Below are 197,712 nucleotides of genomic sequence, written 5' to 3' on the forward strand. Positions count from 1 at the left end.
GCCGAGAGGATAGGCATGACTACGCAATAGTCATTAGATTGGTTCGAATCCAGTCAGAACCTCAACTCAGTAATAGAACTTGTTTTGTCAATTAGTGAATTAGTTATGTTGTTACTAGTACAATACTAGTTCTCTAATTATTGAATTTTACTTGTGGAATGAAGATGTATTTACTTAAAACAGTTTACTAGCATAATCAAGATGATTTTTTCTTTACAACTTTATTATTACTAATCGCAAGTGAAGTTATGTACTTGACTACACTGTTGGGTAGTCAAGTACTCTTTTTAGATAAATATATATAGTACTTTATCTATTAAAAACAATAATATCAATTTTAAAAATCAATATACTTATGAGAATACACAAAGAAGGAAAAGGATCTATCCTGATAGGAGTATGTACTTTTATCATGGTTAATATATTGTCTTATGAATTGATTAGTCCTCGTTTTTGGTTGTTACAATTAGCTATTTTTATAGTCACATTGATTCTTATAGCATTGGTTATTTCTTTCTTTAGAATCCCGTCAAGAGTGTTGATACAAGACGACAACTTGGTCTTAGCTCCTTGTGATGGAAAAGTGGTTGTAATAGAAGAAGTAGAAGCAGATGAGTATTTTAAAGATAAGCGTATTCAAGTTTCTATTTTTATGAGTGTCTTGAATGTTCATGTCAATAGAAATCCAATAGAAGGGGAGGTGTTATATAGTATGTATCACAAGGGAAAACACCTAGTGGCTTGGCATCCGAAGTCTTCAACAGCTAATGAACGTCATACTGTGGTGTATAAGCATAAAAGTGGAAGAGAGGTCTTGGCTAAACAGATAGCAGGTGCCTTAGCCAATCGTATTGTCAATTATCTTACGATAGGTAAGATTGCTAAACAAAGTGAGGAAATGGGATTTATTAAGTTCGGTTCTAGAGTTGATCTACTATTACCTTTAGATGCTAAGATTAAAGTAAAGTTAGGAGATATCGCTCAGAGTGGTATTACAACTATAGCAGAGTGGGAGTAAACTCAAAATCGCTAATTCAGATTTATTTATACGTCTATCACTCAATCTGGGTTAAAACAAAAATGACTTTCATTAGCAATGAAAGTCATTTTATATCATATTATTTTACAAACTTATAGTAGCGAGCTCCTATTAGATGAGGTATTGACGACTCGATATAGTCTATTACAAATTCATTATTAGCAGGCTGTATTGGTGTTTTTTGCTCTTTCTTATGAAGAGCGATATAAGTATTGAAGTCTATCGCTGTTGACTGTTTTAAAGTTTCGAAGATAGATACTTTAGGCATACCTTCTTGCCATGTACTCTGTACTTCGGCTTCGAATACTTTAGATTTAGATCCTGAACCATAAGCAATAAACCCTAGTGTAGTATCTACTAAACTTTCTTTTGTATCGTTAAAGTGAGATAGAGTAGATAGCAAACCTAAGAATATAGACCCTGTATAGATATTACCTACTTCACCAGAAGCTATCTCTGATGGGGCAATCTTAGTATTAACCAATTTCATATACGCTTCTGACTTAGCAAATGCTTTGATCTGATCTTTTGCATCAGCAGCTGTTCTGTCTACTAGTTCAGGGTTCTCTTGTAATACTATTTCATGGAAAGTTCTACGTCCTTGGAAGCAATAAGGTAAATGCATTAGTACAGCCTTCCAATCTTGGTATACTTTCTGGTCTTTTTTATTGTTTAACTCTTTGAAGTGAGTGTACGCTTCTGTGATTCTATTGATATAGCATTCGTTAGAGTATTGTCCTTCGAATACAGGTTGATCTTTGTGTATAGAGATTTCTGCTTCTTCTATACCATGCCATGCCTCATTAGTAGAGTTTCCTGTAATGCTTTGTTTCTCTATCGAACGATGAGGTTTAAAGAAGTCAAATACACTTTCTGTAGCTACTCCAGTCTGCCCTGTGAAAGCTAACATACGAGGATTAGCACTAATTAATAAAGCAATAGCACCTGCACCTTGAGTGTATTCTCCTGTAGAAGCTAAGTCATACTTAGCGTAGTCTGTTGCGATAACAATAGCCTTCTTTGTCGGATTAGCTTTTATAAAGTCAATAGCATTCTGCATAGCATCTACTGCACCTATACAAGCGAAAGTATGATCTACAGCATCACAATTCCTAAAAGTACCTTGTCCATAGATTTGCTCTAATAATCCTAAGGTATAAGAAGCAATAGGTTTAGAGTTGTCTAATCCGCTCTCTGTACCTACGTATATTTTAGCAATGTCTTGAGGAGCGATAGCAGTATTGTCTTGTAGTAAGCTATACGCAGCATTAGCAGCCATTGTGATTACATCTTGGTAAGTATCTAATAAGGCCATCTTTTGTAAACCAAGCCCCTTAGTTAATTTGAGAGGTTCGATATTTCGCTCGATAGCTAATGTTTCTATAGGTAAGTGAATTTTAGGGATAAAGTATGCAATACTATCTATTCCGACTTTCATAATCTTTACTAATTTAAATGAAGGGTAAAATTAAAGTCATTTGTTAGAAATAACTAACTAAATTGAATAAAATTTATGTAATAATGCTATGTTATTGGTTTAATGTTATTAATACATAGTTTTTCTGTTTATAAAAGATTATAGTATTTTTACGATATAGTTAATTTAGAAGAGATGAACAATTTATTCAATTTTGAAACAAATGTTAGCAATATTATCTTGAAGCGCGGATTTGAGTATTATGAGCGAGGGATGGTGAGGGATATTACTAAACTAGGTGATTATATCTACGAGGGTGAAGTAGAGGGGAATGATGATTATACTGTTGTTATAGAATTAGATAAATCACAGAGTATCAAAGATTATAATTGTGACTGTCCTTATGATGGAGCTGTCTGTAAACATGTTGTTGCTGTATTGTATCAATTAAGAGATGATATGACAATAGAGGTTGTACCAAAGAAAATAAAGAAGGTAAAAAGGATGAGTTTTAAAGACTTAGTCGAACAATTAAGCATAGAAGATTTAAGAGAGTTTATTTTTATAAGTGCAAAAAAAGACGCAAGACTAAAAGTGTCTTTAGAAGCTTATTTTGTAGATAGGTATGATACAGTCGATATAAAAGAGAAGTATAAAGAGGTTTTTAGAAAAATAATTAAACAGCATACTTCACGAGGTTTTGTCAGTTATACAGAAACAAAAAAATTAAGTAAAGAATTAGAAATATACTTAGGTAGAGTAAATGAACTTATAGCTGAAAGAAATTATAGAGATGCGTGTAGTATAATACAAGTATTTATAGAAGAAGCTATTGATGTGATTACCTTTTCTGATGATAGTAATGGATATTTTAGTGATTTAATCTTTAATGCTATTGAAATATTGGATAGTATCATAGAAGCAGATATAACTATTGAGTTTAAAGAGTCTTTAATTTCATTCTTTGAAGAGGAATTAGCAAAAGAGGTTTATTTTGATTACGGAGATTTTGGTTATGAGTTATTAGGTTCTTTCGAATTATTGTGTTTGAAGATATTTAAGGAAGAATTTTACCTCACATTTTTAGATAAAAAGATAAAAGAAAGTAATTCTGAGGAATATAGAATAAGACATTTTACTAACGTTAGATTATCCTTTTTAGGAAAAATAGGAAGAGAAGAACAGTTGAATCAAGAGATGTTGGATAATATATCTATTCCAGAAGTTAGAAGAAACTTAGTTCAACGAGAGATGATGCATGGAGAGTATGAGAAGGCAAAAATATTACTTATTGAAGGAATAAAAATAGCAGAAGAATTAAAACATCCCGGAACTGTTAACCAATGGGAACTTATCTTATTAGAGATTGCAGAATTAGAAAAAGATGTTGAACGTATGCGTTATTTCTACAATAAACAAGTCTTTTTTGGTTGGCAAATCAATAAATCCTATTATAGTAAGTTAAAAGCAACATTTACAAAAGAAGAATGGACAGTAATCATCGAAGAAAAAATAGACAGTTTAATCAGTGAAGCTAAGAGTAAAGTGAAACAACACAGTATGTTTAATAGTAATCCATATGATGGTTTAGTTAATTCAGTAGGTGTTCTATATTCTTTAGAGGGGTATGTAGATAGGTTATTTGACTTGTTAAAAAAAGTAAGTAGATTAGATTTAGTATTACCTTATCTAAAATACATTAAAAAAGAGTATACTGTTGATGTAATATTTGATGTTTTAAGACCTCTCATTGTTTTAGAAGCAGATAGAGCTAATAATCGTTCAGATTATAAGAATATTGGTAATCTATTAATTTCTCTTAAAAAGGAGTTTCCGCAAGCTGTAGGAATTATTGATTCTATCGTAGATGAGATGAAGAAGAAGTATCCTAAGAGACCTGCTATGCTAGATGAGTTTAATAAAGTTTAGAGTATTGAGATTTTATGTAGTAGAACCCACTTAAATACCCTAATTTTGCATGAAATATAAAGATAATGAAAGAAGCAAAGAAAACGCAGAAGAAACTACACCCACGTAATAAACATCAGGATTTATATGACTTTGATAAGTTAAAACAAGTGGTGCCTGAGTTGGCAACTTTTATTATCAAGAACCCGTCAGGGGTAGATACAATTGACTTTGCAAAACCTGAAGCAGTGGTTTTATTGAATAAAGCCATACTGATGAAGGACTATAAGATGACGTATTGGGAAATGCCTAAGACGAATCTATGTCCACCTATCCCTGGGAGAGCCGATTATATCCACTATATAGCAGATCTACTGGCAGAGGGGAACAATGGAAAAGTACCTACAGGAAAGGGAGTAAAGATATTAGATCTTGGAATAGGAGCTAATGTGATATATCCTATTATAGGTGTGGCTGAGTATGGATGGGAATTTGTGGGGTCTGAAGTAGATGTAGTGTCTGTAAAGACAGCTAGTCATATCGTAGAGCACAACCCTCATCTAAAGAGTCATATCAGTATCCGTCAGCAACCTACTAAGCGAAATATATTAAAGAATATAATAGGAGAGAAAGAGTATTTCGATGTGGTGATTTGTAACCCTCCTTTCTTTAAGTCAAGAGCTGAGGTGTTGGCGAAGACAACACAAAAGTTGAGAAACCTAGGTAAAGAAGTGGTGGGTAAACCAGTACAGAACTTCAGTGGGCAGAACAATGAGTTGTGGTGTGATGGTGGAGAACTTGCCTTTATCACTAATTACATTTATGAGAGTAAGCATTTTAAAAGACAGGCAGTATGGTTCACCACTTTAGTGTCTAATAAAGATAACCTTAAACCTCTGCAATCACTATTAAAACGAAGTGAAACTAAAGAGGTTCGTATTATAAATATGGAGCAAGGAAATAAGATAAGCCGCATTTTGGCGTGGAGATATTAATAATAAAGGATGCTTATACAGCATCCTTTGTTATTTTATTTACTCATTATCATTTTTCTTACTTCCATCAAGGCAAAACCGAGTAAGTTCAATCCATTCCATTTGACAGGAATATTTATTTTTTCATTATCTGCTGCTAATCCTACTCCCCATATCGTATCTACTGGACTAGCTTCTACTAGTACTCTTTTTTTAGTATTGATTAGAAAGGTTTGAAGTTCTTTGTTTTGAGTAAATTTATGATAGTTACCTTCTACCACGATACGATAACGATTAGTTACCCAAATATCTTCTCGAAAACCTCGTACTTCTCTTCCTAATGCTTTCATCTCCATAGGGCTTTTGGCATTCATAATGCGCTTATAGATTTCGTGATCATTGAACAATAGTGCTTTTTGTGCCATCATCCAATGCTCTGTAGAAGCATAAGACTGCCCATTGACCTCAAATCGACTAGGCCACCATTGGCTAAAACATGCTGCTGTTATCTCTCTACTTTTGCTTTTTTGATGTCCCCAAAAGAAGATGTACTTTGATTTCTTTCCACTTTGGTACTCTTTTATATGTTTCTCTAGGCTATACTGTTGTTCAAACTCCATTGTTATTCTGAATTATGCTGTGCAAAAATAAAGAATCCTATTCTTTATTAAATTGTTTATTTTAGCCGCAATCCAATCAACTAATTATTAAAAAATGAAATTAAAGAAAGTAGTACAGTATTTTGCGATATGTACTTTATTGATGAGCTTTTTAGTAGCTTGTAGTAGTGATGATAATTCGTCTATCACAAGAGAAAATAAGCGTGTAAAAGTAGAATCTTATACCCTGATGAAACCCATAGAGCCTTTTAAAGGGCAAGATGTGGAGCATTTAATATTATATACCATGTCTGGTGAGATTTTAGATTATACACCGTCTATAGAAGGATTTAACTACGAAGAAGGTTATATGTATGTATTAGATATTACAAGAACTCACAATAAAGAATTGATGGATAGTAATTTTGAATATGTGTTAGTCAAATTAATTTCTAAAGAGAAAAAAGAATAAATAAGTGTATATAGATATACTAGTAAGGATGCCGCAGAGCATCCTTTTTTTGTTCAGTTAACTTTTTTGTTAGGAGTACTCTTTTCGCTATTAAAATAAAGAAAACAATATTTTCGCTACGGTATAGTTTTTGTTATTTTAAAAGTTAAATTTACTTCAACTTTTATAGATTGTTTTTATGCGATTTTATATGATGAACATTCGTTTGTTTATACTATTGACAGCCCTTATTATGGGTGGGTCTACTTGGGCTAAAAATAAGAAGCCCTCTTCTAAAACTCCTGAACCAGTCGAGACTGTTCGTACTGTTGTCGTAGTGATGGAGAAAACACCAGTGATTAACTTTAATGATACTTTATTTAATGTTTATGGTAATATAGGTTCTTTTACTTCTAAGCAACGTGCTAAATCAATAGAAGGAAAGATCGCTATGTTAGCTGAGGATTATTTATTCGAAGGAGATTCTATCAAATTAGCTGATACTGGAAACTATCTTAATCTGATGTATCAAAATGAGATACTGATGAGTGTGGATAGTATACAAGCCGCACAAGAAAGCAAAAGTAAATTAGAAGCTGCACAGTACTATAAAAAGCAGATTATCTCTGCTGTAGAATTACAACAACACAATACGAGTTGGCAACAAATCTTAATACAAGTAGCAGGGACAATAGCTATTATCATCGTAGAATATTTTATTCTTAAAGGGATACGATATATTTATAGACGATGCAAAGTGGCTATCTGGAAGCAGAGAGGGAAGAGAATTAAAGGAATCTTTGGAATCATAGATGATCAAAGAGCTATGCTGACAACTATATCAATAGCGAAAGTTATTAAGCTAATCGTGGTGTTGATATTCTTATATATTGGGTTGTTAGCTATATTTAAATTATTTCCTTATACAAAACATATTTCTGATCAATTGTTAGAATATGTATTGACTCCTTTAAAATCAGTAGGAAAAAGTATTAAGGCTTATATGCCCAAGCTGTTTACTATTATCGTTATTGTTGCAATATTTAAGTATGTGCAGAAGTTCGTTAGATCTTTAGCAGAAAAGATAGCTACTAACAAGATTACGATTAAAGGGTTCTATCCTGATTGGGCTTTTCCTACTTATAATTTGATCAGTGGATTGCTATTTATCTTTATGTTTATTTTGATATTCCCTTATCTGCCTAATTCTGATTCTCAGATATTCCAAGGGGTATCTGTATTTGCAGGTATTATGTTATCTCTAGGGTCTACATCTGTTATAGGAAACTTGGTAGCAGGTTTAGTAATTACTTATATGAGACCTTTTAAATTAGGAGATCGTATTAAGTTAGGTGAGTTCACTGGGGATGTGTTAGAAAAGACAGCGTTAGTGACGAGAATTAAGACACCTAAAAATGAAGTGATCACAATTCCGAACTCTAATATCATGTCCGCTCAAACGGTTAATTATACGCAGTCAGCTAAAGAGCATGGACTGATTCTATATTTGACAATAGGGGCTGGTTATCACGTACCATGGCAAAAAGTTCATGAAATGCTATACGAGGTGGCAAATAGAACAGAACATGTATTAAAACGCCAGAAACCATTTATCTTACAAGATCAGTTTAGGGATTTTTATGTTGACTATCAATTGAATGTATATATCAAAGAGGCGAAGTTATCAGCAAAGGTATATTCTGATTTGCGTCAACATGCACAAGATGTTTTTGCAGAAAATAATATTGAGATGGTCGCTCCACATTATAGTGTAAATAGAGTGGTAGATGGAGAAGACTCTACAGTTCCACCAAAGTATGTGAAGGAACAACCAGAAACAAAGAATTAAAAGTAAATGATAGATAAGAGCACTGAGATAATTATTTCGGTGCTTTTGTTTTTTATAAGTGTGTTTAGAGGGGATTAGGTAGTGTTTTTGTATATTCGTTAGATAAAGTATAAGCAACTATGGAAGATATGAAAGTAGCAATAATAGGAGCAGGTATAGCTGGGCTGACTATGGGAATAGCTTTAAAAAAGGCTAATATTCCTTTTGTTATCTATGAGTCTACAGAGAAAATTAAACCTGTAGGAGCGGGGATTGCTATCGCTAATAATGCCATGCAGGTTTATCGACACTTAGGCGTATCTGATCAATTAACTCAAAGAGGTACACGTATCTCTAAAGTGAGATTAACGGATATGAATTTGAATATACTGACACAATCAGATTTGATTGCTTTTGAACAGAAATATCAGTTGGTTAATATTGCAATACATAGAAGCGATTTGCACCATGTTTTGTTAGAAGAGGTGGGAATGGAGCATGTTGTACTAAATAAGCGTTTAGAAGACATTAGTTTGGATGAAGTAGGACTTTATACACTTCGGTTTACAGATGGAAGTACTGCGACTCATGAATATGTAGTAGGTGCTGATGGTATTCGATCTCAAGTGAGACAAAAGATATTTGGTGATTATCCTTTGAGAGATGCTAAGCAGGTATGTTGGCGTGGTGTATTAGATATAGATTTATCTACGGATTATGACCATATAGCATTAGAAGGATGGGGAAGGGGAGAACGCTTTGGTTTTGTCAAACTTGAAGGAAAGCAGGTGTATTGGTATTTTCTAGTCAACGAGGATAAATATCTTAAAAATCAAGATCTTTCTGTTCTTATTAAAGATTGTAGTCCGTTAGTTAAGGATATGATTATGCAGACTGCTGAGGCTGATATCTTTTTAAATAAGATATATGATTTGCCTCTTATCCAGGAGTGGTCTAAGGATAAAGTGTGTATAATAGGAGATGCTGCTCATGCTACTACACCGAATCTTGGACAAGGTGCTTGTCAAGCAATAGAGGATGTATATATTATCAGCAAACTATTAGAGAAACATTCTTTAGTTGAAGCCTTTCATAAATTTACTTCTATTCGCCGTGAGAAAGTATCTCAGATTGTTCGTGATAGTTGGCGTATGGGACAAGTATCCCAGTTTAGTAATCCATTAATTACTTCTGTTCGAAATATGGCTTTTCGATTTGCTCCTTCATTCTTAAAAGATAAACAGATCAGCATGATGTTTGAATTGCAAGAGGTATAAAAGCGTTATAGGATGTATAACGCTTTTAGTTTTTTTACTTGCCGATACAATTGTAAATAGTCAAAGACAAACTTATTTCGGACGTTTTATTAACGGCTAAATGGGAATCAGCCTTTAAAGACATTGAAGAGAACAAAACTGATATGGAAGATTTTCATAGGCAAATAGAAGATTATACTTCAGAGATAACAAATGAGCTTCTATCGATTAAATCAAGCAATGAAATAGATCATTTATCTTGTCCAAAGTGTAAACAACATACACTTCAACTAAGAGAGAAGGTGGTCAAATGTTTAAATACGGATTGTAATTGGATCTTGTTTAAAGAGGTGTGTGGAGTTAAACTCTTAGTTGAGGATATTGCTGATTTACTTGAACAAGGGGAAACCAAACTGCAAAAAGGACTAATTAGTAAAGCAGATAAGAAGTATGATGCTTACCTTATTTTAAAAGAAGACTATACAACAGGGTTTGAATTTAGTACTAATAAGAATAAATAGGATTAAAATAATAGAAGCTACCTCAACAAATAGGTGGCTTTTATTATTAAATGAGCTTTTGAGAAAGTATAAATGAGCTTTACAACAAAATAGTTCATTGGATGTTGTGTATCTTTATAAATAGTAAAATAAAGAAAAATGAAAGTAAGTAACGCTTTACAAACCATTAGTTATTCAGGTATATTTCTTTCTTGTTATACAGATAACAATGAGAAGTGTATTCATGCCACACCAGAGCATGTACTTGTTTATGTATATTCAGGAGAGCAAATTATAGAAGATAGAAATAAGAAAATAAGAGTTCATGCGGGAGAGTGTGTTTTTATAAGACGCAATCATCAGTTAACGATGTATAAAAATAGTAAAGGAAAAGAGAACTATAAAGGGATTTCGCTAACCTTTAACCGAAATGTACTTAGGGAGTTTTATAGTAAATTAAAAAAGAGTGATCTTCCTAAAGATATTACTATATCAGACAAGAACGTATTTCTTATTGAACAAAAAGTAGATATAACAAGTTTGTTTGAATCACTAACCCCTTATTTCAATGAGAAAGTAAAGCCTTCTGAACATGTGGTGCACTTAAAGCTACTAGAGGGGATTTATGCTTTACTGAATAACTCAGAGCTATTTTATCCTTTGTTATTTGATTTTACTCAGCCTTGGAAAATTGATATTTTAGAGTTTCTAAAAGACCACTATATGGATGAATTAAGTATAGAAGAGATTGCTTCTTATACAGGTCGAAGTTTAGCTACTTTTAAAAGAGACTTTAAAAAGATAAGTAATCTTACACCTCAAAAATGGATTATTCAAAAACGATTAGAAACAGCTTATTTAAAATTAAAAGAAGAAAGAGGTAAAGTTCAGGATATTTATTTAGAAGTAGGTTTTAAAAACTCGTCTCATTTTTCTACAGCTTTTAAAAAGCAATATGGAGTTTCTCCAACTGAAGTATAAATTAAAAAATGAGCTTGACAGTAATGTAAAATGAGCTTTGTAGTAAAACCTTTATTCTTTATCAGCTTTAATTTTACCAAAAATAAATCAAGTATATGTTAGAGAATAATAATGATGTTTTTAAAAGATTACGTAGTGGAGAAACTATCAAGTCAGATGATCTTCAATGGAATAAAATAACAGAGGAATGTTATATCACTAAAGATTTAGTACTCAAGTTGAATAACTGTCTTGATCCCATTGAAAAAAGAAAACTGCTAAGTGAGATTACAAATCTCCCAATAGAAGATACAGTAGAGATATTTACTCCCTTTTATATTAATTATGGAAAGAACACAAAATTAGGAAAGAATGTTTTTATCAACTTTGATTGTGTTTTCCTTGATTTGGGAGGAATAACAATAGAGGATAATGTTCTTATTGCGCCTAAGGTTAGTTTGTTATCTGAGGGGCATCCAGTTAATCCTAAGGATAGAAGTTCACTAGTACCATCGCCAATTCATATTAAAAAAGGAGCATGGATTGGAGCAAATGCAACGATATTACCAGGGGTAACAATTGGCGAGAATGCTATTGTAGCTGCAGGAGCAGTAGTTTCTAAAGATGTTGCAGACAATACTATTGTAGGGGGAATACCTGCAAAAATTATAAAAACCTTTTAAAGCTATATTAATTAAAAAATTTTGAAAAAAATGAATACAAAAAATGTAAAAGCATTTGGTACACAAGCCCCTGAGGCGGATTTAAAACAAATGAATATAAGTCGTAGAGAAGTGACACCAAAAGATGTGGAGATTGATATTTTATATTGTGGTGTATGTCACTCGGATCTTCACACAGCTAGAAATGAGTGGGGAGGTACACAATATCCGAATGTACCTGGGCATGAGATTGTAGGAAAGGTAGTAAAAGTAGGTAGTGAAGTTACTAAATATAAAGTAGGAGATTTAGTTGGAGTGGGATGTATGGTAGATAGTTGTCGCGAGTGTGATAGCTGTAAAGAAGGCCTTGAACAGTACTGTGAACATGATAATATTCAAACCTATAATAGTCATGACAAGCACTTAAATATGCAAACTTTTGGAGGATATTCAGAGAGTGTTGTAGTGGATGAAGACTTTGTATTAAGTGTTCCTAATAATTTAGATTTAGCAGCAACAGCACCATTATTATGTGCAGGTATTACAACTTTTTCACCTTTAAGACACGCCAATGTAGGTCCTGGTAAAAAAGTAGGGATTGTTGGCATCGGAGGATTAGGACATATGGCTGTTAAGATAGCTAAGGCAATGGGAGCTTATGTAGTTGTTATTACAACTTCTCAATCAAAAGTAGAAGATGCAAAGCGCTTAGGTGCTGATGATGTTGTTTTATCTACAGATCAGAATCAAATGAAAAACAATGCTAGAACCTTAGACTTTATTTTAGATTGTGTTTCTGCTCAACATGATATAAATGCATATTTATCACTAATTAAGAGAGATGGTGCTTTAACTCTTGTGGGAGCTCCTGAGCATCCACTTCCTGTATCTGCTTTTAGTTTGATTTTAAATAGAATTAGTTTCTCAGGATCACTAATTGGAGGTATTAAAGAAACACAAGAAATGCTTGATTTCTGTGGTAAGCACAATATTACATCTGATATTGAATTAATTCAAATACAGGATATCAATAAGGCTTATGACCGTTTATTAAAAGGAGACGTAAAGTATCGTTTTGTAATTGATATGGCATCACTTAAAAACAATTAAGATAATGTAAAAAGGGAGACTTATAAAGTTTCCCTTTTTTATATGTGTGCCCAGCATGGGCGATAACTCTAGGGTGTAAGTCCCGAACACGCCATTACAGCAGGAAATGTTAACCGACAGCAAGGGTGTCCATCGTGAGTTGGAATCTGAAGGAAGCTTTAATTTTTGAACCAATTAATTCAAATTGAATCTTGGATTCAAATAAATCACGCTTTTGCGTACCTATAGAGCCTATTTGTTCTTCAATAATTTGATCTAATGAGATATGTTTTCATTTGAATAAGAGATTAGCTTAGATATCAAAAGTACTTAAAATACACTTTTTTTAGCTAAGTAAAACATACGTTACTAGTGAAAAGAAAGACATGATAGTTTATTCCCTATATTTGTGTATGTTATAATGATTATTAGCTTATTACTTTTTAGAAAATTAAGATGAGGATTAATTTTACAGAGCAGAATCACCAAGAAATCGCGAATCTTTTAGATTCTGTAGTGAACGAGAGTGATGCTACTTTAACTTTAGAGAAAAATATATTATATGGTATTGTTCCACGCTTTTTATATTTATTAAAAGCGAAAGATTCTTCATTTTATAAGATTGGTATTACTAACGATTTAGAAAAGCGAAAAAGAGAATTACAGACTGGTTGTCCATTAGAATTACATTATATATTTGCCGTTGAGGCAGATTTAATTGATTATTATGGAAAAGAAATAATTTATCTCGAAAGATTTTTACATCAAAACTATAAAGAGTGTAAGGTTTTAGGTGAATGGTATAAACTCAGTAATATAGATGTGTGTAAAGTTTATTTATTTTTAACGTCTCCTATTTATGCTAGAGATTTATGTCCTGTAGCATACATTAATTATGAATTAGAAGGTGTACTTATTAGTTGTTCTATATAGAAAAAGCGTTGTAGTACTTCACCACAACGCTCTTTAAAAGTCTTTATTTATAAGGGATTATTCTATTTACCGATACAAAAGTTCGCAAAAATATTCCCTAATAATTCATCATTCGTAACTTGTCCAGTTATTTCACCGAAGAAGTATAATGCTTGGCGGATATCTATGGCCATTAAGTCAGCAGATAAGTTAGTCTGAAGTCCCCACTTAACCTTTTCGATTTCTTCTAGAGCTTTTAATAGGGAGTCGTAGTGACGAGTATTCGTTACGATTGTCTCATTATTGCGTAGAGCACCAGTATTAACGAAGCCTAATAGAGCCTCTTTTAGTTCTTCTACGCCCATATTTTCTTTTGCAGACATCAGCATAAGGTTGTCGATATTTGCTTGGTATAAACCAATCTGTTCCTCTGATAACAAATCTCTCTTGTTACATACTACAAGAAGTGGTTTTAGAGGGTATTTGTTTTTTAGTTTCTCTAACTCAACTTTAATCTGATCAAGAGAACTACTATTTAGCTTAGCTCCATCTATTAGGTAGATAACAACTTGAGCCGCTTCGATTTTCTCGAATGTCTTTTGGATACCGATACTTTCTACTACATCTTTTGTTTCGCGGATACCAGCAGTATCTATGAATCTAAATCCAATACCATCTATTACTAATTCATCTTCGATTGTATCACGTGTTGTACCAGCGATGTCTGATACAATAGCACGTTCTTCATTTAATAAAGCATTCAGTAGAGTAGATTTTCCTACGTTTGGCTCTCCAACGATAGCTACAGGAATACCATTCTTAATTACATTACCAACAGCGAAAGAGTCAATAAGACGTTTAAGTACAAACTCTATTCGGTCGATTAGTTCTCTAAACTGTGTACGATCAGCAAACTCAACATCTTCTTCTGAGAAGTCTAACTCTAATTCAATAAGAGAAGCAAAGTTTAATAGTTGCTCACGAAGCTTAGCAATCTCACTTGAGAAACCACCACGCATTTGTTGCATAGCGATTTGATGACTTGCTTCATTGTCAGAGGCAATTAAGTCAGCTACCGCTTCTGCTTGAGATAGGTCTAGCTTTCCATTTAAGAAGGCACGCATAGTGAATTCTCCTGCTTGCGCCATTTTAGCACCTTTACGCAGACATAATTGGATGATCTGTTGTTGAATAAAGGTTGAACCATGACAAGAAATTTCAATTGTATTCTCTCCTGTGTATGAATTAGGTCCTTTAAAAACAGACACTAATACCTGATCCAATACACGCTCTCCATCTACAATATGACCTAAGTGTAAAGTATGTGTTTTTTGTGTCGTTAAATCTTTATTCTTGATCGATTTAAAAATGCCATTGACTAGTGTAATTGCATCTTTACCCGAAACTCTTATTATAGCTACAGCACCTGCTCCTGAAGGAGTAGCTAAAGCGACAATAGTATCTTGTAATATCATATCTTTTCTAAATATGAGGCAAAGATACTATTAATTCATTTAATCTAATGATGTCTATGATGGGGAAGAAAAGTTCTTTGTATTGCTACTACTAGTGTGGTTAGGCACATGGTATTTAAGTAGAAATATTTATTACTATAAGGCTAATTAAAGGTAGAGTAGTGTCCTAATTTGTCTGTTTATACCTAATAGGTATAAAAGTAAGTCTTTACATGCTATTTAAGCTCTCTATCGCATATTTTACAACTTTTAGCCTTTAAAATACTATAAAAACATAAAGATTATTCATATCTTTATACAAATAAAACAATTGGATACCATGAAAAAAATACTATTCCCTACAGATTTTTCAGAAACAGCTAACAATGCTCTAGTATATGCGTTAAGAATGGCAGAAAACCAAAATGCAACTCTTTTTGTACTACATGCTTATGAGATGCCTGTGATTTCTGCAACAGCTAATCCTGTAATGGTACAGGATGTATATAAATCTATTGAGTTGAGCAATTTTGAAAATTTCAAAGATCAAGTACCTCAAATTAGAGATATAGCAAAACAACATAACTTAGACCACGTTCCAATGCACTTCATTTTAGAAGAAGGCTTTTTGAACACTATCTTGAAGAAAAGAGTTAAAGAAGAAGAGATTGATTTAGTAGTAATGGGTACAAATGGTAACTCAGGATTAGATAAGAAAATCTTAGGTTCTAATACTGCTAATGCAATAGGTTCTTTAGGTATTCCAGTATTGAGTATTCCTCATGATGCTATTTTTGATGGAATTAATTCTATTGCATTTACAACGTTGTTCAGTTCACAAGATAAAACTACTTTAGAGACTATTGTTCAAATGGCTAAAGGGTTTAATGCAACTGTAAAATGTATTCACGTTGCAACTGCAAAAGATAAAGCAGATCCTGCTGTAATTAATAGTTGGAAAGAGAACTTTAAGAATGACAATGTGAAATTCTATATTGTAGAAAGCAGTGATGTAGAAAAAGCAGTATTTGATTTCTTAGACGAAGAGAATATTGACCTTTTAGTTTCAGTAAAAAGAAATAGAGGTTTCTTCGAAAAACTATTTACAAGTAGTATGACTAAGAAATTAAGTTACCACAACTATGTTCCTGTGTTAGCTTTCCACGAAGAATAAGAATTTTTCTTTATTAAGTATATAGAGGTGTCCTTTTAGGGCACCTTTTTTTGTTGTAGTTAATCTAGTACTGTATAACGTGTTTTTTGATTTCAAGAGTGATCATCATTTAATAGTTAAATGGCCTCATAAAAGATAGTGAGCTTTTTTTACCCTATAGTAGGTTCGTACGGGATGTTTTAGCCTAAAACATGTATAAGTGTAGTTCTTATTAAAACTAACTCCTAAAAACCAATTAAAATAGTTAAAAACACATAGAGTATGGTTAATGATAGTTTTAACGATTACTAACGGATAAAATAAACATCTCTGTTAGTATTTGTTAGTTAGTAACTTATGCAGAATGTTTAATTATAGAAGACTATTAAAGTCTAGTTTTTGTCTTTTTAAGTCAATCTTAAAGGAAGATTACTACTCACCATAACGGGTAGGAGACATAGATAAAGAAAACATAATAATTATAGTAGAATGAATAATGTTTACAAGAGTATGAGAAAATGAAACATTCTTTTTTATAAAATATGGAGAAGGACTTCTACTGTATTGGAATGCAGTGTATCTATTGTATATAAGTGTCTAAACTATAAAATTAGGACCCGTTTAATTGTAGTTATCATTAAGTATTAGAAAACTGATTTAGCCTTTTGAGTAGGGCGTTTCATTTTTTAAACGTACAGTTTAGATGTTTCATAAAGCAATATACGAAAGACTAGTTATTATTTAAATTGATATTTATCAGTATATAGCTTTATAATTGCTTAACTAGTTTGTTTTTAGGTGTTTATGGTGTTTATGTTTTACGTAAAAGAGTTAGTTTTTGAGTAGTTTATTGCGTCAAACATAAAAGTATTGGGTAGTTGTAATTCAATATAAAGGTAAAACTTTGTAGAAATAAAAATATTATAGCTATGGATACACTCTTGTATTACTTTTACTATTTAAGCTCACATTTTGAGAGCTTTTCCCCAGTAGTAAGGCTAACTGTTTTTTTAACTATGCTACTTGGGGGAGTTTATATTTATTCTTTATTGAGAATTGGCGCTGTTGCTTATAGAAATAAAGTAGAGAAGCAGCGATACTCTAAAGTTAAAGAAAAATATGAAGAACCTCTTTATGCTTTATTACAAACTAAAGAAAACATTTCATCTAATCAAGTACTACAGAGTTTAGGCTTAGAAAATAATGAGCTTAAGAATTGGGAGAAAGCTTGTATAACAGACTTATTAGTGAATCTAATCAAAAAAGGAAATGGAGTACAACACTAATAATTATAACGAGATTCTTAAAGCTCTAGATTTACCTAACTATTGGGAGAACCGTTTAAAGAGTAAGGTAAATAAGAAGAGCGTACATTCTCTTAGAATGCTAGAGCATTTGGGAGACAATGTATCAGGTACTGCTATTGCTCAGAAATTGTACTCAGAGAATACACATATTAGAAAGCATGCTAAGAGCATTTTTATGAAGTTTTCGTCTCATGATTCTTTTAAGTTTTTAGAGAATGACTTTGATCGTGATTTTAATGCTTTTGATGAAGTTCGTATTCATACTTCTTTAGTGAAAAGAGCATCTACTAGACCTTTGCCATTGTTAATGAGATGGGTGAATGTAGCGAAGAATGATAAGTATCAAGCCTTCTTGATCTATGAAATAGCTTTCTTTAAACAAGTAGAGAGTGCAGCTGATTTGTTGAGGTTGTATAAACAGACTAATTCAACAGTGGTAAAGAAAGCAATTGTAGAAGCATTGGGTGACTTTGCTTATCGAGATGCTATATCTGTGTTTATAGAGGAGTTTAGTTATGTAGAACAACTTATTCAAAATGAAATTGTTATTGCCTTTGGTAAAATTGGAGGTATAGACGCTTTGTCATTTTTAGAACAGTTGTATTATGAAACTGAGAATAAAGAGTTGTTAGTAAATATTCTTTCTACAATTTATCTTTTAGATAAGAGTAAAGTGACCTATAATAAAATTAAAGAACAAGCAATTACTGATTTTGAAAGACAGATCATTGGGTATGTTGAGTTGCGCTAGGAAGCAATATACTTGTTAATATACCTCTAACTGGTTAAGTACTTTTTTATTAATCGCCTTTGTGATTTTATTTGTACAATAGACTAGAAGAAGATGATTTGAATGACTGTCTTCTTTTTAGCTTTTAGAGAGTGCAAAATATTGGCTTAATCCCCACAACCTTACTAAAATTAATATGGAAGAATTATTCTATTTTTATCAATACCTCGTTTATTTTTACGCTTGTTTAATTACGTTAATTTACTTCTTTTTAGCAGTATTTGGATACTTTAAGATTATTAAAAATAAAGTAAAATATACGGCTAGAGAAGAACATACTTTAAGAACACATCCAGAGATAGCACCTGCTATTTCAGTAGTAGCACCTGCTTATAATGAAGAGGTAATTATTATTGCTAATGTTCAATCTCTTTTAAATCTAGATTACCCTAATTTTGAGGTAATCATTGTGAATGACGGAAGTAAAGATCAAACTTTAGAATTACTTGTTGACAATTTTGATCTACATGAAGTTCCTTACCCTTATATTCAGAAGGTTAGAAGTAAGCCTGTCAAACGTATTTTTAAATCTACTAACCCAGACTATAAGCGACTAACAGTAGTAGATAAAGAGAATGGAGGTACTAAAGCAGACGCTATGAATGCTGGTATTAATGTTGCTCAATATGATTATTTTATCAATACAGATGTCGATTGTATTTTAAGTAAGGACACCCTAACCAAAATCATATTACCTGTACTAGATTCTAAAGTTCCTGTTATAGCAGTAGGGGCTACCATGAGAATGGCTAATGGGTGTGAGGTAAAAGATGGTCAGATTGTTAAAGTAAAAGCACCTAATCGTTTAATCCCCTTATTTCAGGAGACAGAATATCTTCGTTCGTATTTATTGGCAAAAATGGGATGGTCTAGTTTTAACTTGATTCCTAATGTATCTGGTGGTTTTGGACTTTTTGATAGAAATATTGTAGTAGAAGCAGGGGGGTATGACTCTTCTTCTCATGCAGAAGATATGGATATGACTTTTAGAATGATCGCTTATATGTGTGACCAGAAGAAAGAATACCGTATCGAACAGATTGCTGATACATGCTGTTGGACAGAAGGCCCACCTAATCTTAAAGTACTCGGTAGACAGCGTACTAGATGGGGACGAGGATTGTTGCAGATTTTTATAGTACACAGAAGATTAATGCTTAATCCTAAATATGGAAGACTTGGGTTATTAGTTATGCCGTATGCCTTATTATTTGAATTTATGGCACCTATCGTAGAGCTGATAGGAATAGCGTTTCTAATCTTTCTATTTTTTACAGATCAGGTAAACCTAGAGACTTTCTGGCTAATGTTATTGTTTGTTTACATGGTAGGGGCGACGATGTCTCTAGTATCTATTTCTTTTGATGTTATTGTCAAGAAACAGTACGACTCCTATATAGATTACCTAAAACTTATTTTCTTATCTGCTTTTGAAGCTATTTTTTATCATCCTTTCATTGTGTTTTTTAGCCTTAGAGGATACTGGCAGTTTATGACTAAAAAGAATTTTAAATGGGGAGAAATGACACGTCAAGGCTTTTCTCAAGAAACTAAAGCAGAACCAATAGAGACTACTCTATCTTAATTTGTAAACGAAATGAATAGAATAAAAAGACACCTGATACAGTTAAGCGTATTGTTAGTTTCTACTTATAATTATGCACAAGTACAGACAACTAAAGAAGGGAGTGAAGATTATGTATTACTTGCTAATCGTGAGTTTAACGAGAATAAATGGGAATCAGGTAAGAAGATTGTAGATAAAGGGATGCTAGAAGACCCTAAAGATGCAGATCTGCGCATGTTATTAGGAAAGTATTACCACCATATTAAACAATATGATAAAGCGAGGTATGAGTTAGTTAAGGCTATCGAATTAGATCCAGGACAAATAGACGCTAGACATATTTTAGTCAATGTAGAAACAGAGACGAAGCGCTATTCTAGTGCGATATGTTATGTCAATGAGATATTGGAAGTACAGCCATATTTAAAAAGTCTATGGAAGAGAAAAATACACTTATTTGAACTACAAGGCAATCATGTGGAAGCAGATCGACTGAGAAAGAGATTGTATCAGATATATCCGTCTGATCAAAATCTAAAGAATGAATATGCTTATAGTATAGAACTAGAGTTAGCAAAGAATCAAACATTAGGAGATTTTGATAAAGCGATTTCTTTAAATAAAGAATTGATTAAGAATGACCCAAAAAATGTAGAGTATCATTTAGTACTGATTAATGATTATATCAAAACAGCAGATTGGAATAATGCTCTTATTCAAATAGAGAGAGCACTTACTTTGTTTCCAAATAATACAACCCTACAGAATAAGAAGATAGGTGTATTATCAGATCAGAAGAGATATGACCTATTATTGCCATTTTTACAACAGTCTAAATTGACACAACAATATAATTACTACACCTTAGAGGCAGCTAGACACGCTAAGGTAACAGCTCCTTTTGACTTGTATAGTAATGTATTGAATAGTAACCCTCGTAATGAAGAAGCTTTTAATTATGTATTTAACCAACTTATTGCTCAGCAGCAATATGAGGAGGCATTGTATCAGCTAAATAAGTATAAAAAGGCATCAGGAGCTACTAAAGAGTTAGCACTAAAAGAACTACAAGTCTATACTCGTATGGGGAATACAGCAAAAGCAAAAGCTTTAGTCAAACAACTATATACTAGTTATCCTGGCGATATGGAAGTACAAGATTCTTATTATCAGATTACACTAGAAGAAGCTAAAGGTTTTATGCTAGAAGAGCAGTATGAATATGCTATTGATAGGTGGCATATTCTATTAAGGTCATCAGATAAGGAGATTACCTCATTAGGTTATATGGGACTGTATAGAGCTTATGTAGCGAAGGGAGACTATACTAGTGCACTACATACATTGAATCAATATGAACTAAACGCGAATGAGTCTATTCATCTAGGCTTTAAAAAAGCAGATTTATATTTTAAACTACATAAGTATAACGAAGCTTTAGCAGCCTATGAAGAAGAGCTTGTTGCTTTAGATTTAGATCAACGAAGAACTTATTTGCCAGGTTATCAGGAGTTGTGTACAGCTATTGTCAAAGACCAGAATGAACATTTTTTGTATAGCGAAAGCTTATATTACGTTAAACGTTGGCTAGCTCATGACCCTACTAATAAAACAGCACTTGTGTATGCAGTTAACTTATCTCATCAGTTAAAGAGAGAAGAAGAAATGGAAGCCTATTTACAAAGAGGAGTAGAGGTGTATCCAGAAGAAGTCTTCTTTCAGGTGAAGTTAGCAGAGTATCAAGGAAACGTAGCAACAGACTATGGTCCTATTTACAATGCTATATTATCGCAAGTAATACAACAACCTTATCATGAGCTAGCACTTACCACTTATGAAGAGATCAGTGAAAAGTATGCTTTACAGTTGATCAAAGAGAATCAGACTGATCAGGCTCTAAGCGTATTAGACGAAACCTTAGCATACTTACCTAATAGTAGAGTTATAAAATATACTAAAGGATTAGTATTAGAAAAGCAAAAGAAATATGCAGAGGCTTATGCTTATCAGCTTTTCTATGACCCATCACCTATAGAGTTAGAAGAGTATAAAAAGCACTTACAGTTCTTAGCTTATAAATCATTGAGAAATGAGATAGGTATAGAGTATTTGCGCAGTCACTTTGATGATAAGTCTAGTAAGAAGCACTCTATAGCTTCAGTTCATTACACTTATCATGCGCTAAAGAATAGTTATACTATCGGAACGAATTATACCGCTAGAGAAGCAGGTCGTGGTATTCAAGGTCATTTTGATTGGGCTAGAACCTGGAGTGATAAGTGGAGCAGTAATGCTAATATAGCTTTTGCAGATGCTTACTTCCCTAAGTTCTCTATTAATGGATCTGTGTTCAGAGACTTTAACTTTTTAGGCGGTGTAGAATTAGAACTAGGAGCAGGGTATCGAATATTCCAAAAGGATAAAGAGGTATCGAATACTAGTGATAATATGTTTAATATAGTTCTAGGAGCTACTAAGCAGACAGATCAATACAGTCTAAATGTGAAGCTAAACAATTTTTTTAGTAATCATAAGTGGATGTATAATCTATCTGTAAATGCAAGGTATTTCTTATCGTCTCCTAAGCATTTTATAGCGGCTAATGCAGGCGTGGGATCATCTCCTGATGTTGAGTTAATCGATTATCAGCTGTATGATACATTTGATGTGTTGAATACCAATGTAGGAGCAGGATACGGAACAGTATTGTTCAAGAATGTTACAGGTAGTATTATGGGAAGTTGGTATAACTACAAGGATAATCAGTTGAAGTATAAGAATTTTTACAATCTATATTTTGCAATAAATGTGGTTTTCTAATATAATTAAATACTCGTTGTTATCTGTCTTATGCTGTATCTATGGCTGTAAGGCGAATACTTCAGAAAAATTGAGCAGTGAATATTACGTTATTCATGCAGATGATGTGTTTGAGAGCAAGTTGTGGGCAGATTATTTATACAAGCATCTGATGAGACGTACTTCTACTCATCCCATTGTAGAAATGGCTACAGGGAATGAAGAACAAGATAGTGCCAAACATATTTATATAACAATGGATGAGACTCTAGAGCATGATTATTGCATTCAGCATGATCATCAAGGCTTGCGTATTAAGGCTAGAGATGGACAGACTATAAAATGGGTAATATATCAGCTAATAGAAGCGATATCAGAAGAGGATTCTCGTTTTCTAACAGCAGATTTGCCACCAGCTATATTAGATTTTGTCACAGGGTGTAGTACAAATGACTTTACTTATAGAGAACCTCATTACCTAGAGAATTTGTTATTAGATCAGTCTGGTGTATTGGGAAATAATAATGTGGAAGAAGATTGGGGTATTTGGGGGCATAACATTGCTAAAGCGATTCCTTCTGAGCCTAAATCTATAATCTATGCGAGAGTAAATGAACAAGTAAACAGAGATCAGTTCTGTTTCACTTCAGGGGATTTATATGCTTATCTATCAGAATACATTATTGATAACTATGGTTATGGGGTGGAGGGCTCAGAGGATTATCGTTTTGTGATTGCACCTAATGACAACGCCATTGTGTGTAACTGTGGAGGATGTCTTGATTTGAATAAGTCTACTACTCAGGCTTCAGAGTCTGTCGCTCACCTGATTAATAAATTAGCTAGACGATTTCCGAAGTATGAGTTCTATATGTTAGCTTATTTATCTACTAAGACAGTGCCTAATATGGCTTTAGAGCCTAATGTAGGTGTGATGATAAGTACGATAGATATCCCTAAAGGAGTAGCTCTAAAAGAGAAGTACCTAGCTCAGAAGGATGTACAAGGTTTTATATCTGATATCAAGACATGGCGTACGAAGACCAATAGGGTTCTCTTATGGGATTATAGCTCTAATTTTGACGACTATCTAAGTCCAATACCAGTTCTTTACGGATTACAACACCAATTAAAGTTTTTTAAAAATCTTGGTGTACAAGGGATCTTTTTAAATGCTAGTGGATATGATTATTCCTCTTTTTCGGATGTGCAAACTTATGTAGCTACCACTTTGATGAAGGACATTCATGCAGATGTAGAAGAGTTAATTAGAAGCTACTTTAAGAAGGTATATCCTAAGAGTAGAGATTTGCTCAGCACTTATTATATCCGCCTAGAGAAGCGTTACAATCAAGCCAATAAACCATATAATATGTATGGTTCTCCAGAAGATAACTTTAATAACTACTTAGATCCACAAGAGTTTATTGCTTTCTATCAGTCTTTAGCCAAACAAGTTTTACTTACAAATGGAGAAGAGAGAAAGAAGTTAGATAAACTATATACTGCACTTACTTTTACTCGCTTACAATTAGCTTATTATCGTGCCTCTGATCATCTAGGAGCTATTGATGTAAAAGGAAATTCAATCACCTTTAAACAAGAACTCAAAAATGGCTTAGAGGTATTAAATCTAGCTAAAGAACGAGGAATACTGAAGTATAAAGAAGCAGAAGGTAATGTAGATAATTATCTAACTAGTTGGAGAGAAATCGTAGCTAAAGAAGGACAAGAAAGCTTTCTTCTCCTAAAACCTATAATAGTTAAAAACAGCACAGGCAAAGTGATAACCTCGAGTACGCTATTAAGTAATGGATTGTTAGGCTTTAGAACAGATTATCATTTAGGATGGTATATATCTCCAGAGAATAAGTGGTCTGTAGAGTTTAATACAACTCATATAGAAGGTGTGAAGACACTTGCTTTGCGCTTTTTATTACATAAAAAGCATCAGTTTGAGTCACCTGCTCTCATAGAGTTACGACTAGATGGTAAGTTAGTCAAGACTATTGATTCAGCTTCTTACCACCTGACAGATAGTATAGCAGAGTTCTCGACTTATATTGATTTTAATCAAAGTGAGAAAATGGAGATTGTCTTTACAAAGAAGGAAGGAAGTAGAGTGACTATAGCTCTTGATGAAATACAAATAACTAATTAAAATATAATGAGTAGAATAAAATATACACTCTTCATTCTATTGTTCTTTACACTATTAGTGGGATGTAAAGGAGGAGAAGGAGAGACAACCAGTTTAGAAATTGTTGATAACGATAGACATTATTATCCAGTTATTCAAGGAGAAGAGAAGACAATGGTATTTCCTTTAGTGAATAAAGGAGATAACCCATTTGTTCTAAAAGATATTATAGTGTCTTGTGGTTGCATAGTTGCCCATACAGCTTCGTTAAAACATATTCCAGCAGGAGGAGAAGGAAAACTTGTATTAAAGTTTGATACGACTAAAAACATAGGCTATGTAAAGCATTATGTCACACTATATGGAAACTTTGATACCGTAGAGAATATAGAAGTCACTTTTGACTTAAATGTAGTGCCAGATGCACATTATACTAAAGATTATGAAGAGTTGTATAGCTTACATAAGGGAAGTACAGCAGAAGACCTAGTAGATGGTACTATAGATCGTGATTATTATTTAGATGTAAAACAATAAAATAGAACATGAAAAAGATATTAGTGACTGGAGGACTAGGATATATAGGGTCTCATACGGTAGTGGAGTTATTAGAGAATAATTATGAGGTAGTGATAGTGGATGACTTATCTAATTCTGAAGAAGATGTCTTACAGAATATTAAGAAGCTTACAGGGGTAGAACCTGAGTATTATTGTATAGATTTAAAAGATAGTCATCAAGTAGCTCAGCTATTTGATAAGCACAGATTTGATGGTATTATTCATTTTGCAGCATATAAATCAGTAGGAGAGAGCCAAGTATTTCCTTTAGAGTATTATGGTAATAATATAGGTTCGCTACTGAACATTCTAAAAGAAATGAAGAAGCGTAACCTGACTAATTTTATTTTTAGTTCCTCTTGTACAGTATATGGTCAGGCAGATGTCATGCCTATTAGTGAAAGTACCCCTCTAAAAATGCCAGAATCGTGCTATGGAAAGACTAAGCAGATGGGAGAAGAGATTATACGTGATTATGTTGAGGCAGAACAAAAAAGAGCAACTTTGTTGAGGTATTTTAATCCTATAGGTGCGCATCCATCAGGATTACTTGGAGAAATGCCTAAAGGGATACCTAATAATTTAATCCCTTATGTAGTACAGACAGCAGCGGGTGTCAGAGAATGTTTGAATGTATTCGGAGATGATTACGAGACAGAAGATGGAACCGCTATTCGAGATTATATCTATGTGATAGACTTAGCTAAAGCTCATATGGCAGCACTAAAGAAACTGTTGTCTAGTGAAGAGGATAAAGTACTAGACATATTTAACCTTGGGACAGGAAAGGGAACTTCTGTATTAGAGATAGTCAAGAGCTTTGAAAGAATTAATGATATAAAAGTACCGTTTAAGATCTGTGATAGAAGAGCAGGTGATATCGAAATAGCCTTTGCAGATGCATCTAAAGCAGAGTTAGAATTACAGTGGAAAGCAAATACGACTATTGAAGAATCGTTAAGAACAGCATGGAACTGGCAGCAGAATTTGTAGTGTAATAATTTGGCAGAATATCGGTATTTATACGCAAAACAAATTGAATTTTTTTGGCAATGAATAGGCTTGTTTCACGTATTATAAGGAACTGTGATTTTGTTTTAGAGGTGAAAAAAGTTATTTTTGCAGGATTGTGTAAAAGAGAATAATATAAATATTTAACTGTTTTTAGAAAGAACTTTATGTTTTAGTTTCCATACAACTATAGATAAAAGTTTGAAAAAATATAAGTAAAGTAAATAGTAATTAAGCATAAAGAATACGAAGTGTTTTAATATCAAGTAGATTAAATTCCCCCCATAAGTTTAATCGTATCTGATTTCTCCCCCTTTTAAGAATAGGTGATATGTCACCTATAGCATTTGGTATGCTTATATATGAATACTTCTGTATTTGTTAGAATGTTTTGTTTTAATAAACAGTATTTAAATTAAGAGTAAAAAAATGAATGTCATATTAGCTTTATTTTTAGCTATGTTTTGTGGGGGAAATGTAGCTTTAGCAGTAAATAAAGAACAAGTCGTAAGTGAATTAAATAATAACATTTACAGTGCTAAAGTTAGAGTCTTAGGACAGATAGAGGATTTAGATGTTTTATTAGAAAATAATGATGAGGTATATACTAGATCAGAAGAGAGATCAGAGAACAAACTGTATAATATCTTTTACCTATTTAATGCCATAGCTCTTTTTTTAGTGGCATCTGCAGGTGTTTTTTATTTAAGGTATGTTCGGGGATTAAGAAGAACAGTAAAGCAATTTATGGAGTCTGCTGAGGACCTAGAAGAACAAGGTAATGAAGAAGATAGTACAGAAGAAAAACGGTATATCACAGAAGAGAAAGAACAGGATATCTTACATAAGATAACCCACTTCGAGAAAGAACAGGGATATTTAGATAAAGACATCTCTCTTAATGTACTCGCAGGGAGTATAGGCGTTAATCATCGATATTTATCTTATGTGATTAATAAGAATAAAGAATGTGACTTCGCTACTTATGTCAATGAACTGAGAATAGGATATATCGTCTCTTGCTTAAAACAAGATCCTAAATTTTTAAAGTATAAGATCAGTTATTTAGCAGAACAATGTGGTTTTGCTTCTCACAGTAGATTCACTGTCACTTTCAAAAAAGTGACTGGAGATTCTCCTTCTGTTTTTATTAGTAAACTAAAAACTAAGGATACAGCTTAAGGAAAATAAAAAACTCTCTATAAGGGAGTTATAGAGAGTGAAAAAATTGAACTGTAACTCTTATTTAGATTTGAATGAAAGAGACGTTGTATAATTGTGCGCTATCATACAGTTCTGTCATACTATGATCTGTTGGATTAAGTACAGGTAATTGTTATAAGGTTACCTGTCGGTCTAAATAAACAGTTTTTTTGTGATTATATGGGTGCTTTGCTTCTATCACAAAGGTAATTTTAAAGATAATTTATTGATATACTTTTTTCTCTTAGTGAGAATATTGATTCATATTTTGTCATCAATTATTTATGAGATAGCATAGTCAAACCTATTCTGAATATACCTATATTACTAGTGTAATAATTATTCTATTTGTTTATTGTTTTATTTCTTATAACAAATTTAAGGGGTTTAATAGGTTGAAAACATGATAAATAACATGTTTTTTTAAAAACATTCTCATTATTTACTTATATTCATACTGTGTACTACTATAGCTAATGGAGTAAGAATTGACTATTACGGATAAGATGTAAAAAAGATGAGTAGTACGTATCGTACTACTCATTTTTAAAGTTATATCGTTTTAAGAAGTTTCTCAGCTACTGAATCGTAATCTAGTAATAGGGCATTTTCTGGTTTATAAGCTTGTTGCCACGCAAAGTTTAAGATAGTGATCTTTTGTGTAGCAGTACCATCCCATTCTGTTTTAAACCCATTTTCTTGTAAGGTTTGAACAATTTTTTTACCTACTGAGATAGAGTCTTCCTCTTTTTCAGAGTGCATATCTTGGAAAGCAAGAGTTAAATAAGGATCTTTTTCTCTAAAGGCACGTTGAAGGTCTTGTTCGTTATAAAAACAGATTCCTTTAGACTTCTTTCCTTTTGCCTGTAGTTGTTCTTCTATTTGATCTACTTCATAGTATCCATCATCTATAGTATATCCTGCATAATGAAGTGCGATGATATGTTGATCCACTAGTTGGTCAAAAGCTTTTACTAACTTTTGTGTTGTAGTTGGTACATGCCAATTTTTACTTGCCTTAAGCAGTGCTCTTTCCTCTTTTAGAATAGTTTCTTTTATCCACTTTTCGTTGATTTTACCTTCTAAATCATTCTCATTGATTTCTTCAGTAATAAACTCCTCTACATCTTCACTGTCCCAAAAACCAGATTTAATGAGATAACTAATAGACTCAGCAATGAATTTTTGTTCTTCCGTCATGATTATGCTTGTTTTATATTTTTAAAAGGATGCTCTTCTGTAGACCACAGAGGAGTGAAGTGGCTTTCTATCCATTCGTTACTCACTTGCTCTAATGTACTAGGTGTCCATTTAGGGGATTGGTCTTTATCTATTAATAGGGCTCTTACTCCCTCAGAGAAGTCTGGATGTACTGTAAACTGACACGTTAGATTAAGCTCTGATCTAAAGACTTCTTCTAAGCTGTAGTGTTTACTCTCTGTAAGCTGTCTAAAGATAACGTGGACAGAGGTAGGAGAACCTTTAGTAAAGAATGAGTACCCTGCTGCCACCCATGCATCAGATTTAGCTACTGGCTCTACGATAGCGATAAATTCGGCTACAGAGCGTATCGGTTCTAATGCTGCTATAAGAGACTTGTGTAACATCGCCTGTGATATAGGCAAGTCTGTACTAGGAGTACTGCGCTGTGCTAATAGGGTATTAAGCTTATCTGATAGCTGATCACTACTACTAATCTGTACTAACTCATTCAGAACATTATCTTTCACAGTAGAAGGTATAAAGTAGTCTGCAATACCTAGAAATAAGGCATCGGCTCCATCAAAGCGAGTCCCCGTTAACCCTAAGTATAATCCATAAGCAGAAGGCATCTTATTTAAAAAATAAGAAGCTCCAACATCTGGATATAATCCGATACTAATCTCAGGCATAGCTAGTAGACTGCGCTCTGTGACAATGCGGTGTGAGGCTCCTGCTAATAATCCTAAACCTCCTCCCATCACTATACCATCTCCCCAGACAACTATCGGCTTAGGATACGTATGGATTAAGTAATCTACACTGTACTCTGTAATAAAGTATTCTTCACAGATAGGAGGAACCTGAGTAGGGTCTATAGTTTTATAGTCTTCTATTGCTTTCCTTACCTGGCGGATGTCCCCACCAGCACAGAATGCTTTCTCACCAGCTCCTTGTAGAAAAATACATTTTATATTGCTATCATCTCTCCATTGTTCTAAAATCCTTTTTAATTCGCTCACGATTTCAAGTGATAGCGCATTAAGTGATTTTTCTGAATTAATGGTGATAATTCCTAAGTTCTCTTTTATGTCTGTTAGTACTATACTCATAGTTGACCTGTTTTGATTGTTTAAAGTTATGAATAATAATCAAGCGGTAGGTATATCACAAAGATAGTCATACTACACAGAATAAAATAGAGTCTGTATAGGGTAGGACTGTAAATTATAATAGTATACCAATAGATTATAAACAGGTATAATGTACATAAAATTTAATTATTTATGGAGTTTTATAAAGCAGATTGCTTATTTATTAGTTCATTCTCGTTGTTCGTCATCAGGAAGTAATAGCTTTAGAATAGAGTAAGCTTCATTCATTGTATCTGGAATGAGTAACTTATCGGGATCACTTATTCTTCTGATCAGTTCCTTGCTGACTTTTCTTATATAGCCAGGAGGACAGACTTGGCTATTGTCTAGTTCTACTTGTTTATCGAGAGGATATTCCTCCATAGGAGGTATAACATCGTTTTTAGGATGAATAGGCATAGCTGGTTCTATCTCTTGTTTTGCTTGTGATATAGACTTTTCTTGTACAGTAGAAGATGAGGTGATTGGTTTATCTTCTTTTGTGCTAGGAGTGTCTGTATGAACAGATCTAGGTTGTTGTGCTATAGGTTGGTTATTCTCCACTATTGTATCCTCTTGCTCAGCAAGTTCTAAAACTCCGTGAAAACAACTAGTACTGTTGATACTATTGTCTGCTGATTTCCACATGCTCCATAGGTATATCCTACCTTTATCCCAATAGGCAGGTAGGCAGAAGTGTGCATACCTGTCTGCTCGTGTACCTATATTTGGGATATCGATGAATACATCTAGCTCTTCATTATACGCCATCATCGTAAGGGTATCAGTATGGAGAGTAAGGGCATTGACTAGTGTATTATCCCATTGTACCTTAATCTTCCCAGTTTTGAGGCGATTGATCTTTTTTATTACAGCAGGGGCTAGTGTACCTATAGAGAGTAATACCTGTTCTATATTGATATATTGTACACCATTGTAGAGTTCGATTCCTTGTTTCATTAATCTGGAAATCATCTGTTCTTTACCTGTCATCCATTTGCCTTCTTTAAAAATAGTAGGGCAGTACATATTCACAAAGTCCTTGAATTTAGCAGTAAACGTAGAGACTAAGCTCATCTTATCCCATTGTCTCAACTGTGCTTCTGTTGCTTTTTTACGTGATTTATGAGGCTTAGCACGGATGATATTTCTACCTCTCCATCTAACGCCTACTATGGTCCCTACTTTTCCTATTACTTCACTTAATATTCCTTGTTTAATCTCTGCCATAACAACGCTGTTTTTAGGATGATTTATTTCTTTATACAAGATATAAAATACAGGAATACAAATGTTTAAGTATTGTGCGAAAATAAATAGCTCTTGGAGGTAGTAGCTGTATACGACCATGGCTATATGAGAATATATTTATGTATGTGTAAAGAGTAGAAAACGGCATATTTGGTTAAATAACGCTGTTTAAATAATCATTTTTTACCAACATTATTATGACATCTAAGTATAGTAAAAAGAGAATAGAAGGAGTATTCTTGGGCAAAAGAGGCTTTTAGCCAGTTATAGTCCTAGTATCCTCCTAGAATTGTCCAAGGAATACCGTGTATAGGCTATATATACTGAGGTCGTAAGGTGTTGGTTATGTTACGTTATATTGAGTGGTTTGAATTTAATGTATTGCTTATCAGTGTATTGTAATTTAATGTAACTAAAAAAAATAATAAGATTTTATGGCTTAACTCTTTAGGAGACTCTTTATTAACATGTAAATAGACATAAAAGAGCTCTATAATAGCTTAAAAAGTAATTTATTATTAGTTTTTAGAGGTCTTATCATAAGAAAACACGATTTTTTTGTACTTGATAATGTGTATTTGTCTAAGACAAAGTTCAGAGTGCTTAGATATAAAGAGGGGAAGGTATAGAAATGATATTGGTCTAAAAAGCACTGACATAGGATTACAGAAGTAGTCGCATGCATTATGTATATCACCTGTAACGAGTCAGTCGTCAAATAGTTTTTACCATGTAATAGAGGTATTGTTTTTTTGTGCCAAAATAGAATAGATGAGAATAGTAACACATTTGTTGACTTTAGGTTTGGTATTTATGAGTATTTATACTGTACAAGCTCAAAGTAAGATACAAGGGGAATTTAAGGTAGATTATGTCCCTATGTCTAATTATATTAGGCCGATAGATAGTCTAAAGACGGATTCAAAAAGTGATTTTAAAAAGGTAGAACTTGCTTTAGAAATCCCTCTTTCTATGAAAATGGACCATCGAGATAAGCCAAGGATATGGTCTGTGATGGCTTATGGAGGGTATGCTAGGATGAATCATAAAGATTATGAAGAACAGCTGTTCCCGTCAGAATTATTAAATGCTTCTGTAGGTGTAAAGCACTTTCGATCGATAAGTGATTCGTGGTCATTATTGTTGATGGGGTCTGTGGGGGTGTATACAGATATGGAGAATATAAATAAAGAGGCTATCCTTGGGCAGGGAGCAGTATTTTTTATCAAGCATTTTAGACCTAATTTTTCACTAGGAGGTGGGCCTGTATTGACGAATAGCTTTGGGGTACCTATGGTGTTACCAGGTATTTATCTGAATTGGGAGACGAGTGGTGATTTCTTTGTTAAGGTGACTTTCCCTAAAGGCGCTGAGCTGGGATACAAGTTTACAGATCACTTTTCATTAAGTGCAGCTGTTGACCTTCAAGGAATGACCGCTATCGTCAAACAGGATAATGAAACCAAGATTTTAGGATTTCAGCAGATCGTAGCTGGTCTGCGTCCTGTGATTAAGTTTTCTGATAATATGACTTTATCGTTTACGGCAGGTAGTACTTTAGTAAGGTCATTCTCTTATAATGAGAGAAAAATCAAGAGTATCTTTAAGGAGAAAAAAGTAGCTGATCCTAAATTCTCTACTACATTCTATGGTGGAATGTCTCTGAAGTGGAGCTTATAGATGAGTAACAAAAAACGTTTTAAAAGAAGGGTATCGTTGACCTTCTTTTAAAACGTTTTTTGTTTAAAGGGATATGGAAAGAAAGAGTTTAGTGAAATGTTTTCCAAGTTAATTTCAGTTTGTTTACTGATTTTGTACTTCATTCTTTGGTTGCATATTTTTGATGTAAGTCTTCCTTGAAAGTATCACGGTTAAAATCTGAAGAGAACCCTGATTTCTCTCCTTTTTTGATTTCTTCTATTAATTTAGTTTTTTTTAGCTTCTTCATACTCAAACATTCTTAGAGCGGTTCTTATAACTTCACTTGCAGAAGAATATTTTCCACTTTTAATTTGTAAATTAATAAAATTGTCGAAATAATCGTTCAATAAAATCGAAGTATTTTTTGCTATAACTTATTGATTTAATTATCAGTATAAAAAATACCATAATTTGGTATTTCGCCAAATTTATTTAAGTGATATCTGTCAAATGTGGATTTTTTCTTAGCATAGTGTAGGTTACAGAAGGATGTATGTCAAGGAATATTTGATGTTCTTTTTTGAGTTATTTACTTAGTAGGTTTTTATATACTACTTCATTAAGTAAGGCTTCTTTTCTCATTCTAGAGATAGGTAGTTCTGTTTCTTTAATAAATACTCGACCACCAGATATGGATTCGATATGATTGATATTGATCAAGAAGGATTTGTGAATTCTGTAGAAGTGTTCTTTAGGTAATAATTCTTCTATGGCAATCATGGTCTGATGAATGATTAAACAACGGTGGTTTAGATGAAGTTTTAGGTAGTTCTGCATTGCTTCAATGTACATAATATCTTTCCAATCTATTTTTACGAAACTATCTTCATGCTTGACATATACTGTAGAGTCAATACTATTAGTCATTTCATTCTGATCTGCATTTCTTAAGTCGAATAATTCTTTTGCTTTTAAGGTTGCTTGATAGAATCGTTTAAACGAGATAGGCTTAAGTAGATAATCAACTACTTGTAGTCTAAAACCGTCTAAAGCATGTTCTGAATAAGCCGTTGTAAAAATAACAAGAGGAGGCTGTTTTATAGATTCTAGGAACTCAATACCAGTGAGGTAAGGCATATTAATGTCTAAAAAGAGTAAATCATAAGAGGTATCTTGTATTAGCTCTAGTGCTTCAATAGCAGATGCGCATGAGTCTTCTACTGTTAAGAAATCAATCTTAGCGATATAGTCAATAATTGCTTTTCTAGCTAAGGGTTCGTCATCAACTACTAAGCATTTTAACGGGGAATTCTTTTTATCTATGGACATACTTCTTCTTTTAGTTGAATGGTTAGTTCTACAATATGTTTGTCATCTGTATGCTCTATCTGTAGGGTATGCATATCAGGGTATTGCATAAGTAAGCGTTCTTTTATGTTGTTTTCTCCAATACCTCCTTCTTTTTTAGGCAGTTTATACTTTATACTATTAGAGTTTTCGATATATAAATGTAGTGTATTATTTGATTCAGTACAGTTGATTATTATATATCCTTTTGTGTGAGGTAATCTCGAAACATGTTTAAATGCGTTCTCGATAAGAGGTACTAATAGCAAGGGAGCAATTACTAACTTTTGATTGGTCATATTCCATTTGCAGTTCACATCTAGTTCATCTCCCCATCTAATTTGTTCTATAGCGACTAGATCTTTTAGATATTGAATTTCTCTGTATAATAGAACCATCTTATGATTGCATTCATATAACTGATATCTTAAGATATCTGAGAACTTAAGTAGGACTGTAGAGGCAAGTTCTACATCGTTTTGCATTAAGGTATAGATATGATTCAATACATTGAACATCAAGTGAGGATTGATTTGATCTTGTAACAGTTTGATCTGTGCTTCTAAGTGTTCTTGTTTCAACTTCGTATTTATTTTCTCTATACGATGGTGTTCTTCATAGAAGCGTATTCCGCAGGTAGTTGTAATAATGGCCATAGCGGATGGAATGGTTTTATATAACTGGTTAAAGAATAAATCTCTTGGGTTGAGAAGTGCATCTTGTACAAATAAATTACTACTACTCAAAAAATAAGGAAATAGTGTAAAGCAAGTAGCTAATAATATAGATAACAAAATAATAAAGAATAAAGCGAATAGTAAAAAGCTCTTTATAGAACCTTTTTTGAGGGCTTTAGGTAGTAAAAAATCACTTACAAAATGGGAAATACTTATTGTGAATGTCATAACAATCAAAGTAGGTAGTAACCAAATATTGTGATCGTGTGGCGATAGTATCTGTGGGTAAACTGAGAAAGTAAGGGTAGTCCAAAAAACGACAAAGAATAGTCGTTTCGGCTTAGAAAGAAATTTATTTATCATAGTTAAATTACAATCAATTTTAGAAGGTCTATTATTAATACTATGCGAAATACAGTTTTATTATGTGATTATACTCATTTATTTGACTAAGGGTGGATAAGCTTTGATGAATGAAAAAACTCCCTCGTTTTTTAAACAATTATTATTCCAATTTTTGTAAATAAAAAAATCCGAGTATTAGTGTACTCGGATTAAAAAGCGCTAGTAAGAAAATTAAAATACTCTTTATCGTTATTAAAATTATTTACCGTTAGTTGTTATAAATAACTTATTTGAATTACTGTTTGTATAATGTATGCAACAACAAATAACTATTATAATCAATTCAAATATAAGCTTTTTTATAATAGGGTGATAAAAGAATCTTAAAGTAGTTAGGGCTAATAGCTTGTTTTTGAATAATAAAGTGATTATATAAATGTTAAATAAGTTTTAAAAAGACATTAAAAATAAGAAAAGTGACATCTAATGACATCTCGTTTTGATACAAGAAAATGAAAAATATAATAATATCAGGTATAATGTAGAAGTTCTCTTTTATGGAGGGGGTGGCTGTGATTGTGTAAATAGTGAAAGCTTATTTAGTTACTACTGACTATATAGAAAAGAAGGTAAGGGGAGTTTATAGATTTAGCTTATTGACATTTATAGTCCAAGCTGTTTAGAATGTTAAAAATAATAAGGTTTGAGAGGCAAATATTTGTATTGTATATTAATTACCTATCATATCTTTCTTTTTTATATAAAAAAAGAATTGGTTCTTGTTCGTTCTATTATTTGTTGTAATTTTATTCTCTCAAATAATAAAAACAAAGTTATGAAAGGAAAAAAAATGTTAGCATTAGCTGTATTACTTACAGGTATTGCATTTGTTGGTTGTAAAGATACTAAAGCAACAGAAACAACAGAGACAGAGCAAACAGCTACAACAACTGAAACAGAAACTGCTGTTAAGGATGAGCACACTTCAGAAAACTCATTAGACTGGGCAGGTACTTACGAAGGAACTTTACCAGGTGCTAATAGTGATATTAAAACTACTGTAGTTTTAAATCAAGATAAAACTTACGCTAAGACTACAATCTATGTAGACAAAGCAGAAGAGAAGTTTGAAGAAAAAGGTACTTTTACTTGGAACGCTGAAGGAACAATCGTTACTTTAGTTGCTGAGGGTGAATCTACACAATATAAAGTGCAAGAAGGAAGCCTTTTAATGTTAGACCAAGAAGGTAAAGAAGTTACTGGACCTCTAGCTGATAAATATGTTTTAGCTAAAAAATAGTAACATAAGATAAAAAAGAAAAACCTTTCGTAAGAAAGGTTTTTTTATACCATTATTTTAAATACTTAGTAGATTGCTTAGCAATCTATCTTCTTAATATCTTCTTATTCTTTTATTCTTCTAGACCTGATATACATGGTTATACCAATAAGGAAAGTTAGAACACTAAAGAATATTTCTTTATCGTATTCATGTACTTTAAAAGCTTCTAATTGTTGTAAGGTTTCTATATGTATGTTATACATATAAAGTTGGTGGCCTAAAATGAGTAAGGAAGCAATAATGATAAAGCTACTAGTGATTTTTAGTTTCTGTTTCATAGTACTTTTCTTTTTTTATTACATGATCTAATATATTAAAAATATGTGAGTATTTTAGTTTTGTCATATTAAAAAGACTAAAATAGTTCATATTGTGTATTCTTAGGTAGTTGCTTTTAATAAATACCTCTTCAATACATATATTTAAAAACAAGAATTAGGCCAAAAAAAAGACTCATATTTTGAATACAAGTCTTTTATATAATTATATGTTGTTACTTAATTACAATTAATTCAACTGAAGTTAAGTGTTTATGATTAATTACAGTTAAGTCAATTTCATTTTGAGTTAATTTGTTTATTTTGAAATTGATATTCTCATTTACAACTGATGATTTTAGAGCTAATGAACTGCCATTTAGTGTATAAGTGCCTTTGTCGCTCTTCTCACTATATCTATCAAATAAGGTGTATTCACCATTTTTTAAAGTAATTTCTACAGAGGATACTTGATATGCTGTTTTCACAGCTTTATTAATATCTGCTGTAAAAGTATAGTACGTAGTCAACCACTTTCTCTCTATATTACTATGAGTAGCTGTTAGAGTTTGTGGTTCATTTAGTGTGTTATTATCATCAGAAGATGAACAGCCTTGAAGTATTGTAATCGTCAATATCGATAATAAGGCAACGGAAAAAGCGATAAATTTCTTCATAGTTTGTTAGATTTAGCTGAGTAAAGTGTGGTGGTCTAAACTCGTAATTTTAATTAAAAATATGGTAAAATATTAATAAAAACAAATTATTTTCTGATAAATTTTAGTAAAAATATCACACTAAGGTTAAATGAAGGGATAGTGGATGTATAATCACTTATCGCTTAATATATTATAATGTCAAAAGCTGACGTATAAAGGTATAAAAAAAGGCTTTTAGTTTTACTAAAAACCTTTTAAAATATGATGTTTTGTGTGTTTATTTTGATTTTAAATCGCAAAATACATTTATTCTATGCATGGAATGTTATCAATGAAGAATTGTGTTGGTTTTGTTTGAAGATCTACAATAGTTGATTTTAACTCATTCCTAATAATAAAAAGCTCTGAAGTACCTGGAAAGCGTATTTGAACCATTGATATAGGGGAAGCTTTTAATAGTGCTAAGTGCTCTTTCTTTATATAGAAATCAGCATCTAGTATTCTGATATTATTCTTCTTTTCTTGATCATAGGTATAAGTTCCGCAAACATCATCTCCTAGGTAATGTGCTGTAATGGTTGTTCCATTAACTAACTTTATTGAAACCATACTTTTTTTAGCTACACAAGTGATAGGAATAAAGTCAGGACTTTTTTGTAGATATTGCAAGTTTAGAAAGGGGTGTCCATTGTTATTTACTAAAGAAAAGAACAATGAGCTAGTGGTGGATACTCTGTCAAATTCATAAACAAGTACATTGTTTGTTTTTCTGTAATTAATTGTATCGTTAACTTCTTCATAGTCAATAGAACAATTTCTCTCTTGTGCATGTATCGAAGTGGTGATGCCAAGAGTAAAGATCAGTAAGAGTGCTAGTTTTTTCATTTGTTATTAGTTTGGTGACAAATTATCATTATTTTTTTAATAAGGCAATAGTATTATTGTAAATAGTGTGATAAACGTATGTGTTGTTTAAACCCAAATTACGCATTAGCCAAATACTACAAAGCAATTCTACTTCATAGTTCTTTCATTAGCTCTCAAACCATACTATAGTATGCTTTAATCACTAATTCAGACCTATTTTGTATAATTACTTTTCGTTTATATATCTATTGCATAATTCGGGTTTAAATATCCCTATTGCTTAAATAATTTAAGTGTCCTTATGATATAAAAAAAGGCCATATTAAATACTATATGACCTTTAGAGGAGTTATGTTCGTGAGCAAATAATAAAGATTCGTTCACTTTTGATATTTGTAGTGAAAAAGATGTACGTATCTCCTCCGTCTTTTATTTTCCATTTCTTTCTAATTTCCTCAACTTTTATAGGGAAATTTCTAGTCGTGACATTTGCTTTTGTATTTAGCAAGTGTTTTTTTGCTTCTTGTTTATTATATGGAATGATTTGTTCTATTGTAAATCTTCTTCCAGGAAAATCAATTAATGCATCACTAGTATAGAGATGACTATGTGGGTGTAGTTTGTGTAAATTAAACTGTTTACTTATTGCGTCAAATCTACCTGTCTTTAATATAGCTGCATTGGGCTCATATAGATATTGTTTAGGTTCACTGAATAGTGATGTACTATTATCGTCTAATGAAGAAATAAATAGTTGTGTATCGTCTTTTGTAAGATTAACAGCATTAAGTTCAACAGATCCTGTATAGTCTTTTTCTAATATCCATAATAGTTCTTTAACTTCATTATGAAGAGCTACGATATGAATGCTTTTTACATGTTTTAATTCGTTTAGACCAGCCTGTATGTCTAGTAGAGGAGAAGTCTTAATCAAGATATTAGTACTTCTAGAAAATAATAAATCTAGATGCTCAGGTACATTAGGGGCGCAATCACTTAAGAAAAACACTTTTTCTTTAGAGTCATTTCTTCTATGTGGATCTACATAGATATAATCCCATGGTTGATTATGTTGAGCCAAGTAGTCTAAACTATCACCAGTATGGCACTTAATATTATCAACTCCTAATGCCTGATTATTAAGACGAACTATTTCGCTAAGGTCTTCTTGCATCTCACAATGCAATACTTGCTTTATGTTTTTACTAAAATAATAACAGTCTATACCAAAACCACCTGTTAGATCTATCAAAGTGTCACCAGATATTAGTGAAGCTTTATAAGATGCACAAGGTTCGGATGAGGTTTGTTCTATAGAAAGCTTTTTTGGGAATAGGATATTTTCTGTTTCAAACCAAGTTGGTAGTTTGTCTTTAGTTTTCTTTTTTGATTCTATTTGAGTTAATAAGTCACTCATAGAGATATCTTCAAAAGGGCTCTTTTTAAATGCTATTTTAGTTAGATCACTATTTAAATGATCTTGTATATATTGTTGTACTTCTTGTGATAAGAATAGTTCTGTTTTCAATTATAATTTCTTTGTGAGTAATTGTACAAATTTATTGTTTGGCAAGAATTCTTTAGCAATTACTTTGATACAAGTGTAAATAGGTACTGCTGCTATCATACCAAATATTCCTCCAAACATGCCGCTTGCAAGAATAACAATAAATATTTCTAATGGATGTGATTTAACGCTATTAGAGAAGATTAAAGGTTGGTTAATAATATTATCTATTAGTTGTATAAATAAGAAGCCAAGCATTACGGTAATTGCCTTAGGTAAGGTAACTTCACTAAAGTTATCCCCTATAAAACTCAACATCGTAAACAGGACAGATAATATATTACCAATAAGAGGTCCAATGTATGGAATGATATTCAATATAGCGACTAAGAAGGCGATCATTAGACTTCCTTTTACACCTACTACAGCTAATAGGATAAAAGCGAGTACAAATATTATAGACATCTGTGCAACTAGCCCTAAAAAGTAACGTGATAGAAGGTTGTTTATCTTATCGATTGATTTCAAAACTTTAATCTCGTGCTTGCTAGGGAATAGCTTTTTGAATTGATATTCAAGTAAAACTTGATCTTTTAAAAAGAAGAAGGTGATAAATAGAATAGCAAAAACTCCCATTCCAAATTCACTTAGCAAACCTAGTATGGTATTAAATAGGTTAGGTACAAAGTCTAACTTTAAATGAGATCGGAAATTAGCTCCTTCTATTATTTTATCTAAGCTGAATCCTTTTGTGTCTAAATAGAAGTCTATCTTGCGTATAAGGCCATTGAAATCTTCTTGTAGGTGTGATGTATTCAATACAGACAAGTTTTGAGCTTGTGTAGTGAATAAAGGGATAAACATGAATATGAAGCTTAGGAAGAAGGCTAAGAAAAGGATAACTGTCAAAGTAACAGCAAATACTTTAGATAGACGAAGTTTTCTTCTTAAAAATTCTACAATAGGTTTGCCAATTAAAGCCAATACAAAGGCAAATCCAGTATATATAAATATTGAACTAATTTGCAAAAGCATTTGACCTAATACAGCAAGAGAAAATAGAATTATAACTGCACGTATTATTCCTTTAGAAATCGTCTTAGCATCCACCATAATAATGATTTTTATTCATTTGTAAATACGAAACTATGCACGGCTACTAAAGCGGCTGTTTCTGTTCTTAATCTTGTATGTCCTAGTGATACTGGTCGATATCCTTTTGCTAATGCTAAGTTAATTTCATTGGTAGAGAAGTCTCCCTCTGGACCTACTAAAAGTAAATAATTTTTGTGAATATCTATACTGTCTTTTAGCAAGACTTTTTCGGTTTCTTCACAATGAGCAATATATTTTTCTCCTTGATGGTCTTGATTTAAAAAGTCTTTTAAGCTTATGGGGTCGTTTAGAATAGGTAAATGATATTGTAAAGATTGTTTCATTGCGGATTGAATAATTTTTTCAAATCGCTCTGTCTTTACTATTTTTCTCTCAGAATGGTCGCAAATAATTGGCGTTATCTCGTGTATCCCTATTTCTGTTGCTTTCTCTAAAAACCATTCGTAACGTTCGTTCATTTTCGTTGGTGCAACGGCTAAGTGTAGGCGAAATGGAGTAGGTGCTTGATCTTCAGAATCGATAATCTCAGTAACACATTTTTTGTCCGAGTCTAAAGTAATTTTAGTTGTAAACAATGTGCCTTTACCATTGGTAACATATAGGAGATCTCCCATTTTACGTCTTAGTACTTTGATGATATGTTTACTTTCATCTTTATCAAAAGTGAAAGATGTTTGTCCTTTTTCGATTTCTGGCGAATAAAATAATTGCATACTTAAGTTTTAGAATTCAATACGTGCTTTAGAAACTACTGAAGAATCAGCAAAAATAGATTCTTTGTATTTATAGTACCCTACTATTCCAATCATAGCAGCATTATCTGTTGTATATTCAAATTTAGGGATGAATGCTTTCCACTTATATTTTTTCTCTCCTTCTTTAAGTGCTTGTCTAATACCAGAGTTAGCAGATACACCACCACCAATGACGATTTGCTTAATCCCTGTTTCTTTAACTGCAAGTTTAAGTTTGTCTAGTAAGATTTGGATAATGGTATACTGAATAGAGGCACATATATCAGCTTTGTTTTCTTCAATAAAATTAGGGTTAGTGGCTACATTTTTTTGAATAAAATAAAGAAACTGTGTTTTTAAACCACTGAAACTAAAGTTCAGTCCGTCTACTTTAGGTTTAGTGAAAGCAAATGCTTTGGGATTACCTTCTTTAGCATATTTATCAATTAAAGGACCTCCAGGGTAAGGGAATCCCAAAACTTTAGCAGATTTGTCAAAAGCTTCTCCTACAGCGTCATCTGTGGTTTCTCCTAGTATTTCTAAGTCAAAGAAACTATTTACCTTCACGATTTGCGTATGTCCACCTGAGATGGTCATTGCTAAGAAAGGAAACTCAGGTTTGTCATATCCTTCTTCATCTATAAAATGACATAAGATATGGGCGTGCATATGATTTACAGCCACTAATGGAATATCAAGAGCTAGAGATAAACTCTTGGCAAATGATCCGCCTACTAATAGTGACCCCATTAGTCCAGGGCCTTGTGTAAAGGCAATACCATCTAAGTCATCCTTCGTTATTCCTGCTTTTTTAAGAGCAATGTCAACCACAGGAACGATGTTTTGTTGATGAGCACGAGATGCTAGTTCAGGAACAACACCTCCATACTCTTCGTGTATTTCCTGTCTTGCGACTATGTTTGACAATACTTTGTTGTCAGCCATGATTGCGGCAGAAGTATCATCACATGAGCTCTCTATGGCTAAAATATAGGTAGGTTTTAAAGACATTTTAATATTCTATAATTGTATAATTTATTAAGGTAAAATCTACCCAACCCTATGGAAAATTATATAAATTTGCTTATTGTTTGGTTTTTATAAGAAACCACGAGTAGATTGGGGCAAATTTAAAACATTAATAGTTATCAAAAAATTTAATAAAATACTTTTTCGCCTATTATTGGCTGTCTTTAGCTTGGTTGTGATCATTGCAGGGGCACTGTCTTTGCCTGTGGTTCAAACCTTTCTGGCTCAGCACGCTATGGAGAAGATTAATAGCCAGTTTGGTACTAAGTTAGAGATAGAAAGACTAGCAGTCAGTATATTTGGTCGAGTTACATTGAAAGAGGTTACTGCAAAGGATAATCACGATACTAATTTTATAGAAATAAAAGCCTTTACAACGAGTATTTCAGATTTTAATGAACTTATTCAAGGGAGATTATATTTTGGTAAAACAAAGGTAGATGGGCTGTATTTAAGAATACATAAATACAAAGGAGAAGAGTTTACAACTTTAGATCAGTTGATTAATGCATTTGATGATGGAAAAGAGGGAGAAGGTAAGTTTAGGCTGAAATCTTCTCATCTAACAATTAAAAATACTCATTTGATTATTTCTGACGATGAAGCAGAAACACCAGTAGCAATAGATTTTAAAAATATTAATGGGGAAGTAGAAGACTTCTTTATTAAAGGACCTGATATTTATGCTAATGTTTTGAAATCTAGTTTTGAGGATAATTGGGGTATGGGCGTGACAAATCTATCAGGTAATTTTACTCATACTAAAACTAGTATCTCTATGGAGAAGCTAGATTTACAAACGAAAAAGTCGGCTATAGAAGGAGATCTTAAGTTCACTTATGCTTTAGGAGATATGAAGTACTTCGTAGATAAGGTGAATTGGGATTTTGAGATTAGAAAAGCAGTATTGAATTCCTCAGATTTAAATGCCTTTACAGGTATTTTTGCAGAGAATAAGATGGTGTATGTTACAGGGCATATTAATGGTGTGATGAACGATTTTACAATGAAAAATGTAAATCTAGTAGATGACAATATGTCTAATGTGAGAGGGGTATTTAGTTTTAGAAATGTATTCGATAAAGTAAAGCCGTTCTGGATGAAGGCTAATGTGGATCGACTATTTATTACTCGTGATCACATTGTAGGGTTAATGCCTGAGTTATTGCATGAACTACTACCTACAGAATTAACTAATCTTGGACAAGTAGATATCAAAGGAGATATCGAGATGACGAAGCGCACCCTAAAAACAGATATTGATTTATTGACGTCTATTGGAAAAGGAAAAGCTGTTATAGATATAGAGAACCTTGATAATCCTAATCTAGCTGCTTATAAAGGGGATATTGTTTTAGAGAAGTTTGACTTAGGAGAATTTATAAAGAACCAGAATTTTGGTTTGACTTCTGTAGATTTAGAGGTTGATGGAGTTGGTTTTAATCAAAAATCTTTAAACACAAGTATTAAAGGTGATGTGTTCTCTTTTGACTTTGCTAAGTATAAGTACACGAATATTGCGGTAGATGGATTGTTAAAGATGCCTTATTATCGCGGTCTAGTACACAGCCAAGATCCTAATTTGCAGTTAGACTTTAATGGGATGATAGATTTGAGTTCAGAAGTTAAGAACTATGATTTCATTGCAGATGTTGACTACGCAGATTTATATGCATTACATTTAGTAAATGATACACTTTCTAAATTTAAAGGACAGTTTGAGTTTAAAGCTTCAGGTAATACTCTTGATGATTTAGCAGGTACATTTACAATGCGTAATACTACCTATATCAATAGTAAAGATGAGTATGTATTCGGTCATTTTACATTAAATTCGGAATTTAATACAGAGAATGAACGTCTTATTTCTTTTGTGTCACAGGAGGCAATAGAGGGGTATATTAAAGGAAAGTTCTTGTTTAAGGATTTAAGAGCATTGTTTACTAATGCACTAGGAAGTTTATATACTAACTATTCACCTTATAAGATTAAAGAAGAACAATATCTAGATTTTGACATTACAGTACACAATAGGTTAATAGAGGTGTTTTTGCCACAATTGACTTTAAGTGCATCAACACATGTTGAGGGAAATATAGATAACGATGATAATATTTTTAAACTGAACTTCTCTTCACCAAGTATTGGTATTGAAGATTTCAATTTTTACAATGTATTGTTAGATGTAAATAACTCTAACCCTTTATATAATACTTATGTTTCATTAGATAGTATGAAATCTAAGTTTTATCGTATCACAGATTTTAATTTATTAAACTTGACTCATAATGATACACTATTTGTTCGTTCTGAGTTTAAAGGAGGGACGCATGGTAAGGATAAGTTTAATCTGAACTTATACCACACTATTAATGAGGAAAACCTATCTGTAGTAGGGTTTAAGAAGTCAGATATCTTCCTAAAAGACTTCTTGTGGAGTATTAATGAAAGTGATAATAAGAAGAATAAAGTTATTTTTAATAAGAAGTTAGAGGACTTTACTATTGATGATTTATCATTATCACATAATGGACAAGAGGTCAATCTGACAGGCGCAGTAAGAGATTCAACTTACAAACACTTTGATTTAGAGTTTAAGCAAGTAGACTTAGCTAAGTTTGCCCCTGATATTTCTAATCTAGAGTTCGCTGGTAATATAGATGGTGATTTACATTTCTCTCAGGTTAAAGATGTGTTCCAACCTAAGGTAAATATCAATATAGATGAACTAGCTGTCAATAAGGTTAGGCTAGGAGATTTAGCTTTCCATGTTGACGGAGATGAGCGTTTAAAGAACTTTAAAGTTCAGTCTAGTATTGTGGATAATGAGAAAGAAAAGTTCTATTTAAATGGAGATTTAGCTATTGTCAATAAACAGATGCAATTAAATCTAGAATCAGGATTTAAAGATTTTTCTGTTAAACCGATAGAACCTTTACTGAAAACAATTGTTTCTGATGTAAGAGGAACTACATCAGGAAAAATTAATATTCAGGGTACAGCGAAGAAACCTGAGGTGAACGGACGATTACACCTAAATAAGGCAGGTATGAAGTCTAAGTTCACTGGAGTAGATTATAACTTCGAAGAAGATGCTGCATTAGATCTAACAGAGCGTCAGTTTATATTGCGCAAAGTGCGTATTATAGATAGTAAGTATAAGACTGAAGGAATTATAGACGGAGATATCTCTCATAAAGCATTTAATGATTGGGCATTGAATTTGGTGTTGTCATCTCCTAATTTATTAGCCTTAGATACTAAATTCGAAGAGGGAAGTATCTATTACGGTAAAGCTTTTATTAATGGAATGGCTAAGTTAAGTGGACCTGTAGAGATGTTAGCTATTAATATTAATGCGACATCTAATAAAGGAACCGCTATTAAGATTCCGTTGAAAGAAGCGCAAGGTACTGGTGAGAATAACTTTATACACTTCTTATCACCTCAAGAAAAGGCATTGCGCCTCAAAGGAAAAGAGTACGATATGTATAGATATCGAAACAGTGGTATAGAGCTTGACTTTGAGTTTGTATTAACTCCTGATGCAGAGATTGAAATTATATTAGATCGTGAGTCTGGACATGCTATGCGAGGTAGAGGAGCAGGTTTTATCACTATGGAGATAAATACCTTAGGTAAGTTTAACATGTGGGGGGATTTCCAAGCGTATGAAGGAGAGTATAACTTCCGATATGGTGGGTTGATTGATAAGAAATTTGTTGTGAAGAAATATGGTACGATTCGTTGGGATGGAGACCCTATGAATGCAATGTTAGACTTGCAGGCAATTTATCATACAGATGCAAATCCAAGTGTAATCATAGATAACTCTATTATCAATAGAAAAGTACCTACAGATGTTGCTATTGTCTTAAATGGTAGTTTAAGTAATCCTGAGGTAGACTTTGAAATCAACTTCCCAACAGTGAGTTCTGTAGTGAAGTCAGAATTAGATTATAGGCTGAGTGAACGTGATATGCGTGAGCGTCAAGCGATGGCTCTGTTAGCTACAGGAGCATTCTTCTCTTCTGATAACTCTTCTTCTACATTAGCAGGAAGTTTATTTGAGCGTGCTAGTAGTATTTTTGATGAGATATTTTCGGATGAGGACGATAAGTTTAAAGTAGGGTTAAACTATGCACAAGGAGAGCGAAATCCTTATACACAAACGGAAGGACGTGTAGGGGTAACCTTCTCGACTAAAGTTAACGATCGTATTTCTGTCAATGGTAAACTGGGTGTACCTGTAGGAGGAGTGGAGCAGTCTGTGATCGTAGGGGATGTAGAGGTGATGTTACGCCTTAATGAAGAAGGGTCTTTAAGTGCAAGAGTATTTAATCGCGAAAATGATATTAACTATATCGGTGAAGGGATTGGATATACGCAAGGTGTAGGATTGTCTTATGAAGTAGATTTTGATACTTTTAAAGAATTGATCTCAAAAATCTTAAATAGGGCTAAAACAAGAGAGAAAGACCAAAGTAAGAATAAAAAGCAAGATACTAACCGATCAGAAGAGTTACCAGACTCTGACTTTAATAGGGATTTTATCAAGTTTTATGAGAATAGAAGGAAGTCATCTACAGCTCCGTCAGACACTTATAATTTAACAAAATAGAGGTGGAATAAGGGGCTTCTATTTTTGTTAAAATGGTCTATTATTCGTAAATTTACTCAAAACGATAAAATATGAGTAAGGCGATTAAAAAGATCGGTGTCTTAACTTCTGGAGGAGATGCTCCAGGGATGAACGCAGCAATTAGGGCAATTGTTCGTACTTGTTCTTTTCACGATGTAATGTGTGTAGGAATATTTAGAGGATTTCAAGGATTAGTTGAAGGTGATTTTGAAGTATTGGGACCTCGTGATGTAAATTACATTATTAATAAAGGAGGTACTATCCTTAAAACAGCTCGAAGCGTAGCTTTCCGTTCTGAGGAAGGTCGTAAAACAGCTTATGAGAACTTAAAGAATGCAGGTATTGATGCATTGATTGTTATTGGTGGAGACGGAAGTTTTACAGGAGCTATGATATTGAGCAAGGAGTATGACATTCCAGTAATGGGAATTCCAGGTACTATTGATAATGATATACACGGTACAAGTCATACTATTGGGTTTGACACTGCCTTAAATACAGTAGTAGATGCTGTAGATAAAATTAGAGATACTGCCAGCTCACATAAACGTTTATTCTTTGTAGAAGTTATGGGGAGAGATGCAGGTCATATCGCACTGAATGCAGGTATTGGAGCTGGAGCAGAAGAGATTCTTATTCCAGAAGAGAATATGGGAATGGAGCGTCTACTAGAATCTCTAAAGAAAAGTAAAAAATCAGGAAAATCATCTAGTATAGTTATCGTAGCAGAAGGTGAAAAATTAGGTAAAAATGTATTTGAAATAGGAGAATACGTAGAAACTAATTTGCCAGAATACGAGGTACGTGTGTCTGTATTAGGGCATATGCAAAGAGGAGGAGCACCATCTTGCTTCGACCGTGTATTAGCAAGTAGATTGAGTGTGAAAGCGGTTGAAACGTTATTAGCAGGAGAACGCAACTATATGGTTGGTTTGATCAATGATCAAGTAGCGCTTACACCATTAGAACAAGCAGTAAAAGGTCATTCTCCAATAGATCAGGAACTACTTAGAGTATCTGATATCATCACAATTTAAAAGAAATAATAAAACGAAATAGAATTATGAAAACAAGAATTGGTATTAACGGTTTTGGACGTATTGGACGTTTAATGTTAAGAGAAGCTGTAAAGAATCCTAATGTTGAGATAGTAGCAGTTAATGATTTAATGGCAGTAGAGCACTTAGCTTATTTAATTAAGTTTGACTCTGTTCACGGTCGTTTTGATGGAACTGTAGAAGTAAAAGATGGTCATTTAGTAGTGAATGGACAAACAATCCGTGTAACAGCTGAGAAAGATCCTTCTTTATTAAAATGGGGTGAAGTAAAAGTAGATGTAGTAGCTGACTGTACAGGTATCTTTAAAGAATTAGATAGCGCGCAAAAACATATCGATGCAGGAGCTAAGAAAGTATTAATCTCTGCTCCATCAGGAACTGCTCCAATGTATGTTATGGGAGTGAATGAGAAAGATATGAAAGCTACAGATACAATCGTTTCTAATGCTTCTTGTACTACTAACTGTTTAGCGCCATTAGCTAAAGTTATTAATGATAATTTTGGTATTGTAGAGGCTTTAATGACTACAGTACACGCTGTAACAGCTACACAGTTTACAGTAGATGGTCCTTCTAAGAAAGATTTTAGAGGTGGACGTTCTGCTATGAATAATATTATTCCTGCTTCTACAGGTGCTGCTAAAGCTGTAGGTAAAGTTATTCCAGAATTAAAAGGAAAACTTACAGGGATGTCTATGCGTGTTCCTACTGCTGACGTATCTGCTGTAGATTTAACAGTTAAAGTAGCTAAAGAAACATCTTATGAAGAAGTATTAGCTGTATTGAAGAAAGCAAGTGAGAACGAACTAAAAGGGGTGATGGCTTATACAGAAGAGGATGTTGTGTCTCAAGATTTCGTATCTGATACGCATACTTGTATTGTAGATGCTAAAGCAGGTATCGGATTAAACAGTACTTTCTTTAAGATTGTAGCTTGGTATGATAACGAGTATGGTTATTCTGCTAAGATGGTTGATATGGCTATCTTAATGAATAATTTAAAATAATTAAATAGTTTAAATGAAAATAATCGTCGATAGTGGTTCCACTAAGGCTGATTGGATTTTCTTTGACCAGAATAATAATGTTATAACTTCGGTGACTAGTTTAGGACTAAATCCCGAAGTTATTACTTTAGATGAGTTCTTTACCCGTGTTAATACAGTGCCTGATATCTGTAAGAATAAAGACGAGGTTAAAGAACTTTATTTTTATGGTTCAGGGTGTGGGTCTGATCGTACAAAAAATATCGTTAAAAGATTTGCTGAAGATTACTTTGCGAATTGTAAAAACATTAATGTTCACGAAGATACTTATGCGGCTATTTACGCGACTGTAGGAAAAGGAGAAAAAGGAATAGTCTGTATTAATGGTACAGGATCTAATGTCTCTTATTTTGATGGAGAGAAAGTATATCAAAGAATAGAGTCTTTAGGTTTTATGGCTATGGATGATTGTAGTGGAAGTGCACTCGGTAGATTAATGATCAAGAGTTTCTTTTTAAAAATGATGCCTAAAGAATTAGCAGATTTATTTAAAAGTAAATACGATGTAGATGCTGATGTAGTGAAGTACAATTTTTATAAGAAAGAAAACCCTAATGCTTATATGGCTTCTTTTTTGCCTTTTTTGATTGAGCATAAGGATAAAGCTTTTTTTCAAGAAATGATTAGAGAGCAAATATCTTTTTTTGTAAATCACTATATAAAGAATAACCCAGAGTATACTAGTGTACCTGTACACTTTGTGGGTTCTGTGGCATATTTTTTACAAGATGAGTTTAGAGAAGTGATGGCTGAACATAATATTCAGGTTGGAAAAATAATTCAAAAGCCATTAGACGGATTAATCGAATATCATAAATAATAACAAGTATGGAAATAGCAATTGTAGCACATGATGCTAAGAAGAAAGAAATGTTAGAGTTTATCAAAAAAAACAGAGAAATTCTATCAAGTGAAGGAATATCATTGATTGGTACAGGAACTACAGGAAGTATGGCAGAGGATGCGGGCTTTAAGGTAAAGCGTATGCTTTCTGGACCATTAGGGGGAGATGCTCAGATTGCTGCAAGAGTAGCGGAAGGAAAGACTGCTATGGTGCTATTCTTTAAAGATCCTCTAGGAAAACACCCTCATGAGCCAGACATTAATATGTTATTACGAGTATGTGATGTACACAATGTACCTTTGGCAACAAATGAAGCTTCAGCTCAGTTGTTGTTAAATGCTATCAGTACAATTAAGTAAGGAAATTCTAGAAAAAAACTAGATAAATATAAAGGGAATAGGCGCATAGGTATTATGTGCCTTTTTTTGTAGGTAAAAACTTGCGTACGTGTGACAATTAGTTTTTAGCAATTACAAATGGGAAAAATATTTAAATAGCTCATTTACAGAGTTGTTAGCAATAACTCCATTTCTTCTCAATATTACTTGAGATGCTAAAGATAGTTTTGTATTGACTTGCTAGGGGTTTGCTTGCAGGTTTCTTGCACATTTCTTCGAGAAAGACACCTTCTGGGTAAGGAAAGCCCTAGAAAACCCCTAGTAATCCCCTAGAAAGTGCAAGCTGAACGTTCTGATTATTCATAAATAACGAAGTTGTAATTTATGTTTTAATTTAAAAATATTAATTACTGTTACGTTTGTTGGTTGAATCTAAGATTCGCTAAAGATTGATTTCAATAAGATTAGAATACTCTCGTCTGTATTAGATTAAAAAGAATACCTAAAAATAAATAGGCATGGTGTTTGAGACAACCTAGTATATTTTTAAAGTAAAAATCGTTTATTTTAAAAATAATAATTTCTTTAAGAAGGAAGATAAAAGATGTTATATTTTGTTTAATTGCTTTTGAGTGATTAATTAAATAGCTAATTTAGTAGGAACTTAACTATGTTTATTATGAAAAGAATAAAAAGAGTGTTTACAGGAGCTTTTGTTTTGGGAGCATTTATCTTTGGATTGACTGAAGCTGATGCATGTACAAGAGTTGTTTATAAAGGGCCAAATAATACTGTTATCACAGCGCGTTCGATGGACTGGAAAGAAGAGATTATGCCTAATATATGGGTGTTTCCAAGAGGGATGGAGCGCAATGGAGAAGTAGGGCAGGCTTCAATAAAATGGAAGTCTAAGTACGGAAGTGTTATAACTTCTGCTTTTGATATTGCAACTACTGATGGAATGAATGAAAAAGGGTTGGTGGCTAATATTCTTTGGTTAGTAGAATCTCAATATCCAGAGTACAACCCTGATGGGAAGGACAAAGGAATTAGCTTGGCAGCATGGGCTCAGTATGTGTTAGATAATTATGCAGATGTAAATGAAGCTGTAACTGACTTACAGAAGAACCCTTTGATTGTAGTTACGGCTAATACACCAGGACGTACTTCATTGGCAACTGTACATTTAACAATATCTGATGCAAAAGGAGATAATGCTATTTTTGAGTTTATTGATGGAAAGTTAAAAATTTATCACGATCCTTCTTATACTGTGGTAGCGAATTCACCTACATATGATAAGCAGTTAGCTATTAGAGATTATTGGAACTATTTGCCTGGTAATAAAGTGTTACCTGGTACAGGTAGATCTGAAGATCGTTTTGCACGTGCTTCATATTATGCAAAAGCAGTAGAACAAAGTGATGATGAAAAAGTATCTATAGGAGCAGCTTTTAGTATTATTAGAAATGTTTCTGTTCCATATGGAGTGCATATAGATGGAGAACCAAACTTGTCTTCTACTAAGTGGAGAACAGTGTCTGATCAAAAGAACTTAGTATACTATTATGAGGATCCAATTGCGTTAACTCCAATGTGGCTAGATTTAAAATCAATTGACTTTAGTGATAAGTCAGGCGTTAGAAAGTTAGATGTTTCTAAAAAACAACAATATGCAGGTTTAGTTAATAATAAATTAGAGAAAGCAAAAGCTTTTCAATTTATGGGAATCTAGAAGTAAAAAATAAGAGTATTAAAAAGGGGTGATTATTAATTAATAATCACCCCTTTTTAATACTGTGCTTTCTACTTATTTAGAAGCTATCATAGATATTTCTACATTTACATTTCTAGGTAATTTTACTACCTGCATACATTCTCTGGCAGGCGCTGTAGCAGCTGTAAAGAAGCTTCCGTATATTTCATTTACTTTAGCGAAGTCATTCATGTCTGTTAAGAAAATAGTTGCTTTAACAACGTTTTCGAATGTCATATTTGCTGCTTCTAGTATCGCTTGTAGATTAGCCATTACTTGTTTTGCTTCGTCTTCAATACCTGTTGTTACAAGCGTTTCTGTTGCTTGATTAAAAGGAATTTGACCTGAGATGAATAATAGATCACCAGTCATTACTGAGTGATTGTATGGTCCGATAGGGGCAGGTGCCTTGTCTGAATTGATAATTTTCTTCATAAAGTATAGTTTTAAAAAAAGAGGAGGAGTAAAAATACGCCTCCTCTTTCTGAATTATTTTTATCTGTATATTTTGTCTGGAGCTTTACGTTTTTCCCATTTGATATCGCTTAACATTGATGAGCGTATACCAATAAAGAATCCCCAACTTGTATAGGTTCCGATAGGTACCCAAGAGAAGTCCATTCTCCAACTCTTCAAATCACGTTCAAATCTTAATTGAGTAAAGGTAACTCCTTTCTGAACAAAGTCATAACCTGTAGAGAAACCTACTTTCCAATTAGGTGTGACATCTACATTTCCAGATACCATGACGGAGTTATTGACTATCTCGTTCTGTCTCGATGAGTTGTTATAAGTCATGGAGTAGGCAAAGGTTAAATCCCAAGGTAGTTTAGCATTAAAGAAACCACCAAAAGGTTTGTCTTCATCATCGTCACTCAGTGTACTTCTTTTTTGATTACCTAACTCTACAGCTCTACCAAATAAATCATCAGCACGTCCACCATTGTCTAAAGAGTTTTGATTCTTTTTGTCTTCAGCATTACCGAACATGGCATCTTTACTAGATAGAGACCAGTTTACAGTCATATTAGCACTTGTCAGACGGAATAAACTTCCTCCGTTGTTAATGTTGTAAGTATCTATACGTCTATTGTTATTGTCTAAAGCATAAGGGTCAAGTGTTGCTCCAAAGTTAATTTGCATTTTATCTTTAAATAGAGCTGTACCAGCACTTACACGTACAGGAGACCACTTAAGTGAATCAGCAGACATATTATAACTCGTAGAGAAGTTTAAGCTATTTAGAAGCATTACTTTTCTCGGTTCACCTTTCTCATTATCATCATCTCTAACTTTAGCTTCAAAAGTGTTACTTAAGTTAAAGTTCATCATATTGGAGTTATATCTACCAGGGGCTCCAAAAATACCGTTTTGGAAGCGAGTATAATCTTGGAAGGTCTGTCCTGTAGCATCTATGGCATAAGTGTCATAGTACTGTTCAAAACTTGGTGTGTAAGAATACCCTACGCTTGGACGCATTACGTGACGTATAGCTTGGATTCTTTTGTCTTCTCCAAAGTTAAATGTACCATAAATAGTTGTCCCTATACTAGCATTAGCATTATATGTTCTAAAGCTGTCGAATCCATTTACTCTAATGTCATCAACTTTATTAGTCTGTGCGTTGTATTTTTTCTCTATGGTATTGAAGTACCAAACTTCATTATAAGAAGCACCTGCCGTCACAGAGAAGTGTTTGAATATTTTGAAGTTGGTTGCAATCGGGATACTGTGTTGGAATCCTGTGTTTAAACTGTCGAACATTTCTCTTTTAAAGAAGTAATCTTCGTGTGTTTTTACACGGTTTTCTCCACGTACAGAATACGAGAAGTTTAAGTTCTTAATAATACCTTTTTTAGAACCATATTTTGGAGCAAAAGGGAATACACGATCTACGTTTACTTGTAATGTAGGAAGAGTCATGTTAATCTCCTTCGTATTTGTTGATTGAGAGTGAGTAGCAGTAAGTGACATATTCACTTGTGGTACACTTTCGAAAGTACGTTGGTAACTAACAGATGAGCTCATGGTGTTGTTCATAGAAGCACCTACGTTATAGGTATTGTTTGATTGTCTGAAGTACTGGCTACTACCTAAGTTTACAGACGCAGAGAATCGCGAGTTAGGATTAGCTTTACCATCTTGACTGTGATTCCACTGAATATTGTATAACTTGCTAGATGCGTAATCTGGAAGTCCTTTTTCAGAGAAGATATTGTTTTCATAACGGATTAAAACACGTCCGTTATACTTGTAACGTTGCGCATAAGAACTGTTAAGTCTCAATCCCCAGCTTCCATTGGTATAGTAATCCCCTAATACGTTTAAATCCATTTTATCACTTATCGCAAAGTAATAACCACCATTCTGAATATAGTATCCTTGTTGATTGGTATCACCAAAGCTTGGGATGATAAATCCTGATTCGGCTTTCTCTGACATAGGGAAAAAAGCGAAAGGCAATCCTAGAGGTGTAGGTACATCAGCAATCACCATATTGGTAACTCCTGTAACTACTTTTTTGCCAGGAACTAACTTAACCTTATTGGTACGGAAGTAGTATTCTGGATCATCTAAATCTTTAGCAGTAGTAAAGATTACATCTTTCATGAAGTAAACAGAGTCATTCTCCTTTTTACTCACTTCTGCTTTAATTCTAAATTCACCTTGTGAAGTACGAGATTTAAAGACTAATGCTTTTTTAGTTTTTGTATTGAAGCGGATAGAATCTGGCTCTACGATCTGTGACCCTTGTTTAAAAACAGGATATTGCGACATATTACCAACACTATCTTTAATACCTCCTGCATAGATTTCGTTTTTTTCATAATTGAAAATGATTTTACCTGCAGTTAGTTCATAATCTTGATAGCGTATTTCAGCTTCATTATATAACGTAATTTCTTTTTTTGCTAAGTTTAGAGCTTCGTAGTCTTTTGCTTTTCTATAAACCATCTCTTCGAGAAGAGGTTTGTTAGCAGGAACTATGGTGTCTTTTTGTTTTTTAAGTGTATCCTGGATAGAGGGTACAGCAAGTTTGTCTATAGTGTCAGAGGTGGTAACTATAGAATCTCTTTTTAGTGTAGTATTTACAGCTGTAAATTTCTTATTGTTGTCTTGTGCAATCCCTTTTTGTGTTAAAGTTGCTCCAAAAACCAATAAAATGAAAACGATATTAAAAATATTTGTTCGCAAACCTATATATATGCTATTTTTGTAAAATTAAGCGCGTTGTTTTTAACGTGTCAAACTTACATATATTTTTTTTGAAAATGTATTTTTATTTAAATTATAAAACGTTATAAATATCATTTATATGAATTACAGTCGTTCTAAACTGTTTGCCTTACTAGCTATTCTTTTCCTGAGTTTCTCTATACAAGCACAGAATGGGAAAAAATTTAAAGTTGTATTAGATCCTGGACATGGAGGAAAAGATACTGGTACTAACCATAAGAAGAATGTAGAAAAGGATATTGTATTAGCAGTAGCTTTAGAGGTAGGTAAGATATTAGAAAAACAATCTGATATAGAAGTGTTCTATACTCGTAAGACAGATGTGTTCGTTCCAGTAAAGGAGAGATCTGTATTAGCTAATGATAACAATGGAAACGTATTTGTATCTATTCACTGTAATGGTGTTAATAGTGAATCTGCTTCTGGTACTGAGACTTATGTAATGGGGCTTAGTAAGAATAAATCTAACCTAGATGTAGCTAAGACGGAGAACTCCGTGATTATGATGGAGGACGACTATAAGACTAAGTATGCAGGCTTTGACCCGTCATCACCTGAATCTATTATAGGATTAACGCTATTACAAGAAGATTATATTCATCAGAGTATTGACTTAGCAAGTAGAGTACAGGATGGTTTTACAAATGATCTGAAGAGAAAGAATAGAGGAGTAAAACAAGGTCCGTTCTGGGTATTACACGGGGCTTTTATGCCTAGTATATTGATAGAGTTAGGGTTTGTTTCTAATACAGCAGAAGGGAATTATTTGACTTCAAGTAAAGGACAGAAAGAATTAGCTCGTTCTATAGCACAAGGGATTATTGATTATAAAGCAGCTTATTATGGAGGTAGTAAAACTCTAGTATTAGCAGATTCTAATGATAAAGCAACGGCTAAAGTTGATAATAGTAGAAAGACTACAACTAACGAGACAACTACTAATTCTCGAAAAGAAAGTAGTTCAAACACTAAAAAAGTTGTTTTTAAAGTGCAAATTGCAGCAGGATCAAAAGTGTTAGCTTTAAAACCTGAGAATTTTAAAGGACTAAGAGGAGTGACGACAATGCGCGTAGGAAATCTTAGTAAATATTATTACGGGGAGACAAGTGACTATGAGACAGCGAAACAAAATCAGAAAGTAGCAAAGGATAAAGGACACAGTTCTGCATTTATTGTAGCATTCAAGGATGGTAAAGTGATTACAGTAGAGGAAGCATTAAAATAATATCAAGCGCTTTAGAAATAAAAGTTTATTTTTGCGTGTTATAAAAAATGAAAAGTTTTGAAAATATCAAGAGAAATTAAAACAGCGATTTTAGTATTAGGAGCTATTGCTTTGTTCATTTGGGGTTACTCATTTTTAAAAGGGAGAAACATATTTGATAACAGTACTAGATTTTATGTAGAATACGATAATGTAGAAGGATTGACTACTTCTTCAACGGTTACCATTAATGGTTTAGTCGTAGGGAAAGTATCTAAGATCGATTTAGATAATACTTCAGGAAAATTAAAAGTTGAGTTATTGATGACTCAAAAAATAAATATATCTAAGAATAGTGTAGCTAAGATTTACTCTCCTGGATTATTAGGAGGTAAAGGAATTATGATAGATCCTTTATTTGGAGATACAAATTTCGCTGAGTCTGGACAAACGCTTAAAGGAGAGGTAGTTTTAGATATGACTGAGAAATTGACAAAACAAATTGAACCTTTACAGTTAAAAGTAGAAGAGGCTTTAGCCAATTTAAATACAATGTTAGCTTCTGTTAATAATATAATGGATGAGAATACACAGCAGAGTTTAAAAAGCGCAATGACTCAATTAGATGGTACTTTAGCAGGTGCTAATAAGTTAATGGCAGCTACTAATCAGATGGTTGCAGCGACTCAGCCTAAGTTAGACGGTACGTTGACTAACTTAAACACGATGAGTAGCAACTTTGCTTCTATTTCTACAGATTTAAAGGCTTTGGATATCAAATCTACTTTTACTAACTTAGATAACGCTACTGCAAGTATGGATAAAATCATGGGAGATATCCAAGGCGGTAAGGGATCAGTTGGTAAATTATTGAAAGACGAACAATTATATAGTAACTTAGAAGGAGCAAGTAAAGAATTAGAAGCTTTACTACGCGACTTAAAAGAACATCCAAAACGTTATGTACATTTCTCTTTATTTGGTAAGAAAGCGACACCTTATCAAGCAACAGAAGAAGAGAAAACTGCAGAGGTTAAGGAATAATAAACTAAACAGCTAAACCAACTAACAAGAAAAACTAACAATTACTGAAAACAATTATTACGACTATGGAGTATTTAGGCCAAGTATTATTTTTACTTCTTTTAGTTGTGGGGTTTGGATTCTTTATCAAAAATATAAAGAAGCTAATCCGCAACATCAAAATAGGAAGAGATATCGATCGAACAGATAATCCTTCAGCTCGTTGGAAAAACATGATCCGCGTAGCTTTAGGACAGTCTAAGATGGTGAAAAGACCTATCCCAGCTATCTTACATATTTTTGTATATGTAGGTTTTGTGATTATTAATATTGAGATGTTAGAAATCATCGTTGATGGTTTGTTTGGTACACATCGAGTGTTTAGCTTCTTAGGTGTAGGCTATGATGCATTAATTGGAATTTTTGAAGTACTAGCTTTCTTAGTTATCTTTGGAGTTGTTGTATTCTGGATTCGTAGAAATATAATTAAACTTAGACGTTTTAATCAACCAGAAATGGAAGGTTGGGCTAAGCGCGATGCGAATAATATTATCTACATTGAGACCGTGTTGATGTGTTTCTTTTTAATCATGAATGCTGCAGATTATTATCTTCAGAGTATTGGTTATACACATTATACAGCAGTAGGATCATTTCCTATTTCTAGTTTTATCAGCCCTATATTTGACGGAGTTAATCCTGCAACAGTTGCATTCATTGAGCGTTTTTGTTGGTGGGGACACATAGTAGGGGTGATGTTGTTCATGAATTATTTATATTATTCAAAACACTTACACATCTTCTTAGCATTCCCAAATACATATTATGCTAATTTACAACCTCAAGGAGAGTTTAATAACTTAGAGTCTGTTAAGAAAGAAGTTTCTTTAATGATGGATCCTAATGCAGACCCATACGCTGCACCAGCAGAACCTGTAGGAGAACCAGAGAAATTTGGTGCTCAAGATGTAATGGATTTAAATTGGGTACAGTTATTAAATGCTTATTCTTGTACTGAGTGTGGTCGTTGTACTTCTTCTTGTCCTCAGAATATAACAGGTAAAAAACTATCTCCGCGTAAGATAATGATGTCTACTCGTGATCGTTTAGAGGATGTAAGTAAGATATTAGATGCGAATAATGGTCAGTTTGTTGATGATGGTAAGACATTATTAAATGACTATATTACACCAGAAGAATTGTGGGCTTGTAATACATGTAATGCATGTGTTGAAGAATGTCCTATAGACATTAGTCCACTTTCTATTATTATGGATATGCGTCGTTTCTTAGTGATGGAACAGAGTGCCGCTCCTGTAGAGTTAAACAACATGATGCAAAATGTTGAGAATAATGCTGCTCCATGGCAATATAGCCAAATGGACAGATTAAACTGGAAAGACGAAAACTAAACATTAACTATCATAATCCTTTTTTAGGATTATCTCAATAAACACAAGATTATGTCAGCAAATTTAGTAGTGCCTACCATGGCGGAAATGATGGCAAAAGGAGAACAACCAGAAGTGTTATTCTGGGTAGGTTGTTCAGGAAGTTTTGACGATAGAGCAAAAAAGATTACAAAAGCATTCGTAAAGATATTAAATAAAGCAAACGTATCATTTGCTGTACTTGGTACAGAAGAAGGTTGTACTGGGGATCCAGCAAAGAGAGCGGGGAATGAATTTGCATTCCAAATGCAAGCAATGATGAATATCCAAGTATTAGATGGATATGAAATTAAAAAAATCGTAACTGCTTGTCCTCACTGCTTTAATACACTTAAGAATGAGTACCCTGATTTGGGTGGTAAATATGAAGTTGTACACCATACTCAATTTTTGAAATCACTTTTAGACGATGGAAGATTGACTATAGAAGGTGGGCAATTTAAAGGAAAGAGAATTACTTTCCACGATCCATGTTATTTAGGACGTGCTAATCAAGTTTATGAAGCTCCGCGTCAATTGATTGAAAAATTAGATGCAGAGTTAGTAGAAATGAAGCGTTCTAGACAAAATGGTTTCTGCTGTGGTGCTGGAGGTGCTCAACTTTTTAAAGAACCAGAACACGGTGATAAAGAAGTACACGTAGAGCGTACAGAGGAGGCTATAGGAACTAATGCAGAGATTATCGCTGCTGGATGTCCTTTCTGTAACACAATGCTTACAGATGGGGTTAAGTTTAAAGAAAAAGAAAGCTCAGTAAAAGTGTTAGATGTAGCTGAGTTAATTGCAAACGCAGAAGATTTATAAAATATGTTTAAACCATTTGAAGAAATGCCTGATCATTCGAGAGTTTGGATTTACCAATCTAATCGTAAGTTCTCAGATGAAGAGGTTCAAGATATAGATAAGGAGTTAGCAGCTTTTACAGAAGAATGGGCTGCCCATGCTACACCATTAGCATCTTCTTATAAGATTTTTTACAATAGATTTATAGTGCTAGCAGTGGATCAAGATATACACCCTGCTTCAGGATGTTCAATAGATGCTTCAGTTCGTGTGATTCAAGATATTGAACAAAAGTATAATGTGGACTTACTAGATAAGATGAATGTTACTTATAAAACAGGAGAATTCATTGCTTTTAAAACTTTATTAGAATTTAAAGATTTAGTAAAGTCTAAGTCTGTATCAGCTAATACGATTGTATTCAATAATTTAGTGAATGATTTAGGAGAGTTTAGAGAATTTTGGGAAGTTCCAGCATCTGAAAGTTGGCATTCACGTTTTTTTAAATAGATTCTAATATTTATATTTACGATATCAAAATCACCATCAAATAGACTTTTGATGGTGATTTTTTTTTGACCTAAAATAAAAACTAATGAAAAGATTGACTGTTGTACTACTTCTTGTGGCTTCTAGTGCGTTTGGACAGGTTAAGTTTAATCAAGCTAGACAGAAACAATGGGTAGATAGTGTATATAATACGTTGAATTTAGAGGAGCGAATAGGACAGCTGTTTATGGTTGCAGCTTACTCTAATAAAAATGAGGCTCATGTACAGAGTTTAGAGAAACTTGTGCAAGAACAGCATATTGGAGGATTAATTTTTTTTCAAGGTGGACCTGTTCGTCAAGCAGAAATGACTAATCGTTTACAGACTTTAAGTAGGGTACCTATGTTAGTGGGTATAGATGGAGAGTGGGGACTGAGTATGCGTTTAGAAGATACTTATCGTTTCCCTTATAATATGACATTGGGTGCTGTTCAAGATATGGACTTGATTTATCAAGTGGGAGAAGCGATGGCTAAACAAACCAAACGCTTAGGTATGCAGTTTAACTTTGGGCCTGTATTAGATATTAATATTAATCCAAAGAATCCTATTATCGGAGTGCGTTCTTTTGGGGAGACGAGAGAGATAGTAACAGATCGCGCTAGTGCATTTATGCAAGGATATCAGAGTCAAGATATTTTCGCAACAGGAAAACACTTTCCTGGACACGGTGATACTTCTACAGATTCACATCACAAATTGCCTGTAATAGACTTTGATAAAGGGCGCTTAAATAGAGTTGAATTTTATCCGTATAAAAAGTTATTTGAAGAAGGGCTGTCTAGTGTGATGATAGGTCACTTAAATTTACCCGCTTATGAACCTAATGATATTCCTACTTCGTTATCTCATAATATTGTAACGAAGTTGTTGAAAGAGGAGTTAGGTTTTGAAGGACTGATCTTTACTGATGCTTTAAATATGAAAGCTGCAACAAGTTTTTTAAAACCCGGAGAAGTAGATTTAGCCGCTTTTAAAGCAGGAAATGACTTATTACTTTTCTCTGAAGATGTACCTACTGCGTTAACGAATATATTAGCTGCTTATAATGCAGGAGAAATATCAGAAGAACGCCTTTCTCATTCAGTAAAGAAGGTTTTGGCATATAAGTACAAGTCAGGTATGACGAAGTTCTCTGCTATTGAAACAGGTAGCTTAGTTAAGGATTTGAATGCTCCAGTTTACGATGATTTAAATCAGAAGTTGTACGAAGAAGCAATGACTTTAACGAAGAATGAAGATAGGTTAGTTCCTTTTAAACATTTAGAAAAACAAAAGATAGCTTATGTAAAGTTAGGAGATGATGATGGTAGTCACTTCTTAAGTATGTTACAAAATTATGATGATGTAACAGAAATTACAGGAGATAGCTTAGAAGATCTTTCTGCGTTTACAACTATTATTGTAGGATATCACAAGGTTGATAATCCATGGCGTAAGCACGATATGTCAGACACAGAGAAGGCTACTTTACGTAATTTAGCCGCTAGAAAGAATACTGTGTTAGTATCTTTTGCTAAACCGTATGCGCTTGAGTCAATGCCTTTAGATAAAGTAAATACTGTGTTAGTAGGGTATCAGAATAATAAATTTGCTCAGCAAGCTGCCGCTCAAGTATTATTTGGGGCTATAGGAGCTAAAGGAAAGTTACCAGTTTCTATCAGTGGTTCTTTCACTGTTGGTACAGGACTTAAAACGAAAGCTATTGATCGCTTAGGTTTTTCTACTGCAGCAAATGAAGGGATGGATCCTGATGTGTTAAATGGAATTGATGTCATTGCTCAAGGAGCAATAGATAAACAATATACACCAGGTATTCAGGTAGTAGTGGCTCGTCATGGCAAAGTAGTATACCAAAAAGCTTTCGGACATCATAATTATGATGGTAGTACAAAGGTCTTAAATACAGACTTATATGATTTAGCATCTTTAACCAAGATATTAGGAACCTTACCAGTATTGGTAAAGATGTATGATGATCATAAGGTAAGAATGGAGACTAAACTTGGACAGATGTTGCCGATGTTTAAACATACGGATAAAGAAGATATTACTTTTAAAGAGTTGTTGACACATCAGTCAGGTTTACCAGCTTGGATTCCTTTTTATAAACGTACACTAGCAGAGAATAATAGACCTGATCCGAGTTTATATAATTTCTTTTACACTCCAGAGTATCCTACTCAAGTGTCAGAGAATTTATATATTAAAAAAGGGTATACAAATGAAATCCTACAACAAATAGCAGATTCTAAATTATCTAAAAAGGAGTATAAATATAGTGATTTAGGGTTTATTATGATGAAGGAATTTGTGGAGAGTAAATATCACAAGACACTTGATCAAGTAGTGGAAAGTGAGTATTATAATAAGATGGGAGCTTGGCGTTTAACTTATTTACCATTGCGTAAATTTGACTTGAATGTAATTCCTCCTACTGAAATAGATAATTATTACCGTTACACTACTGTACAAGGATATGTGCATGATATGGGAGCAGCTATGCAAGGTGGAGTTGCTGGACATGCAGGGTTGTTTGGATCAGCGTTAGATGTAGCTAAAATGATGCAGTTATATCTGAATAAAGGGGAATACGGAGGAGATCGTTTCTTCTCGGAAGATACTTTTAATACATTTAATGAGTGTGCTTATTGTAGTAAAGGTAGTAGAAGGGGAATAGGATTCGATAAACCGCAAAAGCCAGGTTCTCCTGGTCCAACATGTGGATGTGCTTCAATGTCTAGTTTTGGACATACAGGGTTTACTGGAACAATGGCTTGGGCTGATCCTGATAAAGATTTAGTATTTGTATTTTTATCAAATAGAACTTATCCTGATAGTAATGTGAATAATCTATCTAAGGCTAATATTAGAGAAGATATTCAGAAGGTAATTTATGAGTCGATAGTAAAATAAACTTAGATATGACGTAAAAGCGTAGCGATGGCTACGCTTTTTTTATGAACTGTATTTAGTGCTTAGTTGTTATCTAGTTTGTTATGAGAAAGTTGAATAATTATGTCATTATGTTCTTAAGATAGAAATGATGGTGTCTTTATTTGGTAATTTGTTGATATTATGATTATTATGATTTAATACAAATAATCTAATTAGACTCGTTAAAAATAAAGTTGTATTTCTTTGGTTTTTATTAACATGACCAATACTTTTGTTATTTAAAATTAATTTAAATAATGAGACCGTTTAAGGAAGTATTTTTTTGTTTTTTACTACTTCTGTTACCTTGTTTAGTAAATGCTCAAGGAACTGTAGGTAAAGTAAAAGGAATCGTTTATGATTCACAGAAAACTCCCATTATAGGAGTATCTGTTTCTATTAAAGGAAGTACAATTGGTGTTCAGACAGATCTAGATGGGAAGTTTGAATTACAGCACACAACAGGACAACATACAATACTGTTTAATTACGTAGGTATGGTTGAAGAGAGCAGAACTGTTCAATTTAATACAAGCCCAAAATCATTGAGTATTACTATGCAAGATGAGCCTTCTGTATTAGATGATGTTGTGGTTAGTGTAAAAGGTAAAGTAGATGCTTTAAAAGAACAAGCTTTTACAGTAAGTGCTGTGGATATGCAAAAGATAGCTAATAGTACTTATGATTTAAATCAAATACTGAATAAAAGTAGCGGTATCAAAGTTAGACAACAAGGTGGTGTAGGGTCTGATTATAATTTTTCTGTAAACGGGATGTCCGGAAAAGCAGTTAAGTTTTTTGTAGATGGAGTTCCGTTAGAGATGTTAGGTAAAGGAGTGGATATGAATACACTTCCTATTAATATGGCTCAACGTGTAGAGATATATAAAGGAGTTGTTCCTGTTCATTTGAGTACTGATGCCATGGGAGGTGCAGTGGATATTATTACGAATGGTAGTTCTAAAGATTATTTAGATGCAAGTTATATGACAGGATCTTTTAATACCCATAAAGTTAATTTAAATGGACAATTAAAAGATAAGGGTACTGGAATTATCATGAGACTGAATAGTGCTTATAATTACTCAGATAATGATTATAAGATGCGTGATATGAAGATCTATAATCCCCAAGCTGAGAAGTATGAGTATAGAGATGTAAAACGTTTCAATGATCGCTACAAATCTTTATTTGTAATGGCAGAGTTGGGAATAGAGGATAAGTCATGGGCAGATATGTTATTCGTAGGAGTGTCACATTCTTTATTTGATAAACAAATTCAGACAGGATCTAATCAAGAGATTGTGTATGGAGGAGTGAAGAGAGAAGGAGATGCGAATAATTACTTTTTAAAATATAAGAAGAAAGATCTATTGAACGATCGCTTTGATATCAATTATTATTTAGGGTATTCTAAGAGTCTAGAAAAAGGAACGGATACTTTAATGAGAAAATACAGTTGGGACGGAAGTTATGTTCCTGCTGCAGGAAGTGAACTTTCTAACCCTTCTTTAAGTAGACAACACAGAGATCGTGTATTCTCTCAATTAACTACAGAGTATAGATTAAGTGATTCTCACAAGTTTAACTTTAATTATATGTTAGATTATGTGAAGAATCAATCTTATAATTTATTATACGATAAGAGAGAAGATGCTTATCCTACGAAAATGACAAAACAGATTTTCTCTATTAACTATCAACAAGATTGGTTTGATAAGAGATGGACTAATGTGTTTTTTGGAAAGTATTACTTAGTTGATTTAGATAAGACTGTCTTTGACTCTTCTACACGTAAGGATGTACCTGTTAAAAATCAATCAGGAGATTGGGGATATGGTGTAGCGAGTACTTTTAAAATTACCAATGAACTAGGTTTAAAAGCTTCTTTTGAAAAGTCATTCCGTTTATTAGAACCAGAAGAAATATTTGGTGATGGTGTGTCTATTACTAGTAACTTAGCTCTACGCCCTGAGAGTAGTAATAACTTTAACTTAGGGGTGTATTATAGCCAACGTTTTGACGATCACTTCGTACGTTTTGATGCAGCTGGCTATATTAGAGATACGAAGGATTATATTTATACAGTTCCTAATTTATTCAATAGTACTTTTAAATACGAGAACTTATCTAATATCTTCACTAGAGGAGTTGAAGGAGAATTTAACTATCAGTATAAGAATATCCTTAATATTATGGCGAATATTACTTATAACTATGCTTATGACAATACGAAATACGCTAATAATAGTGATAATGTAGAGTCTGCTACCTATAAAAAAGAAGTACCAAATCAGCCTTGGTTATATGGTAATATAGATGTGAGTATAGGGCAAGATGATTGGTTCCAAAAAGATTCTCGTATTGAGTTAACTTATGGGGTATCTATGACAGAATGGTTCTATAAAAACTGGCAGTCTTATGGAAATAAAAAGAATATTCCAACGATTCCTCGCCAGACATTACACGATGTAGGAATCAATTATTCGATAGCAAAAGGGAAGTATAACTTTGCTTTGAATTGTACTAATATTGGAAATGCTCTTGCTTATGACAACTTTAAGCTTCAAAAACAAGGTAGAGCATTTTATTTCAAATTCAGATATTCTTTAAAATAGACATTACAGATGAAAAATAAATCATATACAATCTTATCTATGATCTTATTGCTTTTTACAGTGATAGGATGTAGTAAAGAACCATCTCAGAGTGGTGGTTTTGAAGGAGAAAAAGATTATAAGTATTTCTTATTATCAGCATTGGGAAGTTGGCCTAATACGGTTCATTATATTACAGCTACCAATGATGTGACACAAGGAGTTATGGATCTGAATAGAGAAGGTGATGAAATTAACTCTAAAGGAACGTATTCCTATATCGTTAAGAATGGTTATATCTATAACTATAAAACAGATCAAGGAGTATTTAAAAAGTTTAAATATACAAATGATAAGCTAGTTACAGAGATAGAAGTACCTTTCTCTTATATTAATGACGTGAGTGCTTATACATGGGCTGATGATAATACCTTGATTCTTTTTGGAGATACAAGTGATATAGAGCGCATCCGATATACAGTTTTTAATACAACAAATCTTAAAATAGTAAAACAAGGAGAAGTGTCTGGTCTAGAGCCTTTCCCTCAAGGATATGACCATTATTCAATAGGTTCTGCAGCTTATATAGATGGAGTGCTGTATTTACAGTACGGTTTTAGAAATGCAAAATGGTTGACACCTAATTTCTATAATATAGCTTCTATTTCATATCCAGATTTTAAAGTAATCAAATCAGAAGCAGACACTCGTAGTAGTGGAGCTAGTAATGGTTCTCCTTATTTTAAAACTTCTTTTGTAAAGGATAATGACAGCTTCTACTATAGTTGTTTTACACGTACTAATTCAGAGGCTAAAGATATTTATCTATTTAGAATTAAGACAGCAGAGGGAGTATTAGATAGATCTTACGAAATTAATTTGACGCAAGTATTAGGTGGATTAAAGCCTGAAACAGCGATGAATTATATCGGAGACAATAAAATGATTGTTGGGTATAGAGACCCTGCTAAAGGAGGAAGTTATAATGGAAGATACGCTATTATAGATTTGGAGACTAGATCAGTTGTAAGACAGTTGACAGAATTACCTTTAGATGAACCGTATGAACTAGGTTTCTTTGTTCAAGATAAGAAAGTATACTTAGCGATTAATAGTGCAGAAGAAGGAAACTATGTTTGGATTTATGATCTAAAAACAGACAAGGTTACTAAGGGAATGACACTTCCTGATAAGATATCAGGATTTGCACGTTTCGATAAATTCTATGACTAATAAATTAGAATAATAAGTTTGATTTTTTATAGGAAGGATTATCTTTCTATTAGTTTGGTTAGGTTTGAAGCCACTTCCTTGGGAGTGGCTTTTTTATTTAGGATATTCTTCATAAGTTTTGAATAAGTTTCGGAGCATCTTGAACAGAGTCGTACTGTTTTCTTTGGTGCTTTCGAGTTTACTTTTTCGCTTAGCAGTGAAGGTGAATGATTCATTGGGTGTAAGGATAGTTCCTTCTAAGTAATTAGTATCGATTAGGGAAGTTTGAAGAAGAGTAGGTCTATCTTTAGACATAGAAGAACAGATAAAGCCATTTTGAGTCATTACACCTTCAAAACCTTCATTTCTTGTTGTACGTGCGATTATAGTACCACCATTTTGGAATAAATGGAAGTTCTCTATTTTATAGTATTCTGTAAATTTAATTGGAGAATCTTGTTCTGAGAAGGTAAACTCCCACTGACCAGTTACATTAATAGTTGTATATGTTGTTGGAATAGAGAAGCGAGGTTCTTCTGTCTTATAGGCTATAAAAGGGATGGTAACTAAAGTATTTTCACCTTTCTTATCTTCAAATATTCCTTTAATCGTATCGCTTTGTATAATTCCTTTTAGATGGATATGACCGCTGTAATCTAAAGGGTTGATAAAACTATCACGAGCTATTTTGGTATATTCTTTTTGATTTGTAATTGGACCATCTGTAAAGACAGTGCGGTAACCATGAATATTAAGTGGAATGCTATCTAGTGTGAAAATAACAGGAACATTGATTCCTTTTATAGTAAAATAGGCTTTCCATCGGATAGAAGAATCAGTGTAATCTTGATTGCTTAACTTGTCTGTACAGCCATTCAAGAGTAAGATCATTAGAAAAGAGATAAAAAGAGATCGAATAACAAACATGGATAGAAAATGTAGTGAAACAATAGGTTATAAACACTAAAACCTTTGCATAGAATGAACTATTTATCCAAAGGTAAGCTTTTATAGTTAGCTTCTATATCATCTATATATTACTTCTATTATTTTGATATAAATAAGAATTTAAATAGAAGTTTTTTTATCATTTATTCTAGGCCAAAAAAGTATATATTTGATAGGAACAGAGAAGTTGTTTTGTGTTATTCTTATAACTCTTTTTATGGATGAAAATATAGTAAAAACGCTTGTTAATAAATTAATGAAGTCAGCACAGCTTATACTGACTTTTGCTTATTTATTGGCTATAGGGATAGGGATGTTGTTTAATAATCAGAAGTACAATGCTTTTGGTATTAATATTTTTGATTACTCTTCTATTTTTGATTTTTTGATAGCTCCTTTTGCAGACTTTAGAATAGTAGCTTTTGCTATTGTGACAATGATTATTACTTATCTATTGTTTAAAGGTGATGCATATTGGAAAGAGAAATTTCCTGCTAATTATAGTAAATCAATATTTAATCTTGAACAATATTCTTGGTATAGAAAGATAAAAGGAGGTGTGTTTATCTTTATTTTTATCTGGTATCTTATACTGATGGCACAGTATTATGGCAAGCGAACTTATGTTGAAACACTACAACAAGAAACGACTAAAATAGAGTATATAGGAGGAGATGTGATAGAAGGAATCCTTATAGGGAAGACCAGTGATATGTTGTTTTTATATGTAAATCAAGAAGTAAAAGCCATACCTATATCTGCGAATCTAAAGACTATACAGATTAAATGATAAAGGCTGTCCATTGGACAGCCTTTTGCTTTTATTTCTTCGGAGCATTGTCTACGAACATCTGCTTTACTTTAGCTACGTCATAGCTTTTATCTGCTTCTAATTCACCAGAGGAAATTACATTAGTTGTTTTTCCTTCTCCATTGATTACGATGAAGAATGGATAACCTAATTTTTGTCCTTCAGGAGCATATTTTTCAAATGCTTTAGCATTTTTGTGTTTAGCTGTATAATTTAAATGATAATAAACATAGTTCGCATCAACTACAGTTTTTATATCTTGATTTTTTTGTACAAAATCATTAAAACGAAGACACCAGATACACCAGTTACCACCAGCTTGTACAAAAACGTTTTTGCCTTCAGCTTTAGCCTTTGCGATTAGTTCTGTTATTTTAGCATCACCATCTTCTTCCTCATTATATGGTTTTGCTAATGCCTCTTTTTCTTTGGCAATAGCCTGTTTAGCAGCAGCTGTATCTATTACAGTAGTAGGTGTATTATCAGAGGTAGTTGCTTCTATTTCTGTTGCTACTTGTTCTGTTTTAACCTCTTGTTTACAGCTTACTAATGTTAGTACTGTAGCTAGTACTAGAGATGATAAAACTAATTTTTTCATATTTGTTAGGTTTATGTATTGTTGTTTCTAAATGAAATTCTGCGAAATGTAATAAAAATTAATAAGATATTGCATATATAGGATTACATTTACCATGAATATGGTATCTGTTATGCTCAATATATTTTTTCAACGTTTTAATCTATTCTCAGAAGAAGAGATAGGTGATATTGTTGCTTTATTTGTACAACGCAATATCGCTAAGAATGACTATCTCGTAAAGGAAAATGACTATTGTGAAGAAATAGCCTTTATTGAATCAGGCGTATTTCGCTCCTTTTATGCAAACGAAAAAGGAGATGAACTTACTTACTGCTTTCGTTTTCCAGATGATTTAATAGGAGCTTATTCTGCATTTATCACTGGAGGTAAGAGTATAGAGAGTATTCAGGCGATTGTTAATGTGGTAGTTTGGTCTATTCAGAAGAAAGATCTCGATGCCTTAGCAGATAGATTACCTCAGTGGACTACTTTTTTAAAGATCATTGCTGAGCAACAGTATTTAGAATTAGAACGCAGAGTGATACAGTTTCAGCGAGAGACTGCCTCTGAACGCTATAAGAATCTATTGATACATCACCCTAATTTTGTACAGTATATTCCGTTACAGTATTTGGCTTCTTATTTAGGAATTACCCAAAGACATTTGAGTCGTATTAGAAAAGAGATTACTTTTTAGACATTTGTCCAGTATTTAGACCTCTATAGGTTATTAGTTTTGTCTGTAAATCAAATTAATTATGCAGAACAATGTTTTAATCATAGGAGGTAAGGGGTTAGTAGGGGGTACTATAGCTCGTATCTTAAAAGAGCGAAACCCTCAATACAATATAATCTTAGGAACTAGAGCTCCTAAAGATCTACAAAAAGAAGTACAGATAGATGTCAATAGCCCATCTTCATTAGAAGTTATTCTATCTAGAAGTATCAATTTAATTATTTTATCTGTTAATGACCAGAAGGATCATGTACTTCGTTTTGCGATAGAGCATGGAATAGATTATTTGGATATCACTAAACCAACACCAGCTTTACATAAGGCATTACAGATTACTACAGACTATACTAAGTTTAATAGCCGTATTGTATTTGGCTCAGGTTGGATGGGAGGGATTGTTCCTGGATTAGTCAAATCTGCTGTACCTGCTACAGAAAAAATAGAGAGTGTACAGCTGATGGTGTATTACTCTATAAAAGATAAAGCAGGCGAAAGCTCTGCTCATTTTATGGCAGAACATGTAGCAACCCCTTTTGTTCTGTATCAAAAGAATCAACCTAAGGAAGTTTTACACTTCTTAGATAGTGAATCCTATTGTTTCTCTTTTGGGTTGAGAAATAGGCAAGTTTACAACTTTGATACTCCTGATCTGTATATTTTGAATCAAGTAGAGGCTGTACCTACCGTAAGTGTGAAGATGACTTACAACTCTAAGTTTGTAACTCGTGTATTGGGCTGGATGCAACAGTTCGGTGTATTTAAAAGAATGTCTTTAAAGGCAAGGAGAAAGACATTTGGAGGTAGTGGAGCAGGAGATATCTCAGTATTCGAAATCATTATTAAAGGCTCTCAGCAAGTAAGGAGGATTTTATTAAAGAGTGATAGAGGACAGGCAGAATTGACTGCTTTATCAGCCGTATTACATACAGAGGTATTATTTAGTAATGAAGTTCTACCTGGACAGTATTTTGCACATCAACTTCACGAAGAAAAAGCACTTTTCACAGGCCTACAACAATATGACTCTATAACAGTAAAAGAGATATAATGAAGAGAATAATAGTTATAAATGGACATCCTAATAAGGATTCTTTAAATTTTGGGATAGTAGAAGCTTATGTAAAAGGGGCAAAGAACAGTGGAGCAGAAGTGAGAGAAATCACAGTAGCGAAGATAAACTTTAATGCGAACTTACAGTATGGTTATCAGAAACGCATGGAACTAGAACCAGATTTAGTAAAGGCGATAGATGATATTAAATGGGCTGATCATCTTGTGTGGGTACATCCTGTATGGTGGGGTGGACTTCCCGCTTTAGTAAAAGGATTTATCGATAGAATATTTCTACCAGGTATTATGTATCAGTACAGAGAGAATAGTATGTTATGGGACAAATTATTGAAAGGTAAAACAGCTCATATTATCACTACCTTAGATCAGCCAGGATGGTATTATCGCTTGATGTATGGAAGACCTAGTGTTAATCAATTAAAGAAGTCAACACTGCAGTTCTGTGGTGTATCTCCCGTAAAAGTGACTTATATTGGGATTGTTAGAAACTCTAAAGAAGAGCAGAGAGTGAAGTGGATTGCCAAGGCAGAGCAGCTAGGGAAACAATTGAAGTAAGAGTAATTTTGATTTTTGTTTTTATAGATAGTATAAGAACTATAAAGATGAGAAGAGATAAATCTGTACTTTGTCCTATTAAATCTCCTATAAGGGTAAGAATAAAGAATAAGAACGCTATTAGTTTTGTAATGTCAAAATAATAGCGTTTTTTTATTCTATATAAATATCAACGTTATTATTCAATTTTAAAAAAGACAACAAAAATGGAAGAGTTTATAGACTTTGACAATTTAAAACGTCCTGTTTTAGTTCAATTTTATGCTGACTGGTGTACTCCATGTAGAACACTATCAGGTATAATAGATCATATAGAGGAGGATATAGAAGCCAAAGTAGATTTGATAAGAGCAAATATAGATCAGTGTAAGGACTTAAAAGAAGAGTTCTTTGTTCGCTCTGTACCCACGATGATTTTATTAAATAAGCAGGGAGATATCTATTGGCGTCAGACAGGTGTTGTTGCTCCACAAGAGATTATGAAGCACGTGTGGCAAGTGGATAAAGAATAATTTAAAGAATTGAAATAATGAGTAACGTTGTATTATTAATTGAGTATGCTTTATTATTAGGCATAGGAGCTACTATATTTATGGATCTTTATGCGGTAGTTATTAAGAAACTGTTTAATATTCCATCATTGGACTATGCGATGGTGGGTAGATGGATAGGATCTTTTACGAAAGGAGTGTTTAGTCACCCTAATATTATGCAGGCTACGCCAGTGAAGAATGAGAGAGCATTAGGATGGATAGCACATTACCTCATTGGTATAAGTTTTGCTTTTGTACTATTGTTAATTTGTGGTGTAGAGTGGCTTTTAGTACCTACATTTTTACCTGCATTAGTGATAGGAGTGGCTACGACAGTGTTTCCATTCTTTATGATGCAACCAGCCTTTGGGTTTGGAATAGCAGCTTCCAAAACACCTAAACCAAATATAGTAAGGCTACGCAGTCTTCAAGCGCACACTATTTACGGGATAGGGTTATATGTAGCAGGATGGGTATTATCTCTAATTATTAGATAAAAAGTAAGGATATAAATGAGTCAAAGTAATAAAGATATAAAGGAAATAGAATCAATAAAAGATTTTAAGAATCATTTTTTGGTTTCTGAAGGAGGCACTTGTGGTGAGTGCAATAAACTGCGTTATAAAGAAGGGGCAGGTTATATGGAGGTCTTGTCTTTAGCTGATTTGAGGCAGCACAATGATTTGTTTTTAGGCAGTCGTACGCGCAAGCGATTTTATAGTATGGTGTTAGTCACTAAAGGTGCAGTTACCGAAGTCATAGGACATAAAGAATACCGATTAGGTGAGCAGATGATGTACTTTATTTCTGATAACCAATTACACCAAATAAAAGAATGGACGAATGACCTAGAAGGTTTTATGTGTCTATTTGATTCAGATTATTTTTTACTTTGTATCAAGCATCAAATCAAATTGAATAGCTTTCCTTTTTTTCAATTGGACAAAGCTCCTTATGTTGAGCTTACAGAACGTGAGGTAGAGATGATGAGTCATCTGTTTTGGAAGTTAAATCAAGAGCAATGTCAAAAAGAAACTTTTAATGATGATTTATTAGTGCGTATGTTCTTGAATATTATCTTAATAGAGGCAGAGCGAATATACAATCAACAGACTACATCAACTCCTTTTGTATTATCTAGAAAAGAGCAGTTAGTAGCAAAGTACCAACTATTGGTGACCCAAAATGCTATTGAGTTAAAGCAAGTAAATCAGTATGCAGAGTTGTTACATGTACATCCTCATTACCTTAATGATATAGTTAAAGAAATCACCAATCAGCCTGCTAGTTATTTTATTCATAAGTATCTTATAGAAGAAGCTAAATCAAGACTGATACAGACGAATGATACAGTTGCTCAGATAGCTATAGATTTAAATTTTACAGAGGAATCTTATTTTGGTCGTTTCTTTAAAAAGAAAACTGATTTAACTCCTCTTCAATATAGAAAGCAGCACAAACAGCATTAAAAACTTACCTATATAAAACCAAAATAGAGACCCTAAGGTCTCTATTTTTATACATAATTGATTCTTATTAATGTCCAGCACCAGCAATGATCTTACCAGCTCCTTTTTTTATCAATAAGAGTATAAAAGGAATACAAATAAGAAATAGTACCCCTAAGAACATAAATACATCCATATAGGTTAATACTGTTGCTTGTTTAGTCACTCCTAGGTCTAGTAGGGTGTATGCCTTCTGAAGTGCTTCATCTGTAGGGAATCCTTTCGCTATAAAGCTTTGTTGTAAGGCAGTTACACGATTCTGCACTTCTAGAGAAGCAGTATCTAAATGACTTACTAATCCTAGTCTGTGGTTTACAGACCATCTAGAGATAAAGGTTGTGATTAGTGCGATACCAAACGAACCTCCTAATTGACGCATCATCCCAGTAAAGGCTGCTCCTTCACCTATCTCTCTATTTCTTAAGTTAGAGAGTGATAGTGTTGTAATCGGTACGAATAGTAATCCTAACCCCACTCCACGTATAACTAATGGCCAGAAGAAATGTTCACTACCTGTATCTGGAGTAAGTATATTACGAGCCCAGAAACTGTATAAGAAGAATACTAAGAATCCTGCAGATACTAGATACTTAGGAGGAACTCCTCTTTGTAGCATTCTAGCGATAAATGGCATCATTAAAGCAGTCATTAGTGAACTCGGTACTAATAACATCCCTGCATCTGTCGCAGTCCATCCTAAAATCGACTGAGTATAGATGGGAATGATAAAAGTAGACCCGTATAACCCAAACCCTAAGATAAAGGATAGTACAGTACCAATGGCTAAATTAGAATCTTTCAGTACTCTTAAATTAACAATAGGCTTGTCACATGTAAGCTCTCTCCATACGAAGAAGAAGAACCCCAATACAGATGATATAGATAGAGTCAGAATAGTACTGTTCTCAAACCAGTCATCTTGTTGACCGTGTTCTAATACGTACTGTAAGGAACCTACTGCGATAGCAAGTAGTATAATCCCTAAGAAGTCTATCTCATTCAGTTTGCTCTTTTCAGCGTATTTAGGACTTCTAACATATAATATGGCCAATGTGGTGGCTATAATCCCTAAAGGCACATTGATATAAAAGATAAATGGCCAAGAGTAATTGTCTATAATGTACCCTCCTAATGGAGGTCCAAGTGTAGGCCCTACAATAACACCCATACCGTATATTGCTTGTGCAACACCTCTTTTTTCTACGGGATAACTCTCTGTGATAATGGTCTGTGAAGTTACTAATAAAGCACCTCCTCCTAGACCTTGTATAAAACGGAATAGTATAATCTCCCATAGGGTAGTAGAATACCCACATAAAAAAGAAGCTACAGTAAAGATGATAATGGAAGCAGCAAAGTAATTACGTCTTCCAAACTGTTGTGAGAGCCAGCTAGTCATCGGCACTACTATTACATTGGCAATAGCATAAGCCGTTACCACCCAGGCGATATCAGTAAGAGAAACACCGATACTCCCTTTCATATCATTCATGGCTACATTGACAATAGTCGTATCAACTATCTCTAACAGTGCACATAGAATGGCTGTGATGGTAATGATTATTCTGCGATAACCGTGTTCTACTAAGCTTTCTTCACTCATCGCTTATCGTCCACTTTTAATGTTTACATCGATATCTACATTCATACCTGCCTTTACATAGACTAACATTTCATCCTTCGGATTAGTGAAAGTAATCTTCACAGGGATACGTTGTACTGTTTTTACGAAGTTACCAGATGCATTATCAGGAGGTAGTAGAGCGAACTTAGCCCCAGTAGCTGGAGACATAGAGTTAATCACTCCTTCGAACTCATGCTTAGGGAATGCGTCTACTTTTATTTTGACAGGTTGTCCTTCACGCATATATTGCATTTGTGTCTCTTTAAAGTTTGCCACTACCCAGATATTGCCTTTTTGTACAGTATTGAATAGTCCTTGTCCAGGTTGTATTAATTGCCCTACTTGTAGGTTAATTTTAGATACTTGACCATCTTCTTTAGCTGTGATCACGGTGTAAGACAAGTATAACTCCGCATTGTCTAAGTTAGCTTTAGCTTGATCTACCATTGCTTTAGCAGCATCTATCTGAGAAGTAGAAGCTACAGCTTGAGATCTACTAATATTTACTTGTTGAGCTACAGCATTTGCTTGTTTTTCTACTGCTTTTAATTGTTCTTGTAGTACGACTACTTGTTTTTCAGCAGTCTCTTTAGCAGCTAGCGCTTGCTCATATTGTTGTTTAGTAATAGATTGACTTTCATAAAGTTTGTTGTATCTCTCATAGTCATTATTTGCTCTCCATAGCTGAGTTTTTGCAGCATCTATATTTGCCTTGGCAGTCGCTACATTAGCCACAGCAGTAGAAGCTCCAGCCTGAGAAGATATTACTGTAGATTCACTAGTATTATGCCCAGCTTCAGCTACTTTTAATTGGCTTAATGCCGCTTGATAGTTTGCTTTAGCTTGATCTACTTTGATTACATATTCTGTATCATCTAGTGTGATTAATACATCCCCTTTTTTGACCATTTGGTTATCTTGTACATGGATACTTTTGATGTACCCTGGTATTTTAGATACGATAGGAGAGATCTTTGTTTCTACTTGAGCATCATCAGTAGTCTCATGAGCCATAGAATGGATGTATTTATACACACCATATCCTCCTCCAAATAGTATTATAGCTCCTAACGCAATAATAAATTTCTTATTTAGAGGTTTTTTATATTCATTATTATTTGTTTCCATTTTAGTTTCCCGATTGTAAGTTGTCTAATAATTTTCCTGTTTTGTATGCATATTGATACAATGTCAATGTTTGATCAGCTTCTCCTAGCATATTGTCTATTTGAGCTTGTAACTGTTGTACATCAGCTTCTAATAGATGATCAGTGTCTGTCAGACCATTGTCATACTTATCTTTTACAATGCGGTAATTCTCATTAGCCTGAACAAGAGCTTTTGCTAAAACAGTGTTCTTTTTTAAAGCTAACTCATAAGCATTATATGCTTCTTCTATTTCTACTTTAGCCATATCTTCTACTAACAAGACTTGATATTCAGCTTCTGTTTTCTTTGCTTTAGCTTTATTGACTTCTGTTCTGTTTTTAAAGATAGAAGCTAAGTCAAATTTTAGACCGACTCCTACCATAGTAGCATTAGTGATATCAATTACTTTATCTAATTGAATAGCTGAGTATCCAGCTGTTAATCCGATAGAAGGGAAGTAATTACCTCTAGCTATTTTGATAGTCGTTTGAGCTATTTCGTCCATTTTTATCACACTCTGAACATCTTTACGTGTAGAGAGGTCATCTGTTTTAGTAGGTAAGATATCTACAGGATTAGCTTTCTCTGCAACGATTGTTTCATTAGACGGAAAATCTAGAAGAGTACTTAATCTTGTACTAATATTCTTCAAGGTGTTTTTCGTTTCTTCTAAAGATAACTCTACATTCGCTTCTTGCAATTGTGTTCTTAAATAGTCATTTCTAGCGATTAGACCATTGTTTAAGAATTGTTCAAAGTCAATTGTGCGTTGGTGTGCACGCTTTAGATTTTCAGTTAGCAGCGCTATAGACTGCTGCGTCTTATATAGTGCAAAGTATAAATTGATGGTTTGGTAAACTACATTCTCAGTAGTAGATTGCTCTGTTAGTTCAGCTAATGCGTAGTATTGTTTACTTTGGTTTACAGCGTTACTAATTTTAAAACCGCTAAATAGAGGAACATTAGCTTTGGCTTGTGCCATCATTAAATGCTGAGGTGTCACCTGTGGCATTTGGTTTTCTCCAGACGATGGAGGTAAAGGTACTTTTAGATTAACATCAGTACCATTAAAGAGGCGATTATAGGATCCTGAAACTTCTAGATCGGGGTAGCGCATATTTTGGGCGCTATGAATCTGAAGTTTAGTAGCCTCTGTACTTGCTTTTACTTTTTTTATCTCTTTGCCATTTTTTAAACTTAATGTAATGGCTTGCTCTAGGGTAATAGGTGTTTGAGTTGAAGTTTGAGCAAACGCTTGGCAAATAAATAATGAAGCAAGTAAGACGTAATTACTTTTGTTCATTGTAGATTAAAATTGATTGAAAGGATTGTATTAAATAAGGATATATATGCTGTTTGATGTGCAAACTATATTCTTCGTGATCGGGTATATTCCAATAGCTAGATAAAGTGCGTTCGTGGTGTATTAGGTAACTTAATATTCCCAATGAAAAGATAACGAATGTAACAGGGTCTGGTTTCGCTTTAAAAAGACCTTTTTCATACCCCTCTTCTATAAAACTATTGATAATATTTAATATTTCGCGCTGTAGGATGGTTATACCATCTGATATCTCAGGGATGTCCTCTTTTTTAGACAGTTGCCCCATTAAGATAATGTGGAAATCAGCGTTTTGTAACTGTACAGTCATCATATGCTCTACGAAAGCTAATAATTTCTGCATAGGGTCTAAGTGAGTATCTGTGGTAAGAAGAGCTAGTTTTTCTCTTGTTCGAGTTAATCGTATTTCGAATAATGCAATAACCATTGCTTGCTTAGAACCAAAGTAATAGTTGATCATAGCAACATTAATACCAGCAGCTTTAGAAATATCTCGTATACTCGTTCCATCTATACCTTTTTGAGAGAATAGCTCCTCTGCTACGATTAATATTTCTTTCTGTTTATCACTTAATGCCATGAGTTGTATTTTTTCAGAATGTAAAATTAAACAAACGTTTAATTGGTAATTACATTTTTCTTAATTATTTTGTGTTAAAATAATTTTAATGTAATTATTTAAGTAATTGATTAGTTTTAATTCATTTTATAACTTTTTGATTTACTGTAAATTAGAAGTTTAAGGTATAATTTCTAATTAAGAATTAGAAATTAAGAATCATTGCCTACGGCATTCGGTATGCACATCACGCAATCGCTGTGTAATCTATATCCATAATACACATCACTTCATGCCTGAAAAGGCACACATTCCTAATTCCTAATTAATAATTCCCATAAGGGCACATTCCTATTTTTAAAAGAATAGCAAGAAATGGATTGTGAGAAAAAAGCAGAATCTATTTCTTTGTATACTTGTATTAAAGAAGTTAGTCATGGAAGTAAGTAAACAATATGAAAAGGCAAGACAAGCTATAGCGTATATCGTAGCTAACCATTACGCACAACCTAATTTATCAGAGATAGCAACAGCAGTTGGGTTAAGCGAATATCATTTTCAAAGATTATTTACAGAATGGGTAGGAAGTAGTCCTAAGCAGTTTTTGAGATATATAACCTTAAACTATGCTAAGTATGTTATAAAAGAACGTTTAGAACAGACCTTGTTTGACGTTGCAGATGAGGTAGGGTTGAGCAGTAGTAGTCGTTTACATGATATGTTTGTTTCTATAGAAGGCATGACTCCTAATGAGTATGCTAATAAAGGGGCGTCTTTAGAGATTACCTATAGTTATTGGGATACCCTGTTTGGACAGGTGGTAGTTGCTTCTACACCTAAAGGGATTTGTCATATCGCTTTTACTTCTGAGCATAGTGATGGATTAGAGCGTATTCATGCAGATTTTTCTAATGCTGTATTAGTAGAAGAAAGGAAGGGTATACATCAGGCTGTGATCGATATATTAAACAGAGAAGGAGATCTGACACAAGTCAAATTACACCTTAAAGGAACTCCTTTTCAGCTTAAGGTATGGGAAGCCTTATTACAAATTCCTGAAGGACAATTAACAACTTATGGGGGTCTAGCAGACAGATTAAATAATGCAGGTGCAAGTAGAGCTGTAGGCACCGCTATTGGTCGGAATCCTGTAGCAGTATTAATACCTTGTCACCGCGTGATACAGCAGACAGGTTTGTTAGGGGGATATATGTGGGGAGCAGAGAAGAAACAGCTAATTGTGGGTTGGGAATTAAGTAAAACACATGAATAAAATACATTAGCAGTAAAAAATATATTGTATAGAAGAGTATCCACTGTGGATGCTCTTTTTGCTTAATGGTAGTTCCATATTAAACCCAGATTAAGCATTAGCCAAATACTGCAAAGCAATTTTACTTCATATCTCTTTCATTTCTTCTAAAACCATACTACATGCCTTACTACAGCTGGCTCTTCGTATAAAATAGTCCACAGGACTATTTTATACTCAGCCCTTTCTTAAATTCAGAGCTATTTTGTATAATTACTTTTCGTTTATATGTCAATCGCTTAATCTGGGTTAAAACTGATAGAATAATTTATTTTTTGAAAAATAACCCCAAAAAAGTAGATTGTTTTTTTGATTTTGTCTCTTGTTTTTCTCTAAAAAAATCAAAATAGACCTCTTTTTACTCTCTTTTTTTAGCTATTTGCCCTCTTTTTTAGCCTTTTACTCCTACTAAGTGAATTTTTAGAATCATTTTTTTTAATTTAAAAATGATGTAATGTGTTGATACATAGTTGTTTGTTTGGGTTTTGATAAGAATTGAAGTTATTCTGGATTGCTTGTAATCCCAGTAAATAAGGGGCTTCATAGCAGATCCTTGGACAATTATAGGAGTATAGTAGGACAATACTTGGGTATAGCGGGCTTTTGTCCAAGGATAGTCCTTTTATTGATCTAGTATTCTTTTAGGATGTGACTTGAAGGATAAATCTAGAATTTGTGGTAGTCAAATACTGCAATGCAATTCTATCTTATGGTTCCTTCATTAGTTCTAAAACCATACTAACGTAGGCTTATATCTTTAATTCAGACCTATTTTGTATAATACCTTTTCGTTTATATTCTTATCGGATAGTTTGGGTTAAAATGCGCATATAGGATAGTGAGGGAGAGGAATAATCATAGAGGTTCTAAGCGATATGTATATAAATGTATTGAGGCGAAACTGTGTAAGCTCGCCTCAATGTATTAGGGTTAGGTTTGATTAACGTTGATTTAGGGTTAATGAACTCCAGTATGACAGGGCTAATAGCACACCTGCTATGAATATAAAACCTAGTGATGTGATAGGCTCTCCCATCCCTAAGTGTGCGATAGCGGCAGAGATAATATTAATGGTAAACCCTGCGTAAGCAAAACCTCTTATCGTAGAAGATAAGAAAGGGAGTAATATCACTATAGCTCCTAAAGCCTTAGCTATAGCGAGTTCTACTCTGAAATAATCAGGAAAACCTAGGTAAACAAAGGCCTCTTTCATCTCTTCTGTTGCTACATAGTTATAGGCACTAAATAACATAAATAAAGAGAATAGACTTGTAGATACCCAGAATGTAATTTTAGAATTCTTCATTTTTAAGTGTTTTTATGGCCTATCTAAATAGATAGGTTCTTTTGTGGGTGCAAACATAACTGACTTTAAGGTGGTCTTCTCTATTAGTTTCCTTTTGGGAAGTGGTTTCCTTTTGCACACTACTGTATAATAAAGTAATTTTAGGGTGAATTAAAAATAGAGCAGATGAAGAAAAAACCAGTGTTGAATAATACAGAACAATGTCAGGTAAGGATAGTAGCTATTAAAGATACGATGAGCTTATTATCTGGTAAATGGAAGGTATATATTATCGGAACATTATTACATGGAGGTAAAATGAGGTTTATGGATCTAATGCGAGAAGTAGAAGGGATAGGCACAAAAATGTTGTCAAAAGAATTACATGATTTAGAAGCAAATCATTTGATAAAAAGAACAGTGTTAAATACCAAGCCTATTTCTGTAGAATATGAATTGACAGAGTATGGAAAAACACTAGAAAGAGTGATCGAGGAGATTATGATTTGGGGACAGAAGTACCGCCAAACGGTCTTTAATGAGGGGAAATAGACTGAATATTTATTTTATACTCCTTGTATTTTGTATCTAAAAAGAGCGTAAATTTAATAAGTAATCGTACAGATAGATAAAGCATTGTATCAATACTTATAAAGATAGGATATGACATCACAAGAGGGTAAATCGACCATAAGACAGGCTGTGATTAAAGGCAAAACAGAATACTGTCATCTCATCTTAGAACCCAAACCTAAGATTGTGTTTACTATAGATGGAAAAATAAGTTCTCATCAGACTACTATTTTAGGCAAGGAGAATGGCTTTTTTTCATGGATGCAGTTTGTAGTGATTATCATGTTTATACTTAGTCTATTGACTTATTATTATGTGGGCTTTTATTATGCGCTGATTCCAAGTATTATTACAGCTTATTTGTTGTATGTTATTTATAGTAGTTGGGATATGACTACTGTTCATGTTATAGATAAGCAGGATGTTATAGAAGTTAATTTGGTCAAAAGATCCTATCTCTCTGCTACAGGTTTTGATATCCGTTTTAAAGATAGTAAGGGCAACAGAAAAGTGAGAAGATTTTTATTAGCTAATCAAGGAGCTGGTAAAGAGGAGTTTTATGAGAAGGCAAAGGAATTGTTTAGAAACAATGGATATATGTAATAATATAGGGAGATTCAAAAAAGACATCTCCCTATTCAGTTTATAAGCTAAGTATTATATGATCATTATTTCCACCAATGGTAGTAGTTGTGTCCTCCATCGTATACGAACCCGCATCTAGGGTATAATACATTCCCTATGTCATTTGTCTTTTCTGTTTCTAGCATTAGTCCACATGCATTGGTTTCTTCACACCATTGTTTTGAACGGTCGATGATTGCTACAGATAATCCTATCCCTCTGTAGTCTGGATGTACGAATAAGTCACTTAATAACCACTGTTTTTCTAATTTGATGTAATGGAATAATTCATAAAGTTGAACGAATCCAACTGCTTGCCCATCTACATACGCTAAGAAGATATGAGACTGGTCATTAGACAGCCGATCAAGTAAGAACTGTTTTCCTTTTTCATAATTTGATTCTTGTCTGTAGAATACTCTATACATATCGAATAGCATAGAGGCATCTTCTAGGTGTTCTAAAGTCGCTTTTACTAAAGTCGCAGTTGTGTTTTTTAGAGTTACTTGTTGTCTTGTTACCCCAGTGTTCGTTGTAGTCATAAATACTTATTGGTTTAAAATTTCGAGGCAAATGTCTCGTAAAAAAGGAAGGAGATTATAGACCAGTTTTAAAATAGTTTAGTAGTCCTGTAGATATTTTATTGTTTGTATATTTGAAATAAAAAATGGATGAAAAGGTTCTTTTTGATGTAATAAATCAATTAATATCTGAACGAGTAAATATTTTTCAATTGAAAGAGAAATTAAGAAATATAGTAAGAAACCGAACAAATGAAAATTCAGATCAAGTTGAGATTAGTTGGAGATTAGTATGGGGTTATTTAGTAAGATATGGTTTTATAGAGACAGATGTAAATAATAGAAGTGTACTAACAGTAGAGTGGGATAGATTAGTTAATGTAGGAAGTATAGAACTATATTTTGATATTTTAACTAAAGAAAAGGAAGATATTATTCAAGAACGAAAGCAAGGAAATAAAATACAAGAAGAGACCTTATTTGAGTCAAAAAGAAATAATAGAAGATCACAATGGCTTTCAGGAGCTTCATTGTTTATTGCAATAATTACATTTACTTATTCTTTTGTAAATAAGGATTCTAAAGAGATAGATGAGTTAAAAAGAAGAATACTTCATATAGAACAAGAAAATAAGATATTAGAGGAGAAAATTATTAAAAATAATCACGATTTAATGTTATTTATTAATACAAAATTATGAATGATAAGTACCTAGATTTAATTTATAGAGAGAATGAATTTGTTAATTCAAAAGGAAAGAAATTTGAGTATTTTCACTTGGTTAAGGCAATCACAAAATTGGATAATGTAGGTATAGTGAAATCAATAGAGGAACCTGATTTTATTTTAAGACAAAATGATAAGAATTTTGGGATAGAGATAGTTACTTTGGTTGATCCACAAAAAGCAAAAAGGAGTGGGTTTATTCAAAATGTACTTAATTTGATATGTAGAGATATTTCTAATGATTATTTACAAAAATATGTATTGAGCGTTTATTTCTTTGACGACATTAAAATAGTTAAAAAAAATATGTTTGAAGAGTGTAAGCAAGTAATTAAACATTATCTTGAATATAGTATTTTAAAAGAGAACAATTATATTAAAAAGATTGTTAATGGAGGTAGAAATAGTATAATGAATTTATGTTTTAATCCCGGAGGTTATATGTCCCTCGAGTTAACAGAAGATATTCTTAATAGTTTTGTTTATAAAAAGAATTGTAAAATAGACCAATACAAAGAAAATTTAAAAGGCAATGAATGTTGGTTGTTGTTAGTGGCAAATAAAAAAGAATACTATTATGATTTATTCGATGATTTACCTCCTAACTTAACTATTAAATATGATTTTGATAAGGTACTTTTACTACATGATTTTAATAATGACTTATTTGAATGGAATAATGATAAATGGCATCTAATATAAGATATTGACAATACAGATTCCTAATTAGGAAATTAAGATAGATAGAATGTAATAATAATTAACTACTATAGTTTAAGAATGTTTTCGAAAAGTATAAAATCCAAAAATTATACAACAAGTACTCGGAATGGTATAACAAATGAGAATCTCTAGTGTAGTACTTTTGGCGTAGAGATTATGAAAAAACTATTCGTCATATTATTCGCATTTTTGTACACTGGCTTGGCTTCAGGCTTTAGTACATATCAGCACATCTGCCAAGGATTAGTGCAAGAGGCGAGTATACCTAAATCTCAAGCAAATGAAAAGAACTGTGGTTTCTGTGCTTTAACAGGGAGAACCGTAGAAGAACCAAAGAAGAACTGCTGCCAAGATAAAGTAGAGGTAGTTAAAGTAAAATCAGAGGTTCAGAATAGTTCATTTAAAGTTTTAAAAATTTCTTTCTTTACAGATGCGATATTGCACCGTTATTTCGGAGCAGTATACGAGTATGTTCATACAGTAAGAGATAATTTCACTACTTATACTTATTATTTATACAGAGTCAAAGAAGTACCTCTGTACATTAAGAATTGCGTCTATAGACTTTGATTCATACGATATCATTGAGCTTATCTATTCTTGTAGTAGGAATAGATACATCAACAATATTGTATAATTAAACGCATACTTTTACATGAAAATTAATAGGATAGCACTGTTTGTCCTATTGGGTGTGGCATCTACGTCTTATGGACAAAAACTTACATTAGATGCTGCGTTAAAACAGGCTATAGAACGATATGACCTTATCAAGGTTAAAGAAGCAAAACTTGCTGCTTCTCAAGAAAACACAATTAATCAAAAAGGGAATTACTTCCCAGATTTAACATTCGGTGCCCAACAAAGTTATGGGACGATAAATGCACAGAACGGACCTCTATATGCTTATGGAGGACTAGGGTCTGCAGCTACCTCTATGCCTTTAGCAGAGCAAAATTGGAATGCTGCCTTTGGTTCATTGTATTTTGCTAATGTCAATTGGAATATCTTTTCTTTTGGAAAAACAAAGGAAGGAATCGGTATGGCAAAAACTCAACAAGAAGTAACTCTTAAGGACTTAGAACAAGAGATTTTCCAACAACAAATAAAAGTAAGTGCTACCTACTTAAATCTTTTGGCTTCTCAGCGTATAAAATATGTGCAACAAAAGAATTTAGAACGCGCGAGAGTATTTCATGAAGTTACAGCTGCAAAGGCAAAGAGTGGCTTGTTACCTCAAGTAGATGAGCGATTAGCTATGGCTGAGGTCGCAAATGCAGAGGCATTACATATTAAAGCGTATGACAAGGAAATAGAGTTTAATAAGCACTTAGCTGTGTTATTAGATGAAGAGACTAAAGCGTATGCATTAGATGAGGTATTTGTAAATGCTAAACCAGAAGTATTAGACGAGACTTTAGTCAATAGAGATCAGCATCCTATACTATTATGGCAAGAGAGCAAAATAGCACAAAGCGAATCTATGGAACGCCTAGTAACCAAAGGTAGTCTGCCTAGTTTAAATGCTTTTGGGGTGTTGCAAGGTAGAGGATCAGGTTTTAACTGGAATTATGTACAAGACAATAGTGCTTACTCTTCATCTTATGGTGATGGAGTGGGTATTGATAGAAGTAATTATTTAGTAGGGCTTCAATTGACATGGAATATATCTAACTTTTTTAGAACGACTTATAAGCGTAAACAACAAGAGTATATCACAAAGAGCTATGAACATGAATTCGCTCAAATGGACAAAGATTTGGCTAACCAAGTTACTTTGACCAAAGAGAAGTATGTCAATGCTCAGGCTGTGTGGACACAGTCAAAAATACAGTTAGAGGCGGCTGATGTAGCCTTTAAACAGCAAAAAGCTTTATACGATAATGGATTGAGCAACTTAGTTGATTTCACTCAAGCGCTGTATACTTTACAACGTGCAGAGATTGATTATGAAATAGCTCAAAACAATGTATGGCAATCTTTATTGCTACAGGCTTCTGCATTCGGTGATATTCAATATTTGTTAAACGCTATTCCCCTAAAATAAGATAGTATGAATTTAATTCGATTTGCCTTGCGCAAGCCAATATCTATTATGGTATTGGTAATAGGACTATTATTCTTTGGAGTAAAGTCATCTAAAGAGATTCCAGTAGATATTCTTCCAGAGATGAACTTACCAGTGGTTTATATCGCCCATTCTTTTAATGGGTATACTCCACAACAAATGGAAGGTTACTTCACGAAGATGTATGTAAATATGATGCTTTTTGCCAATGGGATAAAAAGTATTGATACTAAAAATACACAAGGGTTGACCTTGATGAAAATAGAGTTTTATGAAGGGACAGATATGGGAGAGGCGATCGCGTCTATCTCAGCACTGTCTAATCGTTCGGTAATTTTCTTACCGCCAGGAGCTCCACCACCATTCATTATTCGCTTTGATGCTTCTTCTCAACCAGTAGGACAATTAGTGTTCCGCTCAGAGACGAAGACAAATAATGAGCTTCAAGATATCGCCAACTTTGCTGCGCGTCCTTTCTTAATTAAGATTCCTGGATTGACTACAGCTCCACCATTTGGAGGGTCACCACGTACGATAGAGATCAATATAGATCCAAATAAACTTCGTACGCATCATATGAGCCCAGAGCAAGTGGTAGAGGCAATTAGTAGACAAAACGTAACAATGCCTTCAGGGAACGTATATGTAGGAGATAAGAACTATCTGACACCGACTAATAACACTTTAAAAACGGTAGAGGAGTTTGGAGATATTCCTTTGTTTAAAGGGCAGGTAGATAATGTGTACTTACGCGATGTGGCTACTGTAAAAGATGGTGCTGATATTACGACTGGTTATGCATTAGTAGACGGTAAACGTTCTGTGTATATCAATATTGCTAAATCTGGTAAGGCTTCTACTTATGATGTGGTAGAACAATTGAAAAAATCTATTCCTCATATACAGAATAACTTACCTGATGATGTAAAGATTTCGTACGAGTTTGACCAATCTGTGAATGTTATTAATGCGGTAAAGAGTTTAATCGTAGAGGGAGTATTAGGAGCCTTATTGACAGGACTTATGGTGATGTTATTCTTAAGAGATCCTAGAGGAGCTTTGATTGTAATTATGACTATTCCGATTGCGATTATTTCAGCAGTATTGTTCTTAAAGATGTTTGGTCAAACGATCAATATTATGACACTATCAGGATTAGCCTTAGCGATAGGTATTTTGGTAGATGAGAGTACGGTGACGATAGAGAATATACACCAGCACTTTGCCCTCGGTAAGAATAAGGTACAAGCTATCTGGGATGCGTGTAAGGAGATAGCTTTCCCTAAGTTATTAATTTTGTTTAGCATCTTGGCAGTATTCGCACCAGCCTTTATGATGACAGGTATCCCTGGAGCACTATTTATGCCTCTAGCGATGGCAATTGGTTTTGCGATGACGGTTTCATTCTTACTGTCTCAAACGTTTGTACCAATTATGGCTAACTGGCTGATGAAATACAATCCTGAGAAACACACTATTCCAGAAGAAGCTAAAGGCTTCGATAAGTTTAAGAATAGAGTAGTGGCAGGGATTGAGAAAGTGATGCCTATGAAGAAGATAATCGTTATAGGTTCTATTCTAGCTGCTTTCTTAGCTGTAGCAGTGATGTACCAAAATATAGGTAAGGATGTATTGCCAACTGTAAATTCAAGTCAAGTGCAAATGCGTATTACTGCTCCTGAAGGGACACGTATAGAGCATACTGAAATGAAAGTGAAGAAGGTACTGGGTGAATTAGAAGATTTATTTGGTAAAGAGAAGATTGCGATTTCATCAGCGTTTGTGGGACAACACCCTTCATCTTTTGCAGTAAGTCCGATCTATTTATATAATGCAGGGCCACATGAAGCGTCTATGCAAGTAGCTTTTAAAGATTTTGATGGTAATACAGATGAATTAAAAGACCAGATACGAGGACGTATTGCAGAGAAGCTACCAGAGTTAAAATTGACTTTTGAGCCAATCGAATTGACTGAAAAGATCTTAAGTCAAGGAACTAATACACCTATTGAGATTCGCGTATCAGGTATGATGCGTAAGATGAATATGATGACTGCTAATAAATTGTTGGCAAAGTTGAAAGAAATCGACTATATGCGTGATCAGAAAATGCCTATCTCGATGAATTATCCATCTTATGAAATTAATATAGATCGTGTACGCGCTGCTCAATTAGGATTAGATGCAATGGATATTGCAAAATCATTAGTGGCGACAACAGCTTCTTCTCGTTATACCAATAGAAATATGTGGGTAGGAGGTATGATGGGAATTGCTTATGACGTACAAGTACAGATGCCACAAAATCAACTGGGAAGTAAGGAAGAATTAGAGAATATCCCACTGAGTAAAAATTCAGACAGACCAGTGCTAAGCGATGTAGCTACTGTAACAGAGTCAAAGGCATTAGCTGAGAGTTATAATGAAGGGACGATGGGATATGTATCTGTAGTAGCTAATGTACACAAAACAGATTTGAATAAAGCAAAAGAAGATGTACAACAAGCTATCGCAGAATTAGGAGAATTACCAAAAGGAGTAAATGTGGAGTTAAAAGGAATGGCTCCTGTATTAGATGATACCATGCAGAGTTTAGCTAACGGTTTATTGATTGCTATTGTGGTTATATTCTTAATGCTAACAGCCAACTTCCAGTCGTTTAAAGTTTCGTTTGTGATCCTGACTACAGTACCGTTCGTAATGCTTGGATCACTGTTATTATTAAAAGCAACAGGCTCTACAGTTAACTTACAGTCTTATATGGGAATCATTATGTCAGTCGGAGTATCCATAGCCAATGCAGTATTATTAATTAATAATGCGGAGACGTTGAGAAAAACAGGCTGGACATCTACTGCAGCTGCTATAGAAGCAACGAAGTTACGTATCAGACCGATTGCGATGACTACGATAGCGATGATTGCGGGGATGTTACCAATGGCGATAGGGCATGGAGAAGGAAGTGAGCAAGTAGCTCCTTTAGGAAGAGCAGTAATTGGAGGGCTATTAGCATCGACAGTGTCTGTATTGATTATTTTACCAATGGTATTTGCTTGGGTAATGAATAAAGTAACGAGAGATTCTCCATCATTAGACCCAGAAGACGAAGAAAGTATCCACTATTTACCTATAGATAATAAATAAGAAAGATGAAAAGAATATATATAGCATTAGTTAGTCTAGTAGTATTAACTGCATGTGCAGATAAAAAAACTCCTGAAGTAAAAGAAGTGAAAGATGAAAAAGGAGGGATGAATATGGCAATGAATAAGATGGAGACTATCGGCATAGAGCCAACCAATCCTATTGTTCCATTACAATTACCAGGAGAGTTAAGAGCTGATCAACGTACAGAATTGTTTGCTAAAGTGAATAGTTATGTAACTGATTTACGTGTAGATATAGGTGATCACGTAAAGAAAGGACAAGTGCTAATGATATTAGATGCGCCTGAGATTCAGGCGCAAGTATCAAGTGCGCAGGCTAAATGGAAAGCACAAGAGGCAATCTATATCTCAACTAAAGCTACTTATGATAGAACGATAAAAGCGAATGAGACTGAGGGAGCTATTGCACCTGATTATTTGGAGCAAGTGACTGCTAAAATGTTAGCAGATAAAGCACAATTAGCTTCTTCAAAGTCTTCATATGAAGAAATGAAGAATATAGATCAGTACCTAGTGATTAGAGCGCCTTTTGATGGAGTGATTACAGATAGACAGGTAGATAAAGGGGCTTATGTAGGGCCGATGAGTAAAATGCCTTTACTAATCGTAGAGGACACTTCTACACTACGTTTAAACCTATCTATCTCAGAAGCAAATACGCCTTATGTACAAGAGGGAGATACAGTGAAGTTTAAAGTGCGTACACTTCCCCAAAAAGAATTTACAGGTGTAGTCACTAGAAAGGCGGGTAGCCTAGATTTAAAGTTGCGTTCAGAGCAGATTCAAGCAGATATTAATAATAAAGAACAGTTGTTAAAGCCTAATATGATAGCAGATGCTACTGTAAGCTTAAAAAGTACAGAGCCAACATTCTTTATACCTAAGTCAGCTTTAGTAGAGAGTAATCTTGGGTTATATGTGATTGAAGTTAGAAATGGTACAGCGTATCATATTAAGGTAGCTAAAGGACGTGCTATGCCTATGATGGTTGAGGTTTTTGGTGAGTTAAGACCAGGTATGAAGATCTTAAAAATGGGTACAGAAGAAATAATGAATGAACAAAAATTAATGTAATAAAAATGATGATTATGAGAACATTTGCAATTAGAAGTTTAGCAGTAGTAGGAGTTAGTTTACTTACTATCGCTTGTGGAGAAACGAAAAAAGAGCCAGTAGCAACAGCTCCAACACATGAAAACCATGCTAATCACGATATGCATTCTATGCATAAAGAAAGTGAGCCAGTAGCAGCTAGAGGACAGTACAAAAGAGGAGATGCTGTACCGAGTGACCTAGTATGTATGGTAAATGATGCTTATATGGGGAATAAACAGTTAGAAGTAGAGCATGAAGGAAAAATGTACTATGGATGTTGTGAAATGTGTAAAACAAGAATCCCTCAAGATGCAACTGTGCGTGCTGCTATAGATCCGTATTCTTTAAAATCAGTAGATAAAGCAGAAGCATATATCGTGATAGTAGGGAATAATGGTGAGGTAGCTTATTTTGAGAATGAAGAGAATTACCAAAAATTTGTTGCAGAACACAAACAGAGTTAATAAAAAAAAATCAGGAGTACTGATGTAGTCAGTACTCCTTTTTAAAAACAAAGATTGTATTGAGTTACTATACTATATGATGAAAGTTTAAAACGAGATATAATCAGTCTATTGTTTATTAGGATAAAAAAAATGAGATATGGAGTATTCGGTAGTTTTACATATTAAGAATATGGTTTGTCACCGTTGTGTTTTAATGATAGAACAAGAATTAAAAAAAATAGGTGTATTAGAAGCTAAAGTTGAATTGGGCAAAGTATCACTTTTATATAATTTAAGTGAACATACTTTTAAGGTGTTTAAGGAGAGATTATATATACTTGGTTTCGAATTATTAGTAGAAAAGCAAGATATATTGATAGAAAGTATTAAACAGCTAATAATAGACTTAGTACAAACAGATAGCCGTTTATCTACTAACCTATCATATTTGATATCAGATAATTTAGCAATAGACTATAGTTATGCAAGTAAGTTGTTTTCAGAGCGAGAATCAGTTACAATAGAGAAGTTTTATATCCATCAGCGCATTGAACGTGTGAAGGAGTATATTTCGTATGGTGAAATGACACTATTAGAAATAGCTAGTAAAATGTATTATAATGATTTAAGTCATTTGAGTAAACAGTTTAAAAGTGTGGTGGGAGTGTCTCCATCCCAATATAAGAAAGAACAGAAATTTAATAGAAATTATATTGATAAGATAATTACTTAGTTTGATGCGCTATGCAGGTGAGAGTGCATAGTATTTTTTATTTGTACTTGTAAAAGAGGACGTCGGGAGATGCTCCTCTTTTTTTGTGATATTTTATAATGATTAAAGTGACTTTATTTACTATTTGACTGTTTTAGACATGAATCTTTCAATGTATTAGTTTTATGATGTTGAAAAAAGAATAAGAAATTAGCAATATGTGATTTAATCACTAAATGTGACAGAGTCTTGTAGGAGAAAAATCTAATATTATGATAATCACTATATGTGATGAAATAAGAAGTGTAACTTGTTTATATGTGTTTTATGCGATAAGTGTTTTTTGTTTTTATATGTTGAATATTAGTTAAATATTGATATAAAAGTAGTTATAATTCTTTTATTTATTGATTTTAGTGAATAATAATATGTGTGTTTGATGTATTGTTGAATATTATATGTTTGTGTTGAGTTGTTTAAATAAAAAAATAACCATCCTACAGAAGTTGAAATTACGATTTAGATATGTATAACTTACCATTGATAATATGAAAAACAAGTGTGTTGTTTCTTTTGTATCAATGGAGTAGTCGTCAATCTAATTGACTTAATAAACTGGAAAAGTTGTTTTAACTAATTGTTTTCTAGAAAATAGTTACAGCGAAATATTCATTTGAACTATACGTTATTTATTCTTTTTTTGTGATTTAATAAATAGGTTTAGATCACTTGATTTTAAATACTTTGAATAGTGAATGTTTGAATATTTACATTAATATAGAATTATTTAATATTTTTTATTTTTATATAATGTGTTGTTTATAAGTGTTTTAATTTTGTTTTTGTTGGTTTGGTATTCTTTTTTTAAACAATTTTTTTTCTGTTTTTAAATATTGGCAAGATAATTGTTTTATTGTCGATATATGCGAATAAAGCAGTAGTTAGTAAAGTGAAATAATAAATTGTGAAAAGTATGAAAAGTAGTGAAAGCGTAATTAAAAAGTTGAAACAGTTGTTAGGAATAAAAACCGATCTAGAATTAGCAAATATTTTAGAAGTAAAACCTAATACAGTATCATCATGGAAGTCGAGAGAGACTTTGCAGTATGAAAAAATCATGAATTTGTGTAAAGAACACAAAATTGATTTGAATGAGTTATTCTTTTCAAATACACATAAAGTTTTTAATACAGATTTACAAAAAAGAAAAGTGAAAATGATATCGGTAGATCATCATTTCGAGTATTTTTTAAACCCAGAAAGAACATGGGCTACTTCACCTAGTTTTGTATTTCCTACAGAAGAAGAGGTAGATACAGCATTTCAGATTTCAGCAGATAATATGTATCCTACTGTAAAAGTATCGTCTTATGTCTTAACTAAGAAAATAGATGTAGAAGAAATAAAACCATGGGGTATTTATGTGGTGGTTATAGAAGGAAAAGGTGTACTGTGTTATCGATTTAAAAGATATACTGAAAATGGTGAGTTAGCATTTATATGTGATAATGAAACATATGAGAATATAGTAGTAAGACCTCAAGATATTAGAGAAGTATTTTGTGTAAGAGGGGCATTTCTAGGAAATATTAAGAATCTTTCATAATTTTTATATTTAGTTATAAAAGCGGGTTTTTGCATTTGTGAAAGCCCGTTTTTTTATGGTCTTTAAACATTGCTTTTAAGGATCGACTCTAGTTTAAAACAGGAATAAGTTAATCTTGATTTTTGAAAATAATGAACATGATGTTGTTCTTATTTGATGAAGAATTGAAATTGTTATACTTAGCAAGCTACAAAAAGGGAAACTAAGTGTTTAGGGGATATCGATTAAGGAAGAGGATAAATTGGGTTTAACCCAAATTACGCATTAGCCAAATACTACAAAGCAATTCTACTTCATAGTTCTTTCATTAGCTCTCAAACCATACTATAGTATGCTTTAATCACTAATTCAGACCTATTTTGTATAATTACTTTTCGTTTATATGTCTATTGCATAATTCGGGTTTAACCGAATTTTATTAGGGAATAACTGTTTATTTATTTAGAATGTCCTAAATTTGAAGCAATATTTTGAATAATTAAAGAGATTAAGATATGAGTCAAGAAGTTAGAGGTTTAGAACCTAAGAACTTATGGAACAAGTTCGCAGATCTAAATGCAGTGCCTCGTCCGTCTAAGAAGGAAGAGCGTGTGATTGAGTTCATGATGAACTTTGGTAAGTCTTTGGGGCTAGAAACTATAAAAGATGAGGTAGGTAATGTTATTATTAAAAAACCTGCTACTAAAGGATTGGAGAACAGAAAAGTGGTTGTAATGCAATCTCACTTAGATATGGTTCACCAAAAGAATAACGATACTGTATTTGACTTCGATACTCAAGGAATCGATATGTATGTAGAGGATGGATGGGTAAGAGCAAGAGGTACTACTTTAGGGGCTGATAATGGTTTAGGAGTAGCAGCTATTATGGCTATCTTAGAAAGCAATGAAATTCCACACCCTGCTATTGAGGCTTTATTTACAATAGACGAAGAAACTGGAATGACTGGTGCTAAAGGTCTTCAGGGAGGAATGTTAGAAGGAGAGATTCTTTTAAACTTAGATACAGAAGAGGATGACGAAATCGATATCGGATGTGCTGGTGGTGTAGATGTAACTGCATCTGCTGAGTATGATGAAGAAGATACACCTGAAGGATCTATCGGATACAGAATTACTGTAAAAGGATTAAACGGAGGACACTCTGGTATGGATATCCACAAAGGATTAGGAAACGCAAATAAAATCATGAATAGATTGTTATTTGATGCTTTTGATAACTTTGGATTACAGATATCTAAAATCAAAGGAGGAAGTTTAAGAAATGCTATTCCTAGAGAAAGTGTGGCAGAGGTAATTATCGCAAACACTTTTGATGAGGCATTCGTATTTGATATGACTTCTATTGTAGATGAAATTAAAGCAGAATTACATACTGTAGATCCTAACTTTGAAGTAGTATTTGAGAAATTAGAAGCCGCTGATACTCCTAAGAAAGTAATGCCTTCTATGGCGCAGTATTTCTTCGTAAGATCTATGTATACTGCTCATAATGGTGTATTCCGTATGAGTCCAGATTTCGATGACTTAGTAGAAGCTTCTAATAATATCGCTAAAGTAGATTTAGGAGAAGGTAAATTAGTAGTTAAGTGTTTAACTCGTTCTTCTGTAGAATCATCTAAATTTGATGTAGCAAATAGTCTTCGTTCTGCATTTGAATTAATGGGATGTGAAGTAGAATTCTCTGGATCTTACCCGGGATGGACACCTAATTCAGAGTCTGAAATATTAGACGTATTAGTAGATATCTATGAAAAACAAGTAGGTGAGAAGCCAAATGTAGTAGCATGTCACGCAGGATTAGAGTGTGGTATCTTAGGAACAAACTATCCTGATATGGATATGATTTCTTTTGGCCCAACTATTCGCGGAGCTCACTCTCCTGTAGAGCGCGCTAATATTGCTTCTGTACAAAAATTCTGGAAATTCTTATTAGAGATCTTAACTCAGATTCCTGAGAAAAAGTAATCCAATAGATTAAAATAATGAAAAGGGTGTCCTATATTAGGATGCCCTTTTTTTGTTACTATAATTTTTTTGATAATAAATTTTGTTTTCTGATATGTTTTTATTTTAGCGTTAAAATGTTTTATTTTTGCCTTTAAATTAACTTAATTATGTTTAGAAAAGGGTTGTTGTTATTATTGTTAAGTGTAAATTGTTTTTTTGCACAAAAAGTCAAATTGCCATTTGAATTGTCAAAAGATCACAGTACTATTTTTTTGAGGTTGCCAATGGAGAATCAAAAAGATAGTTTGCTCTTCTTCTTTGATACAGGAGCAGGAGCTCTACTTTTAGATACACAGAAGGCAAAAGAATTTGGTCTAAAAGCAGATTACAAAAGAGATATAACTGGTGCAGGAGGTAAAAAAACCTATGAGTCAATCAGGAATTACAAGGTTTATTTAGATAAAAATAATTATGTAGATAGTACTTCAGTAGTGTTAGAAGATATGTCTAGGTTGTATGCTATGACTGAAAAGAAGTTTGACGGTATTATAGGAGCTACTATTTTAAAAAACTATATAACAAAGCTAGACTTTAATACGCAAATGATGAGTCTATATAATTTTGGAACAAAGGTAGATTATAGTGGTTATGAGAAGATTCCTTTTAAATTCTATAATGGTGCTTTAATTCAATTTCCTATTACGATGACATTGAATAATAATGAGCAATTCTCAGGAGATATCTTGTTTGATAGTGGTGCTAGTACTACTTTGATAATAAATACACCTTATAAAGAAAAGCATGATTTGTTAAGTAAAACAGATAAAAAGATATCTTATTCTAGCGATAATTTAAGTAACAGTACAAGTTATGAAAAAGGATTAATTAAGAGTTTGAGGTTAGGTAGTTATGAGATTCAGAGTAGTGAATTATCAGTTTCGTTTTCTTCAGATACAGAAGGTGTAAGTGCTGTAAAAGGACTGATGGGAATTTTAGGAAGTGAGATTATACATCGTTTTGACTTGATATTAGATTACAGAGATCAGTTTGTATATATTAAACCTAATGATTTGTTTGAAAAGGTATTTCATCCTTTTGTAAAACCTTTGTCTCTAATGTATAATGATAAAAGAGATCAGATTTTAATCTCAAGTGTAATTCATAATACAGAAGCTGCGGTTAAAGGATTAGAAAAGGGGCAAAGGATTATATCTATCAATGGTATTAGTACTAATGATATAGATAAATATGAAAGGATACTGAAAGAAGAAAATAAAAAAGTCATCATAGAATATATGAATAAGGCAGGAGATATTAAGACTGTAGAAATTAATTTAGTAAGGTTATTATAGAAATCTATTCTGCCTTTCTTTTTAATAAGAAAACGTTCGGTATTACAAAGCGCTTTAAGGTTCATAATTTAATTATTATTTCTTAAATAAACAGTTATGTATAAAGACTAGAGTATCTAAAAAATATTAATGTTTATTTAAGAATAAAGTGTACTAAAATTAGTAATTTGGTTTCAATATAATTAAAACTCAATATTTATGAAAAAATCCGTTTTAGCTTTAGCTTTAATTGGAGCACTAGCAATCTCTTGTGGAGAGAAAAAAGATACAAATGCAGTAGAAGAAACTACTGAGACAACAACTGAACAAGTAGAGGCACCAGCGCAGAAGGAATTATCTTATTCTATGGAGTGGACTGCTTTTAAAACGCCTGAGAAAGTAGGAGTAAAAGGAACATTTTCTGATATTAAATTAAATGAAGTAAAAGCAGATGCTGCTACATTAGAAGAAGCATTAAAAGGTGCTAACTTCGTAGTAGTAACTTCTTCTGTAAGCACAAATGATGCTGGTAGAGATGAGAAATTAAAAGGTGAGTTCTTTGCTAAAATGGTAGGGAATATCAATGGATTCTTTGGAGAGTTTAAAGATGGTAAAGTAATCGTAAACTTAACAATGAATGGAATTTCTAAAGAGAAAGAGTTTACTTATACAGTAGAAGGGGATGCTCTTAAACTAAATGGTTCAATAGATATCATCGCTGATTTTACGGCTCAGTCTGCATTTGATAGCTTACATGCAGCTTGTAAAGATTTACACGAAGGGAAAACTTGGTCTGACGTAGAGATTTCTGCTGAGATTAAAAAATAATTAGTTACTTTTGTAACGTAATTGAAGAGGAGTATGCTAAAATATTCCTCTTTTTTTGTACCTTTGCAAACCAAATAAATTATCTATTTTAGGATATGTTAGATAGACTACAAATTATTAAGCAACGTTTTGACGAAGTTTCTGACTTAATTATTCAGCCAGATGTAATCGCTGATCAAAAACGTTACGTACAATTAAATAAAGAGTATAAAGATTTAAAACAGTTAGTTGAAAAACGAGCTGAGTATATAAATCTTAAAGGTAATATGGAAGAAGCTAATGAAATATTAGCTGATGGAAGTGATGCTGAAATGGTAGAAATGGCTAAGATGCAATTAGATGAGGCAAAAGGTCGTTTACCAGAATTAGAGGAAGAAATCAAATTCTTATTAATACCTAAGGATCCGGAGGATGCTAAGAACGTAATGGTAGAGGTACGTGCTGGTACAGGAGGTGATGAGGCGAGTATCTTTGCTGGGGATTTATTTAGAATGTACACTAAATACTGTGAATCTAAAGGATGGAGAACATCTGTAGTAGATGTGAATGAAGGAACTTCTGGAGGATATAAAGAGGTAATCTTTGAAGTAACAGGAGAAGATGTATATGGTACATTGAAATTTGAAGCTGGAGTACACCGTGTACAACGTGTTCCTCAAACGGAAACTCAAGGACGTGTACATACATCAGCTGCTACTGTAATGGTATTACCAGAAGCAGAAGAGTTTGATGTACATATCGATATGAATGATGTACGTATTGACTTATTCTGTTCGTCAGGACCTGGAGGGCAGTCTGTAAATACAACTAAATCAGCCGTACGTATGACTCACATTCCTACAGGCCTTGTGGCTCAATGTCAGGACGAGAAATCTCAACACAAGAATAAGGATAAAGCTTTATCTGTATTACGTTCTCGTTTGTATGAAATGGAGTTAGCGAAGAAACAGGCAGAAGATGCTACTAAACGTTCATCTCAAGTAAGTAGTGGAGATAGATCTGCAAAGATTAGAACTTATAACTATCCACAAGGACGTGTTACTGATCACCGTATTGGACTTACTCTTTATGATTTGGATGGTGTTATGAATGGTAATATTCAGAAGATTATTGATGAGTTACAATTGGTAAGTAATACTGAGAAATTAAAAGAAGGAGACGTTTTTTAATCGTCTTTTATAAATATAATAAACCACACTTGCTTTTGTATAGTGTGGTTTTTTTTAAACTATAACTACGAAACATGACTACACAACAATTAATCGAACAAATCAAGCAAAAGAAATCATTTCTATGTGTTGGCTTAGATGTTGATTTAGATAAGATTCCAACTTTTTTATTAAAAGAAGAAGATCCTATTTTTAGTTTTAATAAAGCAATTATTGATGCAACTCACCAATATGCAGTAGCTTATAAACCGAATATTGCCTTTTATGAGGCTTATGGCATAAAAGGATGGATGTCTCTGAAGAAGACAATAGAATACTTAAATACTAATTACCCTGAGGTATATACCATAGCAGATGCTAAACGTGGAGATATAGGTAATACAGCATCTATGTATGCTAAAGCTTTCTTTGAAGATATGTCATTTGATAGTGTTACTGTTGCGCCTTATATGGGTAAAGATTCTGTAGAACCTTTTTTAGCTTTTGAAAATAAACATACTATTCTTTTAGCATTGACTTCAAATCAAGGAGCATTTGATTTTCAAACAAAAGAAGTGAATGGAAAGCCATTGTATCAAGAAGTATTAGAAACTTCTCAAACGTATAAAAATGCAGCGAATTTAATGTATGTAGTGGGAGCTACTAAGGCAGAGTATTTTGAAGAGATTAGAAAAATAGTTCCAGAAAGTTTTTTATTAGTTCCAGGAGTAGGAGCTCAAGGTGGTAATTTACAGGATGTATGTAAATATGGATTAAGTAAAAATGTAGGATTGCTAATCAATTCGTCAAGAGGTATTATCTTTGCATCTAAGGAAGAAGATTTCGCAGAGAAAGCGGGATTAGAAGCTAAAGCCATTCAACAAGAAATGGAGGAGATATTAAATAAAATGGTATGATTGTATTAAAAGATCAAATAGGGCAAGAGCATCGCTTTGAACAAGCACCAAAGAGAATTATTTCATTAGTGCCTTCACAAACAGAAACGTTATGTGATTTGGGACTTGAAGACGAGATTAAAGGAATAACTAAATTCTGTGTACATCCTTATCATTTAGGTGTTGTCAAAATAAAAGTAGGTGGAACTAAAAAGGTACACGTAGAAAAGATTAAAGCGCTTAATCCTGATATTATTATTGCTAATAAGGAAGAGAATACTCTAGAGATTGTAGAAAGTCTGAAAGATATTTGTCCTGTTTGGGTTACTGATGTCATTACATTAGAAGATAATAAGCAAATGATAGAAGATTTTGGTGTATTGTTTAACAAACGTACAGAGGCAAAGAAATGGAACGATAAGATTGATTTTGCTATCAAGGATTTTATGTCTTTTGTAAGTACTAGAGAAGTACAAAAAGCAGCTTATTTTATCTGGAGAGAACCTTATATGGCAGCAGGTAATAATACGTTTATCAATACCCTTTTGACTTTGAATAAATTTACAAATGTGTATGCTAATCGCGAAGAGCGTTACCCTGAAGTAGAGATAAGAAAGATTAGAATTCAAGGAGATCCAGAGTTGGTATTCTTATCGTCGGAGCCTTATCCATTTAAGGAAGAACATGCATTTGAATTAGGAAGACATACACATCACGGGAAAACTGTTTTTGTAGATGGGGAAATGTTCTCTTGGCATGGAACACATTTGTTTAATGCTTTTGAATACTTTAAGCAAATTCATAAACGAATTGAATAATGCTTTGATTTTTAGATAATAAGTAGTCTAGAGGATTAAGGTAAGAGTATAAAAAGAAAAAGCCGAGTAATTTCTTACTCGGCTTTTTTAACTAACCCTAACTATTATGAAATCAATCATTATTGATTATACAAATATCAAAAAAATATTTAGAAAGGTCAGTTAATCGAATGTTATAATAATGTTATATTTATTTTTTTGTTTAAAAATATAAATATAATTCAATATAATTGACTAGTTACTTTTTATTTTTAAAAAGTTTCTCGATAGAATTACTTGATGTGTTTTTTTTAGTTGAGTTTGTTAGATTATCTTGAATTGCGAATACTTCTTTTAATAGTTTAGAATCTCTAGATCCTGTGATATTTTCTCTAATATTCCCTTCTTCAACTGCGATCATTTTGAATACACCATCCATTGTTTGGTTGGTAATATAATCTGTTAAGTCTGTTGTAACAGGAGATACTAGAGGAAGTGCATTGTAAGTAGTAGTCATTTTTTCCCAGATTACATCAGCTCCTACTGATGCTATGGAAGAATTAATCACTGGACTGAATTTAGTATATAAACTTTTAGATGTGCTTTTTTTTAAGTAATCAGTTGCCGCTGATTTGCCTCCAACAAGAATATCTTTAGCGTCTGTGAATGTCATATTCTTAACTGCTTCTACAAAGATTGGTGTAGCTTCTTTCACAGCACTTTCTGCAGCTCTGTTTATTAGTGTTAATCCTTGATCCGCTAATTTGTCCATACCTATTCTTCTTAAAGCTCTATCTACTTTTTGAAATTCTTCAGGCATTACAATTTTAACCAATTCATTTTTTAAGAAACCATCAGGTTGTGATAGTTTACTTACTTGATCAGCAATTCCTTTATCAAGAGCTTCTTTTAATCCTTTGGCAACTTTATCTTGTGTAAGAGAATTGATAAGATTGTTTTTTTTGGAGGTTTGTGCATTGATGATTGGGGAATAGGCTAGTGTACTCATGGTTAGTACAGCAGCAATCATTGTCTTTTTCATAGTGTTTTATTTATTATTGTATTTACTTCTAGTTTTATTGCTTTTCTAGCAATTTCTAACTTTTCCTCTATTAAGATATTCTTTGCAATTAAAGTCTGTCTAAGTTGACTAGCATCGATGATGTTAGGATTATTGCCTATTTGGTGTATTAATTCTATAATACTGTTTTTTGATTGAACTATAATTTGCCAAAGCTCTTCGCTAATATAGATTTGCTGAGCTACGTTATAGTCAAACTCTTGTTCTATATGATTTATTAAATTGATTTGATATAGCACTTTATCTTCTGTAGTAGGTGTAATTCTTAAAACTAATTTTTTTAGATCTATACGCTCAATTAGTATAATAAAACGTTCAAAAGCTTGTAGTTTTAAAGCTTGTAAGTCTATTGTATTTTGGGTTTTGAGTTTTTCTAATAGGACTAAATCTTTTTTTGTTTGATTTCTCAAAATACGGTTAAAGAATGTATATGCTAAAGCTGCTGAAATTAAGGCAGGTAGAGTATAGGCTAATAGCTGTAAAACAAATTCTGTGCTCATTGCGATCTTTTTAAGCAAAAATAGGGAATATTATGTTTGCTGTGATAATTTTTATGGTCGCAAAAAACTTGTTATAAAGGTATAGTAATTGTAATTTTGACCTTTTCGAGTAAATTAGATATGCAAAATTATATAGATCAGTTAAATGAGGCTCAAAGAGCACCTGTACTCCAGAAAGATGGACCAATGATAGTAATCGCTGGAGCAGGGTCAGGGAAGACGAGAGTGTTGACTTTACGTATTGCTTATTTAATGCATCAAGGAGTTGATGCTTTTAATATTCTAGCGTTGACGTTTACCAATAAGGCAGCTCGTGAAATGAAAGTAAGGATTGCTCAAATCGTTGGGAATTCAGAGGCTAAGAATCTATGGATGGGAACATTCCACTCTGTATTCGCTAAGATACTTAGAGCAGAGGCAGATAAGTTGGGGTATCCTAGTAACTTTACTATTTATGATTCTCAAGATAGTCAACGCCTTATAGGACAGATTATAAAAGAGATGCAATTAGATAAAGATATTTATAAGCCAAAAGAAATACTAAGTAGAATTTCATCTTATAAAAATAGTTTAGTAACTGTAAAAGCATATTTTAATAATCCTGAACTACAAGAGGCTGATGCGATGAGTAAAAGGCCTCGTATAGGAGAGATTTATAATAATTACGTAGAACGATGTTTTAAGTCAGGAGCAATGGATTTTGATGATTTATTGTTAAAGACAAATGAGTTATTAACTCGTTTTCCTGATGTACTTTCTAAATATCAAAATAGATTCAAATATATATTAGTGGATGAGTATCAGGATACTAACCATTCACAATATTTGATAGTTCGTGCATTATCAGATCGTTTTCAGAATATTTGTGTAGTTGGGGATGATGCTCAGAGTATATACGCCTTTAGAGGAGCGAATATTAATAATATTTTGAATTTCCAAAAAGATTATGAAGGGGTAGAAACTTATCGATTAGAGCAGAATTATCGTTCGTCAAGAAATATTGTAGAAGCAGCTAACTCAGTTATTGATAATAATAAAGTTAAGCTAGAAAAGGTAGTATGGACCGCGAATGACTTTGGACCAAAGATAAAAGTACATAGATCATTAACAGATGGAGAGGAGGGACGTTTTGTAGCTTCTACTATTTTTGAAGAAAAGATGCAAAATCAAAAGAACAACAGTGATTTTGCTATTTTATATCGAACGAATGCACAGTCTCGTGCTATGGAGGATGCTTTGCGTAAAAAGGATATACCTTATCGTATTTATGGTGGTCTATCGTTTTATCAAAGGAAAGAGATTAAGGATGTATTGAGTTATCTAAGATTGGTAATTAACCCTAAAGATGAGGAAGCATTAGTACGTGTAATTAACTATCCAGCAAGAGGTATAGGAAATACTACTTTGGACAAATTAACAATCGCTGCTAATCACTATAAGCGTTCTATATTTGAAGTAGTTGAACATATTGATAAAATTGACTTAAAGATTACTGCTGGTACACGAAATAAATTGAGTGATTTTAGCAATATGATTAAGGCTTTTCAAGCGTTGGAAGAAACAATGGATGCTTATCAATTGACGGAACATATTGTTAAGAAAACTGGGCTTGTTCAAGAGATGCGTAAGGATACTACTCCAGAGGGTATTACACGTATGGAGAATATTGAGGAACTACTGAATGGTATTAAAGACTTTATTGAAGGTCAACGTGAGGTAGATGGTGCTAGAGGAGCTTTAAGTGAGTTTATGGAAGATGTGGCTTTAGCTACAGATTTAGATAAAGATACGGGTGATGATGACAGGGTGGCCTTGATGACAATCCACTTAGCGAAAGGACTGGAATTCCCGACTGTATTCTGTGTAGGAATGGAAGAAGATCTGTTCCCAAGTGCAATGAGTATGAATACTAGAAGTGAATTAGAGGAGGAAAGAAGATTGTTCTATGTTGCTTTAACACGTGCAGAGCATCAGGCTTATTTAACTTATGCTCAATCAAGATATAGATGGGGTAAATTAGTAGATAGTGATCCTTCTCGATTTATAGAGGAGATTAAGGATGATTATTTAGAGTATTTGACTCCAATAGAAACGAACTATAGATATAAGCCAACAATTAATGCTGATATTTTTGGTGATGTAGATAAGAGTAAGTTGAGATTGAAAAAACCTGTTGCGGGTACTCCTCCTGCTTATGTAACCGATAATGAAGAACCAAAAGAGAATAGGAATATAAGGAAATTAAAGCCTGTAGATGCTTCACCAACTAAGACTACTAGTCTTACAAATGGTAATCAACTGTTAGAAGTAGGACAGGTAGTTATGCATGAACGTTTTGGTAAAGGGGTTATTATTAATCTTGAAGGTGTTGGTGCAGATAAGAAAGCAGAGATTCGATTTGATGTTGGAGGAATAAAAAAACTGCTGTTAAGATTTGCTAAGCTTCAAGTTTTATAGTAAATTGTATAGAGTATAAAAAATATAAGTATGTCACAGTTTATAAAGATTTATCCAGAGAATCCTAATGAAAAGGAAATTGATAAAGTGGTTAAGGTATTAAGAGAGGGAGGTCTAGTTATCTACCCTACTGATACTGTGTATGGGTTAGGATGTGATATATCAAATTCTAAGGCATTAGAAAGAATTGCTAAGATTAAAGGAATAAAACTAGATAAGGCTAACTTTTCTTTTGTTTGTTATGATCTAAGTAATATTTCTAACTATGTGAAGCAGATAGATACTTCTACATTTAAAATATTAAAGAAAGCATTACCTGGTCCTTATACTTTTATTCTTCCTGGAAATAATGAACTTCCTAAAGAGTTTAAGAAGAAAAAAACAGTAGGGATTCGTGTGCCTGATAATAATATTGCAAGAGAAATTGTTAGAAAACTTGGTAACCCAATAGTATCTACTTCTATTTATGATGAAGATGAGATATTAGAGTATACTACTGATCCAGAATTGATATTTGAAAAATGGCAAAATATAGTTGATATTGTTATTGATGGAGGGTATGGAAATAATGAAGCATCAACAGTAATTGACTTGTCAGGAGAAGAACCTGAAATTATAAGAGCAGGTAAGGGAGATACTGATATCTTCTAAAAGAATCAAATAAGTATAAAAACGAATTAATAAACAAGGTTAATTTACAGTTACAAGCTATATAAGCTTAATTAAATTAGGGTTTTTCAAACTGAATTGTTATTTTTGTAACTGTTTATATTAAAAGCTAAACGTATCACACTATGAATTTACATGAATTTCAAGGTAAAGAAATATTAGCTAGCTACGGTGTAAGAGTACAACGTGGATTAGTAGCTAACAACGCAGAAGAAGCAGTTGAAAAAGCAAAACAACTTACAGAAGAAACTGGTACAAGTTGGTATGTAATTAAAGCTCAGATCCATGCAGGAGGAAGAGGTAAAGGAGGAGGAGTTAAGTTGGCTAAAAACTTAGACGAAGTAAAAGAAATCGCTGGTAAGATTATCGGTATGGATTTAATTACTCCACAAACTCCACCAGAAGGAAAAAGAGTTAACCGTGTTTTAGTAGCAGAGGATGTTTACTATCCTGGAGAAAGCGAAACTAATGAGTTTTACATGTCTGTATTACTTGATAGAGCTAAAGGACGTAACATGATTATGTATTCTACTGAAGGAGGTATGGATATCGAAGAAGTTGCTGAGAAAACTCCACACTTAATCTTCAAAGAAGAAATCGATCCAGCAGTTGGATTACAAGGATTCCAAGCTAGAAGAATTGCTTTTAACTTAGGATTATCTGGAAATGCTTTCAAAGAAATGGTTAAGTTCGTAGATGCTTTATATAGAGCATACATTGGAAGTGATTCTTCAATGTTCGAGATTAACCCTGTATTAAAAACTTCTGATGATAAAATTTTAGCTGTTGATGCTAAAGTGACTTTAGATGATAATGCATTATACAGACAAAAAACTTATGCTGAGTACAGAGACGTTACTGAAGAAAGACCTATCGAAGTAGAAGCTAAAGAAGCAGGATTAAACTATGTGGATTTAGATGGTACTGTAGGATGTATGGTTAACGGTGCTGGATTAGCAATGGCTACTATGGACTTAATTAAGTATGCTGGTTTCGAACCTGCTAACTTCTTAGACGTAGGAGGAACTGCTGATGCTAAACGTGTTGAAATCGCTTTCCGTATTATCTTAAAAGATCCTAACGTAAAAGCTATTTTAATTAACATCTTTGGAGGTATCGTTCGTTGTGACCGTGTTGCTCAAGGTGTTGTTGATGCATACAAGAACATGGGTGACGATATTAAAGTGCCAATCATCGTTCGTTTACAAGGAACTAATGCTGAATTAGCAAAAGAAATTATCGATCAATCAGGTATGCCTATTTTATCTGCTATTGCTTTCCAGGAAGCTGCAGACCAAGTAAAAGTGGCTTTATCATAATTTAGATAAAAGAATATAAAAAAGGCTAGCTCATTTGAGCTGGCCTTTTTTATTATGTGTTTTTATAGGAGAGATAAAAAAATAAAGCTATTCTTTTAAAGAATAGCTTTATTTTTATTTTTTTCCATTTTTGAATTTGATTCCTGCTAATGGTGATTTAGGAGTAGTCTTTTTATTAGAAGTAGTCTTCTTTTTGAAATCTACGTTTTTACCTGAGTTTCCTTCTTTTTTAGGCGCTGGTTTAGTTTTCTTGTCCGTTGTCTGTTGTTTAAATGGTTTTATTTCAGACTTATTGGAAGCTAATACTTCTAATGGATTCTTAGGGGCTTCTTTTGTTCCTCTTAAGTGAATTACTAAACCATTTAGAAAGTTTCTTAGAATTTGATCTCCACATTCTATGTATTTAGGATGGTCAGCATTTCTAAAAAAGTTACCAATTTCACCTTTTGAAATTCTAAAATCAACTAATTCTAAAATTTCTACTATTTGATCGTCGCGTAATTGTAAAGCAACTCTCAGTTTCTTTAATATGTCGTTATTATTCATTCTATCTATTTTTGCAAAGGTAATTAAATTATCTACAGTTTATCTTTTAAAGCTTTTATTTCGTCTCTTAAACGAGCTGCATTGATAAAATCTAAGTCTTTAGCAGCTTTTTCCATTTCTTTTCTCTTCTCTCTTATTATTTTTTCTATATCAGCTTTGGATTTGTATTTAAGAGTTTCTTCTGCTGCTTGAAGAATAGTTTCTTTTTGGATGTCTTCATAAGAAGCTTTGACTAATTCACTAGATATTTTTTTGTTAATAGCAGTAGGAGTGATGTTGTGCTTCTTGTTGAAATTCATCTGCTTTTCTCGTCTATAGTTTGTTTCATCTATAGTTTTTTGCATGCTATCTGTAATTTTATCTGCATACATAATTGCTTTTCCATTTACGTTTCTAGCGGCTCTTCCAACAGTTTGTGTAAGTGATCTATGACTTCTAAGAAAACCTTCTTTATCAGCGTCTAAAATAGCTACTAGAGAAACTTCGGGTAAGTCTAGTCCTTCTCTTAATAAGTTTACTCCAATTAATACATCAAATAATCCTTTTCGTAAATCTTGCATAATTTCAACACGCTCTAACGTGTCAACATCTGAATGAATATATCTACATCTTATTCCTACACGAGTGAAATATTTTGCTAGTTCTTCAGCCATTCTTTTGGTTAGAGTAGTGACTAATACTCTTTCATCTTTTTCAACTCTTGAATGGATTTCTTCGATTAAATTATCTATTTGATTTTCTGTCGGTCTAATTTCGATTATGGGGTCAAGTAATCCAGTAGGACGGATTAATTGCTCTACATAAATACCTTCTGATTTTTGTAATTCATAATCAGCTGGGGTTGCAGAAACATATACTACTTGATTTTGCATTGCTTCAAATTCCTCGAATTTAAGAGGTCTGTTGTCTACTGCAGCAGGTAATCTGAATCCATATTCTACTAGATTTTCTTTACGAGATCTATCACCTCCATACATGGCATGTACTTGTGATACAGTAACGTGACTCTCATCGATAACCATTAGATAATCATCTGGGAAATAATCTAGTAAACAGAATGGGCGTGTTCCTTGTTCTCTGCCATCTAGGTATCTTGAATAGTTTTCAATACCAGAACAATAGCCGAGCTCTCTGATCATTTCTAAATCAAAGTTTGTACGTTCTTCTAGACGTTTGGCTTCTAAGTGTTTTCCTATTTCTTTGAAGTAATCAACTTGTTTAACAAGGTCTTGTTGTATTTCCCATATAGCTTTTTGTAGTACATCTGGCGATGTTACAAACATATTAGCTGGATAAATATTAAGGTTGGTGTATTTCTCTATTACAGCAGAAGTTGAGGGATTGAATACTTCAATATCTTCAATTTCATCTCCAAAAAAATGTATTCTAAATGGATTGTCTGCATAACTAGGGAATACTTCTACTGTATCTCCTTTTATTCTAAAAGTTCCTGGGGTGAATTCGGCTTCAGTTCTAGCATATAAACTTTGTACTAATCTATGTAACAGTTTTGTTCTGCTTATTTGTTGATCTAATTCAAGAGTGATTACGTTTTTTTGGAACTCAATAGGGTTACCTATACCGTATAAACAAGAAACAGATGCTACTACAATAATATCTCTTCTTCCTGAAAGTAGGGCAGAAGTAGTGCTTAATCGCATTTTTTCTAGTTCTTCATTGATAGATAGATCTTTTTCTATATAGGTACCTGTAACAGGTAAGAATGCTTCAGGTTGGTAGTAGTCATAGTATGAGACAAAATACTCTACTGAGTTATTAGGGAAAAAACTTTTGAATTCTGTGTATAGTTGTGCTGCTAATGTTTTGTTGTGAGCAAGTATTAGTGTAGGTCTGTTTACTTCGTTAATAACATTTGCAACAGTAAATGTTTTTCCAGAACCAGTAACTCCAACTAATGTTTGGTATTTTTCATCTGCATTGATTCCCTGAGCAAGTTTTTTTATTGCTTCAGGTTGATCTCCTGTTGGTTTATACTCTGAATTTAATTTGAATTTCATAGTTGATTTAATAAGTATACAAAGTTACTTATTAAAAATAAAAAAAGCGCAAGAATAATCTTGCGCTTTAATATGATTAGATTGAATTCTAAATTTAGTTAATTTTGAATACAACTTTTCTTGCAATTCTACGAGCTGCAGCTGAATCTTTAGACACTGCGTCATCGATTCCGTTTCCTTTAGCAGAAACTTTAGAAGCACTAACTCCAGATTTAACTAAGATATCTTTAACTGCGTTAGCACGTCTTTCAGATAACTTATTGTTGTAAGATTTGTTTCCTACTGCATCAGCATAACCCATAACTTCAACAGAAGCATTTGGATTAGCTTTTAAGTAGTTAACGATGAAATTGATTCCGTCAACGTTTGTTGGTTGAGTTTTATCAAAGTCAAAATAAGCAGCAACATATCCTTTGTTGATTAATTCTTTAATCATGTTAGAATCGTTACCTGCAACAGCTTGCTCTGGTTGGTTACCATATTTCTCAGCGATGAAAGCTTCGATGTTATCAGCGATACCGTTGTTGTTTTTATCGATATTTCTACCTCTAGAATCAACTAAAGCACCAGCTGGTGTATTAGGCTCTAGATCTAAGTAATCTGGCACACCGTCTCCATCAGAGTCAACTAACATGCTTTCTACTTTAGATACTCTTCCGTCTAATTCAGCTAATAAAGCATTTTCTTGTTCTGCTTCAGTATACCAATCAGCGTGTTGAGCATTTTTACCTAAATAGATAGAAACTCCAACAGAAGCGTTAAACATAGTTCCTTGAGCGATAGAACGGTTAGTTGTACCTACACCATTCCAGTTTTTGTTTTGCTCTAAGTTTTGAATAACTGTAAAGTCTGCGTTTAATGCAACACGTGGGTGAACTTTAATTTGACCAGTTAATCCAGCCATTAAGTGTCCCATATTGTCTGTTCCAGAGAATGCATCTCCGTTCATCCAAGAGTAACCTCCCCCAGCGTGAGCTTGTACGTTTAATACTTTAGTCCAAGTTTCGAAGTTTAAAAGTCTTCCAACGTTAACAACCCCTTCTAAGCTTGTTCTGTAGTGGTTAGTGTTTAAATCAGCATCATTAGTCCAGTTGTCTAATTTATCATAGCCAAAAGAAGCTTTAATACCAAATTTGTTGTTTAAGCTATAACGTACACCTCCATCTAAGTGTAAGTTTTTGAATGTTTCAGCAGATTGACCTGCTCTAGCTGGTTTAGCAAATCCTCCATTTAAGTCAATAGACCATTTGTTGTAAGGACTTTGAGCATGAACAGCACCAAAAGCTAATACAGAAGCCAATAACGGTAATGTTAATTTTTTCATAGTTGTCTTTTTAATTTCCATTAAACATGATTAAAATAATCAGTTTTTTTACTAATCGCTTATGGAGCAAATATAAGGCAAAGATTTGTAATAGAAAGATAAAATGTTGTTTTTTTGTAAAAAAGGATAGTTTTAGTACTTTTGTTTCATAAAAATTGTATAATATGGGATATGTTTCGAAGATATTCGTTACTGTAGATGTAGTATTGTTTAAAAAATATTTAAATATTTCACAGATATTATTAATAAAGCGCAAAAATGAACCGTTTCGTGATTATTGGGCTTTACCTGGTGGTTTTGTAGACGAAAATGAAGATTTAGAGATTGCAGCAAAGCGTGAATTACGTGAAGAAACGTCAATCGACCTGAATCAACTTACTCAAATTAAAGCATATGGGAAACCTTTTAGAGATCCAAGATCGCACATGGTGACTGTAGCTTTTTGGGCAGAAGTAGGAGAGGGGGTTATTGGTGAAGCTGCTGATGACGCTAAAGAATTGAAATGGTTTAATATAGATGATTTACCACAGTTAGCTTTTGATCATTTAGATATTATAACTGATGCGGTAGATATATATAAAAAAAAATAAGTCTGTACAGACTTATTTTTTTATGCTTTACTTTCAAGAAGTTTTTTTTCCATGATAAAAGTACCAAATGGAACAATTGAAGCTAGACAGATAAGGCCATACTTTTTCATACTCCATTTTTCATCACTTTTAAGTACTGTAGCCATTACTATATATAGTATAAACAATACTCCATGTGCCATTCCGACTTTACTTACCATTTCTGGTTTGTGTAGAAAGTATTTTAAGGGCATAGCGATAAACAAAAGTGCTAGTAGAGATAAACCTTCAAGCAGCGCAACAATTTTAAATGTCTTTAGCATCTTAATTAAATTAGAAGTTTTAAGTATGCTAATATAGTTTTAAAATAGAAACAAAAAAAGCCTAACAGGAGTTCTGATAGGCTTTTATATTTAGATTAACATTTTAATTAGAAATCTAATAAACGATTGTTGTAATCTTTTAAGTCTTCTAAGTTATGTTTGTTATTAATGTCTTTGTATAAAGATAATAAGTACTGTAAACTTTCTAAGTCATTCTTAGATTCTTTCTCAACTGCAGTTGCCCCTTCTTCTCCTTCTTCTTCGATCGGCTCATCAGATGGTATTGCAATTAAAAAAGCTTTGTTGTTTTGAATGTGCTCATAAGCTAAACGAATAGATTTAACTAACACTGGTTTTTCTTCAAGTAGAGCAAACTCTCTAAGTTTTTGTAAATCTGCTACAATGTTTTCTACAACAAGACCATCAGAAATTAAATCTGATTGAATCTTTTTAATCAATTTTAAAGCATTTGCGTTTTCCACAGTAAATATCTTTTAAGTATAAAAAAATTATGGTGCAAAAGTAAACTTTTTAGATGATTATAGTGAAACAAAAGATGAAATATTTTGAACAAATTTTTGCAAAGTGCTGATTTTTCGTTTTTTATTTATGAATTGTTTCTTTTTTAAGATGATAGAAAGGTTTCTTATTTGTGTTATAAAATAAAAAACCGCCCTTTTCATAAGAAAAGTAGCGGTTTTTTTCAAACAAACTAAACCAAATCGTTTGTATTCGTACTAGAATACATATTCGTTTGACTCTACCAATTTCGTTGCAATAGTTTCTCTAAGTGCATTTACATTTGGTAAGTTTACATATTTTGTAAATCTGCGTAGTCCCATTAGCATTACACGTTGTTCATCACCTTCAGCAAAAGAAGCGATACCTTCTTTTCCTTTTGCTCCGATGATATCTACAGCGTGATATAAGTATAATTGAGCCATAGCGATTTGTTCTTTGATATTCTCTTCTCCTTTTAACTTCGCTAATTTCTCAGTTCTAAGGATAGCACTTTCTGCCATATAAATTTCAATCATCATATCAGAAGCAGCCATTAATAATGCTTGGTGTTTATCTAGGTCTGGACCATATTTTTGAACAGCACTACCAGCTACCATTAAGAAAGCTTGTTTCAGTTTGCTGATCATTTCTTTCTCTTCTGCAAATAATTCAGAATAATCAGGTACATCAAAGCTTGGTATACTCATTAATTCATCAGCTACTTTCATAGCAGGACCTAATAAATCTACATGTCCTTTCATTGCTTTTTTGATTAACATTCCAACTGCTAGCATACGGTTAATCTCGTTTGTTCCTTCATAGATACGAGATATACGAGCATCTCTCCATGCACTTTCCATAGGTGTGTCTTCTGAGAATCCCATTCCTCCGAAGATTTGGATTCCTTCATCAGCACATGATTGAACATCTTCTGACACTGCTACTTTAAGGATAGAACACTCAATAGCGAATTCTTCTACTCCTTTTAATTCAGCCTCTTGATGTGAATTTCCTTCAGCAACACGTTGGTTAATTCTTTCTTCAATAGAAGCAGCAGCTCTATATGAAGCAGCTTCACCTACATAAGCATTTGTAGCCATCTCTGCTAGTTTAGTGCGAATAGCACCAAAAGTAGAAATTGGTGTTTTAAATTGGATACGCTCATTAGCATATTTTACTGATTGCGTGATTAAACGGCGTTGAGAATCTAAACAAGCAGCAGCTAATTTAATACGTCCTACGTTTAATGCATTCATTGCAATCTTGAAACCATTTCCTCTTTCTGAAAGCATATTCTCCACAGGAACTTTTGTTTCACTGAAGAATACCTGACGAGTAGAAGATGCTCTAATACCTAATTTGTGTTCTTCTTCTCCTAAAGTAATTCCATTGCTAGGATCGTTTTCTACGATAAATCCTGTGATATTTTTATCATCTTCTATACGTGCAAATACGATAAATACATTACAGAAACCAGCATTAGAGATCCACATTTTTTGTCCTGTGATAGAGTAGTGTTTCCCATCAGCTGATAAGACAGCTTTTGTTTTACCTGAGTTAGCATCAGATCCAGCATCTGGTTCTGTTAAACAGTAAGCACCAAACCATTCTCCTGAAGCTAATTTTGGAACGTATTTTTTCTTTTGTTCTTCGTTACCATATAATGTAATTGGCATTGTGCCAATTCCTGTATGAGCACCAAAGGCAGTTGAGAAAGAACCTGTTGCTCCTGAAATATAATCACATACCAGCATTGTAGAAATGAACCCCATTTCTAATCCTCCATAAGCTTCTGGTACAGCAACACCTAATAATCCTAATTCTCCAGCTTTACGCATAGAAGCTTCTGTGAAAGCGTAATCTTTTTTCTCAAACTTTTCTTTGTTTGGCCATATTTCTTTATCAATGAATTCTTTTACAGAATCACGCATCATGATTTGTTCTTCTGTGAAGTCTTCAGGAGTAAATACGTCTTGGTATTTAGTTTCTTTAATTAAAAATTGTCCTCCTCTTGTGATATCTTTACTCATAATATATTTCGTTTATTGGGTTAATAGCTTTTATAATAGTTCATAGATTCCTGCAGCACCTTGTCCTGTACCGACACACATCGTTACCATTCCGTATTTAGATCCACGACGTTTCATTTCATCAAATAGTTGTACTGATAGTTTAGCACCTGTACATCCTAGAGGGTGTCCTAACGCAATAGCACCACCGTTTACATTGACGATATCAGGGTTGATACCTAGTTCTCTAATTACAGCTAATGACTGAGAGGCAAAAGCTTCATTTAATTCGAATAGGTCTATATCTTTTAGTTGTAACCCAGCTTGTTTTAAAGCTTTTGGAATAGCTTTTACTGGACCAATACCCATGATGCGTGGTTCTACACCAGCTGCAGCATAATTAACCATACGAGCGATAGGCTCAATGTTTAATTCTTTAACCATTTCTTCTGACATCACCATAACGAATGCAGCACCATCACTCATTTGAGAAGAGTTACCTGCTGTTACAGATCCATCAGCAGCAAATACAGGTCTTAGTTTTGCTAAAGCCTCAATAGAAGTTCCTGCTCTAGGGCCTTCATCTTTAGTGATTGTATATGATTTGCTATCTTTTTTACCTTTTTCGTTAATGAATACTTCATTAATGTTGATTGGAACAATTTGATCATCAAATTTTCCATCTGCTTGTGCTTTTAAAGCTTTCATATGAGAGTTAAAAGCAAACTCATCTTGATCTTCACGAGAAACTTTAAATTGATGGGCTACCGCTTCAGCTGTTAATCCCATTCCCCAGTAGTAATCTTCGTGTCCTTCTTTTGCTACACCATAATCAGGAGTTGGTTTGTATCCTCCCATAGGGATATAACTCATACTTTCTGCTCCTCCAGCGATAATACAATCAGCCATACCAGCTTGGATTTTAGCAACAGCCATTCCAATAGTTTCTATACCAGATGCACAGTATCTATTTACTGTAACTCCAGGTACATCATCTATTTTTAATCCCATAAGAGAGATTAGACGTCCCATGTTTAATCCTTGTTCAGCCTCAGGCATAGCGTTACCTACCATAACATCATCAATACGTGACTTGTCAAATTCAGGTAGTTTACTCATTAAATATTCAATAGTTTCAGCAGCAAGTTCATCAGGTCTTTTAAATCTGAATACTCCTTTAGGAGCTTTACCTACAGCTGTTCTATATCCTTGTACTATATATGCAGTTTTCATATTCTTTGTCGTTTTTAATTGGTTAAAGATTAGTTTCTTAATGGTTTACCATTTTTCAACATATACTGGATTCTTTCAAGAGTTTTGCGCTCTCCACATAGCGATAAGAATGCTTCTCTTTCTAGATCTAGTAAGTATTGTTCAGTCACTAAAGTAGCTTCTGATAAATCTCCTCCAGCCATAACATATGCTAATTTGTTAGCTATTTTACGATCGTGTTCAGAGATGTATTTACCAGCCATCATACTGTCAGTTCCTACTAAGAACATACCTAAAGCCTGACGACCTAGTACTTTAATATCTTTGCGTTTAGCAGGCTGAGTGTACCCAGCTTGAGCTAATACTAAAGCCTCACGTTTCGCTTGTGCTAATTGTAAGTCTTTATTTACAACTACTACATCTTTACCTTTTTGCAATATATTTAAATCAAAAGCTTCTTGAGCAGAGGTAGCTACTTTCGCCATACCGATTGTTAAGAAGTGCTCTTGTAGTGTATTTAATTCCACATCGTTTTTGCGGTATAGATCAGACGCTCTTACTGTCATCTCTTTAGAACCACCTCCACCAGGAATAAGTCCTACACCGAATTCAACCAGTCCGATATAGGTTTCAGCAGCAGCGACTACCTTATCAGCGTGTAAGCTTAACTCACATCCACCACCGAATGTCATACCATGAGGAGCAGCAACTACTGGAATACCAGAGTAACGCATTTTCATCATCGTATCTTGGAACGTTTTGATAGCGATATTTAATTCATCCCAATCTTGCTCTGCAGCCATCATGAAAATCATCATTAAGTTAGCACCTACTGAGAAGTTACTACCTTGGTTTCCTACTACTAGTCCTTGGAAGTCTTTTTCTGCAATTTCAACAGCTTTGTTTAATCCTGCTAAAACACCACCACCGATGGTATTCATTTTTGAGTGGAACTCTAAGTTCACGATACCATCACCTAAGTCAATAAGTGATGCTTCACTATTACCCCACACTTTATTAGCTGTTCTAATATTGTCTAAGATAATGAATGCATCTTGTCCAGGAATTGGTTCAAATGTTTTAGTGTTTTGATTGTAGAATAGCTTTTTACCATTCTCTACTTTATAGAAACTCTTTGCTCCAGATGCAGCTAATTCTTTAACCCAATCAGCTACTACATATCCTTCTTTTTCGACGATAGCAATACCTTTTTCAAGACCTACTAAGTCCCAAGTTTGGAACGGTCCATACTTCCATGCATATCCTGTACGCATCGCGTCATCGATAGGGAATAGGGTATCTGTAATTTCTGGAACACGTTGAGAAACGTAAGCGAATAATGAAGCAAAGTGTTTTCTGATTAATTCACCTGCTTTTGTCTGATCTGCTAATAGTAAAGCTAATTTAGCTTTAGTACCTCCAGCTTGTTTTGCTGTTTCTAGTACAGCAATCTTAGCACGTTCTAATGGACGATATTCTAATTTTTCTAGGTCAAGAGCGAAGCGATTTGTTTTTCCCTCTTTGTCTACTTCTTTGTAATAGAATCCTTTTCTAGACTTATCACCTAAGAATTTGTTTTCTAATAGGAAGTTTAAAGGTTTACTGTCTTTTACCTCTTGGATCATAGCGTCATGAGGACAGTTTTGTTTTAAGCCATTTGTTACGTTAATAGCAGTATCAAGACCTACTAAGTCTCCTAGTTTAAATGTACCAGTCTTAGGACGACCTAGGATAGAACCTGTTAATGTATCAGCTTCTTCAATAGTCAACCCAATCTCTTGTGCCAACTGCATTACCATCGCCATAGAGTATACACCGATACGGTTACCGATAAAGCCAGGAGTATCTTTACATAATACAGGAGTTTTACCTAAGTATAAGCTACTATATTTTTGGAAGAATTCGATAACTTCTGGAGCTGTATGAGGACCAGGAATGATTTCGAATAATTGTAAATATCTAGGTGGGTTAAAGAAGTGTGTTCCACAGAAGTGTTTTTGGAAATCTTCTGAACGGCCTTCTACCATTAATTTCATTGGGATACCAGATGTATTAGATGTAATTAATGAACCTGGTTTTCTGTATTTCTCGATTTGCTCGAATACAGATTTCTTAATGTCTAATCTTTCGATTACCACTTCGATTACCCAGTCGCAATCTTTTATTTTTACTAAATCATCTTCTATATTTCCTGTAGCGATGCGTGAAGCAAAAGCTTGAGAATAAATAGGAGCAGGTTTAGATTTTAGTGCATTAGCTAAGTGAGTACTTGCTATTTTATTTCTAACAATCTTACTTTCTAGGGTAAGACCTTTCTTTTCCTCTTCAGGAGTTAATTCTCTAGGTACAATGTCAAGAAGCAATACTTCTAATCCGATATTTGCAAAATGACAAGCAATAGCTGATCCCATTACACCAGATCCTACTACGGCTACCTTTTTAATTATTCTTTTCATATTTATTGTTCTTTGGTTTTTAATACTATTATTTAACTCTCTTAAGGTACAAAAATTATTTGTCTTCAAATATACTTTTGTCGTTGATTAACTGATTGATAACTTCAGTTACTTCCATAAAGTGCTGAATTTTCTCCTCTGATATTTGAGTTCGAATTTTTTCGTTAAAGCGTTTCACTTTTGCTTTAGATAATTCTCTTTTCTCTAAGCCTAGAGGAGTTAATTTTATAATCACACCACGGCCATCATTAGGGTTCTTTTCACGTGTGATTAATTTATTTTCTTCTAATTTTTTTAGAGTACGAGTAAGACTCGTAGCTTCCATACCCATATTTGGTCCTAGTAGAGTAGAAGGAGTACCTTCTTTATCTATACTTAGTAGTGCAAAAGCAAGTGACATGGTGGCATCATATTTAGCCGCTTCTTCATTGTACATTCTTGCTACAGCTTGCCATGTTGCTCTAAGTATATAATCGATTGTTGTGTTCTTCATACCATTTAGAATAATTCAAATATAAAAAAAAATAGTATGCGTGCATACTATTTTTAAAATATTTCTTGATTAAGTGATTTTTTGTGTCATTAACTTCTGTAAATCTTGTCGTATAAGTCTTTATGTTTCTCAAGAATAATACGTCTACGAAGTTTTAGAGTAGGGGTTAAGTGCTCACTGTCAATGCTCCACACATCAGGAGTAAGTTCGAACTTCTTCACTTGTTCCCATTTACCGAATTTTTTATTTACAGCTTCTACTTCTTCTGCAACGCGGTCGATAACTTTTTGATTCGTTGCTATTTCTTCGTTAGTAGTACCGATATCATATCTTTTTCGACGTGCCCATTCTTTAACGAAGTCAAAATCTATCTGAATAAAAGCAGCAGGCATCTTTTCTCCTTCACCGATAACCATGATTTGTTCGATAAAGCGAGACTGTTTCATCATATTTTCAATCATCTGAGGAGCTACATATTTACCTCCAGATGTTTTGAACATTTCTTTTTTACGGTCAGTGATGTGTAAGAAACCATCTTCGTCTATTTTACCAATGTCCTCTGTATGGAAATACCCATCTTTAATAACACTATTTGTTTTCTCTTCGTCTTTAAAGTACCCCATCATCACGTTAGGAGCTTTACATAAGATCTCTCCGTCTTCTGCTATTTTTACCTCCACATTACTTAAAGGGCGACCTACTGTACCAAATCTCAATCCTCCATTACGAGCATCGTTTACTGATATAACAGGAGAAGTCTCAGTAAGACCATATCCTTCCATTACAGGAATACCAGCAGCATTGAATACTTTAGATAGGCGAGCCTGAAGTGGAGCACTACCAGAAACAATGATTTTCATTTGACCTCCTAGTCCTTCTTGCCATTTACTAAATACTAGTTTTCTAGCTATTTTTAGTTGGAAGTTATAGAAGGCGCTTCTATTATATGGTTTATATTGGAATCCTAGTTCAAGAGCCCAGAAGAAAATACGTTTTTTAATACCAGTAAGAGAAGATCCTTTAGCAAAGATTTTATCATATACTTTTTCTAATAAACGCGGTACTACTGTCATGACATTAGGACTAACTTCTTTTAAGTTATCTCCCATTTTATCAATAGATTCCGCATAGTAAATAGAAGTACCTGAGAATTGGTAAAGATAAATCAGCATTCTTTCGAATACGTGGCACAGTGGTAAGAAACTAAGTGCTTTATAGTGATCTTCACGTCCAAAAGGAACTCTATCCCAGCTACCTATTACATTAGATAAGATGTTATTATGAGACAGCATCACACCTTTAGGTCTACCCGTAGTACCAGAGGTGTAGATTAGCGTAGCTAAGTGATCTGGTGTGATAGAATCTTTAATGCGATCCACTTCTTCTTGATTAGAAGTATCTCTTCCTAATTCAAGAATCTCATCAAAAGTTTTGCATCCTTCTATATGTTCAAAAGAACAAATACCTTGTAGAAGTGGTAGTTGATCTTTAACACTTATTAATTTGTTATAAATTTCTTGATCTGATACTACACAGTATTTTGCTTCTGCATGACTAAGAATGTACTGATAGTCTTCAGCTGCAATGGTAGGATAGATAGGCACATTCTGAGCGCCAATTTGTAAAATACCAATATCTAAAAGATTCCATTTAGTTTGGTTATTAGTAGAGATGACAGCTATTTTATCATTTGCTTCTATGCCTAGACGTAGTAAGGCACGCGAAACCATATTAGCCTTATCTATATACTCCTGTGAGGATGTTTTTTCCCATACTCCGTTCACCTTAGTAACTAAAGCTGCAGCCAGAGGAAAGTGTTCATTCTGCAAATAAGGAATATCAAAAAGTCTTGTAGGATTTACCATATTATCATTAATTAGCTAACGCAAAGTACAAAAAAAATATAAGATTTCTCGTATTTAGTATGTACTTAGCAATTTTTATCTGGTTTATTTGCAATTCTCGTAGTTGATTTTCTACTAAACTACATTATTCATTTTCTATATTGTGCTTGATGATGATTGTACTTAGAGCTTAAGTCATTGTAAATCAACTTTTATAAATATAGTAAAAAAATAAGTAGACACTTCATTATATTTTGATATAATCACTGAAAACTATTATTGAATATTAGTGTCCTTAAGAGATTGGGTATGCTGTATCGCCCTATTATCACTATATAATTATAGTAGGTAAGTCCGTAGTGAGTCCGTTATGAGTCCGTAGTGAGTCCGTAGTGAGTCCGTTATTTATTGAGATATATCGGAGTGATATCTTACTAATCGCGTTGTTAGTAGGGAGATGTATGTAGGAAGACAGAATGTTTTGTAAAAGAATGTTCTATCTTTAGATAAAGATTATAGAGGATTGTTGTTAGTACGAAAGGTATAATTTTTCTTAAATTTTCTTTAGTTTGGATATAAAATGCTTCTAAATGCTAATAGAAGTCCGAATAGAAATGATTAAGTTTGTGTTTTTAAAAAAATAACAATATGATTTCTAATCGATATCGATTGAATGAAGTATTAGTACTGGGGTATAGGTTATTCTTAGCTTTCTTCTTTTACTTTATTGCTCGTACACTATTTTACTTTTATAATAGTGATTTATTAAATGTAGACTCTTTTGGTCAGTTTTTAGAATTAGCGTATCACGGTATCACGTTTGATAGGATGGCTATTTTTTATGTAAATATATTATTTATATTATTATCTATTCTGCCTTTATTTATCAATACAAAAAAAGGGTATCAGAAGGTCGTGTTTTACGCCTATATCATTCCTAACTTGATAGCGTATTCTACTAATTTTATTGATTTTATTTACTATAGATTTATTTATGCTCGTACTACTATAGCTGTTTTCGACAGTTTAGAACACGAGTCAAATAAGGGACAATTGTTTTTTAACTTCTTGGTTAATTATTGGCATGTTTTTCTTATTTGTATTGTACTATGTGTGCTATGGGTGTACTTGTATACCAAGGTGAAGTTTACTCGATTTTTGAAAGTTGAGGATAAGAAGTCTTATTGGTTATCTACTGTCTTGATTATTATTGTGACAGGAGTGGGCTTTGTGGCAGGAGTAAGAGGGGATCTGAAGAAAGCAACTAGACCATTGAATATTATAGACGCAAATCGACATGTAGAGAAACCAGAACACGCAGATATCGTATTAAATACTCCATTCGCTATCTTGAGAACAATCGGTAAGACTAGTTTTAAGAAAGTAGAATATATGGATGAAGCTACACTTAACAAAAATATAAGTGGGGTGAAGCAGTATTATACTAATGAACTTAGTACTCCTAATATAGTGTTATTTATTACAGAAAGTTATGGACGTGAGTATATAGGAGCTTTTAATAAAGATATGAATATTAAAAACTATAAGAGTTATACTCCTTTTATAGATTCGCTTTCTCAGCATAGTTTAATATTCCCTAATGCATTCGCTAATGGCTATAAGTCTATTCACGGTGTGTCATCTGTCATCGCGGGTATTCCTTCGTTTAAAGATGCATTTACATCATCGCCTTATCCGAAGCAGAAGATCGAATCACTAGTGTCTACACTGAAGTCTAAAGGATATGATACATCTTTCTTCCATGGTGCTCCTAACGGGTCTATGGGATTCTTAGGATTCGGTAATATCTTAGGGTATGATCACTACTATGGAAAGACAGAGTATAATAATGATGATGACTTCGATGGTACTTGGGGGATTTGGGACGAACCTTTCTTCCAATATATGCGCACTACATTAAATGAAAAGAAAGGACCTTTCTTTGCTACTATTTTTACCGTGTCTTCTCATGAGCCATTTAATATTCCTGCTCAGTATGAAGGGAAATTCCCTATAGGAGATGTGCCTATCCATAAGACAGTGGGATATACGGATTATGCTTTTAAGAAATTCTTTGAAGAGAGCAGTAAAGAACCATGGTTTAAGAATACAATTTTTATCATCACTGCGGATCATACTAATCAGATCGCCTATGATGAATATAAAGAGCTTGTTAATCGTACTGCAGTGCCTATACTTATCTATACACCAGATGAGAGATTAAAAGGAGTAGATAAGAGATTAGCTCAGCAGATAGATATTTATCCTACTGTACTAGATCTAATAGGGTATGATAAACCTTTTAGAAGCTGGGGAAGAAGTCTAGTTAATGATACAATAACGACTCCATATACGATTAATTATGGAGGTAATGAATACACTTACCAAGAAGGAAATTATATCGTAAGGTTTAATGGGAAAGAGGTGACAGGGTTCTTTGATATTAAAGATAAGGGATTAAAGAAAAATTTAATCGGTCAAAAGAATAAGGAAATGGAAAGACTCGAAATAAAGTGTAAAGCCTTTATTCAAGACTATTTTGAACGTATTATAGATAAGCGATTAGATAGATAAGTATTATAAATAGCACCTTAATCAAGGTGCTATTTTCTTTTTAAGAAACTTTTTTTATTAAAAGTTTTTAGGAGTAATTCTTTGTTTATGAAGTTATTTGATTGTTTTATCTAAAAATTTTGAAATTAAAAGAAGTATTAATCTTGTGTTAGTAATATTAATGTTGAGTTTAATACAAAACGTTATTGTAGCTAGTATTATTAAAAAATAATGCTGTTAGTCTATATGTGTTTATTTGGGTGAAATGATAGTGTTTAATTAGGTGTTTTTGTACAGGATGATGAATAAATTTATTAATTTAAATTAAAAGTGTAAGTTATTGGTATTGTGTGTTTATGTGAAAATTGTATTAAAAAAAAATGTAAATCTTAAACTTGCTTTAGATTAACTTTTTAGCGCTGAGTTTTGGTTAAATTTGCCCAACTTTTTTTAAATATAAACCTTACAATTCTATGACTTCTAATAAATTTAGAGCCTATGAAGTAAAAGTGATGTTGTATAGATTATTTCTTGCTTTTGTTTTTTACTTTATTGCTCGATTGTTGTTTTATTTTTATAACGCAGATTTATTAAGCATTGATTCCGTTGGACAATTTTTATCACTATCTTTTTACGCCTTATCATTTGATAGTGCATCTATATTCTATATGAGTATTTTGTTCATCTTATTATCAATAGCTCCTGTTTTTATAAATACCAAACCTAATTATCAGAAAGTTGTTTTCTTTGCTTATTTCATTCCTAATTTACTAGCTTATGCTACTAACTTTGTAGACCTTATTTACTATAGATTTATCCAGTCTAGAACCACCGTAGCTGTGATGGATAGTTTAGAACATGAGTCTAATAAAGCAACGTTATTGTTTAACTTTCTATTTAGTTATTGGCATGCTTTAGTTTTGTTTCTTATATGTTCTGCTTTGTGGATTTATTTATATACTAGAGTTAAAATAAAACCTGTCAAAAGAGAAGAATCTACTAGTCGCTATTATATATCTACTGCTTTTATAGTAGTAATTTCAGTAGTTGGTGTAGTCTCTGGTATAAGAGGAGGTGTGACTAAGAAAACTAGACCAATAAATATAGTAGATGCCAATCGACATACTACTAAGCCAGAGCATGGGGATGTAGTCTTAAATACTCCGTTCACAATCTTAAGAACGATAGGGAAGAGTAGTTATAAGGAAGTGAACTATATGGATAAAAAGACATTAGAAAAATACATTAATGATGTAAAACAATATAATGTCAATGAACCAAGTACTCCTAATATCGTATTATTCATAACGGAGAGTTTTGGACGTGAGTATATTGGAGCCTTTAATGAAGGGACAGATATTCCAAACTATAAGAGCTACACTCCTTTTATAGATTCTTTGGCTAAGCATAGTTTGATATATCCTAATGCCTTTGCTAATGGGTATAAATCGATTCATGCTATTCCTTCTATTCTAGCAGGTATTCCTTCTTTTAAGGATGCTTTTACTTCTTCTCCATTCCCTAACCAGAAGATAGAATCTGTAGTGTCTATATTGAATAGTCAGGGGTATGATACTTCTTTCTTTCATGGTGCGGTGAATGGTTCAATGGGATTTTTAGGATTTGGAAATATATTAGGGTATGATCATTACTACGGAATGACTGAGTATGATAATGATGATGATTTTGATGGTACATGGGGGATCTGGGACGAACCTTTCTTTCAGTTTATGAGTAAAACATTAAACGAGAAGAAAGAACCTTTTTTCGCAACATTGTTTTCAGTATCTTCACATGAGCCTTTTAGAATACCAGAACAGCATATAGGGAAATTTCCCAAAGGTAATCTTGAGATACATGGACCTATAGGTTATACTGATTATGCGTTTAAGCGTTTTTTTGAAGAGAGTAGTAAAGAACCATGGTTTAAGAATACTATTTTTATTATCACAGCGGACCATACTAATCAGATTTATTATGATAAGTATAAGGAATTAGTAAATAGAACTGCTATTCCTATTATGATTTATACGCCTGATGAGAGGTTAAAAGGGGTAGACAATCGATTGGCACAACAAATGGATATATATCCTACTATTTTAGACTTAATCGGTTATGATCAACCTTTTAGAAGTTGGGGGAGTAGTTTACTTAACGATACTACAAGCGATCGTTTTACAGTAAGTTATGGAGCTAACGAAATAACTTATCAAACAGGTAATTATATTGTCCGATTTAATGGAATTAAAGTAACGGGCTTTTATGATATAAAAGATAAAGGGCTTACTAAAAACTTGATTAAGGAGAAGAATAAAGAAATGGAAGAGGCAGAAATGAAGTGTAAGGCTTTCGTCCAAGATTATTTTGATCATATTATCAATAGAAAGTTATCTGATATATAGAGGTGTTTTCTCTAAAGAGTAAAGGTTCACAGTTAAATCTGTGAACCTTTTTTATTTTACTCTGTAAAGTCGTTTTCGATTAATAATTCTTTAGCCTTATCTAAGTCTTCTTCATCGACTAAGATATGTACTGCTCTGTCAAGTGTTCCTGCTCCAATTCCGATAGCTGATTGTATATCATCTCTAATTATGTAGGGAATATTATTTTCATCTAAGAGATTTCTTACTGCGAGAACGATAATCTCACTGCCAGCAAATAATTTTTTGTGACTCATAACCTTCTGTATTTGTTCTTTTCTAAATTATGACTTTTTTAATTAAGAGAGTAAAAAAGATAAGTTAAAATCAAAATGAATTAGCCTATAAGTTTTTTTATTACTCTAAAAAGGAGTATCTTAATAAAAGAATTATAAAACAAAAAATATCTTATAAATGATAAATTATAAGTAAAAGAGAAGAGGTTTCATTAAACTGAATGATTATGAAAATAGAGGAGACAAAGGCATTTAGTCAATTGAGTAGTATAGCGCAATCAATTGTCAACAAGAGTACTTCCAAAAAACAGATTTCAGATGCTGTGATGATTGTGAAGAATATAGGTTTCGAAAAATGGAGTAGTATTACAGACCTACCTATTATGTGGCATCAGATAGTAAAGGAACTGGCTGTATAAATAATAGAATAGATGAAGTAGAAAAGATCTTATCCTATCAGGATGAAGATCTTTTTTCATTTATACAACAATAATAACTTCGAAATATAATTGTAATTTTATTTCAAATTTAAAATAGAGTATGAATATTGTTTATTTGGTTTTTGGTAATAAGATGAGTTATTATCAACAAGTTTTTTTCTCTATATATACCGTATTGGCTTATAAAGGAGCAAGTGATAATATTATTGTATTGACAGAAGAACCTTCTCTGTTTAATCAATTAAAGGGAAGAATAACGGTAGAATCTTTAGATAAGGATCTTGTTAAAGATTGGTTAGGGAAGTACCAATATATGTTTAGAGTAAAAATAAAGGCATTAGAGTATATCGCTCAGCAGTATCCAGAGAAAGATTTATTGTACCTAGATGTAGATACTTTTGTTTATAATTCATTAACACCTCTAAGAGATAAACTAGAACAAGGAACAAGTATTATGCATATAGATGAAGGGCAGCTCAATAAATTTACTACAAAGACAGGTAAAAGACTTTGTAAAGAATTAAAAGATAAGATGTATGGAGGAGTTTCTATTACTGGGGAAACTCATATGTGGAATTCAGGTGTCTTAGGAATTTCGAAAGTTAATTTTTCAGCTATTACTCTTGCTTTAAATATAACAGATCAGATGTGTCAAGCTAGTGTTAAGGCATTTACAAAAGAACAACTTGCTTTTTCTTTAGCGTTTAATTCTACTGGAGATATGACACCTGCAGATCATATTATTGGTCATTATTGGGGAAATAAAGAACAATGGGATGATTTTATATCTGATTGGTTAAAAAAAGCATTTATGCATAATTATACAGTAGATGAAGTGATCGCTAATGTTAGAAGTATTCCTCTGGATCAAATACCTTACTACCTTAAACACTCTAATACTTTAAAGCGTCTATCTAGAAAGTTACAAAATATCTTTCAACCTAAAAATCCACAATTTATAAAGAAGTAAAATTTTTTATAATCACTTGATTTTGTAATAAAAGTATTTGTTTATTTAAACTTATATCGACTTGTTATTGTTAATTTTGTTAATAAATTGATTTGTTTAAATGAATAAGGTTAATTATTATAGAGTGTTAGGAGTTAATCCTACCGTATCAGAGGAAGAGCTTAAGCGTGCTTTTCAGTCTTTATATGAGCGTTATAGTCCAGATAAGAATCCGAGTAGTTTATTCTATAAGACGATGTTCGAACAACTGAATGAAGCTTATGCTACATTAGAAGATAGAGAAAAGAGAGAAAAGTATAATATAGCGAATGGCTATGAGGTACCTGTCTATTCTAGACCTGAGGATAAACAAGAAATCTCTAAAGAGAAAGAAAAGATGGTAGATACAGGAAGTAATAATGCCTATATTTTCTTATTTGTGGTTATTGGTATTATCGTTGTTTTAGGAGGGTATTTAGTTTACTATACATTTAATGAGAGTGAAGATACAGAGATTAAAGAAACAGTGATTGTTGAGCAAGAATTGCCAAAACCTAAAGCGACTATAAAGAAAGTAGAAGTGAAGCCTGAAGAGGTAAGAAGAGAGGTTTATACTGCCGAAAAAAAAGAAAAGGAGCATCAACATACAGAAAGTGTGAAAGAAATACCTGTAACTGATAAGGCAAAAGAAGTAAAAAAGGAAATCTCTGTAGAAAAGAAGGTAGAGGCAACTAAAGTAAGTAAAGAAGAAAAGCTTACTAAACCAAGTTCTAAAACAGATAATCTGAATGATGAGTTTCAAACAAAGAAAGCGTTTAAAATAGGAGCGAGTAAGAATGATGTATGGGCTGTACAAGGAGATCCTACAGATATAAAAGAACAAGGTGATATCGAGACATGGTATTACGGTAAGAGTAAGATTAGATTTAAAAATGGAAAGGTTATAGATAGTACAAGTTTTTAATTGGTACTTAAAACCCTATTTACTACCTTTTATTTTTAAACAAAAGGTACTCAATAAAGGTGTTTAGAATGTTTTTTTATATAAGTTGTTGTTTTTGTTGGTATTAGTAGATGTTATAAAGTATTGTTTTTCGTGTTAAAATTCAACGGTTTTAGTTTTTTAACTAGTAAGGTTTATAAATTTATGTAATTAAATTACAATCAAAATTTATAATTATGACAATAAAACAGACCTATTTTTATCACCCAACTAGTTATGAAACAAATGAGTGTGTAATAGCTTCTTTTGAACAAAGAAATATTCCAATGCAAAGAATTCAACAGAGTCTTGGAAGGAAAAAAAGATTTATTCTAGATCGAAATTCTACAGAAACAACACTTACTATGGCTACCAAAGCTGCAAAAGGAGCATTAAAAGAATGTGGTTTGCATATTGAAGATATTGATGTTATTGCTTTAGTTTCTGCTACACCAGAGCTTTTAGTACCATCAGCTTCTATCAAGTTGCATCAAATGTTGAATGCAAAGAAGAAAACTATGTGTTTTGATTTAAATGCCAATTGCATTGGAGCATTTATAGCGTTAGATCAGTTGACTAAATATTTGCAATGTACTCCTAACATGCAGAGAGCATTAATTGTATGTGCAGAGAATCTATGTCGTATAGTAGATAATAATAATCCAATTACAGCATTTTGTTTTTCTGATTCTGCTTTTGCTTTTATTCTTGATAAGGATGGAGAAAGTATAGGACTTAAGGATGTAATGTATCATACAGATAGTGATATTGCTGATACAGTGTCTTATCCGCCAGCTGGCTTTTCTCAGTTTAAGAATGAAGATGTATTAGTATGGGATCGCTCCTTTGACGGAATGGGAAGTGTGGACTTCATAAAGAAAGAACTATTATTATTTTTAGAGAGAAATAAAATGAGTGTAGAAGATATAGATTTGTTTATGTTTTCTCAGTTTTCTTATAAAAATGTACAATTAATCAAAGAGTATTTTAATTTAGGTGATGATAAAGTGCCTTTTTATTCTCATGAATTAGGATATACTGGTTCGTCAAGTCCTTTTTTAGCATTAGATCAATATCAGCGAAGAGTAAGGAAGATTAAACAAGGAGAGCAGATTTTGTTTTGGACACTAGGTGCTGGTTATGAAGCAGGATTAATGCTTTGGGAATACTAATTAAAAGTATACGCAATAAAAAACACCCTAAGTCATCTAGACTTAGGGTGTTTTCATTTTATAACTATTCACTAACTAATCCGAAATGTTATTGTTGGTTTCTGAAGACCAACTCGTTGTTAAACGAGTCTAACAAGATCATACTATCTGCTTTTACATTACCAGATAAGATTTCTTTAGACAAGCGGTTCAACACTTCTTTTTGTACTACACGTTTTACAGGGCGTGCACCGAACTCAGGATCAAAGCCTTTAGTAGCTAAGAACTCTTTAGCTTCCGCAGTAGCTTCCATATGTATGTTTTGTTGAGCAAGCATTTTGAATACACTTTGTAGTTGTATATCTACAATCTGTAAGATGTTGTTTTTGCTCAATGGAGTAAACATCACTACTTCATCTATACGGTTTAAGAATTCAGGACGCACTTGTTGTTTCAATTCGTTTAGTACTTCCACTTTAGCATCTTCAGAAGCCTGCTCCATATTCGTAGCATTCTCAAACTTCTCTTGGATGATATGACTACCCATATTAGAAGTCATGATGATGATTGTGTTTTTAAAGTCAGCTAAACGTCCTTTATTGTCTGTTAGACGTCCTTCATCTAAAACTTGAAGTAAGATATTAAATGTATCAGGGTGTGCTTTCTCAATCTCATCTAATAACACTACTGAGTAAGGTTTTCTACGTACAGCTTCTGTTAATTGACCACCTTCATCATATCCTACGTATCCTGGAGGCGCTCCTACTAATCTACTTACACTGTGTCTTTCACCATATTCACTCATATCAATACGAGTCATCGCATTTTCATCATCAAATAAGTACTCTGCTAATGCTTTTGCCAACTCTGTTTTACCAACCCCAGTAGTACCTAAGAATAGGAATGAACCTATTGGTTTTTTAGGGTCTTGTAATCCAGCGCGACTTCTGCGTACTGCATCACTAATCGCTTCAATTGCTTCTTCTTGACCTACTACACGTTTGTGTAACTCCTCTTCTAAGTGAAGTAGTTTTTCTCTTTCACTTTGAAGCATTTTAGTAACAGGTACACCAGTCCATTTCGCTACTACTTCAGCGATATCATCACTTGTAACTTCTTCTTTAATTAGCGATTGACCATTTTGGTTTTCGTCTAATTGTTTTTGTGCTTTCTCAAGTTCTTCTTGAGCATCTTTTATCTTACCATATCTAAGCTCAGCTACTTTTCCATAGTCACCATCGCGTTCTGCTTTTTCTGCTTCCAGCTTATAAGTTTCTATTTCTTGTTTGATAGCTTGTACCTTATCTACAACCTCTTTTTCAGATTGCCATTTGCTATAGATATCGTTTCTTTCTTCTTTTAAGTTAGCTACTTCTAATCCAAGAGATTTAAGTTTATCCTCATCGTTCTCACGTTTAATCGCCTCAATTTCAATTTCTAACTGCATAATCTTACGATCTAATACGTCTAGTTCTTCTGGTTTAGAGTTGATCTCCATTCTTAGTTTAGCCGCAGCTTCATCCATAAGGTCAATTGCCTTGTCTGGTAAGAAACGGTTGGTGATATAACGCTCTGATAAATTAACAGCAGCTATAATCGCCTCATCTTTTATACGTACTTTGTGGTGAGCTTCATATTTCTCTTTTATACCACGTAGGATAGAGATCGCACTTTCTGTATCTGGCTCATCTACCATTACTTTTTGGAAACGACGCTCTAAAGCTTTGTCTTTCTCAAAGTATTTTTGATACTCATCTAATGTAGTTGCTCCGATAGAACGTAGTTCTCCACGTGCTAATGCAGGTTTTAAGATATTTGCTGCATCCATCGCACCATCACCACCTCCAGCACCTACAAGGGTGTGAATCTCATCAATGAATAGAATGATATTTCCTTCAGCAGAAGTTACTTCTTTTACTACTGATTTTAAACGCTCTTCAAATTCTCCTTTGTACTTCGCACCTGCAATCAAAGCTCCCATATCTAAAGAGAAGATTTGTTTGTCTTTTAAGTTTTCAGGTACGTCTTGTTGTACGATACGGTGTGCTAATCCCTCTGCAATAGCTGTTTTACCAACTCCTGGCTCACCGATAAGCATTGGGTTGTTTTTAGTACGACGGCTCAAGATTTGTAACACACGTCTGATTTCTTCGTCACGACCAATTACAGGATCCAGCTTACCTTCGTTAGCTAATTGCGTTAAGTTATTCGCATATTTATTTAAAGAGTTGTAAGTTTCTTCTGCAGAGGCAGAAGTTACTCTTGCTCCATTTCTGATTTCGTTAATTGCAGCTTCAAGTTGTTTTTCTGTAACACCTTGATCTTTTAAGATCTGAGCTACTTTGCTTTTTGATTTAAAGATTGCTAAGATTAAGTGTTCAATAGATACGTACTCATCTTTCATTTTCGTAGCGATAGCCTGAGCTTCAGTGATAGCAGTACCTGCCTCTCTAGATAAGCCTAATTGTCCTCCAGCTACTTTCGGAAAGTTAGCTATCGTAGCATCTAATACAGATTTAAAAGTATCTACATTGATGTTTAGTTTCTTTAAGATAAATGGTGTCACATTTTCATCTACTTCCATAATAGCTTTAAAGATGTGCTCATTTTCTATTTGTTGTTGCCCTAAGCCTTGCACGATTACCTGTGCTTGTTGTAAGGCTTCTTGAGATTTTATTGTAAAATTATTTAAGTTCATATAATAAATCGTTTATTTGTTTGGATATATCGTAATAGGCAAAAGGTGTTCCAATATTAAAATTAAGACTTTTTGGCAATATTTGAATTATTCGTATTAGTAAAAGATGTCAAAAAGTCATAAATTCGCTTAAGTAATGTAAATCACACTAACATTTTGTCTTATGAAATGGATCAATATAACAGAAAGTAGTCAAGTAAAAGACCTGATTGCTAATTCAAATGATAAAGCAGTAATTATATTTAAACACAGCCCTCGATGCCATATTAGTAAATTTGCATTAAGAAATTTTGAAGCAAGCTTTACTAATCCTACAGATGCAGATTGTTATCTAGTAGATGTAGTTAATAATAGACTTCAGTCTATGGAGGTAAAAGAAGAACTAGATGTGCATCACGAGTCACCACAATTAATCATTGTTTCTAAGGGAAAAGCGGTCTTTAATACTTCACATGAGAGTATAGATGGTGTTGATACAGAGAAATTACTGCTGAGACTATAGGATGAGTAGAACATTAGTTTATAGAACTGCTACTCTACAAGGGGTAAAGACACCAGGTATTATCCAGAATGGAGGATACCACTTTACACATTTTGATGTTTATGAAGATGGAAGGATAGCGGATTGGAACTTTGAAGATTTCGAACATTTTATTAAAGATGTACAGAAAGGATGGGTTGTCACTAATATACCTGACGGAGAGGAAATCTCCTGTTTTAATCTAGGATCTTGGAAAATAGATAAAGGACATTGGTATTATACACCTGAGACGTATCTTGAGTTTATAAAAAGTTTGGTATTAGAACTTAATCCTAATTGGACGAATATATATACTTATCAAGAGCGAAAAGTCAATGGCGTCACAGTAGGGGAGTCAGGAACAGGGACATTGTATAAAATAGATACGGTAAATGTGGATCACTTCTTTCCAACTAAAATAAAAGGAGAGAATCGCAGTCTATTTTATGTTTCAGAAGGGAAGTATTATTTAGTGCAATTATTACTTTTTAAAGATAAAACGATCTTAATTCACGGTTGTGGAGAAGAAAAAGTTTTAGACTTTGAACGTTTAAGGGCTTTGATAGATGAAGGTATTGTCTGTAGTACCATTCCTAATGGGGCTAAAGTGATAATAGAAAACCTTGGAGAATTTACAATAGTAGAGGAGTTTTATAGTAATGAGATTGAAGAGATATTCGTAGAATTAGAAGATGACTATCGACAGTTAAATGGAGAGAAATCTTTACTTCAGTTGTGTAGAGAGGCTTTAGAAGCTTATCAAGAGAATCCTACAGATGAATTAAAAGAAGCATTAAAAATAGCTTATGAACGTATCCCTGAACATATGCAGATGTATTTGGGAGATATGGACAGTAAAGATGGAGAGTATATAGATATTATATATGGACCTGAATATTGGGATCAATGGAATACAGATGAGGTAAAATAAAAAAGAGGCTTTCGGCCTCTTTTGTCATAAATACAGGGGGGACTTTCTTAATTAAATAGAAAGTGTATTGTAGTTGTTTTCATTTAACTGAAACATGTATTTATGCGCATTAGGTGTTCCGATAAAGTACAAAGGCAAGTCTTTCAATGTTACACCGTAAACGTTTAATGCAAATTCACATACTACTAATTTAATACCTGCTTTATTTGCAGCATCTAACTCAGCACGTAGTTCTTTATTGTTTAACTCTTGTACCATTTGCCCCATGATTACGATTTGGAAATCAGCTTTAGGATTAGCTTGTTTGATTTCACTTCCTGTCATTATAGAAGAGCGTAGGTTTTTTATAGATTGTACTAGAATAGCATATTTATCTCCTTTAGTATCTTGTTCATAAGCAACAATAGATGTTTCATTATTTACTGTATTGTAGGCTACTGCTTGAGCACTTACGATAGAACATAAAGCGATGGCTAAAACTAATTTTCTCATTGTTTACTATATTATGGTTTATATATCAGCGAAAGTAGCAGATAGTGTAGACAGATGAAGTAACAATTGTTACACAACGATTAAATAATGAAAAAGTTATTCTTTCTTCTTTGTCAATTCATGTAGTATTCATATTAATGAGGCTTTCCAGCAAGAGCTCCCCATATATTGGACACAAATTCCTAAAGAAGTTAGTTTCGTTACCTTAAAAGAGAGAGTCTGTAACTTATGTAACAGTAGGTAAGATTATCGTTATCTATCTTTGAAGTATTAAATGATATAAGATGATTATTGCATATTTTAAGAAATGGACAGTGATGAGGTGGATTCGTCTAGGTCTAGGAGTATTACTTTTATTTCAAGCTTTAGATGCAGAATTGTGGATTTTGATGATTCCAGTTTTGTATTTGTTTTTACAAGCTTTCTTTAATTTTGGATGTAAAAATGACTCTTGTACTTGGAGATAAACATGATTTTAGATATAACTTTTTGATTTGTAATTATTTATTGTCTGTGAGTTAGGAGTTGTAGGAAGCAAGAATATTTTTATTTTAGCAAGGTTTTAAAACTCGCAAATTATGAAGAAAAGACTGATGTCTATATTCGTATTTACGGCTATAGTTAGTTTAACTACAGCTTGTAAAGACAAACAAGAAGAATCTTCTACAATAGAAACTCCTATAGAGGAAACAATAACTTCTGTTAATGAAGGAGAAGAGGAACCTGCAGCTATAGTAGATGAGGCTGTAGTAGAAGAAGAGGAAGATTATTATGACCCTACAGTTTATCCAACTTCTTTTAAGTTTAAGCATGATTTAATTATGACAGGTGAGTATCATGAAGGAGAAATAGTAGATAATGTAAGTAGTAAGTCTTGGGTAGGATTAATAAAGGAAACAGATGGTACATATAGCGTACATAAAGTAAATCCTACTACTAAATTAATACATGATGTAGTATTAGATGAAGCAGGAGAAATGACAGGGGTAAAAGTCTCTGCTAAGAGTGTGGGTGAAGTGGTGTTCATGACGAATGAAGGGGTATTAACTCAGGGTAGTAACCTAGAAACAGTCAGTTTGCCTAAGACTATTTATCCAGGCGAGAGCAAAGATTTTATATTTAAGGGAAAAACCTATACTCTCTTTGCTAAAGGAGAAAAAGGAGCAGCCTATACTTACCAAAATGAAGAAGGAGAAGAGGTACAAGGGTATGAGATTAAAAAATACAGTTTATTCTTAAAAGTTAAGGAGCAAGATAAGATAATTACTTTATTAGATTTATCAAGTTTAGAAGAAGCTACTCCTACAATCGACTTTGTAGGAGATTTAAATGGAGATGGAAATATTGATTTTCTAATTAATACTACTTATAACTATAATATGAGTAGATATACGTTGTATCTATCAGAAGGTAAATCAGGAGCAGTAACAGTAAAACCTGTTGCGGCTTTAGTGAATTTAGGATGTTAGTAAACAACCAATACAAATAAGAGAGGCTGTCCATGGACAGCCTCTCTTATTTGTATTTAGAATATTCTCTTATTTGTATTTAGAATATTCTCTTTTAGTATGTACAATAGCGAGGATGATAATTTTCATTTTATCTTCCTCTACAATATAATGTATGTGATAAGGGAATTGTTTTAACTTATGTAAACGTACATTATTATAGACTATATCATTACTGAAAGGGTATAATATGATGTTCTCTTTTGCTTTTTGTAATTGTTGTATAAATTCTTTTGCAAGTTTGTGTGATATACTTTTGTAGTAATCAAAGGCAAATCTAATATCTTGTTCAACTAAAGAATTGTTTACCAATATATACACTATAGCTCTTTTTCAAATTTATTTACTAATTCTTCAAAGTCCATTAAGTCATCTGGATTGTTATGATAGTGTTCTAATCTAGAATCTATAAAATTTTTATGTTCTTGTGATATAGTATTACTTATGATTTCTGTGCTAATATTGTTATTGCAGAGAGTAACACAAGATCCGTTTTTGTTTTGATTTTCTTTGTGTTGAGTTTTCATAAGTATTGTGATTTTAATATCTTTTACAAAGGTATAAATAAAATACAGGTTTTAGATTTTTTTATTTTATATTTTTAAGATATTCAGTGTGTTATGGCTTTGTTGATATTTGTTTTTACTACATATTTAAATCCTTCATCGCAGGCATATTGATTTCTTTTACACACGTTGCATTAGATGTTGAGATGATAAAACGGATGGCTTGTAATACATCTTGTAATGGGATAAGTTCCCCATTAGATTTCTCGATAATAGACTTTACAGTTTCTTCACATCCATATTCTGTAGCTAGATATCCTAAGTTAAGAATAGATACTCCTATATTATCTTCTCTTAGGTTTTCTCTTAAAGAGTGAATAACTCCTCTTAATGCAAACTTGGTTGCTGAGAAGGCAACTTCTTTTCCATTGTGATTATCTAATCCCCAAGTAGATCCTATTAAGATAATCTTAGCATTCTCTGATAACTTTAGGTTTTCTATAAAGGCTTGAATCATTAGAATACAAGAAGAGATGTTGGTGTTAATCATATTGATGATTTCTTCTTGCGTATTATCATGGAAGCTATAAGTATCTGAGAAAGCATTGTGTTCCCATATCCCTACATTATAGATTAAATAATCTATTTTTTGGTTACCTATTGCTTGTTTTAAGTCATTAGTAGCTTGACTTGGATGAGATAAATCTCCTGCTATCCAATGCTTGTTCTGATCGTGTTTATCTAAATAATCAGGTTTAGTACGAGAGATCCCATAAACGATATCTTGTTCATTAGGAATATATTGCGTGATGGCTTTTCCTAAGCCTTTGCTTACTCCAAATATTAAGTATGTTTTTGCATTCATGATGTATTGCATTTATGTGGTGTAAAAGATGAAGATTATTTTTACTGTTCATCTTGTTTTTAAGAATCAGCAATTTACAAAAAGAAGAGGTATAGTAAACTTGTTGGGAAGCTTTTTAAGAGTTTTGACATTAAGTAGCAGTACGGTATTGTTTTTTAATGATGCAATTATCTGTTTATTAGTTTATTACGAGTAGTGTTAAAATGTGGTTTTTATAGTTGGGATATCAGAAGAACATATACTTTTGCACCACCTTAAAAATACGAAATAACGATGAAAAGAAAATCACTAATTGCAGTGATAGTTTTGACAATTGGGCTAGCTATGAACAGTTGTAAAAAAAAAGAAGTAGAAGAAGTATCTACTGAGGGTGAGCGGAATATTGGTTACGCTAACCTAAAACCTGAAGAAATAGTCATCAGCAACATAGGAACAGATGACGATGGTTTTGAACACTATAGTATAGTGTCTGGAACCGAAAATATTAAGGATTATCCAAAACATTTTTCATTTGACAATACGCTTCTTACACCTGGGGCATTTCATGCAGATGAAGTTCCTGAAAGAATAGAGTCAAAAGAATGGTTAGGATTAATATCTGATAGTACTAATACTTATAAGTTAGTGGCTATGGCGCCTCTGGTATCTAAGATCCTTGCAGATACTAGTGAAGAGGAAGACGAAGTGAGTGGAGTAGCTATTTCTAATAGTGGAAAACAAGCTTGTCTAATGTTTATAGAGAATAAAAATAGTAGTCTGAAAGAGGCTGTTGTAGAGACGGCAAATATTCCTTCATATATCTATCCTGGTGAGAAAGTACAAATCTCATTTAAAGGTAGGGAGTATACTTTATATGCTACAGGTACAAGAAAACTTAATGGAGTAAGCGAAGAAGACTTCTTAAACTCTGTAGAGCAAGGTTATGAAATGCCTAAGTATTATGTGAAGAATTATACTTTGCGTATGGAGATAAAAGATGGAGAACAAGTCAGCGAAATGATGCTATTATCTAAGAAATACTTTGAAGAAGGACAGGTGCCTAAAGTGATTTTTAGTGGAGATCTTAATGGTGATAATATAATAGATATATTGATTAATACTTCTACGGAGTACAATATCTCTAGACCGACATTGTATCTGTCAGATATAACCAATAATAATGTTTCTATACAGCCCGTAGCGGCGCACGAAAGTATAGGATGTTAATTACGATTTACTTTTAGAGTAAATAATGTACTTTTTTTTAAAGCCTCTTAGTGATTATACTAAGGAGCTTTTTATTTAGGAACCTCAGTTGGGCTAAAGAGGTTTTATCCATTAGTGTATCATTGTATTAATATAGAATGACACTCATATTTAGGATTAGAACAAGAACACTTGGCTTGCACTTCTTAGGGGATTGCTAGGAGATTTCTAGGGGTTTTCTAGCCTAGAAGGTAGTTTTCGTCGAAGAAAGGTGCAAGAAAGGTGCAAGAAAACCTCAAGCAATCTCCTAGTAGGTCAAAATAAAACTATCCTTAACTTGTAAATAAAGACTGAGATAAAATCATGGTTGTTCGATAAAAATATTTAAAAAGAAGTTAGCTTGCAGGTTTATCACGGAAAATCATAGGATACCAATTAGATTATATTTCTCTTCCTGATTACATGGCAAAACTACAATCGAAAAAACAAGTTTTTAGAATAGCTTCCACTTTCTTCCATTCTCTTCCAAAAACTTCTCTTTATTTCCCAAAAGTTCCACTTTATTCCTATTTTGGTATTGTAATTGGTTGATTTACAGTAATAAGAAATGTTGTCGCTATGCGTTTCTTCGGAACCTCTTCGGAATAATTCAGTGTTTCTTCGGAAGGAAGACTAGTTTTCCGAAGAACTCCAAAAGACTCTCTAATCAACGCCCGAAGAAAACCTTGTTTAATGTATAGTTTGAGTAGTGCTAATCAGTTTCTTTTGTACAGGTAGTTTTGCAGTATACGCAAGAGTTTTGATAGTCTTTGTGGGCTTTAACTACATTAAGCTATTGCATTTCTTAGAAAACCCTAAACAAGATTAAAAGATAAAATAAGTCTCTTTGTTTTGACAGCCTTTTTAGGCTTAGTATGAAATAAAAAAGTATAAAACTTATTATATAAAATAGATTTCACGCACTTATCTTTAAGTATGAAGATAAAATGCGTTGTTGACCAGTTATTTATAGTGTTGTTTTGTTTTTACGTTTTATGTAATTGTAAAAAACTAATAGTAATCGAACTCAGGTTAGGAAAGGAAAGATAGAGGAGTGTATAATCTCTACTTTACGATAACTTAATTATTTCGTAATATTTATGATAGCCTATACCAACATTATTATAAGTAGTTTCGACTAAAATTTAATTATGAATACACATCGCGATTTAGAGGTTTGGAAGTACAGTGTAGAGTTTGTTTCTACTGTTTATGATATTACAAAAGACTTCCCAAAAGAGGAAATATATGGACTGAGCAGTCAACTAAGACAGAGTGCTGTAGCTATTCCTTCTAATATAGCTGAGGGGAGTGCTAGAAAAGGGAATAAGGAGTATAAACAGTTTCTATACATAGCTCTAGGAAATTTAGCAGAGTTAGAAACTCAATTAGTGATAGCACATGATCTGAATTATTTAGAGAATATAGCTCAATACGATTCTACTATTACAGAGATTAGAAGTATGCTGTACACTTTAATCAAATCGTTGAAAAAGAAAAAGGAATAAGACGTTAACTTACCATGTACAGACTATGGCTAAAAAGACTATTAGCCTATTAAAAAAGCGTGATACGCACGGGGCGTTTCACGCTTCTTTATTTCAATTATCTATACTGAGTTTTATTCAAATTCAGCAATAGTATTATCTAACCAAAGCTCATACCAGTCTAAAAAAGACAGACTAGCTTCGTTCTCTAGCTCAATACTTGGGTATAATCCGCCGTCATTAACTCTATCATCAGTCCACATAATTCCTTTTTGTTCTCCCGTAATTACTAAGAATAATGTGATACCACATCCATAGTCACATAAGTTAAGTCTTCCATAATCGTGCTCTTCGCCACCGATTATTTCTAATCTCTCTTCGTATAGTTCTTCTTCTAATTCTTCGTTTCCTTCTTCAGCAGCTTTTTCTATCTTATTATCTATTTCACCCAGTGCCTCAATAGGGTTCCAAGGTTGAGTATGCGGGAAAGCTTTTTGTAAAAGAGAAGAAGTGTCTTCTCCTGTGATCATCATTACTTCTTCGTTTACACTAGCTTCCGCTAGTGTTTGTAATCCATAAAATGGACCTACACCACCATTTCCTACTTGTGTAATAAAAGCTACGTAGTCTTTTGGTAAACTGATTTGATGCTCTTTTTCAAATTGTGTTACTTCTTTCTCGCCTAATACAGGGTTTAATATATATTCATGTGTATCAGCACCGAATACTTCCAAGTCTTGGTCTAATTTGTCAAGTTGACTTATTTTTTCTTTGATGCGTTTGATTTGTTCTGTGTACATAGTCATAGTATTGAAGGCTCAAATGTACTTAATAATTAGAAAAGAGTATAGGTTTACTCAAAAAGAAAGCGTGAAATAACAGAGTTACTTCACGCTTTTGTATGTCATTTATACTTGATCAGTATAGTGTTTTAAAACTTGATTGTAGCAGGAAGTAAAGTACTTCTTACTTCTCCAAAACCAATTCTTACTTCATCATTTTTACAGTATCCTTTCATGGTTACAGTATCATAGTCGTGTAAGAATGTTCTAGTACTACCATCAGGCATGGTGATAGGTTTACTACCAGCCCAAGTTAACTCTAACATAGAACCATAACTGTCAGGTGTAGGACCAGATATAGTACCAGAGCCCATTAAGTCTCCTGAGTTTACTTTACATCCATTTACAGTGTGATGAGCTAATTGCTGACTCATTGTCCAGTACATATATTTAAAGTTAGATTCAGCTACTAGTTTATCTTCACTATTCTCTGGTTGTATGTAAACTTCTAGCTTGATGTCAAAAGCTTTATCTCCAGTTTGTTGTAGATAAGGAAGAGGAGTAGGGTCTTGTTTTGGGCTTGCTACTCTAAAAGGCTCAAGAGCATCTAAAGTGATGATCCAAGGAGAAATAGAAGAAGCAAAGTTCTTAGCTAAGAATGGCCCTAGTGGTACATATTCCCAAGTCTGAACGTCTCGTGCACTCCAGTCATTTAGAAGCACCATACCGAAGATGTACTCTTCAGCATCATCTACAGGTACACTATCTCCCATTAGGTTAGCATCTGTAGTAATAAAAGCAGTTTCTAGCTCAAAGTCTACACGTTGTGACGCTCCGAAGATAGGCGTGGTAGCTCCTTTTGGAAGAGTCTGTCCTACAGGACGTTTTACATTTACTCCTGAAGGAACAATAGTAGAACTTCTACCATGGTACCCTATCGGGATATGAAGCCAGTTAGGGAATAAAGCATTATCAGGATCTCTAAACATGGTTCCAACATTGGTAGCGTGCTCTTTACTTGAGTAGAAGTCAGTATAGTCTCCTATATACACAGGTAATTGCATTTCTACATCTTCTATTTTGAAGATGACAACATCTCTATGTTTAGTATTGTTTTTTAATTCATCGTTGTTTTGGTCAAATATCTCAGCGATTCTATTTCTTACCGCTCGCCATGTTTTTTTGCCGTTAGAGATAAAGTCATTAAGTGTGTCTTGTAAAAAAACATCATCTGTCAGCTCTATACCTTTAAAATATCCAAGCATTTGTAAGGCACTCAAATCAATGGCATAATCTCCGATACGAGTTCCTATAGTTATAATATCATCTTTGGTGATAAAAACACCGAAAGGAATATTCTGAATTGGAAAGTCAGAATCACTCTCTACTGGTAACCATGTTTTCCTCATCGGATCATTTGCACTAATCATCATAATTGTTTTTTTGTTTAAGTTAATAGTATATTCAAATATATAATTAAGACTGAATATAACAAACGTTTTTTGTACATTTGGAATCAAATTAACGAAACACACAAACTAAATGAGAAGAGATTCAGAAATTTTCGACCTGATCGTAGAAGAGCAAGATAGACAAATTCATGGTATTGAATTAATTGCTTCTGAAAACTTTGTAAGTGAAGAAACTATGGAAGCAGCAGGTTCTTGTTTGACTAACAAGTATGCTGAGGGATACCCTAATAAACGTTACTACGGCGGATGTGAAGTAGTAGACGTAGTAGAGCAAATCGCGATAGACCGTGCTAAAGCTTTATTCGGTGCTGAGTATGTTAACGTACAGCCTCACTCTGGATCACAAGCTAATACAGCTGTATTCTTTGCATGTCTTAAACCAGGTGACAAAATCTTAGGTTTTGACTTATCTCATGGAGGACACTTAACTCATGGATCACCAGTTAACTTCTCAGGAAAGTTATACAATCCTGTATTCTACGGAGTAGATCAAGAGACAGGATTATTAAATTATGATAAAATACAAGAGGTAGCTACTAAAGAGCAACCTAAATTAATCATCGCTGGAGCATCTGCTTATTCTCGTGATATGGACTTTAAACGTTTCAGAGAGATTGCAGATAGCGTTGGGGCTATTTTAATGGCTGATATTTCACACCCTGCAGGTTTAATCGCTAAAGGATTAATGAATGACCCTGTACCTCATTGTCATATTATCACTACGACTACTCACAAGACATTGAGAGGACCACGTGGAGGTATGATTATGATGGGTAAAGACTTCCCTAATCCATTCGGATTAACTACTCCTAAAGGTGAAGTACGTATGATGTCTGCTTTATTAGACAGTGCTGTATTCCCTGGAAACCAAGGAGGACCTTTAATGCACATTATCGCTGCTAAAGCTGTTGCTTTTGGTGAAGCATTAACTGATGAGTACTTCCAATATATGATGCAAGTGCAGAAGAATGCTAAAGCTATGGCTGCTGCTTTCGTGAAGAGAGGTTATAACATTATCTCTGGAGGAACTGATAACCACATGATGCTTATCGATCTTAGAAATAAGAATATCTCTGGTAAAGAAGCTGAACAAGCATTAGTGAAAGCTGAAATCACTGTGAACAAAAATATGGTTCCATTTGATGACAAATCTCCATTTGTAACTTCAGGTATCCGTATTGGTACTCCAGCTATTACTACAAGAGGTTTAGTAGAAGCTGATATGGAAACTATCGTAGAACTTATTGATAGAGTATTGATGAATCATACTGATGAGGCTGTTCTAGAAGAAGTAGCAGACGAAGTAAATGAAATGATGGAAGAAAGACCAATGTTCGTTTGGTAATCGACTAAAATATAAGATTTTAATAAGGAAGGGGCTCAGAGATGAGTCCCTTTTTTTGTTTAATAAATAGTTGTACTAAGAGGAGATAATGTATATTAGTAAGCGTTCTTGTCATTCCTAAGAGCCTTATTGATAGAGAAGGTTATAAAGAGTCGTTTTAAAGTCTTTGAGAGAAAGAATATGAAAAAGTTTATCATTTTAAGTTTAGTAAATCTTGTTTTTATGAGTACTGTTTTTGGTCAGAAAATCAGAGACTTTGTTGTTTCTGATTCACTTGTCTATGTTTTAAAGGGACAGAATAAAATATCAGTGTATAATAAAGTTACTTTAAAATTAGTAGAGGAAATTCAGACAGAAGGAGATACACAATTAAATAATATTAGTCTGAAAGGGGATGAGTTAATTGTAGTTGCTAATAATAAGAATCTTCTCTTTTACCAAAATAAGGAGTGGAAGATTATCTACAGTAGTCTTAATAAGGTGAATGGAGTACAGTATACTAGTAAAGGTGATGGCTATTTATTCACTGATAAAGGAATAGAAGATGTGTCTACATCTAAGATATACAATCAACAAAAAACTATGAATACTCAAATAAGAATTAAAGAAGGAATGTCTGTTCCTTCAACTTATTTTATAGATAGGAGTAATGTTATTTGAGGAGGTTTTAATTATGGAGAATGGGGTGGAGATATTATTGCTTTTGATACAGAAAATAAGAGTTTTATTGATTTAAATATGAATGAGGTTAAAGTGGAGCTATTACCAGTAGTGAATTTCTTTGAAGATAGAGAACAGGTATATTTCACTTCAGGACTAGAGCATCTGATGTACAGTGGAAGCCTTATTCAGTTTAAAGATTATACTGCAAAAGAAATCTTAGAAGTATATAGTAAGTCTGTTTTCGAGGACAATGGAGATGATATTGAATTATTAGGTGCAGGAGATTATTGTGGTGCAGAGGAGGTTATCTATCTTTTCGCTGGTAAAAATCTCTTAAAAGGACAATTAAGTGTTGATCTTAGTAAAATAGAGAATTGGCAAGTACTATTACCTAAATCTTCTAAACAAGAAAATGAGATGGTAATACGTCTAAAAGTATTAGCGAAGAATAAAGTGATTTACCTAACAGAGAAAGGAACTTTGACTTATTATAACTATGGAGTTATTCATAAAATACCGTAATAACCAACGAGACTTATAGTCTCGCTTTTTGTATTACTTTATCATATCTGTAAAATGAATATCTTTGATAGGATAACTATTACGCTATGGACACTATACTCTCAATATTCAATGCTCAAAAGGACTTCTTTAATAGCAATCAAACGAAGGATATTAGCTTTCGTATTACACAATTAAAGAAACTAAAACAATTGCTTAAAGCCAATGAAGACAGATTGGCTGAAGCGATATATCTAGATTTTGGGAAGTCTTCTTTTGAGACCTATATGACAGAGTTGTCTATTGTTTATCTAGAGATTGATTACTTTATCAAGAATATTAAGAAACTTAGTAAGCCTAAACGAGTTTCTACAGGTGTTATCAATTTTCCTGGGAGGGGGTATATAATGCCAGAACCATTAGGATTGTGTTTAGTCATTGGTGCGTGGAATTATCCTTATCAATTATCTCTTTTGCCTGCTTTGACAGCTATAGCAGCAGGAAATACAGTAATGATTAAGCCTAGTGAATTACCAATGAATACATCCAATGTATTAGCAGAGTTGCTCAATAGTATTTTTCCTAAAGAGCTTTTATATGTGGTAGAGGGGGGAGTAGAAGAAACTACACAGTTATTAAGCCTACAGTTTGACAAGATATTTTTCACAGGAAGTACTGTTGTTGGAAAGATAGTATATCAGGCAGCAGCGAAGAATTTAGTTCCTGTTACACTAGAATTGGGAGGAAAGAGTCCTGTGTTTATTTTAAAAGATTGTGACTTAGAGATAACGGCTAAACGTCTTGTTTGGGCGAAGTTATTGAATGCGGGACAGACTTGTGTAGCTCCTGATTATCTATTAGTAGAAAGAGAAATCAAAGAGAAGTTGATTAAACAACTTCAGAAAGAAATGAGTAATTACCCATTGGATAGTAAAGAATTACCTTCTCACTATTTACAGATTATTAATACACACCACTTTGATCGATTGGTTAGTTTAATTAATCTTGAGAAGGTATGTTTTGGTGGCTATATAGATAGAGAAAAACGATTTATAAGCCCTACAATCCTTGATAATGTCGATTGGGGAGATAGTGTTATGCAAGAAGAGATATTTGGCCCTATATTGCCTATTATAGCTTTTGAGTCATTAGATGAGGTAATTGAGAAAGTAAAAGAAAAACCTAAACCTCTTTCATGTTATATTTATTCCAAGGATCAGAGCCTTATAAAGAAGATTTTAAGAGAAGTCTCTTTTGGGGGAGGTGCAGTCAATGATAGTTTAATGCATTTGACTACAAGTACCTTGCCTTTTGGAGGTGTGGGTGCTAGCGGAATGGGGAGTTATCATGGACGATATGGTTTCGAAGCGTTTACTCATTTTAAAAGTATACTACACAAGCCATTCTGGTTTGAGTCTAATATGAAATATCCTCCTTATACAAAAAGGAAGGAGAATTGGTTGAGAAGATTATTTAAGTAAAAGAATAAGAGGTAAGTATAATGCTTGCCTCTTTTGTTTTTAATGTAAAAATATTGATTAAAGATAATTATTTTAACTCTTATTAATTATTTTTGAATTAAAAATAAGTAAAATGAAATGGATTAAACTAATGACAGCCCTTATAGGTTGTACTTTCTTAGTATCTTGTTCATCAGTTATTAAAAGTTCAAGAGTGACTGTTTTGCAAGAGAACTATTGTGCGCCTACCATTGTGTATACAGATGATACCACTGAAGAGCAAAGGGCGTTTGAAGATTTAGGAGTTAAACAGAAATTGTCTCCTCATGATTATAGACTAGCGTCTCATCTGGGATTAGTGCCTCAGTTGGCTAAGTTTTTAAATAGTACAGATCCTATAGAGAGATTAGAAGCGAAGCAACAGATTATTATTAGAGTCCAATTGTTTCAGATAGAGATAGATGCTTTGGCAGCAGAACTAGATTGTAATGGGGAGCGATATGATCAACTAGCAAGGGTATTGGATGCTAAAAACGGAACTACCAATACTCAACTAACAGTTGCTTCTATCGCGATCGGTGCAGCAGTTACATTATCTACAGCCTTGATTACAAATGATAATACGAATAAAGGATTAAATATCGCAGGTGGGGTAGTAGGTACAGGACTAGGATTTTTGTTATTAAATCCGAAAGGCAAAAAAGTAGAACTAAAAACGAATAGAAGTTTACTTAGTAATATTTGGTTTGAACAGAATGATAATCTTGCATTTCCTCCTGCAGTATGGAGAGTGATGAATGATAAATCTTTTAGTAATGAAGGTAAATTATCCCTAATACAGACATTAAAGAATAGATGGCTGTTTTTTGCTTTTAATGAGGAGATTAGTAAAAAGGATGAGGAACTCTATTTTGGCAAAGGTGGATTTTTTAAATCAGAGGGAATTCATTTAATGGCAGATATGAATAATGAGCTTCAAGCAACAGTAAAAACAATCCAACAAGATCTTAGAAGCTTAATTTACAATGTGAGTTTATTGAAATAAGAAATCTAACAGTTAAAAGCTTTTAATATTTGAATAGTTTAATTGTTAAAAAGTAATTACCTTGTGGTGATTTTAATTAAAAAAGATGAAAAAGATACTGTTTTTTATTTCTTGTGTAGCACTTTCTGTTCAGGTACAAGCACAAGAATCTGTTGTTTTATCACTTGACTTACAACCGGGTAGCTCTTATGAGATAATTTCGAATGATAAGTTTAGTACGATTACTAACCTTGTAGGAAATAAAGAAATCATTGAGATGATTAATAAAGAGGGGCAGAATTCTTATCCTACTTATGAGACCGAAGAATCTAATGCAAGTTATACACTACATTGGACAACTAAAAAGAAGAATTCTCTGAACTTTGATTTGGACCTAGAGAAGAGAGTTGCTAGAGTTTTTGAAGGAAAATCAGTTGTAAATACTGAGACTGAAGGGCCTATAAAAGGATATAGTAGAGGTAGTGTAGATGCCAAAAAAGGGTTAAAATTGTCTAAATCATTAGGTGAAAAACACAAGACTTTAGAAGGAGATTTGCTTGTGATGTTAGATGACTTATTTAATGGAAATGGACTTAGTAGTGATCCTATAAAAGTGAATCAAGAATTTGAGTCTACTAATACTCAAAAGATGAGATTATCTGATGAAAGTGAAGTGGAGGTAACAACCAAAGAAGTAAATAAAATAGCCAAAATAGCTAATAATAAAGCCTATTTAGTTATTGAGACAACGATCACCTCTAAGAGTACTTCTACTAAGTTTGCAGAGATGAAAGGAGGAGGTACTAAAGAAGTTATTTATGATATGGAGAAGAAATACTTTGAATCTATAGATGGTAAGTTAGATGTTACGGTTAATATAGAATCAGATGAAGGAGTTAATATCACGATGGTTAATACAACTTCTCAAAATGTAAAAGTGAAGAAAAAGTAATCATAATTGATACGATACATAAATAAGGGTTAGAAGCTAAAACTTCTAACCCTTATTTATTTACTATCGCATACAACACATGGTCAAGGTATTCACCATCCTTTAATGTATAGGCTTTCAATACCCCTTCTTGTTGCATTCCTATCTTTTGCATGATTTTTCCTGATGCTTCATTATGCGTAAAGTGAGAAGCAAATATTCTTTTTAGATGCAATGTCTCAAAGCCAAAATGAACTAGAGCTTGTGCTGCTTCAGTAATATATCCTTTATTCCAGTACTGATCATCTAACCAATAGCCCATCTCAGCTTTATTGTTTGCCTTGTCTATTCCTAAGCCGACTCCACCGATGATCGTAGAGCTACTTTTTAATCGAATAGCAAAGATGTATTTATCTCCAATCTCTAATCCTTCTAAAGCTAAGTTTACCCAAAAAGTAGCACTTGCCTCTGTATAAGGATAAGGGATATTGGTTGTGTTCTGACTGTATACAGGGTTTTTCATAATCTCTAATAGGCGAGGAATATCCTGTAGATTAGGTTGATTTAGAAGAAGGCGTTCTGTGGTTAATTCTATTGTTTTCATAAGAGTTGTTTTTATAAAAATAGTAAATACTTCCATGTATTCAGTGAATTTATTGTTTGAAATTAATAGTATTTTAGCCCAAAATAAAAAAGATGATAGACTTTGATTTTACATCAAAAGGATTTGAGATAAATGGGCAACTGTATAGCTTTCCGATAGCAAAAGAAGAACTGTTTACACTATTTGGAGAGCCAGAGGTATTCTCAGGAGAGCATAATGATGTTTATATTTGGCATACAGTAGGATTACGAGCTTTCGCTAAGGATAGGATAAATATTAATACCATAGAAGTAACTTATAGAGTAGAAGATTACGCTACAGCTGTGAAATCTGCATTTATAGGTCAATTAAAACTAAATGGGGAATCAGATGTAATGAAGTATTATAACGAACATAAGCAAGAGCGTATAAAACTTTGGGATACAGATGATACTGGTGCTTTTAGATTTAATGATGTGACGGTGTGGTATAATATCAGAAGGGAAGAGTTGTATTCTCTTTCTTTACAAGCTTATGAAGAGGTTGAAGAAGAAGAAGTAGCATTATTACCTATTGATGAAAACTTTGAATATTTAGAGGCGGTATGGTATGAATGGAAAAAAACAATAGAACATAGAGTTGGTGCTGATAATAAGTACTATAATCCGACACATGGTATTACTCAAGAACAATTAGATATTGTTGTAGAGCAATTAGACGAAGTAGAATTACCTGCCATTTTAGTTAATTTTTATAAGATAGCGAATGTGAAGTGGAATGCTGTTACTTCAGCACTAAGTTTGCATGCCAACGGATGGGATTATGACTTATTGCCTTTTGAGAAGATAGCAGATGAGTGGGAAGGTATCAATGAGTTGTTCGATGATGATGAGGTAGATGAAGATATAATAACTGATTATGATACCCGACTTAAGTGTACAGGATATGCTAACCCTAAGTGGATTCCTTTTGCAGAAGGGAAGAATGGAGATTATCTACTGATAGATACTGATCCAAGTGATATAGGGACGTATGGACAAATTATAGAACTACAAAATGAGTCTTGGAGTAGAACAGTAATTGCTTTCTGCCTAGAGGAGTTGATTTATAGAGAAATAGAATCTTTAGAAGGAGCAATAACAGAACATCAACAATTTATAATAGATAACGGAACATTCTAATGAAATATATATGTGCAGATTGTGGGCAAGAACACGAGGATTGGCCTGCATTAGTATTTAAAGCTCCTGATCCTTACTTAGCACTGTCTGAGGAAGAAAGAGAACACGCAGACTTAACGAGCGAAATATGTAGTATAGATGAAGAAGATGAGACACATTGGTATCTGAGAGGGGTGTTGACTCAGTATGTCTATGATGCCTGCCAATACTTGGATTACGGGGTTTGGGTTAGTCTTAGTGAGGCGAGTATGAAAGACTATTATGAGCACTATGAGGATAAAGAGTACAAGACTACTTACTTTGGTTGGTTAGTGACTAATTTACCTAATTATCCTCCTAATACTTCTTTTGCTTTACCTACCAATGTTGAGGTTGATAATAGTAAAGGGATTCCAACTATTTTACCTCATAAAAAAGGAGATTCAGTATTTATAAAGGACTTTTATGATGGAATTTCGACAGAGGAAGCTTTGAAGAGAATCGAGGCTTTAGTAAAATAGAGATGGGATTTAAGTATGTCATAATTCAAGATTAGTTTTGCTGTGTGATGCTAGCAGATTCCTTGAGGTATTCTTGCACTATTCTTCGACAAAAAGGTGCTCTGGGCAAGGAAAGTCCTAGGAAAGTGCAAGCAATGTGCGCCAAAGTGCAAGGAATACAGCGATTAGACTTTGTACAAAAGGTATAAAGTACCTCTCAATAAGGCAAACTAGAATAAATAGGATAGAGATAGAAAAGAATGAGTAGTAAAGGACAACAATTAGCAATAGATTATAAACAGACAGAATGGAAGACACCTGATGTTTATAATCAATTAAGGGGATTAATGAAGGATGAAGCAGAAATATATGCTTTCTGCTTAGAGTTTCTGATGAATATAGAGAAGGATTCAACGCTTTTTCACAGTGCACTAAGTTATGTTAATGAGAAAGACTTTAGCCAATTAGTTAAAATAGCAATTGATATTTTAAAAGAAAAAGAGAGTGCCGTAGCAGAGAGTGTTATAGAGTATGCAGGTATTCAGTTACCTCATATATTACATCCTTATCTAGATGATTTATTAGTCTTAAATCCTAATGGGGATAGCTATTTTGCAGATTATCATTGGAGAAATTGTACTTCTGCTCAATTACAACCTTATTTAGCTCAATTCTTAGCATCGAATACCGATTTAGAAACTAAGATTAAGTTGTTTAATTGTTTAGTCGAATCTAGAGATATCACTACTATAGAAAGCCTTATTCCACATGCGTTAGAATTAGAATTGAGCACTTATGTGAGTTCAGCAGATTATATCGATGGGTATTTAGAAGGTGTGGGATTGTGTAGAGAACATGGAAAGGTAAAAAGATACTGTTCAGATCAAACGTATCATATTTTATTTGAACCAAAGTATTTAAACAAGCCAAGTGCAGTACATTTAAACCGTACAGATCACCCAACGTGGAATGGTACACCATTAGCAAATAAGTATAAAGTAGGTGGGTATTTAGCGGAAGATGAGAATAACCCCTTTATGCATATAATTACATTAAACCCTATTCCTGAAGGATTGCCAATAAGTTTATCTCAACTAGTGTTAGGATGTCATTTACGCGAATTAAATGAAAATGGTGTTGTCTTTTATCAACATGATGAACAAGGGATTCCTCATAAGATAGGAGAGCCAATGGTGATAGAATGGGTAGAAGAGCATGCTATGGTTCCTACAGAAGTAAGCATCGTACCTACGGATTCTCGCTGGTCGTTTCAGTCATGGGCAAGCGCTAATAGTAGAGAGAATTTGTTTAGAATAGGAGGAGAACCTTCTTGGATACAGAATGGAGAGGTTTTGACTTGTCCTATTAGCGGAGAGAAGATGCAGTTTATTATGCAGTTAGACTCAGAAGTTCCCGATGTAGAGGGAGGTGAAGTGTATTATGGTAGTGGTGGATTGTGTTATATCTTCTGGTGTGATAAGACTAGAGTAAGTGGATACATTATGCAACATACCTAAATATCAGTAACTCATATTGACGTTTCAGAAGCGAATTTGTATGTTTTGATTAATTATTATCCTTGTTATGTGTTTTTTATAATTAATCTTGTGTATATATTTAAAAATACATGACATTATTATTAGTTTATTTGTTTCTAGCTTTAGCTGTATCTTTTATCTGTTCTATCGCAGAAGCAAGCTTACTTTCTTTATCCCCTTCTTTTTTAAAGTCAAAAGCAGAAGCAGGAGATAAGAAAGCCTTAAAAATGATAAACCTAAAAGAGGATATTGACAGGCCTTTATCAGCTATTTTGTCTCTTAATACAGTTGCGCATACAGTAGGAGCTGCAGGAGTAGGGGCACAAGCAACGGTAGTTTTTGGTGAAGCTTATTTCGGAGTGGTATCTGCTGTGTTGACTTTGTTAATCTTAGTCTTAACGGAGATTATACCAAAGACTTTAGGAGCAAATTATGCTAAGGATATCTATGGATCTATGGCAAGTGTTATTTCTGCTATGGTTGTTGTAAGTTATCCATTAGTGATTATGTCATCTTTCTTGACAAAGAGGTTGAGCAAGAAGAATGCAGAGTCTTCTACCAGTAGAGAAGAGATTGCAACTCTAGCAAGTATTGGAGAGCAAGAAGGTATCTTAGGTGTTAAAGAGAACAAGATTATTCAAAACGTATTCAAGTTAAACGAAGTACGTATAGACGAAATTCACACACCACGTATTATGTTGGTTAGTGCAGATGAAGAAATGACTTTAAGAGAGTTCCTGAAGAATAAAGAATTTCTACATTTCTCTAGAATCCCTGTGTATAGTGATACGAAAGACAATATTACAGGTTACGTGCTAAGAGAAGTTGCGTTCGAGTATTTAGCAGAAGATAGATTTGATATTCAATTAAAGGATATAAAGAGAGATATTCTATTTGTGTCTGAAAAACTGAATGTAATTACGACTTGGAATAAGATGAAGGAGAAGCATGAGCATATCGCTATTGTAGTGAATGAGTATGGTGAAGTAGATGGTCTAGTCACTATGGAAGACATTATCGAGACTCTACTTGGTTTTGAGATTATTGATGAGAAAGATAAGATTGTTGACTTGAGACAATATGCAGAAGAAAGATGGCAAAATAGACAAAAGAAATATGCTTATTTGGCTGATGAAGACGGTATAAAATAAGTTTACAAAGTTTAAAAAACAAAGAACTCCATCGCTTTTAGCGATGGAGTTCTTTGTTTTTTGCGTAAACAGGAGTGTTTTTTAAAATGTTTTTAATATTGCCTATCTCTTGTATTTGTTGGGGTTAAGAGTGCTTTAATGAAGGCGTTTGAAATAAACATTTGAATTTCTTTAACTTTTTATTGGTTTGTTTTAAAATGGTTTTGGTATCTTAGCCATATCAATGAACGCGAATTTTAGAACATATAATCCTGTTTTAAACACTACTATCTTAAGTGGTGCAACTTCTCGTGTTTCTAACGTTACTACTTCTACAGTAACTATTATTACGTTGACATCTTCGTCATCGTCATCTATCTCAACCCTGTAAAGGGGGAATTTATTACATATAACCATCGTCTGTGGTCGTTTATTTATTAACGGCTGTATTTTATATTATCCAAAGCGATTAATATCAATTAGTTACTTGCTTTGGGAGAAAACCAAATCAATGAAATTTTATGAAAGTAATAAAGTTTGGCGGGTCATCAGTGGCTAATGCCGTGAATATAAAGAGATGTATAGATATCATCAATAAGATAGAAGAGCCTGTTATCGTAGTGGTATCTGCGCTGAGTGGAGTGACTGATCTACTGCAGCTTGCGGCAGTACAAGCGGCAGCACATAATGAAGAATATATAGATCAATTTAAAGATATTAGTCATCGCCATTTAGAAGTTGTCAGAGCATTAATACCTGTGAATGATCAAGCAGGAATATTGAGTAGTGTTATACGTGAACTAAATGAATTGGAAGTATTGTTACAAGGGTGTTTCTTACTAAGAGAGTTATCTCCTCGTATTAAGGATTTGATTATGTCTTATGGTGAACGCCTTTCTTCTTATGTTATCGCTGAGGTTATGAAGGCACAGGGGCAAGATTGCCGTCATGGATATAGTGGAGATTTTATCAAGACAAATGACAAGTTTGGTAAAGCTGCTGTAAACTTTGAAGTAACTGATCAGTTGATCGTTGATTACTTTGAGAAACATAAGTGTGCAGTAACTATCGTACCAGGATTTATAGCAGAGTCAGAAGCAAATGAAGTGACAACATTAGGACGTGGAGGATCTGACTATACTGCGGCTATTATCGCAGCTGCTCTTAACTTAAAAGAACTAGAGATCTGGACTGATGTAAGTGGTATATATACGGCTAACCCAAGAGTAGTAAAACAGGCAAAAATAGTAAAACACATCAACTTCCAAGAAGCGATGGAGCTTTCTCACTTCGGAGCGAAAGTATTGTATCCATCTGCTTTGGCGCCGATTTTACCTAAAGGAATCTCATTGATTGTCAAAAATACTTTTGAACCAGATGCAGAGGGAAGTTTAGTCAGTGCTGTAGGAAGTACAGACCCTAATCCTGTAAGAGGAATTACAAATATTGACAATCTAGCACTACTGACATTAGAAGGCCCTGGGATGGTAGGTGTAGCAGGTATTTCTAAACGACTGTTTGAAGTATTGTCTTTAGAGGATATCAATGTGATATTCATTACTCAAGCTTCTTCAGAGCACTCTATCTGTTTCGCAATTATTGCTTCAGATGCAGAAAGAGCAGAGCAAGTGATTAATAGTGCTTTTGAGTTTGAAATACAAAACAAAAAAGTAAAACCAGTTCGCGTAGAATTAGGGATGTCTATTATTGCAGCAGTAGGAGATTATATCAAAGGGCATCAAGGAGTCAGTGGTAAAATGTTTAGTGCGTTAGGTCGTAACAATATTAATATCTGTGCTATCGCTCAGGGTGCATCAGAGCGTAATATCTCTGCTGTTATTCTAGAGAAAGATGTTAAGAAAGCATTGAATGTACTACATGAAGCTTTCTTTGAAGAGGTGGTGGTTCAGTTGAACTTATTTGTTATGGGAATAGGAAATGTAGGAGGGAAGTTCTTAGAGCAAATCGTACAACAACACAATTATTTAAGAGAGCATCTGAAAGTAAATGTTAGAGTGGTAGGAATAGCTAATTCTAAATTGATGTGTTTTAATGTAGAAGGATTTGATTTGGTTGAGGTAAAAGATTTGTCTAATTGTGGAGTACCTATGACTCAAAGGGGATTCTTAGATAAGATCAAAGAACTGAATTTGCGCAACAGCATATTCGTAGACAATACAGCTACTGCTGATGTGGCCATGACTTATGCATCATATTTAAAGAATAGTATTGCTGTAGTGACTTGTAATAAGATAGCTTGTTCTTCTACAATGGAATATTATAAAGAGTTAAAAGGCCTATCTAAGAAGTACAATGCTCCTTTCTTATACGAAACAAACGTAGGTGCAGGTTTACCTATTATTGATACAATTAAGAACCTTGTTGCCTCAGGAGATCAAGTAAAAGAGATACAAGCAGTATTAAGTGGTAGTTTGAACTTTATTTTTAATCAATATGACGGTTTTATACCTTTTGCAGAGATAGTAGCTCTAGCTAAGAAAGAAGGGTATACAGAGCCTCATCCATTGATAGATTTGAGTGGTGTAGATGTGAAGAGAAAACTGATGATTCTGATGAGAGAGTGTAACTATTGGGTAGAAGAGGAAGATGTACAGGTGGATAGTTTCTTACCTATGTCTTGTATGGAGGCTGAGGATGCTGATGCGTTTATTACAGCTTTAGCTAAGGAGGAAGCTCATTTTAAAGCTCTATATGAAGGGGCAAAAGCTAAAGGAGCTTGTCTAAAAGTAGTGGCAACGCTTAAAGACGGTAAGGCTAGTGTAGGTCTGCAAGAGATAATGTCTAATCACCCATTCTATCACTTAGAAGGGAAAGATAATATCGTAATGTTCTATACAAATCGCTATCAAGAACAACCGTTATTAATAAAAGGAGCGGGTGCAGGAGCAGAAGTGACAGCATCAGGAATATTTGCAGATGTAATAAGAATAGGAAGTAAATTGTTATAAGATGAAAGAAATAAAGATATTTTGCCCAGCTACAATCGCTAATCTATCATGTGGATTTGATGTTTTGGGTGTGTGTTTAGATAATGTAGGTGATGAAATGATTATCACTCAAACAGCAGAAAAAGGAGTGTGTATCAAAGAGATTATTGGAGCTGATTTACCACTTGAAGTGGAGAAGAATGTGGCAGGCGTTGCTGCTTTAGCTTTAATAGAAAAACTACAACCTGACTTTGGTTTTGAGATTGTGATTCACAAGAATATCAAGGCAGGTAGCGGTATTGGTAGTAGTGCTGCAAGTTCGGCAGGTGCTGTCTATGGTGTCAATGCGTTATGTGGATACCCACTGACAAATAAAGAGTTGATCTATTATGCTATGCAAGGAGAAGCTTTAGCGAGTGGGGCACCTCATGCGGATAATGTATCTCCAGCGTTATTAGGAGGGTTTGCATTTATCCATAGTTATGAACCGCTTAATATAGTTCATATCGAAGCTCCAAAAGAGCTATATGCTACAGTTATTCACCCTCAGATAGAATTGAAAACAAAGGATGCTCGTTCTGTTTTAAAGCAAACAGTTACTTTAAAACAAGCGATTAAACAATGTGGTAATCTTGGCGGATTGATATGTGGACTTTATACTTCTGATTACGATTTGATTGGTAATTCACTACACGATGAATTTGTAGAGCCTAAACGTTCACTATTGATACCAAACTATGCAGAGTTAAAACAAGCAGCTTGTGAGCATGGCGCATTAGGAGGAGGAATATCAGGAGCAGGGCCTTCTGTGTTTGCATTGAGCAAAGGCAAGGAGAATGCAGAGTGTGTAGCAGAAGCAATGCGTCAAGTAGTAAAGGATGCAGGGTATGAGTTTGATATTCATGTATCACCTATTAATTCACAAGGTATAAAAGTATTGTAATGGAGTATTATAGTTTAAATAACCCTCAGCGAGTAGCCTCATTTAAAGAAGCTGCAATACAAGGTATTGCCGAGGATAAAGGATTGTATTTTCCACAAGAAATACCTCAGTTAGCTCTTTCGTTTTTTGAAGGTATTCAAGCGATGAGTAAGGAAGAGATTGCATACCAGGTTATCGCTCCTTTTGTAGGAAAAGAGATTGCAGAAGAAGAGCTAAGAACGATTGTAAGAGAAACGTTAGCATTTGATTTTCCTGTAGTATCGATTGATCAAGATGTTTATACATTAGAGTTATTTCATGGACCTACATTAGCTTTTAAAGATGTAGGAGCGGGATTTATGTCTAGATGTTTAAGAAGTTTTGTCAAAGGGGAAAAAGAGAAAATTACTATTCTAGTAGCTACTTCAGGAGATACAGGAGGAGCTGTAGCTCACGGATTCTATGATGTGGAAGGAATAGAAGTTGTTATCTTATATCCCAAAGGGAAAGTGAGTAGCATCCAGGAGAAGCAATTAACTACGCTAGGTAAGAATATTAGAGCAATAGAAGTAGAAGGAAGTTTTGATGATTGTCAGGCGATGGTAAAGAGGGCTTTTTTAGATGAAGAGTTGAAATCTTGTCGTTTGACATCAGCGAATTCAATTAATGTAGCTCGTTGGTTACCTCAGATGTTCTATTATTTCTTGATGTATAAAGAATTACAACATTTAAACAAACCATTGGTTGTGTCTGTACCTAGTGGAAACTTTGGTAATATATGTGCAGGGATGCTAGCTCAAAAGATGGGATTGCCTATTGCTCATTTTATTGCAGCTACTAATGCAAATGATACAATACCAAGATTCTTTTCTTCTAAAGCCTATACGCCGAAACAAACAGTAGAGACAATTTCTAATGCGATGGATGTAAGTGATCCGAGCAACTTCGTGCGTATATTAGAATTGTTTGCTAAAGATGCGAAGGAGTTGAGTAAAGATCTGTCAGCCTATTCTTTTACAGATAAGGCCACATTAGCATTAATAGAAGAACAATATGCTAAGAATGGGTATTTACTAGATCCTCATGGTGCGGTTGGTTATCTAGGAATCAAGGAGTACGCTAAGTCACATCATGATTTTACAGGGGTATTCTTAGGAACAGCACATCCTGTTAAGTTTCCAGAGTGTATAGAAGAATTGCTAAATATAGAGATTCCAGTTCCTGATAGATTGGAAGAGATTATGAAAGGAGAAAAGAAAAGTACTGTTCTCACTTCTTATGAGGATTTGAAAGAAGAACTTTTAAAATAATAGGAAGGATTGTTCTGATTGTGATTAGAACAATCCTTTTTCTTTATTTCTATTTATCTTTGTAATTCAAAACTCACAAAACAATGATTAAAGTAGTACCCTTAAAAGAAGGTGATTTTTATGAAGATGAGGTAAAGAACTTTTTACCTATAGGAGATAAGGTATTGACCACAGAAATACAATTAGCAGTACAACCTTTTTTGATCATAACAGATAATCATAAAACATTATTGGATGTAGGTTTAGGATATCAAGAGAATGGTGTTTACAAAATAGATGAATTATTGGCCAAAGAAGGATTAACTCCTTTGGATATAGATAGAGTGTTGATGTCGCATTTGCACAAAGATCATATCAACGGTTTGGTTGAAGAAACAGAAGAAGGATATATAGGACGCTATCCTAATGCTCAAATATACATTCAACGTAGAGAAGTTGCTTTTGCGGAGTTGTCTATGGATGATATTTCATTTGATTATGATATACTGGAAGAGGCCTTAGCATTGCCTAATATTATATGGATGAATGATGATCAGGGTAGTATAGATGATCAGATTACTTATCAAGTGGTAGGAGGGCATACGCCGTATATGCAGGTATTTTGGATTAAAGACAAAGAACAAACCATCTTTTATGGTGCAGATAATCTACCAAAGCATAGCTATCTAGAATTTAATATGGCGTTTAAAAGTGATTATGACGGTAAACTAGCGATGAAGTGGCGTACAGAATGGAAGATACAGGCTGAGGAAGAGCATTGGACAGTATTGTTCTATCACGATATGGACCGAGCAGTGTATAGTTGTGAGTAAACTAAAAAAAGACACACTAATTAGTTGTATATTAGATACTCTCAATCTTTAATATGAGTATCTATGAGTAAAAGAGATTTGTTTACAGCATTAGTGAAGTTATTAGGGTTTTACTTATTTCTTACCTATTTTTTGTCTCTATTAAGTAGTTTGTACTATTTGATTACTGTAAAGGAAAATACCTTTGGTGATTTACTGTCAGATATAAGTCAACATATCTTTTTGTTGGTAGTATTTACTCTGTTAATGTTATATGGAGATAAGATAGTTAGCCTTTTCCGCTTGAGTAAAGGTTATGACACTGATAAAATAGTAGTCGATAATCTGACTGCTGTTGATATTGTTAAGGTGGGAGTGTTTATTATTGGAGGAATACTCATTGTGAATAATCTCCCTTATATGATTACATGGATTATACAACGATTTACTGTAGCTATCAGAAATGAAAATATGCCTACCTTTGATGAATATGGGGCTTTTAGAGCTTTTGCTAATTTAGTGTTAGGATTCTTAATGATAACCAATTTTGGTAGAATAGCTAAGTACTTTGTCAAATGGAATAAAGAGGAATAAATTATAAAAAACCTTCTGATCATAATAAGATTAGAAGGTTTTTTTATGTAACCTAAAGTGAGTATTATAACTTTAACTATTCTATTTTTTATTTAGTATATCAAAGGATGTTTTGAATTATATAATTTATAAATCTATAGTTTTTATTTTTAATTGTTCTTTATTGTGCGTTTTTTATATTTAGTTTAAGCTTATTTTAAATGGTTATTTAGAATTATTCTTGTTAGTGAGATAAATAAGTCTACATTTGTCATTATTTAAAATAATTATAAATAACAAGTGAGCAGGCTTAGTAAAGTAACCTTATTGATGGCTCTAGCCAGTACCTCATTAGCTTTGGGGCAAGTAAAGAAGATTATCGTTATTACCAATAACAATAATCAGTTGGTAAAGAATGCTGTCGTAATAGTAAATAATCAACAACTGATAACAGATGGGGAGGGGCAGGTTCAGTTTGACCTAAAACCTGCATCGTCTTATGTTATTCAAGTATTTGCTGAACACTATCAAAGTGTGAATCAAACATTCGATACTGTGGATTTGATTCGCAATTCATTTGTTTTAGAAGAAGACCACACCATCTTATCAGATATTATTGTTCAAACTAAAGATGAACAGCAAAATAGTAATCGAGATATTATTAGAGCAGTCACTATAGATACTAAAAGTGAGATTCTTCGTCCTACCTCTTTAAATGATTTAATGAACAAGACTACTGGAGTGCGTATCCGACAAGGAGGAGGCTTAGGTTCAGAGGCTAATATTAATCTGAATGGTTTTCAAGGTAATGCAATTCGTTTTTTTAAAGATGGTATTCCTTTAAACTATTTGGGACAAGGGTATAATATTTCTAATGTGCCATTAGATGTGTTGGATAAAGTGGAGGTATATAAAGGAATTATCCCTGTGCACTTAGCAAGTGATGCTTTAGGAGGAGCTGTTAATTTAGTTTCTTCTTCTATACAAAGTAATCAATTAAGAGCTTCTGTAGAATACGGTTCATTTAATACAATTCGCTCAGCTGTAAGAGGGCATTATAACTTAAATGATAATTTATATGCAGGAGGAGAGGTGTTTTATAATTACTCTGATAATGATTATAAGATTAATACTCCTGATCTTGAATTAGCTCAAACTCATTCTAAGGTAAAGTTGTTTCACAATCGATATAAGCACTTCTTTGCTAATGCTTATTTAGGAGCTCATAATCTTTCTTGGGCAGATAAAATTGAACTAGGTATAAGCTATTATAATATCGATAAACAACTTCAAAATAGTCCTACTTCAATGGTTGTACCTTATGGAGGAATTGAAGATAAGCAACACAGTGTTATTCCAACATTAAGGTATAAAAAAGCCGTATTCAATGATAAATTATCTATAGATCAATTTCTATCTTACAATGTAGTGAAGTCACAAGCTATTGATACCTTAAAAGGAAGGTATAACTGGCTAGGAGAGTTCACCCCACGTGGGTATAGAGGGGAAGGAGATATGCCTATGGATGCTGATATAGATATGACATTCTTTACTTCAAGAACATTGATAGGCTATGCGATTAATCCTTCACAACAGATCTGGTTAAACAATACTTACAATTATACTAAAAGAGAAGGTAAAGATCCTTATGGAAGAGTAATTCAGGATTTGAACCAAACGGTGATTGAGCTTCCTACTCGTTATAAAAAGAATGTGTTAGCTATAGGGCTGACGAGTCAGTGGTGGGATAAGAAATTGGAGACAAATGCAATTGTGAAGTTGTATAATTATTCAAGTAGAGGGCTTAATACTGCTAGTAATGTAGACTTATCCGCTAGAGATATTCATGATGTATCAGATAATGCATTTGGCTGGGCTTTAGGAGCTAAATATAGATTAACAGAACAAACTAATCTTCGCTTTTCTGTAGAAGATGCAAGAAGATTACCAGGATATACAGAGTTATTTGGTGACTATATTTTTATAGCATCGAACTTTAATTTAAAGCCAGAACAGAGTATCAATTTAAATTTAGGAATAGAGAAGGAGGTGGGTAACTTCCAATATAGTTTTAATAGTTTTTACAGACACACAAAAGATATCATTGTACTTGTGTCAGGTAATCCACCTCTCTCTGTTTTTGTCAATAAAGAAAAGGCTAATGGGTATGGCTTTGAAGGAGATCTAAGCCTGAAAGTAAAAAAGAACTATAAGTTTTATGGGAACTTTACTTGGCAAAGTATTCGTTATGGAGAGTTTAAACAAGCCGCAGATAAATGGTTAAAAGGTAATAGAGTTCCAAATATTCCATTCTTTTTTGCCAACATTGGAGCAGAAGCTAAGTTTACTGATGTTTTCAAGAAGCAAGATCGATTAACAGCTTATGCTAATCTTAATTTCGTTCGTGAGTTTTACATCCAACCTATTGATAAGTCAATGGAGCCAAATGGATTTTTAGGATTGTTTGGAAAGAGTAAAGGAGATGTGAAAAATATTGTTCCAGATCAAACTTCTCTTACTCTAGGTACTTTATATGAACTAAATGATAAAGGAGTATCTATCGGAGTTGAGGTACGCAATTTACTAAATCAAGATTTATACGATTATTTTAAAATACAAAAAGCAGGTAGAAGTATCTACTTAAAACTTAACTATAAACTTAATTAACATGAGACTTATAAAACCATTATTATCAATGTCATTTGCTTTTGCATTAACATTAGCATCATGCTCTTCTTCAGATGACAATAATCCTGTAACACCAGTAGACCCAGAAGTAAAACAGAGCCAATATTTTCTGATGACTTTATCAGAAGGAAAAGGACCTATTAAAAACGGTTTCCTAAAAGCCTATTCTTCTTTACCAAAAGGAGCAATAGACAATGCTACAGGTAATACGACAACCACAGGAGGAATGGGAGGGTATCGTCAATATGGTAATAGAGTGTATAGAATGTTTGATGATAATAATTCTCGTGCATTAGGTCAATTCATTTTTGATGATAAAGGCTTTTATACAACTAAAAGTATTGCTGTAGAACCAAAAATAGCAGGTTCAGGAAACTTTACATTAACGAATGATCATACAACAGGATATTATTTTGAAGGAGCTCAACCTACACAAATACAGATTTTTGATCCTATAGGAATGGCAAAAAAAGGAATGTTAGGTGATTATGCTGAACAGATCAATGCGTTAGAGAAAAAGTTAAATCTACAAGGTGTAAACTTTAAAGCAATAGGTCAACATTTATTAGCAATTAATGGTAATAAACTATATGCTGATATCACTTTTGGAAAGAACCAAGGGGCACAGGGAGGTATGTTTGATGGTGTATCAACTGATGTACATCTTGCTGTTATTGATTTGACTAATGGAAAATGGATAGGAGATACTCAGGTAAAGAATACAGGTAATATTGCTTTCGTTGATGAGAACCCGTTGTATTATTTTGACGAGAATAAAGATTTGTATTTCGTGTGTCAAGGTATTAAAACAGGAGGTTTAGGAGATCAATCTAAAATAGCACGTATTAAGAATGGATCAAATGAAGTAGACCAATCATGGGAATTAGATTTCAATACGATGTTTAACAGTGTAACACCTGGTAAATTCTCAACAATCTATGTAGAGAAAGGAAAAATAGTAACGTTGGTAAATGATGTACCATTAGCAAATCCACAAACAATTAATTTGACTCCTATTTGGAAGTATGTAGTGATTGATATTAAGAGTAAGGCAGTAACACCTATTCAGATAGAGGGAGTAACATTAGTCGAAACACCAGCCGCTTCATTAGGAGTATCTAAAATAGATAATAAGAAATTTATTCGCGTGGTAAATGATACAAAATTGGGGTACTATGAATTATCAGAAGATATGCTAAAAGCAACGCCTTCTATTGAGATTCAAAAAGGAGGAAAGCCTCAAGGATTGTTTAAAGTAAACAAGTTATAAAAGTAATTAATGAAAAAGTATGTGTTTATTGTTTTAATGGTAGTTATGAATTTGCAAGCACAGAACAGTTTTAAAGTTAGAGTAGAAGTCACAGTGGAAGACTTTGCTCACACAGAAGAACCTATTTATTTGACAGGTAATTTTAATCAATGGAATCCTAAGGATGAGCGTTATCTAATGCGTAATATCTCAGGAACATCTAATCAATATTTAGTAGAAGTTGAAAATATTCCATCAGGAGTTTTAGAATATAAATTCACACGAGGTACTTGGCAGACTTTAGAGTCATCTAAGAAAGGTAGATTGATTAATTTACACGATGTAGAAGTTAAAGAAGATATGGTATTAAAGAATACTATTTCTGCATGGAGAGACCAGTTTGAAGCGTCTACAGCTCCAGATCATCTAGTGATACTGAAGAACTTCTATATCCCTGAGTTAAATAGAGTAAGAGATATTAGAATTTATTTACCTAGAGACTATGACCATAGTCAAGAATCGTATCCTGTGTGGTATATGCACGATGGACAAGACTTGTTCGACGAGGCTACTTCAGAAGGTAGACTAGGTCCAGTAGAATGGGAAGTAGATGAGACTATAGCCAAATATGGAGATCAATATATTATCGTAGGGATAGATCATGATTATCAAAAGAATCTAAGAGAAAAAGAATATTCTTTTTTTCCTACACAGAAGAACCCTGTCGTAGAAGGACAAGCTTATATTTCTTTTATAGTTAAAACATTAAAGCCGTATATAGACTCGACTTATAGAACCCAATCAGATGTTCATTATACTGGTATCGCTGGAGGTTCTTTAGGAGGATTGATTTCTTTATATGCAGGGTTGACTTATCCAGATACATTTGGAAATATAGGCGTGTTTTCTCCTTCTATTTGGCAAGACGATCACAATCTAGATACTTATGTCAATGTCTTATCTACTAGTCAAATAGATAAAATAAGAAAACAAACCTATTTTATCTATGGAGGAGGGCGTGAGAATCGAAAGAAAGGAGATGGTAACGTGGTAAGAATGGATGAAGATATTCTCCGTTTTTTAGAAACAAATAACAAGGTATTAAACCTTAATTATGAGTTGAATATTAATCCAAAAGGAAAGCATGGTGCTTGGTATTGGCAACAAGCTTTTAATTGGATGATAGGTAGCTTATCTAAAGTAGAAAGTACTAATTTTTAATAATAACAATATGAAATACATTAAATCATTAACGTTTTTGAGTGCTACAGTATTAGCAGCAATGGGAACAACTGCTACAGCACAATCAATAGATCAAAATAAACAAGTAGGAAAAGGGTTATATGAAGTTGCTTACAATAGTGTGGACAATGGAGTATATGTTGCTTCTGTAATCGATTTTAAAACTAAAGAAGGAGTTGTTTATAAATTAAATGGCAATGACTTATCTGTTGAAAAAGAGTACAGTGTGAACGGGAATCCTGTATTTGGTATTGCAGTAAATGAAAAGACTCAAAAGATTTATGGAACGAATACAACTACTAATGCAGTGACTGTAATCGATCTAAAAACAGGAGCTACTAAAGTAATTCCAGGAACGAATGAAAGCGGTCACAATAGAGAGATTGCTATTGATGAGAAAACAAATACTATTTATGCATCAGACACACAACAAGATGGGAAAGTGTGGATCATTGATGGAGATAAAGATGTATTAAAAGGATATATAGACAATACTGGTATTTTTACAGCAGGACTTACTTTTGATACTAAAACGAAGAAGTTATACGCTGCTAATATGGGTACAAATGAAGTAGCTATTATTGATCCAACGACTAAAAAAGTGATTAAGAAGTTTGCTTCAGGTGGAGAAAGCCCAATTAATGTTTCTATTGATGAATCAGGAAGAAGATTGTTTGTGACAAATTCTTCTACTGGGTTAACAGTATTAAATGCTGACAGTGGAGAGTTACTAAAAGTAGTAAAGTTTAAAGGAGGGTCATTAGGAGTAAACTATTTACCAAAACAAGATAAAATTGTTTTAGCAAATAGAGAAAGTGGTAAAACTGTTATTGTTGATGGTAAAACCTATGAGGTAGTTACAGAATTAGAGACGGGAAGTCACCCTAATACTGTAGCAGTAAATAAAAATACAGGAGTAGCTTATGTTACAAATAAAACAAAGAGAATGCCTAAAGTAGAAGGGCAAGAGGCTGCAGTAGATACGAATGGTGATACTGTGAGTAAAGTACAATTATAAAATCAAAGCTCATCTATTATAATTAGGAAGTGGCTACTCTGTAATGGAGTAGCCATTTTTTTTAGGTATATATTAATGTTGTTTGTTATGAATATTATTTAGTTGTGTAAAATTTTATGAAAGTTGTTTTATTATGGTGATATGTTGATTATAATCGTACTTTTAACATAAAATAGAGTATAGTGAGAAACGAGGAACTTAGATTAAAGAAAGAAGATTTCTATCCACCATTATTGTTGGTAGGAGTGATGTGGTTTATATTTGGTCTACAACAATTGGGTATATTCCACGATTGTTATGGAGTGATTCCTTGGCGTATAGAAGGCATTAAAGGAATTTTCTTAAGTCCTCTGTTTCATGGTGGGATAGACCATATCATTAGTAATACTTTACCTTTATTTATACTTAGTGTAGTATTGTTTTTGTTTTATAAAAAGCAAGCATATACAGTACTTATTATGGGGTGGATTACCTCAGGTTTAGCCTTGTGGCTATTACCTGATTTTGGTTACTTTCAGACAAGTATGATGAGTTGTCATATAGGAGCAAGTGGATTAATTTATATGCTCTTTTTCTTTCTATTCTTTAGTGGAATATTTATTCGCAAGTTAGTTTTAATCTTAGTATCTATTATCATTGGGATACTATATGGAGGGTTAGTTTATGGAGTACTACCTAGCTATGTCGCAGAAGGTGTTTCTTGGCAAGGGCATTTAGTAGGAGCGTTAGTGGGTTTAGTATTTGCATATCAGATGAATAGGAAGAAAAGCAAAAGAAAGTATAGAAGGAAATAAGCTACATTAAGTGTGGTTTTTACATTAAAACCTTGTTGAAATGTGATGTTGTTTACTAGAAAAACTACTTTTTATAGTAAAATTAACAAGTCTAATATTGTCATATTTCAGAAAAAAAATATTTTTGTGATATGAAATATGTATCACTAATTGTATTATTATTCTTTGTAAACTTTATCGCTACGCCGACTATTGCGGTGCTAGCTGGCATTGAATTAGAGATACCTTCTGTGACCATTTCTGAAGAAAATAAAAAGCCAATCACTAATGCAGAAGAAGAGCACAAAGGACATTTGTGGGATTTATCTGCTTCTAATCATCTTAATCTAGTAGATGCAGGAGAAGGATTGGAATTAAACTTCTCTCATTTGAAACTTGTGTATGAATCACAAGAGTTCGATATCTTATTACCCCCTCCTGAACGTTTAGTTTAATATTATTTCTATTAGTAAACACTAGTAGAGGATTTAGCAAAAGACATTTTATAGGTTATTTGTCTATCTATTTTTATAGATATGGATGGTTATAGAGTTCATTCTAAAACTAACAATAGATAGATCAACGAACAGTAATTACGCAATGCAAATCGGAATTAGTACTATAATCATACGATAGTATAATGATAGCGCTATAGAAAGAGTTATGGCTTAGAATCTTTTTGTAGTATTTAGCTAATACTGTTTCTTGATTTTTGTACTGTAGAGTATGTGCTATATTTCCTTTAGTTACCTATGATGTCTTTTGTTGTAACGAAAGTCTTCTTTTGCAAAATGGTTAATTGTCAGCAATGAAGAAGCCTTTAGTTAATCATTTCTTTTTTAGCTTTTAAGTATTGAATAAGTCAATATTTACCTTCTTGATTTTTTGGACAACAATGAATCGACAGATCTTCTATTGCCTTTATCTGTGGCTAAAAAAGAAAAACTAAACGTAAAATAACAATGACAAAAAATATGAGTATGGCAGCACTTAAGAAGAGTGTTGCTCCAGGCCTTGTGGTCTTTTTAGTCGCACTTCCACTGTGTTTAGGAATTGCGTTAGCTTCTGGTGCACCCCCTATTGCAGGTATTATTTCAGGTGTGGTAGGAGGAGTAATAGTTGGATTACTGAGTAATTCAAATATTAGTGTAAGTGGTCCAGCAGCAGGTTTAGCGGCTATTATATTAGGAGCTATAACGGAGCTAGGATCATTTGAATTATTACTTACAGCAGGTATTATTGCAGGAGTTTTGCAAGTGATATTAGGATTGTTAAGATCAGGTACTATTGCCAACTACTTTCCATCAAGTGTAATAGAGGGAATGTTAGCAGGTATTGGATTAGTGATTTTAATTAAGCAATTGCCATTGGTTTTTGGAGTAGATGCTTTAGGTGATATCACCTCTTTTGCATCTGTCCAGTTGGGTACGGTGATTATTACTGTTATTTCATTAGCCATATTATTACTGTGGAATAAGATGAAGTGGACTAAGAAAGTCTCTTTTTTACCAGCAGCTTTAATTGTAGTGGTAGTCGGTATTTTGATTAACCAGTTTTGGATTGCTACAGGTAGCTCTTTAGCTATCGAACCATCGAGATTAGTGTCGATCCCTATGTTTGATAGTTTATCAGATATCAGTTCCATATTTGTATTTCCAGATTGGACAGGATTTGCTAATCCTGCTGTATGGATGATTGGAGGGACTATTGCTATTGTAGCTTCTATTGAAACTTTATTGTGTATTGAGGCGACAGATCGCTTAGATCCATTAAAGAGACATACAGATACTAATAGAGAATTAAAAGTACAAGGGATAGGGAACATTCTAAGCTCTTTGATAGGAGGACTTCCGATGACTTCTGTAGTAGTACGTTCTTCTGCTAATGTGAATGCAGGAGGATTGTATAAAGCATCAGCAGTCATTCATGGTATTTTCTTATTAATAGCTGTTATCTCCCTGCCTTTAGTGTTAAACATGATTCCTTTAGCATCTCTAGCAGCAGTATTAATCTTAGTAGGGTATAACCTAGCTCGTCCAGCTATTCTTATGCACTTTTGGCATAAAGGTTACACACAGTTTATTCCTTTTATCATCACATTTATTATGGTAGTAGTAACAGATTTACTTGTTGGCGTCCTTGTAGGTATGGGAGTGAGTGTATTATTCTTACTAATCGGAAATGTAAGAAAAGCATTCTCTATGCATCGTCAGATAAAGCAAGAGCAAGTAGTATATACCTTGACTTTAGCAGAGGAAGTATCGTTCTTGAACAAGACAGCGATTAAAAACAGGCTTTATCAATTGCCAGATAATTGTCACTTGGCTATAGACGCAAAGCGTATGGGGTATATCCATGTGGATGTCTTAGAGCTTATAGAGACTTTTATAAATGAAAAGGCAAAAGAAAAAAACATACTGATTACTACAACAGGTTTTCACAAAGAAGTGAAAGTATCAGGAGACCAACAAAACATTATTTTATCACACAGAAAAACCATTTAATTATGAATTCATTTACAAAAGAAATATTAGCAAATACAACGCCAGCACAAAGTTTAGAATTATTATTAGAAGGAAATAATCGCTTTGTAAATAACTTGAAGTTTAACCGAAACTTCTTACACCAACTACAAGAGACTAAGGATGGTCAACATCCACATGCCGTTATTTTGAGTTGTATGGATAGTCGTGCTCCACTAGAGCATGTATTAGATCAAGGGATAGGAGATATCTTTAGTTTAAGAATAGCAGGTAATGTATTGACAGATGAAGTAATCGGAAGTATGGAATATGCCTGTAATGTGGTTGGTAGTAAATTAATCATGGTATTAGGACACAGTAGATGTGGTGCTGTGACAGGAGCATGTAATCATACAACTTTAGGTAAACTAGACACTATATTAGAACGCATCCATCCAGTAGTAGATAAAGTTCGCCAAAAACACAGTAATGAAGATTTGTCAGCATCAGAATTAGTAGAGTTAGTGACGATGGAGAATGTAAGAACGATAGTAGCACAGTTGCAAGAGGTGAGTCCTTCGTTGACTAAATTGATTGCTGAAGAAAAAATAGGTGTAGTAGGAGCTTATTATGATGTAGTAAGCGGAAAGGTTGAATTAATCTGCTAAGATTATTATTGATTAAAGGAGAAAGGGGTGTCATTCGTGATACCCTTTTTTTATACAGGATACTTATCACTGTTCTGAGAAGTATTAAAAACAGCTACAATATGTATCATTTGTTTATAAGGATCTACTCTAAAAAAAATGACATACGGAAATTTCTTAATAGAAATAGCTCGTATGTCATTGTATCTTATTTGAAAGAAAGGATTGCTTTTTAATACTTTCAATGTTTTATCAAATTCTTTTTTAAAGGAATTTAGAATACGTTTAGATATCAAAAAATAATACTCAAATATAGCATCTAAGTCATGTATAGCACTTGGAAGTATAACTATATTATAAGTCATATTTTTTGTATAGTTCATTAAGTGCCTTATCAAGAGAAATATAACTCTCACTGGGTTCTGCAAGTCTTTGTTCTAAGATGCCTTGTTGTTCTAGAGTTAGGTTAAGGTCATTAATCTGTTCACTATAATCAGCACCAATTATCTCAAGAAACTCTTGAAATACTGCTTTTTTATCATTTGGTATTATGACGTGATAGTTTATCATAGCGTATGTGTTAAGGTGTTGATAATTAATTGTGTACTCTTCTACAAAGGTATTTATTTTTATTTGATAATTATTTATAAATTCAAATATTTACTAATTTGTGTAATCTAGCTAAATAAGGTTGACTGTTTATGATAAGTGTACACTTATAGTAGTTTGAGATAGCTTTAGTTTTGAATGAGTCCGTAGTGAGTCCGTTATGAGTCCGTACTTACTCCGTTATTTGATAGAAAATAACGGAGTCATTATACTATCATAATAGAGATAATAGAGAAAGATGGTAAATTTACTCAGAATGAAAGTAAAGGATAGCCCTTCTTTTGTCTTTTCAGTATATAAAAATGTTGATTCACACTTGTTTGTTTATCTTATATGCTGACTTTTTTTAATTTGCAGGAACCTAAATATACTCAATATTATATTTAGTTCACTTAGAATGACACAGAATGAGAGAATTTATATTTGACCATATTGAAACTTCCCGTTTTAAATTACGAATACTAGAAGCTGAAGCTTATCAAAACTTTTTAAGATTAGCTACTGCAGAAGAACTTTTGCATTATATAGGTATTCCTGAAGAGGAAGTAGAAAAAGAAAAAGTAAAAGCAGCCTATGGCTTCCGTACTTATAATAAATCATATTTGATGTTTTTAATCATTGATAAAGAAACAGAGGATATATTAGGGTACTGTGGATATCATACTTGGTATTTAGAACACGATAGAGCTGAGGTAGGATATGGACTGTATCATGATAACTCGAAAGGAAGAGGTGTGATGAGTGAAGTCTTAAATACGGTCTTACATTATGGATTTGAAACTATGCAATTGAGACGAGTAGAGGCCTTCATTAGCCCAGATAATATGGCTTCCTTAAATACAGTGAAGAAGTTTGGATTTACTAGAGAAGGACAATTGAGAAGTCATTATGTAAAAGGAGAACAGATAGAAGACTCTGTTGTTTTTAGTTTGTTACGAGGTGAATATAATAAATTAAACTAAAAAGAAGATATGAAAATTAGAAGCCTTAGAGAAGTAAGTTTACGCGAGCTCACAGAAGTATTTAATGATTCATTTTCAGATTATATACTTCCCTTTCATTTGACAGAAGATAGCTTGGCATTTAAACTAAATAGTGAATTGGTTGACTTAGATTATTCTATCGGAGCATTTGATAAGGGGGAGTTAGTTGCTTTTATGCTAACAGGAGTGAAGAAAGAAGCTGAGCAAGTCTATTATTATAATGCTGGTACAGGAGTGAGACCTGCATATAGGGGACAGCGTTTAGTCGCTCAGATGTATAGTTATGCTATTCCTATTTGGAAAGAAACGGGTAGTAGTGTAAATCTATCCCTTGAGGTAATAAAAGGAAACGATAAAGCTATTCGTGCTTATAAAGCTCAAGGATATAATATAAGTAGAGATTTATTGTGCTTCAAAGGACAACCACGTGAGGTGCACTATAAGACAGCTAATGTTGTAATAGAAGATGTAGAGCAAGTATGTTGGAAAACAGTTCTTCCTTTTTGGGATATCCAACCAAGTTGGCAAAATTCAATAGCTGTATTAGAAAAAGCTAAGGAAGACATTCGGTATAAAGTAGCTAAAGTGAGAGGTATTATCGTAGGATATGTAGCCTATCATAAAAGCAGTGGTAAAATATATCAACTAGCGGTAGATAAAGCTTACCGAAATAAAGGAATAGCAAAAATTCTCGTGAATGATGTGGTTAATATTTTGGAAACCCCTATTCTGATTACTAATGTGGATGATAAAGGAGTGGATTTCATCTCGTTTTTAAAGAGAATAGGCTTAGAGCACTATATTACTCAACATGAGATGATCATGAAACTATAGGTGTTAATATTATAAGTATATGAGGACAAGATTAATAAAGCCAAAGAGATTAAAAAAAGGAGATACAGTTGCGACAATTTCTTTGTCATGGGGTGGGGCAGGTGAGTTACCACATCGTTATCAAGTAGGAAAAGCTCGACTGGAAAACATATTTGGACTTAAAGTTATAGAGACGTCACATGCTTTAGAATCAGCAGAGTGGATTTATAATCATCCAGAGGCAAGAGCTAAGGATCTAATGGATGCATTTAAGAACCCGGAAGTAAAAGCTATTATTACCAATATAGGGGGAGACGAGAGTATTCGATTATTAAAGTATATTGACTATGATGTAATTAGAAATAATCCAAAGATATTTCTAGGATTTTCAGATAGTACAGTAACGCATTTTATGTGCCTAAAAGCAGGGTTGAGCTCTTTCTATGGTACTTCGTTATTAGTGGGATTTGCAGAGAATGGGGAAATGCATGATTATCAGATACAAGATATCAAACGGACATTGTTTGAGATAGAACCAGTAGAACCAGTGTCTCCAAATACAGAAGGTTGGACTACAGAGTATTTAGATTGGTTTGATGTGAGCATACAAAACACTAAACGCAAGCTGAATCCATGTGAAGGGTGGCGCTATGTGAGAGGAGAAAAAAGCGTACAGGGTACTTTAATTGGAGGGTGCATGGAAGTATTAGAAATAATAAAAGGAACGGAGCTTTGGCCAGAATTAGATGTGTGGAAGGGAAGTATATTGTTTTTAGAAACTTCTGAAGAAAAGACAGCTCCTCTTTATATAGAGCGTTGGTTAAGAGGGTATGCAGCAATGGGTATTTTAGATGTAGTAAATGGAATTATATTAGGAAGACCTTATGACAATATGTACGCTGAAGAATATGAGCAAATATTGCTTAAAATACTTGATGAAGAAGGTCTAAGTACTCTCCCTGTGATAACACAGATGAACTTTGGTCATACGTGCCCAACGTTCACTTTGCCATATGGATGTGTAGCAGAGATAGATAGTATTAATAAGCGTTTCTCTATTCTAGAGAGTGCGGTAATAGATAGATAAAATATGTTTTATATCAGTGAAGTATCATTAGAACGGCCATCGCGATATCTTTCTAAATTACAAGAACAGACTTATGATACATTGTCTAAGCTTTCTATGGATTGGCAAAGAGTTGAAACAGAGGAGGCAATTACAATGGAAGATTGTTTGTTGATTAATGAGAGGCTAGATATGAATATGGTCAAAACACTTTTTTTGTGCAATAGACAGAAAACGATGTTTTATCTATTTATTACATTAGGAGATAAGCCTTTTAATAGTAAAGTATTTAGTGAGGCTTTAGGCATCTCTAGGGTTTCGTTTGCACCAGCAGAGATGTTATACGAAAAGATGGAGACCAAGGTAGGAGCGGCATCTATATTTGGATTATTAAGAGAATCAACTAGCAATATTCAATTAGTATTTGATCAAGATGTTTTGGATCAACCTTTTTATGGCTGTAGTGATGGAACTACTACTCATTATTTGAAATTGCATACAACAGATATAATTAATAAGTTAGTTCCTTTCTTAAATAGAGACTTGCTAACAATTAAACTATAATTATGGAAGATCAATTATACCAAAATGTAGATCTGGTTCAATTTTACGATTATGACAACTTATGGGACAATGAAGAAAAGTATGTGCAACTAGCAGATAAAGCTAAAACAGTTTTAGATCTAGGATGTGGAACAGGGCGATTAGCTACTGTCTTATCAGAAAGAGGAAAAGATGTAGTAGGAGTGGAGTATGCTCAAGCGATGCTAGAAAAGGCAAAGAAAAGAAGTTCAGAAGTAAAATGGGTTCAAGGAGATGCAAGAACTATTCGCTTAGAGCAGAAGTTTGATTTGATTATTTTATCAGGTCATGTATTTCAGGTTTTCTTGACGAAAGAGGATCGTTTGGCTGTTCTAGAAACAATCAAAGTACACTTAAATGAAGGAGGTAGGTATATCTTTGACAGTAGAAATCCGTTAGTGAAAGATTGGTTAACGTGGACAAAAGAGGAGTCTATACGTCAATTTAAACATCCTTTGCATGGGCAAGTCACCGCGTGGAATACGTATGAAGGAGATGCAAGAGCATTGACTTATACGACTTATTATAGTATTGATAATACACAAGAGAACTTTAGTTCACAATCTATGATTGCTTTTCCTAGTTTTAATGAGATAGGACTATTAGTAGCTGATGCTGGACTAGGAATAGCAGAAGTATTTGGTGATTGGGAATTGAATAGATATAATGAGTATAGTGAGGAAATAATATGGTATGGATATGCCTAACAAAATGAATTAAATGGAAGCAAAGGAATTAAAGCAAATAGCCCATAAATATGCAAAATCAGTTGAATTAAATGATTTTGTTGCGTATGGAAGTGTTGCCGCTGCTATTGAGACTATAGACGGAAATGTATATACAGGGATTAGCATTGATACTGCTTGTTCTATGGGATTCTGTGCAGAGCATGGGGCTATAGCAGATATGCTAAAGCATGGAGAAAATAGAATAAGACGGGTAGTAGCTATAACGGAGAAGGGAGAAGCTGTGCCTCCTTGCGGAAGATGTAGAGAGTTTATGACTCAATTAGCACAAGAAAATGAAAACGCGATCGTAGAAGTAGAAGATGATCACTATGTAACTTTAGGTTCTCTTATGCCTTATGATTGGAAAAAAGGAATGAATAGAAAATGGTAAGTGGATAGCTTACTATTCGATTATAAAAGACTTTAGTATGTACTAGAGTCTTTTTTTATGTCTTACTAGTACTTTGTTTGCGTTGAGGTAAGTTGTGTTTATTTCTATATTGTCTGTTTTATTATACGAATTGTAGATTGACTGTTTTTATATTCTAATAATTCGATATTAAAGTAAGTTTATTTGGTGTAAAAATTACAATGTGTGATTTTTTAACAAATACACGAAATTGAAATTGTTAAATGTTAGTTATAAAACCTGTTTATTCACGTATTGTGAATTTATTTTGAGTTTTTATTTTGGATAATTCACAGATGTCGATATATATTTGTCAAAAATATAAATGTATTAATAGTCGAAATGAAAAAACAAACTCTATTTAGTCTCCTATTTTTAGGAATGTCTGCAGTTAGTCTTACTGCTTGTTCTTCTAGTGATGATATACAAATTACTGAAGAAGCACAAAATAATTCTAAAATGTTTGGTAAATGGGAACTTGTAGAAAAAGCAGAGTTAGATGTAGATGGTAGAATAGTAAAGGAGACTTTGGCAAGTGATTTAAATGTACCCGCTCAGACAGTAGATTATTATAAAGGAGGCATTACTATTCAAACAGATTATTCAAATCAAAAAGATAGTCAAGGGAATTATTACAATGAAAGGTCTCCTAGACAATGGATGTTAAGCGGAAACAAATTGTACTTAGGTATCAGTAAATCATTAGAGCAAAATGCTGAACAGATTTATGATATTCGAGTATTAAGTCAGGATCGATTAATTATTGAACGAAAGATAGATGTAAAAGATGGTAATCGTTATACTTCTAATGTAAGCAGTATTAAAATTATCTATAAAAAAGTAAACTAGTCTTTTATTACTCTTAAGCATTAGCACCTTACCGTAATTATTATAATGTGGGTAGTAAAAAGATTCTGTAAATAATAAGTAATATAACTTTAAAAAACAGTTGTCAAAACGAGAGTGGAGATAGCTGTTTTTTTTTGTTTTTTAGGTTATACAAGAAGAAGAAAGAAAAAAAGAACGTTTTGAGGCTATAGAATAAGTGATTTTTAAATACTGTATATATACTTTAAAGGTATATGTCTATTTTATTTATTACTGTTGATAGATGTGATATATCTAAACTAAATATGTTGTTTTATCTTAATTTAAGAAGTAAATAAATACTGTGTTTTTTAAAATAGAAATTTGTAATAACTATTTTTATTTTTTCTTTATTTAGTAAAATATTTGGTTTTTTGCGTAAATCTATGTTATTTTTTTAGCCTAAAGGAGGCTAAACCTTCTCAAGGTTTACTTTTTTTGGTTTATTATTTTTTATTCTTCTTAATAAATTGTTACAATTCATTGTTAATTATATATTCGATTTATTGTAGGGACTTTTGTCTTGCTTTTTGAATGTGTTGACCTTATAAATTTGCCAAAATTTACAAAGCAAACGATTATGCAACAAAAATTACTTTTATTATTTATTTCAATCACATTGTGTTTTAATTTTATTTCTTGTTCTAGTGATGATGTGCAGATTAGCCATCAAGGTAAAAATAAAGCACTATTAATAGGTAAGTGGAAATTAGAAAGTAAAAAATATTATGATAGATGGGGAGGCGCCATTGCAGGAGAAGTAGATAGTACTTGTTGTCCTCCACAGACACTAGAGTTTCATAGACATGAAATTATGATTCAAACTGATTTTTACAAAGAAAGTGAAGACACTGATATCATATGTGATGAGCGCTCTCCTTTTCAGTGGTTTATGATAGAGGATAAATTGTATTTAGGAGTAGGAAAAGAGGTGAATACAGATGATTATCAGGATTATGATATTCGTGTGTTGACAGATGAAATATTAGTATTGGAAAGAAGTATAAATGAATATGACAAAGAGCCATTCTACTCAAATGCTAAATTTGTTAGAATCACTTATAATAAAATACATAGCTATTAAGGTAGAATATTGACGTACATCTTTGGGGATTTTGTAGTATGGCATACTTTAGTAGTAAATTTAAGATTTGATAATTTATAATAAATGGATAGATTGATTGATGTACAGACTGTCTGTCATGGTCGGTATCAAATTTGGACTGCTTTAGTAGAAATGAGAATGTCACATTGGGTAAATACTTTTGTTATTAGAGATGCAATAACTCATGAAGCTGTATTAGATACTGGATCAAATACTTGGGATTTAGAAAACTATAGAGAAGAAAACAATCAGTTGATTTTGATTTTTAGGATATATCCAGAAGGAAATGTGTCCTACACCTTGACTGTTGATTTTGATCTCCAAAAAATTATTTATGAAGGACAATTATATGATTTTAATTCTTTAAATACTATTATAAGTAAATGAAAGAATAAATAGTTTTTAAATAAAATGGAACTTATTATAATTAACAGCTGTTTCACAATTAGGCAAGTGTATTTAGATAAGAAAATAGTATCTTTCAAGCTGTAAATAGAGAGTTAAACAATATATGGGACTACAGATAGGAGGTATAGTAATAGATAAAAATTATCAATCTGATTTGGAAGGGTTAGAAGTAATACTAAAAAGTAAGTTAGTACATGAAGAAGAAGTTACTTTTAAGAAGGCTACTGTTAGTGATAAGGAATCAGATATATTAGATATTTGTTTTTTAGAGGATGCTACTTTAGTTTTGGTATCGATAGGTATGGCTTCGCTAGTGTATAAAGCTTCTAAGCAGAAGGTGATGTCTTTCGTTATAGATGAGGAGATGATGTCGTTTAACCTTCATTATACAGAGAATGGTTTTTTGATTAGAACAGTGCTAGAAGTAGAAGGAGAGGTTGTAGAAAGTATAGGTGAACCATTGGAATATGAAGAGGTAGAAGAAAGTAAAATAGAACTAATATATCATCTAATAGAGGATATAATAGGTGAATATTTGTGGGATATAGAACCTCAGGAAAGATGTATGCGTTTTGGGTTAAAAGAAGATAAGGTAGAAGACGAAATATTTTTTACGAGCTCTTCTATACCTACTTTTGAATTCGAAGATCTAGGGGATGAAGAATATTCTTGTGATGAAAACAAAGTGGTCAATATGAATGAAGAAATCACTAAAGTTAAAAGGCAAAAGAAGTCGTCAATTATAAAGCAAGTTATAAAAGGATTAGGATTAAAGAATTAATCCTAATTTGATTTAAATATAAAAGGGAATCTACACGGTAGATTCCCTTTTATATTTATTCTTTTTTCTCAACTGGTTTGTTCTTGTTGATTTCATCTTGAAGTTGACGGCGTATTCTTTGTTCGCGTTCAAGAGAAGATTTTCTTAATTCTTCAAGTTCTTCTTCTGTCTCAGATAATTTTCTGTTTACTTCTCTGATTTCAGAAAAGCTTCTTTTAAAGCGATAGTATATTATTCCTAAAACAATAATTAGTATACCTATAATAGCCCATATAATCGTCAAGAAAGTTGATTTCTCTGAAGATATTCCTAAAACTTCAATATTCTTTGTAGTAGTTAATGAAGTTGAAAGAGAATCTCTAGTTATTTGTAACTGCGATGTTAAGCTTTCAACAGATTCTTTATGTTCTAAAGAAGCATCTTTATTATTAGCAATAGTTAGATGTAACTTAGTAAGAGAGTCATTTACATTTTTTTGTAATTGGTGCAATTTTTCTACCTCGACAATTTTAGACTTTTGCCAGTTTGTTGATTCGTTTAGTAAAGTATTAAATTGATTATCTATTGTATTTGTTCTTTCTTGTGCAAAGCTCGCCAAACTAATTGCAATTAAAGCAACAGTAAATGTGAATTTATTTCTCATCTATATTTTTTATTCTCGTATCTTCAGAGTGACACTTGTTAATATAATTTATTTAGCCCTTTCTTGTAAAATCTTCATTGTAGAAAATATCAAAACTAAAAAAGTGAATAGTACAATAACTTTTTACTCTTTGAATACTTTTAAAAATTATAGAAAGAATAAAGAACTATTATTTTATTTAAGACCTTTTTGGTTTTGTTTACATGTGCAATATATAAAATGTTTAGTATTATCTAAAATTGTTTTAAAATTCTAATAAAATTGAATGTAAATACTTCTAATGTTAGATATCAATATGCTTATTTGTATAAAAGTTGTGTTATATTGAATAAAATTGAAGATATTTAAAATATTTAAATTTTATTGTAGTAGCAATTTTTGAATTTTAGAGGGAATAAAAGTTAAAAAGTGCCATATAATTATGTAGTACAAAAATAAAAGTTAATCTTCTTTCTTTTTAAAGAAGCTTTAGAATCATTGTATTTGTTCCTATTTAGACTTTTAAATGGTTTTAATTTTAGCAATGCTATAGAGCTATTTAGTACCATTTTTTAGAACTTTGATGAATATTTATTTTTGTAATATTTATAAGAAAGGTTTAGTATTATTACTAATAATAAAAAAGTCGCTGTTTTTAACAGCGACTTTAAGTGTCCTAATATCGGATAGAATTATTTTTTATCTGTAACAATAGTTCCGAAAGGTAATGTCGGTTTTACGAATGTTCTATCCGTGTTACTTGCTTTTATGAATGTTAAGTTTCTTAGTGAGATCTCATGTAGTAATTTTGGTTCAGATCCATCTACAGGTTCAGTCCATCTAGATTTGATAACTATTTGCCCTTTAGGTGCAACCCAATATTCTTCTAATTTATTTGGGTTGTTAGTATTTGATCCAGGTATGTCTCCTTCGTACTCACATACTTGATTTAGATTAATACCTGTACGACTATATTGTTTTATACTAAGTAGTCTTTTATCGTTTAGTTCTATAATACTTTCAGCCGTAGCTTCTGTTGGAAGATCATCTTCAGTGATATTCAAGATAAGAGCTTCTTTGTCTTTTAAGTTATATAATGAGTTGTTACAATTAAAATTGTTTAGACCATTACCATTGTTATTATCAAACTTAAAAGCTAAAGTTCTATTTGCATAAGTTGTAGATCCAAAAGTCATCTGATCATATTTAATACTAGTGTCTCCTTGATTAAAATGTATATTTAATAAAGAAAACGTGTACTGATAAATTAGGTTGACGCTATTATCAGTTGCTGTTGTATTATTATTAACCTGTACTGTTCTATCTATGATGACTGTTCCACCTGGAGATGCAGGTATACTCTGAATGACAGAAGGAGTAGCTGGAGGAGGAAGGTTACATATAGATGTGCCTTCTACTTTATCAGTATATTTTCTATAATCTAAGCTAGTATCTGTTCCACTAATCTCTACTCTAGCTCTGTTGATAGTTTCATCTCTCATGATGTTATCAGCATCAATAACAAGTATTAGTGCTTCATCATTCTGAAGTTTGTAGAAAATCTTATCAGCTCCTGGTGTAGTACATCTCTGTACAGCAGTTACGTTGTTAAAATCAATGTCTTTATAAACTAGATTACCATCATCACAAGAGGTAAGTAAAAACATAAAAGATATACCTGTAAGGGTAAAAAACTTTTTCATCAGTCGTGAATATATTATTGTATACAGCAAAAATAGTTTTTTTATTGCTATAAAATAGTTTGCATGGGTATATTATAATTTTTTATTATTATTTCTGGGGCTTTTTTTACATTTTAGATGGTGTATTCAATGCTTATTAGGGATATAAAAGGAGTCAATAAAAAAAATGACTGTCTTTTTTATGCACAAATAGTATTTGTCTATATTTGAAAATGTTAATGTAATCGTAATAAACTCTTGTTATCACATGAATAATTCGACAGTAAAAACTAATTATCCTGCACTATATACTTTAGTTACGGTATTCTTCTTTTGGGGATTTTTTGGAGCAGGTAATAGTATTTTTATTCCATTTTGTAAAGCTTATTTCCACTTAGATCAATTTCAATCTCAATTAATTGATTTTGCTTTTTATACAGCATATTATTCAGGAGCTTTGATTTTGTTTATTTTAAGTACTATTAAGGGGAAGGATCTCGTAACAAGTTATGGTTATAAGAAATCAATTGTATTTGGTCTGCTGTTTTCAGCAATAGGGGCAGGATTAATGATTTGGGCAGTGAATGTAAATATTTACACTGCTTTGTTGATTGGGTTATTTGTAGTAGCTCTCGGTTTTTCGTTACAACAGATAGCGGCTAATCCTCTAGTGATTTCTGTAGGAGATCCTAAGACAGGGACGAGTAGAGTGAGCTTAGGGGGAGCGGTTAATTCACTGGGAGGAACTATAGGGCCATTGTTAATGGCGTTTGCTTTATTTGGAAGTACAGTCGCACTAACTGATGATCAAATACAACATCTGAGTCTGTCGAGTATGACAATGTTATATGCGGGAGTAGGAGCTCTTTTTGTAATTGCGGCAATGTTGTTTAGATTCTCAAAAAAAATACCTGATGGAGTGCGTATTGAGCCTATGGAACCAGCAAAGAAAGCAATAGGAACTTTAATTACGATGACACTACTATTAATAATGATATATATTCCTGTATTTAATACCTATAGTCAATCAGCTAATGAACCAGTAGAATTATTGGTTAAAGAAAAGGAAGTTTTGAGCAATAAAGAAGTAGAGGCTTCTCAGTTAGTTGAAAAAGAGAAAGCAATCACTTTTTTAAATACTCAAATTGTTGAAATTAAAGAAGGGTTAGATAATAAACGAATTATGTTACTTTCGGCAGCTTTAGTGGTGATAGGAGGAAGTATTGGCTTTGCTTATCGAAGCAGTAGGAGAAATCAACAAGGTTGGGGAGCGATGCAATATCCACAGTTGCTTTTAGGGATGTTTGGTATTTTTGCATATGTTGGGGTAGAAGTAAGTATCGGAAGTAATTTAGGAGAGTTACTTAAGCTAGAAGAGTTTGGTAATCTCCAATCTTCTCAGATAACTCCTTATATATCGATGTATTGGGGAAGTTTGATGATTGGGAGATGGGCTGGTGCTGTGAGTGTATTTAATTTGTCTAAAGGGAAGCAATTATTAGCAATGATTGTTGTTCCATTTTTAGCTTATTTTGCTGTTCTTGGGGCTAATTATTTGGCAGGTAATGATGTAACACCTTTGTATTACTATTCTGTTTGTGTGGTTTTACAAATTGTATTAACGTATTGGGCAAAGAATAAATCAGCGAGAACATTAATGCTGTTTAGTCTTTTTGGATTATTAGCAATGTTAGTCGGGTTGTTCAGTACTGGTATGATTGCTATTTATGCTTTTTTAGCTGGAGGTTTGGCTTGTAGTGTATTATGGCCAGCTATCTTTAATATTGCTATTATTGGCTTAGGTAAATATACTGCTCAAGGGTCTTCTCTGTTAATCATGATGATATTAGGTGGGGGTATTATTCCTCCGATTCAAGGAAAAGTTGCAGATATACTAGGTATTCACCAATCATACATAGTTAGTTTATTGTGTTTTGCATATTTGTTAGCTTTTGGTATAGTGGCAAAAAAGGTGCTTTCTAAGCAAAATATACAGATAGATGATATTAATTAGATTGACTTTAGTAAGAGTTGTAATTACTAATACTTTTCACATATAGCGTGAAAAGATGTTAATTCTATTGTAGTAATAATATCAGTTTTTACTACATTTGCGATTACGTGACAATAAAAGACAAGACAAAACAACTCTTTTTTAGAAAGAGCATAACAATAACTTACCAACAAAAAGAAAATGAAACACGTTTATCTTGATAATGCTGCGACTACATCCGTACGTCCAGAAGTAATCGAAGAGATGGTTAATGTACTTAGAAATGATTATGGTAATCCATCTTCAACATATGCTATCGGTAGACACGCTAAAGCTTTAGTGGAGAATGCTAGAAAAGTAATTGCAAAGCAATTCAATGCAACTTCTTCTGAGATTATCTTTACATCTTGTGGAACTGAAGGTAATAACTGGATTTTGCGTTCTGCAATTCGTGATTTAGGAGTTAAAAGAATTATCACTTCTAAATTAGAGCACCACGCTGTATTAAATACTGTAAAACAATTAAGTGCTGAGTTCGGTACAGAATTAGTTTTCTTAGATATCCAACCTTCTAGTGAAATTGATTATAATCAATTAGAAGAATTATTAAAAGATGAATCTAAACTTACATTAGTAAGTTTAATGCACGTTAATAATGAAGTAGGGACAGAATTAGATTTAAAAAGAGTAGCTACGTTATGCGAAGCTCATCATGCATTATTTCACTGTGATACTGTGCAGTCTATAGGTAAAACTAAAATTGATTTGGCAGAGACACCGATAGACTTTATTGTAGCTAGTGCTCATAAATTTCACGGACCAAAGGGGATTGGATTTGCTTTTATCCGTAAGAAAAATGTGCTAAAACCTGTGATGTTTGGTGGAGAACAAGAGAAAGGGTTAAGAGCAGGTACTGAAGGAGTACATCAAGTAGTAGGTATGGCTAAAGCTTTGGAAATGGCTTATGATTTATTAGAAGAAGAAAGAGCTCATATCACTAGTATCAAAGAATATTGTAAAGAAAGATTAGTAGAGGTATTTCCAGAAGTATGTTTTAATGGAAATAATGTAGGGTTTTACAATATCTTAAATGTATTATTACCTCTATCTGAGGAGAAAGCAGCTATGATGTTGTTCCAGTTAGACATGAAAGGAATTGCAGTGTCTAGAGGAAGTGCATGTCAATCAGGAAGTCAAAAACCTTCTCATGTATTGTCACAATTCTTATGTTCAGAAGACTTAAAGAAACCAAGTTTAAGACTTTCATTTGGGCATGAAAATACGAAAGAAGATATTGATGTTTTAATCGAAGTATTAAAAACAATCTAATCAGATTGTTGTTCAAATAGAATTTAAATCCACTCTCAGAGAGTGGATTTTTTGTTTTAAAAACTCACAGGCAGTAATCTTAACTAAAAAAAGAGAAAAGTTCACCAAAAATAAGATTGCTTTACATTAACATTAGCGCTAAATTTGCAGAAACAACACAACATTTATGAGTTCAAATAATAGATACGCACTACGCGGAGTTTCTGCTGAGAAAGAAGACGTTCATAATGCAATTAAGAACATTGATAAAGGATTATTTCCAAAGGCATTTTGTAAGATTATCCCAGATCATTTAACTGGGGATGAGGATTACTGTTTAATTATGCATGCTGATGGAGCGGGTACGAAGTCATCTTTAGCTTATATGTATTGGAAAGAAACTGGAGATATTTCTGTATGGAAAGGAATTGCTCAAGATGCATTAATCATGAATATTGATGATTTATTGTGCGTAGGAGCGACAGATAATATTATGCTTTCTAGCACTATAGGGCGTAATAAAAATCTAGTTCCGGGAGAAGTTATTTCTGCTATTATCAATGGAACAGAGGAATTAATTAATGAATTGAAATCTTTTGGAGTAACAATTCACTCTACAGGAGGAGAGACTGCAGATGTAGGAGATTTAGTTCGTACGATTATTGTAGATTCTACTGTGACTGCACGTATGAAGAGAAGTGATGTTATTGATAATGCTAATATTCAAGCAGGTGATGTTATCGTAGGTTTAGAATCATTTGGACAAGCTACCTATGAAAAAGGGTATAATGGAGGTATGGGAAGTAATGGATTAACATCAGCTAGACATGATGTTTTTGATCATTCTTTAGCAGCAAAATATCCAGAGAGTTATGATTCATCTGTGCCTGAAGAATTAGTCTATTCAGGAAAAGTACATCTTACTGATGTAGTAGAGGGATCTCCTATAGACGCTGGTAAATTAGTATTGTCACCTACTCGTACTTATGCACCTATTATTAAGTCAATATTAAATAAATATAAATCAGATGATATTCATGGGATGATTCACTGTAGTGGAGGAGCACAGACAAAGATTCTTCACTTCGTGGATAAATTACATATCATCAAAGATAATATGTTTCCTGTTCCACCATTATTTAAGCTAATTCAAGAGCAATCTAACACAGATTGGAGAGAGATGTATCAAGTGTTTAACTCAGGTCATCGTATGGAATTATACGTAAGACCAGAAGTGGCAGCTGATATTATTGCTATCTCAGAATCTTTTAATGTAAAAGCTCAGATAGTTGGTAGAGTGGAAGCTTCAGAAGAGAAGAAACTAACAATCACTTCTGAATACGGAACATTTAAATACTAAAAAAACATACAATATAAAATGGCAAGATTGCTTTCTATCGATTTCGGTAAAAAACGTACAGGTATAGCTGTAAGTGATGAACTTCAAATTATAGCCTCTGGATTAACTACAGTTGATACAGAGCAACTATTGCCGTTTCTAAAAGATTATTTTTCTAAAGAGAAAGTGGAGAAGGTGATTATTGGAGAACCAAAACGCCTAAATAATGAACCTTCTGAAGTAGTACCTTTGTTGAATAGTTTTATTGAAAAGTTTAAGACGTCTTTTCCTGATATGCCAGTTGAGAGAATAGACGAGAGATTTACTTCTAAGATGGCTTTTCAAACAATGATAGATAGTGGTCTTAAAAAGAAACAAAGACAGAATAAAGCGTTGATCGATGAGATAGCAGCGACTATAATTCTACAAGACTACATGAGAAGATAAATGTTTTTTAATTTTATGATTATTTAAGATTAGTTGTAGATAATTTCTCTTAAATAAAGATTAGTTTTGCATATAAATAAATCCGATATAATGTCAAGTATACAAAAATCAGAGGCTGATGTTGTTTTGGTAGGGGCAGGTATTATGAGTGCTACTCTTGGGGTCCTACTGAAAGAGCTGAAACCAAACTTAAAAATTGAGGTTATTGAGCGTCTCGACAGTGCGGCTGCCGAAAGTTCTGATGCAATGAATAATGCCGGAACTGGACACTCTGCGTTTTGTGAATTAAATTATACGCCTGAAAAAGCAGACGGTACAATAGATGCTTCTAAGGCAATCAATATTGTAGAGCAATTCGAAGTTTCTCGTCAATTTTGGTCTTATTTGGTAAATAAGGGGGTCCTTAAAAATCCAAGTAATTTTATCCATACTGTACCTCATATGAGCTTTGTGTGGGGAGAAGATAACGTAAACTATTTAAGAAAACGTTATAATGAACTTCAAAAATATCCATTATTCCAAGGAATGGAATTCTCTGATAATAAAGAGAAAATAAAAGAATGGGCTCCATTAATTATAGAGAACAGAAAAGAAAATGAAGTATGTGCTGCTACACATATGAATCTTGGAACAGATGTTAACTTTGGTGATCTTACTCGTCAGTTATTTGACCATCTAAAGAGTGAAGATGGAGTTAATATGACTTTTAATTGTGAGGTTAAAGATATCACAAAGACTGGTTCTGAATGGACTGTATCTGCAACAGATAGTAAAGGACAAAAAAAGGTAATCAAATCTAAATTTGTATTTGTTGGAGCAGGAGGTGGAGCGATTCTACTATTGCAAAAAGCAGATATTGCAGAAAGCAAAGGTTATGGAGGATTCCCTGTAGGAGGAGAATGGTTAGTATGTCGTAATCCTGAAGTTGTGAAAAAACACATGGCTAAGGTATATGGTAAAGCATCTGTAGGAGCGCCACCGATGTCTGTACCTCACTTAGATACTAGGTTTATTGATGGAAAACATTCATTACTTTTTGGACCTTACGCTGGTTTCTCTACTAAATTCTTAAAAAGAGGATCATATTGGGACTTAATTAAATCACTTGAATTTAATAATATTGGTCCAATGTTAGGAGCAGGTCTTCGCAATATGGATTTGACCAAATATTTGATAGAACAAGTATTACAGTCTTCAAAATCTCGTTATGCAGCATTAAGAGAATATTATCCAGATGCTAAAGAGGAAGATTGGAAATTAGAAAAAGCAGGACAACGTGTACAAGTTATCAAAAAAGATAAAGATGGAAAGGGAATCTTGCAGTTTGGTACTGAAGTAGTAAGTGCTGCTGATGGATCAATAGCAGCTTTATTAGGAGCTTCGCCAGGAGCATCTACCGCAACTCCAATTATGTTAAAGCTTTTATCACAATGTTTTAAAGAAGAGTTTAAGTCTGCTGAATGGCAAGCTAAATTTAAGGAAATGATTCCTACTTTTGGATTAAAGCTAAATGAACATCCTGAACTAGTAGCAAGTACTAGGGATAATACAAGTAAGACTTTGAAAATATATCCATACAATTAATAAAAAAGCACTCTATATAGAGTGCTTTTTTATTAATTATATGTTAGTATTATTTGTTTAGAGAAATAATATTTTAGTTATAAAGGCAAAGAATGTATATAACTATTATATTTACATACTTTGTCCTTTTAGTTATATAATTATTATTATCTGAATAAATGTTTAATATGCAGATGCTTAAAAATGACTTCTAAATCTCTTTACCTAATTCTTCCTTTCTGGGTATTAGTATTTGCTATATATGGTTGTGATAATTCAAAAAGGAATGATATTATAAATCATTCTATAAAGGAGTTTCTAAAAAACTATAATACTGATGCGGTAAATGACTTAATGCTAAAACAAGCTGATTCTATAGGAAAACTTGTTTTGTTATTGCCTAATTCCCGTGGTAATAGAGAAATAATAAAGGATTATATAAACAAAACTAAAGCTCATAAAAAATATTGTGATCGGTTATATGACTATGCAGTTGAAGATCGTGATAGTATAGATATAGCAAATGCTTATTTATTGACAGGTCAGTATTATTTGAGTAATCTTGTATTTGATAGTGCTTACTATTATTATAATCAAGCTGAAAAGCTATATCTCATAAAAAAGGATTCCTTAAATATTAGTTACACTTATTATATAAAGGCCTATGTACTTAATAAAAATGGTGTCTATTCAGAGGCAGAAAAACAAATTCTAAAATCTATTCGCTATAATACCAAAGAAATATCTATTCGAAGACGTCATCAACAGTATTTTACAATTGGAGATGTTTTTAGTGGATTAGGTATGTATGAGGATGCTTTACACTATTATAACCAAGCGTTCGAATTACTTTCAGATAAAACAATATTATCAGAGGAATCAGAAGCGTATATTAATCTTAGCAAAACTTATTTAGTTGATAATGTAGCAAAGGTGTATATAAAACAAGAAAAGTACCTCAAGGCTAAAGAACTACTATTAGAAGGTATAGCTAAGTATATAAATTTTAATGATGTAACTAGTGAAAGATACTACGCATATTTAGCTATTAGTTTAGCTTCTACTAAATTAAAAACAAATGATTACAAAGGGATACATGCTTTATTAAACGAGATAATAGAAATAGGAAAAAGGAATAAGAACCGAATAATTATCCATAAAGCTGAATTAGTTTTGGCAGAATATTATTTTGTAACAGGGCAACTGAATTTAGGCTTCCCTTTAGTTGAAAGAATATTAGAAGAAGTTCGTAGTGTGGGAGATTTTGAAAATCAATTGAAGGCATTAGAATTATTAATATCCTATGATTCTGATAGATCAGACCAGTTTTTTATTGAATATGTTGAAATAAGTAAGAGATTTAAAGGAGAAGGAAATTTAATTCAAAATAGCTTTATAAGAATAAAACAAGAGGCAGACTCTTTGAATGAATTGAATAAAACATTACTAGAGCGAAATAGATTATTAAGTACAATTACTATTAGCTTATTTGTGATTGTTACTATTATTTTATTAGCTTATATATATCATTTAAAGATAAAAAAAATAGGGTTAATCAAGATGTTTCAACAAGATACTGAACAGTATTATAATTCAATTATAAACGTTCAGAAGTATTTGGCTGTAGCAAAAGATAGAGAACGTAAAATAATTGCGAAAGAATTAAACGATGGGGTAGTTAATAGGTTATTTGCAACTCGATTTACATTAATGCAATTAAGGAAAGAAGAAATTGATAATCATAAGGATGTTTTGGTAAATGAAGTTGTTGAAGTAGAGGATTATATAAGGAATATATCTCATAGTCTTGTTAATGAAGAAGGAGGGAAGGTACAGGGATTTCAACAGTTATTACAAGAACTTGTCTTAGTACAGAAAAGACAGTCAAATATTGATTTTAGTATACTAATAGATGCTAAATTAGATCTAGAATGTCTAGATCATAGAAAAAGAATAAATATTTATCGTTCGATACAAGAGGTTTTGTTAAATGTAGCTTTACATTCTAATGCGAGTAAGTGTGTCGTTGATATTAAGCTTAAAACTCCTGTAAGTTTTGAAATAGCGATTACGGATAATGGGACTGGTTTTGATACTAGGTCTATAAAAGGTGGATATGGACTACCGAATGTTAAGGAACGAATAGAGATTATAGAGGGGAAATTATTTGTGATTAGTAAGAAAGGTAGTGGAACGAAAATTCTCTTCATAATTTATTTCTAGAAATACAGAGAAATTAAATAAAGTATGTGTATTTCGTTGTAAATAGTATTATGTATTCGGTAATTAATAGTTAATTATATACTTTTTACTTTTACTAGATTACATATTAATAGTTCTCTATCTTTGTATGCTTTTTTTAATAAGTTATAGTGTCTTGTATTTAAAATGTTTAAACTAAGAGTCTTATATTTTGCAGTCTTGTGTATTTCTATGTCGATGATTCATTGTACACAGACTGAAACCAATAAAGAAGACTTAAAGTTAGAAGAAATAAACGCATTTATAAAGAGTTATAACAGATTTAACCCTACTGATAAAGATAAGGCTGCTGCAGACTCTTTAGGTAATGTTATATTAAACCTAAGGAATACTGAGCAGAGCAGAAATGCTTTGCGAAAATATATATTACTAACTAATGCAGATAAGCAGTATATAGAAGAACTCTTTAAGAGGTCTAGAAAAGCAGATGACAAGAAAAATGAAGCGCAAGCTTATTTCTTACGTGGTAAACGTTATGCTCAGAATTTTCAAATAGATAGTACTTATTATAATTACACTAAAGCTGAGTTTTTGTTTAAGTCTATTCAGGATTCTGTAAACTTGCAAGAAGTGTATTCTCATAAAGCTATTATTCTTTTAAATAATAAAATCTTTACTGAAGGACAATCACAGATTCTTAAAGCGATGAATGTTAATAAAGAGCATAAAGATGCTCGTATTAAATATTCAGAATCTATTATAATGGCTAATGCTTTAGTAGGTTTAGAACAATTGCCAGAAGCTTTAAAGCAATTAGAATTATCTTTAAAACTTTTAGATAACCCTGAAATTGTAAAGTTTTTTTTACCTGATGCAATTAGGTTGAACAAAATTACGATTTACTATAATATAGCAGAGGTTTATATTAAGCAAGGCGAGTATAAAAAAGCCCAAAATTTAATACATAATGTTATTGATAAATATATCAATGAAAGTACTATATATGATGAGATGATGTTGGCACATTTGTTATATAACTTAACTCAAGCCGATATTAAGAGTAAACAATATGATGATGTAGAAAAGAATCTTGTTAGAGCAATCGATATACAATTGAAAAACAAGAATCTTCAGGATTATAATTTGTATAAAATTCTTTTAGCAGAGTATTTCTATCTAATTAAAAAAGAAGAACAAGGAAATCAACTTGTAAACGAGGTATTAGAATATGCTCATCAAAATAATAATCTAGGATTAGAAAAAGAAACTCTTACTGTATTATTAAAATACAAAAAAGAGCAATATAATACCAATTTTGTGAGATACGAGGAGTTGAATAAACTTATACTCGATGAGAATAATGTGATCAAGAATACTTTTGCAAGACTTAGTTTTGAAGCGGATTCTCTAGAAAGAGCAAATGAGCAATTACAAAATCAGAAGAATATTATTACGATGGTTTCTAGTGCTTTACTTGTACTTGCTATAACTATTTTCTTTGTTATTTTGTTTAGGCAAAAAGCAAAAGAAGTTTCTTTAGTCAAGTTGTTTCAGAAAGACACAGAGAAGTACTATGACTCGATTATCAATGTACAAAATGAATTAGCCGAAGCCCGTAATATAGAGCGTAAAGAAATAGCAAAAGAACTACATGACGGTGTTTTAAATAAGCTATTTGTTACTCGTTTTTTATTAATGCAGGTAAGTAAAGAGTCTGTAGAGACACATAAAGATTCCCTTATTAATGAAGTAAAAGAGGTAGAACAATATATAAGAGATGTTTCTCATGTATTAGGACATGAAGAGGATTTTAAAAATAAAGAGTTTAATGAACTAATTAGGGATCTAGTAGGGATTCAGAATAGAAATCAAGTAACTAAGTTTATATTATTTATGTCTAATGATATTTGCTTTAGTAGGTTAAGTATTAAGTTTAAAGTTCATATTTATAGAATTATACAAGAGTGTTTACAGAATGTACAGAAACATGCTAAGGCAACAGAATGTCAAGTATCTATACTGTTAAGAGAAGAAACGAGATTTGAGGTAATTATTAAAGATAATGGAGTAGGTTTTGATACAGATATAGTAAAGAGAGGGCTTGGATTTACTAATATAAAAGCAAGAACCCAATTGATGAATAGTAAGATTAATATTTCAAGTACAGAAGGTAAAGGAACTAGTATTTCTTTTACTATTGATTTAAACGAGTCAGTAGAGTGCTAGAATCTAGGTATTAGATAAATGAGAGAGGTCGCTTAATAGCGACCTCTCTCATTTATTATTCTTCACTAGTGAAGTTTATTCTTTTAGAAAAGTACATTAGTATGGCGATGATGGTGAATAATCCAATACTACCGACAATAAGTGCAGCTTCTTTTAATTGTAATAGGAAGAATAGAAATGCATATAACACAAATAATAATCCAAATATAGTTGCTGCAATACGCTTGTTTTTGCTCAATCCAAAGATAAATGATGTAATCAAAATTATAGTCGCTGATGCTGAAATAATATAAGCATAACTAAAGCCTATATATTCTGCAAAGGATAGGAGTAAGACGAAATTGATACATAAAGCTAACCCCACTAATGTGTAGTGTAATATATTGATGCTTAGGTTTTTTATATTCTCCATAAAAAAGAAGGTAGCGAAGGTTAAGCCTATAAATAGTAAAGCATACTTAGTAGCTCGGTTTACTTTGCTATAAAAGTCATTCATTTGTAGAAATTTCATTCCAAAACTATAATCTGTCAACTGGGTAATTGTATTTAGATCAGAGCTGATTGGTATAGATTGAAAAATTGTCCATTTTGAATGCTCGTTTACGCTTTGTTTTTCATCGTTATCAGGTAGATAGTTTCCAATATATTTGATATCCTTATAGTCAGAAGTGACATTGACATTAGTCTGTTTAGCAGTTGCTAGAAAGTTAATCTCTGTAGAACCCTTTAACTGAATAGGAAAATTAATATTACTCAAATCTATATCCTCTTTATTGATATCGTAACTTAAGAAAGCAATACTAGAATTGATCCTTAGAGATCTATCCTGCTCAAAGTATTGTTGAGGGTTTTTATTGATAAGAATCTCTTGAGTGAAACCTTTACTATCTGATACAGAGAAGACAATCTTCGCATTTGTAAATGCTTCCTTATCTGCTAGATTTAACGTAGAGGCTAATTCATCTAGCGTAGGGAAGCTAGCTTTTACATTTAAGTTAGTGTTATAAAGTGCTACTTCATATAAGCTTCTTTTTTTAATTTGTGTTTTTATATCACCTGTAAAATCTTGTTTGATAGGAGTTTGTAAATAACTGTTTAATTGTTTCATTACTTTTCCATCCTCAGTAAGATGATTAGTATAGTATTCTACAAGGACAAAAGGACCGTATATGGTTTGTTTTTGTCCCCATTTAGAGGTTACTTCAGTCGTTACTTCACTCTGAAAGCTTTCACGTTCGGAGATTAGACTACTGATAAAAGGTAGTGTGATAAGTAACATAAGAGATAATACACTGATTATAACTCCTTTGATCATTGGTTTGTAATTTTCTTTTTTCATTTTATTAGAGTTAAAAGTACTTTGTTTTTCAAAGTTGATGGGTAAAAAAATTATTTAAGCTTTTTAATTAAATTTTCTAAATAGGCTAGGTGTTGTTTAAAGGCAAGCTTACCTTCTTCAGTCACTGTATAAGTAGTATTTGTTTTTCTTCCAACAAATCCTTTTGTAACCGTTATATAATTACTTTCTTCTAGGTTCTTTAAATGAGAGGCAAGGTTTCCATCTGTTAGGTCTAGATATTCTTTTAGATCTTTAAACGATAGGGAGTCATTGACCATTAATCCACTCATAATACCTACGCGGATACGATTGTCAAAGACTTTGTTTAATTTTTCTAAATCGAATTTCATATTTGTGTTATAATTTATTTATCGTACTTATTCCATAAAATAATCCCGTAAAGCAAATGTACTAAACCGAACCCTATTGCCCATAGTAAAAGTGTGTAATCTAAGAAATAGAACGCTAGTAAACCTAGGACTATCTCTAGTGCAGCGATTGCTTTTACTTCTTTGACAGTGTCTTCTTGGACGCTAAATAGTGCTAACCCATAGAATAATAGTGTAGTAGGTAAAGCAAATTGTAGCAAATGATACTTATGTAATATTAAGCAAAGAATTCCGGCTATTATTAGCGGAATAGAGAAGCGTACTAATAAGCGCTTAGTGACTTGATTTAAAAACGATTTCCCTTGTTTGCGTGTTTTGCGTATTGTAAAGAAAAATCCACCTACCACAGCAATGACAAAGGTAGCGATAGCTAGCACTAATAGCTTTTCTGCAGTATAAGCAGTTTGGTACGGATCTTCTAGTGTTAGATTTTCATAAGAGTACGTAGAGCTTGTCTGCCAATAGTATAAAACACTTGCAGCAATAAGCCCACATAAACCTACCCATATACCGCTCCAACCACTAAGGCTTAAAAACTTAGTAGAGCGCTCCATTATCGACTTGATTTGATTTAAATCTTCAATAGCTTTATTTGTCATAGTAAAAGTACTTTGAAATACAAAGTTAATAAAATAATGATATGTGCAACAAAAAAGTGAATATTTATTTTAATGGTTATAAATCTATACTAACGTTCTCCACTATAATCATAAACGAGTACTTATAGCTAGTTCAAAAACTATTTAAATACTATGTAAATTTTCTTGTTTTGATAAGTAAATTAGGTGTAATAAATAGCTTTAACTCAAAAAATCAAAGCAATGAAGATAAATCTAATTTTGAAAAAATAGGCAGTGTTCGCATAGTTATCGCATAGTGATGGCATACTGCTCGCATATTTTTGATGGTTTTTTATGCGACCGCTATGCGATAAAATTGTAATCCATATGCTATTACTGTACTAATGTTTCTAAAAGCAGTGATATTGATGCTTTTTAGAAGTTGTTCTTTATCTAGGTAGGCGTTTGAGCTGTATTTTATGTCAGTTTATGTTTAAATGAAAGAATCATAAAGCGTAAATTTGTTACTTGCAGTCAATTAAATAATGAATTATGACACAGATTACTTCCTATACTTTCTCCACAGCTAAAGCTTTGACAGAAGAGCAGAGCATAGACTATAATCATCAAGTAGATCAGTTTAATGTTTGGCCTTCTTATGTATTAGCAGATACAGTGAATCTAACATATTGGGATAGTATATATGAGTTGTTCGCTGATTATCAGTTTTATCTTTTAGAAGGAAATGTAGTTGTTGGTAATGGAAATTGTATTCCACTTCATCTTACTGCAGAGGAGTTAGCTGACTTACCTGAGGGAGGATGGGATTGGGCTTTGGAAAAGGCTGTTAAAGATCATGAGAAAGGATTAATCCCAAATACACTTTGCGCATTGCAGATTGGGCTCAATAAGAACTATCAAGGTAAAGGCATTAGTCATCAGCTAATCCAATATATGAAAAGTATTGCTTTGTCTACTGAGATGAATGCTTTTATATTGCCTATTAGACCTAACTTAAAGACAAATTTTCCTTTGATTTCAATGGATGATTATATCCAATGGGAGAATGAAGAAGGTTTGCCTTATGATGCATGGATACGTACACATATAAAAGGAGGAGCTCATATCGTAAAGATTTGTCAGTATTCTATGGTTGTTGAAGGAAGTATCGCCGAGTGGGAAGAGTGGACTAATATGAAGTTCAGAAGCTCTGGTGAATACATCTTACCTGTATTGCTTAATCCTATTAAGATAGATTTAGAAATGGATAAAGGTGAATATATAGAAGCTAATGTATGGATGAGATATGAATTAGGTTAACGCTATAGGATTGTATAACGGGGTATAGGGGAGAACTATGTGTTGTTGATTTAAGCATAAGTAACTCAAATCTTTTGAGGGGGGTAGTGAAATTAGCGAATATTTATTATATTGGCATTCTACAAAAACTAAAAAATTATGCAACAAAATACACCCTATACGCCTACTAACAAGGTGCGTATAGTTACTGCGGCGGCTTTATTTGATGGCCATGATGCGGCGATTAATATTATGCGTCGTATCATTCAATCGACGGGATGTGAGGTTATTCACTTAGGACATGATAAGAGCGTTGAAGAGGTAGTGAATACAGCTATCCAAGAAGATGCTAATGCGATTGCAATGACTTCATATCAAGGAGGTCATAACGAGTATTTTAAATATATGTACGACCTGCTACAAGAAAAAGGAGCAGGACATATCCGAATCGTTGGAGGAGGAGGGGGAGTAATTCTTCCTAGTGAGATAAAAGAGTTGATGGATTATGGTATCACACGCTTATATTCTCCAGATGATGGACGAGCAATGGGATTACAAGGGATGATTAACGATATGGTAGGGAAGGCTGACTATCCTACAATGGACTTGCAATTACCAGAAGGAAAAGATGTCTATCAATCTTTGGCAGATAAAGATGTTACTACGATTGCTCGTTTAATTTCGTTAGCTGAAAATAGAGAAGAAGATTTCCTTAAAGTATTCCAATACGACGAAAAGAAACATAAGAATACACCTATATTAGGTATTACAGGAACGGGAGGAGCAGGTAAGTCATCTATGGTAGATGAGTTAGTTCGCCGTTTCTTGATTGACTTCCCTGAAAAAACAGTAGCACTAGTCTCTGTTGACCCTTCTAAGCGTAAGACAGGAGGAGCTTTATTAGGAGATCGTATTCGTATGAACTCGATTAATAATCCTCGTGTGTTTATGCGTTCTCTGGCTACTCGTCAGTCTAACTTAGCGTTATCTCGTTATGTTGAAGAAACACTTCAAGTACTTCAGGTTGCCAATTATGATTTAATTATTCTTGAAACTTCGGGAATTGGTCAGTCAGACACGGAGATTTTAGACCACTCAGATGCTTCTTTATACATTATGACTCCAGAGTTCGGAGCGGCTACTCAGTTAGAAAAGATTGATATGCTTGATTTCGCTGATATCGTTGCAATCAATAAATTTGATAAGCGTGGAGCATTAGATGCAATTAGAGATGTAAAGAAACAATACCAACGCAACCATAACTTATGGGATGTAAACCCAGACGAAATGCCTGTATTTGGTACGATTGCTTCTCAGTTTAACGATCCTGGTACCAATGCTTTGTATAAAGCGATTATGGATAAAGTGGTAGAGAAGACAGGAGCAGACTTAACGTCTAGTTTCGAAATCACTAAGGAGATGAGTGAGAAAGTATTCGTGATACCTCCTAACCGTACACGTTACTTATCTGAGATAGCGGAGAACAACCGTAAATATGATGAGACGGTATTAACTCAAAAAGAGGTAGCTCAGAAGCTATACGGTATTTTCAAAACAATAGAAACAGTAGCTGGTAAATTGCCAGAAATAGATAAGTCAGGAATCGTAGAAGAAACAATAGCTTCTAAAGATGCTGATACACAATTGTTCATCAACCTTCTATTAAAGGAGTTTGACAAGGTGAAGATGAACTTAGACCCTTATAATTGGGAAGTGATTCTAACATGGGATCAGAAGGTGAACAAGTATAAAAACCCAGTGTACTCATTCAAAGTACGTGATAAAGAAATCAAGATTGCGACGCATTCAGAGAGTTTATCACATTTACAGATTCCTAAGATTGCGCTGCCTAAGTATGAAGCTTGGGGAGATATCTTGCGTTGGTCATTACAAGAGAATGTACCAGGAGAATTTCCGTTTACTTCAGGACTTTATCCGTTTAAGCGTGAAGGAGAAGATCCTACACGTATGTTTGCAGGAGAAGGAGGACCAGAGCGTACCAATAGACGTTTTCACTATGTGTCATTAGGTATGCCAGCTAAGCGTCTATCTACTGCATTTGACTCTGTGACTTTATATGGTAATGATCCAGGACATCGCCCTGATATTTATGGTAAGATTGGTAATGCAGGGGTTTCTATCTGTTGTTTAGATGATGCGAAGAAGTTGTATTCAGGGTTTAACCTTGCAGATGCTTTGACATCAGTATCGATGACTATTAACGGGCCAGCGCCTATGTTATTAGGATTCTTTATGAATGCTGCTATTGATCAACAGTGTGAAATCTATATCAAAGACAATGACTTAGTAGCGGAAGTTGAAGCAAAGATTGAAGCTATTTATAAAGCAAAAGGTGTAGAGAGACCTCGTTATAATGGTGAATTACCAGAAGGAAATGATGGTTTAGGACTGATGCTTTTAGGAGTAACAGGAGATCAAGTATTGCCAAAAGAGGTGTATGCTGAGATTAAAAAGAATACGTTATCACAAGTTCGTGGTACGGTACAAGCGGATATCTTAAAAGAAGATCAAGCTCAGAATACTTGTATCTTCTCTACGGAGTTTGCACTTCGTTTAATGGGAGATGTACAAGAGTACTTCATTGAGAAGAATGTGCGTAACTTCTACTCTGTGTCTATCTCAGGATACCACATTGCGGAAGCAGGGGCAAACCCTATTACCCAGTTGGCATTTACATTAGCGAACGGATTTACTTATGTAGAATATTATTTAAGTAGAGGAATGGATATTAATGACTTCGGGCCAAACTTATCGTTCTTCTTCTCGAATGGTATTGATCCTGAGTATGCAGTAATTGGTCGTGTAGCGCGTCGTATTTGGGCAAAAGCACTGAAAAATAAGTATGGTGCTAATGAACGTGCACAGATGCTTAAATATCATATTCAGACTTCAGGGCGTTCATTACACGCACAAGAGATTGACTTTAATGATATCCGTACTACACTTCAAGCGTTGTATGCTATCTATGACAACTGTAATTCACTTCACACTAACGCGTATGACGAGGCTATTACGACTCCTACAGAAGAATCTGTGCGTAGAGCTATGGCAATACAGTTAATCATAAATAAAGAGCTAGGATTGGCTAAAAATGAGAATCCAATACAAGGGTCATTTATTATTGAAGAATTAACGGATTTAGTAGAGGCTGCTGTATTAGCAGAATTTGATAGAATTACAGAAAGAGGAGGAGTGTTAGGAGCAATGGAGACCATGTATCAACGTTCTAAGATTCAAGAAGAGTCATTGTACTATGAAACATTAAAACACAATGGTACGTTCCCTATTATTGGAGTAAATACTTTCTTGAGTTCTAAAGGATCTCCAACAGTAGTTCCTGCTGAAGTTATCCGTGCAACAGAGGAGGAGAAACTGTTCCAAATCAAAACAAAAGAGAATTTGAATAAGGCTAATGAAGCTTTAGTAAAAGAAGAATTAGAGCGTATTCAAGAGGTAGCTATTCAGAATGGCAATATATTCGAAGCGCTAATGGATGCTTCTAAAGTCTGTTCGTTAGGTCAGATAACTTCAGCATTATTTGAAGTAGGAGGACAGTACAGACGTAATATGTAAGATTAATTTCTCGCTTATTTATATAAAGCCTGTGGACTGAATGTTCACAGGCTTTTTTTGGTTTTTGGTGATTACTATAGATGCAGTATTTTGCGTGTCACACAAGTTATGAAAACATCTAAAAGCTGTATTATGTGACACGGAAGATATTCTGTCTCTACTTTATGTAGATTGTATTTTGACCTAGTGCTATATTACTTACAATGGAGTGATATGA

General features: G+C 33.1%; 174 protein-coding genes. 120 read left to right on the forward strand and 54 right to left on the reverse strand.

Annotation, left to right across the window (positions count from 1 at the left end; genetic code table 11):
- Positions 1-355 precede the first annotated feature (355 nt).
- Complete coding sequence (locus AABL87_RS06615) at positions 356-1,018, forward strand: phosphatidylserine decarboxylase family protein (protein ID WP_341277105.1); 663 nt, start codon at positions 356-358, stop codon at positions 1,016-1,018.
- 100 nt (positions 1,019-1,118) lie between these two features.
- Here AABL87_RS06615 and AABL87_RS06620 read toward each other — a convergent pair whose 3' ends face one another.
- Positions 1,119-2,477, reverse strand: coding sequence for a hydroxymethylglutaryl-CoA synthase family protein (locus AABL87_RS06620; protein ID WP_341277106.1), 1,359 nt, complete (start codon positions 2,475-2,477; stop codon positions 1,119-1,121).
- Between the two features lie 174 nt (positions 2,478-2,651).
- On the opposite strand from AABL87_RS06620, the gene AABL87_RS06625 reads away from it, so the two are divergent.
- Both AABL87_RS06625 and rlmF read left to right on the forward strand, forming a co-directional pair.
- Positions 2,652-4,385, forward strand: a complete 1,734-nt coding sequence (locus tag AABL87_RS06625; RefSeq protein WP_341277107.1) for an SWIM zinc finger family protein — start codon at positions 2,652-2,654, stop codon at positions 4,383-4,385.
- A 65-nt stretch (positions 4,386-4,450) separates the two neighbouring features.
- Positions 4,451-5,359 carry a 23S rRNA (adenine(1618)-N(6))-methyltransferase RlmF gene (gene rlmF / locus AABL87_RS06630; protein WP_006259246.1) on the forward strand — a complete coding sequence of 303 codons (909 nt, stop codon included), beginning with the start codon at positions 4,451-4,453 and terminating at the stop codon, positions 5,357-5,359.
- Positions 5,360-5,394: 35 nt separating this feature from the next.
- Here the strand turns inward: rlmF and AABL87_RS06635 are convergent, their stop codons facing one another.
- On the reverse strand, positions 5,395-5,958 hold the full coding sequence (locus AABL87_RS06635) for an NADAR family protein (RefSeq protein WP_006265088.1): 564 nt from the start codon (positions 5,956-5,958) through the stop codon (positions 5,395-5,397).
- Between the two features lie 94 nt (positions 5,959-6,052).
- On the opposite strand from AABL87_RS06635, the gene AABL87_RS06640 reads away from it, so the two are divergent.
- The 8 genes from AABL87_RS06640 (at position 6,053) to AABL87_RS06675 (ending at position 13,616) form a co-directional block, all read left to right on the forward strand.
- The gene (locus AABL87_RS06640) at positions 6,053-6,409 is read left to right on the forward strand and encodes a DUF4377 domain-containing protein (protein ID WP_016649584.1); all 357 of its coding nucleotides are present in this window, start codon (positions 6,053-6,055) and stop codon (positions 6,407-6,409) included.
- 178 nt (positions 6,410-6,587) lie between these two features.
- On the forward strand, positions 6,588-8,237 hold the full coding sequence (locus tag AABL87_RS06645) for a mechanosensitive ion channel family protein (RefSeq protein ID WP_006263297.1): 1,650 nt from the start codon (positions 6,588-6,590) through the stop codon (positions 8,235-8,237).
- A 128-nt stretch (positions 8,238-8,365) separates the two neighbouring features.
- Positions 8,366-9,493, forward strand: coding sequence for an FAD-dependent monooxygenase (locus tag AABL87_RS06650; RefSeq protein WP_341277108.1), 1,128 nt, complete (start codon positions 8,366-8,368; stop codon positions 9,491-9,493).
- Positions 9,494-9,636: 143 nt separating this feature from the next.
- Positions 9,637-9,993 (forward strand): topoisomerase C-terminal repeat-containing protein, encoded by a 357-nt coding sequence (locus AABL87_RS06655; RefSeq protein ID WP_016649581.1) that lies wholly within the window; start codon positions 9,637-9,639, stop codon positions 9,991-9,993.
- Positions 9,994-10,131: 138 nt separating this feature from the next.
- Positions 10,132-10,953: a helix-turn-helix domain-containing protein gene (locus tag AABL87_RS06660; RefSeq protein WP_006265093.1), complete on the forward strand. Its 822-nt coding sequence runs from the start codon at positions 10,132-10,134 to the stop codon at positions 10,951-10,953.
- Positions 10,954-11,048: 95 nt separating this feature from the next.
- On the forward strand, positions 11,049-11,615 hold the full coding sequence (locus AABL87_RS06665; RefSeq protein ID WP_006259239.1) for a sugar O-acetyltransferase: 567 nt from the start codon (positions 11,049-11,051) through the stop codon (positions 11,613-11,615).
- A gap of 30 nt (positions 11,616-11,645) precedes the next feature.
- Positions 11,646-12,704 (forward strand): NAD(P)-dependent alcohol dehydrogenase, encoded by a 1,059-nt coding sequence (locus AABL87_RS06670; protein WP_016649580.1) that lies wholly within the window; start codon positions 11,646-11,648, stop codon positions 12,702-12,704.
- A gap of 435 nt (positions 12,705-13,139) precedes the next feature.
- The gene (locus AABL87_RS06675; RefSeq protein ID WP_006259237.1) at positions 13,140-13,616 is read left to right on the forward strand and encodes a GIY-YIG nuclease family protein; all 477 of its coding nucleotides are present in this window, start codon (positions 13,140-13,142) and stop codon (positions 13,614-13,616) included.
- Between the two features lie 62 nt (positions 13,617-13,678).
- Here AABL87_RS06675 and mnmE read toward each other — a convergent pair whose 3' ends face one another.
- Positions 13,679-15,070 (reverse strand): tRNA uridine-5-carboxymethylaminomethyl(34) synthesis GTPase MnmE, encoded by a 1,392-nt coding sequence (gene mnmE / locus AABL87_RS06680; RefSeq protein ID WP_006259236.1) that lies wholly within the window; start codon positions 15,068-15,070, stop codon positions 13,679-13,681.
- A gap of 319 nt (positions 15,071-15,389) precedes the next feature.
- Between mnmE and AABL87_RS06685 the strand changes: the two genes are divergently transcribed.
- From AABL87_RS06685 to AABL87_RS06725, 9 genes are all read left to right on the forward strand, one after another.
- Positions 15,390-16,223 carry a universal stress protein gene (locus AABL87_RS06685; protein ID WP_006259235.1) on the forward strand — a complete coding sequence of 278 codons (834 nt, stop codon included), beginning with the start codon at positions 15,390-15,392 and terminating at the stop codon, positions 16,221-16,223.
- A gap of 995 nt (positions 16,224-17,218) precedes the next feature.
- Positions 17,219-17,488 (forward strand): hypothetical protein, encoded by a 270-nt coding sequence (locus AABL87_RS06690; protein WP_225581900.1) that lies wholly within the window; start codon positions 17,219-17,221, stop codon positions 17,486-17,488.
- Positions 17,472-18,260, forward strand: a complete 789-nt coding sequence (locus AABL87_RS06695) for a HEAT repeat domain-containing protein (protein WP_006260961.1) — start codon at positions 17,472-17,474, stop codon at positions 18,258-18,260. Before AABL87_RS06690 ends, AABL87_RS06695 begins: the two co-directional genes overlap by 17 nt.
- 175 nt (positions 18,261-18,435) lie before the next feature.
- Positions 18,436-19,884 (forward strand): glycosyltransferase family 2 protein, encoded by a 1,449-nt coding sequence (locus tag AABL87_RS06700; protein ID WP_006263355.1) that lies wholly within the window; start codon positions 18,436-18,438, stop codon positions 19,882-19,884.
- A gap of 12 nt (positions 19,885-19,896) precedes the next feature.
- Positions 19,897-22,686, forward strand: coding sequence for a YaiO family outer membrane beta-barrel protein (locus AABL87_RS06705; protein WP_286420232.1), 2,790 nt, complete (start codon positions 19,897-19,899; stop codon positions 22,684-22,686).
- The gene (locus tag AABL87_RS06710; protein ID WP_341277109.1) at positions 22,673-24,826 is read left to right on the forward strand and encodes a DUF4838 domain-containing protein; all 2,154 of its coding nucleotides are present in this window, start codon (positions 22,673-22,675) and stop codon (positions 24,824-24,826) included. The genes AABL87_RS06705 and AABL87_RS06710 overlap by 14 nt, the downstream gene beginning before the upstream one ends.
- A 6-nt stretch (positions 24,827-24,832) precedes the next feature.
- Positions 24,833-25,342 carry a DUF1573 domain-containing protein gene (locus AABL87_RS06715; RefSeq protein ID WP_006259229.1) on the forward strand — a complete coding sequence of 170 codons (510 nt, stop codon included), beginning with the start codon at positions 24,833-24,835 and terminating at the stop codon, positions 25,340-25,342.
- Between the two features lie 8 nt (positions 25,343-25,350).
- Complete coding sequence (gene galE / locus AABL87_RS06720) at positions 25,351-26,358, forward strand: UDP-glucose 4-epimerase GalE (RefSeq protein WP_016649577.1); 1,008 nt, start codon at positions 25,351-25,353, stop codon at positions 26,356-26,358.
- A gap of 447 nt (positions 26,359-26,805) precedes the next feature.
- Positions 26,806-27,558 carry a helix-turn-helix domain-containing protein gene (locus AABL87_RS06725; RefSeq protein ID WP_006259227.1) on the forward strand — a complete coding sequence of 251 codons (753 nt, stop codon included), beginning with the start codon at positions 26,806-26,808 and terminating at the stop codon, positions 27,556-27,558.
- A gap of 573 nt (positions 27,559-28,131) precedes the next feature.
- On the opposite strand, the gene AABL87_RS06730 is transcribed toward AABL87_RS06725, so the two are convergent.
- The 3 genes from AABL87_RS06730 to AABL87_RS06740 form a co-directional block, all read right to left on the reverse strand.
- Entirely contained in the window at positions 28,132-28,779 is a 648-nt protein-coding gene (locus AABL87_RS06730; RefSeq protein ID WP_006259226.1) for a DUF6891 domain-containing protein, read from the reverse strand.
- A 2-nt stretch (positions 28,780-28,781) separates the two neighbouring features.
- The gene (locus AABL87_RS06735; RefSeq protein ID WP_039329243.1) at positions 28,782-29,891 is read right to left on the reverse strand and encodes an enoyl-CoA hydratase/isomerase family protein; all 1,110 of its coding nucleotides are present in this window, start codon (positions 29,889-29,891) and stop codon (positions 28,782-28,784) included.
- A gap of 210 nt (positions 29,892-30,101) precedes the next feature.
- The gene (locus tag AABL87_RS06740; RefSeq protein ID WP_071307645.1) at positions 30,102-31,142 is read right to left on the reverse strand and encodes a DUF6266 family protein; all 1,041 of its coding nucleotides are present in this window, start codon (positions 31,140-31,142) and stop codon (positions 30,102-30,104) included.
- Positions 31,143-31,934: 792 nt separating this feature from the next.
- Between AABL87_RS06740 and AABL87_RS06745 the strand changes: the two genes are divergently transcribed.
- Complete coding sequence (locus AABL87_RS06745) at positions 31,935-32,843, forward strand: DUF6268 family outer membrane beta-barrel protein (RefSeq protein WP_006259223.1); 909 nt, start codon at positions 31,935-31,937, stop codon at positions 32,841-32,843.
- Positions 32,844-32,982: 139 nt separating this feature from the next.
- On the opposite strand, the gene AABL87_RS06750 is transcribed toward AABL87_RS06745, so the two are convergent.
- The 4 genes from AABL87_RS06750 to AABL87_RS06765 all read right to left on the reverse strand — a co-directional run bounded on the left by AABL87_RS06750 (position 32,983) and on the right by AABL87_RS06765 (position 35,191).
- Positions 32,983-33,111, reverse strand: coding sequence for a hypothetical protein (locus tag AABL87_RS06750; protein WP_006259222.1), 129 nt, complete (start codon positions 33,109-33,111; stop codon positions 32,983-32,985).
- Positions 33,089-33,211 (reverse strand): type II toxin-antitoxin system ParD family antitoxin, encoded by a 123-nt coding sequence (locus AABL87_RS06755; protein ID WP_230456718.1) that lies wholly within the window; start codon positions 33,209-33,211, stop codon positions 33,089-33,091. The genes AABL87_RS06750 and AABL87_RS06755 overlap by 23 nt, the downstream gene beginning before the upstream one ends.
- Positions 33,212-33,389: 178 nt before the next feature.
- Positions 33,390-34,133 (reverse strand): LytR/AlgR family response regulator transcription factor, encoded by a 744-nt coding sequence (locus AABL87_RS06760; RefSeq protein ID WP_006259221.1) that lies wholly within the window; start codon positions 34,131-34,133, stop codon positions 33,390-33,392.
- Positions 34,124-35,191, reverse strand: a complete 1,068-nt coding sequence (locus AABL87_RS06765; RefSeq protein ID WP_006259220.1) for a sensor histidine kinase — start codon at positions 35,189-35,191, stop codon at positions 34,124-34,126. Before AABL87_RS06765 ends, AABL87_RS06760 begins: the two co-directional genes overlap by 10 nt.
- 817 nt (positions 35,192-36,008) lie before the next feature.
- Between AABL87_RS06765 and AABL87_RS06770 the strand changes: the two genes are divergently transcribed.
- Entirely contained in the window at positions 36,009-36,473 is a 465-nt protein-coding gene (locus AABL87_RS06770; RefSeq protein WP_006259219.1) for a copper resistance protein NlpE, read from the forward strand.
- Between the two features lie 535 nt (positions 36,474-37,008).
- Here AABL87_RS06770 and AABL87_RS06775 read toward each other — a convergent pair.
- The 6 genes from AABL87_RS06775 to tsaD all read right to left on the reverse strand — a co-directional run bounded on the left by AABL87_RS06775 (position 37,009) and on the right by tsaD (position 42,666).
- Entirely contained in the window at positions 37,009-37,449 is a 441-nt protein-coding gene (locus AABL87_RS06775) for a hypothetical protein (protein ID WP_006259216.1), read from the reverse strand.
- Between the two features lie 288 nt (positions 37,450-37,737).
- Entirely contained in the window at positions 37,738-38,316 is a 579-nt protein-coding gene (locus AABL87_RS06780; protein ID WP_006259215.1) for a hypothetical protein, read from the reverse strand.
- Between the two features lie 331 nt (positions 38,317-38,647).
- Positions 38,648-39,826, reverse strand: coding sequence for a class I SAM-dependent methyltransferase (locus AABL87_RS06785; protein ID WP_006259214.1), 1,179 nt, complete (start codon positions 39,824-39,826; stop codon positions 38,648-38,650).
- Positions 39,827-40,918 carry an AI-2E family transporter gene (locus AABL87_RS06790; RefSeq protein ID WP_006259213.1) on the reverse strand — a complete coding sequence of 364 codons (1,092 nt, stop codon included), beginning with the start codon at positions 40,916-40,918 and terminating at the stop codon, positions 39,827-39,829.
- Positions 40,919-40,929: 11 nt separating this feature from the next.
- Positions 40,930-41,634: a 16S rRNA (uracil(1498)-N(3))-methyltransferase gene (locus tag AABL87_RS06795; RefSeq protein WP_006259212.1), complete on the reverse strand. Its 705-nt coding sequence runs from the start codon at positions 41,632-41,634 to the stop codon at positions 40,930-40,932.
- Positions 41,635-41,643: 9 nt separating this feature from the next.
- Positions 41,644-42,666 carry a tRNA (adenosine(37)-N6)-threonylcarbamoyltransferase complex transferase subunit TsaD gene (tsaD, locus tag AABL87_RS06800; protein WP_006259211.1) on the reverse strand — a complete coding sequence of 341 codons (1,023 nt, stop codon included), beginning with the start codon at positions 42,664-42,666 and terminating at the stop codon, positions 41,644-41,646.
- Between the two features lie 76 nt (positions 42,667-42,742).
- Here tsaD and AABL87_RS06805 point away from each other — a divergent pair, with 76 nt between their 5' ends.
- From AABL87_RS06805 to AABL87_RS06830, 6 genes are all read left to right on the forward strand, one after another.
- Entirely contained in the window at positions 42,743-47,305 is a 4,563-nt protein-coding gene (locus AABL87_RS06805) for a translocation/assembly module TamB domain-containing protein (RefSeq protein ID WP_016649571.1), read from the forward strand.
- Between the two features lie 71 nt (positions 47,306-47,376).
- On the forward strand, positions 47,377-48,363 hold the full coding sequence (gene pfkA / locus AABL87_RS06810; RefSeq protein ID WP_006259209.1) for a 6-phosphofructokinase: 987 nt from the start codon (positions 47,377-47,379) through the stop codon (positions 48,361-48,363).
- 26 nt (positions 48,364-48,389) lie between these two features.
- The gene (gene gap, locus AABL87_RS06815; protein WP_006259208.1) at positions 48,390-49,391 is read left to right on the forward strand and encodes a type I glyceraldehyde-3-phosphate dehydrogenase; all 1,002 of its coding nucleotides are present in this window, start codon (positions 48,390-48,392) and stop codon (positions 49,389-49,391) included.
- A gap of 13 nt (positions 49,392-49,404) precedes the next feature.
- Positions 49,405-50,250 (forward strand): BadF/BadG/BcrA/BcrD ATPase family protein, encoded by an 846-nt coding sequence (locus AABL87_RS06820; RefSeq protein ID WP_006259207.1) that lies wholly within the window; start codon positions 49,405-49,407, stop codon positions 50,248-50,250.
- An 8-nt stretch (positions 50,251-50,258) separates the two neighbouring features.
- Positions 50,259-50,633 carry a methylglyoxal synthase gene (locus AABL87_RS06825; RefSeq protein ID WP_006259206.1) on the forward strand — a complete coding sequence of 125 codons (375 nt, stop codon included), beginning with the start codon at positions 50,259-50,261 and terminating at the stop codon, positions 50,631-50,633.
- A 658-nt stretch (positions 50,634-51,291) separates the two neighbouring features.
- Positions 51,292-52,347, forward strand: coding sequence for a linear amide C-N hydrolase (locus AABL87_RS06830; protein WP_006260977.1), 1,056 nt, complete (start codon positions 51,292-51,294; stop codon positions 52,345-52,347).
- Positions 52,348-52,422: 75 nt separating this feature from the next.
- Here AABL87_RS06830 and AABL87_RS06835 read toward each other — a convergent pair whose 3' ends face one another.
- Together AABL87_RS06835 and AABL87_RS06840 are read right to left on the reverse strand one after the other, a co-directional pair.
- Positions 52,423-52,803 carry a RidA family protein gene (locus AABL87_RS06835; RefSeq protein WP_006259204.1) on the reverse strand — a complete coding sequence of 127 codons (381 nt, stop codon included), beginning with the start codon at positions 52,801-52,803 and terminating at the stop codon, positions 52,423-52,425.
- A gap of 60 nt (positions 52,804-52,863) precedes the next feature.
- The gene (locus AABL87_RS06840) at positions 52,864-55,563 is read right to left on the reverse strand and encodes a putative LPS assembly protein LptD (RefSeq protein ID WP_016649568.1); all 2,700 of its coding nucleotides are present in this window, start codon (positions 55,561-55,563) and stop codon (positions 52,864-52,866) included.
- 121 nt (positions 55,564-55,684) lie between these two features.
- Here AABL87_RS06840 and AABL87_RS06845 point away from each other — a divergent pair, with 121 nt between their 5' ends.
- The 8 genes from AABL87_RS06845 (at position 55,685) to AABL87_RS06880 (ending at position 67,383) form a co-directional block, all read left to right on the forward strand.
- Positions 55,685-56,830, forward strand: coding sequence for an N-acetylmuramoyl-L-alanine amidase family protein (locus AABL87_RS06845; RefSeq protein WP_006259202.1), 1,146 nt, complete (start codon positions 55,685-55,687; stop codon positions 56,828-56,830).
- Positions 56,831-56,887: 57 nt separating this feature from the next.
- Positions 56,888-57,853 (forward strand): MlaD family protein, encoded by a 966-nt coding sequence (locus AABL87_RS06850; RefSeq protein WP_006259201.1) that lies wholly within the window; start codon positions 56,888-56,890, stop codon positions 57,851-57,853.
- Between the two features lie 65 nt (positions 57,854-57,918).
- Positions 57,919-59,244, forward strand: a complete 1,326-nt coding sequence (locus AABL87_RS06855) for a (Fe-S)-binding protein (protein WP_006259200.1) — start codon at positions 57,919-57,921, stop codon at positions 59,242-59,244.
- Positions 59,245-59,295: 51 nt separating this feature from the next.
- Positions 59,296-60,087, forward strand: a complete 792-nt coding sequence (locus AABL87_RS06860; protein WP_006259199.1) for a (Fe-S)-binding protein — start codon at positions 59,296-59,298, stop codon at positions 60,085-60,087.
- Between the two features lie 3 nt (positions 60,088-60,090).
- The gene (locus AABL87_RS06865; protein ID WP_006260980.1) at positions 60,091-60,576 is read left to right on the forward strand and encodes a hypothetical protein; all 486 of its coding nucleotides are present in this window, start codon (positions 60,091-60,093) and stop codon (positions 60,574-60,576) included.
- Positions 60,577-60,661: 85 nt separating this feature from the next.
- The gene (locus AABL87_RS06870) at positions 60,662-63,532 is read left to right on the forward strand and encodes a glycoside hydrolase family 3 N-terminal domain-containing protein (RefSeq protein WP_071307316.1); all 2,871 of its coding nucleotides are present in this window, start codon (positions 60,662-60,664) and stop codon (positions 63,530-63,532) included.
- A 278-nt stretch (positions 63,533-63,810) separates the two neighbouring features.
- Positions 63,811-66,171: a TonB-dependent receptor gene (locus AABL87_RS06875; protein ID WP_006265115.1), complete on the forward strand. Its 2,361-nt coding sequence runs from the start codon at positions 63,811-63,813 to the stop codon at positions 66,169-66,171.
- Positions 66,172-66,180: 9 nt separating this feature from the next.
- Positions 66,181-67,383, forward strand: coding sequence for a hypothetical protein (locus tag AABL87_RS06880; RefSeq protein WP_006260983.1), 1,203 nt, complete (start codon positions 66,181-66,183; stop codon positions 67,381-67,383).
- A gap of 93 nt (positions 67,384-67,476) precedes the next feature.
- Here the strand turns inward: AABL87_RS06880 and AABL87_RS06885 are convergent, their stop codons facing one another.
- Positions 67,477-68,253 carry a hypothetical protein gene (locus tag AABL87_RS06885; RefSeq protein ID WP_071307317.1) on the reverse strand — a complete coding sequence of 259 codons (777 nt, stop codon included), beginning with the start codon at positions 68,251-68,253 and terminating at the stop codon, positions 67,477-67,479.
- Between the two features lie 226 nt (positions 68,254-68,479).
- On the opposite strand from AABL87_RS06885, the gene AABL87_RS06890 reads away from it, so the two are divergent.
- Entirely contained in the window at positions 68,480-69,100 is a 621-nt protein-coding gene (locus AABL87_RS06890; RefSeq protein ID WP_006259193.1) for a hypothetical protein, read from the forward strand.
- 31 nt (positions 69,101-69,131) lie between these two features.
- Here the strand turns inward: AABL87_RS06890 and AABL87_RS06895 are convergent, their stop codons facing one another.
- On the reverse strand, positions 69,132-69,719 hold the full coding sequence (locus AABL87_RS06895; RefSeq protein ID WP_016649562.1) for a thioredoxin family protein: 588 nt from the start codon (positions 69,717-69,719) through the stop codon (positions 69,132-69,134).
- 94 nt (positions 69,720-69,813) lie between these two features.
- On the opposite strand from AABL87_RS06895, the gene AABL87_RS06900 reads away from it, so the two are divergent.
- From AABL87_RS06900 to AABL87_RS06925, 6 genes are all read left to right on the forward strand, one after another.
- On the forward strand, positions 69,814-70,398 hold the full coding sequence (locus AABL87_RS06900; protein ID WP_259638285.1) for a Crp/Fnr family transcriptional regulator: 585 nt from the start codon (positions 69,814-69,816) through the stop codon (positions 70,396-70,398).
- Between the two features lie 61 nt (positions 70,399-70,459).
- Positions 70,460-71,485: a saccharopine dehydrogenase NADP-binding domain-containing protein gene (locus tag AABL87_RS06905; protein ID WP_006260987.1), complete on the forward strand. Its 1,026-nt coding sequence runs from the start codon at positions 70,460-70,462 to the stop codon at positions 71,483-71,485.
- A complete protein-coding gene (locus tag AABL87_RS06910; RefSeq protein ID WP_071307319.1) occupies positions 71,485-72,063 on the forward strand; it encodes an NAD(P)H-dependent oxidoreductase in 579 nt (192 codons plus the stop codon). The genes AABL87_RS06905 and AABL87_RS06910 overlap by 1 nt, the downstream gene beginning before the upstream one ends.
- 206 nt (positions 72,064-72,269) lie before the next feature.
- On the forward strand, positions 72,270-72,575 hold the full coding sequence (locus AABL87_RS06915) for a thioredoxin family protein (protein WP_058699528.1): 306 nt from the start codon (positions 72,270-72,272) through the stop codon (positions 72,573-72,575).
- 17 nt (positions 72,576-72,592) lie between these two features.
- Positions 72,593-73,093, forward strand: coding sequence for a DUF2938 domain-containing protein (locus AABL87_RS06920; protein WP_006259187.1), 501 nt, complete (start codon positions 72,593-72,595; stop codon positions 73,091-73,093).
- A gap of 15 nt (positions 73,094-73,108) precedes the next feature.
- Positions 73,109-74,065, forward strand: coding sequence for an AraC family transcriptional regulator (locus tag AABL87_RS06925; protein WP_071307320.1), 957 nt, complete (start codon positions 73,109-73,111; stop codon positions 74,063-74,065).
- Positions 74,066-74,132: 67 nt separating this feature from the next.
- Here AABL87_RS06925 and AABL87_RS06930 read toward each other — a convergent pair whose 3' ends face one another.
- The 4 genes from AABL87_RS06930 to AABL87_RS06945 are packed head-to-tail and all read right to left on the reverse strand — an operon-like array spanning position 74,133 to position 78,799.
- A complete protein-coding gene (locus tag AABL87_RS06930) occupies positions 74,133-75,707 on the reverse strand; it encodes a DHA2 family efflux MFS transporter permease subunit (RefSeq protein WP_025125604.1) in 1,575 nt (524 codons plus the stop codon).
- A 3-nt stretch (positions 75,708-75,710) separates the two neighbouring features.
- Positions 75,711-76,856 carry an HlyD family secretion protein gene (locus tag AABL87_RS06935; protein ID WP_025125603.1) on the reverse strand — a complete coding sequence of 382 codons (1,146 nt, stop codon included), beginning with the start codon at positions 76,854-76,856 and terminating at the stop codon, positions 75,711-75,713.
- A gap of 1 nt (position 76,857) precedes the next feature.
- Entirely contained in the window at positions 76,858-78,180 is a 1,323-nt protein-coding gene (locus tag AABL87_RS06940; protein WP_071307321.1) for a TolC family protein, read from the reverse strand.
- Positions 78,167-78,799, reverse strand: a complete 633-nt coding sequence (locus AABL87_RS06945; RefSeq protein WP_006260994.1) for a TetR/AcrR family transcriptional regulator — start codon at positions 78,797-78,799, stop codon at positions 78,167-78,169. The genes AABL87_RS06940 and AABL87_RS06945 overlap by 14 nt, the downstream gene beginning before the upstream one ends.
- Positions 78,800-79,214: 415 nt before the next feature.
- On the opposite strand from AABL87_RS06945, the gene AABL87_RS06950 reads away from it, so the two are divergent.
- Positions 79,215-80,051, forward strand: coding sequence for a methylated-DNA--[protein]-cysteine S-methyltransferase (locus AABL87_RS06950; protein ID WP_071307322.1), 837 nt, complete (start codon positions 79,215-79,217; stop codon positions 80,049-80,051).
- Between the two features lie 979 nt (positions 80,052-81,030).
- Here AABL87_RS06950 and AABL87_RS06955 read toward each other — a convergent pair.
- On the reverse strand, positions 81,031-81,396 hold the full coding sequence (locus tag AABL87_RS06955; protein ID WP_006259183.1) for a DoxX family protein: 366 nt from the start codon (positions 81,394-81,396) through the stop codon (positions 81,031-81,033).
- Between the two features lie 165 nt (positions 81,397-81,561).
- Between AABL87_RS06955 and AABL87_RS06960 the strand changes: the two genes are divergently transcribed.
- Positions 81,562-81,927, forward strand: a complete 366-nt coding sequence (locus AABL87_RS06960; protein WP_006259182.1) for a winged helix-turn-helix transcriptional regulator — start codon at positions 81,562-81,564, stop codon at positions 81,925-81,927.
- A 111-nt stretch (positions 81,928-82,038) separates the two neighbouring features.
- Positions 82,039-82,551 (forward strand): hypothetical protein, encoded by a 513-nt coding sequence (locus AABL87_RS06965; protein WP_071307323.1) that lies wholly within the window; start codon positions 82,039-82,041, stop codon positions 82,549-82,551.
- 65 nt (positions 82,552-82,616) lie between these two features.
- On the opposite strand, the gene AABL87_RS06970 is transcribed toward AABL87_RS06965, so the two are convergent.
- A complete protein-coding gene (locus tag AABL87_RS06970) occupies positions 82,617-83,114 on the reverse strand; it encodes a GNAT family N-acetyltransferase (RefSeq protein WP_006259180.1) in 498 nt (165 codons plus the stop codon).
- Positions 83,115-83,239: 125 nt separating this feature from the next.
- On the opposite strand from AABL87_RS06970, the gene AABL87_RS06975 reads away from it, so the two are divergent.
- From AABL87_RS06975 to AABL87_RS07045, 15 genes are all read left to right on the forward strand, one after another.
- Entirely contained in the window at positions 83,240-83,794 is a 555-nt protein-coding gene (locus AABL87_RS06975; RefSeq protein WP_071307324.1) for a hypothetical protein, read from the forward strand.
- Entirely contained in the window at positions 83,791-84,522 is a 732-nt protein-coding gene (locus AABL87_RS06980; protein ID WP_071307325.1) for a hypothetical protein, read from the forward strand. Before AABL87_RS06975 ends, AABL87_RS06980 begins: the two co-directional genes overlap by 4 nt.
- Before the next feature lie 177 nt (positions 84,523-84,699).
- A complete protein-coding gene (locus AABL87_RS06985) occupies positions 84,700-85,113 on the forward strand; it encodes an HYC_CC_PP family protein (RefSeq protein ID WP_006259178.1) in 414 nt (137 codons plus the stop codon).
- Positions 85,114-85,198: 85 nt separating this feature from the next.
- The gene (locus AABL87_RS06990; protein WP_071307326.1) at positions 85,199-86,590 is read left to right on the forward strand and encodes a TolC family protein; all 1,392 of its coding nucleotides are present in this window, start codon (positions 85,199-85,201) and stop codon (positions 86,588-86,590) included.
- A 6-nt stretch (positions 86,591-86,596) separates the two neighbouring features.
- A complete protein-coding gene (locus tag AABL87_RS06995; protein ID WP_071307327.1) occupies positions 86,597-89,755 on the forward strand; it encodes an efflux RND transporter permease subunit in 3,159 nt (1,052 codons plus the stop codon).
- A 5-nt stretch (positions 89,756-89,760) separates the two neighbouring features.
- Positions 89,761-90,852 carry an efflux RND transporter periplasmic adaptor subunit gene (locus tag AABL87_RS07000; protein WP_071307328.1) on the forward strand — a complete coding sequence of 364 codons (1,092 nt, stop codon included), beginning with the start codon at positions 89,761-89,763 and terminating at the stop codon, positions 90,850-90,852.
- Positions 90,853-90,866: 14 nt separating this feature from the next.
- Complete coding sequence (locus tag AABL87_RS07005) at positions 90,867-91,337, forward strand: hypothetical protein (protein ID WP_006261003.1); 471 nt, start codon at positions 90,867-90,869, stop codon at positions 91,335-91,337.
- 139 nt (positions 91,338-91,476) lie between these two features.
- A complete protein-coding gene (locus tag AABL87_RS07010; RefSeq protein ID WP_006259173.1) occupies positions 91,477-92,052 on the forward strand; it encodes an AraC family transcriptional regulator in 576 nt (191 codons plus the stop codon).
- Positions 92,053-93,004: 952 nt separating this feature from the next.
- The gene (locus AABL87_RS07015) at positions 93,005-93,637 is read left to right on the forward strand and encodes a LexA family transcriptional regulator (protein WP_006259172.1); all 633 of its coding nucleotides are present in this window, start codon (positions 93,005-93,007) and stop codon (positions 93,635-93,637) included.
- 494 nt (positions 93,638-94,131) lie between these two features.
- Positions 94,132-95,604, forward strand: coding sequence for an aminoacyl-histidine dipeptidase (locus AABL87_RS07020; protein WP_006259171.1), 1,473 nt, complete (start codon positions 94,132-94,134; stop codon positions 95,602-95,604).
- 149 nt (positions 95,605-95,753) lie between these two features.
- Complete coding sequence (locus AABL87_RS07025) at positions 95,754-96,938, forward strand: aspartyl protease family protein (protein WP_071307329.1); 1,185 nt, start codon at positions 95,754-95,756, stop codon at positions 96,936-96,938.
- Between the two features lie 198 nt (positions 96,939-97,136).
- Positions 97,137-97,745 carry a YceI family protein gene (locus tag AABL87_RS07030; RefSeq protein ID WP_006259169.1) on the forward strand — a complete coding sequence of 203 codons (609 nt, stop codon included), beginning with the start codon at positions 97,137-97,139 and terminating at the stop codon, positions 97,743-97,745.
- 95 nt (positions 97,746-97,840) lie between these two features.
- Positions 97,841-98,914: a peptide chain release factor 1 gene (gene prfA, locus AABL87_RS07035; RefSeq protein ID WP_006259168.1), complete on the forward strand. Its 1,074-nt coding sequence runs from the start codon at positions 97,841-97,843 to the stop codon at positions 98,912-98,914.
- Between the two features lie 74 nt (positions 98,915-98,988).
- A complete protein-coding gene (gene pyrF / locus AABL87_RS07040; protein ID WP_006261005.1) occupies positions 98,989-99,810 on the forward strand; it encodes an orotidine-5'-phosphate decarboxylase in 822 nt (273 codons plus the stop codon).
- Positions 99,807-100,607 (forward strand): ABC transporter substrate-binding protein, encoded by an 801-nt coding sequence (locus AABL87_RS07045; protein WP_071307330.1) that lies wholly within the window; start codon positions 99,807-99,809, stop codon positions 100,605-100,607. The genes pyrF and AABL87_RS07045 overlap by 4 nt, the downstream gene beginning before the upstream one ends.
- 238 nt (positions 100,608-100,845) lie before the next feature.
- Here AABL87_RS07045 and AABL87_RS07050 read toward each other — a convergent pair whose 3' ends face one another.
- Positions 100,846-101,628, reverse strand: coding sequence for a DUF4197 domain-containing protein (locus AABL87_RS07050; RefSeq protein ID WP_071307331.1), 783 nt, complete (start codon positions 101,626-101,628; stop codon positions 100,846-100,848).
- Positions 101,625-102,167 (reverse strand): DUF7935 family protein, encoded by a 543-nt coding sequence (locus AABL87_RS07055; RefSeq protein ID WP_071307332.1) that lies wholly within the window; start codon positions 102,165-102,167, stop codon positions 101,625-101,627. The genes AABL87_RS07050 and AABL87_RS07055 overlap by 4 nt, the downstream gene beginning before the upstream one ends.
- A 120-nt stretch (positions 102,168-102,287) precedes the next feature.
- Between AABL87_RS07055 and AABL87_RS07060 the strand changes: the two genes are divergently transcribed.
- The 3 genes from AABL87_RS07060 to sucC all read left to right on the forward strand — a co-directional run bounded on the left by AABL87_RS07060 (position 102,288) and on the right by sucC (position 106,612).
- Positions 102,288-104,624 (forward strand): ATP-dependent helicase, encoded by a 2,337-nt coding sequence (locus AABL87_RS07060; RefSeq protein WP_006265131.1) that lies wholly within the window; start codon positions 102,288-102,290, stop codon positions 104,622-104,624.
- Between the two features lie 30 nt (positions 104,625-104,654).
- On the forward strand, positions 104,655-105,275 hold the full coding sequence (locus AABL87_RS07065; RefSeq protein WP_006263406.1) for an L-threonylcarbamoyladenylate synthase: 621 nt from the start codon (positions 104,655-104,657) through the stop codon (positions 105,273-105,275).
- Between the two features lie 143 nt (positions 105,276-105,418).
- On the forward strand, positions 105,419-106,612 hold the full coding sequence (sucC, locus tag AABL87_RS07070; RefSeq protein ID WP_006259161.1) for an ADP-forming succinate--CoA ligase subunit beta: 1,194 nt from the start codon (positions 105,419-105,421) through the stop codon (positions 106,610-106,612).
- A 114-nt stretch (positions 106,613-106,726) separates the two neighbouring features.
- Here the strand turns inward: sucC and AABL87_RS07075 are convergent, their stop codons facing one another.
- From AABL87_RS07075 to AABL87_RS07085, 3 genes are all read right to left on the reverse strand, one after another.
- Positions 106,727-107,158 (reverse strand): DUF1456 family protein, encoded by a 432-nt coding sequence (locus AABL87_RS07075; RefSeq protein ID WP_006259160.1) that lies wholly within the window; start codon positions 107,156-107,158, stop codon positions 106,727-106,729.
- A 32-nt stretch (positions 107,159-107,190) separates the two neighbouring features.
- On the reverse strand, positions 107,191-109,176 hold the full coding sequence (gene uvrB / locus AABL87_RS07080; protein ID WP_341277110.1) for an excinuclease ABC subunit UvrB: 1,986 nt from the start codon (positions 109,174-109,176) through the stop codon (positions 107,191-107,193).
- A 94-nt stretch (positions 109,177-109,270) separates the two neighbouring features.
- Positions 109,271-110,500 (reverse strand): OmpA family protein, encoded by a 1,230-nt coding sequence (locus tag AABL87_RS07085; RefSeq protein ID WP_006259158.1) that lies wholly within the window; start codon positions 110,498-110,500, stop codon positions 109,271-109,273.
- A 164-nt stretch (positions 110,501-110,664) separates the two neighbouring features.
- On the opposite strand from AABL87_RS07085, the gene AABL87_RS07090 reads away from it, so the two are divergent.
- On the forward strand, positions 110,665-111,090 hold the full coding sequence (locus AABL87_RS07090; protein WP_006259157.1) for an NUDIX domain-containing protein: 426 nt from the start codon (positions 110,665-110,667) through the stop codon (positions 111,088-111,090).
- 20 nt (positions 111,091-111,110) lie between these two features.
- Here the strand turns inward: AABL87_RS07090 and AABL87_RS07095 are convergent, their stop codons facing one another.
- The 7 genes from AABL87_RS07095 to AABL87_RS07125 all read right to left on the reverse strand — a co-directional run bounded on the left by AABL87_RS07095 (position 111,111) and on the right by AABL87_RS07125 (position 119,928).
- On the reverse strand, positions 111,111-111,392 hold the full coding sequence (locus AABL87_RS07095) for a DUF3817 domain-containing protein (protein ID WP_006259156.1): 282 nt from the start codon (positions 111,390-111,392) through the stop codon (positions 111,111-111,113).
- A gap of 107 nt (positions 111,393-111,499) precedes the next feature.
- Positions 111,500-111,874, reverse strand: a complete 375-nt coding sequence (locus tag AABL87_RS07100; protein ID WP_006259155.1) for a hypothetical protein — start codon at positions 111,872-111,874, stop codon at positions 111,500-111,502.
- Between the two features lie 255 nt (positions 111,875-112,129).
- Positions 112,130-113,923, reverse strand: a complete 1,794-nt coding sequence (locus AABL87_RS07105; RefSeq protein WP_006259154.1) for an acyl-CoA dehydrogenase family protein — start codon at positions 113,921-113,923, stop codon at positions 112,130-112,132.
- A 30-nt stretch (positions 113,924-113,953) separates the two neighbouring features.
- Complete coding sequence (locus tag AABL87_RS07110) at positions 113,954-115,135, reverse strand: acetyl-CoA C-acyltransferase (protein ID WP_006259153.1); 1,182 nt, start codon at positions 115,133-115,135, stop codon at positions 113,954-113,956.
- A gap of 29 nt (positions 115,136-115,164) precedes the next feature.
- Positions 115,165-117,570 carry a 3-hydroxyacyl-CoA dehydrogenase/enoyl-CoA hydratase family protein gene (locus tag AABL87_RS07115; protein ID WP_341277111.1) on the reverse strand — a complete coding sequence of 802 codons (2,406 nt, stop codon included), beginning with the start codon at positions 117,568-117,570 and terminating at the stop codon, positions 115,165-115,167.
- A 55-nt stretch (positions 117,571-117,625) separates the two neighbouring features.
- Positions 117,626-118,063 (reverse strand): MarR family winged helix-turn-helix transcriptional regulator, encoded by a 438-nt coding sequence (locus AABL87_RS07120; protein WP_006259151.1) that lies wholly within the window; start codon positions 118,061-118,063, stop codon positions 117,626-117,628.
- An 89-nt stretch (positions 118,064-118,152) separates the two neighbouring features.
- Positions 118,153-119,928, reverse strand: coding sequence for an AMP-dependent synthetase/ligase (locus tag AABL87_RS07125; RefSeq protein WP_006263413.1), 1,776 nt, complete (start codon positions 119,926-119,928; stop codon positions 118,153-118,155).
- Between the two features lie 627 nt (positions 119,929-120,555).
- Here AABL87_RS07125 and AABL87_RS07130 point away from each other — a divergent pair.
- Both AABL87_RS07130 and AABL87_RS07135 read left to right on the forward strand, forming a co-directional pair.
- On the forward strand, positions 120,556-122,481 hold the full coding sequence (locus tag AABL87_RS07130) for an LTA synthase family protein (RefSeq protein ID WP_341277112.1): 1,926 nt from the start codon (positions 120,556-120,558) through the stop codon (positions 122,479-122,481).
- Between the two features lie 452 nt (positions 122,482-122,933).
- Positions 122,934-124,862, forward strand: coding sequence for an LTA synthase family protein (locus AABL87_RS07135; RefSeq protein WP_006261009.1), 1,929 nt, complete (start codon positions 122,934-122,936; stop codon positions 124,860-124,862).
- Between the two features lie 56 nt (positions 124,863-124,918).
- Here AABL87_RS07135 and AABL87_RS07140 read toward each other — a convergent pair whose 3' ends face one another.
- Positions 124,919-125,137: a putative signal transducing protein gene (locus tag AABL87_RS07140; RefSeq protein ID WP_006259147.1), complete on the reverse strand. Its 219-nt coding sequence runs from the start codon at positions 125,135-125,137 to the stop codon at positions 124,919-124,921.
- A gap of 206 nt (positions 125,138-125,343) precedes the next feature.
- On the opposite strand from AABL87_RS07140, the gene AABL87_RS07145 reads away from it, so the two are divergent.
- The 4 genes from AABL87_RS07145 (at position 125,344) to AABL87_RS07160 (ending at position 128,659) form a co-directional block, all read left to right on the forward strand.
- Positions 125,344-125,535, forward strand: coding sequence for a hypothetical protein (locus AABL87_RS07145; RefSeq protein ID WP_006259146.1), 192 nt, complete (start codon positions 125,344-125,346; stop codon positions 125,533-125,535).
- A gap of 121 nt (positions 125,536-125,656) precedes the next feature.
- Positions 125,657-126,526, forward strand: coding sequence for a hypothetical protein (locus AABL87_RS07150; protein ID WP_341277113.1), 870 nt, complete (start codon positions 125,657-125,659; stop codon positions 126,524-126,526).
- Between the two features lie 100 nt (positions 126,527-126,626).
- A complete protein-coding gene (locus AABL87_RS07155; protein ID WP_341277114.1) occupies positions 126,627-127,469 on the forward strand; it encodes a J domain-containing protein in 843 nt (280 codons plus the stop codon).
- 215 nt (positions 127,470-127,684) lie between these two features.
- Positions 127,685-128,659, forward strand: coding sequence for a 3-oxoacyl-ACP synthase III family protein (locus tag AABL87_RS07160; protein ID WP_006259143.1), 975 nt, complete (start codon positions 127,685-127,687; stop codon positions 128,657-128,659).
- An 88-nt stretch (positions 128,660-128,747) separates the two neighbouring features.
- Here AABL87_RS07160 and clpB read toward each other — a convergent pair whose 3' ends face one another.
- A complete protein-coding gene (gene clpB, locus AABL87_RS07165; protein WP_259638253.1) occupies positions 128,748-131,336 on the reverse strand; it encodes an ATP-dependent chaperone ClpB in 2,589 nt (862 codons plus the stop codon).
- 163 nt (positions 131,337-131,499) lie between these two features.
- On the opposite strand from clpB, the gene ytxJ reads away from it, so the two are divergent.
- Both ytxJ and AABL87_RS07175 read left to right on the forward strand, forming a co-directional pair.
- Positions 131,500-131,838, forward strand: a complete 339-nt coding sequence (ytxJ, locus tag AABL87_RS07170; RefSeq protein WP_025125527.1) for a bacillithiol system redox-active protein YtxJ — start codon at positions 131,500-131,502, stop codon at positions 131,836-131,838.
- A gap of 1 nt (position 131,839) precedes the next feature.
- Positions 131,840-132,787, forward strand: coding sequence for a DUF7638 domain-containing protein (locus AABL87_RS07175; protein WP_006259140.1), 948 nt, complete (start codon positions 131,840-131,842; stop codon positions 132,785-132,787).
- A gap of 51 nt (positions 132,788-132,838) precedes the next feature.
- Here AABL87_RS07175 and AABL87_RS07180 read toward each other — a convergent pair whose 3' ends face one another.
- Entirely contained in the window at positions 132,839-133,279 is a 441-nt protein-coding gene (locus AABL87_RS07180) for a hypothetical protein (protein WP_006259139.1), read from the reverse strand.
- A gap of 284 nt (positions 133,280-133,563) precedes the next feature.
- Between AABL87_RS07180 and AABL87_RS07185 the strand changes: the two genes are divergently transcribed.
- Together AABL87_RS07185 and AABL87_RS07190 are read left to right on the forward strand one after the other, a co-directional pair.
- The gene (locus AABL87_RS07185; protein WP_006259138.1) at positions 133,564-133,746 is read left to right on the forward strand and encodes a hypothetical protein; all 183 of its coding nucleotides are present in this window, start codon (positions 133,564-133,566) and stop codon (positions 133,744-133,746) included.
- A gap of 111 nt (positions 133,747-133,857) precedes the next feature.
- Entirely contained in the window at positions 133,858-134,748 is an 891-nt protein-coding gene (locus tag AABL87_RS07190) for a hypothetical protein (RefSeq protein ID WP_006261014.1), read from the forward strand.
- A gap of 69 nt (positions 134,749-134,817) precedes the next feature.
- Here the strand turns inward: AABL87_RS07190 and AABL87_RS07195 are convergent, their stop codons facing one another.
- The 3 genes from AABL87_RS07195 to AABL87_RS07205 all read right to left on the reverse strand — a co-directional run bounded on the left by AABL87_RS07195 (position 134,818) and on the right by AABL87_RS07205 (position 136,158).
- Positions 134,818-135,108 carry a type II toxin-antitoxin system RelE/ParE family toxin gene (locus AABL87_RS07195; protein WP_006261015.1) on the reverse strand — a complete coding sequence of 97 codons (291 nt, stop codon included), beginning with the start codon at positions 135,106-135,108 and terminating at the stop codon, positions 134,818-134,820.
- Positions 135,108-135,314 (reverse strand): hypothetical protein, encoded by a 207-nt coding sequence (locus tag AABL87_RS07200; RefSeq protein WP_071307335.1) that lies wholly within the window; start codon positions 135,312-135,314, stop codon positions 135,108-135,110. The genes AABL87_RS07195 and AABL87_RS07200 overlap by 1 nt, the downstream gene beginning before the upstream one ends.
- A gap of 118 nt (positions 135,315-135,432) precedes the next feature.
- Positions 135,433-136,158: an SDR family NAD(P)-dependent oxidoreductase gene (locus AABL87_RS07205; protein ID WP_006265141.1), complete on the reverse strand. Its 726-nt coding sequence runs from the start codon at positions 136,156-136,158 to the stop codon at positions 135,433-135,435.
- A 273-nt stretch (positions 136,159-136,431) separates the two neighbouring features.
- Between AABL87_RS07205 and AABL87_RS07210 the strand changes: the two genes are divergently transcribed.
- Positions 136,432-137,364 (forward strand): hypothetical protein, encoded by a 933-nt coding sequence (locus tag AABL87_RS07210; protein ID WP_071307336.1) that lies wholly within the window; start codon positions 136,432-136,434, stop codon positions 137,362-137,364.
- A 1,169-nt stretch (positions 137,365-138,533) separates the two neighbouring features.
- A complete protein-coding gene (locus AABL87_RS07215) occupies positions 138,534-138,890 on the forward strand; it encodes a four helix bundle protein (RefSeq protein WP_006259132.1) in 357 nt (118 codons plus the stop codon).
- 113 nt (positions 138,891-139,003) lie between these two features.
- On the opposite strand, the gene AABL87_RS07220 is transcribed toward AABL87_RS07215, so the two are convergent.
- Positions 139,004-139,675 (reverse strand): SMI1/KNR4 family protein, encoded by a 672-nt coding sequence (locus AABL87_RS07220; protein WP_071307337.1) that lies wholly within the window; start codon positions 139,673-139,675, stop codon positions 139,004-139,006.
- 125 nt (positions 139,676-139,800) lie between these two features.
- Positions 139,801-141,084 carry a fumarylacetoacetase gene (gene fahA / locus AABL87_RS07225; RefSeq protein ID WP_071307338.1) on the reverse strand — a complete coding sequence of 428 codons (1,284 nt, stop codon included), beginning with the start codon at positions 141,082-141,084 and terminating at the stop codon, positions 139,801-139,803.
- A gap of 109 nt (positions 141,085-141,193) precedes the next feature.
- Here fahA and glyA point away from each other — a divergent pair, with 109 nt between their 5' ends.
- The 6 genes from glyA to AABL87_RS07255 all read left to right on the forward strand — a co-directional run bounded on the left by glyA (position 141,194) and on the right by AABL87_RS07255 (position 147,068).
- Positions 141,194-142,468: a serine hydroxymethyltransferase gene (gene glyA / locus AABL87_RS07230; protein WP_006261020.1), complete on the forward strand. Its 1,275-nt coding sequence runs from the start codon at positions 141,194-141,196 to the stop codon at positions 142,466-142,468.
- Between the two features lie 222 nt (positions 142,469-142,690).
- Positions 142,691-143,128, forward strand: a complete 438-nt coding sequence (locus AABL87_RS07235; RefSeq protein ID WP_232234271.1) for a hypothetical protein — start codon at positions 142,691-142,693, stop codon at positions 143,126-143,128.
- A 78-nt stretch (positions 143,129-143,206) separates the two neighbouring features.
- Positions 143,207-143,653, forward strand: coding sequence for a hypothetical protein (locus AABL87_RS07240; protein WP_232234272.1), 447 nt, complete (start codon positions 143,207-143,209; stop codon positions 143,651-143,653).
- Between the two features lie 86 nt (positions 143,654-143,739).
- Entirely contained in the window at positions 143,740-145,113 is a 1,374-nt protein-coding gene (locus AABL87_RS07245) for an aldehyde dehydrogenase (RefSeq protein WP_006259127.1), read from the forward strand.
- A gap of 112 nt (positions 145,114-145,225) precedes the next feature.
- The gene (locus tag AABL87_RS07250; protein WP_039329313.1) at positions 145,226-146,137 is read left to right on the forward strand and encodes a hypothetical protein; all 912 of its coding nucleotides are present in this window, start codon (positions 145,226-145,228) and stop codon (positions 146,135-146,137) included.
- A gap of 85 nt (positions 146,138-146,222) precedes the next feature.
- Positions 146,223-147,068: a hypothetical protein gene (locus AABL87_RS07255; protein WP_341277115.1), complete on the forward strand. Its 846-nt coding sequence runs from the start codon at positions 146,223-146,225 to the stop codon at positions 147,066-147,068.
- Positions 147,069-147,120: 52 nt separating this feature from the next.
- Here AABL87_RS07255 and AABL87_RS07260 read toward each other — a convergent pair whose 3' ends face one another.
- A complete protein-coding gene (locus AABL87_RS07260; protein WP_006259124.1) occupies positions 147,121-147,687 on the reverse strand; it encodes a GNAT family N-acetyltransferase in 567 nt (188 codons plus the stop codon).
- A 56-nt stretch (positions 147,688-147,743) separates the two neighbouring features.
- Between AABL87_RS07260 and AABL87_RS07265 the strand changes: the two genes are divergently transcribed.
- The 18 genes from AABL87_RS07265 to AABL87_RS07350 all read left to right on the forward strand — a co-directional run bounded on the left by AABL87_RS07265 (position 147,744) and on the right by AABL87_RS07350 (position 168,602).
- Positions 147,744-148,811 carry an SMI1/KNR4 family protein gene (locus tag AABL87_RS07265; RefSeq protein ID WP_025125541.1) on the forward strand — a complete coding sequence of 356 codons (1,068 nt, stop codon included), beginning with the start codon at positions 147,744-147,746 and terminating at the stop codon, positions 148,809-148,811.
- On the forward strand, positions 148,811-149,311 hold the full coding sequence (locus AABL87_RS07270) for a DUF2199 domain-containing protein (protein WP_006261026.1): 501 nt from the start codon (positions 148,811-148,813) through the stop codon (positions 149,309-149,311). Before AABL87_RS07265 ends, AABL87_RS07270 begins: the two co-directional genes overlap by 1 nt.
- Before the next feature lie 239 nt (positions 149,312-149,550).
- Positions 149,551-150,807 carry a hypothetical protein gene (locus AABL87_RS07275; RefSeq protein WP_341277116.1) on the forward strand — a complete coding sequence of 419 codons (1,257 nt, stop codon included), beginning with the start codon at positions 149,551-149,553 and terminating at the stop codon, positions 150,805-150,807.
- A gap of 110 nt (positions 150,808-150,917) precedes the next feature.
- Positions 150,918-151,979: a CNNM domain-containing protein gene (locus AABL87_RS07280; RefSeq protein WP_341277117.1), complete on the forward strand. Its 1,062-nt coding sequence runs from the start codon at positions 150,918-150,920 to the stop codon at positions 151,977-151,979.
- Positions 151,980-152,202: 223 nt separating this feature from the next.
- Positions 152,203-152,349, forward strand: coding sequence for a hypothetical protein (locus AABL87_RS07285; RefSeq protein ID WP_198032304.1), 147 nt, complete (start codon positions 152,203-152,205; stop codon positions 152,347-152,349).
- Positions 152,350-152,479: 130 nt separating this feature from the next.
- A complete protein-coding gene (gene thrA, locus AABL87_RS07290) occupies positions 152,480-154,927 on the forward strand; it encodes a bifunctional aspartate kinase/homoserine dehydrogenase I (RefSeq protein ID WP_341277118.1) in 2,448 nt (815 codons plus the stop codon).
- Position 154,928: 1 nt separating this feature from the next.
- A complete protein-coding gene (locus tag AABL87_RS07295) occupies positions 154,929-155,849 on the forward strand; it encodes a homoserine kinase (RefSeq protein ID WP_341277119.1) in 921 nt (306 codons plus the stop codon).
- Positions 155,849-157,138, forward strand: coding sequence for a threonine synthase (gene thrC / locus AABL87_RS07300; protein ID WP_341277120.1), 1,290 nt, complete (start codon positions 155,849-155,851; stop codon positions 157,136-157,138). The genes AABL87_RS07295 and thrC overlap by 1 nt, the downstream gene beginning before the upstream one ends.
- A gap of 83 nt (positions 157,139-157,221) precedes the next feature.
- Positions 157,222-157,950, forward strand: coding sequence for an MBL fold metallo-hydrolase (locus AABL87_RS07305; protein WP_341277121.1), 729 nt, complete (start codon positions 157,222-157,224; stop codon positions 157,948-157,950).
- Between the two features lie 63 nt (positions 157,951-158,013).
- Positions 158,014-158,523 carry a hypothetical protein gene (locus AABL87_RS07310; protein WP_073144342.1) on the forward strand — a complete coding sequence of 170 codons (510 nt, stop codon included), beginning with the start codon at positions 158,014-158,016 and terminating at the stop codon, positions 158,521-158,523.
- A gap of 309 nt (positions 158,524-158,832) precedes the next feature.
- Entirely contained in the window at positions 158,833-161,169 is a 2,337-nt protein-coding gene (locus AABL87_RS07315) for a TonB-dependent receptor domain-containing protein (RefSeq protein ID WP_341277122.1), read from the forward strand.
- Position 161,170: 1 nt separating this feature from the next.
- Positions 161,171-162,460 carry a hypothetical protein gene (locus AABL87_RS07320; RefSeq protein WP_286393489.1) on the forward strand — a complete coding sequence of 430 codons (1,290 nt, stop codon included), beginning with the start codon at positions 161,171-161,173 and terminating at the stop codon, positions 162,458-162,460.
- A 9-nt stretch (positions 162,461-162,469) separates the two neighbouring features.
- On the forward strand, positions 162,470-163,660 hold the full coding sequence (locus AABL87_RS07325) for an alpha/beta hydrolase (RefSeq protein ID WP_286393491.1): 1,191 nt from the start codon (positions 162,470-162,472) through the stop codon (positions 163,658-163,660).
- Between the two features lie 10 nt (positions 163,661-163,670).
- Entirely contained in the window at positions 163,671-164,699 is a 1,029-nt protein-coding gene (locus tag AABL87_RS07330; protein ID WP_006259109.1) for a YncE family protein, read from the forward strand.
- A 182-nt stretch (positions 164,700-164,881) separates the two neighbouring features.
- On the forward strand, positions 164,882-165,493 hold the full coding sequence (locus AABL87_RS07335; RefSeq protein WP_006259108.1) for a rhomboid family intramembrane serine protease: 612 nt from the start codon (positions 164,882-164,884) through the stop codon (positions 165,491-165,493).
- A gap of 131 nt (positions 165,494-165,624) precedes the next feature.
- On the forward strand, positions 165,625-165,927 hold the full coding sequence (locus AABL87_RS07340) for a hypothetical protein (RefSeq protein WP_006259107.1): 303 nt from the start codon (positions 165,625-165,627) through the stop codon (positions 165,925-165,927).
- A 507-nt stretch (positions 165,928-166,434) separates the two neighbouring features.
- Entirely contained in the window at positions 166,435-167,976 is a 1,542-nt protein-coding gene (locus tag AABL87_RS07345; protein ID WP_006265162.1) for a SulP family inorganic anion transporter, read from the forward strand.
- A gap of 2 nt (positions 167,977-167,978) precedes the next feature.
- Positions 167,979-168,602 (forward strand): carbonic anhydrase, encoded by a 624-nt coding sequence (locus AABL87_RS07350; protein ID WP_006259105.1) that lies wholly within the window; start codon positions 167,979-167,981, stop codon positions 168,600-168,602.
- Between the two features lie 50 nt (positions 168,603-168,652).
- Here the strand turns inward: AABL87_RS07350 and AABL87_RS07355 are convergent, their stop codons facing one another.
- Entirely contained in the window at positions 168,653-168,946 is a 294-nt protein-coding gene (locus AABL87_RS07355; protein ID WP_230456722.1) for a type II toxin-antitoxin system RelE/ParE family toxin, read from the reverse strand.
- Complete coding sequence (locus AABL87_RS07360; protein ID WP_006259102.1) at positions 168,936-169,151, reverse strand: hypothetical protein; 216 nt, start codon at positions 169,149-169,151, stop codon at positions 168,936-168,938. Before AABL87_RS07360 ends, AABL87_RS07355 begins: the two co-directional genes overlap by 11 nt.
- Before the next feature lie 446 nt (positions 169,152-169,597).
- Between AABL87_RS07360 and AABL87_RS07365 the strand changes: the two genes are divergently transcribed.
- From AABL87_RS07365 to AABL87_RS07410, 10 genes are all read left to right on the forward strand, one after another.
- Positions 169,598-170,152, forward strand: a complete 555-nt coding sequence (locus AABL87_RS07365) for a GNAT family N-acetyltransferase (protein ID WP_006259101.1) — start codon at positions 169,598-169,600, stop codon at positions 170,150-170,152.
- A gap of 9 nt (positions 170,153-170,161) precedes the next feature.
- Positions 170,162-171,007, forward strand: coding sequence for a GNAT family N-acetyltransferase (locus AABL87_RS07370; RefSeq protein WP_006261034.1), 846 nt, complete (start codon positions 170,162-170,164; stop codon positions 171,005-171,007).
- A 19-nt stretch (positions 171,008-171,026) separates the two neighbouring features.
- Positions 171,027-172,073, forward strand: a complete 1,047-nt coding sequence (locus tag AABL87_RS07375) for a S66 family peptidase (RefSeq protein ID WP_341277123.1) — start codon at positions 171,027-171,029, stop codon at positions 172,071-172,073.
- Positions 172,074-172,076: 3 nt separating this feature from the next.
- Complete coding sequence (locus tag AABL87_RS07380; RefSeq protein ID WP_006261037.1) at positions 172,077-172,616, forward strand: prolyl-tRNA synthetase associated domain-containing protein; 540 nt, start codon at positions 172,077-172,079, stop codon at positions 172,614-172,616.
- 2 nt (positions 172,617-172,618) lie between these two features.
- Complete coding sequence (locus tag AABL87_RS07385; protein WP_006261038.1) at positions 172,619-173,341, forward strand: class I SAM-dependent methyltransferase; 723 nt, start codon at positions 172,619-172,621, stop codon at positions 173,339-173,341.
- 13 nt (positions 173,342-173,354) lie between these two features.
- The gene (locus AABL87_RS07390; protein ID WP_006259096.1) at positions 173,355-173,753 is read left to right on the forward strand and encodes a cytidine deaminase family protein; all 399 of its coding nucleotides are present in this window, start codon (positions 173,355-173,357) and stop codon (positions 173,751-173,753) included.
- 360 nt (positions 173,754-174,113) lie between these two features.
- The gene (locus tag AABL87_RS07395; protein WP_006261039.1) at positions 174,114-174,620 is read left to right on the forward strand and encodes a hypothetical protein; all 507 of its coding nucleotides are present in this window, start codon (positions 174,114-174,116) and stop codon (positions 174,618-174,620) included.
- A gap of 598 nt (positions 174,621-175,218) precedes the next feature.
- Positions 175,219-175,722, forward strand: a complete 504-nt coding sequence (locus AABL87_RS07400; protein WP_006261040.1) for a hypothetical protein — start codon at positions 175,219-175,221, stop codon at positions 175,720-175,722.
- An 84-nt stretch (positions 175,723-175,806) separates the two neighbouring features.
- Positions 175,807-176,130, forward strand: coding sequence for a hypothetical protein (locus AABL87_RS07405; protein ID WP_006261041.1), 324 nt, complete (start codon positions 175,807-175,809; stop codon positions 176,128-176,130).
- A gap of 124 nt (positions 176,131-176,254) precedes the next feature.
- The gene (locus tag AABL87_RS07410) at positions 176,255-176,932 is read left to right on the forward strand and encodes a hypothetical protein (RefSeq protein ID WP_225581529.1); all 678 of its coding nucleotides are present in this window, start codon (positions 176,255-176,257) and stop codon (positions 176,930-176,932) included.
- A gap of 55 nt (positions 176,933-176,987) precedes the next feature.
- Here the strand turns inward: AABL87_RS07410 and AABL87_RS07415 are convergent, their stop codons facing one another.
- Positions 176,988-177,575 carry a hypothetical protein gene (locus AABL87_RS07415; protein ID WP_006259091.1) on the reverse strand — a complete coding sequence of 196 codons (588 nt, stop codon included), beginning with the start codon at positions 177,573-177,575 and terminating at the stop codon, positions 176,988-176,990.
- Positions 177,576-178,246: 671 nt separating this feature from the next.
- On the reverse strand, positions 178,247-179,257 hold the full coding sequence (locus AABL87_RS07420) for a hypothetical protein (RefSeq protein WP_006263439.1): 1,011 nt from the start codon (positions 179,255-179,257) through the stop codon (positions 178,247-178,249).
- Between the two features lie 247 nt (positions 179,258-179,504).
- On the opposite strand from AABL87_RS07420, the gene AABL87_RS07425 reads away from it, so the two are divergent.
- The 7 genes from AABL87_RS07425 (at position 179,505) to AABL87_RS07455 (ending at position 190,314) form a co-directional block, all read left to right on the forward strand.
- Positions 179,505-181,250, forward strand: a complete 1,746-nt coding sequence (locus AABL87_RS07425) for an MFS transporter (RefSeq protein ID WP_006263440.1) — start codon at positions 179,505-179,507, stop codon at positions 181,248-181,250.
- 180 nt (positions 181,251-181,430) lie between these two features.
- Positions 181,431-182,558 carry a cysteine desulfurase family protein gene (locus AABL87_RS07430; RefSeq protein WP_006259085.1) on the forward strand — a complete coding sequence of 376 codons (1,128 nt, stop codon included), beginning with the start codon at positions 181,431-181,433 and terminating at the stop codon, positions 182,556-182,558.
- 166 nt (positions 182,559-182,724) lie between these two features.
- Positions 182,725-183,897: an AIR synthase related protein gene (locus AABL87_RS07435; RefSeq protein ID WP_006259084.1), complete on the forward strand. Its 1,173-nt coding sequence runs from the start codon at positions 182,725-182,727 to the stop codon at positions 183,895-183,897.
- An 18-nt stretch (positions 183,898-183,915) separates the two neighbouring features.
- Positions 183,916-184,323, forward strand: a complete 408-nt coding sequence (gene ruvX / locus AABL87_RS07440) for a Holliday junction resolvase RuvX (RefSeq protein ID WP_006259083.1) — start codon at positions 183,916-183,918, stop codon at positions 184,321-184,323.
- Positions 184,324-184,410: 87 nt separating this feature from the next.
- On the forward strand, positions 184,411-185,907 hold the full coding sequence (locus AABL87_RS07445) for a malate:quinone oxidoreductase (protein WP_255420020.1): 1,497 nt from the start codon (positions 184,411-184,413) through the stop codon (positions 185,905-185,907).
- Between the two features lie 183 nt (positions 185,908-186,090).
- On the forward strand, positions 186,091-188,109 hold the full coding sequence (locus tag AABL87_RS07450) for a tetratricopeptide repeat-containing sensor histidine kinase (protein ID WP_341277124.1): 2,019 nt from the start codon (positions 186,091-186,093) through the stop codon (positions 188,107-188,109).
- Between the two features lie 165 nt (positions 188,110-188,274).
- Positions 188,275-190,314, forward strand: a complete 2,040-nt coding sequence (locus tag AABL87_RS07455; protein ID WP_341277125.1) for a tetratricopeptide repeat-containing sensor histidine kinase — start codon at positions 188,275-188,277, stop codon at positions 190,312-190,314.
- 55 nt (positions 190,315-190,369) lie between these two features.
- Here the strand turns inward: AABL87_RS07455 and creD are convergent, their stop codons facing one another.
- The 3 genes from creD to AABL87_RS07470 are packed head-to-tail and all read right to left on the reverse strand — an operon-like array spanning position 190,370 to position 192,641.
- Positions 190,370-191,653 (reverse strand): cell envelope integrity protein CreD, encoded by a 1,284-nt coding sequence (gene creD, locus AABL87_RS07460; RefSeq protein ID WP_006259079.1) that lies wholly within the window; start codon positions 191,651-191,653, stop codon positions 190,370-190,372.
- 50 nt (positions 191,654-191,703) lie between these two features.
- Positions 191,704-192,003 (reverse strand): winged helix-turn-helix domain-containing protein, encoded by a 300-nt coding sequence (locus tag AABL87_RS07465; RefSeq protein ID WP_006259078.1) that lies wholly within the window; start codon positions 192,001-192,003, stop codon positions 191,704-191,706.
- Positions 192,004-192,017: 14 nt separating this feature from the next.
- Positions 192,018-192,641 carry a hypothetical protein gene (locus AABL87_RS07470; protein ID WP_006263445.1) on the reverse strand — a complete coding sequence of 208 codons (624 nt, stop codon included), beginning with the start codon at positions 192,639-192,641 and terminating at the stop codon, positions 192,018-192,020.
- Between the two features lie 513 nt (positions 192,642-193,154).
- Between AABL87_RS07470 and AABL87_RS07475 the strand changes: the two genes are divergently transcribed.
- Together AABL87_RS07475 and AABL87_RS07480 are read left to right on the forward strand one after the other, a co-directional pair.
- Positions 193,155-193,922 (forward strand): N-acetyltransferase, encoded by a 768-nt coding sequence (locus AABL87_RS07475; RefSeq protein ID WP_341277126.1) that lies wholly within the window; start codon positions 193,155-193,157, stop codon positions 193,920-193,922.
- Positions 193,923-194,060: 138 nt separating this feature from the next.
- Entirely contained in the window at positions 194,061-197,495 is a 3,435-nt protein-coding gene (locus AABL87_RS07480) for a methylmalonyl-CoA mutase family protein (RefSeq protein WP_341277127.1), read from the forward strand.
- Positions 197,496-197,712 lie beyond the last annotated feature (217 nt).

The sequence above is a fragment of the Myroides sp. C4067 genome (genome assembly GCF_038039665.1).
Classification (GTDB): Bacteria; Bacteroidota; Bacteroidia; order Flavobacteriales; family Flavobacteriaceae; genus Flavobacterium; species Flavobacterium odoratimimum.

Coding starts and splice junctions, on each gene's coding strand:
- AABL87_RS06885 (WP_071307317.1), bottom strand. CDS start 68,253: ATGATCTTACTCTTGAATGGCTGTACAGACAAGTTAAGCAATCAAGAT.
- AABL87_RS06700 (WP_006263355.1), top strand. CDS start 18,436: ATGGAAGAATTATTCTATTTTTATCAATACCTCGTTTATTTTTACGCT.
- AABL87_RS06675 (WP_006259237.1), top strand. CDS start 13,140: ATGAGGATTAATTTTACAGAGCAGAATCACCAAGAAATCGCGAATCTT.
- AABL87_RS07090 (WP_006259157.1), top strand. CDS start 110,665: ATGGGATATGTTTCGAAGATATTCGTTACTGTAGATGTAGTATTGTTT.
- AABL87_RS06920 (WP_006259187.1), top strand. CDS start 72,593: ATGAGTAACGTTGTATTATTAATTGAGTATGCTTTATTATTAGGCATA.
- AABL87_RS07020 (WP_006259171.1), top strand. CDS start 94,132: ATGAGTCAAGAAGTTAGAGGTTTAGAACCTAAGAACTTATGGAACAAG.
- AABL87_RS07310 (WP_073144342.1), top strand. CDS start 158,014: ATGAGTAAAAGAGATTTGTTTACAGCATTAGTGAAGTTATTAGGGTTT.
- AABL87_RS07255 (WP_341277115.1), top strand. CDS start 146,223: ATGAAAAAGATACTGTTTTTTATTTCTTGTGTAGCACTTTCTGTTCAG.
- AABL87_RS06690 (WP_225581900.1), top strand. CDS start 17,219: ATGCTACTTGGGGGAGTTTATATTTATTCTTTATTGAGAATTGGCGCT.
- AABL87_RS07380 (WP_006261037.1), top strand. CDS start 172,077: ATGTTTTATATCAGTGAAGTATCATTAGAACGGCCATCGCGATATCTT.
- AABL87_RS07115 (WP_341277111.1), bottom strand. CDS start 117,570: ATGAAAAGAATAATTAAAAAGGTAGCCGTAGTAGGATCTGGTGTAATG.
- AABL87_RS07285 (WP_198032304.1), top strand. CDS start 152,203: ATGAACGCGAATTTTAGAACATATAATCCTGTTTTAAACACTACTATC.
- AABL87_RS06910 (WP_071307319.1), top strand. CDS start 71,485: ATGAAGAGAATAATAGTTATAAATGGACATCCTAATAAGGATTCTTTA.
- gap (WP_006259208.1), top strand. CDS start 48,390: ATGAAAACAAGAATTGGTATTAACGGTTTTGGACGTATTGGACGTTTA.
- galE (WP_016649577.1), top strand. CDS start 25,351: ATGAAAAAGATATTAGTGACTGGAGGACTAGGATATATAGGGTCTCAT.
- AABL87_RS07325 (WP_286393491.1), top strand. CDS start 162,470: ATGAAAAAGTATGTGTTTATTGTTTTAATGGTAGTTATGAATTTGCAA.
- AABL87_RS07365 (WP_006259101.1), top strand. CDS start 169,598: ATGAGAGAATTTATATTTGACCATATTGAAACTTCCCGTTTTAAATTA.
- AABL87_RS06780 (WP_006259215.1), bottom strand. CDS start 38,316: ATGAAAAAACTAGCACTCTTACTGATCTTTACTCTTGGCATCACCACT.
- mnmE (WP_006259236.1), bottom strand. CDS start 15,070: ATGATATTACAAGATACTATTGTCGCTTTAGCTACTCCTTCAGGAGCA.
- AABL87_RS06930 (WP_025125604.1), bottom strand. CDS start 75,707: ATGAGTGAAGAAAGCTTAGTAGAACACGGTTATCGCAGAATAATCATT.
- AABL87_RS06625 (WP_341277107.1), top strand. CDS start 2,652: ATGAACAATTTATTCAATTTTGAAACAAATGTTAGCAATATTATCTTG.
- AABL87_RS06975 (WP_071307324.1), top strand. CDS start 83,240: ATGGATGAAAAGGTTCTTTTTGATGTAATAAATCAATTAATATCTGAA.
- AABL87_RS07275 (WP_341277116.1), top strand. CDS start 149,551: ATGAGTAGTAAAGGACAACAATTAGCAATAGATTATAAACAGACAGAA.
- AABL87_RS07390 (WP_006259096.1), top strand. CDS start 173,355: ATGGAAGCAAAGGAATTAAAGCAAATAGCCCATAAATATGCAAAATCA.
- AABL87_RS07055 (WP_071307332.1), bottom strand. CDS start 102,167: ATGAGCACAGAATTTGTTTTACAGCTATTAGCCTATACTCTACCTGCC.
- AABL87_RS07260 (WP_006259124.1), bottom strand. CDS start 147,687: ATGGAAGTATTTACTATTTTTATAAAAACAACTCTTATGAAAACAATA.
- AABL87_RS07330 (WP_006259109.1), top strand. CDS start 163,671: ATGAAATACATTAAATCATTAACGTTTTTGAGTGCTACAGTATTAGCA.
- AABL87_RS07000 (WP_071307328.1), top strand. CDS start 89,761: ATGAAAAGAATATATATAGCATTAGTTAGTCTAGTAGTATTAACTGCA.
- AABL87_RS07095 (WP_006259156.1), bottom strand. CDS start 111,392: ATGCTAAAGACATTTAAAATTGTTGCGCTGCTTGAAGGTTTATCTCTA.
- pfkA (WP_006259209.1), top strand. CDS start 47,377: ATGAGTAAGGCGATTAAAAAGATCGGTGTCTTAACTTCTGGAGGAGAT.
- AABL87_RS06895 (WP_016649562.1), bottom strand. CDS start 69,719: ATGAAAAAATTAGTTTTATCATCTCTAGTACTAGCTACAGTACTAACA.
- AABL87_RS07125 (WP_006263413.1), bottom strand. CDS start 119,928: ATGGTAAATCCTACAAGACTTTTTGATATTCCTTATTTGCAGAATGAA.
- AABL87_RS07395 (WP_006261039.1), top strand. CDS start 174,114: ATGAAAAAACAAACTCTATTTAGTCTCCTATTTTTAGGAATGTCTGCA.
- AABL87_RS06665 (WP_006259239.1), top strand. CDS start 11,049: ATGTTAGAGAATAATAATGATGTTTTTAAAAGATTACGTAGTGGAGAA.
- uvrB (WP_341277110.1), bottom strand. CDS start 109,176: ATGAAATTCAAATTAAATTCAGAGTATAAACCAACAGGAGATCAACCT.
- AABL87_RS06635 (WP_006265088.1), bottom strand. CDS start 5,958: ATGGAGTTTGAACAACAGTATAGCCTAGAGAAACATATAAAAGAGTAC.
- AABL87_RS07145 (WP_006259146.1), top strand. CDS start 125,344: ATGAAAATAGAGGAGACAAAGGCATTTAGTCAATTGAGTAGTATAGCG.
- AABL87_RS07370 (WP_006261034.1), top strand. CDS start 170,162: ATGAAAATTAGAAGCCTTAGAGAAGTAAGTTTACGCGAGCTCACAGAA.
- AABL87_RS07475 (WP_341277126.1), top strand. CDS start 193,155: ATGACACAGATTACTTCCTATACTTTCTCCACAGCTAAAGCTTTGACA.
- AABL87_RS07465 (WP_006259078.1), bottom strand. CDS start 192,003: ATGAAATTCGATTTAGAAAAATTAAACAAAGTCTTTGACAATCGTATC.
- AABL87_RS06725 (WP_006259227.1), top strand. CDS start 26,806: ATGAATGTCATATTAGCTTTATTTTTAGCTATGTTTTGTGGGGGAAAT.
- AABL87_RS06670 (WP_016649580.1), top strand. CDS start 11,646: ATGAATACAAAAAATGTAAAAGCATTTGGTACACAAGCCCCTGAGGCG.
- thrC (WP_341277120.1), top strand. CDS start 155,849: ATGGAGTATTATAGTTTAAATAACCCTCAGCGAGTAGCCTCATTTAAA.
- AABL87_RS07105 (WP_006259154.1), bottom strand. CDS start 113,923: ATGAGTAAAGATATCACAAGAGGAGGACAATTTTTAATTAAAGAAACT.
- AABL87_RS07085 (WP_006259158.1), bottom strand. CDS start 110,500: ATGAAAAAATTAACATTACCGTTATTGGCTTCTGTATTAGCTTTTGGT.
- AABL87_RS07340 (WP_006259107.1), top strand. CDS start 165,625: ATGAAATATGTATCACTAATTGTATTATTATTCTTTGTAAACTTTATC.
- AABL87_RS06760 (WP_006259221.1), bottom strand. CDS start 34,133: ATGTCCATAGATAAAAAGAATTCCCCGTTAAAATGCTTAGTAGTTGAT.
- AABL87_RS06705 (WP_286420232.1), top strand. CDS start 19,897: ATGAATAGAATAAAAAGACACCTGATACAGTTAAGCGTATTGTTAGTT.
- AABL87_RS06985 (WP_006259178.1), top strand. CDS start 84,700: ATGAAAAAACTATTCGTCATATTATTCGCATTTTTGTACACTGGCTTG.
- AABL87_RS06950 (WP_071307322.1), top strand. CDS start 79,215: ATGGAAGTAAGTAAACAATATGAAAAGGCAAGACAAGCTATAGCGTAT.
- AABL87_RS07350 (WP_006259105.1), top strand. CDS start 167,979: ATGAATTCATTTACAAAAGAAATATTAGCAAATACAACGCCAGCACAA.
- AABL87_RS07355 (WP_230456722.1), bottom strand. CDS start 168,946: ATGACTTATAATATAGTTATACTTCCAAGTGCTATACATGACTTAGAT.
- AABL87_RS06935 (WP_025125603.1), bottom strand. CDS start 76,856: ATGGAAACAAATAATAATGAATATAAAAAACCTCTAAATAAGAAATTT.
- AABL87_RS06875 (WP_006265115.1), top strand. CDS start 63,811: ATGAGACCGTTTAAGGAAGTATTTTTTTGTTTTTTACTACTTCTGTTA.
- AABL87_RS06795 (WP_006259212.1), bottom strand. CDS start 41,634: ATGCAATTATTTTATTCGCCAGAAATCGAAAAAGGACAAACATCTTTC.
- AABL87_RS07205 (WP_006265141.1), bottom strand. CDS start 136,158: ATGAATGCAAAAACATACTTAATATTTGGAGTAAGCAAAGGCTTAGGA.
- AABL87_RS06655 (WP_016649581.1), top strand. CDS start 9,637: ATGGAAGATTTTCATAGGCAAATAGAAGATTATACTTCAGAGATAACA.
- AABL87_RS07415 (WP_006259091.1), bottom strand. CDS start 177,575: ATGAGAAATAAATTCACATTTACTGTTGCTTTAATTGCAATTAGTTTG.
- AABL87_RS07060 (WP_006265131.1), top strand. CDS start 102,288: ATGCAAAATTATATAGATCAGTTAAATGAGGCTCAAAGAGCACCTGTA.
- AABL87_RS06735 (WP_039329243.1), bottom strand. CDS start 29,891: ATGAGTATAGTACTAACAGACATAAAAGAGAACTTAGGAATTATCACC.
- ruvX (WP_006259083.1), top strand. CDS start 183,916: ATGGCAAGATTGCTTTCTATCGATTTCGGTAAAAAACGTACAGGTATA.
- AABL87_RS07265 (WP_025125541.1), top strand. CDS start 147,744: ATGATAGACTTTGATTTTACATCAAAAGGATTTGAGATAAATGGGCAA.
- AABL87_RS07025 (WP_071307329.1), top strand. CDS start 95,754: ATGTTTAGAAAAGGGTTGTTGTTATTATTGTTAAGTGTAAATTGTTTT.
- AABL87_RS06940 (WP_071307321.1), bottom strand. CDS start 78,180: ATGAACAAAAGTAATTACGTCTTACTTGCTTCATTATTTATTTGCCAA.
- AABL87_RS07425 (WP_006263440.1), top strand. CDS start 179,505: ATGAATAATTCGACAGTAAAAACTAATTATCCTGCACTATATACTTTA.
- AABL87_RS06790 (WP_006259213.1), bottom strand. CDS start 40,918: ATGGTGGATGCTAAGACGATTTCTAAAGGAATAATACGTGCAGTTATA.
- AABL87_RS06880 (WP_006260983.1), top strand. CDS start 66,181: ATGAAAAATAAATCATATACAATCTTATCTATGATCTTATTGCTTTTT.
- AABL87_RS07005 (WP_006261003.1), top strand. CDS start 90,867: ATGAGAACATTTGCAATTAGAAGTTTAGCAGTAGTAGGAGTTAGTTTA.
- AABL87_RS06845 (WP_006259202.1), top strand. CDS start 55,685: ATGAATTACAGTCGTTCTAAACTGTTTGCCTTACTAGCTATTCTTTTC.
- AABL87_RS07435 (WP_006259084.1), top strand. CDS start 182,725: ATGAGTTCAAATAATAGATACGCACTACGCGGAGTTTCTGCTGAGAAA.
- AABL87_RS07160 (WP_006259143.1), top strand. CDS start 127,685: ATGACAATAAAACAGACCTATTTTTATCACCCAACTAGTTATGAAACA.
- AABL87_RS06970 (WP_006259180.1), bottom strand. CDS start 83,114: ATGACTACAACGAACACTGGGGTAACAAGACAACAAGTAACTCTAAAA.
- AABL87_RS06645 (WP_006263297.1), top strand. CDS start 6,588: ATGCGATTTTATATGATGAACATTCGTTTGTTTATACTATTGACAGCC.
- AABL87_RS07455 (WP_341277125.1), top strand. CDS start 188,275: ATGTTTAAACTAAGAGTCTTATATTTTGCAGTCTTGTGTATTTCTATG.
- AABL87_RS07470 (WP_006263445.1), bottom strand. CDS start 192,641: ATGACAAATAAAGCTATTGAAGATTTAAATCAAATCAAGTCGATAATG.
- AABL87_RS07110 (WP_006259153.1), bottom strand. CDS start 115,135: ATGAAAACTGCATATATAGTACAAGGATATAGAACAGCTGTAGGTAAA.
- AABL87_RS07305 (WP_341277121.1), top strand. CDS start 157,222: ATGATTAAAGTAGTACCCTTAAAAGAAGGTGATTTTTATGAAGATGAG.
- AABL87_RS06820 (WP_006259207.1), top strand. CDS start 49,405: ATGAAAATAATCGTCGATAGTGGTTCCACTAAGGCTGATTGGATTTTC.
- AABL87_RS07120 (WP_006259151.1), bottom strand. CDS start 118,063: ATGAAGAACACAACAATCGATTATATACTTAGAGCAACATGGCAAGCT.
- AABL87_RS06745 (WP_006259223.1), top strand. CDS start 31,935: ATGAGAATAGTAACACATTTGTTGACTTTAGGTTTGGTATTTATGAGT.
- rlmF (WP_006259246.1), top strand. CDS start 4,451: ATGAAAGAAGCAAAGAAAACGCAGAAGAAACTACACCCACGTAATAAA.
- AABL87_RS06955 (WP_006259183.1), bottom strand. CDS start 81,396: ATGAAGAATTCTAAAATTACATTCTGGGTATCTACAAGTCTATTCTCT.
- AABL87_RS06770 (WP_006259219.1), top strand. CDS start 36,009: ATGAAAGGAAAAAAAATGTTAGCATTAGCTGTATTACTTACAGGTATT.
- AABL87_RS06830 (WP_006260977.1), top strand. CDS start 51,292: ATGAAAAGAATAAAAAGAGTGTTTACAGGAGCTTTTGTTTTGGGAGCA.
- AABL87_RS07320 (WP_286393489.1), top strand. CDS start 161,171: ATGAGACTTATAAAACCATTATTATCAATGTCATTTGCTTTTGCATTA.
- AABL87_RS07200 (WP_071307335.1), bottom strand. CDS start 135,314: ATGAAAACTCAACACAAAGAAAATCAAAACAAAAACGGATCTTGTGTT.
- AABL87_RS07245 (WP_006259127.1), top strand. CDS start 143,740: ATGGACACTATACTCTCAATATTCAATGCTCAAAAGGACTTCTTTAAT.
- thrA (WP_341277118.1), top strand. CDS start 152,480: ATGAAAGTAATAAAGTTTGGCGGGTCATCAGTGGCTAATGCCGTGAAT.
- AABL87_RS06915 (WP_058699528.1), top strand. CDS start 72,270: ATGGAAGAGTTTATAGACTTTGACAATTTAAAACGTCCTGTTTTAGTT.
- AABL87_RS07175 (WP_006259140.1), top strand. CDS start 131,840: ATGAGTAGAACATTAGTTTATAGAACTGCTACTCTACAAGGGGTAAAG.
- AABL87_RS06960 (WP_006259182.1), top strand. CDS start 81,562: ATGAAGAAAAAACCAGTGTTGAATAATACAGAACAATGTCAGGTAAGG.
- AABL87_RS07450 (WP_341277124.1), top strand. CDS start 186,091: ATGACTTCTAAATCTCTTTACCTAATTCTTCCTTTCTGGGTATTAGTA.
- AABL87_RS07420 (WP_006263439.1), bottom strand. CDS start 179,257: ATGAAAAAGTTTTTTACCCTTACAGGTATATCTTTTATGTTTTTACTT.
- AABL87_RS06925 (WP_071307320.1), top strand. CDS start 73,109: ATGAGTCAAAGTAATAAAGATATAAAGGAAATAGAATCAATAAAAGAT.
- AABL87_RS06995 (WP_071307327.1), top strand. CDS start 86,597: ATGAATTTAATTCGATTTGCCTTGCGCAAGCCAATATCTATTATGGTA.
- AABL87_RS07210 (WP_071307336.1), top strand. CDS start 136,432: ATGAAAAGAAAATCACTAATTGCAGTGATAGTTTTGACAATTGGGCTA.
- AABL87_RS06710 (WP_341277109.1), top strand. CDS start 22,673: ATGTGGTTTTCTAATATAATTAAATACTCGTTGTTATCTGTCTTATGC.
- AABL87_RS07150 (WP_341277113.1), top strand. CDS start 125,657: ATGAATATTGTTTATTTGGTTTTTGGTAATAAGATGAGTTATTATCAA.
- AABL87_RS06965 (WP_071307323.1), top strand. CDS start 82,039: ATGACATCACAAGAGGGTAAATCGACCATAAGACAGGCTGTGATTAAA.
- AABL87_RS07400 (WP_006261040.1), top strand. CDS start 175,219: ATGCAACAAAAATTACTTTTATTATTTATTTCAATCACATTGTGTTTT.
- AABL87_RS07015 (WP_006259172.1), top strand. CDS start 93,005: ATGAAAAGTAGTGAAAGCGTAATTAAAAAGTTGAAACAGTTGTTAGGA.
- AABL87_RS06695 (WP_006260961.1), top strand. CDS start 17,472: ATGGAGTACAACACTAATAATTATAACGAGATTCTTAAAGCTCTAGAT.
- AABL87_RS07315 (WP_341277122.1), top strand. CDS start 158,833: ATGGCTCTAGCCAGTACCTCATTAGCTTTGGGGCAAGTAAAGAAGATT.
- AABL87_RS07280 (WP_341277117.1), top strand. CDS start 150,918: ATGACATTATTATTAGTTTATTTGTTTCTAGCTTTAGCTGTATCTTTT.
- AABL87_RS06860 (WP_006259199.1), top strand. CDS start 59,296: ATGTCAGCAAATTTAGTAGTGCCTACCATGGCGGAAATGATGGCAAAA.
- glyA (WP_006261020.1), top strand. CDS start 141,194: ATGAGAAGAGATTCAGAAATTTTCGACCTGATCGTAGAAGAGCAAGAT.
- AABL87_RS07480 (WP_341277127.1), top strand. CDS start 194,061: ATGCAACAAAATACACCCTATACGCCTACTAACAAGGTGCGTATAGTT.
- AABL87_RS06740 (WP_071307645.1), bottom strand. CDS start 31,142: ATGGCAGAGATTAAACAAGGAATATTAAGTGAAGTAATAGGAAAAGTA.
- AABL87_RS07135 (WP_006261009.1), top strand. CDS start 122,934: ATGACTTCTAATAAATTTAGAGCCTATGAAGTAAAAGTGATGTTGTAT.
- AABL87_RS06945 (WP_006260994.1), bottom strand. CDS start 78,799: ATGGCATTAAGTGATAAACAGAAAGAAATATTAATCGTAGCAGAGGAG.
- AABL87_RS07345 (WP_006265162.1), top strand. CDS start 166,435: ATGACAAAAAATATGAGTATGGCAGCACTTAAGAAGAGTGTTGCTCCA.
- AABL87_RS07250 (WP_039329313.1), top strand. CDS start 145,226: ATGAAATGGATTAAACTAATGACAGCCCTTATAGGTTGTACTTTCTTA.
- AABL87_RS07385 (WP_006261038.1), top strand. CDS start 172,619: ATGGAAGATCAATTATACCAAAATGTAGATCTGGTTCAATTTTACGAT.
- AABL87_RS07140 (WP_006259147.1), bottom strand. CDS start 125,137: ATGAGTCACAAAAAATTATTTGCTGGCAGTGAGATTATCGTTCTCGCA.
- ytxJ (WP_025125527.1), top strand. CDS start 131,500: ATGAAATGGATCAATATAACAGAAAGTAGTCAAGTAAAAGACCTGATT.
- AABL87_RS07075 (WP_006259160.1), bottom strand. CDS start 107,158: ATGAATAATAACGACATATTAAAGAAACTGAGAGTTGCTTTACAATTA.
- clpB (WP_259638253.1), bottom strand. CDS start 131,336: ATGAACTTAAATAATTTTACAATAAAATCTCAAGAAGCCTTACAACAA.
- AABL87_RS07130 (WP_341277112.1), top strand. CDS start 120,556: ATGATTTCTAATCGATATCGATTGAATGAAGTATTAGTACTGGGGTAT.
- AABL87_RS07180 (WP_006259139.1), bottom strand. CDS start 133,279: ATGAGAAAATTAGTTTTAGCCATCGCTTTATGTTCTATCGTAAGTGCT.
- AABL87_RS07405 (WP_006261041.1), top strand. CDS start 175,807: ATGGATAGATTGATTGATGTACAGACTGTCTGTCATGGTCGGTATCAA.
- AABL87_RS07430 (WP_006259085.1), top strand. CDS start 181,431: ATGAAACACGTTTATCTTGATAATGCTGCGACTACATCCGTACGTCCA.
- AABL87_RS07375 (WP_341277123.1), top strand. CDS start 171,027: ATGAGGACAAGATTAATAAAGCCAAAGAGATTAAAAAAAGGAGATACA.
- fahA (WP_071307338.1), bottom strand. CDS start 141,084: ATGATGATTAGTGCAAATGATCCGATGAGGAAAACATGGTTACCAGTA.
- AABL87_RS06750 (WP_006259222.1), bottom strand. CDS start 33,111: ATGAAGAAGCTAAAAAAAACTAAATTAATAGAAGAAATCAAAAAAGGA.
- AABL87_RS06730 (WP_006259226.1), bottom strand. CDS start 28,779: ATGACGGAAGAACAAAAATTCATTGCTGAGTCTATTAGTTATCTCATT.
- AABL87_RS06650 (WP_341277108.1), top strand. CDS start 8,366: ATGAAAGTAGCAATAATAGGAGCAGGTATAGCTGGGCTGACTATGGGA.
- AABL87_RS07185 (WP_006259138.1), top strand. CDS start 133,564: ATGATTATTGCATATTTTAAGAAATGGACAGTGATGAGGTGGATTCGT.
- AABL87_RS07030 (WP_006259169.1), top strand. CDS start 97,137: ATGAAAAAATCCGTTTTAGCTTTAGCTTTAATTGGAGCACTAGCAATC.
- AABL87_RS06640 (WP_016649584.1), top strand. CDS start 6,053: ATGAAATTAAAGAAAGTAGTACAGTATTTTGCGATATGTACTTTATTG.
- AABL87_RS07050 (WP_071307331.1), bottom strand. CDS start 101,628: ATGAAAAAGACAATGATTGCTGCTGTACTAACCATGAGTACACTAGCC.
- pyrF (WP_006261005.1), top strand. CDS start 98,989: ATGACTACACAACAATTAATCGAACAAATCAAGCAAAAGAAATCATTT.
- prfA (WP_006259168.1), top strand. CDS start 97,841: ATGTTAGATAGACTACAAATTATTAAGCAACGTTTTGACGAAGTTTCT.
- AABL87_RS06765 (WP_006259220.1), bottom strand. CDS start 35,191: ATGATAAATAAATTTCTTTCTAAGCCGAAACGACTATTCTTTGTCGTT.
- AABL87_RS07220 (WP_071307337.1), bottom strand. CDS start 139,675: ATGACTATGTACACAGAACAAATCAAACGCATCAAAGAAAAAATAAGT.
- AABL87_RS06685 (WP_006259235.1), top strand. CDS start 15,390: ATGAAAAAAATACTATTCCCTACAGATTTTTCAGAAACAGCTAACAAT.
- AABL87_RS07240 (WP_232234272.1), top strand. CDS start 143,207: ATGAATGAGGTTAAAGTGGAGCTATTACCAGTAGTGAATTTCTTTGAA.
- AABL87_RS07235 (WP_232234271.1), top strand. CDS start 142,691: ATGAGTACTGTTTTTGGTCAGAAAATCAGAGACTTTGTTGTTTCTGAT.
- AABL87_RS06825 (WP_006259206.1), top strand. CDS start 50,259: ATGGAAATAGCAATTGTAGCACATGATGCTAAGAAGAAAGAAATGTTA.
- AABL87_RS07270 (WP_006261026.1), top strand. CDS start 148,811: ATGAAATATATATGTGCAGATTGTGGGCAAGAACACGAGGATTGGCCT.
- AABL87_RS06870 (WP_071307316.1), top strand. CDS start 60,662: ATGAAAAGATTGACTGTTGTACTACTTCTTGTGGCTTCTAGTGCGTTT.
- AABL87_RS07155 (WP_341277114.1), top strand. CDS start 126,627: ATGAATAAGGTTAATTATTATAGAGTGTTAGGAGTTAATCCTACCGTA.
- creD (WP_006259079.1), bottom strand. CDS start 191,653: ATGAAAAAAGAAAATTACAAACCAATGATCAAAGGAGTTATAATCAGT.
- AABL87_RS06855 (WP_006259200.1), top strand. CDS start 57,919: ATGGAGTATTTAGGCCAAGTATTATTTTTACTTCTTTTAGTTGTGGGG.
- AABL87_RS07010 (WP_006259173.1), top strand. CDS start 91,477: ATGGAGTATTCGGTAGTTTTACATATTAAGAATATGGTTTGTCACCGT.
- AABL87_RS07190 (WP_006261014.1), top strand. CDS start 133,858: ATGAAGAAAAGACTGATGTCTATATTCGTATTTACGGCTATAGTTAGT.
- AABL87_RS06715 (WP_006259229.1), top strand. CDS start 24,833: ATGAGTAGAATAAAATATACACTCTTCATTCTATTGTTCTTTACACTA.
- AABL87_RS06865 (WP_006260980.1), top strand. CDS start 60,091: ATGTTTAAACCATTTGAAGAAATGCCTGATCATTCGAGAGTTTGGATT.
- AABL87_RS06660 (WP_006265093.1), top strand. CDS start 10,132: ATGAAAGTAAGTAACGCTTTACAAACCATTAGTTATTCAGGTATATTT.
- AABL87_RS06905 (WP_006260987.1), top strand. CDS start 70,460: ATGCAGAACAATGTTTTAATCATAGGAGGTAAGGGGTTAGTAGGGGGT.
- tsaD (WP_006259211.1), bottom strand. CDS start 42,666: ATGTCTTTAAAACCTACCTATATTTTAGCCATAGAGAGCTCATGTGAT.
- AABL87_RS07410 (WP_225581529.1), top strand. CDS start 176,255: ATGGGACTACAGATAGGAGGTATAGTAATAGATAAAAATTATCAATCT.
- AABL87_RS07295 (WP_341277119.1), top strand. CDS start 154,929: ATGAAAGAAATAAAGATATTTTGCCCAGCTACAATCGCTAATCTATCA.
- AABL87_RS06980 (WP_071307325.1), top strand. CDS start 83,791: ATGAATGATAAGTACCTAGATTTAATTTATAGAGAGAATGAATTTGTT.
- AABL87_RS07065 (WP_006263406.1), top strand. CDS start 104,655: ATGTCACAGTTTATAAAGATTTATCCAGAGAATCCTAATGAAAAGGAA.
- AABL87_RS06615 (WP_341277105.1), top strand. CDS start 356: ATGAGAATACACAAAGAAGGAAAAGGATCTATCCTGATAGGAGTATGT.
- AABL87_RS06990 (WP_071307326.1), top strand. CDS start 85,199: ATGAAAATTAATAGGATAGCACTGTTTGTCCTATTGGGTGTGGCATCT.
- AABL87_RS06835 (WP_006259204.1), bottom strand. CDS start 52,803: ATGAAGAAAATTATCAATTCAGACAAGGCACCTGCCCCTATCGGACCA.
- AABL87_RS07360 (WP_006259102.1), bottom strand. CDS start 169,151: ATGATAAACTATCACGTCATAATACCAAATGATAAAAAAGCAGTATTT.
- AABL87_RS06620 (WP_341277106.1), bottom strand. CDS start 2,477: ATGAAAGTCGGAATAGATAGTATTGCATACTTTATCCCTAAAATTCAC.
- AABL87_RS06900 (WP_259638285.1), top strand. CDS start 69,814: ATGAATATGGTATCTGTTATGCTCAATATATTTTTTCAACGTTTTAAT.
- sucC (WP_006259161.1), top strand. CDS start 105,419: ATGAATTTACATGAATTTCAAGGTAAAGAAATATTAGCTAGCTACGGT.
- AABL87_RS07045 (WP_071307330.1), top strand. CDS start 99,807: ATGATTGTATTAAAAGATCAAATAGGGCAAGAGCATCGCTTTGAACAA.
- AABL87_RS06775 (WP_006259216.1), bottom strand. CDS start 37,449: ATGAAGAAATTTATCGCTTTTTCCGTTGCCTTATTATCGATATTGACG.
- AABL87_RS07215 (WP_006259132.1), top strand. CDS start 138,534: ATGAATACACATCGCGATTTAGAGGTTTGGAAGTACAGTGTAGAGTTT.